219 protein-coding genes and 2 pseudogenes (2 of these 221 cut by a window edge) are annotated in these 226,738 nt (G+C 69.9%); 109 read left to right on the top strand and 112 right to left on the bottom strand.

Translation table 11 applies throughout. The features are described 5' to 3' along the window. Positions 1-572, top strand: partial view of a proline--tRNA ligase gene (locus ACNYC2_RS18405; protein WP_419703183.1) — the final stretch only. The gene continues 1,255 nt to the left of window position 1, outside the view; the window shows 572 of its 1,827 coding nt (coding positions 1,256-1,827); its start codon lies beyond the left edge, outside the window; the stop codon is at positions 570-572. 57 nt (positions 573-629) lie between these two features. Here ACNYC2_RS18405 and ACNYC2_RS18400 read toward each other — a convergent pair whose 3' ends face one another. Further along, positions 630-1,595, bottom strand: coding sequence for a DUF4439 domain-containing protein (locus ACNYC2_RS18400; protein WP_419703182.1), 966 nt, complete (start codon positions 1,593-1,595; stop codon positions 630-632). A 16-nt stretch (positions 1,596-1,611) separates the two neighbouring features. Between ACNYC2_RS18400 and ACNYC2_RS18395 the strand changes: the two genes are divergently transcribed. From ACNYC2_RS18395 to ACNYC2_RS18320, 16 genes are all read left to right on the top strand, one after another. Further along, positions 1,612-1,803, top strand: a complete 192-nt coding sequence (locus ACNYC2_RS18395; RefSeq protein WP_419703181.1) for a hypothetical protein — start codon at positions 1,612-1,614, stop codon at positions 1,801-1,803. An 85-nt stretch (positions 1,804-1,888) separates the two neighbouring features. Further along, complete coding sequence (gene rimP / locus ACNYC2_RS18390) at positions 1,889-2,479, top strand: ribosome maturation factor RimP (RefSeq protein WP_419703180.1); 591 nt, start codon at positions 1,889-1,891, stop codon at positions 2,477-2,479. Between the two features lies 1 nt (position 2,480). Continuing rightward, a complete protein-coding gene (gene nusA, locus ACNYC2_RS18385; RefSeq protein WP_419703179.1) occupies positions 2,481-3,530 on the top strand; it encodes a transcription termination factor NusA in 1,050 nt (349 codons plus the stop codon). A 6-nt stretch (positions 3,531-3,536) separates the two neighbouring features. Next, complete coding sequence (locus tag ACNYC2_RS18380) at positions 3,537-3,884, top strand: YlxR family protein (RefSeq protein ID WP_419703178.1); 348 nt, start codon at positions 3,537-3,539, stop codon at positions 3,882-3,884. A gap of 177 nt (positions 3,885-4,061) precedes the next feature. Further along, on the top strand, positions 4,062-7,076 hold the full coding sequence (infB, locus tag ACNYC2_RS18375) for a translation initiation factor IF-2 (RefSeq protein WP_419703177.1): 3,015 nt from the start codon (positions 4,062-4,064) through the stop codon (positions 7,074-7,076). A 154-nt stretch (positions 7,077-7,230) separates the two neighbouring features. Continuing rightward, the gene (rbfA, locus tag ACNYC2_RS18370; RefSeq protein WP_357502040.1) at positions 7,231-7,671 is read left to right on the top strand and encodes a 30S ribosome-binding factor RbfA; all 441 of its coding nucleotides are present in this window, start codon (positions 7,231-7,233) and stop codon (positions 7,669-7,671) included. A gap of 136 nt (positions 7,672-7,807) precedes the next feature. Then, a complete protein-coding gene (gene truB / locus ACNYC2_RS18365) occupies positions 7,808-8,860 on the top strand; it encodes a tRNA pseudouridine(55) synthase TruB (protein WP_419703176.1) in 1,053 nt (350 codons plus the stop codon). A 103-nt stretch (positions 8,861-8,963) separates the two neighbouring features. Continuing rightward, positions 8,964-9,986: a bifunctional riboflavin kinase/FAD synthetase gene (locus tag ACNYC2_RS18360; protein WP_419703175.1), complete on the top strand. Its 1,023-nt coding sequence runs from the start codon at positions 8,964-8,966 to the stop codon at positions 9,984-9,986. A gap of 39 nt (positions 9,987-10,025) precedes the next feature. Then, positions 10,026-10,706: an ABC transporter ATP-binding protein gene (locus tag ACNYC2_RS18355; RefSeq protein ID WP_419703174.1), complete on the top strand. Its 681-nt coding sequence runs from the start codon at positions 10,026-10,028 to the stop codon at positions 10,704-10,706. Further along, positions 10,703-12,244: a DUF6297 family protein gene (locus ACNYC2_RS18350; protein WP_419703173.1), complete on the top strand. Its 1,542-nt coding sequence runs from the start codon at positions 10,703-10,705 to the stop codon at positions 12,242-12,244. The genes ACNYC2_RS18355 and ACNYC2_RS18350 overlap by 4 nt, the downstream gene beginning before the upstream one ends. A gap of 85 nt (positions 12,245-12,329) precedes the next feature. After that, positions 12,330-14,219 carry a peroxidase family protein gene (locus ACNYC2_RS18345; protein WP_419703172.1) on the top strand — a complete coding sequence of 630 codons (1,890 nt, stop codon included), beginning with the start codon at positions 12,330-12,332 and terminating at the stop codon, positions 14,217-14,219. Positions 14,220-14,469: 250 nt separating this feature from the next. Next, on the top strand, positions 14,470-14,739 hold the full coding sequence (rpsO, locus tag ACNYC2_RS18340) for a 30S ribosomal protein S15 (RefSeq protein ID WP_116674526.1): 270 nt from the start codon (positions 14,470-14,472) through the stop codon (positions 14,737-14,739). A 218-nt stretch (positions 14,740-14,957) separates the two neighbouring features. Beyond that, entirely contained in the window at positions 14,958-17,204 is a 2,247-nt protein-coding gene (locus ACNYC2_RS18335) for a polyribonucleotide nucleotidyltransferase (protein WP_419703171.1), read from the top strand. A 1-nt stretch (position 17,205) separates the two neighbouring features. Next, positions 17,206-18,534, top strand: a complete 1,329-nt coding sequence (locus tag ACNYC2_RS18330; RefSeq protein ID WP_419703170.1) for a M16 family metallopeptidase — start codon at positions 17,206-17,208, stop codon at positions 18,532-18,534. Between the two features lie 88 nt (positions 18,535-18,622). After that, positions 18,623-19,396 (top strand): 4-hydroxy-tetrahydrodipicolinate reductase, encoded by a 774-nt coding sequence (gene dapB / locus ACNYC2_RS18325; protein ID WP_419703169.1) that lies wholly within the window; start codon positions 18,623-18,625, stop codon positions 19,394-19,396. Beyond that, entirely contained in the window at positions 19,393-19,893 is a 501-nt protein-coding gene (locus ACNYC2_RS18320; protein WP_419703168.1) for a hypothetical protein, read from the top strand. Before dapB ends, ACNYC2_RS18320 begins: the two co-directional genes overlap by 4 nt. Positions 19,894-19,916: 23 nt before the next feature. Here the strand turns inward: ACNYC2_RS18320 and ACNYC2_RS18315 are convergent, their stop codons facing one another. Further along, entirely contained in the window at positions 19,917-20,879 is a 963-nt protein-coding gene (locus ACNYC2_RS18315) for a TIGR03557 family F420-dependent LLM class oxidoreductase (RefSeq protein ID WP_419703167.1), read from the bottom strand. 133 nt (positions 20,880-21,012) lie between these two features. Here ACNYC2_RS18315 and ACNYC2_RS18310 point away from each other — a divergent pair, with 133 nt between their 5' ends. The 5 genes from ACNYC2_RS18310 (at position 21,013) to ACNYC2_RS18290 (ending at position 25,225) form a co-directional block, all read left to right on the top strand. Next, positions 21,013-21,528: a hypothetical protein gene (locus tag ACNYC2_RS18310; protein WP_419703166.1), complete on the top strand. Its 516-nt coding sequence runs from the start codon at positions 21,013-21,015 to the stop codon at positions 21,526-21,528. Next, complete coding sequence (locus tag ACNYC2_RS18305) at positions 21,525-22,754, top strand: NRAMP family divalent metal transporter (protein WP_419703165.1); 1,230 nt, start codon at positions 21,525-21,527, stop codon at positions 22,752-22,754. The genes ACNYC2_RS18310 and ACNYC2_RS18305 overlap by 4 nt, the downstream gene beginning before the upstream one ends. Continuing rightward, positions 22,751-23,197: a hypothetical protein gene (locus tag ACNYC2_RS18300; RefSeq protein ID WP_419703164.1), complete on the top strand. Its 447-nt coding sequence runs from the start codon at positions 22,751-22,753 to the stop codon at positions 23,195-23,197. The genes ACNYC2_RS18305 and ACNYC2_RS18300 overlap by 4 nt, the downstream gene beginning before the upstream one ends. A gap of 19 nt (positions 23,198-23,216) precedes the next feature. Further along, a complete protein-coding gene (locus ACNYC2_RS18295) occupies positions 23,217-23,573 on the top strand; it encodes a PRC-barrel domain containing protein (RefSeq protein WP_419703163.1) in 357 nt (118 codons plus the stop codon). A gap of 176 nt (positions 23,574-23,749) precedes the next feature. Next, complete coding sequence (locus ACNYC2_RS18290) at positions 23,750-25,225, top strand: MFS transporter (RefSeq protein WP_419703162.1); 1,476 nt, start codon at positions 23,750-23,752, stop codon at positions 25,223-25,225. On the opposite strand, the gene ACNYC2_RS18285 is transcribed toward ACNYC2_RS18290, so the two are convergent. The 7 genes from ACNYC2_RS18285 to ACNYC2_RS18255 all read right to left on the bottom strand — a co-directional run bounded on the left by ACNYC2_RS18285 (position 25,111) and on the right by ACNYC2_RS18255 (position 30,846). Then, positions 25,111-26,409: an MFS transporter gene (locus ACNYC2_RS18285; protein ID WP_419703161.1), complete on the bottom strand. Its 1,299-nt coding sequence runs from the start codon at positions 26,407-26,409 to the stop codon at positions 25,111-25,113. The two genes, ACNYC2_RS18290 and ACNYC2_RS18285, sit on opposite strands and share 115 nt — an antisense overlap. Before the next feature lie 43 nt (positions 26,410-26,452). After that, positions 26,453-26,956, bottom strand: a complete 504-nt coding sequence (locus ACNYC2_RS18280) for a GNAT family N-acetyltransferase (protein WP_419703160.1) — start codon at positions 26,954-26,956, stop codon at positions 26,453-26,455. Continuing rightward, positions 26,953-27,447, bottom strand: coding sequence for a hypothetical protein (locus ACNYC2_RS18275; protein WP_419703159.1), 495 nt, complete (start codon positions 27,445-27,447; stop codon positions 26,953-26,955). Before ACNYC2_RS18275 ends, ACNYC2_RS18280 begins: the two co-directional genes overlap by 4 nt. 147 nt (positions 27,448-27,594) lie before the next feature. After that, entirely contained in the window at positions 27,595-28,098 is a 504-nt protein-coding gene (locus ACNYC2_RS18270; protein ID WP_377136928.1) for a GNAT family N-acetyltransferase, read from the bottom strand. Between the two features lie 100 nt (positions 28,099-28,198). Continuing rightward, positions 28,199-28,519, bottom strand: coding sequence for an AzlD domain-containing protein (locus ACNYC2_RS18265; RefSeq protein ID WP_419703158.1), 321 nt, complete (start codon positions 28,517-28,519; stop codon positions 28,199-28,201). Beyond that, positions 28,516-29,277, bottom strand: a complete 762-nt coding sequence (locus ACNYC2_RS18260) for an AzlC family ABC transporter permease (RefSeq protein ID WP_419703157.1) — start codon at positions 29,275-29,277, stop codon at positions 28,516-28,518. Before ACNYC2_RS18260 ends, ACNYC2_RS18265 begins: the two co-directional genes overlap by 4 nt. Positions 29,278-29,376: 99 nt before the next feature. After that, a complete protein-coding gene (locus ACNYC2_RS18255) occupies positions 29,377-30,846 on the bottom strand; it encodes an NAD-dependent succinate-semialdehyde dehydrogenase (RefSeq protein ID WP_419703156.1) in 1,470 nt (489 codons plus the stop codon). A gap of 86 nt (positions 30,847-30,932) precedes the next feature. Between ACNYC2_RS18255 and rraA the strand changes: the two genes are divergently transcribed. From rraA to ACNYC2_RS18230, 5 genes are all read left to right on the top strand, one after another. Further along, on the top strand, positions 30,933-31,397 hold the full coding sequence (rraA, locus tag ACNYC2_RS18250; RefSeq protein WP_116674542.1) for a ribonuclease E activity regulator RraA: 465 nt from the start codon (positions 30,933-30,935) through the stop codon (positions 31,395-31,397). Between the two features lie 96 nt (positions 31,398-31,493). Beyond that, entirely contained in the window at positions 31,494-32,462 is a 969-nt protein-coding gene (dapA, locus tag ACNYC2_RS18245; protein ID WP_419703155.1) for a 4-hydroxy-tetrahydrodipicolinate synthase, read from the top strand. 35 nt (positions 32,463-32,497) lie between these two features. Next, positions 32,498-34,183, top strand: coding sequence for a ribonuclease J (locus tag ACNYC2_RS18240; RefSeq protein ID WP_419703154.1), 1,686 nt, complete (start codon positions 32,498-32,500; stop codon positions 34,181-34,183). 213 nt (positions 34,184-34,396) lie between these two features. Further along, the gene (locus tag ACNYC2_RS18235; RefSeq protein WP_419703153.1) at positions 34,397-35,131 is read left to right on the top strand and encodes a DUF4328 domain-containing protein; all 735 of its coding nucleotides are present in this window, start codon (positions 34,397-34,399) and stop codon (positions 35,129-35,131) included. A 122-nt stretch (positions 35,132-35,253) separates the two neighbouring features. Continuing rightward, entirely contained in the window at positions 35,254-35,877 is a 624-nt protein-coding gene (locus tag ACNYC2_RS18230; protein WP_419703152.1) for a DUF4328 domain-containing protein, read from the top strand. On the opposite strand, the gene ACNYC2_RS18225 is transcribed toward ACNYC2_RS18230, so the two are convergent. After that, positions 35,874-36,701 carry an SDR family NAD(P)-dependent oxidoreductase gene (locus ACNYC2_RS18225; protein WP_419703151.1) on the bottom strand — a complete coding sequence of 276 codons (828 nt, stop codon included), beginning with the start codon at positions 36,699-36,701 and terminating at the stop codon, positions 35,874-35,876. The two genes, ACNYC2_RS18230 and ACNYC2_RS18225, sit on opposite strands and share 4 nt — an antisense overlap. A 91-nt stretch (positions 36,702-36,792) precedes the next feature. On the opposite strand from ACNYC2_RS18225, the gene ACNYC2_RS18220 reads away from it, so the two are divergent. The 3 genes from ACNYC2_RS18220 (at position 36,793) to ACNYC2_RS18210 (ending at position 39,192) form a co-directional block, all read left to right on the top strand. After that, positions 36,793-37,221 carry a MarR family winged helix-turn-helix transcriptional regulator gene (locus ACNYC2_RS18220; protein WP_419703150.1) on the top strand — a complete coding sequence of 143 codons (429 nt, stop codon included), beginning with the start codon at positions 36,793-36,795 and terminating at the stop codon, positions 37,219-37,221. A gap of 86 nt (positions 37,222-37,307) precedes the next feature. Next, positions 37,308-38,147 carry a DUF4328 domain-containing protein gene (locus ACNYC2_RS18215; protein ID WP_419703149.1) on the top strand — a complete coding sequence of 280 codons (840 nt, stop codon included), beginning with the start codon at positions 37,308-37,310 and terminating at the stop codon, positions 38,145-38,147. A gap of 31 nt (positions 38,148-38,178) precedes the next feature. After that, positions 38,179-39,192, top strand: a complete 1,014-nt coding sequence (locus tag ACNYC2_RS18210; RefSeq protein ID WP_419703148.1) for an adenosine deaminase — start codon at positions 38,179-38,181, stop codon at positions 39,190-39,192. Positions 39,193-39,229: 37 nt separating this feature from the next. Here the strand turns inward: ACNYC2_RS18210 and ACNYC2_RS18205 are convergent, their stop codons facing one another. After that, positions 39,230-39,817 carry a TetR/AcrR family transcriptional regulator gene (locus ACNYC2_RS18205; RefSeq protein WP_419703147.1) on the bottom strand — a complete coding sequence of 196 codons (588 nt, stop codon included), beginning with the start codon at positions 39,815-39,817 and terminating at the stop codon, positions 39,230-39,232. Positions 39,818-39,909: 92 nt separating this feature from the next. Here ACNYC2_RS18205 and ACNYC2_RS18200 point away from each other — a divergent pair, with 92 nt between their 5' ends. Continuing rightward, a complete protein-coding gene (locus tag ACNYC2_RS18200) occupies positions 39,910-40,320 on the top strand; it encodes a hypothetical protein (protein WP_419703146.1) in 411 nt (136 codons plus the stop codon). Positions 40,321-40,446: 126 nt separating this feature from the next. Then, entirely contained in the window at positions 40,447-43,278 is a 2,832-nt protein-coding gene (locus ACNYC2_RS18195) for a DNA translocase FtsK (RefSeq protein ID WP_419703145.1), read from the top strand. A gap of 85 nt (positions 43,279-43,363) precedes the next feature. Here ACNYC2_RS18195 and ACNYC2_RS18190 read toward each other — a convergent pair whose 3' ends face one another. Beyond that, on the bottom strand, positions 43,364-44,617 hold the full coding sequence (locus tag ACNYC2_RS18190; RefSeq protein ID WP_419703144.1) for a CapA family protein: 1,254 nt from the start codon (positions 44,615-44,617) through the stop codon (positions 43,364-43,366). 90 nt (positions 44,618-44,707) lie between these two features. Between ACNYC2_RS18190 and pgsA the strand changes: the two genes are divergently transcribed. The 3 genes from pgsA (at position 44,708) to ACNYC2_RS18175 (ending at position 46,415) form a co-directional block, all read left to right on the top strand. Further along, complete coding sequence (gene pgsA / locus ACNYC2_RS18185) at positions 44,708-45,298, top strand: CDP-diacylglycerol--glycerol-3-phosphate 3-phosphatidyltransferase (RefSeq protein WP_419703143.1); 591 nt, start codon at positions 44,708-44,710, stop codon at positions 45,296-45,298. Further along, positions 45,295-45,798, top strand: a complete 504-nt coding sequence (locus tag ACNYC2_RS18180) for a CinA family protein (protein WP_419703142.1) — start codon at positions 45,295-45,297, stop codon at positions 45,796-45,798. The genes pgsA and ACNYC2_RS18180 overlap by 4 nt, the downstream gene beginning before the upstream one ends. A 263-nt stretch (positions 45,799-46,061) precedes the next feature. Next, positions 46,062-46,415, top strand: a complete 354-nt coding sequence (locus tag ACNYC2_RS18175; RefSeq protein ID WP_116674556.1) for a helix-turn-helix domain-containing protein — start codon at positions 46,062-46,064, stop codon at positions 46,413-46,415. Between the two features lie 92 nt (positions 46,416-46,507). Here ACNYC2_RS18175 and ACNYC2_RS18170 read toward each other — a convergent pair whose 3' ends face one another. Then, positions 46,508-47,305, bottom strand: coding sequence for a DNA-formamidopyrimidine glycosylase family protein (locus tag ACNYC2_RS18170; RefSeq protein WP_419703141.1), 798 nt, complete (start codon positions 47,303-47,305; stop codon positions 46,508-46,510). A 259-nt stretch (positions 47,306-47,564) separates the two neighbouring features. Between ACNYC2_RS18170 and ACNYC2_RS18165 the strand changes: the two genes are divergently transcribed. After that, the gene (locus tag ACNYC2_RS18165) at positions 47,565-48,287 is read left to right on the top strand and encodes a DUF998 domain-containing protein (protein WP_419703140.1); all 723 of its coding nucleotides are present in this window, start codon (positions 47,565-47,567) and stop codon (positions 48,285-48,287) included. On the opposite strand, the gene ACNYC2_RS18160 is transcribed toward ACNYC2_RS18165, so the two are convergent. Beyond that, complete coding sequence (locus ACNYC2_RS18160) at positions 48,253-53,400, bottom strand: DEAD/DEAH box helicase (protein WP_419703139.1); 5,148 nt, start codon at positions 53,398-53,400, stop codon at positions 48,253-48,255. The genes ACNYC2_RS18165 and ACNYC2_RS18160 overlap by 35 nt on opposite strands. A 68-nt stretch (positions 53,401-53,468) precedes the next feature. Here ACNYC2_RS18160 and ACNYC2_RS18155 point away from each other — a divergent pair, with 68 nt between their 5' ends. The 3 genes from ACNYC2_RS18155 to ACNYC2_RS18145 all read left to right on the top strand — a co-directional run bounded on the left by ACNYC2_RS18155 (position 53,469) and on the right by ACNYC2_RS18145 (position 55,866). Next, positions 53,469-53,705, top strand: a complete 237-nt coding sequence (locus tag ACNYC2_RS18155; protein WP_419703138.1) for a DUF3046 domain-containing protein — start codon at positions 53,469-53,471, stop codon at positions 53,703-53,705. Between the two features lie 273 nt (positions 53,706-53,978). After that, positions 53,979-55,199: a recombinase RecA gene (gene recA, locus ACNYC2_RS18150; protein WP_419703137.1), complete on the top strand. Its 1,221-nt coding sequence runs from the start codon at positions 53,979-53,981 to the stop codon at positions 55,197-55,199. Between the two features lie 34 nt (positions 55,200-55,233). Then, a complete protein-coding gene (locus tag ACNYC2_RS18145; RefSeq protein ID WP_419703136.1) occupies positions 55,234-55,866 on the top strand; it encodes a regulatory protein RecX in 633 nt (210 codons plus the stop codon). A gap of 216 nt (positions 55,867-56,082) precedes the next feature. Here the strand turns inward: ACNYC2_RS18145 and ACNYC2_RS18140 are convergent, their stop codons facing one another. From ACNYC2_RS18140 to ACNYC2_RS18125, 4 genes are all read right to left on the bottom strand, one after another. After that, positions 56,083-56,991 carry an amino acid ABC transporter permease gene (locus ACNYC2_RS18140; protein ID WP_419703135.1) on the bottom strand — a complete coding sequence of 303 codons (909 nt, stop codon included), beginning with the start codon at positions 56,989-56,991 and terminating at the stop codon, positions 56,083-56,085. Continuing rightward, entirely contained in the window at positions 56,988-57,677 is a 690-nt protein-coding gene (locus tag ACNYC2_RS18135; RefSeq protein ID WP_419703134.1) for an amino acid ABC transporter permease, read from the bottom strand. The genes ACNYC2_RS18140 and ACNYC2_RS18135 overlap by 4 nt, the downstream gene beginning before the upstream one ends. 138 nt (positions 57,678-57,815) lie before the next feature. After that, positions 57,816-58,676 carry a transporter substrate-binding domain-containing protein gene (locus ACNYC2_RS18130; RefSeq protein WP_419703133.1) on the bottom strand — a complete coding sequence of 287 codons (861 nt, stop codon included), beginning with the start codon at positions 58,674-58,676 and terminating at the stop codon, positions 57,816-57,818. 75 nt (positions 58,677-58,751) lie between these two features. Next, entirely contained in the window at positions 58,752-59,567 is an 816-nt protein-coding gene (locus tag ACNYC2_RS18125; protein WP_419703132.1) for an amino acid ABC transporter ATP-binding protein, read from the bottom strand. A 138-nt stretch (positions 59,568-59,705) separates the two neighbouring features. On the opposite strand from ACNYC2_RS18125, the gene miaB reads away from it, so the two are divergent. Then, positions 59,706-61,397 (top strand): tRNA (N6-isopentenyl adenosine(37)-C2)-methylthiotransferase MiaB, encoded by a 1,692-nt coding sequence (miaB, locus tag ACNYC2_RS18120; RefSeq protein WP_419703131.1) that lies wholly within the window; start codon positions 59,706-59,708, stop codon positions 61,395-61,397. A 24-nt stretch (positions 61,398-61,421) separates the two neighbouring features. On the opposite strand, the gene ACNYC2_RS18115 is transcribed toward miaB, so the two are convergent. The 5 genes from ACNYC2_RS18115 to ACNYC2_RS18095 all read right to left on the bottom strand — a co-directional run bounded on the left by ACNYC2_RS18115 (position 61,422) and on the right by ACNYC2_RS18095 (position 64,725). Further along, positions 61,422-61,730, bottom strand: coding sequence for a hypothetical protein (locus ACNYC2_RS18115; RefSeq protein ID WP_419703130.1), 309 nt, complete (start codon positions 61,728-61,730; stop codon positions 61,422-61,424). Continuing rightward, positions 61,727-62,380 carry a hypothetical protein gene (locus tag ACNYC2_RS18110; protein ID WP_419703129.1) on the bottom strand — a complete coding sequence of 218 codons (654 nt, stop codon included), beginning with the start codon at positions 62,378-62,380 and terminating at the stop codon, positions 61,727-61,729. The genes ACNYC2_RS18115 and ACNYC2_RS18110 overlap by 4 nt, the downstream gene beginning before the upstream one ends. A 63-nt stretch (positions 62,381-62,443) precedes the next feature. Next, positions 62,444-63,415, bottom strand: a complete 972-nt coding sequence (locus tag ACNYC2_RS18105; protein ID WP_419703128.1) for a WXG100 family type VII secretion target — start codon at positions 63,413-63,415, stop codon at positions 62,444-62,446. A gap of 132 nt (positions 63,416-63,547) precedes the next feature. Continuing rightward, the gene (locus ACNYC2_RS18100) at positions 63,548-64,129 is read right to left on the bottom strand and encodes a YbjN domain-containing protein (RefSeq protein WP_419703127.1); all 582 of its coding nucleotides are present in this window, start codon (positions 64,127-64,129) and stop codon (positions 63,548-63,550) included. Next, positions 64,126-64,725, bottom strand: coding sequence for a YbjN domain-containing protein (locus ACNYC2_RS18095; RefSeq protein WP_274994189.1), 600 nt, complete (start codon positions 64,723-64,725; stop codon positions 64,126-64,128). The genes ACNYC2_RS18100 and ACNYC2_RS18095 overlap by 4 nt, the downstream gene beginning before the upstream one ends. Before the next feature lie 131 nt (positions 64,726-64,856). Here ACNYC2_RS18095 and ACNYC2_RS18090 point away from each other — a divergent pair, with 131 nt between their 5' ends. The 3 genes from ACNYC2_RS18090 to dapF are packed head-to-tail and all read left to right on the top strand — an operon-like array spanning position 64,857 to position 67,428. After that, positions 64,857-65,432 (top strand): hypothetical protein, encoded by a 576-nt coding sequence (locus tag ACNYC2_RS18090; RefSeq protein WP_419703126.1) that lies wholly within the window; start codon positions 64,857-64,859, stop codon positions 65,430-65,432. Between the two features lie 59 nt (positions 65,433-65,491). Next, positions 65,492-66,466: a tRNA (adenosine(37)-N6)-dimethylallyltransferase MiaA gene (miaA, locus tag ACNYC2_RS18085; protein WP_419703125.1), complete on the top strand. Its 975-nt coding sequence runs from the start codon at positions 65,492-65,494 to the stop codon at positions 66,464-66,466. After that, on the top strand, positions 66,463-67,428 hold the full coding sequence (gene dapF / locus ACNYC2_RS18080) for a diaminopimelate epimerase (protein WP_419703124.1): 966 nt from the start codon (positions 66,463-66,465) through the stop codon (positions 67,426-67,428). Before miaA ends, dapF begins: the two co-directional genes overlap by 4 nt. Positions 67,429-67,509: 81 nt before the next feature. On the opposite strand, the gene ACNYC2_RS18075 is transcribed toward dapF, so the two are convergent. Continuing rightward, complete coding sequence (locus ACNYC2_RS18075; RefSeq protein ID WP_419703123.1) at positions 67,510-68,109, bottom strand: class I SAM-dependent methyltransferase; 600 nt, start codon at positions 68,107-68,109, stop codon at positions 67,510-67,512. A 52-nt stretch (positions 68,110-68,161) separates the two neighbouring features. On the opposite strand from ACNYC2_RS18075, the gene ACNYC2_RS18070 reads away from it, so the two are divergent. From ACNYC2_RS18070 to ACNYC2_RS18030, 9 genes are all read left to right on the top strand, one after another. Then, positions 68,162-68,746, top strand: a complete 585-nt coding sequence (locus ACNYC2_RS18070; RefSeq protein ID WP_419703122.1) for a GNAT family N-acetyltransferase — start codon at positions 68,162-68,164, stop codon at positions 68,744-68,746. 105 nt (positions 68,747-68,851) lie between these two features. Further along, positions 68,852-70,393 carry a GTPase HflX gene (gene hflX, locus ACNYC2_RS18065; RefSeq protein WP_377136859.1) on the top strand — a complete coding sequence of 514 codons (1,542 nt, stop codon included), beginning with the start codon at positions 68,852-68,854 and terminating at the stop codon, positions 70,391-70,393. A gap of 96 nt (positions 70,394-70,489) precedes the next feature. After that, a complete protein-coding gene (locus tag ACNYC2_RS18060) occupies positions 70,490-71,509 on the top strand; it encodes a LacI family DNA-binding transcriptional regulator (RefSeq protein ID WP_419703121.1) in 1,020 nt (339 codons plus the stop codon). Between the two features lie 53 nt (positions 71,510-71,562). Next, a complete protein-coding gene (locus ACNYC2_RS18055) occupies positions 71,563-73,233 on the top strand; it encodes a glycoside hydrolase family 13 protein (RefSeq protein ID WP_419703120.1) in 1,671 nt (556 codons plus the stop codon). Positions 73,234-73,298: 65 nt separating this feature from the next. Next, positions 73,299-74,672: an ABC transporter substrate-binding protein gene (locus ACNYC2_RS18050; RefSeq protein ID WP_419703119.1), complete on the top strand. Its 1,374-nt coding sequence runs from the start codon at positions 73,299-73,301 to the stop codon at positions 74,670-74,672. A gap of 126 nt (positions 74,673-74,798) precedes the next feature. After that, positions 74,799-75,773, top strand: coding sequence for a carbohydrate ABC transporter permease (locus tag ACNYC2_RS18045; protein WP_419703118.1), 975 nt, complete (start codon positions 74,799-74,801; stop codon positions 75,771-75,773). 1 nt (position 75,774) lies between these two features. Beyond that, positions 75,775-76,662 (top strand): carbohydrate ABC transporter permease, encoded by an 888-nt coding sequence (locus tag ACNYC2_RS18040; RefSeq protein ID WP_419703117.1) that lies wholly within the window; start codon positions 75,775-75,777, stop codon positions 76,660-76,662. A 42-nt stretch (positions 76,663-76,704) separates the two neighbouring features. After that, complete coding sequence (locus tag ACNYC2_RS18035; protein ID WP_419703116.1) at positions 76,705-78,801, top strand: ATP-dependent DNA helicase; 2,097 nt, start codon at positions 76,705-76,707, stop codon at positions 78,799-78,801. 9 nt (positions 78,802-78,810) lie between these two features. Then, positions 78,811-79,800 (top strand): L-lactate dehydrogenase, encoded by a 990-nt coding sequence (locus ACNYC2_RS18030; RefSeq protein ID WP_419703115.1) that lies wholly within the window; start codon positions 78,811-78,813, stop codon positions 79,798-79,800. 84 nt (positions 79,801-79,884) lie between these two features. On the opposite strand, the gene lexA is transcribed toward ACNYC2_RS18030, so the two are convergent. Further along, on the bottom strand, positions 79,885-80,700 hold the full coding sequence (gene lexA / locus ACNYC2_RS18025) for a transcriptional repressor LexA (protein ID WP_377136844.1): 816 nt from the start codon (positions 80,698-80,700) through the stop codon (positions 79,885-79,887). A 187-nt stretch (positions 80,701-80,887) separates the two neighbouring features. Between lexA and ACNYC2_RS18020 the strand changes: the two genes are divergently transcribed. The 5 genes from ACNYC2_RS18020 (at position 80,888) to ACNYC2_RS18000 (ending at position 84,092) form a co-directional block, all read left to right on the top strand. Next, entirely contained in the window at positions 80,888-81,334 is a 447-nt protein-coding gene (locus ACNYC2_RS18020; protein WP_419703114.1) for a LysM peptidoglycan-binding domain-containing protein, read from the top strand. 119 nt (positions 81,335-81,453) lie between these two features. Beyond that, a complete protein-coding gene (nrdR, locus tag ACNYC2_RS18015; RefSeq protein WP_357463254.1) occupies positions 81,454-81,924 on the top strand; it encodes a transcriptional regulator NrdR in 471 nt (156 codons plus the stop codon). Between the two features lie 145 nt (positions 81,925-82,069). Then, positions 82,070-82,297, top strand: coding sequence for a DUF5302 domain-containing protein (locus tag ACNYC2_RS18010; protein WP_419703113.1), 228 nt, complete (start codon positions 82,070-82,072; stop codon positions 82,295-82,297). Between the two features lie 94 nt (positions 82,298-82,391). Further along, positions 82,392-82,748 carry a helix-turn-helix transcriptional regulator gene (locus ACNYC2_RS18005; RefSeq protein WP_419703112.1) on the top strand — a complete coding sequence of 119 codons (357 nt, stop codon included), beginning with the start codon at positions 82,392-82,394 and terminating at the stop codon, positions 82,746-82,748. Positions 82,749-82,751: 3 nt separating this feature from the next. Beyond that, the gene (locus tag ACNYC2_RS18000) at positions 82,752-84,092 is read left to right on the top strand and encodes a tyrosine-type recombinase/integrase (protein WP_419703111.1); all 1,341 of its coding nucleotides are present in this window, start codon (positions 82,752-82,754) and stop codon (positions 84,090-84,092) included. A 203-nt stretch (positions 84,093-84,295) separates the two neighbouring features. Here the strand turns inward: ACNYC2_RS18000 and ACNYC2_RS17995 are convergent, their stop codons facing one another. From ACNYC2_RS17995 to ACNYC2_RS17930, 14 genes are all read right to left on the bottom strand, one after another. Next, positions 84,296-85,321 carry a hypothetical protein gene (locus ACNYC2_RS17995; protein ID WP_419703110.1) on the bottom strand — a complete coding sequence of 342 codons (1,026 nt, stop codon included), beginning with the start codon at positions 85,319-85,321 and terminating at the stop codon, positions 84,296-84,298. A gap of 85 nt (positions 85,322-85,406) precedes the next feature. After that, the gene (locus ACNYC2_RS17990; RefSeq protein ID WP_419703109.1) at positions 85,407-86,504 is read right to left on the bottom strand and encodes a hypothetical protein; all 1,098 of its coding nucleotides are present in this window, start codon (positions 86,502-86,504) and stop codon (positions 85,407-85,409) included. Between the two features lie 110 nt (positions 86,505-86,614). After that, on the bottom strand, positions 86,615-87,697 hold the full coding sequence (locus ACNYC2_RS17985; RefSeq protein ID WP_419703108.1) for a hypothetical protein: 1,083 nt from the start codon (positions 87,695-87,697) through the stop codon (positions 86,615-86,617). A 198-nt stretch (positions 87,698-87,895) separates the two neighbouring features. Next, positions 87,896-88,171, bottom strand: coding sequence for a hypothetical protein (locus ACNYC2_RS17980; protein ID WP_419703107.1), 276 nt, complete (start codon positions 88,169-88,171; stop codon positions 87,896-87,898). A 357-nt stretch (positions 88,172-88,528) separates the two neighbouring features. Then, positions 88,529-89,518, bottom strand: coding sequence for a hypothetical protein (locus tag ACNYC2_RS17975; protein ID WP_419703106.1), 990 nt, complete (start codon positions 89,516-89,518; stop codon positions 88,529-88,531). A gap of 56 nt (positions 89,519-89,574) precedes the next feature. After that, positions 89,575-90,549, bottom strand: coding sequence for a hypothetical protein (locus tag ACNYC2_RS17970; protein WP_419703105.1), 975 nt, complete (start codon positions 90,547-90,549; stop codon positions 89,575-89,577). Next, positions 90,546-91,340 carry a hypothetical protein gene (locus ACNYC2_RS17965; protein ID WP_419703104.1) on the bottom strand — a complete coding sequence of 265 codons (795 nt, stop codon included), beginning with the start codon at positions 91,338-91,340 and terminating at the stop codon, positions 90,546-90,548. Before ACNYC2_RS17965 ends, ACNYC2_RS17970 begins: the two co-directional genes overlap by 4 nt. Before the next feature lie 92 nt (positions 91,341-91,432). Next, positions 91,433-91,846 carry a single-stranded DNA-binding protein gene (locus ACNYC2_RS17960; RefSeq protein ID WP_419703103.1) on the bottom strand — a complete coding sequence of 138 codons (414 nt, stop codon included), beginning with the start codon at positions 91,844-91,846 and terminating at the stop codon, positions 91,433-91,435. 342 nt (positions 91,847-92,188) lie between these two features. After that, positions 92,189-92,878 (bottom strand): hypothetical protein, encoded by a 690-nt coding sequence (locus tag ACNYC2_RS17955; RefSeq protein WP_419703102.1) that lies wholly within the window; start codon positions 92,876-92,878, stop codon positions 92,189-92,191. Positions 92,879-92,956: 78 nt separating this feature from the next. Continuing rightward, complete coding sequence (locus ACNYC2_RS17950; RefSeq protein ID WP_419703101.1) at positions 92,957-93,145, bottom strand: hypothetical protein; 189 nt, start codon at positions 93,143-93,145, stop codon at positions 92,957-92,959. Positions 93,146-93,340: 195 nt separating this feature from the next. Next, positions 93,341-94,321 carry a hypothetical protein gene (locus ACNYC2_RS17945; protein WP_419703100.1) on the bottom strand — a complete coding sequence of 327 codons (981 nt, stop codon included), beginning with the start codon at positions 94,319-94,321 and terminating at the stop codon, positions 93,341-93,343. A 69-nt stretch (positions 94,322-94,390) separates the two neighbouring features. Then, a complete protein-coding gene (locus ACNYC2_RS17940; RefSeq protein WP_419703099.1) occupies positions 94,391-95,392 on the bottom strand; it encodes a hypothetical protein in 1,002 nt (333 codons plus the stop codon). 177 nt (positions 95,393-95,569) lie between these two features. Beyond that, on the bottom strand, positions 95,570-97,348 hold the full coding sequence (locus ACNYC2_RS17935; RefSeq protein ID WP_419703098.1) for a type IV secretory system conjugative DNA transfer family protein: 1,779 nt from the start codon (positions 97,346-97,348) through the stop codon (positions 95,570-95,572). Positions 97,349-97,377: 29 nt separating this feature from the next. Next, the gene (locus ACNYC2_RS17930; protein WP_419703097.1) at positions 97,378-98,025 is read right to left on the bottom strand and encodes a hypothetical protein; all 648 of its coding nucleotides are present in this window, start codon (positions 98,023-98,025) and stop codon (positions 97,378-97,380) included. 483 nt (positions 98,026-98,508) lie between these two features. Between ACNYC2_RS17930 and ACNYC2_RS17925 the strand changes: the two genes are divergently transcribed. Further along, a complete protein-coding gene (locus tag ACNYC2_RS17925) occupies positions 98,509-98,667 on the top strand; it encodes a hypothetical protein (RefSeq protein ID WP_419703096.1) in 159 nt (52 codons plus the stop codon). An 81-nt stretch (positions 98,668-98,748) separates the two neighbouring features. Here the strand turns inward: ACNYC2_RS17925 and ACNYC2_RS17920 are convergent, their stop codons facing one another. The 29 genes from ACNYC2_RS17920 to ACNYC2_RS17780 form a co-directional block, all read right to left on the bottom strand. Further along, entirely contained in the window at positions 98,749-99,231 is a 483-nt protein-coding gene (locus tag ACNYC2_RS17920; protein WP_419703095.1) for a hypothetical protein, read from the bottom strand. A 50-nt stretch (positions 99,232-99,281) separates the two neighbouring features. After that, complete coding sequence (locus ACNYC2_RS17915; RefSeq protein ID WP_419707853.1) at positions 99,282-100,028, bottom strand: DNA-processing protein DprA; 747 nt, start codon at positions 100,026-100,028, stop codon at positions 99,282-99,284. Between the two features lie 21 nt (positions 100,029-100,049). Next, positions 100,050-100,352, bottom strand: coding sequence for a hypothetical protein (locus tag ACNYC2_RS17910; protein WP_419703094.1), 303 nt, complete (start codon positions 100,350-100,352; stop codon positions 100,050-100,052). A gap of 925 nt (positions 100,353-101,277) precedes the next feature. Next, positions 101,278-102,819, bottom strand: coding sequence for an ATP-binding protein (locus ACNYC2_RS17905; protein WP_419703093.1), 1,542 nt, complete (start codon positions 102,817-102,819; stop codon positions 101,278-101,280). Next, complete coding sequence (locus ACNYC2_RS17900; RefSeq protein ID WP_419703092.1) at positions 102,816-103,289, bottom strand: hypothetical protein; 474 nt, start codon at positions 103,287-103,289, stop codon at positions 102,816-102,818. Before ACNYC2_RS17900 ends, ACNYC2_RS17905 begins: the two co-directional genes overlap by 4 nt. 73 nt (positions 103,290-103,362) lie before the next feature. After that, positions 103,363-104,283 carry a hypothetical protein gene (locus ACNYC2_RS17895; RefSeq protein ID WP_419703091.1) on the bottom strand — a complete coding sequence of 307 codons (921 nt, stop codon included), beginning with the start codon at positions 104,281-104,283 and terminating at the stop codon, positions 103,363-103,365. A 186-nt stretch (positions 104,284-104,469) separates the two neighbouring features. Further along, entirely contained in the window at positions 104,470-104,925 is a 456-nt protein-coding gene (locus tag ACNYC2_RS17890) for a hypothetical protein (RefSeq protein WP_419703090.1), read from the bottom strand. A 61-nt stretch (positions 104,926-104,986) separates the two neighbouring features. Then, complete coding sequence (locus ACNYC2_RS17885; RefSeq protein ID WP_419703089.1) at positions 104,987-105,406, bottom strand: hypothetical protein; 420 nt, start codon at positions 105,404-105,406, stop codon at positions 104,987-104,989. A 46-nt stretch (positions 105,407-105,452) separates the two neighbouring features. Continuing rightward, positions 105,453-106,904 (bottom strand): SCO6880 family protein, encoded by a 1,452-nt coding sequence (locus ACNYC2_RS17880; protein ID WP_419703088.1) that lies wholly within the window; start codon positions 106,902-106,904, stop codon positions 105,453-105,455. A gap of 3 nt (positions 106,905-106,907) precedes the next feature. Continuing rightward, positions 106,908-108,182 carry a conjugal transfer protein TrbL gene (locus ACNYC2_RS17875; RefSeq protein WP_419703087.1) on the bottom strand — a complete coding sequence of 425 codons (1,275 nt, stop codon included), beginning with the start codon at positions 108,180-108,182 and terminating at the stop codon, positions 106,908-106,910. Between the two features lie 134 nt (positions 108,183-108,316). Next, positions 108,317-108,679 (bottom strand): DUF6112 family protein, encoded by a 363-nt coding sequence (locus ACNYC2_RS17870; protein ID WP_419703086.1) that lies wholly within the window; start codon positions 108,677-108,679, stop codon positions 108,317-108,319. Positions 108,680-108,772: 93 nt separating this feature from the next. After that, on the bottom strand, positions 108,773-109,081 hold the full coding sequence (locus tag ACNYC2_RS17865; protein WP_419703085.1) for a DUF6112 family protein: 309 nt from the start codon (positions 109,079-109,081) through the stop codon (positions 108,773-108,775). After that, positions 109,078-110,274: a M23 family metallopeptidase gene (locus ACNYC2_RS17860; protein WP_419703084.1), complete on the bottom strand. Its 1,197-nt coding sequence runs from the start codon at positions 110,272-110,274 to the stop codon at positions 109,078-109,080. Before ACNYC2_RS17860 ends, ACNYC2_RS17865 begins: the two co-directional genes overlap by 4 nt. 9 nt (positions 110,275-110,283) lie before the next feature. Next, the gene (locus tag ACNYC2_RS17855) at positions 110,284-110,979 is read right to left on the bottom strand and encodes a hypothetical protein (RefSeq protein WP_419703083.1); all 696 of its coding nucleotides are present in this window, start codon (positions 110,977-110,979) and stop codon (positions 110,284-110,286) included. Positions 110,980-110,981: 2 nt separating this feature from the next. Beyond that, the gene (locus tag ACNYC2_RS17850; RefSeq protein WP_419703082.1) at positions 110,982-112,058 is read right to left on the bottom strand and encodes a ParB N-terminal domain-containing protein; all 1,077 of its coding nucleotides are present in this window, start codon (positions 112,056-112,058) and stop codon (positions 110,982-110,984) included. Next, positions 112,051-113,010 (bottom strand): hypothetical protein, encoded by a 960-nt coding sequence (locus tag ACNYC2_RS17845; RefSeq protein WP_419703081.1) that lies wholly within the window; start codon positions 113,008-113,010, stop codon positions 112,051-112,053. The genes ACNYC2_RS17850 and ACNYC2_RS17845 overlap by 8 nt, the downstream gene beginning before the upstream one ends. Then, positions 113,007-113,399, bottom strand: coding sequence for a hypothetical protein (locus ACNYC2_RS17840; RefSeq protein WP_419703080.1), 393 nt, complete (start codon positions 113,397-113,399; stop codon positions 113,007-113,009). Before ACNYC2_RS17840 ends, ACNYC2_RS17845 begins: the two co-directional genes overlap by 4 nt. After that, complete coding sequence (locus tag ACNYC2_RS17835; RefSeq protein ID WP_419703079.1) at positions 113,396-114,163, bottom strand: bifunctional DNA primase/polymerase; 768 nt, start codon at positions 114,161-114,163, stop codon at positions 113,396-113,398. The genes ACNYC2_RS17840 and ACNYC2_RS17835 overlap by 4 nt, the downstream gene beginning before the upstream one ends. Before the next feature lie 410 nt (positions 114,164-114,573). After that, a complete protein-coding gene (locus tag ACNYC2_RS17830; protein WP_419703078.1) occupies positions 114,574-118,176 on the bottom strand; it encodes a LysM peptidoglycan-binding domain-containing protein in 3,603 nt (1,200 codons plus the stop codon). Next, complete coding sequence (locus tag ACNYC2_RS17825; protein ID WP_419703077.1) at positions 118,173-118,577, bottom strand: pilus assembly protein TadG-related protein; 405 nt, start codon at positions 118,575-118,577, stop codon at positions 118,173-118,175. The genes ACNYC2_RS17830 and ACNYC2_RS17825 overlap by 4 nt, the downstream gene beginning before the upstream one ends. A 56-nt stretch (positions 118,578-118,633) precedes the next feature. Continuing rightward, positions 118,634-119,005, bottom strand: a complete 372-nt coding sequence (locus ACNYC2_RS17820) for a pilus assembly protein (RefSeq protein ID WP_419703076.1) — start codon at positions 119,003-119,005, stop codon at positions 118,634-118,636. Positions 119,006-119,079: 74 nt separating this feature from the next. Further along, entirely contained in the window at positions 119,080-119,559 is a 480-nt protein-coding gene (locus ACNYC2_RS17815; RefSeq protein WP_419703075.1) for a TadE/TadG family type IV pilus assembly protein, read from the bottom strand. 34 nt (positions 119,560-119,593) lie between these two features. Next, on the bottom strand, positions 119,594-120,499 hold the full coding sequence (locus ACNYC2_RS17810) for a type II secretion system F family protein (protein ID WP_419703074.1): 906 nt from the start codon (positions 120,497-120,499) through the stop codon (positions 119,594-119,596). Next, on the bottom strand, positions 120,496-121,362 hold the full coding sequence (locus tag ACNYC2_RS17805) for a type II secretion system F family protein (protein ID WP_419703073.1): 867 nt from the start codon (positions 121,360-121,362) through the stop codon (positions 120,496-120,498). Before ACNYC2_RS17805 ends, ACNYC2_RS17810 begins: the two co-directional genes overlap by 4 nt. Beyond that, a complete protein-coding gene (locus ACNYC2_RS17800) occupies positions 121,359-122,720 on the bottom strand; it encodes a CpaF family protein (protein ID WP_419703072.1) in 1,362 nt (453 codons plus the stop codon). The genes ACNYC2_RS17805 and ACNYC2_RS17800 overlap by 4 nt, the downstream gene beginning before the upstream one ends. A gap of 221 nt (positions 122,721-122,941) precedes the next feature. Then, entirely contained in the window at positions 122,942-123,793 is an 852-nt protein-coding gene (locus ACNYC2_RS17795) for a hypothetical protein (RefSeq protein WP_419703071.1), read from the bottom strand. Then, positions 123,793-124,428 carry an SAF domain-containing protein gene (locus tag ACNYC2_RS17790; protein ID WP_419707852.1) on the bottom strand — a complete coding sequence of 212 codons (636 nt, stop codon included), beginning with the start codon at positions 124,426-124,428 and terminating at the stop codon, positions 123,793-123,795. Before ACNYC2_RS17790 ends, ACNYC2_RS17795 begins: the two co-directional genes overlap by 1 nt. A 142-nt stretch (positions 124,429-124,570) precedes the next feature. Further along, complete coding sequence (locus ACNYC2_RS17785; protein ID WP_419703070.1) at positions 124,571-125,041, bottom strand: hypothetical protein; 471 nt, start codon at positions 125,039-125,041, stop codon at positions 124,571-124,573. 476 nt (positions 125,042-125,517) lie between these two features. Next, positions 125,518-125,964, bottom strand: a complete 447-nt coding sequence (locus ACNYC2_RS17780) for a hypothetical protein (RefSeq protein WP_419703069.1) — start codon at positions 125,962-125,964, stop codon at positions 125,518-125,520. Positions 125,965-126,746: 782 nt separating this feature from the next. Between ACNYC2_RS17780 and ACNYC2_RS17775 the strand changes: the two genes are divergently transcribed. From ACNYC2_RS17775 to mobF, 3 genes are all read left to right on the top strand, one after another. Continuing rightward, a complete protein-coding gene (locus tag ACNYC2_RS17775) occupies positions 126,747-127,154 on the top strand; it encodes a helix-turn-helix domain-containing protein (RefSeq protein WP_419703068.1) in 408 nt (135 codons plus the stop codon). A gap of 134 nt (positions 127,155-127,288) precedes the next feature. Further along, positions 127,289-129,046, top strand: a complete 1,758-nt coding sequence (locus ACNYC2_RS17770; protein WP_419703067.1) for a ParB/RepB/Spo0J family partition protein — start codon at positions 127,289-127,291, stop codon at positions 129,044-129,046. Positions 129,047-129,412: 366 nt separating this feature from the next. Next, complete coding sequence (gene mobF / locus ACNYC2_RS17765; protein ID WP_419703066.1) at positions 129,413-134,761, top strand: MobF family relaxase; 5,349 nt, start codon at positions 129,413-129,415, stop codon at positions 134,759-134,761. 113 nt (positions 134,762-134,874) lie between these two features. Here the strand turns inward: mobF and ACNYC2_RS17760 are convergent, their stop codons facing one another. The 4 genes from ACNYC2_RS17760 to ACNYC2_RS17745 are packed head-to-tail and all read right to left on the bottom strand — an operon-like array spanning position 134,875 to position 138,324. Continuing rightward, a complete protein-coding gene (locus ACNYC2_RS17760; protein WP_419703065.1) occupies positions 134,875-135,651 on the bottom strand; it encodes an SDR family NAD(P)-dependent oxidoreductase in 777 nt (258 codons plus the stop codon). A gap of 7 nt (positions 135,652-135,658) precedes the next feature. Next, positions 135,659-136,873, bottom strand: coding sequence for a cytochrome P450 (locus ACNYC2_RS17755; protein WP_419703064.1), 1,215 nt, complete (start codon positions 136,871-136,873; stop codon positions 135,659-135,661). A gap of 45 nt (positions 136,874-136,918) precedes the next feature. Beyond that, positions 136,919-138,130 carry an NAD(P)/FAD-dependent oxidoreductase gene (locus tag ACNYC2_RS17750; RefSeq protein ID WP_419703063.1) on the bottom strand — a complete coding sequence of 404 codons (1,212 nt, stop codon included), beginning with the start codon at positions 138,128-138,130 and terminating at the stop codon, positions 136,919-136,921. After that, positions 138,127-138,324, bottom strand: coding sequence for a ferredoxin (locus ACNYC2_RS17745; RefSeq protein ID WP_419703062.1), 198 nt, complete (start codon positions 138,322-138,324; stop codon positions 138,127-138,129). Before ACNYC2_RS17745 ends, ACNYC2_RS17750 begins: the two co-directional genes overlap by 4 nt. Before the next feature lie 211 nt (positions 138,325-138,535). Here ACNYC2_RS17745 and ACNYC2_RS17740 point away from each other — a divergent pair, with 211 nt between their 5' ends. Then, a complete protein-coding gene (locus tag ACNYC2_RS17740; protein ID WP_419703061.1) occupies positions 138,536-139,177 on the top strand; it encodes a TetR/AcrR family transcriptional regulator in 642 nt (213 codons plus the stop codon). A gap of 5 nt (positions 139,178-139,182) precedes the next feature. Here the strand turns inward: ACNYC2_RS17740 and ACNYC2_RS17735 are convergent, their stop codons facing one another. Beyond that, on the bottom strand, positions 139,183-140,418 hold the full coding sequence (locus tag ACNYC2_RS17735; RefSeq protein WP_419703060.1) for a TetR/AcrR family transcriptional regulator: 1,236 nt from the start codon (positions 140,416-140,418) through the stop codon (positions 139,183-139,185). Positions 140,419-140,441: 23 nt separating this feature from the next. Between ACNYC2_RS17735 and ACNYC2_RS17730 the strand changes: the two genes are divergently transcribed. Further along, complete coding sequence (locus ACNYC2_RS17730; protein WP_419703059.1) at positions 140,442-141,809, top strand: MFS transporter; 1,368 nt, start codon at positions 140,442-140,444, stop codon at positions 141,807-141,809. A 2-nt stretch (positions 141,810-141,811) separates the two neighbouring features. Next, positions 141,812-143,590: a glycoside hydrolase family 3 protein gene (locus ACNYC2_RS17725; protein ID WP_419703058.1), complete on the top strand. Its 1,779-nt coding sequence runs from the start codon at positions 141,812-141,814 to the stop codon at positions 143,588-143,590. A gap of 59 nt (positions 143,591-143,649) precedes the next feature. Here ACNYC2_RS17725 and ACNYC2_RS17720 read toward each other — a convergent pair whose 3' ends face one another. Further along, positions 143,650-144,285 (bottom strand): TetR/AcrR family transcriptional regulator, encoded by a 636-nt coding sequence (locus ACNYC2_RS17720; protein WP_419703057.1) that lies wholly within the window; start codon positions 144,283-144,285, stop codon positions 143,650-143,652. A gap of 105 nt (positions 144,286-144,390) precedes the next feature. On the opposite strand from ACNYC2_RS17720, the gene ACNYC2_RS17715 reads away from it, so the two are divergent. From ACNYC2_RS17715 to ACNYC2_RS17685, 7 genes are all read left to right on the top strand, one after another. Next, positions 144,391-145,323 carry an NADP-dependent oxidoreductase gene (locus ACNYC2_RS17715; RefSeq protein WP_419703056.1) on the top strand — a complete coding sequence of 311 codons (933 nt, stop codon included), beginning with the start codon at positions 144,391-144,393 and terminating at the stop codon, positions 145,321-145,323. Between the two features lie 81 nt (positions 145,324-145,404). Beyond that, complete coding sequence (locus tag ACNYC2_RS17710) at positions 145,405-146,424, top strand: LLM class flavin-dependent oxidoreductase (RefSeq protein WP_419703055.1); 1,020 nt, start codon at positions 145,405-145,407, stop codon at positions 146,422-146,424. Positions 146,425-146,457: 33 nt separating this feature from the next. Next, positions 146,458-147,207, top strand: a complete 750-nt coding sequence (locus tag ACNYC2_RS17705) for an SDR family NAD(P)-dependent oxidoreductase (RefSeq protein WP_419703054.1) — start codon at positions 146,458-146,460, stop codon at positions 147,205-147,207. A 19-nt stretch (positions 147,208-147,226) separates the two neighbouring features. Beyond that, positions 147,227-147,868 carry an NAD(P)-dependent oxidoreductase gene (locus ACNYC2_RS17700; RefSeq protein WP_419703053.1) on the top strand — a complete coding sequence of 214 codons (642 nt, stop codon included), beginning with the start codon at positions 147,227-147,229 and terminating at the stop codon, positions 147,866-147,868. 69 nt (positions 147,869-147,937) lie between these two features. Further along, positions 147,938-148,291 (top strand): DoxX family protein, encoded by a 354-nt coding sequence (locus ACNYC2_RS17695; protein ID WP_419703052.1) that lies wholly within the window; start codon positions 147,938-147,940, stop codon positions 148,289-148,291. A 35-nt stretch (positions 148,292-148,326) separates the two neighbouring features. Next, a complete protein-coding gene (locus tag ACNYC2_RS17690) occupies positions 148,327-149,181 on the top strand; it encodes an SDR family oxidoreductase (protein WP_419703051.1) in 855 nt (284 codons plus the stop codon). A gap of 92 nt (positions 149,182-149,273) precedes the next feature. Continuing rightward, the gene (locus tag ACNYC2_RS17685; RefSeq protein ID WP_419703050.1) at positions 149,274-149,939 is read left to right on the top strand and encodes an NADPH-dependent F420 reductase; all 666 of its coding nucleotides are present in this window, start codon (positions 149,274-149,276) and stop codon (positions 149,937-149,939) included. Between the two features lie 108 nt (positions 149,940-150,047). Here the strand turns inward: ACNYC2_RS17685 and ACNYC2_RS17680 are convergent, their stop codons facing one another. Continuing rightward, the gene (locus ACNYC2_RS17680; protein ID WP_419703049.1) at positions 150,048-150,689 is read right to left on the bottom strand and encodes a VOC family protein; all 642 of its coding nucleotides are present in this window, start codon (positions 150,687-150,689) and stop codon (positions 150,048-150,050) included. A gap of 104 nt (positions 150,690-150,793) precedes the next feature. Here ACNYC2_RS17680 and ACNYC2_RS17675 point away from each other — a divergent pair, with 104 nt between their 5' ends. Together ACNYC2_RS17675 and ACNYC2_RS17670 are read left to right on the top strand one after the other, a co-directional pair. Beyond that, positions 150,794-151,519 (top strand): TetR/AcrR family transcriptional regulator, encoded by a 726-nt coding sequence (locus tag ACNYC2_RS17675; protein ID WP_419703048.1) that lies wholly within the window; start codon positions 150,794-150,796, stop codon positions 151,517-151,519. 277 nt (positions 151,520-151,796) lie between these two features. Beyond that, positions 151,797-152,087: a hypothetical protein gene (locus ACNYC2_RS17670; RefSeq protein ID WP_419703047.1), complete on the top strand. Its 291-nt coding sequence runs from the start codon at positions 151,797-151,799 to the stop codon at positions 152,085-152,087. Between the two features lie 370 nt (positions 152,088-152,457). Here the strand turns inward: ACNYC2_RS17670 and ACNYC2_RS17665 are convergent, their stop codons facing one another. Beyond that, entirely contained in the window at positions 152,458-153,129 is a 672-nt protein-coding gene (locus ACNYC2_RS17665; protein ID WP_419703046.1) for a response regulator, read from the bottom strand. Beyond that, positions 153,126-154,310 (bottom strand): sensor histidine kinase, encoded by a 1,185-nt coding sequence (locus tag ACNYC2_RS17660; RefSeq protein WP_419703045.1) that lies wholly within the window; start codon positions 154,308-154,310, stop codon positions 153,126-153,128. The genes ACNYC2_RS17665 and ACNYC2_RS17660 overlap by 4 nt, the downstream gene beginning before the upstream one ends. A 205-nt stretch (positions 154,311-154,515) precedes the next feature. Here ACNYC2_RS17660 and ACNYC2_RS17655 point away from each other — a divergent pair, with 205 nt between their 5' ends. Next, positions 154,516-155,058, top strand: coding sequence for a hypothetical protein (locus ACNYC2_RS17655; RefSeq protein ID WP_419703044.1), 543 nt, complete (start codon positions 154,516-154,518; stop codon positions 155,056-155,058). Between the two features lie 41 nt (positions 155,059-155,099). Next, a complete protein-coding gene (locus ACNYC2_RS17650) occupies positions 155,100-155,276 on the top strand; it encodes a hypothetical protein (RefSeq protein ID WP_419703043.1) in 177 nt (58 codons plus the stop codon). A 193-nt stretch (positions 155,277-155,469) separates the two neighbouring features. Here the strand turns inward: ACNYC2_RS17650 and ACNYC2_RS17645 are convergent, their stop codons facing one another. Continuing rightward, complete coding sequence (locus ACNYC2_RS17645; protein WP_419703042.1) at positions 155,470-156,486, bottom strand: zinc-dependent alcohol dehydrogenase; 1,017 nt, start codon at positions 156,484-156,486, stop codon at positions 155,470-155,472. 242 nt (positions 156,487-156,728) lie between these two features. On the opposite strand from ACNYC2_RS17645, the gene ACNYC2_RS17640 reads away from it, so the two are divergent. Then, positions 156,729-157,307 (top strand): isochorismatase family protein, encoded by a 579-nt coding sequence (locus tag ACNYC2_RS17640; protein WP_419703041.1) that lies wholly within the window; start codon positions 156,729-156,731, stop codon positions 157,305-157,307. 7 nt (positions 157,308-157,314) lie between these two features. Here ACNYC2_RS17640 and ACNYC2_RS17635 read toward each other — a convergent pair whose 3' ends face one another. Together ACNYC2_RS17635 and ACNYC2_RS17630 are read right to left on the bottom strand one after the other, a co-directional pair. Then, complete coding sequence (locus ACNYC2_RS17635; RefSeq protein ID WP_419703040.1) at positions 157,315-157,965, bottom strand: TetR/AcrR family transcriptional regulator; 651 nt, start codon at positions 157,963-157,965, stop codon at positions 157,315-157,317. 56 nt (positions 157,966-158,021) lie between these two features. Next, positions 158,022-159,452, bottom strand: coding sequence for an MFS transporter (locus tag ACNYC2_RS17630; RefSeq protein ID WP_419703039.1), 1,431 nt, complete (start codon positions 159,450-159,452; stop codon positions 158,022-158,024). 140 nt (positions 159,453-159,592) lie between these two features. Here ACNYC2_RS17630 and ACNYC2_RS17625 point away from each other — a divergent pair, with 140 nt between their 5' ends. The 5 genes from ACNYC2_RS17625 to ACNYC2_RS17605 all read left to right on the top strand — a co-directional run bounded on the left by ACNYC2_RS17625 (position 159,593) and on the right by ACNYC2_RS17605 (position 165,212). After that, on the top strand, positions 159,593-160,804 hold the full coding sequence (locus ACNYC2_RS17625; protein WP_419703038.1) for a cytochrome P450: 1,212 nt from the start codon (positions 159,593-159,595) through the stop codon (positions 160,802-160,804). Beyond that, a complete protein-coding gene (locus ACNYC2_RS17620) occupies positions 160,801-161,493 on the top strand; it encodes a TetR/AcrR family transcriptional regulator (protein ID WP_419703037.1) in 693 nt (230 codons plus the stop codon). The genes ACNYC2_RS17625 and ACNYC2_RS17620 overlap by 4 nt, the downstream gene beginning before the upstream one ends. Beyond that, entirely contained in the window at positions 161,490-161,687 is a 198-nt protein-coding gene (locus ACNYC2_RS17615) for a ferredoxin (protein ID WP_419703036.1), read from the top strand. Before ACNYC2_RS17620 ends, ACNYC2_RS17615 begins: the two co-directional genes overlap by 4 nt. Continuing rightward, the gene (locus tag ACNYC2_RS17610; RefSeq protein ID WP_419703035.1) at positions 161,684-162,865 is read left to right on the top strand and encodes an NAD(P)/FAD-dependent oxidoreductase; all 1,182 of its coding nucleotides are present in this window, start codon (positions 161,684-161,686) and stop codon (positions 162,863-162,865) included. Before ACNYC2_RS17615 ends, ACNYC2_RS17610 begins: the two co-directional genes overlap by 4 nt. Positions 162,866-163,193: 328 nt before the next feature. After that, entirely contained in the window at positions 163,194-165,212 is a 2,019-nt protein-coding gene (locus tag ACNYC2_RS17605) for a glycoside hydrolase family 2 protein (RefSeq protein ID WP_419703034.1), read from the top strand. 474 nt (positions 165,213-165,686) lie between these two features. On the opposite strand, the gene ACNYC2_RS17600 is transcribed toward ACNYC2_RS17605, so the two are convergent. Beyond that, positions 165,687-166,085 carry a hypothetical protein gene (locus ACNYC2_RS17600; RefSeq protein ID WP_419703033.1) on the bottom strand — a complete coding sequence of 133 codons (399 nt, stop codon included), beginning with the start codon at positions 166,083-166,085 and terminating at the stop codon, positions 165,687-165,689. A gap of 53 nt (positions 166,086-166,138) precedes the next feature. On the opposite strand from ACNYC2_RS17600, the gene ACNYC2_RS17595 reads away from it, so the two are divergent. Next, positions 166,139-166,477 carry a hypothetical protein gene (locus ACNYC2_RS17595; protein ID WP_419703032.1) on the top strand — a complete coding sequence of 113 codons (339 nt, stop codon included), beginning with the start codon at positions 166,139-166,141 and terminating at the stop codon, positions 166,475-166,477. 117 nt (positions 166,478-166,594) lie between these two features. Here the strand turns inward: ACNYC2_RS17595 and ACNYC2_RS17590 are convergent, their stop codons facing one another. From ACNYC2_RS17590 to ACNYC2_RS17560, 7 genes are all read right to left on the bottom strand, one after another. Next, positions 166,595-167,041 carry a hypothetical protein gene (locus tag ACNYC2_RS17590; protein ID WP_419703031.1) on the bottom strand — a complete coding sequence of 149 codons (447 nt, stop codon included), beginning with the start codon at positions 167,039-167,041 and terminating at the stop codon, positions 166,595-166,597. A 3-nt stretch (positions 167,042-167,044) separates the two neighbouring features. Next, positions 167,045-167,665, bottom strand: a complete 621-nt coding sequence (locus ACNYC2_RS17585; RefSeq protein ID WP_419703030.1) for a hypothetical protein — start codon at positions 167,663-167,665, stop codon at positions 167,045-167,047. Beyond that, complete coding sequence (locus ACNYC2_RS17580; protein WP_419703029.1) at positions 167,662-167,997, bottom strand: hypothetical protein; 336 nt, start codon at positions 167,995-167,997, stop codon at positions 167,662-167,664. Before ACNYC2_RS17580 ends, ACNYC2_RS17585 begins: the two co-directional genes overlap by 4 nt. Positions 167,998-168,040: 43 nt before the next feature. After that, complete coding sequence (locus ACNYC2_RS17575; RefSeq protein WP_419703028.1) at positions 168,041-168,352, bottom strand: hypothetical protein; 312 nt, start codon at positions 168,350-168,352, stop codon at positions 168,041-168,043. A 209-nt stretch (positions 168,353-168,561) separates the two neighbouring features. Next, complete coding sequence (locus ACNYC2_RS17570) at positions 168,562-169,599, bottom strand: protein-L-isoaspartate O-methyltransferase family protein (protein ID WP_419703027.1); 1,038 nt, start codon at positions 169,597-169,599, stop codon at positions 168,562-168,564. A 67-nt stretch (positions 169,600-169,666) separates the two neighbouring features. Further along, positions 169,667-170,479, bottom strand: a complete 813-nt coding sequence (locus ACNYC2_RS17565; RefSeq protein WP_419703026.1) for an HAD family hydrolase — start codon at positions 170,477-170,479, stop codon at positions 169,667-169,669. An 8-nt stretch (positions 170,480-170,487) separates the two neighbouring features. Further along, the gene (locus ACNYC2_RS17560) at positions 170,488-170,796 is read right to left on the bottom strand and encodes a hypothetical protein (RefSeq protein ID WP_419703025.1); all 309 of its coding nucleotides are present in this window, start codon (positions 170,794-170,796) and stop codon (positions 170,488-170,490) included. Between the two features lie 277 nt (positions 170,797-171,073). Here ACNYC2_RS17560 and ACNYC2_RS17555 point away from each other — a divergent pair, with 277 nt between their 5' ends. The 11 genes from ACNYC2_RS17555 (at position 171,074) to ACNYC2_RS17505 (ending at position 181,468) form a co-directional block, all read left to right on the top strand. Next, entirely contained in the window at positions 171,074-172,333 is a 1,260-nt protein-coding gene (locus ACNYC2_RS17555; RefSeq protein WP_419703024.1) for a helix-turn-helix transcriptional regulator, read from the top strand. Positions 172,334-172,410: 77 nt separating this feature from the next. Beyond that, entirely contained in the window at positions 172,411-173,235 is an 825-nt protein-coding gene (locus tag ACNYC2_RS17550) for a phosphotransferase enzyme family protein (RefSeq protein ID WP_419703023.1), read from the top strand. Between the two features lie 545 nt (positions 173,236-173,780). Further along, on the top strand, positions 173,781-174,614 hold the full coding sequence (locus ACNYC2_RS17545) for an HAD family hydrolase (RefSeq protein WP_419703022.1): 834 nt from the start codon (positions 173,781-173,783) through the stop codon (positions 174,612-174,614). Between the two features lie 231 nt (positions 174,615-174,845). Next, positions 174,846-175,586, top strand: a complete 741-nt coding sequence (locus ACNYC2_RS17540) for a helix-turn-helix transcriptional regulator (protein ID WP_419703021.1) — start codon at positions 174,846-174,848, stop codon at positions 175,584-175,586. A gap of 37 nt (positions 175,587-175,623) precedes the next feature. After that, entirely contained in the window at positions 175,624-176,385 is a 762-nt protein-coding gene (locus ACNYC2_RS17535) for a helix-turn-helix transcriptional regulator (protein ID WP_419703020.1), read from the top strand. 5 nt (positions 176,386-176,390) lie between these two features. Continuing rightward, positions 176,391-176,864 (top strand): NUDIX hydrolase, encoded by a 474-nt coding sequence (locus tag ACNYC2_RS17530; protein ID WP_419703019.1) that lies wholly within the window; start codon positions 176,391-176,393, stop codon positions 176,862-176,864. 170 nt (positions 176,865-177,034) lie between these two features. Further along, on the top strand, positions 177,035-178,195 hold the full coding sequence (locus tag ACNYC2_RS17525; RefSeq protein ID WP_419703018.1) for a hypothetical protein: 1,161 nt from the start codon (positions 177,035-177,037) through the stop codon (positions 178,193-178,195). After that, entirely contained in the window at positions 178,192-178,806 is a 615-nt protein-coding gene (locus tag ACNYC2_RS17520) for a PolC-type DNA polymerase III (RefSeq protein WP_419703017.1), read from the top strand. The genes ACNYC2_RS17525 and ACNYC2_RS17520 overlap by 4 nt, the downstream gene beginning before the upstream one ends. Continuing rightward, complete coding sequence (gene tmk / locus ACNYC2_RS17515; RefSeq protein ID WP_419703016.1) at positions 178,803-179,444, top strand: dTMP kinase; 642 nt, start codon at positions 178,803-178,805, stop codon at positions 179,442-179,444. Before ACNYC2_RS17520 ends, tmk begins: the two co-directional genes overlap by 4 nt. Then, positions 179,441-180,235, top strand: coding sequence for an aldo/keto reductase (locus ACNYC2_RS17510; RefSeq protein ID WP_419703015.1), 795 nt, complete (start codon positions 179,441-179,443; stop codon positions 180,233-180,235). Before tmk ends, ACNYC2_RS17510 begins: the two co-directional genes overlap by 4 nt. Then, positions 180,236-181,468 carry a hypothetical protein gene (locus tag ACNYC2_RS17505; protein WP_419703014.1) on the top strand — a complete coding sequence of 411 codons (1,233 nt, stop codon included), beginning with the start codon at positions 180,236-180,238 and terminating at the stop codon, positions 181,466-181,468. Positions 181,469-181,603: 135 nt separating this feature from the next. On the opposite strand, the gene ACNYC2_RS17500 is transcribed toward ACNYC2_RS17505, so the two are convergent. Beyond that, positions 181,604-182,806, bottom strand: a complete 1,203-nt coding sequence (locus tag ACNYC2_RS17500) for a Y-family DNA polymerase (RefSeq protein WP_419703013.1) — start codon at positions 182,804-182,806, stop codon at positions 181,604-181,606. A gap of 66 nt (positions 182,807-182,872) precedes the next feature. Next, positions 182,873-183,325 (bottom strand): LexA family protein, encoded by a 453-nt coding sequence (locus tag ACNYC2_RS17495; protein ID WP_419703012.1) that lies wholly within the window; start codon positions 183,323-183,325, stop codon positions 182,873-182,875. Between the two features lie 126 nt (positions 183,326-183,451). Here ACNYC2_RS17495 and ACNYC2_RS17490 point away from each other — a divergent pair, with 126 nt between their 5' ends. Then, entirely contained in the window at positions 183,452-184,477 is a 1,026-nt protein-coding gene (locus ACNYC2_RS17490) for an ATP-dependent DNA ligase (RefSeq protein ID WP_419703011.1), read from the top strand. 265 nt (positions 184,478-184,742) lie between these two features. Here ACNYC2_RS17490 and ACNYC2_RS17485 read toward each other — a convergent pair whose 3' ends face one another. Then, the gene (locus ACNYC2_RS17485; RefSeq protein WP_419703010.1) at positions 184,743-186,011 is read right to left on the bottom strand and encodes a hypothetical protein; all 1,269 of its coding nucleotides are present in this window, start codon (positions 186,009-186,011) and stop codon (positions 184,743-184,745) included. A 280-nt stretch (positions 186,012-186,291) separates the two neighbouring features. Here ACNYC2_RS17485 and ACNYC2_RS17480 point away from each other — a divergent pair, with 280 nt between their 5' ends. Together ACNYC2_RS17480 and ACNYC2_RS17475 are read left to right on the top strand one after the other, a co-directional pair. Further along, on the top strand, positions 186,292-187,401 hold the full coding sequence (locus ACNYC2_RS17480; protein WP_419703009.1) for a hypothetical protein: 1,110 nt from the start codon (positions 186,292-186,294) through the stop codon (positions 187,399-187,401). 203 nt (positions 187,402-187,604) lie between these two features. After that, entirely contained in the window at positions 187,605-190,670 is a 3,066-nt protein-coding gene (locus tag ACNYC2_RS17475) for a hypothetical protein (protein ID WP_419703008.1), read from the top strand. A gap of 236 nt (positions 190,671-190,906) precedes the next feature. Here ACNYC2_RS17475 and ACNYC2_RS17470 read toward each other — a convergent pair whose 3' ends face one another. Further along, positions 190,907-192,709 (bottom strand): hypothetical protein, encoded by a 1,803-nt coding sequence (locus ACNYC2_RS17470; protein ID WP_419703007.1) that lies wholly within the window; start codon positions 192,707-192,709, stop codon positions 190,907-190,909. Between the two features lie 564 nt (positions 192,710-193,273). Further along, on the bottom strand, positions 193,274-193,963 hold the full coding sequence (locus ACNYC2_RS17465) for a hypothetical protein (protein ID WP_419703006.1): 690 nt from the start codon (positions 193,961-193,963) through the stop codon (positions 193,274-193,276). 284 nt (positions 193,964-194,247) lie between these two features. Between ACNYC2_RS17465 and ACNYC2_RS17460 the strand changes: the two genes are divergently transcribed. Further along, positions 194,248-194,595 carry a hypothetical protein gene (locus tag ACNYC2_RS17460; RefSeq protein WP_419703005.1) on the top strand — a complete coding sequence of 116 codons (348 nt, stop codon included), beginning with the start codon at positions 194,248-194,250 and terminating at the stop codon, positions 194,593-194,595. Between the two features lie 438 nt (positions 194,596-195,033). Here the strand turns inward: ACNYC2_RS17460 and ACNYC2_RS17455 are convergent, their stop codons facing one another. Further along, the gene (locus tag ACNYC2_RS17455) at positions 195,034-198,750 is read right to left on the bottom strand and encodes a DNA-binding protein (protein ID WP_419703004.1); all 3,717 of its coding nucleotides are present in this window, start codon (positions 198,748-198,750) and stop codon (positions 195,034-195,036) included. A 186-nt stretch (positions 198,751-198,936) separates the two neighbouring features. Between ACNYC2_RS17455 and ACNYC2_RS17450 the strand changes: the two genes are divergently transcribed. Beyond that, on the top strand, positions 198,937-199,926 hold the full coding sequence (locus tag ACNYC2_RS17450) for a tyrosine-type recombinase/integrase (RefSeq protein ID WP_419703003.1): 990 nt from the start codon (positions 198,937-198,939) through the stop codon (positions 199,924-199,926). 403 nt (positions 199,927-200,329) lie between these two features. Here ACNYC2_RS17450 and ACNYC2_RS17445 read toward each other — a convergent pair whose 3' ends face one another. The 10 genes from ACNYC2_RS17445 to ACNYC2_RS17400 all read right to left on the bottom strand — a co-directional run bounded on the left by ACNYC2_RS17445 (position 200,330) and on the right by ACNYC2_RS17400 (position 210,106). Next, the gene (locus tag ACNYC2_RS17445) at positions 200,330-201,229 is read right to left on the bottom strand and encodes a helix-turn-helix transcriptional regulator (protein ID WP_419707851.1); all 900 of its coding nucleotides are present in this window, start codon (positions 201,227-201,229) and stop codon (positions 200,330-200,332) included. Positions 201,230-201,566: 337 nt separating this feature from the next. Next, a complete protein-coding gene (locus ACNYC2_RS17440; RefSeq protein ID WP_419703002.1) occupies positions 201,567-201,962 on the bottom strand; it encodes a cupin domain-containing protein in 396 nt (131 codons plus the stop codon). Between the two features lie 101 nt (positions 201,963-202,063). Next, the gene (locus tag ACNYC2_RS17435; protein WP_419703001.1) at positions 202,064-202,885 is read right to left on the bottom strand and encodes an oxidoreductase; all 822 of its coding nucleotides are present in this window, start codon (positions 202,883-202,885) and stop codon (positions 202,064-202,066) included. A 35-nt stretch (positions 202,886-202,920) separates the two neighbouring features. Further along, positions 202,921-203,751 (bottom strand): oxidoreductase, encoded by an 831-nt coding sequence (locus tag ACNYC2_RS17430; protein ID WP_419703000.1) that lies wholly within the window; start codon positions 203,749-203,751, stop codon positions 202,921-202,923. Between the two features lie 164 nt (positions 203,752-203,915). Beyond that, positions 203,916-205,487 carry a GMC family oxidoreductase gene (locus ACNYC2_RS17425; protein WP_419702999.1) on the bottom strand — a complete coding sequence of 524 codons (1,572 nt, stop codon included), beginning with the start codon at positions 205,485-205,487 and terminating at the stop codon, positions 203,916-203,918. Continuing rightward, entirely contained in the window at positions 205,484-206,200 is a 717-nt protein-coding gene (locus tag ACNYC2_RS17420) for an ABC transporter ATP-binding protein (protein ID WP_419702998.1), read from the bottom strand. Before ACNYC2_RS17420 ends, ACNYC2_RS17425 begins: the two co-directional genes overlap by 4 nt. Further along, positions 206,197-206,910: an ABC transporter ATP-binding protein gene (locus ACNYC2_RS17415; RefSeq protein WP_419702997.1), complete on the bottom strand. Its 714-nt coding sequence runs from the start codon at positions 206,908-206,910 to the stop codon at positions 206,197-206,199. The genes ACNYC2_RS17420 and ACNYC2_RS17415 overlap by 4 nt, the downstream gene beginning before the upstream one ends. Then, positions 206,907-207,917, bottom strand: a complete 1,011-nt coding sequence (locus tag ACNYC2_RS17410) for a branched-chain amino acid ABC transporter permease (RefSeq protein ID WP_419702996.1) — start codon at positions 207,915-207,917, stop codon at positions 206,907-206,909. Before ACNYC2_RS17410 ends, ACNYC2_RS17415 begins: the two co-directional genes overlap by 4 nt. Next, positions 207,914-208,786, bottom strand: a complete 873-nt coding sequence (locus tag ACNYC2_RS17405; protein ID WP_419702995.1) for a branched-chain amino acid ABC transporter permease — start codon at positions 208,784-208,786, stop codon at positions 207,914-207,916. Before ACNYC2_RS17405 ends, ACNYC2_RS17410 begins: the two co-directional genes overlap by 4 nt. A 12-nt stretch (positions 208,787-208,798) precedes the next feature. Next, positions 208,799-210,106, bottom strand: coding sequence for an ABC transporter substrate-binding protein (locus ACNYC2_RS17400; protein WP_419702994.1), 1,308 nt, complete (start codon positions 210,104-210,106; stop codon positions 208,799-208,801). Between the two features lie 224 nt (positions 210,107-210,330). Here ACNYC2_RS17400 and ACNYC2_RS17395 point away from each other — a divergent pair, with 224 nt between their 5' ends. The 4 genes from ACNYC2_RS17395 (at position 210,331) to ACNYC2_RS17380 (ending at position 213,827) form a co-directional block, all read left to right on the top strand. Beyond that, complete coding sequence (locus ACNYC2_RS17395; RefSeq protein ID WP_419702993.1) at positions 210,331-211,290, top strand: helix-turn-helix domain-containing protein; 960 nt, start codon at positions 210,331-210,333, stop codon at positions 211,288-211,290. A gap of 127 nt (positions 211,291-211,417) precedes the next feature. Next, positions 211,418-212,524 carry a zinc-dependent alcohol dehydrogenase gene (locus ACNYC2_RS17390; protein WP_419702992.1) on the top strand — a complete coding sequence of 369 codons (1,107 nt, stop codon included), beginning with the start codon at positions 211,418-211,420 and terminating at the stop codon, positions 212,522-212,524. Between the two features lie 43 nt (positions 212,525-212,567). Continuing rightward, a complete protein-coding gene (locus tag ACNYC2_RS17385) occupies positions 212,568-213,398 on the top strand; it encodes a MoaF C-terminal domain-containing protein (RefSeq protein ID WP_419702991.1) in 831 nt (276 codons plus the stop codon). 39 nt (positions 213,399-213,437) lie between these two features. Next, a complete protein-coding gene (locus tag ACNYC2_RS17380) occupies positions 213,438-213,827 on the top strand; it encodes a nuclear transport factor 2 family protein (RefSeq protein WP_419702990.1) in 390 nt (129 codons plus the stop codon). 33 nt (positions 213,828-213,860) lie between these two features. On the opposite strand, the gene ACNYC2_RS17375 is transcribed toward ACNYC2_RS17380, so the two are convergent. Together ACNYC2_RS17375 and ACNYC2_RS17370 are read right to left on the bottom strand one after the other, a co-directional pair. After that, a complete protein-coding gene (locus ACNYC2_RS17375) occupies positions 213,861-215,270 on the bottom strand; it encodes an aldehyde dehydrogenase family protein (protein ID WP_419702989.1) in 1,410 nt (469 codons plus the stop codon). Positions 215,271-215,411: 141 nt separating this feature from the next. Continuing rightward, the gene (locus ACNYC2_RS17370) at positions 215,412-216,731 is read right to left on the bottom strand and encodes an alpha/beta hydrolase domain-containing protein (RefSeq protein WP_419702988.1); all 1,320 of its coding nucleotides are present in this window, start codon (positions 216,729-216,731) and stop codon (positions 215,412-215,414) included. 496 nt (positions 216,732-217,227) lie between these two features. Between ACNYC2_RS17370 and ACNYC2_RS17365 the strand changes: the two genes are divergently transcribed. The 4 genes from ACNYC2_RS17365 (at position 217,228) to ACNYC2_RS17350 (ending at position 221,608) form a co-directional block, all read left to right on the top strand. Next, positions 217,228-218,271, top strand: coding sequence for an NAD(P)-dependent alcohol dehydrogenase (locus ACNYC2_RS17365; protein ID WP_419702987.1), 1,044 nt, complete (start codon positions 217,228-217,230; stop codon positions 218,269-218,271). 3 nt (positions 218,272-218,274) lie between these two features. Continuing rightward, positions 218,275-219,465 carry an MFS transporter gene (locus ACNYC2_RS17360; RefSeq protein WP_419702986.1) on the top strand — a complete coding sequence of 397 codons (1,191 nt, stop codon included), beginning with the start codon at positions 218,275-218,277 and terminating at the stop codon, positions 219,463-219,465. Between the two features lie 72 nt (positions 219,466-219,537). Then, positions 219,538-220,224: a flavodoxin gene (locus ACNYC2_RS17355; RefSeq protein WP_419702985.1), complete on the top strand. Its 687-nt coding sequence runs from the start codon at positions 219,538-219,540 to the stop codon at positions 220,222-220,224. 103 nt (positions 220,225-220,327) lie between these two features. After that, on the top strand, positions 220,328-221,608 hold the full coding sequence (locus tag ACNYC2_RS17350) for an FAD-binding oxidoreductase (RefSeq protein ID WP_419702984.1): 1,281 nt from the start codon (positions 220,328-220,330) through the stop codon (positions 221,606-221,608). 40 nt (positions 221,609-221,648) lie between these two features. On the opposite strand, the gene ACNYC2_RS17345 is transcribed toward ACNYC2_RS17350, so the two are convergent. From ACNYC2_RS17345 to ACNYC2_RS17320, 6 genes and pseudogenes are all read right to left on the bottom strand, one after another. Then, a complete protein-coding gene (locus tag ACNYC2_RS17345) occupies positions 221,649-221,780 on the bottom strand; it encodes a hypothetical protein (protein ID WP_419707930.1) in 132 nt (43 codons plus the stop codon). A 27-nt stretch (positions 221,781-221,807) separates the two neighbouring features. Further along, positions 221,808-222,083, bottom strand: a pseudogene (locus ACNYC2_RS17340) (cupin domain-containing protein); the annotation flags it as partial. Positions 222,084-222,102: 19 nt separating this feature from the next. Beyond that, positions 222,103-222,423, bottom strand: a complete 321-nt coding sequence (locus ACNYC2_RS17335; RefSeq protein WP_419702983.1) for a carboxymuconolactone decarboxylase family protein — start codon at positions 222,421-222,423, stop codon at positions 222,103-222,105. 64 nt (positions 222,424-222,487) lie between these two features. Then, positions 222,488-223,216: an SDR family oxidoreductase gene (locus tag ACNYC2_RS17330; RefSeq protein WP_419702982.1), complete on the bottom strand. Its 729-nt coding sequence runs from the start codon at positions 223,214-223,216 to the stop codon at positions 222,488-222,490. A gap of 91 nt (positions 223,217-223,307) precedes the next feature. Next, positions 223,308-223,778, bottom strand: coding sequence for a hypothetical protein (locus ACNYC2_RS17325; protein ID WP_419702981.1), 471 nt, complete (start codon positions 223,776-223,778; stop codon positions 223,308-223,310). Positions 223,779-223,813: 35 nt separating this feature from the next. Then, a complete protein-coding gene (locus ACNYC2_RS17320) occupies positions 223,814-224,776 on the bottom strand; it encodes an FAD:protein FMN transferase (RefSeq protein WP_419702980.1) in 963 nt (320 codons plus the stop codon). A 108-nt stretch (positions 224,777-224,884) separates the two neighbouring features. Here ACNYC2_RS17320 and ACNYC2_RS17315 point away from each other — a divergent pair, with 108 nt between their 5' ends. The 3 genes and pseudogenes from ACNYC2_RS17315 to ACNYC2_RS17305 all read left to right on the top strand — a co-directional run. Further along, positions 224,885-225,772, top strand: a complete 888-nt coding sequence (locus ACNYC2_RS17315; protein WP_419702979.1) for an aldo/keto reductase — start codon at positions 224,885-224,887, stop codon at positions 225,770-225,772. Between the two features lie 78 nt (positions 225,773-225,850). Continuing rightward, complete coding sequence (locus ACNYC2_RS17310; RefSeq protein WP_419702978.1) at positions 225,851-226,216, top strand: DUF2255 family protein; 366 nt, start codon at positions 225,851-225,853, stop codon at positions 226,214-226,216. A gap of 117 nt (positions 226,217-226,333) precedes the next feature. Then, positions 226,334-226,738: pseudogene (locus tag ACNYC2_RS17305) on the top strand (LacI family DNA-binding transcriptional regulator); its annotated part runs 537 nt beyond the window's last position; the annotation flags it as partial.

Here is a 226,738-nt window from a genome sequence, read left to right as displayed (position 1 = left end):
CCGTCGAGGCCGCCGAGGTGCGCGCCGGTGACCCGGCGCCCGACGGCTCCGGCCCGCTGGAGCTCGCCCGCGGCATCGAGATGGGCCACATCTTCCAGCTCGGCCGCAAGTACGCGGAGGCGCTGGGTCTGGTCGTGCTCGACGAGAACGGCAAGCAGGCGGTCGTCACGATGGGCTCCTACGGCGTCGGCGTCACGCGCGCGCTCGCCGCGCTCGCGGAGGCCAACCACGACGAGAAGGGCCTGGCCTGGCCCGCGCACGTCGCCCCGGTGCACGTGCACCTGGTAGCGGCGGGCAAGGGCACCGAGATCTTCGAGGCGGCCGAGACCATCGCGACCGATCTCGCCGCCCGCGGCGTCGAGGTGCTCTACGACGACCGGGCCGGCAAGGCGACACCGGGCGTGAAGTTCAAGGACGCAGAGCTGCTCGGCGCCCCGCTGCTCGTCGTCGTGGGCAAGGGCCTGGCCGATGGTCTGGTCGAGGTCAGGCCGCGCGTCGGCGAGGCGGAGCAGCTTCCCGTGGCTGACGTCGTGGACGCGGTGGCGGAGAAGGTGGCCGCGCTCCTCGCGTGAGCGGTCTCGCTGGTCGAGGTCTCGACGAGCTCGACCAGCGGGGGCCGACGTGAAGGATCAGGCCTGTTCCGGGAGGCCCGGGAACGGTGTCGCCGGGGCGCCCCACCGGGCGGCCACCAGAGTGGTGTCCGTCATGAGCGCGACCAGGACGCCGCGGGTGCCCGGTTCGGCCACGCCGACCAGCGTGGCGTAGTTCTGCGTGAGGTCTTCCTCGACGTCGCGGGCCAGGTCCGGCGTCGCCGTCTCCGGTCCGGGTACCGCGTAGGCGACCCGGCGCGGGTCCTGGTCGGTCCCGTCCACACCCGCCAGGAGGGCCCAGGCCTGGGCCCGCGCCCGGTGCACGCGGGATCTGTCGTAGGCCCGGTCACGGACCTCGCCGTCGGCCTGCGCCGCACGCACCTCGAGGGCGTAGGCGGCGGTGTCCTCGGCCAGGACCAGGGTGGCGAGCTCCTCCGCGGACAGGCCGGTGGGTACCGCCGCGAGCTCTTCCGTGGCCGACGCCGGAGTCGCCGCGGCCTCTTCGCCCTCGCTCGGCTCGGCGCCGTCCTCGGGAGGCTCGGGGATCTGGGTCGAGGGGAGCTCAGGGCCGCGCTCGTCGATCAGCCCAGCGAGATCCTGGGCGTACCGCGCCTGGGCGGCGGAGACGGAGCCGAGCAGGCGACCGAGGGGGCCCGACTGGGCCTGGTCGGCGGCGGCACGGGTCCGGGTCGCGGCATCGCCGAGCGAGGTGAGGACGGCCTTGGGCGTCTGCTCCGGGGTGGTCGCGGAGGGCGAGGCATCCGACCGTTCGGTCACGATGTCGCCCAGACCGGAGTCGTACTCGCCTCCGAGCTGCTCCGCCTGCAGCGTCGTGGCCTCGGCGATGGCCGTCAGCTCGGCGGCCACGTCGGACTTGACGCCCTCGGCCACCGCCGCGGCGGCGGCCTGGTCCGCGACGAGCAGGGCGTCGGCCACGGCGGTGCGCCGCACGACCTCCACCGCATCCGGGACCGGCTCGGTGGGTGGCGGCGACTCGAGCCGCACGCCGCAACCTGAGAGAATGATCGCGCAGGTCAGGGCCAACGCGGTCAGGGCTGACCGGCTTCGGGTGCGGGCCCTCGGGCCGTTGGGGTTCATCGTGGCCGATGATGTCATGTTCCAGAAGCCGATTCGTGCCCGGACCGATTGCGGTCGGGTCACGGACATCACGTTCTACGCGAAGTGCCGAGGCCCGGCGCTTCGTTACGCTTGACGCAGACAACAACAGCACATCGGTCGAACCGTTCCGGCTCGAACCGTGCCCCCGCGCACGTGGGGGAGCCGACGGGAGGCAGTCGATGACACAGCAGGCGGATGCGGTCCGCGAGGTGGTGGGCCCGGTGGTCGAGGCCGCGGGGCTGTACCTCGAGGAGGTGACCGTCACCCGGGCGGGGAGCACGTCGGTGGTGCGGATCACCGTCGACCTGCCGGACGACGCCCTGGGCAGCCTCGACTCCGACAGGCTCGGCGACGTCTCGCGGGCCATGTCGGCGGCACTGGACGAGGACGACGTCGTCTCCGGTGCCTACACGCTCGAGATCTCGACGCCGGGCACGTCCCGGCCGCTGACCGAGCTGCGGCACTACAAGCGTGCCCGGACCCGGCTGGTCACGCTGAAGATGATGGACGGCAGCCGCGTCGAGGGCCGTCTCACCGACGTGCTCGACGACGGTGACGGCGACGTCCTGGTGCTCGACGGCGACAGCCGGATCCCGCTGGGCGACGTCCGCCGGGGCAAGGTGGAGGTAGAGCTCAAGAAGCTCGAGGCCCAGGATGCCGAGGCATCGGAACTGGGCGAGAGTGCAGGTGAAGACACCGACGACGACTCGGACGGTGCTGGTTCTGACAACGCGACCGAGGGTCACCCCGGCCGCAACGAGGAAGGCTGACATGGACATCGACATGACGACCCTGCGGATGCTGGAGCGCGAGAGGGACCTCAGCCTGGACATCCTCGTGGCGGCCATCGAGCAGGCGCTCCTCTCGGCCTACCACCGGACTCCTGACGCGTACAACCGTGCCCGCGTCGAGGTGGACCGCGCGTCGGGCCACGTGACCGTGTGGGCGCGCGAGGAGCTGCCCGCGCCCGAGGACCCGGAGGACTCCGAGGCCCGCCCCGTCGTCGAGTACGGGCCCGAGTTCGACGACACGCCGCAGGACTTCGGCCGGATCGCCACCGCCACGGCCCGCCAGGTGATCGTGCAGCGGCTGCGGGACGCCGAGGACGACCAGGTGCTGGGCACCTTCCGCGGCAAGGAGGGCGAGGTCCTGGCCGGCGTCATCCAGCAGGGCCGTGACCCGCGCATGGTGCTGGTGGACGTGGGCGGCACCGAGGCGATCCTCCCGCCGCACGAGCAGGTACCCACCGAGGAGTACGTGCACGGCGAGCGGCTGCGCGCCTACGTGGTCGAGGTGAGCCGCGGAATGAAGGGCCCGCAGATCACGTTGAGCCGTACGCACCCGAATCTCGTGCGGAAGCTCTTCGAGCTCGAGGTCCCGGAGATCGCGGACGGCTCGGTGGAGATCACCGCCATCGCCCGCGAGGCGGGGCACCGCACCAAGATGGCGGTCCGCACCCGGGTGGCCGGGCTCAACGCCAAGGGCGCCTGCATCGGCCCGATGGGCGCGCGCGTCCGAGCGGTGATGGCCGAGCTGCACGGTGAGAAGATCGACATCGTCGACCACAGCGACGACCCGGCGCTCTTCGTGAAGAGCGCGCTGTCGCCCGCACGTGTGTCGTCCGTCACAGTGGTGGACGCCGATGCCCGCGCCGCACGCGCCGTCGTCCCCGACTACCAGCTGTCCCTCGCAATCGGTAAAGAGGGGCAGAACGCCCGTCTCGCCGCGAAGCTGACGGGCTGGCGCATCGACATCCGCTCCGACGAGGCCGTCGACGCCGACGCAGGTGGCGCGGCTTCCGACACACAGAGCGGCCGGTAACGCCCGGTGGGTCGGCGCGGTAGACTGTCTGAGTCTGGGCCACGTGCCCGTCCTTCGACATACCCCGTTCCAGCCCTCAAGGGTCCGGTGCGCACGTGTGTCGGATGCCGGGAGCGCGACCAGCGGTCTGCACTCCTGCGTCTGGTGCTGGACACCCCGATGCATGATGACGCCGTGGAAGCCTCACGGCGCATCGTCATCGACGTCCGTGCCTGCCTGCCGGGTCGCGGTGCCTGGGTTCACCCGGAACCGCGGTGCCTGGAGCTCGCTGAGCGTCGCAGGGCCGTACCGCGCGCACTGCGCGTCGACGGGCCCCTCGACCTCGGTGAGGTACGAGCACACCTCGGCCAGTGAGTGCATCAACCGCAGGACTGTTCCGACCGGACGCAACCGTGCGTCGGGCCGAATTATGCGATTCGTCGACAAGGAAGCGGGTCAGACGCCGATGGGCACCCGATGAGCCCCCAGCGATGAGTACTCAGTACTAACGGTGGTCCTCCCTGTCTTGGGATGGACCGAGACAGGAGAGTTGTGGCTAAAGTCCGCGTCTACGAGCTCGCAAAAGAGCTCGGAGTGGAAAGCAAGACCCTGCTTGGCGAGCTGAAGTCGGCAGGCGAATACGTTCGCTCGGCGTCCTCGACGCTCGAGCCGCCCGTCGTGCGGCGCATGCGCGACAAGTTCCCCGCCGGTGGCGCAGCGGGCCCGTCCGACAAGGACGCGGCGAAGCCCGTGCCGAGCGCACCCAAGCCGGCCGCGAAGCCTGCGGCCCAGAAGCCCGCCGAGCCGACCCCGGCTCCGGCGCCCGCACCGAGCAAGGCAGAGGCCGCGCCCGCGCCGGCCCCCAGCCCCGCTCCGGCTCCGAGCAGCCCCGCGCCGGCGGCACCCGCCCCGGCCCCGGCTCCGGCAGCTGAGAGCCAGGCGGCGTCCGCGGCGTCCGCCACGCCGGCAGCAGGCCCCAAGCCTGGTGCGCCCAAGCCCGCCGCGGCCCCCAAGCCCGGTGCGCCGAAGCCTGCCGCCGCTGCGCCCTCCGGCGCGCGTCCGGCACGGGACGGCAACCGTGGTGGCCGTCCCGGTGGCGACCGTCCTGGCGGCGGCAACCCGCGCCCGGGCAACAACCCGTTCGCGACCAGCCAGGGCATGCCCCGTCCCGGTGGCGGCCGTGGCCGCCCGGGTGCGGCAGGCCCCGGCAGCGACCGTCCCGGTGGCAACGAGCGTCCCGCACCCGGCGGCAACCCGCGTCCGGGCAACAACCCGTTCGCACCCAGCCAGGGCATGCCGCGTCCGGGGCAGCGCCCCGAGCGCACCGAGGCCCCCAGCGGCGAGCGCTCCGGCGGTCCCCGTCCGGGTGGTCCCCGTCCTTCGGCACCCCGTCCCGGTGGTACCGGTGGCGGCGGTCCGCGCCCGAACCCCGGCATGATGCCGGGCAAGACCAACATGCCGCGTCCGGGCGACCGCCCGGCTCCGGGTGGCGGTCGTGGCCGTCCCGGTGGCGGTGCAGGCCGTCCTGGTGCCGGTGGCGGCGCCGCGGGTGCAGGTGCTCCGGGTCGTCCCGGTGGCGGCGGCGGTGGCGGCTTCGGCGGCCCGCGTCGTGGTGCCGGTGGTCGCGGTGCGACCCAGGGTGCCTTCGGGCGCGCCGGTGGCAAGCCGGTCCGCGGACGTAAGTCGCGTCGGGCGAAGCGCCAGGAGTTCGAGGCGATGCAGGCCCCGTCGCTCGGTGGCGTGCAGGTCCCTCGTGGCAACGGCACCACCGTCGTCCGGCTGCGCCACGGCGCCTCGCTGAACGACTTCGCCGACAAGATCGACGCGAACCCCGCGGCGCTCGTGACCGTGCTGTTCCACCTGGGCGAGATGGCCACGGCCACGCAGTCGCTCGACGAGGACACGTTCGGCACGCTGGCCACGGAGCTCGGCTACCAGATCGAGATGGTCTCGGCCGAGGAGGAGGACCGCGAGCTGCTCGGGGCCTTCGACATCGACCTGCAGGCCGAGGAGGACGACGAGTCCGACGAGGACCTGGAGATCCGTCCGCCGGTCGTGACCGTCATGGGTCACGTCGACCACGGTAAGACCAAGCTCCTCGACGCGATCCGTAACGCGGACGTCGTGGCGGGCGAGCACGGCGGGATCACGCAGCACATCGGTGCGTACCAGATCACGCACGAGCACGACGGCACCGAGCGTGCCATCACGTTCATCGACACCCCGGGTCACGAGGCGTTCACCGCCATGCGTGCACGTGGTGCGCAGGTCACCGACATCGCGATCCTCGTGGTCGCGGCCGACGACGGCGTGATGCCGCAGACGGTCGAGGCCCTGAACCACGCGCAGGCAGCAGGCGTGCCGATCGTGGTCGCGGTGAACAAGATCGACGTCGAGGGTGCGAACCCCTCGAAGGTCCGTCAGCAGCTCACCGAGTACAACCTGGTGGCCGAGGAGTACGGCGGCGACACGATGTTCGTCGACGTCGCGGCGAAGCCGGGCATCGGTATCGACAGCCTGATCGACGCCGTCCTGCTCACCGCGGACGCGTCGCTCGACCTGCGGGCGAACCCGACCAAGGACGCACGCGGTGTGGCCATCGAGGCGAACCTCGACAAGGGTCGCGGTCCCGTGGCGACGGTGCTGGTCCAGGCCGGCACGCTGCACGTCGGTGACGCGATCGTCGCGGGCACGGCCTACGGCCGCGTCCGTGCGATGTTCGACGAGCACGGCAACGCGGTCGAGGCTGCCACCCCGGCCCGCCCGGTCCAGGTGCTGGGTCTGACCAGCGTCCCGGGCGCCGGCGACACGTTCCTCGTGGCGCCCGACGACCGGACCGCTCGCCAGATCGCCGAGAAGCGTCAGGCGGCGGAGCGTGCAGCGACGCTGGCCAAGCGCCGCAAGCGGATCAGCCTCGAGGACTTCGACGTCGAGCTCAAGAAGGGCAAGGTCGAGAGCCTCAACCTCATCCTCAAGGGTGACGTGTCCGGTGCCGTCGAGGCACTCGAGGACGCGCTGCTCAAGATCGATGTGGGCGAAGAGGTCGAGCTGCGTGTCATCCACCGTGGTGTGGGTGCGATCACGCAGAACGACGTCAACCTGGCGACCGTCGACAGCGCCGTGATCATCGGCTTCAACGTGAAGTACGGCGAGCGCGTCGAGGAGCTGGCGGAGCGCGAAGGCGTCGACGTCAAGTTCTACTCGGTCATCTACCAGGCGATCGAGGACGTCGAGGCGGCCCTCAAGGGCATGCTCAAGCCGGAGTACGAGGAGGTCCAGCTCGGGACCGCGGAGATCCGCCAGGTCTTCCGTTCCTCGAAGTTCGGCAACATCGCCGGTTCGATGGTTCGTTCGGGCAGCATCCGCCGCAACTCGAAGGCGCGTGTGCTCCGCAACGGCACGGTCGTTGGCGACAACCTCACCATCGAGTCGCTGCGTCGCGAGAAGGACGACGTCACCGAGGTCCGCGAGGGCTTCGAGTGCGGTATCGGTCTCGGGTCGTTCAACGACGTCAACGAGGGCGACACCATCGAGACCTTCGAGATGCGCGAGAAGCCGCGCGTCTGACGTTCCCCGCTGAACCGGAGCCCGGTGCACGTGTCAGACCCGGACCCACGTGTCAGACGTACAGATCACTCAGGTGACCTGTACGTCTGACACGTCCGGGAGCTTCTGACAAGTGCACCGGGCTCCGGCTCGGCGACCCCGGAAAGGAAAATGGATGGTCGACTCCCCGAGATCTCGTAAGCTCGCCGACCGCATCAAGGTGATCGTCGCGCAGATGATCGATACGCGGATCAAGGATCCGCGGCTCGGTTTCATGACGGTCACGGACGTCCGGGTGACCGGTGACCTGCAGAACGCCTCGGTGTTCTACACGGTCTACGGCTCGGACGAGGAACGGGAGGGTACGGCCGCGGCGCTGAAGAGCGCCACCGGTCTGATCCGCTCCGAGGTGGGCAAGCAGACGGGCATCCGCCTGACGCCCACGCTCGAGTTCCACCTGGACTCCGTCCCGGACACCGCCGCCAACCTCGACGCCGCCCTGATCGAGGCTCGCAAGCGCGACGCCGAGCTCGAGGCGCTGCGTGCGGGTGCCCGGTACGCGGGCGACGAGGACCCCTACAAGAAGCCGCGCGAGGCCGACGAAGAGTCCGAGTGACCTCCGTCGCGACCCTGACGGGCTGCGCCGACGCCACCTGACGTCCGGCCGGAACCAGTGCGTTCCGGCCGGCGCGGGTGGCTTCGTCGTCTCCCGGCGCCGCGCGTCACCCCTGAGCCACGAGATACTGGTACCCATGACTTCCCCCACCCAGCAGGCTCCGGCGCGCCGTCCGACGGCTGCCGACGGCTTCGTCGTCGTCGACAAGCCGCAGGGCTGGACCAGCCACGACGTCGTCGGGCGCATGCGGCGCCTCGCCGGGACGCGCAAGGTCGGCCACGCCGGCACGCTCGACCCCATGGCGACCGGCGTGCTCGTGCTGGGCATCGGCAAGGCGACCCGCCTGCTCACCTACGTGGTGGGTGCGGACAAGGACTACGACGCGACGATCCGGCTGGGCGTCGCGACCACCACGGACGACGCCGAGGGCGAGGTGCTCTCCGTGGCCGAGCCCGGCGCCGTCGAGCGGGTGGACCGGGCCGCGCTGGACGCGGCCGTCGCCGATCTCACGGGCGACATCCAGCAGGTGCCGACGTCGGTGTCGGCGATCAAGGTGGACGGCAAGCGCGCGTACGCGCTGGTCCGGGCAGGGGAGTCGGTCGAGCTGCGGGCACGACCGGTCACCGTGTCGCGCTTCGAGGTCCTGGAGGTCCGCCCGGTCACGGCGACGGTGCCGGACGGCGACCCGGACGTGCCCGGTGCGTCACCGTCGGTCGCCCTTCGACAAGCTCAGGAACCGCCTGTCGAGACCCCGACCCGCGACGTACCAGCCGTCGACATCGACGTCCGCGTCACTGTCTCCTCCGGGACCTACGTGCGCGCCCTGGCGCGCGACCTGGGTGTGGCCCTCGGCACCGGCGGGCACCTGACGGCGCTCCGCCGCACCCGCGTGGGCGGCTACGACCTGGCCGGCGCCCGCACGCTGGAACAGCTGGAGACGCAGGCGGACGCCGACGGCACGCTGGCCACCCTGCCGATGGCCGAGGCGGCCCGGGCCACGTTCCCGGTGCGCGAGCTGGACGAGGACGAGGTCCGGGCGCTCGGCTACGGGCAGTGGGTCGCGCCGTCGGACCGCAGCGAGGTCGTGGCGGCGCTGTCGCCGTCGGGCGAGCTCGTGGCACTGCTGGAGGACACCCGTCGGCGGGGCGAGAACCTCGCCAAGCCCGTGCTGGTGCTCGCGGCCCACTGAGCACGGGCACTCCCGGCTCCGGCTAGGCTTTCAGGGATCGGTGCGGGCAGTCGCGTGTGCGACGGCCGCACCCGCGCCACCCGATTCATGAGGAGCAACCCGCGTGCAGCTGTGGACGGACCTGGAACAGGTTCCCCCGGGATTCGGGCCATCTGTGGTGACGATCGGCAACTTCGACGGCGTCCACCGCGGCCACCAGGCGGTGCTCGACCGCATCCTCCGGCTCGCCCGGAGCGACGGGGCCAGCGCCGTCGCGGTGACGTTCGAGCCGCACCCCTCGGCCGTGCACCGGCCCGAGTCGGCTCCGGAGCTGATCACCGGGCTCGAGGACCGGCTCGCGCTCATGGAGCGCACCGGCCTCGACGCGACACTCCTGGTGAACTACACGCTGGACTTCGCGGCGCAGACCCCCGAGGAGTTCGTCTCGCGCTACCTCGTGGAGGGGCTGGGCGCGCGCACGATAGTGGTGGGCCACGACGTGCGCTTCGGCAAGCAGAACGCCGGCACGCTCGCGACGATGGTCGAGCTCGGCGGGCAGCACGGCTTCGAGGTGGTCGCCATCGACGACGTCGGCGACTTCCTGCCGCCCGAGGGCGACGGGCACCAGCGCTGGTCGTCGACGGCGGTGCGCGCGCTGCTCGCGGAGGGCGACGTCGACCAGGCCGCCGACGTGCTCGGCCGCCCGCACCTCGTGCGCGGCACGGTGGTGCACGGCGACGCGCGCGGCCGCGAGATGGGCTTCCCGACCGCCAACCTCGGTGACATCACCGGGCTGGTCCCCGCCGACGGCGTCTACGCCGGGTGGCTGCGCCGCGGTACGGCCGCGACCTGCGCGAGCCTCGCCGGACCGGAGGGCGACCGGGCCGCCGTGTCCGGTACGGGAATGGGGCAGGAGGCGATTCTCCCGGCCGCGATCTCCGTCGGCACCAACCCCACCTTCGACGGCGTGGAGCGCCGGGTGGAGGCCTACGTGCTCGACCGCACCGACCTCGACCTGTACGACCAGACGGTGGTGCTCGAGTTCGTGGCCCACCTGCGGCCCACGCTGCGCTTCGACGGCATGGAGCCGCTCATCACCCAGATGAACGACGACGTGGCGCGCGCCCGCAAGATCCTGCGCGCGTAGTCCGGGAGATCTTGCGGACGTTCGCGCGTTGAGGTGGGCATGACGCTCCTCGAACTGTCCGACCTGGTCGTCGGGTACGGCGGCAACGCCGTCTGCCCGCCGGTCTCGCTCACGCTGGCCCCCGGCGACGTCGTCGCCGTGATCGGCACCAACGGAACCGGCAAGTCCACGCTGCTGCGCACGGTGCTCGGTCTCCAGGAGCCGCTCTCGGGCACGGTCAGCGCGTTCGGGCGGGTGGTCGACGAGCGCGAGCGAGGGTTCCGCACCCGGGTCGCGGGCGTGCTGGACGATGACGCGTTCTTCCCCGGCGTGACCGTCCGCGAGCACCTGGTGCTCACCGCGCGCGGCCACGGCGTGCCGGACGCCGGTGCGGTCACCGACCAGGTGCTCGACCACGTGGGCATCAGCGGGCACGGCGGCGCGATGCCGCACACGCTCTCGTCCGGGCAGCGCCGCCGCTTCCTGCTGGCGAGCGCCCTGGTCCGGCCGCGCGACCTCCTCGTGCTGGACGAGCCGGAGCAGCGCCTCGACACCGCCATGCGCGCCCGGCTCGGCGACCTGCTGCGCGCCGAGGCCGACGCCGGCACGGCGGTCCTGTTCGCCACGCACGACGACCGCCTGCTCGCCGCGACCAGCGCGAGCGCCCTCTACCTGTCCGACGACGGCGCCGTGCTGCTGCCGTCCGCCGACGCGCCGGGCGTGCTGGCGGGCTTCCGGTGACCCGCGAGCCGGACGCCGTCGTCCCGTCCCCGCTGCCCCGGCTGGCCGGGGACGAGGAGGAACAGCTCACCGGCGCCGAGCTGCGCCGTCTGACCGCGCGTGTGCGGGCGCACAACCTGCCCGCCGAGGCGGGCCGGGTGGCGATGGACGTCGCCGAGGTGGTGATCTCCCTCGCGATAGTCACGCTGTACGCGTGGGGGTTCGGGGCGCCCGTGCGGGAGCTGCTCGGTTCCGACGCGACCCGGTTCGGGCTCGGACCGGGGCTGATCCAGGCGATGGTGCTCGCACTGGCGGTCGTGGCGGGTGCCGTGGTCGCGCTGCGCGTGGGCCCCGCGGGCCTGCCCGCCGCCGGGGTGCGCTGGTGGGTGCCGACCCCTGCCGACCGCGCGGGCCTGGCCTCGCCGTCGGTGGTCCGCACGGTGCTCGCCGGGATCGGCGCCGGGCTGGTCGCGGGCGGCGTACCGGCGGCCGTCGTGGGCGTGAGCCCCACCGGGATCCTCGCCGACGCCGCGTTCGGCGGCGCGCTCGGCCTCGTCGTGGTGGCCGGCACGGGCGCGCTCCAGGTGACCGGGGCGGCGTCGGGCGACCGTGCTGGGCGGGTGCTCGTCCCGCTGCTCGCCGCAGTACCGGTCGCCGGGCTCGGCCTGGCGCTCTGGGCGCCCGAGTGGGCGGCCTGGTCCGTCCCGTTGCCCGTGCTCGCGGCAGCGGTCGTCGTGGGCGGAGCGGCGCTCGCCGTCTGGGCCACCCGCCTCGACCGGCTCCGCGCCGGCGAGCTGCGCGCCCGCGCGTCGGCGGCGATGCAGGCCTCGGCGGCCCTGCTCTCGCTCGACAGCGGCGGCATGAGCCGTGCCCTCCTCAGCGGCGGCCCGACGGCGTCGCGCGTGCTGCCCTGGCTGCCCGGCACGGCCCGCGGTCCGGCCGGCGCGCTCCTCGCCGCCGACGCCACCCTCCTGGTCCGCTCGCCCGCAGCCCTGGCCGGGCTGGTCGCGCTCGCCGCCACCGGGGCCGTCGCCGTCCAGGTGCCCGTGCTGACGGACGGGATAGGGCTCTGGGCGGTCCTCGCGTGCGTCGGGTACGCGGGGGCGCTCGCGGGCGCCGTCGGGCCGCGGGCGGCGGGGGAGAACCCCCGGCTGGACTCGCTGGTACCGCTGGGTGCCCGCGCCACGCGCGCGGTACGCGCCGTCTGGCCGGTGCTGACGGCGGCAGTGGTGCTCCTGGCCGTCGCCGCGACGGTCGGGGGCGGGCAGTGGCTGGTGATGGCGGTGCCCGCCGCGGTGGTGCTCGGGGCCGCCGCCGTGCGGACCGCCTACCGCGGGCCCGTGCCGTGGGACGTGCCGATGATCGCGACGCCCGCGGGCGGCGTGCCGACCGGGCTGGTGCTGCACCAGTTCAAGGGACTGGACCTGGCGGTGCTGGGCACGCTCCCGCTCGCGTGGGTTGCCGTCTCCGGGGTCGTGGCGCCGTCGTTGGTCGCCGTGCAGGTGCTGTTCGCGGCCGGCGCGGTGCTGTGGGCGGCGCACGTCAAGCGGACCGACTGATTCGGGTCTGGCCGAATCGGTCACGGGCCGGGGTGCGGTGCTCTCTGAGTTGGTGAAGGCCTTCACCCCCAGAGAAGGAGAGACCATGGTCCAGACCACCGAGGCGCTGCCCCAGGGCGAGCCGAACCACGCACCCCACGAGGAGGTCGACCTCGCGCAGACGCCGGCCGGCCGCACGGTGCGGCGGATCGGGCACGGTGGCGTGTTCGTTCCCGCCGACCCGGACGACGCGGCCGAGCCGCACGAGAGCACGGCGACCCTCATGCCGCGCACGGAGGCGGCCGTGCGGCGCGACCTGCGTGAGGACCGCTTCGACGCGACGACGTCGTTCGACTACCTGCTGAGCGGCCTGGCCGGGAGCTACCCGGAGGCGCACCTGCCCGTGGGTGGTGGCCGTCTGGACGAGACCCGGGACGCGCTCATGCGGCTCGGGGCCGCCATGATCGAGCCCGCCGCCGCGCCCGGGCCGCTCGACGCGACGGTCCCCGCCGTCTACACGTACTGGGGCCAGTTCATCGACCACGACATCACCCTGAACACGAACGGGCCCGACGACGGCTCCGGCCCGGGCGGCGACAAGGCGCTCGGCGACGTCGTCAGCGACCCGTTCCGCGTGTTCCGGCCGAAGACCGTCGTGCGCAGCCTCCACAACGGGCGTGTCCCGCTGCTCGACCTCGACAGCCTGTACGGCTCCGGCCCGCGCTTCGCGGACGAGAAGGACCGCGGCACCACGCGCAGCGAGGCGGCGTACGTGCCGGACTCGGCCAAGCTGCGCCTCGGTCGGGTCGACACCGAGCCGCTCGGGCCGTTCTCGCTCGTGGCGCCCGGCGACGACCCGCAGCGCGACCTGCCGCGCAGCACCGCGCCGGGCAGCGAGCGCATGCCGCTGATCCCGGACAGCCGCAACGACGAGAACCTGGTCGTCGCGCAGTTCCACGTCGCGATGATCCGGTTCCACAACGCCACCGTCGACTGGGTGGCGCGGCACGAGCCGTGGTCGGCGACCACGCAGCGCGAGCTGTTCGACCGCGCGCAGCAGCTCGTCCGGTTCCACTACCAGTGGCTGGTCGTGCACGACTACCTGCGCACGCTCACCAAGCCCGGCGTGCTCGACGCGGTGCTCGCGACGGGGCCGAAGCTGTTCCGGCCCGCGCGCCGCGTGGCGATGCCGCTGGAGTTCGCGGTGGCGGCGTTCCGGTTCGGGCACTCGATGGTGCGCGGCACCTACGACTACAACGTCAACTTCACGCGCAACGGGCCCGGCGGGCCCGCGACGCTGGACCAGCTCTTCCAGTTCACGGGCAACGGCGGGCTGTCGCCGAGCCCCGCGAACCCGCTGCCCGCGCTCCCGTCGAACTGGCCCATCGAGTGGGCGCGGTTCACCGACAAGGGTGACGCGGCCGCCTTCCGCAAGGCCCGCAAGATCGACCCGTTCCTGGCCGACGGCCTGGGTGACCTGCTGAACGAGGGCAACGCCGCCGCCGGCCCGGTGCGGGCGCTGCTGAAGCACCTCGCGCAGCGCAACCTGCTGCGCGGGTACATGCTGGCGATCCCGACGGGCGAGGCGGTGGCCGAGGCGCTTGGGGCCCGGCCGCTCACGCCGCAGCAGCTCCGGCAGAACGCGTCGCCCGAGCTGGTGGCCGCGCTCGACGACCTGGACGGCACGCCGCTCTGGTACTACGTCCTCAAGGAGGCCGAGATCCAGGGCAACGGCAACTTCCTGGGTGAGGTCGGCAGCCGGGTCCTCGTGGAGACGTTCCTCTACCTGCTGCGGCTGGACGACGAGTCGTTCATGCGCCGTCCCGGCCGCGACTGGACGCCGGCGAACGGCGTCCGGTTCGACGACCGGCGCCTCATCACGACGCTCCCGGACCTGCTGGCGTTCGCGGGCGTGCTCCCGATCCGCCAGGACGAGGCGGGCCGCCCGGTCTTCCGCAAGGTCAACGGCACGTACGCGGGCCACGACGGCGCGTGAGCCGGCGTGGTCGGTAATTCGTCAGGTGATCGGCAACTCGGGTTGCCGATCACCTGACAAACTACCGACCACACCGCCGGGTCTCTGACCAGGCCGGACCAGAGACGAGCGTCATACGCGGCACCGCGGCCGCCGTCGGGCAGAGAGGCGTGGCACTGGTAATGTGGTACCGCCGTCTGAACGGCCGCGGATCGAGAGCGCCCCGGTGAACTAGTCCCGGAGCACCGCGCAACGACACTGAAGGAGAGCCATGCCGCTCGACACTGCCACGAAGCAGCAGATCATTTCCGAGTTCGGAACCAAGCCGGGCGACTCGGGCTCGCCGGAGGTGCAGATCGCGCTCCTCACGCAGCGCATCAAGGACCTCACCGAGCACCTCAAGGAGCACAAGCACGACCACCACAGCCGTCGTGGTCTGCTGCTCCTCGTGGGCCAGCGCCGTCGTCTCCAGGGTTACCTCAAGGGGATCGACATCGAGCGCTACCGCGCCCTGGTCGACAAGCTCGGCCTGCGCCGCTGATATGACGCCTACCAGCCCGGCCCCCGCTGCGGGGGCCGGGCTGGTCTGGTGAGATGCTGTCGTACGACAACAACGCGCCGCCCGTGACCTCGTCCGGTCCTCGGTAGTGGCTTCCCGAACACCTCGCCCGTGGCGAGCGGCGGTTCGGTAGGCCTCGATCGATGACCGTCGGGCACGGGGGCGTTCCAAGAGAACACCCCAACAGAAGGAGGGCACCCGTGGAGGGTCCCGAGATCCAGTTCGCCGAGGCCGTCATCGACAACGGTCGCTTCGGCACCCGTACTGTCCGGTTCGAGACCGGGCGCCTCGCCAAGCAGGCCGGCGGTGCTGTCGCCGCCTACCTCGACGGCGAGACCATGCTGCTGTCGACCACGACGGCCGGCAAGCACCCCAAGGACCAGTTCGACTTCTTCCCGCTGACGGTGGACGTCGAGGAGCGGATGTACGCCGCAGGGCGCATCCCCGGCTCGTTCTTCCGTCGCGAGGGTCGCCCGTCGACCGACGCGATCCTGACCTGCCGCCTGACCGACCGCCCGCTGCGCCCCCTGTTCGTCAAGGGTCTGCGCAACGAGGTCCAGATCGTCCTCACGGTCATGGCGCTGCACCCGGACGACGCGTACGACACCCTGGCGATCAACGCCGCGTCGGCGTCGACCCAGATCTCCGGCCTGCCGTTCGACGGCCCGGTCGGCGCGGTGCGCATCGCGCTGGTCGACGGCCAGTGGGTCGCGTTCCCCAAGTACTCCGACAAGGAGCGCGCCGTCTTCGACATGGTCGTCGCCGGCCGTGTCGTGGGTGACGACGTCGCGATCGCCATGATCGAGGCCGAGGCCACCGACAACGCGTGGAACCTCATCAAGAACGAGGGTGTCGCGGCTCCGAACGAGACCGTCGTCGCCGAGGGCATCGAGGCGGCCAAGCCGTTCATCAAGGCCCTGTGCGACGCGCAGGTCCAGCTCGCCGCGCAGTCCGCCAAGGAGACGCAGGAGTTCAAGCTCTTCCCGGACTACCAGGACGACGCCTTCGCGGCCGTCGAGGCCGCCGTCTCCGCGCCGACGCGCGAGGCGCTGACCATCGCGGACAAGCAGGACCGCGAGAACAAGCTCGACGAGATCAAGGCCGGGCTGCAGGAGCAGCTGGCCGGGCAGTTCGAGGGTCGCGAGAAGGAGCTGTCGGCTGCCTTCCGCTCGCTGCAGAAGAAGCTCGTGCGCCAGCGCGTGCTGACGGAGGGCGTCCGCATCGACGGCCGTGGCCTCGCGGACATCCGCACCCTCTCGGCCGAGGTCGAGGTGCTGCCCCGCGTGCACGGCTCGGCGATCTTCGAGCGCGGCGAGACCCAGATCCTGGGTGTCACCACGCTGAACATGCTCCGCATGGAGCAGCAGATCGACTCGCTCGGTCCGGAGACGCGCAAGCGCTACATGCACAACTACAACTTCCCGCCGTACTCGACCGGTGAGACGGGCCGCGTGGGCAGCCCGAAGCGCCGCGAGATCGGCCACGGTGCGCTCGCCGAGCGTGCCCTGGTGCCGGTCCTGCCGAGCCGCGAGGAGTTCCCGTACGCGATCCGCCAGGTGTCCGAGGCTCTCGGCTCCAACGGCTCGACCTCCATGGGCTCCGTGTGCGCGAGCACGCTGTCGCTGCTCAACGCCGGTGTGCCGCTGCGTGCAGCGGTCGCCGGTATCGCGATGGGCCTCGTGTCCGACACCGTGGACGGCGAGACCCGCTACGCCGCGATGACGGACATCCTGGGCGCCGAGGACGCGTTCGGTGACATGGACTTCAAGGTCGCCGGTACCAAGGAGTTCGTCACGGCCATCCAGCTCGACACGAAGCTCGACGGCATCCCCGCCTCCGTGCTGAGCGCTGCGCTCGGTCAGGCCCGCGACGCGCGCCTGACCATCCTCGAGGTGCTCGACGAGGCGATCGACACGCCCGACGAGATGTCCCCGAACGCCCCGCGCGTCATCTCCGTGAAGGTTCCGGTCGACAAGATCGGCGAGGTCATCGGGCCGAAGGGCAAGATGATCAACCAGATCCAGGAGGAGACGGGCGCGGACATCTCCATCGAGGACGACGGCACCGTGTACATCGGTGCTGTCGACGGCCCTTCGGCCGAGGCCGCCCGCGCGGCGATCAACGCGATCGCCAACCCGCACGTCCCCGAGGTGGGCGAGCGGTTCGTCGGAACCGTCGTCAAGACGACGTCGTTCGGCGCCTTCATCTCGCTCTCCCCGGGCAAGGACGGTCTGCTGCACATCAGCCAGATCCGCAAGCTCGTGGGTGGCAAGCGCGTCGAGAACGTCGACGACGTGCTGTCCATCGGCCAGAAGGTCCAGGTCGAGATCGGTGAGATCGACCCGCGTGGCAAGCTGTCGCTGGTCGCCGTGACCGACGAGGACGAGTCGGCTCCGGCCGACGCAGTCGAGCCGGCCACCGAGGCCACCGCATCCGCGGACGCCTGACATGGCGTGGCACCTGCCGCTCGTCCCGACGGGCGAGCCCGGTGCCGAGCTGACCGCCGGGCAGGACGGGGCGACGATTCGTCGCTCCGTCCTGCCCGGCGGTGTCCGTGTGCTCACCGAACACATGCCGGGCCAGCGCTCGGCGACGGTGGGTGCGTGGATCGGCGTCGGCTCGCGCGACGAGACCGACGGCCACTTCGGCTCGACGCACTTCCTGGAGCACCTGCTCTTCAAGGGGACCGCACGGCGGTCCGCGATGGACATCGCCGAGGCGTTCGACGCCGTCGGCGGTGAGGCGAACGCGGCCACCGGCAAGGAGCACACCTGCTACTACGCGCGGGTACTCGACTCCGACCTGCCGATGGCGGTCGACGTCATCTCCGACATGGTCACGTCCGCGCGCCTAGATGCCGACGAGCTCGAGACCGAGCGCGGCGTCATCCTCGAAGAGCTCGCGATGAACGACGACGACCCCACCGACGTCGTGCACGAGCAGTTCTCCGCCGTCGTCCTGGGCGACCACGCGCTGGGCCGCCCAATCGGCGGCACACCCGAGACGATCAACGCCGTCCCGCGCGCCGCCGTCTGGGACCACTACCGCTGGAACTACCGGCCGGAGACCCTCGTGGTCACGGCCGCGGGCGGCATCGACCACGACAAGCTCGTGCAGCAGGTCACCCAGGCGCTGACCGACGGCGGGTGGGACCTCGACGCCGCCGTCGCGCCGCGCGACCGCCGGGTCACGACCGAGGACCGCACGGGCGTGCCGGAGGCGGGCGCCGAGCTGACCGTGAAGCGTCAGGTCGAGCAGGCCAACATCATCGTGGGGTCCACCGGCATCGCGGCGACGGACGACCGGCGCTTCGCGCTGTCCGTGCTGAACGCCGTGCTGGGCGGCGGCATGTCGTCCAGGCTGTTCCAGGAGATCCGCGAGAAGCGGGGCCTGGCGTACTCGACGTACTCGTTCGCCTCCGCGCACGGCGGCCTCGGCACGTTCGGCCTGTACGCGGGCTGCGCCGCCGCCAAGGCGGACCAGGTCACGGAGCTGCTCGTCGAGGAGCTGGAGAAGCTCGCGAACGACGGGATCACCGAGTCCGAGCTGAAGCGGTCGATCGGGCAGCTGTCCGGCGGTACCGTGCTCGGGCTGGAGGACTCCGGGTCGCGCATGAGCCGTCTCGGCAAGGCCGAGCTCGTGTACGGCGACCTGCTGTCGCTGGAGGAGTCGCTCGAGCGCATCCAGGCGGTCACGGCGACAGAGGTCCAGGACCTGGCGCAAGACCTGGCCGCCCGCCCGCGCTCGATAGTCCGCGTTGGCCCGTTCGACAACTGAACTCCGTTGAGTGCTGGATATTCGCCCTCCCAGAGCCGCTGGAGGGGCGAATATCCAGCACTCAACGACGAAGTAGGAGTGGTAGATCGTGAGTGACATCAAGGTGGCCGTGCTCGGCGCGGCCGGGCGTATGGGGACCCAGACGTGCGCGGCTGTCGAGGCAGCGGACGGCCTCGAGCTGGTCGCCCGGCTGGACAACAGCGACACGATCACCAGCGAGACGCTCGGCGGGGCCGACGTCGCCGTCGACTTCACCGTCCCGGCCGTGACCGAGGCCAACGTGCACGCGGTGCTCGACGCCGGTGTGCACGCGGTGGTCGGCACCACCGGCTGGGACGACGACTCGCGCGCCCGCGTCGCGGCGCACCTCGCCGAGCTGTCCCCCCGGGGGACGGGCGGCACGGGTTCGCTCGGTGTGCTCATCGCCCCGAACTTCGGGCTGTCGGCGGTGCTGGCGATGACGTTCGCCGCCAAGGCGGCCCGCTACTTCGAGTCCGCCGAGGTCATCGAGCTGCACCACCCGAACAAGGTGGACGCCCCGTCCGGCACGGCCCGGCACACGGCCGCGGCGATCGCCACGGCCCGCGCCGAGGCGGGCCTCGGGCCGTCGCCCGACGCGACGGAGACGGGCTGGGAGGCACGCGGGGCCGACGTCGACGGGGTGCGCGTGCACGCCGTGCGGCTGCGGGGACTCGTGGCGCACGAGGAGATCCTCTTCGGCAACGAGGGGGAGCAGCTGATCATCCGGCAGGACTCGTTCGACCGGTCCTCGTTCATGCCGGGCGTGCTGCTCGCGATCCGCTCGGTGGTGTCCCGCCCGGGGCTGACGGTCGGCCTCGAGCACGTGCTGGACCTGTCGTGAGCGACCCGGAGACCCGCAGCCCGGGCCGCAAGCTGCCCAAGGGGCTGCCCGGCACGCTGGCCGTCACCGCGCTGCTCGCGCTGTACATCTGGCAGATCGCGGGGCGCGGCATCACGATGGTGCGCGCCGGCGAGCCCGTGCTGATCGCCATCGGCCTGGCCGTGCTGATCATCCCGCTGCTGGTCATCGGGCTGATCGTGCGCGAGTACCGGCTCGCGGCGACGGTGCAGACCATGGCGGACACGTTGTTCGCCGAGGGCGACCTGCCTGTGGACGACCTGCCCCGGTCACCCGGGGGGCGCATCGAACGGGCGGCCGCCGACGAGGCGTTCGAGCCGCGGCGGGCAGCCGTCGAGGCCGCGCCGGAGGACTGGCGCGCCTGGTACCACCTCGCGTTCGCGTACGACGCCTCGGGCGACCGTAGCCGGGCCCGCGCGGCCCTGCGCAAGGCCGCGGGGTTCTACCGCGCCAAGCCCGCGCGGGCCGCCCAGGACTAGCGCCCGCAGCCAGGACCAGCCCGCTAGAGCGCCCGCAGCCGCTCCACCAGCGGCCCCGCCGCCTCGGCGAGGAACCGGTCCTGGTTGTGGTCGCCCACCTGCACTATCGCGAGGTCGGTGAACCCGGCGTCCAGGAACGGACGCGCGCTCTCGGCGAGCTTGTCCAGGTCCGGCCCGCAGGCGATCGACGACGCGACGTCCTCCGGCCGCACGAACTGCGAGGCCCCGGTGAACCCCGCCGGCGTGGGCAGGTCCGCGTTCACCGACCAGCCGCCGCCGAACCAGCGGAACTCCGAGTGGGCGCGCTCTATCGCCTTGTCCTCGTCCGGGTCCCAGCAGATCGGCACCTGCCCGAACACCCGGGACCCGCCGGGGTGCCTGTCGTTCCAGCCCTTGACCACGTCGGCGTCGGGCATCGCCTGGACCAGGTGGTCCGCGAGCGGCGCGAACCGCTCGACGCCGTGCCTGCCCGAGAGGGCGACGCCGATCTGGACCCCGGCGTCCGGCACGTCCCAGAGGCGCGCCGAGTCGACCCGGAAGTACTCGCCCTCCCAGGTGACCAGCTCGCCCGTGAGCAGCTCGCGGATGATGTGCGTCGCCTCCTCGAGCATGTCCTGGCGGACGGCGATGGCGGGCCAGCCCTCGCCGATCACGTGCTCGTTGAGGTTCTCGCCCGAGCCCAGCCCGAGGGTGAAGCGGCCGTCGGCCAGGAGCTGGAGCGTCGCCGCCTGCTGCGCCACCACCGCCGGGTGGTACCGCATGGTCGGGCAGGTCACGAACGTCATCAGCTCGACGCGGCTCGTCGCCTGGGCCACCGCCCCGAGGAGCACCCACGCGTTGGGTGCGTGTCCCTGCTCGGGGAGCCAGGGGGAGAAATGGTCGCTGGAGAGCTCGAAGTCGAAGCCCGCATCCTCGGCGGCGACCGCGTACCGCAGCAGCTCCCGCGGTCCGCTCTGCTCGGTCATGAGGGTGTACCCGATGTGCATGGTGTGCTCCTTCCCGCGTCGTCCTCCCGACGATAGGCAGGAGTCGTTGCTGCTCGCCGCTCGGACCCTCAGCCGGCCGGCGATCGACTCACCCGGCGTGCGAGAACCGGTGATCCGCGCAAACATTTCGAGCGTGACCAACCGTCCGCACCGCCAGCCGTCCCGGCCGAGTGTCGCGCTGGCGCTGGTCCTGGCTCTGACGGGTGTGCTCGCCGGCTGCGGGCCCGCGGCCACCAGGGCGGACGACGCGGGCGCCCTCGGCAGCGTGTCCGACCACCTCGACGACGCGAGCTCGGCGGTCGCCACGGCGGAGCTGGCCGTGCGGGCGCGCGCCGCCGGCCGGCTGCAGGCGGTGACCGCCGACGCCACGGTCGGGGACGCCGTCGAGACGGCCACCGGGGCGGTGCACGGCATCGGGACGCTCGTCATCGCGGCCGAGGACGCCGACGAGGTACGGGGCGAGGCGCTCGACGCCGCGTCGGCCGCCGTCGGACCGGTCATCGCCGCGCGCACGTGGCTGGGAAAGCCGCCGTCGTCTGCCGACGAGGTCCTGAGCGCCCTCGACGCCGCCGCGAGCGGGCTCGACGACGCGAGCGGGGCGGTCGAGCAGGCCGAGACCAAGGCACAGGCCGAGCGGACGGCGCCATGAGGAGCCGCCTGCTGACCGTCGCCCTCGGCGTGCTGACCGCGATCGGCGGGTTCCTCGACGCGGGGGACCTGGTGACCAACGCCGTCGTCGGCTCGCGGTTCGGGCTGTCCCTGGCGTGGGTGGTCGTGGTGGGGGTGCTCGGCATCTGCGTGTTCGCGCACATGTCCGGCAAGGTCGCGGCGGTCTCCGGCCGGGCGACGTTCGAGATCATCCGCGAGCGCCTCGGCCCGCGGACCGCCGGGCTGAACCTGGCGGCGAGCCTCGCCGTCACGGTGCTGACCCTCATCGCGGAGGTGGGTGGCATCGCGCTCGCCCTGCAGCTCGCGAGCAGCGTGGACCACCGGCTGTGGGTCCCCGTGGCGGCGCTGGCGGTGTGGCTCGTCCTGTGGCGCGTGAAGTTCAACATCATGGAGAACGTCACGGGCCTGCTGGGCCTGGCGCTCGTCGGGTTCGCGGTGGCCGTGTTCCTGCTCGGCCCCGACTGGGGCGACCTCGGCGCGCAGCTGCTCCAGCAGGTGCCGGTGCAGGAGAGCGCCGCCGTGTACTGGTACTTCGCCGTCGCGCTGTTCGGCGCGGCGATGACGCCCTACGAGGTCTTCTTCTTCTCGTCCGGCGGTGTCGAGGACCGCTGGACCCCGCAGGACCTCGCGACGTCGCGCCTCAACGTGATGGTGGGGTTCCCGCTCGGCGGGCTGCTGTCGATCGCGATAGCGGCGTGTGCCGCGATCGTGTTGCTGCCGGAGGGGATTCGGGTCGACTCGATGTCCCAGCTCACCCTGCCGGTCGCGGAGGCGGGCGGGACTCTGCTGGTCGCGGTAGTGATCGTCGGGCTGGTGGCCGCGACGTTCGGCGCGGCGCTGGAGACGGCGCTGTCCACCGGCTACACGCTCTCGCAGTACCTGGGCTGGTCGTGGGGCAAGTTCCGGCGGCCGGCCCGGGCGCCGCGCTTCCACCTGGCGATGATCCTGGCGCTGGTGGTCGCGGTCGGCGTCCTGATGACGAACGTCGACCCGATCGCCGTCACGGAGTACTCGGTGGTCTTCTCCGCGGTGGCCCTGCCCCTGACGTACCTGCCGATCCTGGTCGTCGCGAACGACCCCGAGTACATGGGCGAGCACGTCAACGGACGCGCGATGAACGTGCTGGGCACGGTGTACCTCGTCATCCTCGTCGTGGCCGCCCTGGCCGCGATACCCCTGATGATCGCGACGGAGGCGGGCGGATGACACGACGCGGACGAACCGGCCCGCGCGACCTGGCCCGGGAGCTCGAGCCCCGGCAGCCCGGACGGATCCTGGACGCGCGGCTGCACCTGCTGGACCGTCAGGTGCTCGACGTCGACGAGGTGCCGGTGTGCACCCTCGACGACGTCGAGCTGGAGGTGGCCGACGGCGAGTACGCCGAGGACGGGCGGATCGACGGCAGCGTGCCCGTCGTGATCGCCGCGCTGCTCACCGGCCCCGTGCTCGGTACGCGGATCTTCGGCGGTCGCCCGCCTTCCTCGCGCTGGTACCGCCTGCCATGGCGGCACGTGCTGGACGTCGGTACCGCCCTGCGCCTCGGTGTCCACGGGGCCGACCTCGACGCGACCTGGCTGGAGCGCTGGACGCGCGACCACGTCATCGGCCGGATCCCCGGCGGCACGCACGACCCGGAGAGCTCGGGATGATCGGCACGAGGAGGCAACGGTGATCGCGTCGGACCTGCTCGACGTCCGGGTGCTCGACGACGCCGGCGCGCACGTCGGCTGGGTCGTCGACCTGCGTTTCGTGCTGGACGGGTCGCCCAGCACCTACCTCGCCGGCGCACGGCTGCACGGGCTCGTGGTCTCGCCGCGCACCCGCACGTCGTTCCTGGGTTTCGAGCGGTCGGAAGTGCGGAGCCCCTGGCCCGTCGCCCCGCTGCTGCGGTGGCTGCACCGGGGCACGTTCCTCGTGCACTGGCCGGACGTCGCCCGGGTGCCGGCCTCGCAGGACGACACGGACCCGGCCAGCAGGGCGGTCACGCTCCGCGCCGGCTACCGGCGCTACGAGCCGGGCCTCTGAGGGCGGGCGGCCGGTGGCCGCCCGCACGGGACGTGAGCAGCAGAGACGGCGGTCACCTGCGACCTTGATCACGAAGGGGCCCCGGGGGTAGAGCGCACCGGGAACCGGTTGTTTGAATTGTTGCCGCTGCGAACAGCGGTGCCCGCTGTGCGGCGTCTCCTCTACCGAAAGCTCCCGTGTTTTTCCCTGCCTTCTTTGGCGTGCGCCCGCGCGCGCCACGCGTGACCTCCGTATCTCCGAACCCTGCCCCCGACAGTTCCCCGTGGCGCGCACTGCGCCATCCCGCGATGCGCTGGTGGACCGGCGCCAACCTCGTCTCCAGCGCCGGGACGTGGATGCAGATGACCGTCCAGAACCTCCTCGTCCTGCAGATCACCGGCTCCCCGGCCGCGACAGGGCTCTCGCTGGCCGTCCAGGCCGCGCCCGGCCTGCTCTTCGGTGTCGCCGGCGGCGCGATCGTCGACCGGTGGCCCCGCAAGGTGGTGGTCGCGGTGAGCCAGGCGGTGCTGGGCGGGATCGCCCTCGCCACCGCCCTGTTGGTCGGCCTCGACGCGCTCAACCTGCCGCTCCTGCTCGTCCTGTCGGCGGTGACCGGCCTGGTGGCAGCGGTCGACGGCCCCGCGACCTCCCTGCTGGGCAACGACCTGGTGCCGTCCGACGACGTGCCCTCCGCCATCGGGCTGGGCTCGGTGACGCACAGCGTGGGTCGGCTGGCCGGTGTGGGCATCGCCGGCGGCCTCGTCGCGCTGACGGGTCCCGCCTCCGCGTACCTGGTCAACGGGCTCTCGTTCCTGGCGGTCGCCGCCCTCGTGCCGTTCCTGCGGCTGTACCGGCGTCCGCTCGTGGAGGTCCTGGCGGAGGGTGCGGTGCCGGCGCTCGAGACGACGGAGCTCGTCCCGGCGGCGCTCCCGCCCGTGCCGACCGAGAACGTCGAACCCCTCGGGCCCACCGTCCGTATCCGGCGGCGGGCCGGTTCGCTGGACGGCATCAGGTACTTCCTCGGCCGCCCCCGGCTCGTCGCCCTCCTGGCGGTGACGGCGGTGAGTGCCGTCTTCGGGCGCAACTACTCGCTGACCCTCGCCGTGCTCGTCACGGGTGCGCTCGCCGGGACCACGCAGGACTTCGCGACGGTCGCCGCGGTCCTGGCCGCCGGCGGCATCGTGGGCGCGTTCCTCGCGGGCAGGCTGCGCAGGCCGACCGTGGGGATCGTGGCGCTGCTCGCGGCGGCCGGGGCGCTGCTCCAGGTCTTCGCCGGGCTGTCGCCCACGTTCGCCCTACTCCTCGTGGTCGTGGCGCCGATGTCCGTCGTGGAGTCGCTCTCCGACACCGCGGGCGCGACCGTGCTGCAGACCGACCCGCCCGCCGCGATGCGCGGCCGCGTCCTGGGCGTGTGGCGCAGCGCGAGCACTGCCTGGGGCCTGGCGGGGCCGCCGCTGCTCGGCCTGATGATGGAGCTCCTGGGCGTGCGGGCCGCGCTGGTCGTGGGCGGCGCGGTGGTCCTGGTCGCCATCGCGGCGGGCGCGCTCCGGGCCGTGGTTCAGGCGGGGTCGGGCGCCAGGCTGGTCTCCGCGTCCGGGTGGGTCGGTACCCAGCGCACCATCACCAGCACGAGCCCCACGACGAGCAGGGCCGCCGTGAGCATGAACGGATAGGTGCGGTCGATCCCGGAGAGCCAGCCGGAGATCCAGCCGAACGGCGCCGCGGCGAGCATGATGCACGTGCGCTGGAGCGCCATCACGCGTGAGCGTTCGGCCTGGTCCACGTGCAGCGCCACGAGCGACTCCGAGAGCATGTACAGCATGCCCGCGCCGAAGCTGTCCAGCAGCAGGCACAGGCCGAGGAACGCGTACGTCGCCGGCGTCGCGCCACCGGCGGACGCCGGGATCGCCACCAGCACGACCTGTCCGGCGAGGTGGACCCCGAACCCCCACAACGTGGCGCGCCTGAGGTCGACGGCGGTGGTCAGGAGCGGGATCAGCGTGAAGAAGAAGACCACCGAGAGGATCGAGCGGACCATCGGGAAGAAGGGCAGCAGCGCGTCCGGCACGTGCAGGTGCTGGCTGGCCACCACCTGCCAGAACGTGGCGTTGACGAGTGTGACCGCGGCTGTCAGCGCGGCCACGGCCAGCGCGAGGAGCGAACCGCGCGAGCGCAGCAGCAGGCCGAGCGCGCCGCGGTAACCGGCCAGCATGCGCCACACGCTGTGCCCGCGGGTGGCGGCCATGCGGACGCGCCCCTGCCTGGTCTCCCTCGACCAGAGGTAGAGCCAGACGATCTTCACGGTCATCACGACCGCCGCGTTGATGTACAGGATGCGCACGGCGGGTTCGAGCCCGAGCTGCGCGACCAGGATGGCGGCCAGCGGCGCGAACAGGGCCGAGCAGTCGGCCGCCACCTTGACCAGCGAGTAGATCCGGGTGATCTGGCTCCGCTCGGCGTCCTCGACCATGAGGCAGTCCCACGAGTTCTGCGTGACCTGTAGGGCGCCGTTCACGAGCGACGCCGCGAGGAAGAACCAGAAGTTCTCCGCGAACGCCCACAGCAGGCACGGGATCACCCAGGCGATCACGTCGAACCACGCGGTCGTGGCGCGCCGGCCCAGCCGGTCGGTGATGATCCCGCCGGCCAGCCCGAAGGCGACCTGGGAGAGCATCGCGACGGTCGCCAGGAACCCGATCTGCTGGTCGTGCAGGCCCAGTGCCAGCATGAACACCGACGCGTACGGCAGCACGAGGGCCATGGACAGACCCCACAGGGGCTCGGTCCACACGCAGGCGCGAGGGTTGCCACGGAGCTCGACAAAAGTCCGCCAGAGCGGGTTGGGGGTGCGGATCACCGGGTTAGTGAAGCACCTCCACGGCCCTCCGGTCACGCTGCTTTCAGCCGGTGCTCGCCCGCAGGACGGCACGCTCCATGCAGACCAGGTCGTCCCGTTCGTCCCACGAGTCGACGACGGCGAAGCCGAGCTTCTCGTAGAGGGCCAGCGCGCCCGTGCGCCAGCTCCAGACGGAGAGCGCGACGGTACCGACGCCGACGGCGGCCGCGTGGCTCAGCGCGGCGCCGACCAGTGCCGAGGCGACGCCGTGGCCGCGGAGCTCCGGGACCGTCCAGAGCCGTTTGATCTCCGACCGGCCCGCCACCGGCGCGGTGACGACCAGGCAGCCCGCCGACCGGTCCTCGTGGTGCGCGACCAGGACGACGTCGTCCGCGAAGGCCGACCGGGGGTCGCTGATCTCCGCCCGGTAACGGGCGGGCAGCGCGTCCACGTGCGTGACGGCGGTGCCCTTCTCCTCCTCGGTCCGCAGGTGGTACGCGGTCAGGAGGGCGCCGAGCCCGAGCTCCGGAGGACAGTCCCGGCCGGAGGTACGGACGATGCTCGTCATTCTCTGCTTGTCATTCGGCGCTCGTCATCTGTGAGGCTCGTCCAGCAGTAGAGCCCGTACCCCTGGTCGGCCGCGCGTGCGGCGAGCGCCGCGAGCGGCAGCAGCGCCGCGGCGAGCTCGCGCGGCGGGACGGCGGGCGTAGCGGTGGCGTGCCACTCACGGGCCACCCGGGCGAGGCGTGCTGGTGCGGCGGACGCGAGGTCGTCGGCGAGCGTCTGCGAGACGGTGACGATCCACGGCCCCTCGTCGCCTCCGCTGCAGACCAGCGTCCCGTGCCGCGGATGCGCGGTGACCTCGCCGTACGGGCGTCCGGACAGCGCACCGGCGAGCCCGCCGAGCATCACGAACGGGTCCATCGAGGGCACCGCGACGGCGTCGAAGCGCGGCAGGTCGGTGCGCTGGTCCGGGTCGGCCGGACCGCCCGGTGTGCGGAGCGCCGTCGCTGCCACCTCATCGGTAGGTGCGGCGAAGTACTCCGTGCGTATCCCCATGAGGCTGATGGTCGCAAGGCCGTGTCACGGGACTGTCACGCGGGCGTGAAACCTGCGATTCGCTCGGTGAGCAGGTCGGTGGGCAGGTCGGTGGGCAGGTCGGTGGGCACGCCGCGAGCTCGGCGCCGGGCCCGGACGGCGCAGCCGTCAGATCGCGGCGGACCAGCGGTGCTCGACGACCTCGCGGACCCCGGTCGCGAGGGTGCGGCTGCGGCCGTCCTCGCCGAGCCCGCTGGACTCCAGGAAGGCGGCGCGCGCGGTGTCGTCCGCCAGGGTCCAGGTCGTCACGGTCTCCGAGCCGTCGGAACGGAGCCGGTCCACGGCGGCCGCGAGCAGGCGGGACCCGTGCCCCGCGCGCTGCGCCTCGGGCAGCACCTCGAGCGACAACACCTGACCGGGGGAGACGGCGGCGAACCCCACGACGTCGGGCCCCGCGAGCGCGACGAACACCGCGAAGCCGGGGCCGGGCGGCGAGGTGATGGCCGACGACCAGCGCTCCCGCATGGCGGGCACGTCGAGCGCGTCGATGACCCCCTCGCCGAGCACGCCGGTGGCGCGCCACGCGGCGACCTGCACGTCGGTCACGGCGGCCTCGTCGCCGGCGATCGCTGGGCGGACGGATACGTCGGCGGTCTCGCGAAACAGTGCCACCGCACCACCCTAGCCGCCGAGCGGGTCGTCCGGATGACCATGCGCCTGCTGCCAGGCAGGGCTCGATCCTGGCAGCAGGTGCATGGTCATCCGGAAGGGCTCAGCCCCAGCCGAGGGCGCGGAGGCCCGCGGCCGTGCCCGCAGCCAGCACGACGACCAGGATGAACGGGGCCCGCAGGGCGAGCGCGAGCGCCGCGACGGCGAGTGCCGGCACGCGCGCGTCCACGGTCAGGGTGCGGCCGTCGGCGAACCCCTGGACCACCACGAGGGAGACGAGCAGCGCGACCGTGACGAGCGCGGTGACCCGCTGGACGCGCTCGGAGGCCAGCCAGCCGCTCGGGATCAGGTGCCCGCCCAGCTTGAGGGCGAAGCAGGCCAGGGACGCCACCAGCACGGTGGCCCACAGGACGGTGGTGGTCATCGGGCAGGCTCTCGTTCGGTCTTGGAATCGGTCTTGGTGTCGGTCTGGTTCTCGGGCTGCCCGGCAGCGGTGGCACCGGGGCCGGACGGCGCGACCAGGCCCACGACGATCGCGACCGCCGCCGCGGCGAGCACCGGGATGCCCGGCGGGACGAAGGGGATGAGCGCCGCGGTGGCCACGACGGCGAGCCCCGCGACGAGCTGGGCACGGCGCGGTGCGAGCCGCGGCCACACCAGGGCCAGGAACGCGGCGGCGGCCGCCGCGTCGAGGCCCCAGGCGCGCGGGTCGCCGAGCGCGTCGCCGGCGAGCGCGCCGAGGAGCACGAACACGTTCCAGAGCACGAAGACGCCGACACCGGTGACCCAGAACCCGATCCGGGAGGCCGCGGGGTCGGGCTGGGCGACGGCGACCGCCGTCGACTCGTCGATGGTGACGTGGGCGGCGGCGAGCCGGCGCCAGCCGCGCACCTGGAGCAGCGGCGAGACCACCGCGCCGTACAGGGTGTTGCGCAGGCCGAGCAGGGCCGCGGTGGCGACCGCCGCGACGGGGGTGCCGGCCGCGCCGATGACGCCGATCAGGGCGAACTGGGAGCCGCCGGAGAACATGAGCAGGCTCAGGGCCATGGTCGGGCCGAGGCCGACCCCGGCGGCGACCGACAGGGCGCCGAAGGAGATGCCGTACAGGCCTGTCGCCACCGAGACGCTCACGCCCTGGCGGACGGCGGCGCGGGCCGCCGGATGACTGGGGAGGACGTTCACGCAGCGAGGCTACGTCGTCGTCGGGCACGCTCGGCGCGCCGCCCGCCCGCCGGACGGGTCTGTCCGGACGGGTCTGTCCGGACGGGTCTACCGGAGGATCTACAGAGCCACGTACACCGTCTCCTGGTACTCCTCCATGCCCGCCTCGCCGCCCTCGCGGCCCAGGCCGGAGGCCTTGACGCCGCCGAACGGTGCACTCGCGTCGGACACCAGGCCGCGGTTGATGCCGATCATGCCCGCCTCGATCTCGTCCATGGCGCGCTGGGCCCGGGCGAGCGACGTCGTGTACGCGTAGGCGGCCAGGCCGTACGGGGTGCCGTTGGCCAGCTCGAACGCCTCGTCGTCGGACCCGAAGGCCACTATCGGTGCGACAGGGCCGAAGATCTCCTCGGTCACGACCCGCGCGTCGGCGTCGACCCCGGCGAGCACCGTCGGCTCGAAGAAGTGGCCCGGCCCGTCGAGCCGCGAGCCGCCGGTGAGCACCTGCGAGCCGTGCGCGACGGCGTCGTCCACCAGGCCGGAGACCTTGTCCACCGCCGCCTCGTCGATGAGCGGGCCGACCTCGGTGCCCGGCTGGTTGCCCGGTCCGGTGACCTTCGCACCCATCGACGCGGCGAGCTTCTCGCCGAACGCGCGCGCGACGGCGACGTGCACGAGGAAGCGGTTGGCGGCGACGCAGGACTGGCCGGAGTTGCGCAGCTTCGCGATCAGCGCGCCCTGGACGGCGGCGTCGAGGTCGCCGTCCTCGAAGACGACGAAGGGCGCGTTGCCGCCGAGCTCCATCGACGTGCGCAGGACGTTCTTCGAGGCCTGGGCGAGCAGCGCCTGGCCCACGCGGGTCGACCCGGTGAAGGAGACCTTGCGCAGGCGGGGATCGTCGAACAGCGGCTCGGTGACCGGCCCCGACCGCGAGGTCGGGACGACGTTGACGATGCCGGTGGGCAGCCCGCGCGCCTCCGCCTCGGAGCGGATGATCTCGGCGACCAGCAGCGTGGTCATCGGCGTCAGCGAGGCCGGCTTGATCACCACCGTGCACCCGGCGGCGAGCGCCGGGGCGATCTTGCGGGTCGCCATGGCGATGGGGAAGTTCCAGGGCGTGATCAGCAGGGACGGCCCTACGGGCCGTCGGCTCACGTACTGCTTGTTGCTGCCCGACGGCGCCGTGCGCACCAGACCGTCGGCGCGCACCGCCTGCTCGGCGAACCAGCGCAGGAACTCGGCGCCGTAGACGACCTCGGCGCGCGCCTCGGCGAGCGGCTTGCCGGCCTCGGCGGTGATGAGCGCGGCGATGTCGTCCGCACGGGCCACGAGGCGGGCGAAGACGGCGCGCAGCAGCTCGGAGCGCTCGCGGGGCGGCACCGCCCGCCAGGCGGGAGCGGCGGAGTGCGCGGCGTCGAGGGCTCGTACGGCGTCGGCGGGTGTGGCGTCGGAGACGTCGAAGATGGGCTCCGCGGTCGCCGGGTCGGTGACCTCGAACGTGGCGCCGCCCGCGGCGGAGCCCCAGTGCCCGTCGACGAGGATGCCGGTGGGCAGGTGCGCCACGAGTGCGGGGGAGAGCGTCGTCGCCATATTCCGAGTATCCACGCCGGCGCGGCGCTCGCCCGGGGTAGTGCCGGGTATGGTCTCGCGCAGTGCCACCGGACGAGGGGATCACGATGACGGCGACCGCCGACCTGTACGACGAGCACGGCGAGGCGCTGGCCTCGCTCTCGGTCCAGCTGCGCGACTTCGGTGGGGTCCGTAGCTTCTCCGGCCCGGTCCGCACCGTGCGGTGCTACGAGGACAACGGCCTGGTCAAGGCGGTGACGCAGACCCCTGGCGAGGGCGCGGTCCTCGTCGTCGACGGCGGCGGCTCGCTCCGCAGCGCCCTGATGGGCGACCTCATCGCGGCCGCGGCGGTGGAGAACGGCTGGGCCGGCGCGATCATCCACGGCGCGATCCGCGACTCCGTGGCGATCGGCGGGCTGCGCCTGGGGGTCAAGGCGCTCGGCACCAACCCCCGCAAGTCGTCGAAGACGGGTGCGGGCGTGCTGGACGAGGCGGTGGAGATCGGCGGCGTCGTGTTCCGCCCGGGCGCCACCGTGTACGCGGACGAGGACGGCGTGCTGGTCGAGCGGTGACCCACCGGCTCACCCACGACGAGATCGCCGCCGTCGACCGGCTCGAGGAGCTCGTGCGACGGCGGTGATGTGGGCGGTAAACGGTACGGTAGAGCCATGGTTCTTCCCACTGACCCGACGCGCCCGTTCGGCGCTGTCCTGACCGCAATGGTCACCCCGATGACGCCCGAGGGCGCCGTGGACCTGAAGGCAGCGGTCAAGCTGGCGAAGAAGCTGGTGGACGACGGCAACGACGGCCTCGTCCTCTCCGGCACCACAGGCGAGTCCCCGGTGACGCACACGCCCGAGAAGGAAGAGCTCGTCGCCGCGGTCGTCGAGGCCGTGGGCGACCGTGCGGCAGTGGTGGCCGGCGCGGGCTCGAACGACACCGTGCACGCGATCCGCATGGCCGAGCAGGCCGCCGAGGCCGGCGCGGACGGCGTGCTCGTCGTCTCGCCGTACTACTCGCGGCCCAGCCAGGAGGGCCTGTACCAGCACTTCGTGGCCGTCGCGGACGCGACCGACCTGCCCGTCATGCTGTACGACGTGCCCGGCCGCACCGTGGTGCGCATCGCGCCCGAGACCTACCGGCGCCTGGCACAGCACCCGCGGATCATCGCGAACAAGGACGCCACCGGCGACGTCTACGCGGCCACCAAGCTCATCGCGGAGACCGGGCTGGCGTGGTACTCGGGCGACGACGGCCTGCTGCTGCCCTTCCTGAGCGTCGGCGGCGCGGGCATCGTGTCTGTCTCGGCGCACGTGGTCGGCGCGCACTTCGCGGAGACCGTCCGCCGGTTCGACGCCGGCGACATCGCCGGAGCCGTCGAGGTCTTCCGCACGGCGACCGGCGTCATCGACGCCCTCAACGGCGCGGGCGCCCAGGCCGTCATGGCCAAGGCCGCGGTCGAGGCGGTCGGCATCACGGACAACCGCTTCCTGCGCCTGCCCAACGTCGCAGCGACGGACGACGAGGTGGCCGCCCTGCGCGTGGTCCTGGCCGAGGCCGGTCTGCTGCGCGACGACGCCGCGCGCCGGCCCGAGGTGAGCGAGCTCGCGGAGGCGAGCTCCGCCGTCGGGCACTGAAACTCTTTCTGTTGGAACGAGGCCTTGGAGGCCACGTGAGTCATCCTCACCCCGAACTGTCCCTGCCCCCCGCGCTGCCCGAAGGCGGACTGCGGATCGTCGCCCTCGGCGGCCTGGGCGAGGTGGGACGCAACATGGCGGTCCTGGAGCATGCCGGAAAGCTGCTCGTCATCGACTGCGGCGTGCTGTTCCCCGAGGACAACCAGCCCGGCGTGGACCTGATCCTGCCGGACTTCGACTACATCAAGGACCGCCTCGACGACATCGAGGCGATCGTGCTGACGCACGGTCACGAGGACCACATCGGTGCCGTGCCGTACCTGCTGCGGCTGCGCGGCGACATCCCGCTGGTCGGCTCGCGCCTGACGCTCGCCTTCATCGAGGCGAAGCTCAAGGAGCACCGCATCAAGCCCTACACCCTCGAGGTGAAGGAAGGGCAGCGCGAGCAGCTCGGCATCTTCGACTGCGAGTTCGTCGCGGTCAACCACTCCATCCCGGACGCGCTCGCCGTGGCGGTCACCACCGCCGCCGGCACCGTGCTGCACACCGGTGACTTCAAGATGGACCAGCTGCCGCTCGACGGCCGCATCACCGACCTGCGCGCCTTCGCCCGCCTCGGCGAGAAGGGCGTCGACCTCTTCATGGTGGACTCCACCAACGCGGAGGTGCCCGGCTTCGTGACGCCCGAGGCCGAGATCGGCCCGGTGCTCGACGACGTCTTCGCGCACGCAGACAAGCGGATCATCGTCGCGTCGTTCTCCTCCCACGTGCACCGCGTGCAGCAGGTGCTCAACGCCGCGCACGTGCACGGCCGGCGCGTGGCCCTCGTGGGGCGCTCCATGGTGCGCAACATGGGCATCGCCGCCGACCTGGGCTACCTCGACGTGCCTCCGGGCGTGCTCATCGATATCAAGAAGGCCGACTCGGTCCCCGACGACCGGATCGTCTACATGTCGACCGGTTCGCAGGGCGAGCCGATGGCGGCGCTGTCCCGCATGGCCAACGGCGACCACAAGGTGCAGGTCGAGTTCGGCGACACCGTGATCCTCGCCTCCTCGCTCATCCCGGGCAACGAGAACGCCGTGTTCCGGATCATCAACGGCCTGACCCGCCTCGGCGCGCGCGTGGTGCACGGCGGCAACGCCAAGGTGCACGTCTCCGGGCACGCCTCGGCCGGCGAGCTCATGTACTGCTACAACATCCTCAAGCCCAAGAACGTCATGCCCGTGCACGGCGAGGTGCGCCACCTGGTGGCGAACGGGGCGCTCGCGGTCAAGACCGGCGTGCCGGCCGACCGCGTGGTGCTCGCCGAGGACGGCGTGGTCGTGGACCTCGTGGACGGCAAGGCGTCCGTGGTGGGCGCCGTGCCGTGCGGTTACGTGTACGTCGACGGGTCGTCGGTCGGCGAGATCACCGAGGCCGAGCTCAAGGACCGGGTGGTCCTGGGCCAGGAGGGCTTCGTGTCGGTCTTCGCCGTCATCGACACCGCAACGGGTAAGGTGCTGGCACCCCCGCAGGTTCTCGCGCGGGGTATGGCCGAGGATGCCTCGGTGTTCGACAAGGTGATGCCGGAGGTCACCGCGGCGCTGGAAAATGCGATCGCGGGCGGGGCCACGGACACGCACCAGCTGCAGCAGATCATGCGCCGCACCATCGGGCGCTATGTGGCGACGCGGCTGCGCCGCAAGCCGATGATCGTCCCGGTGGTTCTCGAGGCCTGATCCGGGCTGCGGTGCGGCTCGGCCTTCCGGCCGGGTCGGCCGGCTTGGCCGGCTGCGGGTGAGAGCGGGGTTATGTGCGTGACCAGCCCGGTCACGCACATAACCCCGTTCTGTTGCGCTGCCGCGTGTGAAATCACCCGCTTTATGGCAGATCGTCGTGGTCTCGCGCGGCTAGCGTTCGGGTGTTCCCCTGACACCTTGAGAGGCGACTCGATGACGCACGACCCGTACGCCCCACCCCCGGAGCCGACGTCGCCCGCAGTGCCCCCGCCGGTGCAGTACACGTACGGTGCACCCCTGTACGACGTGCCGCCCCTGCGCAGCGCGGCCGGGCTAGGAGTCGGAGCGATCGTCCTGGCGAGTGTCTGGACCGTGGTCCAGGTCTTGGAGCTGACGTTCGCACCCGAGGCGGCGGACGCGCTCCGCCGAGCGGGCGAAGCGGGCTTCGGCGGCTTGGACAGTGGGTTCACCTCGTACGACGCCGTCGGCATCGTGTCCCTCCCGGTGCAGGCGGCCGCGTACATCGTCACGTGCCTCTGGCTGTACCGCAGCCGGTCCACCGCCGTCGCCGCCACCCCTGGCTGGATGCACGAGCGCAGCAAGGTCTGGGTGTGGCTGGGCTGGTGGGTGCCGTTCGTCTCGCTCTGGTTCCCTCACCAGGTGGTGCGTGACATCCGCCGGGCGACGGCGCCCGGCCCCGTCTCCGGCATCGGCGGCTGGTGGGCGGCCTGGCTGGTCTTCATCCTCGGATCGAACGTCGCGGGTCGCCTGACGACCAGCACGGCGGCGGAACAGGCGCTGTTCGCAGCGGATGTGCTCGTGCTGCTCGAGGCGGTCTCGACCGTCGCGATGATCGTGGCACTGCTGCTCTGGATCCGCATAGTCCGGGACATCACGCGCTTCCAGGCGGAGCGGATCGCGGCGGCCGAACGGGAGATCATCTCGTGACCGACTCGCGGTCGTGGGCGCCTCCGGGACCGCCACCGGCATCGCCGCTGCCGGTGTTGACCGATGCGCAGGTGAGCGGAGTCGCATCACCCGGCGGCCGCCGACCGCCGACGGGCCTCGCTGTGGCGGTCATCGTGCTGGGCTGGACCTGGGTCGCCTGGCTGGTGGTCCTCGGCGCCGCGGCCGATGCGTCCGAGGAGATCTGGCGGGACGCGGTCGACAAGGGTCTGACGTATCAGGAGTCGGGTGCCGCACCGTTCGTTCTGGCCACTCTGCCTGTGCCCCCGTTCCTCGTCGCGGTTTTCGTGGTCGTGGGGCTCTGGCTGCACCGGAGCCGTCGGTTCGGGGAGGAGCACAGCCCGCGTTCGTGGTTCTCGCTGCGCATCGCCTGGACATGGCTGGGCTGGGTCGTTCCCTTGGTGTCCTTGTGGTTCCCTGCGTGGGTGGTATCTGACGTCTGGCGGGCGACACTTCGCAGACGCGTCGCCTGGTATCTGTTTCCCTGGTGGGGCTGCTGGCTCCTCATGCTGTTGCTCGCCTTTACGGCGGTGAACCGGCTGGGAGGATCTGCTGGGAACGGTGTGCTGGATGACCGCGTGCTCTTGATGAGCGAGCAGTACATCGCCAGCGCGGTCCTGGGACTGTTCGCCTGCTGGGCGTGGACGGCGATCGTGATGCGTGTCCGCCGTGGCCAGCTGGCCCTTGCGGGAGGTTCGGCACCGGACGGTGACGGGGCCGTCGGCTAGACGGCGTCCTGGACGGCGTCGGCCACCTCGTGCAGGCGTAGCCGGCGGTTGAGCCCGCCGGTCAGGCGCGGGACGAGCGTGCGCGGCAGCAGGCGGGCCGGCCAGGTCATGGCCCGGGTCACGGCGCGGCCCGGATAGGAGACCGCGCGCCGCCGGGCGTAGTCGTCCAGGGTGCGGGTCGCGACGGCGGCCGGTGTGTCGGCCAGCCGCTCGTCGATGCTGGCCGTGGTGCCGTCGAAGAAACCCGTGGCGACGGCGCCGGGGTGCGCCGCCATGACGTGCACGCCGGTGCCGCGCAGCTCCTCGGCCAGCGCCTCGGTGAAGGAGAGCACGAACGCCTTGGTCGCCGCGTAGCTGGCCTGGTAGGGCATGGGCTGGAAGGCCGCGGTCGACGAGACGTTGATGATGCCGCCCGACCCGCGCGCGACCATCGCGGCCCCGATCGAGTGGGTCAGTGCGAGCAGGCCGCTGATGTTCAGCCCGACGGTGCTCAGCTGCGGCCCGAGCGGTCGGCCGAGGAACGGGCCCACGCTGCCCGCACCGGCGTTGTTGAGCAGCAGGTCGACGGTCAGGCCGCCGTCGCGCAGCTCTCGCAGGATCCGTTCGGGACCGTCGGGTGCGGCGAGGTCTCCGGTGATCACCTCGGTATCGACGCCGGGGTGCCGTTCGCGGATCTCGGCGGCGACCGCTCGGAGGCCCGGTTCCGTCCGGGCCAGCAGGATCACGCGGGCTCCCCGGTGCGCCAGCTCCAGCGCGTAGGCCCGCCCGAGCCCCTTCGACGCGCCGGTGACGAGGGCGGTGACGCCGCGGTAGTCGTCGCTCACAAGATCCTCCATTGTTTCGAGTCTCGAAGTATCGGAGCGCTGAACGTAGCACGATTCCTTCGAGTCTCGAAGTATCGGTAGGATGCGGGGCATGACCACGCCCGACCTCACCGCGGTGGTCGCCGCGACGCACGACATCTGGATGCGCACGAACGACCTGCTGGGGGAGTCGTTGGCCGAGCACCAGATGACGCCCGCGACGTTTCAGGCGCTGTGGCTCATCGACCCGGACGAGCCACCGCCCTCGATGAAGGTCATGGCCGAGCGCCTGTACTGCAACGCGCCGAACCTGACCTTCATCAGCAACCAGCTCATCGACCGAGGGCTGGTGGAGCGCGCGGTCGACCCGGACGACCGTCGCTCCCGGGTGCTGGTGCTGACCGCCAAGGGCCGTGAGGTCCGCGACGAGCTGGTCTCGACGGTGCTGGAGAAGACCCCGCTGGCCGCGCTGTCGGCCGGCGAGCTCGCGCAGCTCGTCACCCTGCTGGGACGCGTCGCCCGGCCGGAGGCCACAAAATAGCCAGTTGGACGCGGGTTCACCCGCAACTGGTTGCTATCGGACATTGCGGTGTGAGTACGGTGGCGGGAACACATCGGAGGCCATTGATGTCCGACCCGCGCACCCCCCACCAGAACGGCGCTGCCACTCCCTGGGGCGAGCCCGTCCCGCAACGAGGCAGGCAGCCCCATCCGGAGCAGCTAGGCAGCCCCGCACACCCGCAGTCCCCCTACGCCGAGCCCCAGTACCCGGAGCACTACGCCGGTGCGAGCACCGGACTGCACGCCGGACCGCCCACACCGGTCAGCGGGCAGCAGCGAGTGCCCGTCGACCGGGCCCACCCGCCCGCACGGCGTCGCACGTCCAGCAAACCGCTGCCCGAGCCGCCCGCCGGACTGGCGGTCGGGACGACCGTGGCGGCGTGCTGCCTGCTCTTCGTCGAGCTGGCAAGTCTGGCGATCCTGATCTTCACGGGCGGCCGGGGCGAGGCGTCCGGCATCGACATCGGCCTGGGTATCCGGATCGATCCCAACGGCGCCACCGTGGCGCTCCTGTTCGGCCTGGCCGCCTACGTCGCCGCCTGCGTCTGGCTCCAGGCCAGCCGCACGTTCGCCGAGGCCTGGAACCCCGGAGCGCGGTTCGCGCACGGCCGGGCCTGGACCTGGCTCGGCTGGCTGGTTCCCGTCGCCTTCCTCTGGGTCCCCTTCCGGGTGGTCCGGGACATCCGCGACGCGGTCCTGCCCGACGGGCAGCGCCGGGTCTCCCTCGGCCTGTGGTGGGCCTTCTGGCTGCTGTCCGCTCTGCGCATCTTCACCTCGTCCGACCAGGACGTGGAGATCATCGTCCGGTCCGTCGCCGCCGTCGCGCTCACCGTCGCGTTCATCCACTGGGTAAGGATCGTCCGGGAGACCACGGCGGCACAGGAGAAGGCCGCGGGGTTCGCCTGATCGGGCCGCTGGCGGCACGTAACCTGCCGTCATGACCACACCCTTCTCGACGTCGCGGCCTCCTCGCGCAGAGCTGCACGTGCACATCGAGGGCACGCTGGAACCGGAGCTGGCGTTCGAGCTCGCCGCCCGCAACGGCGTGGCGCTGCCGTTCCCGGACCCCGCGAGCCTGCGTGCCGCGTACGAGTTCGAGGACCTGCAGTCGTTCCTCGACCTGTACTCGGCGGGCATGTCGGTGCTCCGCACCGAGGCCGACTTCGCCGACCTGACCCGCGCCTACCTGGTGCGGGCGGCCCGGGCCGGGGTGCGCCACGCGGAGATCAGCTTCGACCCGCAGGCGCACCTCGTGCGCGGGGTGCCGCTGGAGGCCGTCGTCGACGGTATCGCCGGCGTCCTCCGGCGCAGCGAGGCCGAGCACGGCATCACCACCCTGCTCATCGCCGCGTTCCACCGCGACCGCGACAGCGCCGACGCACTCGACGTCCTGGAGCGGCTGCTCGCGACGGACGCGCCGATCGTCGGCGTGGGGCTGGACAACGCGGAGGTCGGCTACCCGCCCGGCCTGTTCCAGGCCGTCTACGCGCGTGCGGAGGAAGCCGGGCTGCGCCGCACCGCGCACGCGGGGGAGGAGGGGCCCGCCCAGAACATCCGGGACGCGCTCGACCTCCTGCACGCCGAGCGGATCGACCACGGCATCGCCGTCGTCGACGACCCGGAGCTCGTCGCCCGCGTCGTGGCGGAGCAGGTCCCCTTCACCGTGTGCCCCGTCTCCAACGTGCGGCTCCGCGCCGTCCCCACCCTGGCCGAGCACCCGCTGCCCGCGATGATCGAGGCGGGCATGCTCGTCAGCATCAACTCCGACGACCCGCCGTACTTCGGCGCCTACGTGGACGACGTCGACGACGCCGTCACCGCCGCCTTCGACCTCACCCGGGAGCAGCGGGCGGCGCTCGCGGCGGCGTCGTTCCGGGGGTCGTTCCTCCCGCCCGACCGGGTCGCCGCCTATCTGGCGGAGGTCGAGTCCTGGCGGGTCGCCGGCGGGTGAGCAGCCGGGCGGGCTGACGCCGACCCCGGGGTCGGCATCAGCCCGCGAGCAGCGCCGGCCCGACCGTTCCGGCAGCCCGGTCGAACGCCGCCTCGCGTGCGCTCTCGTCCCCGGGCAGCAGGCCGGCCAGCTCGAGCGACACCAGCCCGTGCACCAGTCCCCACAGCCCGACGGCGGCGTTCAGCACGCGTTCGGGCGGCGCGCCGGCGAGCGCCCTGGCGACGGCGTCGTGCAGCACCTGGAAGGTGGGCCGGTCGACGGCGTCCGCCGGACCGCCGTCGGCCGGTGCCACCGCGCGGTAGAACATGACGCGGTAGAAGTGCGGGTCCGCCAGGGCGAACTTCCGGTACGCGCCGCCGAGGGCGCGCAGGTCCGCCGCGGGGTCCTGGCCCTGGCCGACGGCGGCGAGATGCTCGGCGAAGCGCCGGAAGCCCTCGTCGCTGACCGCCTCGACCAGCGCCTCGCGCGAGCCGAAGAGCGCGTAGACGGCGGAGGCGCTGGTGCCCGCCTCCGCGGCGACCTTGCGCACGGTCACGGCGCTCTCGCCGTCGGACGAGATCATCCGCGACGCGACCTCGAGGAGCCGGGTGCGCAGGGCGTCGTCGTGCAGTCGTGGTCGAGCCATGGCGTGAGTCTAGAAGCCTTGACGTCCGTTTGCGAACGTTGTTTGATAACACTGTTATGAAACATCGGAACAGCTAGTCCCTGGAGGATGCCGTGCTCGAGCTCTCGGATCCGGCCCGCATCACAGCGGGCATCGTGCTGCTGACCGTCGTGGGGATCGAGTCGGGCGGGTTCTTCCTGCTCAAGGTCTTCGGCGGCCGGCTGGTCACCACCGACCTGCAGAAGAGCTTCTACCGGGCAGGCCACGCGCACGCGGGCGTGCTCGTGATCCTCGGCCTGCTCTGCCTGCTCCTGTCCGAGGCGACGAGCCTGACGGGGTTCGCGCACTGGCTGGCCGCCACCGGCGTGCTGTACGCGGCGGTCCTGATGCCCGCCGGGTTCTTCTTTTCCGCGATGGGCGAGGGGCGGACGAAGCCCAACCGCGCGGTGGTGCTGCTCCCGGTCGGCGCGGCGGCCCTCGCCGCGGGGGTGGTGACGCTGGCGGTGGGGCTGCTCCTGGGCTGACGGCCGGCTCCTGGGCCGACCCCTGCTCCCGGGCGGATCCCGGCAAAGCGGTCAAGAGCCCGGTCCTGGGACACACCGCGAGGCTTCCTGCGCCCAGCCGCCCTCCCCGGTTACGGTGGCGACATCATGGCGACCCGCACGTCGGCCCGGCGAAGCTCCGGGAAGGGATCCGGGCAGGGCGCGAAGAGCGCCAAGCCCAAGGCTGCCGCGTCGAAGCGACCGGCGCAGCGCCGGGGGGCTGCCCGCCCGGCGGCCAAGGCCGCGTCCGGCCCGTCTCGCCCGCCGTGGCCGGTCCGTGCACTACGCGGGCTGTGGATGGGTATGGCGCACGCGGTGGGCGGCGCAACCCGCGCCGCCGGGCCGCGGACGGCGCAGGACACGTCCGACGGGGGCGCGCAGCAGGCAACGCAGCAGGGAGGACAGGAACTGGAACCGGACCACCGGCGCGACGGCGTCGGCTTCGCGCTGCTCGCGGTAGCGGTGATCGTCGCCGCACGCGAGTGGTGGGGCATCGACGGGCCGTTCGGCGACGGGGTGCACGCGGTGGTCGCCGGCACCTTCGGCATCGCGGGCGTGGCCCTGCCCGTGCTGCTTGTCTGGCTCGCCTTCCGCGTCATGCGCCACCCCGAGCGCGCCCAGCAGAACGGCCGGGTGGCGATCGGGCTCAGCTTCCTGGTGGTCGCCACGTGCTCGCTCGTGCACATCAGCGCGGGCCTGCCCTCGCCGACGGCGGGCTTCGCCCCCGTGCAGGACGCCGGCGGCATCATCGGGTTCCTCTTCGCGACGCCGGTGGTCACCGGCCTGACGCAGTGGTTCGCGATCCCGCTGTACGTCCTGGCCGGCTTCTTCGGCGTCCTCATCGTGACGGCGACGCCGGTCCATCGGATCCCGGCGCGCCTGCGCGGCATGTACGACCGGTTGACCGGTAACCACCGCGACGAGGCCGCCACCGACGAGGACGGGCTCGCGCTCGCCGACGGCGTCTCGCCGCACGACGGCACCACCGGGACCACGAAGCGCCGCAAGCGCCGCACCAAGGAGGAGATCGCCGCCGAGAAGGAGCGCCTCGCCGGGTTCGTGGGCGACGAGGCCTTCGAGAAGGCCGCCGAGGTGGAGGCCGCTGAGCGTGCAGCGAAGGCCGGCAGGCTCATGACGCAGCGCATCCCGACCAGCGAGTCCGCGGGCAAGGTCACCGGCGCTCCGGCGATCGGTCCAGGCGTGCTCGGCCCCGACGGCGAGCGGGCGGCGTCGGGCGCCAAGGCCGCACCCAAGGCGGACGGGCCCAGGCCGCCGCAGGCGGGCGAGCCGATGCCGCGGGGCGTGCAGCCCATGCTCGAGGGCGACACGGTCTACCTGCTGCCCGACGAGGAGCTCCTGGTCGCGGGAGCGCCCCACAAGGCACGGTCGGCGGCGAACGACCGGGTGGTCGAGTCGCTGACGGGCGTGTTCGAGCAGTTCGGCGTGGACGCCAAGGTCACGGGCTTCAGCCGCGGGCCGACGGTCACGCGGTACGAGGTCGAGGTCGGCGCCAAGACCAAGGTCGAGCGCATCACCTCGCTGTCCAACAACATCGCGTACGCGGTGGCCAGCGCGGACGTGCGCATCCTGTCGCCCATCCCGGGCAAGTCCGCCATCGGCATCGAGATCCCGAACACCGACCGCGAGACCGTGGTGCTGGGCGACGTGCTGCGCTCGGGCGCCGCGCGACGTACCGAGCACCCCATGGTGATGGGCGTGGGCAAGGACGTCGAGGGCGGCTACGTGGTGGCCAACCTCGCGAAGATGCCGCACATCCTCGTGGCCGGTGCGACGGGTGCCGGTAAGTCCAGCTTCATCAACTCGATGATCACGTCGATCCTGATGCGCTCGACGCCGGAGCAGGTGCGCCTCATCCTGGTGGACCCCAAGCGCGTCGAGCTGACCGTCTACGAGGGCATCCCGCACCTCATCACGCCGATCATCACCAGCCCCAAGAAGGCCGCCGAGGCCCTCGACTGGGTGGTGCGCGAGATGGACGCCCGCTACGACGACCTGGCGATGTTCGGCTACAAGCACATCGACGACTTCAACACGGCCGTCCGGGCCGGCAAGGTCAAGCCGCTGCCCGGCTCGGAGCGCAAGATCGCGCCGTACCCGTACCTGCTGGTCGTGGTCGACGAGCTCGCCGACCTGATGATGGTCGCCCCGCGCGACGTCGAGGCGTCGATCCAGCGCATCACGCAGCTGGCCCGCGCGGCCGGCATCCACCTGGTGCTGGCGACGCAGCGCCCGTCCGTCGACGTCGTCACCGGCCTCATCAAGGCGAACGTGCCGTCGCGGCTCGCGTTCGCGACGTCGTCGGTCACCGACTCGCGAGTCGTGCTCGACCAGCCGGGCGCCGAGAAGCTCATCGGTCAGGGTGACGCGCTGTTCCTGCCCATGGGCGCCGCCAAGCCGATGCGCGTCCAGGGCGCCTGGGTCACCGAGTCCGAGGTGCACCAGGTCGTCGAGCACGTGAAGAGCCAGCTCAAGCCCGTATACCGCGAGGACGTCGCCGCGCCCGCCGCGGCGAAGAAGCAGGTGGACGACGACATCGGCGACGACCTCGACCTGCTGCTGCAGGCCACGGAGCTCGTGGTCACCACGCAGTTCGGCTCGACGTCGATGCTGCAGCGCAAGCTCCGCGTGGGCTTCGCCAAGGCGGGCCGGCTCATGGACCTCCTAGAGTCCCGCGAGATCGTCGGGCCCTCGGAAGGGTCCAAGGCGCGCGACGTGCTCGTCGCCGCCGACGACCTCCCGTCGGCGCTCGCCCTCATCCGGGGTGACCAGCAGCCGGCCCAGGTCTTCGACCAGTCGGCCTCGGGGGACAGCGCGGACGACGGGCCCTCCGCGGCGCCGGACCAGTACGCCGACGGCACCGACGGCCACATGCCCCCGGTCGCCACGGACTACCACGACGACGCCGAGGCGCTGCGCTGACCTGATCCGCGAAGTAGAGCGCCTGTCCGAGTCTCCCGGCTTCAGCCAAGGAAGTTCGGACAGGCGCTCTACTTCGCGGATCAGGTCAGCGGGTGCGCGGGACCACGCGCGGCGGTTCGCCCGTGGAGGTGGGCGGCCGGTCCTGTTCCTTCGCGCCGTCCCCGGCTGCCTCCTGCGCGAGCAGGAGGCGTGCCTGGAGCTCGGCGCTCGTGAGCTGGGCGCCGTCCGGCCGTGCGATGGCGTCGCGGGTGCTCCGCAGGCGGTGGCCCGCCGCGCGGTCGACCGTGGTCGCCGCCCAGCGGACGCCGGTGACCCGGGTGCGTCCCTCCGGGGGCTGCACGATGTCCGCCACCATCAGCAGGCCGACGGCGGAGGCCGGCACGCAGCAGTCCGCCCCCTGGTTGGACAGGAGGTTGCCCAGGCCGTAGGCCACCCACATCCCGTCGCCCGCCGGGCCGCCGCGCAGGCGTTCGACGGGCTGTGGGACGTGGGCGTGGTGACCGATCACGAGGTCGATCTGCCGTGAACGGGCCAGGGCCTGCATCGCCGCCCGCTGGTGGCCCGTGGGCTCGGTGACGTACTCGACGCCGTCGTGCAGGCTGGCGACCACGAGGTCCGCACCGGCGGCCCGCGCCGCCCTGGCCTGCCGGGCGATCCGTGCGGGGTCGATGATGTCCACCGACCAGGTCCCGCGGGGCGGCTCGAGCCCGTTCAGCCCGTACGTCGCGGAGAGGTGGGCGATGGTGACGGTCCGGCCGTCGCGGTCGAGCTCGTAGAACTGGGCGCCGCGTGACTCCTGCTTGTCGCGCGCCGTCCCGACGTGGCCCATCCCGGCCTCGTCGAACGCGTCGAGGGTCGCCGCGAGGGCGTCGTAACCGCCGTCGGCCGCGTGGTTGGACGCCGTCGAGCAACCGTCCCAGCCCTGCTCGCCCAGGTCGCGGACGATCTCGGCGGGCGCGCGGAACACGGGATAGCCCGACGGGGCGACGCCTGGCGGCGCGACCGGTACCTCCAGGTGGCACAGGGCCAGGTCCGCGCCGGCGACCCACGGATCGATGCCCGACAGCAGCGGCGAGTAGTCGATGCCGTCCGCTCCGGTCGCGGACTCGTTGACCGCCTTGTGCGTCAGGACGTCGCCCGCGGCGAGCAGGGTGAGCTCGATGTCCTGCGGGGGCGGGGGCGGGGGTGACGGCGTGGCCGAGGGGGACGGCGTGGTGCTCGCGCTGCCGGAGGGATCCGCTGCCGGGTCGGTGGCAGGGGTGCAGCCGGCGGCGGTGGCGACGAGCGCGGTGGTCAGCGCCACGTGGGCCAGGAACCGCGGGGCGCGGACGGTATTCACCTGCGGATGCTATGGCAGGCAGTCCGCCGCAGCGAGCGTGACGCGCGCCCGGCGGTCCGGCCACGGGCGAACCGCCGTTAGGCTTGAGCAATGGTCAACGACGCTCCGTCGCCCTGGAATATTGCGAACGTCGTCACGATGATTCGCATCGCCATGGTCCCGTTCTTCGCCTGGGCACTACTCGTCGAAGGCGGGGACGACACCACGTGGCGGCTCGTGGCCACGGCGATCTTCGTGGTCGCCGCCGTCTCCGACAAGGTGGACGGCTACCTCGCCCGGTCGCGTGGGCTGATCACCGACCTGGGCAAGCTGCTCGACCCGATAGCGGACAAGCTCCTCGTGGGCGCGGCCCTGATCCTGCTCTGGATCCCGCTGGGGGAGCTGCCCTGGTGGATCCCGGTGATCATCCTCGTGCGCGAGCTCGGCATCACGTTCATGCGCATGGGCATGCTCAAGTACGAGGTGATGCCGGCGTCGCGCGGTGGCAAGCTCAAGACGGTGCTGCAGGCCGTGGCGATCTCGATGTTCCTGCTGCCGCGTGACGGCTTCGAGTGGTTCACGGTGATCGCCTGGGTGGTGCTGATGGCGGCGTTCGTCGTGACCGTCGTGACGGGCGTCGAGTACGTGTACCAGGGCTGGAAGATCCGCCGCGACGCGCGGGCCAGGACGCAGACCGTATGACCGCGCCCCGTCTGCTGGCGCAGGCAGCCGCACGGGGCTGGACGATCGGAGTTGCCGAGTCGCTGACCGGCGGTCTGGTCACGGCGGCGCTGGTCGCCGTACCGGGCGCGTCGAGGGTGCTGCGCGGCGGCATCGTCGCGTACGCGACCGACCTGAAGGCCGGGCTGCTCGGCGTGGACGCCGACCTGCTCGCCGAGCGGGGCGCCGTGGACGAGGCGGTCGCTGCCCAGATGGCGGCCGGGATACGCACCGCAACGGGCGCCGACGTGGGACTGGCTACGACCGGGGTCGCGGGACCAGATCCACAGGATGGTCAAGAGCCGGGTGTGGTTTTCGTCGCGGTCAGCACTCCGGTAGCGTCGGAGGTGCAGCGGCTTGACCTCGATGGTGACCGGTCAAAGGTGATCGCTGACTCCGTGCGAGGAGTGCTCGACCTGGCGTCGCTGCTGGTCGGCGAAGCCTCGGGTGAAAAAGTCGACACACCCCACGATGTTTCCTGAAGTTACAGACATGTGAAGTTTCTTGGTATAATCTTGCACAGGACTTGACGCAGGTGGACTTCGGGAACAAGGCTCATATCCACGACGTTGGTCCCGGTGTGATCATGAACAGGCCGACCACCCGGAGCGGGCGCAAGAACTCTTCGAGCGCGGGGTACGGTAGAACGAACTCCACGCACGGAGCACGCACCACACGCAAGGCACGTCCGGTCCAGACAGGGCAGGGCGTGAGTTCAGGGACAGGCACTGAGAGGGGGCGCGAGATGGTCGTACTACGGCGAGAAATCGGAGACGTGCTGCGTGACACGCGGCAGCGTCAGGGACGCACCCTGCGCGAGGTTTCGTCGGCGGCGCGAGTGTCGCTGGGTTACCTCAGTGAGGTGGAGCGGGGTCAGAAGGAAGCGTCGTCCGAGCTTCTGGGCTCCATCTGCGAGGCGCTCGACGTGCCGCTGTCCTTGGTCCTGCGTGAGGTGAGCGACCGCGTGGCGGTGGCCGAAGGATTCCAGATCCCCGACACGATCCCTGCGGACTTCGTCGCGGGGCTGCTGGCCAGGGGAGGCGACCGGACCGCAGCGCGGCGAGAGGTCGCGCAGTCGGACCTGGCACCCGTCGGCTGAGCCGACAGGCATGAAGTAGAACTGCAGCGAGATCGAACCAGGGCGGTACCTCCACATCGGGGGTACCGCCCTGGTTCTGTCTCGCTGCAGCTCTACCCCGAGCTGGGGGCCTGGCAGGTCGGGCACCAGAACACAGGGCGTTCGTAGGGCTTCTCGTTCGCCGAGCCGACGCTGATCGGGGTGCCGCACCGGTGGCACGGCCGGCCCGCCCGTCCGTGCGCGTGCATCTCGACGGCGCCCAGGCCGCGGGCCCGGCCCACCGCGACGCTGCGTTCCATGAGCCGGCGAGCGGTGCGGAGGAGGTCGTCGCGCTCATCCTCGGTCAGTGCGCCGGTTGTCGTCCACGGGAACAGGCGCCGCGCGAACAGCGACTCCGCCATCCAGATGGTGCCGATGCCCGCGACCGTGCGCTGGTCCAGCAGGGCGGCGCACAGCGGCCGGTCCGGCTCGCGGACGAGCCGTGCCGAGGCGGCAGGCAGCCCGGTGGTGGGAAAATCGGCACCGAGCACGTCCGGGCCGAGCCCGTTGAGGATGCGCTGCTCGTCGTGCGTGCGCAGCAGGTCGAGCATCCCGAGGTGCCATCCCGTGGCGGTCCAGGCGTCCGTCGCGAGCACCGCCCGGATGGCGGGGTTGCGGGCTGAGGCGTCGCGGGAGCCGGTGCGGTGGACCCTCCAGTACCCATCCATGCGTAGGTGCGTGTGGAGAGTGCGCCCGTCGTCGAAGCGGGTCAGCAGGTGCTTGCCGTAAGCGCTGGTCTCCAGCGCGGTGGCGCCTGTCAGGTCCACACCTCCGGCGCTCGGCCAGCGCAGCTCCGCGCGGACGAGCGGCAGTCCGCGGAGCGCGGCCGTGAGGCGCTCGGCCGTGAGGCGCAGTACATCGCCTTCTGGCACGTATGCTCCCCTCGTCGTGGGGCTTCAGCGTAGTGTGCGCCTGGGCCGAGATACGTCGCGCAACCGGCATATCACCCATTCGACACGGCCTGGTCCGGCGTGCGCCCGGATGGCCGTCCGTGCCGTATCAGGGATCGCCCGCAGAAAGATCAGGGCGCGATCAGGGGTAAAACTGATGGTTTCCACGGGTCCGCTCCAGGACCCTAGTCATATGACCGCCGCTGCTGTTGACCTGGGGAAACACCCAGACCTGCCGTCCGTGTCCGAAGTAGACGCCCGCAGCATGCGGACCGTCGGCTGGTTCGGGGCGACGGCTCTGCTGCCGATGGTCGCGGCGCACGTGGTGGGCGCTTCCGCCGTCGACCCGGTGCTCGATCCGATCAGCTGGTACGCGTTCGTGCCCGGCGGCGGCGAGATGATCCTGGCCGGCGGCCTGGTCCTGGCGGTGCTCGGACTGATCCTCATGGTGCGGATGTACCGCACCGGGCTGGCGGTCGGCCCGCTCCCCGCCGTCGCGATGATCGTGTTCGCCGTGGCGATGGTGCTGGTCGGTGCGTTCCCGACCGACCCGCCGGGTACCGCCGCGTCGTTCTCGGCCATCGTGCACCGCGTGAGCGCCGCGACGGCGTTCTGCGTGCTGCCGGTGATCGGGCTGAGCCTCGAGCGGTCGATCGGGCAGCCCCGGTCCGCCCTTCCGCGGGGCCTTCGGTCGGCGGCCATCGCCCTGGGCGTGGTGGTCGCGCTGTTTCTCGTGGTGCACCTGTCGCTGGTCTTCTTCGCGAGCTCCGGGATCTTCGCGTTCGGTCTCATCGAACGCGTGGGCTTCGTGATCATGATCGGCTTCCTGTTCCTGCTCGCCGCCACCATCGACCGGGAGAGCCTTACCGCGGAGACCGAGGCGACGGGTGCGTCGACCGGGCACCCGGCGGACGAGCAGGCCTTCCTGCTCAGCGGATCGAGATCCGCAGACCTCGTGGCGTGACCGCGAAGCCGGCCTCGACGAGTGCACGCGCCACCGGATGGTGCCGCGCGGCCTCCAGCGCCGGTATGCCGTCGACCCGCTGAACCACCAGGCGACCAAGGCGGCCCTCGCGGACCGTACGGGCCAGCGCGTCGGCGGCGACCGCGAGCCGTGCGGGGCTCTCGCTGAACGACAGCACGGTGCGTCCACCGCGCTCCACGAAGAGCGTGAGGTCGCCGTGGGTGAGCACCACCACCGCCCCGGCCTTCCGGCCGGGCCGGTGCGCCGTGACGGCTCTGCTCCCGGGGCTGCCGTCCGACGCCGCAGCGCCGTCCAGCGCAGGGCCGACGACGAGTCCGGCGCTGCTACCGGAGCCCGTGCCTGCGGCGCCGCCCGGCAAGCCGGCGGCCGGACCATCCTGAGCCGCCGGTCCTGTCGGCCCCGCCGGCCCGTGCGGCCCCGCAGGCCAGGCGAGCGCAGCCCCGTAGGGGTTGGCGGGGTCCATCGCGGCGAGCACCACCGCGCCGCTCGTGCTGCTCGCGCCCGTGCCGGTCGCGACGGCCGACGTCCGCTCGGCGACCTCCAGCTCGGCCTCGATGATCCGGGTGCGGTCCTGCGCGTCGACCCGCAGGCGATCGACGGCGCCCGGCAACGCGAACTGGGAGCCGCCCAGGTGCTCGACGAAGTACCCGCGGCGCACCGCGGCGCGTTCCTCCAGCCCGGACAGCACGCGGTACACGTCGCGGTAGCCCGCCCCGACGCCCTCGGCCGCCGCGCCGGACCGCGTGAGCACGCCGTGCCGTTCGAGCAGCACCTGGGTCAGGGCGTGTGCGCGCACGGTCGGGTCGGCCTCCCGCATCGGAAGGGCCGCCCAGCGGCCACCACCGCCCGGTACCGACGCGCTGGCCCGGAGGGCCGAGGCGGGCCGCCCGGGCGACACCGCGAACCGTGAGCGCCGCACCGGCCGGGCGCGCGCGACCGTCCGGGGTGCTCGATGGGCACCGGCGCCGCTGACCCGCTCCCGGAGGGCGCCCAGCCCGTCGTTCGTGACCTGCCCGGCCCAGACCAGGTCCCACAGCACGTCGAGCACCGCGTCCGGCTCGGCGCCGGTGAGCTCGGCCACGCGGGGCAGGAAGAAGCCGCCGGAACCGGTCAGGAGGTCCAGCACCGCACGGTGCAGCTCGGAGTCCAGCAGGCTCTCCTCCTCGACCGGTTCGAGCTCGGGGAGGGTGAGCGGGGCGCCGTCGGCCAGATGGAGCGAGACGAGGCCGTCCCCGCCGCCCGAGCCGGGCAGGCGGGAGTGCCCGGCCCACAGGACCTCGCCCGCGACGGTCAGCTCGTCGAGGAGGGCGGGGGAGTAGTCGGTCACGCGTGCGGGCAGCACCAGGGTCTCCAGGGCCGACGCCGGGACGGCGGCGCCCGCGAGCTGCTCGATGGCCTGCACGAGCCCGTCCGCACCCCGCAACAGACCCGTGGAGACGTTCTGCCAGCGGGGCAGGAAGACGCCGAGGGCTTCCTGCTCCACGGGCTCAACCTCGGCCCGCAGCACAGCGAGCGAACGCCTCCGCAGCAGGCGCAGCACCCCTGGGTCGCACCACTCGTCGCCGGTGCCGCCCAGCGAACCCGGGCGCAGGCTGCCGCGCGCGAGCACGCCGTCGCCCTCCAGCCGGGCGAGCCCGTGCACGACCACCGCGACACCCAGCCCGAACCGCTGAGCCACCGCGCCGGCGCCGAACGGCCCGTGCGTGCGGGCGTGGCGACGCAGGAGGTCACCGAGCGGATCGGGCACGGGTTCGGTGAACGTCTCCGGGATCCCCACCGGGAGCGCCACGCCGAGCGCATCCCGGAGCCGGCCCGCGTCCTCCGCGACCGCCCACTGCTCCGTGCCGGCGAACCGGATGCGGATCACGCGGCGGGTGGCCTCCAGCTCGTCGAGCCAGTGCTCCACCGCGTGCCTGGCCTCCTCGCGGGTGCGGGCCTCCAGCGCGTCGAGCGGATGCGGACCGGTGCGGCGGAGCAGGTCCCACAGGCCCTCGGCGTCGCGGGCCTGGCGGTCGGGTGCGAGCCCGGCCAGCTCGGCCTCCGTGCGCTCGACGGCACCCGGGTCCAGGAGGTCGGACAGGTCCGCGGAACCCTGCTCGCCGAGCAGCTCGGCGAGCAGCTCCGGGTCGAGCGAGAGGGCGGCGGCACGCCGCTCGGCCAGCGGTGCGTCGCCGTCGTACAGGAACTGGGCGGTGTAGCCGAACAGGAGCGACTGGGCGAAGGGTGAGGGAGTCGGCGTCGTGACCTCCACGACCCGGACACCCCCGGCCCCGATCTCGCGCATGAGGTCGGCCAGGGCGGCGACGTCGAAGTCGTCCTGGAGGCACTCGCGCGCGGCTTCCAGGACTATCGGGAAGTCGGGGAACTGACTGGCCACCTCCAGCAGCTGGGCGGACCGCTGGCGCTGCTGCCACAGGGGCTGCCGCTTGTCGGGCCGCCGCCGGGGGAGCAGGAGTGCGCGAGCAGCCGCCTCGCGGAACCGGGCCGCGAACATCACCGACGAGCCCAGCTCGTCGCGGACCGCGCCGAGGACCTCATCGGGGTCCAGGAGCAGGTCCTCGAGCGTGACCCGGCCGGGGGTGTGCTCAGGCCGCGCGCCGGTCTCGCCGTCGTCCGGAGCGGCGGAGCCCCCGTCCCACGTGTCGCCGTCCCAGCCGCCGCCGGAGTCGGGCAGCCGCAGCACTATCCCGTCGTCGGAGTGCATGGCGGCGACGTCGAGACCGAACCGGGCTCTGAGGCGGGCCGAGATCACGAGGGCCCACGGCGCGTGGACCCGTGCGCCCAGCGGCGAGTGGATCACCACGCGCCAGTCGCCGAGCTCGTCGCGGAACCGCTCCACGACCACGGTCCGGTCGTCGGGCACCCGTCCGGTGCCCTGCCGCTGCTCGACGAGGTAGGCGGCGAGGTTGTCCGCTGCCCAGGCATCCAGCCCGCCGTCGCGCAGGTGCTTGCGTCCGGCCTCGGGGTCGGTGGCGAGTGCGGCGTCGGCCTCGCGGACGAAGGCGCCGACGGCACGCCCGAGCTCGGCGGGGCGGCCCTGGGCGTCGCCCTTCCAGAACGGCAGACGCCCGGGGAGGCCCGGCGCCGGGGTGACCAGCACCCGGTCGGTGGTGATCTCCTGGATGCGCCAGGTGCTCGACCCGAGCGTGAACGTGTCGCCGACCCGGGACTCGTAGACCATCTCCTCGTCCAGCTCGCCGACCCGCTTGCCGCCGCGCATGCGTGCGCCGCCGCCGGTCACCGCGTCGGTGAGGGCGTCGCCCGGGGCTCCGCCGTCCGGTGCGTCCGTGGCGAGGAAGACGCCGTAGGCACCCTTGTCCGGGATGGTGCCACCGCTTGTCGCGGCGAGACGCAGGGCTCCGGGCCGGCCACGCAGCATGCCTGTGGCGCGGTCCCAGGTGATGCGGGCGCGCAGCTCCGCGAAGTCCTCGCTGGGATAGCGGCCGGCGAGCATGTCGAGCACGGCCCGCCAGGTGGCGTCGCCGAGGTGCGTGAACGGCGCGGACCGGCGGACGAGCGCGAGCAGGTCCTCCTCGGCCCAGTCGTCGACGGCCAGAGCCGCCACCACCTGCTGTGCCAGGACGTCGAGGGGGTTGGCGGGGACGTGCATGTGCTCGATCTCGCCTGCGCGCATGCGCTGTGCGATGACGGCGGCCGGCACGAGGTCGCCGCGGAACATCGGGAAGACCACACCCTTGGACACCGCACCCACCTGGTGGCCGGCCCGGCCGATGCGCTGCAGCCCGCTCGCCACGGACGGTGGCGCTCCGACCTGGACCACCAGGTCCACCGCGCCCATGTCGATGCCGAGCTCCAGGGACGACGTGGCGACCACGGCGGGCAGCCGGCCCTCCTTGAGCTCGTTCTCGGTGCGTGTGCGCTCCGCGCGGCTCATCGACCCGTGGTGGGCGCGCGCCAGGATCGTCCCGCCCTGGCCGGTGGCGTCCGCGGTCATGTCCCGGCCCGGCACTGCCTCCGGCATGCCGCGCTGTCCGGGCACGGGACGGGGGAGGCCGGCGCTGGTGCCCGACTGTCCCGGCACGAGCGCGGCCCAGGTGCTCGCGGGGTCGGCGACCTCCAGCCCCTGGCGCTGCGCCCACACCTCGTTCATCCGGGCGGTCAGCCGCTCGGCGCCCCGCCGGTTGTTCGTGAAGACGATCGTCGAGGTGTGGTCGGCCACGAGGTCGACCACGCGCTCCTCGACGTGCGGCCAGACGGAGGCCCTGCGCAGCGGCCGCGTGGCCTCGCCCGAGAGGTCGATCTCGTCGTCACCCGGCGACGCGGCGTCGGACGGACCGGTGGCTGGCGCGCTGTCGAGGTCCGCGAGGTCGGGGACGGGCACGACCACGTCGATGGCCCACTCCTTGTGCGACGGCGGCTGCACGACAGCGACCTCGCGGGCCGAGCCGTCGGCCCGCCCGCCGCCGAGGAACCGGGAGACGACGTCCACGGGGCGCACCGTCGCGGAGAGCCCGATGCGCTGCGCGGGCCGGTCGAGGAGGGCGTCGAGGCGTTCCAGGCTGAGGGCGAGGTGCGCGCCGCGCTTGGTACCCGCGACGGCATGGATCTCGTCGAGCACCACGGTCTCCACGCCGGCGAGGCCGGCCCGGGCCGCCGAGGTGAGGATGAGGAACAGGGACTCCGGCGTCGTGACGAGGATGTCCGGGGGCCGGGTGGCGAACGAACGCCGCTCGTTGGCCGGCGTGTCGCCGGTGCGCATGCCGACCGTGACGTCCGGGACCACCACGCCGTCCCTGGCCGCGGCCTGCCGGATGCCGGTGAGCGGGGAGCGCAGGTTGCGCTGCACGTCGGCGGCGAGGGCCTTGAGCGGCGACACGTACAGCACGCGGCAGCGGCGGGACCGGTCCTCGGGCGGGGGAGCTGACATGATCCGGTCGATCGACCAGAGGAACGCCGCGAGCGTCTTGCCCGACCCGGTCGGCGCGACCACGAGCGCGTGCTGATCGCGCGCGACGGCGTCCCACGCGCCCGCCTGAGCTGCGGTGGGCTGCGCGAACGCCCCGGTGAACCATGCGCGGGTCGCAGGTCCGAACCGGGAGAGCGGGTCGTCGGGTGTTGCCATGGACCCCATTCTGGCCCTGACCACTGACACCGGCCCGGAGTTCACCGAGCGGGCAGGGGGAGACGTAGGGTTGACGGGTGCGCGAACGGGATTTCTGGCAGCTGATCGACGAGGTGTTCGGTCCGGGCTACGGGCGCGCCCTCGCGCGCGAGCAGGTCCTGCCTGCGCTGGACGGCCGGACCCCGGCCGTCGCGCTGGAGGACGGCGACGAACCGCGTGACGTGTGGCACGCGCTGTGCGACGCGCTGGACGTGCCCGACGCCGAGCGGTGGGGCAAGGACAAGCACCGGCAGGCGCCCCCGCCCCGCCGCTGAGGCGCTGATCCAGCTGAGCGCTGATCGATCTTTCCGGGGCCGCTCGCCGCGGGCCACCGCAGGAAAAGATGTCCTGCGACACACCGATGTGTCCTGCCTTGCCTCGAACACGCGTTCGGCTAGACTTCGACCACAGGCACGGATTTCGGAACGTCGTCCACAGGCGGCGGCCGGAGAAGGCGTCCGTGTCAGTGGCTCCGCGTACGGTCGGCAACGACGTACAGAGCCATCCATGCCGGCGCACAGAGCGCCCTGAAACCGAAGGTGTTGCACATGCCCGCACCAGCAGATCGCGACAAGGCCCTCGAAGCGGCCCTCGCCCAGATCGACCGCAGCTTTGGCAAGGGCTCGGTCATGCGCCTCGGCGACGAGACCCGTGCGCCCATCGAAGTGATTCCGACCGGTGCGATCGCCCTCGACGTGGCCCTCGGTATAGGTGGCCTGCCCCGTGGCCGTGTCGTCGAGGTGTACGGTCCCGAGTCCTCGGGTAAGACGACCATCGCGCTGCACGCGGTGGCCAGCGCGCAGCGCCAGGGCGGCATCGCGGCCTTCATCGACGCCGAGCACGCGCTGGACCCGGACTACGCCAAGAAGCTCGGTGTCGACACCGACGCGCTCCTGGTCTCGCAGCCGGACACCGGCGAGCAGGCGCTCGAGATCACCGACATGCTGATCCGCTCCGGCGCGCTCGACATCATCGTCATCGACTCCGTGGCCGCGCTGACGCCCAAGGCCGAGATCGAGGGCGAGATGGGCGACAGCCACGTGGGTCTGCAGGCTCGCCTCATGTCGCAGGCCCTGCGCAAGATCACGGGTGCGCTCAGCCAGTCCGGCACGACCGCGATCTTCATCAACCAGCTGCGCGAGAAGATCGGTGTGTTCTTCGGCTCGCCCGAGACCACCACCGGTGGAAAGGCGCTGAAGTTCTACGCGTCGATCCGCCTCGACATCCGGCGTATCGAGACCCTCAAGGAGGGTACGGACGCAGTCGGTAACCGCACCCGGGTGAAGGTCGTCAAGAACAAGATGGCGCCGCCGTTCAAGCAGGCCGAGTTCGACATCCTGTACGGCCACGGCATCTCCCGCGAGGGCGGCCTGATCGACATGGGCGTGGAGCACGGCTTCGTGCGGAAGTCGGGCTCGTGGTTCACCTACGAGGGCGACCAGCTCGGCCAGGGCAAGGAGAACGCGCGGGCCTTCCTGCGTGACAACCCCGACCTCGCCAACGACATCGAGAAGCGCGTCAAGGAGAAGCTGGGCGTGGGCCCGAAGGTCGACGCGCCTGCGGTCGAGAGCGCGGGCGCCACCGCGGCGGCTTCCACGACCGAGACCGCACCGGCCGCGGGTACCGTCGCCGCGGCGAGCTCGTCCTCGCGGACGACGACCACGGCGAAGGCCACCAGGTCGACCACCGCACGTTCGAAGGCCACCAAGCCGGCGGTGTCGAAGACCGCCGAGAAGGCCGAGGCGGCCGCCGAGAAGGCGCCGTTCTGACGTGCAGTACGGTGATCCAGCGGATGGTCCCGGCGTGGGGAAGCGTCGGGGCCGTCCGGCCGCCCGGGAGGGTGGCCGGACGAGGAGCCGCGGAGGGCGCAGCAGCGCCGACCGGGCGCCCCGCAAGACCGTCGCGGAGCGCCTGGAGTCCGGCGAGATCAGCCGGGACGAGGCCGTCGAGAAGGCCCGCGAGACGGTCCTCAAGATCCTGACCGCGGCGCAGAAGTCCCGCCGCGAGCTGGAGCAGTCCCTGGCCCGCAAGGGCTACCCGGAGGACGTCGTCGTGCAGGTGCTCGACAGGTTCGACGAGGTGGGCCTGGTGGACGACGCGACCTATGCGGAGACCATCGTGCGCACCCGCCACTCCGAGCGGGGCCTCGCGCGGCGCGGCATCGCCGCGGAGCTGCGCAGGCGCGGCATCGACGAGGACACGGCCACCGAGGCCCTGGACCAGCTCGATTCCGACGACGAGCGGGCGGCCGGCGCCAAGCTGGCCACCAAGCTGATCACCCGCACGCGAAGCCTGGACCGCGAGGTGCGGGTCCGTCGCGCCGTCGGCTCGCTGGCCCGCAAGGGCTACGCGCCCGGGCTGGCGTTCGAGCTGGTCCGAGAGGCGCTCGCCGCGGAGGGCGAGGACACGGACGACCTCGGCTACGCCGAGGACTGACGTCCCTGCACGGCCTGCCGCGCGCTGTCTCGCACCGGGCGGCACAGGGCCGCACCGGGCGGTGCCGGGCCGCACCAGGCGGTGCCGGCAGAGCACTCGCCCGCGCCGGGCGGCGCCGGTAGCACCCGCTCGCGCCGGCCTAAGCCGGGCGACCGAACGCCGAAGCCGCCCACAGCGTGTGCTGAGGGCGGCTCCGGCGTCCGTGCGGTGGGACCGTCAGACGGTGCCTGCGCCTGCGCCCGGGCCCGGGCCGGCGCCGACGAACCCGCCGGCCGCGGTCGGGTTACCGATCCCGGTGCCCTCGACCGTGGCACCCGCCGTCCGGCTCGACAGGAGCCTCGCGAGCCGGTGCGCCACGACGGTGAGCAGCCAGTTGATCGCGATGAACACGATCGCCACGACGACCAGCGTCTGCAGCGGGTTCTGCTCCCTGGACGAGAGGATCTGGGCGGACCGGAGCAGCTCGGAGTACAGGATGAACTGGCCGAGCGCGGAGTCCTTGAGGACCACCACGAGCTGCGACACCATCGCGGGGAGCATGGCGACGAGAGCCTGCGGAAGCTGGACCGAGCGGAGCGTCTGCCCGGGCGTGAGACCGATCGCCAGCCCGGCCTCGCCCTGCCCCTTGGGAAGGTTCCCGACGCCGGCCCGGACCAGCTCCGCGATGACTGAGCCGTTGTACAGGACGAGCGCGACCACCACGGCCGTGAACGGCCGGTCGGCGATCCACTGCGCCTGCGCCGAGAAGTACATGTAGAAGAAGATCATCATCAGCAGCACGGGCACGGCGCGGAAGAACTCCACGACCACGCCGGAGAGCCACCGGACCGGACGGTTGCGCGACAGCCGTCCGATACCGAAGACGATGCCGAACGCGACCGCGCCCACCGTGGCGAACAGCGCCGAGCGAAGCGTGTTCTGCAGGCCCGGCAGATAGTAGGACTGCCAGGCCTCGGCGGAGACGGCGTTCTGCCACAGCGAGGCCTCGAGCTGCCCCTTTCCGGCGAGGACCGAGACGACCCAGCCGATCCCGGCGAGCACCGCGACGGCTGCCACGATGTTGCCGACCAGGGACGCTGCCCGGGCACGGGGCCCCTGTGCGTCGAACAGGACGGACGCGCTCATCGCTTCACCGCCAGTCGTTCGGAGAGCCAGGTAGTGCCCACACCGATGGGGATCACCAGGATCACGTAACCGATGGCGAACACCAGGAAGATCGCGACCATGAGGTCCGGTCTGAACTCGATCATGGTCCTCATCAGCGACGACGTCTCGGTGGCGACCGAGGCGGCAGCCGCGACGGTCGAGTTCTTGAGCAGTGCGATGAGGGTGTTGCCGAGCGGTGCGATGGCCCCGCGGAAGGCCTGCGGGAGGATGACCAGGCGTGCCGCGGGCAGGAACGAGAGCCCGATCGCGCGCGCGGCCTCCGCCTGGCCCACCGGCACCGTGTTGACGCCGGACCGGATGGCCTCGCAGACGAACGCCGCGTGGTAGACGGACAGCCCGATGACAGCGAACCAGAAGAACGTGGTCGCGAAGTCGTCCGAGAGCGTGAGCCCCAGCTGCGAGAACACCACCAGGAACATGAACGTGAGGATGATCGTCAGCGGCGTGTTCCGGAAGATGGTCACGTACGCGGCGCCGACCCACTGGAGCGACGCGATCGGAGAGATGCGCATCAGTGCGAGCACGGTGCCGAGCGCCAGGGACAGCAGCGCGGCCCAGAACGTGAGCTGGATATTGACCCAGAACGCACCCAGGACGTCGTACTGAGCGAAGAGCTCGGCGAACCCGGAGAATAAGTCGTCCACGGTCACCTTTCAGGGAATTGGTCAGGGGTGTCGCGGCACGGGCCGCCGACACCGGACGCGCCCGACGCCGGACCGGCAGCCGCGTGGAGAGCGGGCGGCCCGGCGTCGAGCACGCTGGATCACATAACGGTCAGCAGGTCAGGCGCAGGCGTCCGGCGTCGGCGGGTTGAGGTCCGCGTCCGGGGTGTAGCCGGTGCCCTCGGTGTTCTTGGTCACGAGCTCTTCCCACGTGCCGTCGTCGATCATCTTGGTGATCGCGGCGTTGACCTCCTCGCAGCGGTCCGTGCTGTCGGCGGGCAGACCCACGCCGTAGCGCTCCTCGGAGAAGGGCGCGCCGACGACCTTGAACTTGCCGGCGTTCTCCTCGGCCGCGGCCAGGCCGGCGAGGATGATGTCGTCGGTGGTCACGGCATCGACGGCACCGGACGCGAGAGCCGTCGCGCACTCGGCATAGCCGCCGCGCTCCACGAGCTGCACGCCCTCGGCGTAGTCGTTCTTGATGTTCTCCGCCGACGTCGACCCGGTGACCGAGCAGAGGTTCTTGCCCTCGAGGTCCGTCGGGCCGGTGATGTCCGTGTTGTCCGCGGCGACCAGCAGGTCCTGACCGGCGACGAAGTACGGTCCGGCGAAGTCGATGAGCTCCTTGCGGTCGTCGTTGATCGAGTAGGTCGCGAAGATCATGTCCACGTCGCCGTTCTGCAGCGCCGTCTCGCGGTTGGCCGAGATGGTCTCGACGAACTCGATCTGATCCTCCGAGTAGCCCAGCTCGTTCGCGACGTAACGTGCGACGTCGGTGTCGAAACCCGTGAACTCCTCGCCCTCCTGGAGGCCCAGGCCCGGCTGGTCGTACTTGATGCCGATGCGGATGGTGTCGCCACCGCCACCGTTCGCGGTGTCGTCGCCGCCCGGCTCGCCGCCGACCTCTGCGCCGCTGCAGGCGGAGAGAGTAAGAGTGGTCGCTGCCGCCATTGCCAGCAGCTCCATGGTGTGCTTGCGCATGATTCCCCTTCGGTAAGTACGGGATCCGGTACGGAACCCTTGGCTGGGATCAGTCAGTGAAGTTCGGTGGGAAGTTCAGTGGGTAAGGATCTTGGAGAGGAAGTCGCGGGCACGCTCGCTCTTGGGCGCCGTGAAGAACTCCTCGGGGGGAGCCTCCTCGACGATCTGGCCGTCCGCCATGAAAACCACGCGGTGCGCCGCCTTGCGGGCGAAGCCCATCTCGTGCGTGACGACGATCATCGTCATGCCGTCCTGGGCGAGCGACACCATGACGTCGAGGACCTCGTTGACCATCTCGGGGTCGAGCGCGGAGGTCGGCTCGTCGAACAGCATGACCTTCGGCTTCATGGCCAGGGCCCGGGCGATGGCCACGCGCTGCTGCTGCCCACCGGAGAGCTGCGCGGGCATCTTGCGCGCCTGGCTGCCGACGCCGACCCGCTCCAGCAGGGTCATGGCCTCGGCCTCTGCGTCCTTCTTCGACAGGCCGCGCACCTTGCGCGGTCCGAGCGTCACGTTGTCGAGCACGGTCTTGTGCGCGAACAGGTTGAACGACTGGAAGACCATGCCGACCTCGGCCCGCAGCTGTGCGAGGGCCTTGCCCTCCTCGGGCAGGGTCTTGCCGTCGACGGAGATGGTGCCGTCGTCGATGGTCTCGAGGCGGTTGATCGCTCGGCACAGCGTCGACTTGCCGGACCCGGACGGGCCGATCACGACCAGCACCTCGCCCTTGCGGACGGTGAGGTCGATGTCCTGCAAGACGTGCAGCGCACCGAAATGCTTGTTGACGTGCTTCAGCTCTACGAGGGGCGCCCCGAGGACGCGGTCCGACGTCGGAGCGTCCACGGTCTCGTCGGCCGCCGGTTGGCCGGTGGTCGGGGTGCTCTGGTCCATCCCTTGAACCTAACGATCCGATGTTTCAAGGACCAAGTCGACGGGTCATCGGGGGACAACGTTTCGGTAACAGATGCCCGCAATGGACCAAGATCTTCGTGTTCGGCGCGGCTCGACAGGGGTCGTAAAATCGATGGGATGTCCACGACCGCCCTCACCCCAGCCCTGCCCGACGTCGCCGCGACCGACCGCTGGACCGATCCAGCCGTCCATGACGAGGCTCCGGAGCAGCCGCCGCGCACCTACATGGTGCGCACGCTGGGCTGCCAGATGAACGTGCACGACTCCGAGCACATGGCCGGGATGCTCGAGGAAGCCGGCTACACCCGGGCCTCCAGCCAGGACGAGGCCGCGAACGCCGCCGACGTCGTGGTGATCAACACGTGCGCCGTGCGCGAGAACGCCGCCAACAAGCTGTACGGGAACCTCGGCCAGCTCGCCGGCATCAAGGCGACGCGTCCGGGTATGCAGATCGCCGTCGGCGGATGCCTGGCCCAGAAGGACCGCGGGGACATCGTGGCGAAGGCGCCGTGGGTCGACGTCGTCTTCGGCACCCACAACCTCGACGCCCTGCCGGTGCTGCTGGAGCGCGCCCGGCACAACGAGGCGGCACAGGTAGAGATCGCGGAGTCGCTGCAGGTCTTCCCGTCCACGCTGCCGACCAAGCGGGAGTCGGTCTACGCCGGCTGGGTGAGCATCTCGGTGGGCTGCAACAACACCTGCACGTTCTGCATAGTGCCGCACCTGCGCGGCAAGGAGCGCGACCGCCGGCCAGGGGAGATCCTGGCCGAGGTCGAGGCGCTCGTCGCGGCCGGCGCCATCGAGGTGACCCTGCTGGGCCAGAACGTGAACAGCTACGGCGTCGAGTTCGGCGACCGCGGCGCGTTCGCCAAGCTCCTGCGCGCCTGTGGCCGGATCGAGGGCCTGGAGCGGGTCCGGTTCACGTCCCCGCACCCTGCCGCGTTCACCGACGACGTCATCACCGCCATGGCCGAGACGCCCAACGTGATGCCGCAGCTGCACATGCCGCTGCAGTCCGGCTCCGACCGGATCCTGCGCGCGATGCGCCGTTCCTACCGCTCGGAGAAGTTCCTCGGCATCCTCGACCGCGTCCGCGCCGTGATGCCCGACGCCTCGATCACCACCGACATCATCGTGGGCTTCCCGGGCGAGACCGAGGAGGACTTCGCCGAGACGCTGCGCGTCGTCGAGGCCTCCCGGTTCAGCTCGGCGTTCAGCTTCCAGTACTCGCCGCGCCCCGGCACGCCGGCCGCGACCATGGACGGCCAGCTGCCCAAGGAGGTCGTGCAGGAGCGGTTCGAGCGCCTGCTCGCCCTGCAGGAGCGCGTCGGCGCCGAGGAGGCCGCGAAGCAGGTCGGTCGCACGCTCGAGGTGCTCGTCGCCGAGGACTCCGGGCGCAAGAGCGGCGAGCGGCACCGCCTGTCGGGCCGCGCCGAGGACAACCGCCTGGTGCACTTCGCCCTGCCCCAGCACGACGCGCTGGCCAGGCCGGGCGCCTACCTCGCCGACACCGACCTCTCGCAGGCACCGGCGAGCCTGGACGACCCGCGCCTCGCCGACGTCGTGCCCGACGGCCTGCCGCGGCCTGGCGACATGGTGACCGTGACCGTGACGAAGGCCGCCCCGCACCACCTGCTGGCGGACTCGCCGCTCACCGACGGCCTTCCCGTGCGGCGGACCCGCTCGGGCGACGCCTGGGCGGCGCGGGAGAAGGCACGGCTCGGCGGCGGGGAGGACGAGCACTCGCACGGCACGTCCGCGGCGGTGTCCGGCCCGGTCTCGCTGGGGCTGCCGACGCTGCGTCGCTGACCTGGAAACCCGGGAGGGCAGGCGCTAGCTGCCTCGGTTGCCCCGCGCCAGCCTGCGAGCGCGGGCCCACTTGCGCGCGGCGACGACCGCGAGGCAGAGCCCCAGCACCCCGAACGGGATCACGAGGTACCACGGGAACATGTCGCCCTCGGCGTAACCGCGCCACTCGTACTCGCCGGCGCGGCCGGTCACCTGGGCGGTCCACCAGCTGAGCGTCGCGAACCCGGCCGTGCCCCAGCCCACGACGGACATGGCGGTCCACATCCAGGCGAGACGACGGGCGCGGGCAGGGTCGCCGTGGTCCGACCAGGGGTTCTCGGGGCCGGAGGTCACGCGACCGCCTGCGCGAGGATGCGGAACGTCGGGTCCGGACGTACTGGCGCCGGATCCAGCTTCTCGCCGACCGGGCCGTGGACGAGCTGCCAGGAGTCGTCGGCCGCGACGCGCACCGCCGCCGTCCGGGCACCGCTCGCGTCGGTGACCTTGACGCTGCCACCGAACGGCCGCCCGTCGAGGTTGCGGAACGCCGCCTCGACGTAGCGTGAAGCGGCGACCTGTACGGGCTCCGAGGGCTCCAGCGGCAGCACCTGCCAGATGCCGTTGGGTCGCGGCTCGATGACCACGGAGCCCTGCGGCGAGCGCACCAGCAGCGCCGCGCTGTTCACGCTTCCGGCGATGCCGACGGCTTCGACCCAGGTGTCTGCGGTGAACAGGACGTTGGCCAGCGCCGCCAGCTTGCCGACCGGCACGAGGGCGCCGTCCTCGGTCCTGGCAAGACGTCGCACGACCAGCGAGCTCAGGCCCGCTCCGTGCAGCGGAGAGTCCCGCGGGACGTCCGGCAGGCGCAGCAGCTCCGTGGTGCGCCTACCCGCCTCGGTCTGACCCTGGGCGAGCAGGGTCAGGAGCTCGAAGGCGGTCAGCTCGAGGAGTGCCACGTCCGAGTCTGCGGAGACGTCCCGCTCAGGGGTGAAGTTGTCGGTCATATTCCTGTCCTCCCAGTGGCCGCTGAGGGCCTAGGTCTGCCTCAGGCTATGTCAGTGGTGTGATCAGTCGAAGAGACCGCCGATGGCGTTCCCGGCCCCCTTGAGCATGTTGCCGCCGGCCTCGAAGACGTCGCCGGCGTCCTCCGCGATCTCGCTCACGGCCTCGGTGCCGCGATCCCAGGCCCAGCCGCCCGCGTCGGTCACCGCCTCGGAGAACTGCTTGTCGGAGAACGCGTTCCACGCGAGACCCACCGGGCTCATGTTCACGAGGTTCTCGCTGAGCGGGCGGTCGGAGACGAGACCGTTGATCAGCGAGGCCGCGCCCCAGGCCGCTGCGCCGGCGGCCACGAACGGTCCAGCGGGAGTCGCGGCGGTCGCGAGCACCGCGACGCCGAGGCCTGCGGTGATCGCGCCGTCGGCGCCCCCGTAGAAGTCGCCCTCGGACCACTCGTCGTACGCCTGGAGGCCACCGGTGACGATCGACCCGACCGCGAAGAACTTCCCGAACGCGTCGAGCATGTGCCCGCCGGGGCCGAGGTCGCTCAGTGCGTCGACGCCACTGCCCACCTTGGCGATGAGATTGATGAGGTCCTGTCCCAGGCCGGCGGCGGTGAGCCCGTTGGCCCAGCCGGCGAGTCCTTCGTCGAACCACTCAGGAAAGCCGTCGTCCTCAGGGTTCCAGGTACCGCCGCCACCACCACCGCCCCCGGCCTCCTGCGTGCTGATGCCGCCCCCAGCGGGTCCACCGACGCTGCCACCGCCCGCGTAGTCCTCGCTGGTCCGCTCCTGGTCGTCCGCGTTGCGTTCGACCGTGATCCTCGCCTCCGCGAGGCCGGTCGCGGCCAGCCGGAGAGCCGGCGCGTGGTGACCGTCCCACTCCTCCCGGAACTGGTCGCCGCTGGGCCCCAGCCAGTCGACGCCGGCCAGCACGGACGTGACCTCGGAGACGGCGTCGTCCAGCGACTGCGACGCCGCGTCGAACTCCCTCGCAAGGTTGCGCAGCTGTGCGAGGTCAGCACCCCACATCTCACCCATCGGTTCCCCCACCACTTGCCCGGCCATCAGCTAGTCAGGACCGTAACCGACCGGCTACGACGGGGCGACCAAAGGCAACGGGCAGAACTACCCACCGGGTTCGCCCGGCGGCTGCCTCCGCGGTGGCGCTGCTTACTCCTCGTCCGACGACGGCTCGTCCGGCTTCTCGTCCGACGGCGGGGCCAGCGACGCGACAGTGGAGAAGAACTGGCTGGCCGTGACCAGGCCGCACGACACCGTCTGGGCGAGCTGGTCCTCGGTCGCGCCGTGCTCGAAGTCCACCGACACCTCGGCGTACAGGGCGAGCCCCGAGGACTCCTCGCGCGTGTAGACCTTCGGCCAGATGCGCTCGCGGTTCCAGTCGTTGGCGGCCTGCAGCACGGCGAGGCGCGCCCCCGCGGGCAGCGTGCCCGCCCAGCGGCCACGGACCTGCAGGATCTCGTCGTGCTCACCCAGCAGCAGGAACCAGAACCGGTTGCCGTCCCAGGTACCCGTGACGTCGCCGTCGTCGTCGATCCGGAACCGGTAGCCGCGCCGCGAGAGGTCGTCGCCGACACGCTGCGTGCTCAGCGGTCGAGGCTTCTCGACCTGCGTGTTGGTGATGGTCCGGACCTGCGTGCCGGAGGACCGCCGCGCGGCCGGCGGACGCGGGTTCAGCAGTCGTGCGAGCCAGCGGCCGGCGCCGCGGCCGCCACCACCGATGGGCGGGCTCATGGTGCGGACCTCAGCGGATCGGGGAACGTCTCGTCGAGATGCTCGAAGAACATGGAACCCGTGGTCAGCCCGCACTGCAGGAGCTGGTCGAGCTGGTCCTCGGTGACGCCGTGCTCCAGGTCGACGGTGACCTCGGTGTAGACGAGCACCGCCCCGTTGTCCCGGACCCGGACGTACGTCTTGGGCCAGATGCGCTCGGCGTTCCACTCGTTGCAGAGCTCGAGGATCTCCTCGAGCCGCTCGATGGTCAGATCCCGGTGCCACTGCCCGCGCACCTGGAGCACCTCAGAGCTCTCGCCGACCATCAGGAAGTAGAACAGCCAGCCGTGCCAGAGCCCGCCGACGTCGCCCTCCGAGTCCACGAAGTAGCTGAACCCGTTCTCACCCAGCCACTCGACCACGCGGTCGCGCGTCAGGGGCTCAGGGATCGAGGACGGATCGTCAAGACCGCCCGTCAGCTCCCGAAGCAGAACCCCTTCGACCTGGGCGCGGAGCTCGTCGTCGTCGAGTTCCCTGGGCTCGGGCTGCTGCGGGCCGGTGGCCGCACGGTCGCCGTCGCCCGCCGTGTTACGGCGTCGTGACCCGAAGAACCTCACCAGCCCACAGTACCCGCCCGACCCCTCCACTCGCTGCGTCGGACACGTGGGAAATGGGGTGGAATCGTCCAGAGGCTTGTGCGCGGGGCCGGATCGGCGCGGGCCGTGTAGTTTCGTGGATCGTGCGTGCCGTGATCCTGCCTGCGACCCCCTTGCTCGTCCCGGGGCTCGCTCCCGGCCTGAGGGCGGACCCCCTCACGGCGGTACGCGGCGCGGTCCGGGCCGCCCTCGCGGAGCTCGTCGCAGGTGGTCGGCTTCCACTGGTCCTCGCGCACGGACCCGCGCTCCGGCACGGGCGGATGCGCCCGTCGCTCGCGGGAGCCGGGATCGGCGACCGCTGGCTGCCCGGCACTTCGGCTGCCCCGTCCTGGGCGGACGGCGCCCCCGCGGGCACCGGCGCGTCCGTCGCGCTGCTGGCGCTCGCGGACGTGCTGGGCGACCGGGCTGCCGGCGTCGAGACCCTGGAGGTGCCGGCGGACTCGTCGCTCGCCGACGGCGCTGCCGGCCTGCTGCGCGGCGCGACCGGTCTGGTCGTCGCGGGCGGGGGAGTGCCCGGCGGGGTGGACGACGGTCCCGAGGTGCTCACCGACGGGATCCGGGCGGCGCTGCGGGCGGCCGGAGCCGACGCCTGGCACGCCGAGGTCCAGGTGTTCGAGCAGTCGCACGGCCACCTGCCGCCGGCCTACCGCGTGACCACGCTGATGTGAGGGCTGGCGTGAGAGCCGGTGTGCGGGACGGTGTCGGCGTCGGCCCGTAAGGTTGCCGCGTGATAGTCGTCGCCGTCGTGGGTCCCACCGCCACCGGAAAGTCGGACCTCGCGCTCGACCTGGCCCAGGCGCTGGGCGCCGCCGAGATCGTCAACGCCGACGCCTTCCAGCTCTACCGCGGCATGGACGTCGGTACGGCCAAGGTGCCGCCGGGCGAGCGGCGCGGGATCGCGCACCACCAGCTCGACGTGCTGGACCCCGCCGAGGACTCCTCCGTCGCGCGCTACCAGGAGTCGGGACGCGCCGACCTGGACGCGATCGCCGGGCGGGGCGCGCGCGCCGTCGTCGTCGGTGGATCCGGGCTGTACGTACGGGCGCTGCTCGACGCGATGGACTTCCCGGGCACCGACCCCGAGGTCCGGGCGCGGCTCGAGGCGCGCGCCGAGGCGGAGGGCCGCCGCGCCCTGCACGCCGAGCTCGCGGGCCTCGACCCGCAGGCGGCGGAGAGCATCGACCCACGCAACACCCGCCGGATCGTGCGCGCGCTGGAGGTCATCGAGATCACCGGCCGCCCCTACACGGCCAACCTGCCTCGGCAGGAGTACGTGCGGCCCGCCGTGCAGATCGGGCTCGACTGCTCCCGCGAGGTGCTCGACGCGCGGGTCGCGTCGCGCGTCGACCGCATGTGGGACACGGACCTCGTGGACGAGGTGCGCGCCCTGGCGAGCCCCGAGCAGGGCGGCACCGGATCCGGCCTCGGGGTGACCGCCGCGCGCGCCGTCGGGTACGCCGAGGTGCTCGCCTGGTGGCGCGGCGAGCTCACCGAGGCGGAGGCCAGGGAGGCGATCACCGCCAACACCCGCCGGCTCGCCCGCAAGCAGATGGGCTGGTTCGGTCGCGACCCGCGTGTCCACTGGCTCGACGCCGCCTCGCCCCACCTGCTCGACGAGGCCCTCGAGATCGTCGCCGCGGCTGACGACGGGACCCTGCCGGTTGCCGGATCTGAACCCATGCGCCGTAGCCTGGGCTCATGACGCAGCCCGCGACCAGCCCCGTGCCCTCCGGCCCGACGCCCCGCACGCTTGCCTTCACGAAGGGGCACGGCACGCAGAACGACTTCGTGCTGATCGCGGACCCCGAGGGCACGCTCGACCTCGGGCCGGCCGACGTGCGCAGGCTGGCCGACCGCCGCTCCGGGATCGGCGGCGACGGCGTCATCCGGCTCGCCCCGACCGCCGCACTCGCCCGCGCCGGCGAGGAGGCCGCCCAGGAGGTACTGGCGCAGGACCCCACCGCCGAATGGTTCATGGACTACCGCAACGCGGACGGCTCCGTCGCGGAGATGTGCGGCAACGGCGTGCGCGTCTTCGCGGCGTTCGCCGAGCAGGAGGGGCTCGCCGACCTGTCCGCCGGGCCGCTCAGCCTGGGCACCCGGGGCGGCGTCAAGCGCGTCACCAAGGAGCGCGGCGGCTGGTACGCCGTCGACATGGGCCCCTGGTTCCTGCCCGGCGGCGAGTCCGCCGCGGCCGAGGGGTACGACGCGGCGGTGGCGGTCCACGGCTGGACCGCACCGCGTCCCGCCCTGAGCGTCGACCTCGGCAACCCGCACACCGTCGTCGCCCTCGCGAGCCTCGACGAGCTCGACTCGCTCGAGCTCTTCCGCGCCCCCGAGGTCGCACCCCTGCCCCCGCACGGCACCAACGTCGAGCTCGTGGTGCCGCTCGGCGAGGAGGAGGGTCCGGACGGCGTCGTCGGCCGCCTCCGCATGCGCGTTCACGAGCGCGGGGTCGGCGAGACGCCGTCGTGCGGCACCGGCGCGTGCGCCGCGGCGCTCGCGGTACGTACCTGGCAGGCCGGGTCGTCCGGCGCCGGCGCCCCCGACACGTGGATCGTCGAGGTGCCGGGCGGCGAGGTGCGGGTGCGCGTCCTGCCGAGCGGGAACGTCGAGCTCGCGGGCCCCGCCGAGCTGGTCTACTCGGGCCACGTCGCGCGCTAGCTCAGACCCCGGCGCACGTGTCAGACGTACAGGTCAATCGAGTGACCTGTACGTCTGACACGTACGTAGCCGTCTGACAGGTCAGCCCGCGACCCGCAGGACGCGGAAGCCCTTGGACGACGCCTCGCGCTCGACCTGCAGGCCCAGCGTGTCGGTGATCCAGCGCGCCAGCGAGTCGGAACCCAGGTTCTTCTGCACCACGAGCCACGCCTCGGCGCCGTCCCCGAGCCTCGGCAGCCACCGGGTCAGCAGGTCGTGCAACGCCTCCTTGCCCACGCGGATCGGCGGGTTGGACCAGCACGTGTCGAACGTGATGTCCTCCGGCACGTCGTCGGGCAGCGCCGCGCGGACGTTCGTCAGGCCGAGCCGCTCGGCGTTGCGTCGCACCAGGTCGAGGGCCCGCTCGTTGACGTCGACGGCCCAGACCGTGGCGTGCGGCGCCTCCAGCGCGAGGGAGATCGTGATGGGACCCCAGCCGCACCCCAGGTCCAGCAGGTTGCCCGACGGCGGGGGCGCCGGGACCTCGCCCAGGAGCACCGCCGTGCCCTTGTCGACCCCGCCGGGCGAGAAGACCCCCGGTGCCACCTCGACCTCCAGCTCACGACCGGCGAGGTGGATGGTCCGGGTGCGGCGCTCGTCGTCCGAGGCGGGCTGCGCGGTGAAGTAGTGGTCGGTGGACACCGCGTCATCGTAGGCGCTTGCCGCCCGCCGTGACCGGTGCCAGCCTTCCGGCATGGAGATCGTGCCGGCCACCCCGGACCGGTGGGACGACGTGCAGACCGTGTTCGGCCTGCGGGGCGGCGCCCACCACTGCCAGTGCCAGCGCATCCGGCTCGGCGACCGGGCCTGGTGGTACCTCTCGGTGGAGGAGCGCGGCCACCACCTGCGCGAGCAGCTCGACGCGGGCCCGGACGCGCCGACGACCGGCGCCCTGGTCGCGTACGACGACGGTGAGCCCGCCGGCTGGGTGGCGGTCGCGCCCCGCACGGAGTTCGTCCGGTACCGCGGCAGCCAGGTCCCGTGGGCGGGCCGGCACGAGGACAAGGACGACGACGGCGTGTGGGCGGTCACGTGCTTCGCCGTCCGCGCCGGCTATCGCAAGCAGGGCCTGATGTACGAGCTGGCCGCGGCCGCCGTCGACCACGCGCGGGAGCGGGGCGCCCAGGCGGTCGAGGGGTACCCGATCGTGTCGAACCCAGGCCAGGAGATCGCGTGGGGCGAGGTCAACGTCGGTACGCCGGGACCGTTCGCGGCAGCGGGCCTGACGGAGGTCAGCCGGCCGACCAAGCGGCGCCGGGTGATGCGCCTGGACTTCTGACGCCGGGCTCCCGGCAGCCCGGCCCGGAAAGACATAGCCGCGGGACTTTCGACCGTGGGATCCTTGTTGTACAGCAGGTAAGAACAATCGAGAGTTAGGTAGTACATGACCCACACCCCGACAGAGCCCGAGCTCCCCGCAGAGGAGACGCCCGAACTCCGCGAGGTCCAGCCTGATGCCCAGGCGATCGCGAACGATGTCGTGGCACGGGTTCTCGCTCGGGCGGGGACCGCACGTGCCGACGGCGCCACGGTGCACACCGTGGCCGACGGTGACCAGCTGGAGCTCGAGGAGCGCACAGCACTGCGCCGCGTGGCCGGTCTGTCGACCGAGCTCGAGGACGTCACCGAGGTCGAGTACCGGCAGCTGCGCCTGGAGAAGGTGGTGCTCGTCGGCCTGTACTCGGGTGGCGAGCACGCGGCCCGCGACGCCGAGATCTCGCTGCGCGAGCTCGCGGCACTGGCCGAGACGGCCGGTTCCCAGGTGCTGGACGGCATGCTCCAGCGCCGGCAGAAGCCCGACCCGGGCACGTATCTCGGCTCCGGCAAGGCCCTCGAGCTGGCCGAGGTCGTCATGGCGACGGGTGCCGACACCGTGATCGTCGACGGCGAGCTCGCCCCGTCCCAGCGTCGTTCGCTGGAGGACGTGGTGAAGGTCAAGGTCGTCGACCGCACCGCCCTGATCCTGGACATCTTCGCGCAGCACGCGAAGTCCCGGGAGGGCAAGGCCCAGGTCGAGCTCGCCCAGCTCGAGTACCTGCTGCCGCGCCTGCGCGGCTGGGGTGACTCGATGTCCCGCCAGGCCGGTGGCCAGGTGGGCGGCGCGGGCGCCGGCATGGGCTCGCGTGGTCCCGGTGAGACCAAGATCGAGCTGGACCGGCGGCGCATCCGTGACCGGATGTCCAAGCTGCGGCGCGAGATCGTCGCGATGAAGCCGGCCCGCGAGACCAAGCGGCTGAGCCGCAAGCGCAACGCGATCCCCGCGGTCGCCATCGCCGGCTACACGAACGCCGGCAAGTCCTCGCTGCTGAACGCGCTGACCGGCGCGGGGGTGCTCGTCGAGAACGCCCTGTTCGCGACCCTGGACCCGACCGTCCGGCGCACCAAGACCGAGGACGGCCGCGTCTACACGCTGACCGACACGGTCGGGTTCGTGCGGCGGCTGCCGACCCAGCTCGTCGAGGCGTTCCGGTCCACGCTGGAGGAGGTCGGCGACGCCGACATCCTGCTGCACGTGGTCGACGCGTCCCACCCGGACCCCGAGGGGCAGATCGCCGCGGTGCGCGAGGTGCTCTCCGAGATCCCGGCCTTCGACAAGGTGCACGAGATCATCGTGCTGAACAAGGCCGACATCGCCGACCCGACCGTCGTCGGCCGGATCCAGCGGCGCGAGCGGCACACCGCCGTCGTCTCGGCGCACTCTGGCGAGGGCATCGCCGAGCTGCGCGCCCGCGTCGCGGCCGAGCTGCCGCGCCCGGGCGTCGCCATCGACCTGGTGGTCCCGTACGAGCGGGGCGACCTGGTGCACCGCGTGCACGAGCACGGTGACATCGACCTGACCGAGCACGTCGCCGCGGGTACCCACCTGCGTGGACGGGTGGACGAGCAGCTCGCTATCGAGCTGCGGCAGGTCGCCGTAGCCTCCTGATCCACCGCCGGCGTCCGACGCCGGGTACGCAAGCCGCTTGCAGGGGTATGCAATCCCTGCAAGCGGTTTGCGTTGTCCGTGACTAGGATCGACGTCATGTCGAGACGGTTAGCGGATGTGGCGAAGAAGGTCGGCGTGAGCGAGGCGACGGTCAGTCGTGTGCTCAACGGAAAGCCAGGAGTGTCCCAGAGCACCCGCGACGCCGTGCTCACGGCGCTGGACGTGCTGGGCTACGAGCGCCCCACCAAGCTGCGGGGCAGCCGCGGCAAGCTCGTCGGGCTGGTCCTCCCCGAGCTGGTGAACCCGATCTTTCCCGCGTTCGCGGAGGTGATCGGCGGCGCCCTCGCGCAGCAGGGGTACACGCCGGTCCTCTGCACCCGCACGGCCGGCGGTGTCACCGAGGCCGAGTACATCGACCTCCTGCTGCAGCAGCAGGTCTCCGGCGTGATCTTCGCGGGCGGCTTCTACGCCGAGCGCGAGGCGGACCACTCCCACTACCGGCGGCTGGAGGACCTCGGGCTGCCCGTGGTGCTCATGAACGCGTCGATCGAGGATCTCGGCTTCCCGCGGGTCGCGACCGACGACCTCGTGGCGATCGAGCAGGCGATGGGCCACGTCGCGTCGCTCGGGCACCGGCGGATCGGCCTGCTGCTGGGCCCGGCCGACCACGTCCCGTCGGAGCGCAAGCTCGCCGCCGCCCGCCGGTTCGCGAAGCGGAACGACCTCGACCTGGACGACGGCCTGGTGGTGCACTCGCAGTACTCGCTGGAGAGCGGCCAGGCGGCGGCCAACCGGCTGATCGAGCGCGGCGCGACGGCGATCGTCTGTGCCAGCGACCCGCTCGCCCTCGGCGCGATCCGGGCGGTGCGCCGTGTCGGGCTGTCGTGCCCGGCGGACGTCTCGGTCGTCGGCTTCGACGACTCGGCGCTGATGAACTCGACCGACCCGGCCCTGACCACCGTCCGCCAGCCGATCGAGCCGATGGGGCGGGCCGCCGTCGACCTCCTGGCCGCGCTCATCGACGGCAGCGACGTGCCGCGCGACGAGCTGCTGTTCGAGCCGGAGCTCGTGGTCCGCGCCTCCACCGCCGCGATGAAGGTTGTCACAAATCGATAAGGTTACTGTCGAGTTCTTGCGTACCCGTTGTCATGTGAATTACGGTTCACCGCATGACGACGACGTCCGAGCCTGCAGCAGACCCGCGATCCGCCGGGCCCGAGTGGTGGCGCAGCGCGGTGATCTACCAGATCTATCCGCGCAGCTTCGCGGACGGGAACGGCGACGGGACCGGTGACCTCGCCGGCGTCCGCTCGCGGCTGGGCTACCTGCGGGACCTCGGCGTGGACGCGATCTGGTACACACCCTGGTACGCCTCGCCCCTGGCGGACGGCGGCTACGACGTGCGGGACTACCGCCGGATCGACCCGGCGTTCGGCACGCTGGAGGACGCCGAGGCGCTGATCGCCGAGGCCCGCGAGCTGGGCATCCGGACCATCGTCGACGTGGTCCCGAACCACATCTCGGCGGAGCACGAGTGGTTCCGCGCGGCGCTCGCGGCGGGCCCCGGCTCGCCGGAGCGCGAGCGGTTCTGGTTCCACGACGGCGCCGGACCCGACGGGGCGCAGATCCCGACCGGGTGGGTCTCGAGCTTCCAGGGCCAGACCTGGACCCGCACCACCAACCCGGACGGCACGCCCGGCCAGTGGTACCTGCACCTGTTCACCCCGGAGCAGCCGGACCTGAACTGGAACCACCCCGACGTCCGGCAGGAGCACGAGGACGTCCTGCGGTTCTGGTTCGACCGGGGCGCGGCCGGCATCCGGATCGACTCGGCGGCGCTCATCGTCAAGGACCCCGCACTGCCGGAGGTCCCGGAGACGCCGGGCCCGGGGGAGCACCCCCACCTGGACCGCGACGAGATCCACGACATCTACCGCGGCTGGCGGACCGTCGCCGACTCGTACGAGGAGCCCCGCGTGCTCGTGGGCGAGGTGTGGCTCGCCGACCACGAGCGGTTCGCCCAGTACCTGCGCCCCGACGAGATGCACACCGCGTTCAACTTCGACTTCATGGCCCGCCCCTGGGACGCGAAGGAGCTGCGGGAGTCGATCCGGATGACGCTGGAGGCGCACGCCCCCGTGGGCGCCCCGGCCACCTGGGTGCTGTCGAACCACGACGTCACGCGGCCCGTCACCCGGTACGGCCGGGAGGACTCGTCCTTCGACTTCGCGGCCAAGCGGTTCGGCACGCCGTCCGACCTGGAGCTCGGCACGCGCCGGGCGCGGGCCGCCGCACTCCTGGTCGGCGCGCTGCCCGGCGCCCTGTACGTCTACCAGGGCGACGAGCTCGGCCTGCCCGAGGCGGAGGTGCCGAGGGAGCTCATCCAGGACCCCATGCACTTCCGGTCCGACGGCGTCGACCCCGGCCGGGACGGCTGCCGTGTCCCGCTCCCGTGGACCCGGACCGGCACGAGCCTCGGGTTCGGGCCGGACGGCGGCGCGGCGCCCTGGCTGCCCCAGCCCACCGGCTGGAGCGACCGTTCCGTGGAGGCGCAGGCCGGCGACCCCGGCTCGATGCTGAGCCTCTACCGCCGTGCGCTGCACCTGCGGCGCGACCTCCCGGCGCTGCACGCCGAGGAGCTCACGTGGCTCGGTCTCGACGGCGACAGCCAGGGCGACGACGTCGTCGCCTTCACCCGCGGCGCGCGCTTCGCGTGCGTCGTCAATCTCGGGACGGCTCCCGTCCCGCTGCCCGCCGGGGCCACGGTGCTCCTGGCGAGCGGCCCCGTCGACGGCGAGATCGGGCCGGACACCGCCGTCTGGCTCGACCTGCCGTCCTGACCCCCCTTCCCTACTCGTCTTCCCCCAGAGATGCCGTCCCAGCGGCACACGACCAAGGAGTGACAATGAAGTCAGCACAGAAGCGCGCGGCGATCGCCCTGGTGGGTGTTCTGTCCGTCGCGGGAACCCTCACGGCCTGCGGCTCGTCCGAGGACCCGGCCGCGGAGCCAACGGGCCCGGTGACCATCGAGGTCTCCATCGACGCCGGTCTCGAGCAGGAGGCGATCGACGCGTTCGACGAGCGCATCGCGCAGTTTGAGGAGGCCAACCCGGACATCCAGGTGGAGACCAAGGAGTTCACCTGGTCCGGCACGACCTTCGCCGCCGAGCTCGCGGGCGGGACGCTGCCCGACGTCTTCCCCATCCCGTTCACCGACGGCCGCGCCCTGATCGAGCGCGGGCAGATCGCCGACGTCAGCGAGCTCGTGGCCGAGCTGCCCTACGCGGACCAGTTCAACCCGGTCATCGCCGAGGCGGGCCAGGACGCCGAGGGCGGCATGTGGGCCGTCCCGATCGCCGCCTACAACCAGGGCCTGCACTACAACCGGGCGCTCTTCGAGGAGGCCGGGCTCGACCCGGACGACCCGCCGGCCACGTGGGACGAGGTGCGCGAGGCGGCCAAGGCCATCTCTGACAAGACCGGCCAGGCGGGCTACGCCCACATGACGCAGAGCAACACGGGCGGCTGGATCCTCACCACCGAGACGTACGCGCTCGGCGGCCGCATCGTCGAGGGCGAGGGCGAGGAGACGACCGCCACCGTCGACAACGACGCCACGGTCCAAGCCCTCGAGATGCTGCAGGAGATGCGCTGGGAGGACGACTCCATGGGCTCCAGCTTCCTGTACGACTGGGGCACCATCAACCAGGACTTCGCCGCCGGGAAGATCGGCATGTACATCTCGGGCGGCGCGAACTACCCCAACCTGTTCACCCAGAACCAGATGAACCCCGACGAGTACGGCGTCACGGTGCTGCCCCTGGAGGGCGACGACGCCGGCACGCTCGGCGGCGGCACGCTCGCCGCGGTGAGCTCCGCGGCGTCCGAGGCCGAGCAGGCGGCCGCCGTGAAGTGGATCGACTTCTACTACATCTCCAAGCTGACCGACCAGGAGGCCGCCACGGCCGACGCCGAGGTCCTCGCCGAGACCGACCAGCCCGTCGGCGCTCCGGCGCTGCCGATCTTCGACCGGGCGACGTACGAGGAGCAGCAGGGCTGGATCAAGGATCTCGTCAACGTCCCGCTGGAGAACTTCGCGCCGATGACGGAGCAGATGTTCGACCAGCCGGTCATCCCCGAGCCCGCCGTCGCGACCCAGGACGTGTACGCAGCGCTCGACCCGGTGGTCCAGGCGGTGCTGACCGACGAGAACGCGGACATCGACGCCCTGCTCGCCGACGCGCAGACCCAGGTCCAGACCCTGCTCGACCGCAGCTGACCCAGCGCCGGCCGGACTCACCCGCCGTTGGTCGAGCTTGTCGAGACCCGGGTCTCGACAAGCTCGACCAACGGCGGTCCCGGCCGACGGCGGGAAACGCTCGACCGACGAAGCGAAGGATCCACGATGACGACCATCTCCAGCCCGCTGCGAGCCGCGGCTCCGGCACCACCACCGCCGTCACCCCCGAGCCCCCGCCGCACCCGGCGTCGCACGCCCAAGGACTGGCTGCGCGAGGGCGGTCTGAGCACCCTGATCATCGCTCTGCCGATGATCCTCGTGTTCGGCGTCTTCTCCTGGTTCCCGATCGGCCGCGCGCTCGTCATGAGCGTCCAGGAGACGAACCTCGTCACCGCTCCCGTGTTCGTGGGGCTCGACAACTTCGTGTTCGTGCTGCAGGACCCGCTGCTGGGCAAGGCCGTCCAGAACACGCTGTGGTTCGCGCTGCTCGCGCTCGTCTTCGGGTACCCGCTGCCGCTGGCCGCCGCGGTACTGATGAGCGAGGTGCGGCGGATGCGGAGCCTCTTCTCCGCGCTGGCGTACCTGCCCGTCGTCGTGCCGCCCGTCGTGGCGGTGCTGCTGTGGAAGTTCTTCTACGACGCCTCGGACACCGGCGTGTTCAACACCATCGCGGGCTGGGTAGGGCTCGGCCCCTACCCCTGGCTGCAGGACGCCGGCAGCGCGATGCCCTCCCTCGTGCTCGAGGCGACCTGGGCCGCGGCGGGTGGGACGGTGATCATCTACCTCGCCGCGCTCGTCGGGGTGCGGACCGAGCTCTACGAGGCCGCTGAGGTCGACGGCGCGGGCGTCTGGCGCAAGATCTGGCACGTGACGCTGCCGCAGCTGCGCGGCGTCCTCTTCATCACGCTGATCCTGCAGATCATCGGCACCTCGCAGGTGTTCCTCGAGCCGTTCCTCTTCACCGGGGGCGGCCCCAACAACGCGACCCTCACGATCCTGATGCTGATCTACGACTACGCGTTCGGGAGCAGCCTCGGCGGCAACTACGGGGCCGCCACCGCCCTGAGCCTGATGCTCGCGGGCGTCCTGGCAGTCCTCTCCGCGGTGTACTTCCGCGTGACCCGACCCTGGAGCAGCTGACATGGCAGCCACCATCGAACGCGGCATCGTCTCGACCCACGACCGACGCCGGCCGAGCGTACGGACCTCCCTCGGCGTGCTGCAGGGCGGCCTGCTGGTCACCCTGGTCGTCGTCGGGCTCGGGCCGATCCTCTGGCTCGCCAAGGCCGCCGTCACCCCCACGCAGGAGACCCTGCGCGAGCCGCTCGGGCTGTTTCCCACCGGCATCGACTGGGCCAACCTCGCCACGGCGTGGAACCGGGCCGAGATCGACCACTACTTCGTCAACACGCTGATCGTGGCGGTGGGGGCCTGGTTCTTCCAGATCCTGGTCGCCACCACCGGCGGCTACGTGCTGTCGGTGCTGCGGCCCCGGTACGGCAACGTCATCTTCTCTCTCGTGCTCGCGACGCTCTTCGTGCCGTCCGTCGTGCTCCTCGTACCGCTGTACCTGACCATCCTCGACGTGCCGATAGTCCACATCAGCCTGCTCAACACGTTCTGGGCGGTCTGGCTGCCCATGGGCGCCAGCGCGTTCAACGTCCTGCTCGTCAAGCGGTTCTTCGACGGCCTCCCGCGCGAGATCTTCGAGGCCGCCCGCGTCGACGGCGCCGGACCCTTCCGGCTGCTGTGGAGCATCGTCCTGCCGATGTCGAAGCCCATCCTCGGCGTCGTCTCGGTGTTCGCCGTCATCGCCGCCTGGAAGGACTACCTCTGGCCGCTGCTCGTGCTCCCGGACCCGGAGAACCAGCCGCTCTCCGTCCGGCTGCCCGCCATCGCCCCCTACCTGGAGCTCGACGTGTTCCTCGCGGCGCTCGCGATCTCCACGGTGCTGCCGATCGCCCTCTTCCTCGCCTTCCAGCGCCTGTTCCTCAGCGGCGCCGGACTGGGCGGCGCGGTGAAGGGATAACCCCTCGGCCGGCCGCCGGCACCTGTGGACGAGATGGGGTGCATGTCGGTGGTCCGGCCTAGGATCGAGCGTGTGACCAGCCTTTCCGACGCGCCTCCCGAAACCACCGACATTCCCGATGTCGAGGAGCTTCTCGACCTCGCCGTCGGTGAGCTGGGTGGTGGGCGCCGGGACGGCCAGCACCGCATGGCCGTGGCCGTCGGCGAGGCCATCGAGAAGGGTGAGCACCTGCTCGTCCAGGCGGGTACCGGCACCGGAAAGTCGCTCGGCTACCTGGTGCCCGCCGTCCGGCACGCGGTCGCCGCCGACAGCAAGGTCATCATCTCGACGGCAACCCTGGCCCTCCAGCGCCAGGTCATCACGCGCGACCTGCCGCTCGTGGCCAAGGCCGTGACGCCGCAGCTCCCGCGCGAACCGAAGATCGCACTGCTCAAGGGCTGGCACAACTACCTCTGCGTGCACAAGGTCGGCGGCGGCTACCCGGTCGACGAGCCCACCCTGTTCGACCTGCCCGGCGGCGAGGACCACCCGCGCACCGAGGAGCCCGCGGCTTCGGGCGGCGCTCGCGGACGGCGCAGGGACGACGGCGCAACGCTCGCCGACCACGTCCGCCGCCTGCACGAGTGGGCGAACGAGACGGAGTCGGGCGACCGCGACGACCTCGTGCCGGGCGTGCCGGACCGGGCATGGCGCCAGGTCTCGGTCACGGCGATGGAGTGCCTGGGCGGCAAGTGCCCGATGCTCGCCGAATGCTTCCCCGACAAGGCGCGCGCCGCGTCCCGGGAGGCCGACGTGGTGGTGACCAACCACGCGATGCTCGGCATCGCGGCCACGGGCAGCCCGGGCATCCTGCCGGAGCACGACGTCGTGGTGGTGGACGAGGCGCACGAGCTCACGGACCGGGTCACGTCCTCGGCGACCGTCGACCTGTCCATGGCCTCGGTCGAGAACGCCGCACGTCTGGCACGGCGGCACGCGGGCACCAACACTGACGCCCTGGACGCCGCCGCGCAGGCGCTGGGGACGTTGCTGGTGACGGCCCCGGCGGAACGGTTCCCGAACGGCCTGCCCGACGAGCTGCGCCTGGCGGTCGGCGCGGTGCGCGACGCCGCCCGCGAGGTGCTGAGCACGCTGAAGCCGGAGGCGGGCGGCGGCAAGGGACAGGCTCCGGCGCAGCCCGAGCCCGGCCTGAAGATGGCCCAGGGCGCCATGCTGCAGCTCTTCGAGACGGCGGAACGTATGTCGTTCCAGGACACGACCGCCGACGTGCTGTGGTGCTCGCGCCCGGACAACAACTGGGGCGGGTTCGCCGACAACGTGACGCGGCTGCACGCCGCGCCGCTGCACGTGGCGGGCCTGATCCGGATGCACCTGCTGGGCGAGGCGACGGGCGTCTTCACCTCGGCCACGCTGGCTCTGGGTGGCACGTTCGACGCCGTGGCCGGCACGCTCGGCCTCAAGGGCGAGGACGCCCCGCCGTGGCACGGCCTCGACGCAGGCAGCCCGTTCGACTACCCGCGCCAGGGCATCCTGTACATCGCGCGGCACCTCCCGGCGCCGGGCCGCGAGCCGACGACGGAGGCGCAGCTCGACGAGATCGCCGAGCTGATCACCGCCGCCGGCGGCCGCACGCTCGGCCTGTTCTCGTCCCGGCGTGCGGCGAACGCGGCGGCGGAGGCCATGCGGGAGCGGCTCGACTTCCCGATCCTGGCGCAGGGCGACGACCAGCTGCCCACCCTCGTGCGCGAGTTCGCCGAGGATCCGGAGGCCTGCCTGTTCGGCACGCTGTCCCTGTGGCAGGGCGTGGACGTGCCCGGGCCGTCGTGCCAGCTCGTGCTGATCGACCGCATCCCGTTCCCGCGCCCCGACGACCCGGTCAAGGCCGCCCGCGCCAAGGCCGTGGAGCAGGCGGGCGGCAACGGGTTCATGGCGGTGTCCGCGCAGCACGCGGCGCTGCTGCTCGCGCAGGGTGCCGGGCGTCTCGTGCGGAGCATGGACGACAGGGGAGTGGTGGCCGTCCTGGACCCGCGCCTCGCGACCGCGCGCTACGCCTCGTTCCTCACCCGTTCGATGCCGGGGTTCTGGCCGACCACAGACTCGGCGCTGGTGCGCGCCGCGCTGGCGAGGCTCGACACCTAACCTGGGGGCATGGCAGCCCTTTCGGACATCCCGGCCGTACGTCCCTCCAATGCCCGTACCACCAAGCTCGCGGTGGTGGGCGCGGGCGCTGTGGGCTCCACGCTGGCCTTCGCCGCGCTCGCGCGGGGCTCGGCGCGGACCATCGCCCTGCACGACGTCAACCGGGCGAAGGTCGAGGCCGAGGTGCTCGACCTCCAGCACGGCCTCATGTTCACGCCCCAGGCGCAGGTGATCGGCTCGGACGACGTTGCGGTGTGCGCGGGAGCCGACGTCGTGGTCGTGACCGCAGGGGCGAAGCAGAAGCCCGGGCAGACGCGGCTCGACCTCGCCGAGGGAACCATCGGGCTGATGCGCGACATCCTGCCCGGCCTCGTCGAGGTCGCGCCGGGTGCCACGTACGTCATGGTGACGAACCCGGTGGACGTCGTGACCTACGCGGCGCTCAAGATCTCCGGAGTGCCGCGCGAGCGGATGTTCGGCAGCGGTACGGTCCTGGACTCCTCCCGGCTGCGCGTGGTGCTCGCCGAGCGCTGCGGCGTGGCGGTGGGGAACGTGCACGCGTACATCGCCGGGGAGCACGGCGACTCGGAGATCGCGCTGTGGAGCTCGGCGTCGATCGGCGGCATGCCGCTGCTCGACTGGGAGCCGCTGGGCGGCAAGCCGCCGCTCGACGCGGCGGTCCGTACGGAGGTGCACCGCGAGGTCGTGGACTCCGCGTACCGGATCATCTCCGGCAAGGGGGCGACCAACTACGCCGTCGGCCTGGCCGCTACCCGCATCATCGAGGCGGTGCTCAAGGACGAGGGCCGGATCATGCCGGTGTCCTCGCTGCTGGACGACTACCACGGCATCAGCGACGTGTGCCTGTCCGTGCCGTCGCTCGTGGACCGGCGGGGTGTCACGGACAACGTGCGGGTGCCGATGTCCGATGACGAGCTGGCGGGCCTTCGTGCCTCGGCAGAGAACGTGCGGGCCGTGCAGAGGCGGTTCGGCTTCTGACGGCACCGCGAAGTAGAGCGCCTGTCCGCCCTACGCACGCTGAGCGTTGCGCAGGGCGGACAGGCGCTCTACTTCGCGGTCTTGTCAGAGGCTGCGGAGGACGGCGACCACGCGGCCGAGGATCTGGGCCTCGTCGCCGGGAATCGGCTCGTAAGCCGGGTTCTGCGGCAGCAGCAGCACATGACCGTCGGTCTGCTTGAACGTCTTGACCGTGGCCTCGCCGTCGATCATGGCGGCGACGATCTCGCCCTGCTCCGCGACGTTCTGCTGGCGCACGACCACCCAGTCCCCGTCGCAGATCGCGGCGTCGACCATCGAGTCGCCGGCGACCTTGAGGAGGAACAGCTCGCCGTCACCCACCAGCTGGCGGGGGAGCGGGAACACGTCCTCGACGACCTGTTCGGCGAGGATCGGGCCACCGGCCGCGATACGGCCCACGAGCGGTACGTACGACGGCGGGGGAGTGCTGGCGTCGTCGGGCACCGAGCCGCCCCAGTGGACCTGGCCGCTACGGCGCGGCTCGGGCCAGTGGATCTCGCCGCGGGTCGGCTTGTCGACCTGCTCGGCCATCGGCTCCACGAGCTCCATGGCACGCGGCCGGTTGGGGTCGCGGCGCAGGAAGCCCTTCTTCTCGAGCATCTGGAGCTGGTGCTTGACGCTCGACGGACTGGCCAGCCCGACGGCCTCGCCGATCTCACGCATCGACGGCGGGTAGCCCCGCGTCTCGAACGACTGCCGGATCGTGTCCAGCACGAGGCGCTGCCGTTCGGTGAGGCGGTCTGTCGGCGAGATCGTGTGCACGTCAGCGACCGCCTTGTCGGCCGGCGTGTCCAGCGTGGCGACGCCGGAGGCTGCCGTGTCGACGGCTCTCGTGTCGCTGGTCCCGTCCCGTCCCGTCATGCCCGTGCCCCTCCCGTTCCGACAAATGTTCTCCTGTGCGCTACCCACTCTAGGTCACAAACGCGCTCGGCTCAAACGAATGTTCGAGCGTGTCTCGACATGGACGGTGTCCCGTGCTACACAATGGTACGGGCGTTCGACGAACGCTTGTATGAACGACAGAAGCTCTGCACCTCGAGGAGGGGCCATGGGGGACGTGATCCCGCTGCGGCAGTACACCCCGACGTATGAACAGGCGTATGCGCCGTCGTATGGCCGGGCGTACGCACCGGCGGCCGGACCGGCTGCGCTCCGTGCGTACGCCCCGGCGGAAGGGCGCACGATCGCCGACCGGCTGGGCCTGGCCGGCCTGCGGCTCACGCGGCGTGGCCGCGTGGTCCTCGTGCTGCTGGCCATGCTCCTGCTCGCGCCGATGGTCACGTGGGGGGCGACGGCGGTCGCCAGCTCCCCGGGAGAACCCACCGAGGTCCGGGTGCATGCCGTGCAGCCGGGAGAGACGCTCTGGGGCTTCGCCCAGGAGGTCGCGAGGCCCGGCGAGGACGTGCGGCACGCGGTCGGCCGGCTGCAGGAGCTGAACGAGATGTCGACCGGCACGCTGCGCGTCGGGGAGCTGCTGCTCCTGCCCAAGGAGTGACGAAAGGCCTCGATTCGCCGACGAATGTTGCGGCTATGTTGCAAGGGGGTGGTTTGCCCGCTTACGGTCGGGGCGCGACCGGAGGCCTCCGGTCGATGGTCGACCACGCAGGAGTGAGCATGCACTGCCCGTTCTGTCGCCACGCCGACTCGCGTGTGGTGGACTCGCGGACCGCCGACGACGGCCTGTCGATCCGGCGCCGACGGCAGTGCCCGAACTGCAACCGACGGTTCACCACCGTGGAGACCGCGAGCCTGTCCGTGGTCAAGCGCTCCGGCGCCACGGAGCCGTTCAGCCGCGACAAGGTCGCCGCGGGTGTGCGCAAGGCGTGCCAGGGGCGCCCGGTGAGCGACGACGACCTGGCGATCCTGGCCCAGCGTGTCGAGGAGACCCTGCGGAGCAACGGCAGCGCGGAGATCGACGCGTACGAGGTGGGCCTCGCCATCCTCGGCCCGCTCCGCGAGCTCGACGAGGTGGCCTACCTCCGGTTCGCGAGCGTCTACCAGTCGTTCGACTCGCTCGAGGACTTCGAGAGCGCGATCACCTCGCTCCGTGCGGAGCGCGCCGAGCGGGCGGCCGCCCAGGCATAGGGCGTCGTGGGGCCGCCGCGCCGTCGTCGGCCGGAGTTGCCTCGGTGGAATCCAAAAATGTTGGCACCTGGCTGTGCCGTGGTGCAGGCTGGGGCCGACGACGGACCCGATCGAGGGACCCCCGGAACAAGAGGAGGTGATCGGTGTGACGGACGACAAGCCCAATGCCGAGGTAGCCGAGACCAAGGGCGCGGAAGAGCCCAAGGTCGCGACAGCGCCGAGCACGGACGCGAAGGCGAAGTTCAAGGAAGCTCTGGACCGCAAGAATGCGGCTCGGAGCCGGACCTCCGCGGGCGATGTGAACACTGGTGCGGTGCACGGTTCGGAGACGACGGGCCCCGTGCAGAAGATGTTCCGCCGCAAGTCCGGCTGAGACTGTTCGGCCGAGGCCGTCGACCAGGTATCTGACCTGGTCGGCGGCTTTTGTTGTCTCGCGAGGCGCCTAGCAAAGGGATAGGTGACCCGCGATGACACAGTTCGTGACACGGTTTGAACGCTCGGGAATGACCGATAGTGCCTACGGATGCTCGACGCTGTCGGCGCCGTTGGCGCACCTCAGATACATGAGCGCCTCGCACGACAAGCCAATGGACCGCACACCGATGTGGACCCTCGAGGAACTGTGCACGGTCCTGCGCACCACGCCCGCGACCATCTACACCTGGCGGAAGCACGGTCAGGGGCCCCGCGCCTACAAGGTCGGTCGGCACCTGCTGTTCGCAGACGCTGACGTGCGCGCGTGGCTCGAGTCGCGCGTCGCGGACACCGAGTGTGGTGACGACGAGGCGACACCCGAGCGCCGCATCACCGGATCGGGGTGGTGAGCAATGGGCAGAACGGAGCTCCAGCCGGGCGAACACGGCAGCATCTCCATCAAGCAGACCGGGCCGAAGACATGGCGGGCTCGGACACGGCTCAAGCTCATGACCGGAGAGATTGTGCCGGTCTCTCGAAACGGATCCCGTGAGGACAAAGCACGCCTCAAGGTGCAAGCCGCGGTGGCCGAACTGCTCAAGGCAGCGCGCGGCTCGGATGAACTCAAACCAGATTCGAAGGTGGGACTCGCATGCCGCCAGTGGGTAACTGAGATACGAGTTCGGTCGACCTGGCCTCGACCTCCGATGAGGGCGCAGACGATCGACAAGTACGAGTACCAGCTCGACCGGTACGTGGTTCCGGTGCTGGGACCGAAGCGCCTGAACGAATTGACTCCGGCTTCGTGCCAGCGTCTCATCGACTCGATCGTTGCTCGTGGCGAGCCGGGCAAGAAGGACATGACGAACACCGCTGTCCGGATTCGAAGTGTCCTCAACATGGTGCTGGACCGCGCAGTCATCCATGACGCGATCCGTGACAATCCAATGCGCAAGACGATCACGCCGGACCTGAAGCAGCCCGTACCGCGCGCGATCACAGCGACAGACGTGTACCGCCTGCGCAAGGCCGTCCGCAAATGGGTCGAGGGTGGCAAAGACCGCCCTGGACCCGATCCAAGCAGGAACCTGGCAGTCGTGATCGATGTCCTGCTGGGCACCGGCGCCCGCATCGGTGAGGCGCTCGCACTGCGGTGGGATGAAGTCGATCTCGATTCTGCGGAGGGAGTACCGACGGTCACAATCGCAGCCACGATGGTCCCCGTTCGGGGACGGGGTTGCGTCCGACAAAGCATCCCTAAGACCGATGCAGGCGAACGCGTGATCACCCTTCCACCATTTGTCGTCGAATCCCTTCGAACGATCCGGCCGGCAATGGTCACGGCTGCGATGCCAGTGTTCCCCTCTCGCCGCTACCGCGATGACGGCACTGTCCTGCGTTGCCAGGCCCCGTCGAATCTTCGACGGCAGCTCCGTGCGGCACTCGCGGCAGCCGACATGACGGGAGAGGTGCATCCCCACCTTCTGCGATCGACCGTCGCCACGTTTGTCGCTCGCAAGCGTGGTGTGGCTGACGCCGCAGCTCTGCTTGGACACAAGATCCAGGCTGGTGTCACCGGCAGGAGCTACATCGAACGGCTCCGGCATGCGCCTGACGTGTCGGCCGTACTGCAGGCGATGGTCGAGATCGGAGAACAGGAGGCGCGGTTGCGAGAGCAGGATCAAGGTACCGAGGGCGACAGCGCTCGTGGCAATGACCGTTCGGACACTCGTACCGAGGTGCAGGCCGCATGACCAGTTATCCGCGGTGACGTTTCCTCGGCGGCTCGCGGCTAACCGGTCGCGCGCAGCCGCGAGCCGCCGAGGATCGTGCGCCTCTTCAAGCCGACGCCACCATGGCCCAGGGCTGATTGGTGTGCTGATGATCGGTGCAACCAAGTGGGCGACCGGTGCGGCAGGCTGCGGACTAGCATCGCGATAGATCACAGGGCGCTGTATTAAAGGTCCGGTGTATAGGCCGGAGCCATGGATTCCGAGTTCTGTTGCGGGCCGGTCCCTGGTCCGGGAGGACCGGTTGCACGGGATCGCAGCCCGTTAATCATGACGGTGGCGATCTGGTCGAATGCGACCTGCAGCGAATGGCCGAGCGGTTCCGACCAGGGGTCGACTGTGAAGGTCGCTGAGTTGACCTCGGGCTTGAGCTGGCCGAGCACGTGTTCGGGGTTGTCGAGCCAGTAGTCGTTGAGGTGGCCACGACCGGACGGGGTGATCACGTCCCGTGCCGCAGGGATGCCAGGGCCTGGCTGACCGGGCTGGCGGTGGTAGAGGAACAGGACGTCGGTCGGGCCTTCGGCGTGGCTATTCGGTCGCATCGCTCCGCTCGGGAGCCGGACTGCGCCGACTAGGTCGGCCTTCGCGTCGACGGCCTGGCGGAGGGTTTGGTTGGGGTGGTCGAGGAACACTGGGGAGGCGACCGCGACCGTGATCCCGCCTGGCGTGCTCTGGTCCAGTGCGCTGATCAACAGTTCCTGGTGGTAGGTGCCCAGGCGTGCGCGCCGGTCGGGATCGAAGAGCGTCACGTCGTGGAAGGGCAGGTTGGCCAGTACGAGGTCGTAGCGTCCGGGGTCGTTCTGTGCGCCGAGTTCGTGTACGGGCAGGTAGTTGTGTGGCCACTGGCTGGTGGGTGGGATCGGGGTGTGGAAGACGAGGTGCCGTTGTGGGTCGCGTGGGTAGTGGGGATGCGGGCCGAGGCCGGCGAGCATGTCGGCGTCGACACCTGCGGCGACCAGATGACCAGAGATCTGCCCGGTATGGTGTGTGACGGACTTCAGGGCTGGCCACAGGTGGATCGCGATCTGCCAGTGCCGGTCGACGCCCGAGATCTGCTGGTGTGCGTCCAGGGCGCGGCGGTCCATCACCGCGGTCGCCCGCGCCACGACGTCCATCTCGGGTTGCGGCTGCCCCATGATCAGGTCTGCCGCGAGATGCGCGCCGCCCTCGACGCTCTCGTCCTTCGCGTTCATGGCGTCTCCCATCGTCTGTCTCTATCCTGGGTATCGGTGCTGTCGGCGGCTGCTGGGGCGCAGCCGAAGGCTTGAAGCGTGCTGTCTACAGCTCGCGTGGGCCCGCTTCTGAATCGAGGGTGGCGGCGTCCATGTGGCTCGTGGGCGCCGACGGCGGCGTTCGGGGTGCGATTGACGTCTTCCCATTGCCAGGCCCTGCTGTGGAGCGCTGAGCGGACCAGGCCGTCTCGGCTTCGGCGAGACGTTGGTTGACGTCTTGCGCCAGGACCGGGCCCATGGGGCGAGGGTCGATTCCGAGCCGGACTGCTTGGGAGACGAGAGTGGTGAGATCCGCATCCTTGTCTGCGTGGCGCAGCAAGCCGTGAACGATCGGCGCGGGCCGTGCGGCGAGGAAGATGGCTGCTGCTGCGGTGGACGCGAGCTGGGGTCGCTGCTCGGATGGTGCCGCGCGAAAGGTACGCACCAGGGCATCGGTCCGGGCGTCCATCAGCCCGTTGTCTCTGATGGCATGGACGAGCACGGTGTCGCGGGTGAGGGCAGCGGTGGTGATCAGGTGGGACAGGACTGTCATCTGTTGGAGGTCGTCGACCCGGCTCGAGGCCAAGGCATCCAGAGCGCGTTGTGCGGTCTCGGCTTGCATCAGGGGCGAGCTGCCCCGGATCTTGGTGGCCAGGCCAGGGTCGAGAGGCCCGAACAGCGGGGTCGGCAACGGCGCCACGGACTCCAGCAGTTCGGTGCGCGAGGCGGCCGGTGCGGGAAGCCCGTCTAGCGCGGCCTGAGGTACGACGCCGGTGACGGCGACTGCACGTCCCCATTCGCCAGTCGTGTTGTTACGGACCCGCCCGTGGCCGTCGTGGACGTGGATCTGGATGGAGGAGGACAGGCCGATAGCGTCCTCGACGGCGTCGGCCATGACACGTGAGCGTGCCGGTCCGTCGGGGCCGTAGGCGATCACGACCAGTCGTGCCACGGGGAGCTTCCGAAAGGCCCCGGCGAGATGCCCGGCGGTCTGCTCCGCGAACTCGTGCTCGTCGCCGTGGCCGTCGCTCCAGTCGATCGCGGCGTGTGCGACGGTCTTCCCGCCGGAGTCATACGCTCCGACGACGACGTCCTGGTCGCTGAGCTGGTGGCCGATCGTGTAGGGCAGCTTGGCGAGGTAGTTGGCGAGCTTGCTCTCGTTCATGATGACGGCGTCCTTCCTGGTCTGGAATGCGGTTGGTGCGGCGCACGGTCAGTGCCGTATGCCGGCATGCCGGCGACGGGTTGTGTTAGAGCAGGTCTGGGCGTGGTGGCTCACAGCCCGGGCGGCTCCGGACCTGGACTCGTCGACGGCGCGGGGTGGTCGGGCGTGATCGGGTCGGCGTTGCGGCGCTGGGCGCGCAGCCGTGCGACCACAGCGCGCGCCTCGCCCAGGTCCTGGGCTCGTATCGCGGAAGGACGCGTTGGGGCCCGGCCACCGGATTCGCGCATGGAGTCGATCGACACGTCCAGATCAGCCGCGTCGGCCGGCAGCTTCAGGCCACGGGCGCGGGCGGAGCGGACGATGGCATTCAGGCCCGCTCGTAGTTCCGTAGCGAGGCCCACGCGCCCGGGGACGACAGTCGTGTCCGCTGGTCCCCAAGGGTTGTCGCGGCTGGTCAGGGTGCCCAGGACGTGGTCGGGGTGGGCGTCGTAGTACTGGTTGACGTGCACGTCGCGGCCGTCGAGCGTGACCGGGGTCGACTCCGTGAATGGGGTCGTGCCGGGTGACCCACGGTGGTGGAGCAGGATCAGGTCGACGGTGCCGTCGTTGCCCGGGGCTCGGCGCAGCGTTCCGGCAGGCAGGCGGAGCGCGCCGAGCAGCTCGACCGCGCGGCTCATCTCACGCCGCACGTACGGGTCGGTGTCGTCCAGAAGCCGGCTGGAAGCAAGGAGGACGCTCAGCCCGCCGGGGCTGGTGAGTCCGATCGAGCCGAGCGCGTTGATCGCGTGCTGCTGCCACTGTCGAGCGGAGCCCACGGCCGAACGGGTCACGAGGTCGTTGGCCGGCATGTTGGTGATCACCAGGTCGAACGGGTCTGGCTGTGTGCCGGGGTGCTGGTGCAACTGCAACCCGGTGTGTGGCCAGGACGATCCCGGCACGAGGCCGATGAGTTCGGCCGTGGCACCTGGTGAGATCAGGCGTTCGGTCCGGGGAAGGCCGGCGTATACCTCGGCGTCCTCGCCCATGACCAGCATCCGTCCGCTGACACCGAGCCGACGCAGGGACGTCCAGAGTTCCTTGGCGATCAGTGCGTGCGGGGCGGTCGCGTCACTGGTCTCACGGTCGGTGAGGGCGGCAAGATCGGCCAGTTCAGCGAGGCCGGGCTCGAACTCGGGGTTCCAGGTCGGGTCCATGGTCAGTTCGCCGCCTCAGCCCGGTCGTCGACCGCTGCTGCGCTGGGCTGCTCGTGGCGTGGCCTGCTGGTTCTCTCAGCGGACACGTTGTGGGTCATCGTCCTGCTCCTCCCGCGTTGGTGTGTCGGGAAGGTGTGCGGGGGACGACACCGCTCTCGGGACCGGACGCAAGCTGCTCAGGTGGCAGGCAGAGTTAGATCAGAACGGGGGTTCGACGCCGGAGTCTGTTGGCGGCTCGTAGCGAGGTGGCAGGAACCCGAAGGTCACCGCCTGCCCGCGCGGGCGGGGCGGGATGAGGCCGCGTAACTGCAGCTGCGCGCGGATGTGCGCGGTCTCGCGTGCCGCGGCGCGGTAGCCGTCGATCGTTGGGCCGAAGCGTTCCCAGCGGGTTCCGTCCTCGTCGGACACGATCTCTTCCCGGTACCCGCGGCCCATGTCCTGCAGGACTTCCCCAGCGAAGTCGGGGGCGTCCACGACATTGGATGTTGCCGCCCGCCTCGATCAGCCGGTACAGGCAGAACGACGGCTGCGGGTTGGGGTCGTAGGTCCAGATCTGGGAGTCGTAGACCCGCTGGCTGTAGGCCACGTATTCCTGCCAGACACGTCGCGCTGTACGCAGCCGGGACGCGTCCGCTCCGGGACTCATGCCGGGGACGCCGAGGGCGAGCGCGTGCCAGCGCTCGGCACGCAGCGCTTGGTCGAAGCTCATCGCGGGCATGACGTGCCTCGCCTCCGGTCAGGGTGTGCGACTCCAGCGGCGCGGGCGGTGGATCCTGCTGGCCATCAGTGCAGGGACGGTTCAGGCCCCACCCGTGGGTTTCGGGCTTGGCGCTACAGGGCGGGCAGGTCGGGACCTGTACTCGGACCGTGCGGCATGTCCTGCTGGGGTGCAGGGTGCGCGCGGCTCGTAGGGCGTCGCTTCGCGTAGAGCCCGTCGTCGATGGCGATGTCGACGTGCGTGGCCAGGGCCTCGGACAAGGTCCGGCCGAAGTCGCCGCCCATCGGGGCGACGGTCGTCATGTCGGGGTCGATTGGGTCGGGCACGATGTTGCCCACCGCCGCCCAGGGCGCGTTGGCGTAGCAGTCGTTGATGAGCATGTCCGGGGCGTCGTGGATGTGTACTGGGCTGCGGTCGATGAAGTCCAAGCCGGCGGGCGGATGACCGGGTTCGCGACGGCGCAGCATCAGAATGTCCACGGGACTGTCCAGCAACGGTGCCTGGCGCAGTGCGGACGCGGGCAGGCGCACGGCCCCGATCAGGTCCGCGTGCTTGGCGATCGAACGGCGTGGCTGGGCGTCCGTCCCGTCGAGGAGCTGGCGGTGGGCGATCGTGACCAGGAGCCCGCCGGGCCTCAGCCACGTCAGGGCGTCACGGATGACCCCGTGGTGGAACATGACAACGTCGGTCTTGGTGGACCGGGTCAGAGCCCGTGCGTCGACCAGAGGAAGGCTGGCCAGGACTAGGTCCGCAGCACCAACCTCGTGGTCACGTGCCGACCGCAGTCGCAGACCCTGGTGTGGCCACCGGTCGGTGGGAGGCATACGAGCGGCCAGGAGCTCACCTTCCTCGTAGTCGTCGATGCTGTCGGCGGGCCTGGGGCCGTCGGGCGACGCGCCGGCGAGAAGATCGACGTCTTCTCCGACAGCGAGAAGCTGCCCGGTCGCGTACTCGAGCCCACGTAGCTGCGGCCACAGCTGCGCAGCGATGTTCTGGTGTGCCACGGCGGCCGAGGTGTCGTGGTGGTTCTTCTTGGCGAACACCTCCAAGAGCATCTCCGGATCGGCCTGGACGAACTCGATATTGGTTCCGTCGAACTCCATGACGAGTGCTTCTCTCTTCGTCGTTGCGGGTTGGTTGTGAGCCGTGTTGTTGGTGGTCACAGGTGCGGGCCGGGCGGTTCCTCCCGCCGGTGGGCGGCGCCGTGCCTAGGCGCAGGACTGCCGTGTTCCGTCGCCGGGCTCGTCGTCGTGCTGACGGGAGCGTGCTGGCGGGCAATCTCGCCGAACACGGTGTTGAGGCGACCCGGCCAGGTGCGGTCGGGGTCGTGGACGGCCAGCTGCTTCATGCCCCAGTAGTCGGTGCCCACATCGGGAGTGCCCAGGACGCGGTCGGGGCGGGTGGTGAAGTAGGTGCTCTCGTGCAGCCCGTCCGTGGGTGACCACTGCACGCTGGGGAACTGCAGACCCGGTTCGGGGTGCGGGGTCTCGCGGCGACGCAGGACCAGGACGTCGAGCGGTGCGTCGCAAGCGGGTGCGGCCCGCAGCGTGTGGGAGGGCAGCCGGGCCGCGCCGAGGAAGTCGGCCATCTGGGCCAGGCGTGCCCAGCGTGATGGGTCGGGGTAGTCCAGGACCATGTGGTTGGCCAGAAACACGGCATGGCCGCCCGGCGCCAGCCCCTCCAGGGCTTCGATGGCCTGGACGTGGAAGCTGTGCAGTCGCATCGCGCGGGCCTCGCGGCTGCGCAGGTGGATGTCGCTGTACGGCATCGACGCCACCGCGACGTCGAACGGCCGAGCAGTAGCCAGTCTCAGGGGGTACCGGGTGACTGGGAACGCGTCGCGGTAGGCATCCGGCCTGGCCCCTGGCACGGGGCCCTGCCACCGGTCGTGTATCGGGAACCCGTCATTGTCGCGAGCCTGGGGCCGGTTCGGGTCGCCGGTCAGGAGGACCTGCGGGTCCACGCCGAAGGCCAGCGCCCGGCCGCCGACCGGGGCGCCCAGACCTCGCAGCAGGTCCCAGACCATGGGCGCGAGGTGAGCGTGCGCACCGGTGGCGTCTGCGTGAGCGTGCACGGTCACGGCAGCGATGTCTGCCCGTTCCCGAGCAAGCTGTATGTGCGACGCGCTGGTCATGACCGGTCCTCCTCATCCGCGACGTCGGACGTCACCGAGCCAGGTGCGGGATCCTCCGGACCGGTCGTGGGCAGGCCCCAGGAGCGCCGCAGCCGGGCGATCCGCTCGGCGCGGGCCAGTTCGACCTCGGCCTGGGCGTCGGCCTCGATGCGGCGTCGCCGGTCGACGTCGTCGGCGACGAAGACGGCGAAGTCCGCGGCCCGGTCGGTGACCGTGACGGGGGTCGGGCTGGTGGCTGTTTCCTCCCCGGGCCAGGTGGTCAGTCGAGTGGGGCGGTCTTCGGTCAGCGTGGTGCCGCACCGCTGGACCCAGTCCCGCAGCCGGCGCCGGCAGTCGCCCAGGTCCCGCAGCCACATCAGCGGTGCCCCGGGGTGGGCGTCCTCGGCATGCCCGGCCAGCCACGAGGTGCGTAGCGCGGACAGCTCCCAGACCAGCTCGGGGTGCCGGTGCCACATCGGCGGCAGCTCCTGCGGCGTCAGGCCGAAGTCGCCGCGCAGCCAGTACACGAACGCGTCCAGCTGCCACCACTCCTGCTCGGCACGGTCCGCGTCCAACGTGTTCCAGTTGATCGGCACCACAGGCTCCGGCTCCGCCGGAAGCAGCAGGTCAGCATCCGGGGCCGTCGAGGCTCTGAGCGGGTCCCGGGCTGCTGTAGGGCTCGCGGGCCACGGACCGGTCTCCTCGACGGCCTCGTCCACTGCGTCATCCAGGCCCTCGACGTCGGGCAATGGGTCTCCGGGGCGCCAGCCGAGCATCCGCAGGAGCGAGATCTGGGAGGGATCGTTCGGCACATCGTCCGGTATGGCCAGGCGCTCGTCCTGTGGGTCTGAGCCGGGCAGGTCAGGTTCGATCGGATCGGCGCCGGATGCTTCGTCTGGGCCGTTCACGACGCACGCCCAGAACCGGGCTGCGCAGCCGGTGCGATGGCCGGACGGAGTCGGCGGCGGGTGCGGGTGACCTTGTACCGGGTGCGGGCTGCGTCGTGCCCGAGCCTGCGCGCGACGAACTCCTCACGCTGCACCGTCTGCCCGTCGCGGGTGACGTCGTAGGTGTTGACGTGCCCCGAGGCGATGAACGCGTCACCGGGCCGGAACCGTGTCCGGGCGCGCTGGGTCGACTCGTGGAAGACGACCAGGTCGCACGTGATCGGCTCCTGGGGTGTGAATGTCTCGCCCTCGTGCCGCCACTGCTGGGCGCGTACCCGCGCACGCAGCACCGGTATGCCGGACCGTGTGGTGCCGGGCCGTAGCCCGGTCAGGAACACGCCTTCCAGGCTCTGCCGAATGGGGATCGTCATGGTGGCTCCCTGCTCGGGTCGCGGGCGCCGGGGTGGCGCCCGTATCCCTTGCCAGGTGCGCGCTCAGCACCGCCCCACAGCCATGAGAGTGGGCCGGCTGATCCGATAGATCAGCCAAGTGGGTGTATGCCAGGGACGTCGTGCGGGGGCCCGGCCGACCGGCATGACGACGAAGGTCTAGTTCCACCCGATGGTGTGCCCGGGACCCGCCTCGCACGGTCCGACCTGCGCAGACGGGTCGGCGCGGCGGCAAGGTTCGGGGTGGGAGGCTTCACCGGGACGTCTCCGAAGGCGGCCGCGGGCAGATCGTTGATAAGGCACGTGAGGTCGTGCACAACGGCGTCATCCCGCCCGGCGGCGGGCTGCGGCTCGCGTGGCGAGCGCTGTCGGTGCGGTGGTGTCGTGCCGGGCGACCTCGAAGCGTGTGCCAGCGCCGTCGGCGCGCGACTGGCGGACCACGGACAGGCGGGCCTCGCGTAGGCAGTAGTCACCGTGGTCCGGGCCGCTCCACCTGGCCTGCTCGACGTTGAGCACCAGCGCCGCGCCCTCCCAGGGCATCGGCGAGAGGATCGTTGCGGCGCGCTGGCGTGCCCGGGCCAGGAGGTGCCGACGCTCGCTCGCTGTCGTGACGGCTTGCGGGCCAGCGACGGCGATCTCGACGCCGTCCAGGAGTGCGGCGAGGATTGCGGCAGCGTGACCGCCGAGGTCGGGCACGACGACGACGCGCTCCAGGTCGACGCCTGCCTCCGCCAGCGCCAGCGGGCTGAGCTCGGGCCAGCCGACCAGGGCCACCCACCTGTCGCGCTGCGTGGCGCCCAGGAGCCAGCACATCAGGCTCGCGGAGTCCCGCACGGTGACCGCTGCCCCGGTAGGTAGATCGCCGTCGGGCAGCAGGGCGGTCAGCGGGGCAGGCCCCGGTGGAGCGAGCGTGACGACCGGGTCGTGATGCTCGACCCCGACACGACGCTCCACCGACTGGAGCGCAGCACGGGCCCGATGCCATGCCGTCGGAGCCGCCGCCGTGTCGAACATGTGTTCTAGTGTATGCGCGAACACTGCGGAGCAGCCGGTCCGCTCGGCTCAGGTCGAGGGCCGGGGGTTCTACGGCGGTCAGCGCCGGGGAGGTTGGTAGGTGTCTGCCCGGTCGGGCACTCCGATGCTGAGCATCTGCCAGCCCTCGGGAACATGGGCGTCCAACTCGTCGCGGCCCGCCTCGTAGGTCGAGGCTTCGACCTCGATCTCGCGGGCCTGGGACGGCTCGTCGCCGCGGACGGCGGCGCGGGTGTCGATCGTGGCCACGACCCTCATGTTGGTGCCCTTTCTGGTGCTCTCGCTCAGCTACATGATGCGGCCGACCACTGACACCCGCGTGCCCGGCGAGAAAAAGCCAGTGGTGATAGGTGACACGGCCGCTGGTCCCGATGAGAGCGCCGTCGCTGGGGGTGACGGTTGTGCCCTGTGCCCTGGTCCTAGTCGGCGTCGAGCAGCAGGCCGTCATAGGTGCAGGTTGTCGCTCCCGCCGGGACGCTCGACGCGGTCGATGGGCCCGGGTGCGGATGGTGTCCGAGGTGGCTGGTCGGGTGCCGGCGGGTGCAAAGAGCCAGGTGCGGACAGCCCGAGCTGGGTCGCGGCGCCCCCGATCCGCGTGAACGCCTCCTGCATCCGCTCACCCAGACGGGTCCGGTCAGCGACCGGGACCAGCGGCGCCGAGCTGCCGGACCCGGGTAGAACCCGGGCCAGAACATGTTCGGGGTGAGCGGAGAAGTATTCGTTGATCGTCACCAGACGCTCGCCAAGCTCGATCGTCGAGATGTCGGTGAACGCGTGGCCCGCGCTGCGTGAACCGGAGGGGCGGCGGCGCAGCAGGACGACGTCGAACGGCACGCCCGGCCCACCGGGCGAGGGGCGTGGCGGCACGCGCAGGGCACCGACCAGGTCAGCCTGCCGGGCGAGGTTCTTGCGCCCGGTGGGGTCGGGGCTGTCCAGGACCTGAGGATGCACGAGTGAGATGCTGATCCCGCCCCGGGCCGACAGGACGACCCCTTCGGTGAGGACCTTGGTCCCGTAGTCGGCCAAGGCCTGCGCCCGCTGCGGGGTGGAGGGAGTCTGTTTGAACGGGACGTCCTGGAGCACGACGTCGAGCTGGCCGCGGTGTACGGGGAGGCGGGGCAGGTCAGCGCCCTGGTGATGCAGCCGGATCCGGTCGTGCCCGGACGTGTCGGGGATCATGGCGACGAACGCGAGGTACCCCGGGGGTGTGCCGGCGCGCCGCAGGTGGGGAGCCCGGCCAGACAAGGCGTCGCTGTTGGCTCCGCGCCCGCCGAGGTACCCGCTGTCGTAGCCGAGGGCACGCAGTACCGGCCACAGGTGTCGGCCTACCTGCCAGGCGTCGGCGAGGGCGGCTGGGTCGCCGGCGCCCATGGCGCGGTGCAGCTCGGCCGGTGTCAAGGGGCGGGTAGTTGTCGTCGGGTTCATCGGGCTGCTCCTGTCGCTAGACGGTCGTACTCACACGGCCGTGCCCAGCACGGTCCGGGCGAGCCGGGTTCAGAGGGGTGGTACGGGGTCCGCCTGTGATGGGCGGTTGGTCTCGGCACTGGCCCGCGGCCTCGTGTGCGGCGTCGGGCGGGGCGTGGGCAGGACGTCGAGGCCCGGGGCTGTCCTCGGATCCGCGGCCGGCCTGTGGGCGCGGGTGATCTGGTCGAGCACGCGTGGCAGTCGGTGCTGCCAGGTGCGCTTGGTGTCGACGACGGTGAGTCGTTCTTGGTCCCACTGGTCGGTCTGGGTCATCGGCAGGCCCAGGACATGCTCACGATGCGATCGGTAGTAGGTGGTGACGGGGATCCCGGCGCCCGGCATCCACTGCGACCGAGGCACCACGAGTGCGCTATCTGGTCCGTCGGGTCCGGGGGAGTGGCGGCGGAAGATCAGCAGGTCGGCCGGTGCGTCGCACTGGTCCTCGGTTCGCAGCGCGTGGGTCGGCAGGCGGGCGGCGCCGAGGAAGTCCGCGACCTGTCCGGTCTGTTCCCACGGAGAGTGCGCGGAGCCGTCCAGTCCGGCACCGTCCAAGATGGAGTGATTGGCCAGTGCGAACACGAGCCCGCCCGGCGCGGACCTCTCCAGTGCGATGGCAAGGTCTTCGTGGAACCGGCGCTGCTGGTAGGACCAGGCCACCAGGCTACGGACGTGCACGTCCAGCCCGACCTGGGAGATCACCTGGGCGGTGAACGGGCCACGGGCCCCGGCATCGGCCGGTTGCGGGTTGACGGTGTAGGCGGGGTAGGGCCATCGTGGCGGGACCTGAGCTCGCCACGGGGCTGATCCTTCCCACATGGTCGCCGTCGGGTGCATGACCGGGGTGGTGCCGATCAGCTGTGCGGAGCAGGACCCGGTCACCAGGACATCTGAGCCGGGCGGCACGCCCAGGGCCAGGGCGGTGTGCCAGATCTGCCGGGCGAGGAAGTGATGCCCGCTGGTCGCGTCCGCCCGGACGTGCGCGGTCATCGCGAGCCGGTCGGCCTCGATCAGACGCTCCTCGTACCGGTCCATGACACTCCCTCCCTGAGCTCCTGCGCCCTAGCCCCGCTTGAACCGGGCCCGCGCGCCGCGTGCGATGACTGGTCCAGGCCCTGGCCGGGTGTGCGGCCCGCACTTCGGTCGTTGTTCAGGTGTGCGACCCGCACCACTCGACGTACTCATGCGGAACGGTCGGCACCCTGCTATCGGTCAGGAAGCAGTCGGTGGGGTCGGACGGGAGCGGCGAGCTGCCGTCTGCAGCAACGTCTCGACTTGGGTGCGGTCCGTCGTGAGCTGGTCGGCGTCGGGCCTAGCGGTCCAGGTGCGCAGGTCGGTGATGATCGGTGGCGCCGCGCGCAGCAGGACCAGGCTGATCCCGAACGGCAGCATGCGGATCGCCTGCGCCGGCATGATCGCGACCCTGCGGACGGCGCGTTGCAGGGTCCGGGCGCCACGCTCGCCGCGGATATGGGTATCGGTGAATTCGTCGCGTTCCCCGATCAAGCTCGAGAAGTCCGCCAGGTCCTTCGAGGAGGAGGAACCGCCCAGGATGACCTTGACGATCGAGGCGTCCCAGATCGCGTTGGCTGCGTTCTCACCCCACTTGTCCCGCGCCTGAGCCAGGGACTGCAGTACGGGCATGGTTGTCAGCCCGGTGCCGCCGCCTTCCGCCATCAGCGTCGGCAGGGACGGCAGGGGTGCGAGGTTGCCGATTTCGTCCAGCGCGAGCAGGAGCGGCGGGTCCAGCCGGGCACCAGGGGAGGCGGCAGCGAGGTGCCTGGCAGTCTCGACCAGGTCCTCGATGAACGCCGCCACCAAGGGTCCGGAAGTGACCGATCCAGCCCCGGTAGCCAGGAGATAGAGCGTCCCGTTGTCCCGCAGGAACGCCTCGGGGTCGAACGACTCGTCTGGGCCGGGGGAGACGCTGTCCAGGACGCGGGGGTCGGCCAGGCAGGCCAGCGCCTGCTTGACGCCCATCCACGCGCTGTCTCGGGTGCGAGGGTCCGCCTGGATAATCGACTCCAGCGACTGCCCCCACCCCGTGGCCGCGCCCGGGTGAGACGCGAGGATCGCGGCAGCGTCCTCAGCAGCCGAGGGCGAGTTGGACCACGCGAACAAGTCCCGCGCCGATCTGCCGTCGAGGGCGGCGGCGTGCAGCATCGCCTGCAGGGCGGAGCGGGTCATGCCCTCCCAGAACCCGCCGTTCTCCGTGCTGCCGCCACCGAGCCCGGTCGCGGAGGCGAGCCCAGTCGCGCGGATCATGGCCGTCAGGGGATCCTCGCAGCCGCGCACGATCGACCACCGAAGCCCGGCAGGCAGTCCCTTGGCCAGGTGCTGCGGATCGAACACCGCCACCGGTCCGACCCGCTCCCGTGCCTTCAGGGTGACGGTCAGGGCATCGGGCCGGGTCGAGGTCGTGACGACGGCGCCGGGGGCGTCCAGGATCGCGTTGACCACCATATGCAGCCCCTTGCCCGACCGCGGTGGGCCGAGCACCAGGATCGAGTCTTCGACTGATGCCCACACGCCTTGCCCGTGCGCGGCCCCGAGCTGGTACCCGACCTCCGGTGCAGTGGGCTTCCGTAGTGACGGGCGCAGGGTCCGCGACCGTTTGAGCAGGACCCGCTCGGAGGCGGTGTGGGTGACGTCGCGACGTGTCGCCGTGCCCGGGGTGTGGTGCGGGCTGCGTGCCTGCCGGTGGTTCATCGCCAGGACTGCCTGGGTGGCCTGCCAGACCACGACACCCAGGAGGCCGAGGAGAAGGGCAACCGCAGTCCAGTACGCGGCCGGATGCAGACCGTCTGCTCCGAGCACGCCGGCGGGGTCGGCCGGTCTGAGCAGGACACCCAGCCCAGTCAGAGCATTTCCGGTCGGTGCGTCGGCGCCGGTAGCCCACGCCGCGAGACTGCCAGCCGCGCGCAGCACCGTGGCCAGCCCGAGGAGCACGCCTAGCCCGATCAGGCCGAGGTCGGTGAGCTCGTCACCCATCGCGCGCCCAGGCGCGGACGACGGCGTCTTCACAACGCCGCCAGACCGTCGTCCGGCGTTACCCGCGGCGCAGGCATGGGCCCGGTGGGCTGGGGGAGATGACCTGAACGGGTCTGCTGCCGGCCCATGTCGTAGTTGCGTGCTCGTGGAGATGGGCGCGAGAGCGTCTCGACGGCGTCGGTGGCCTGCCGGGGGAGTGGCGCCTGGTCCAGTGGGAGCGTGGTCCCGGAAATCTCGCCGTGGACCAGGACCGTTCTGTTGGCGAGCGCGGCGGGCTGCCGGTAGCGCACATGTCCTTGCTCGTCGGCGTGGGTGCGGCCCACGACGACGGTGATCGCGACCGGCTCACCCGGTGCGTACCGGCCCACCTCTGCCTCGGCAGAGGCCGCACGACCATCCAGTTCTGCGGGCTGGTAGGTGTTCGGGTCGACGATGTCGTTGTAGGGCTGGCCGCCGTCGACGATCTCGACCAGGACGGGCGTGCCCAGATCGTTGGCGATCTGCTGCTGGGCCCACGGGACATCGCTGCGCCCCAGCGGCACACCCGGTCTTGTCGTCGTGGTGTCCCCGGTCGGGGGCTGCCAGGGCTGGCCGTCGACCGTGACGGCCAGGCGACCGTCGGGGTCGATGTCGAAGCGTGCTCGGGGGAGCGTCACCGGCACCTGCTGGCGGTTCACAGCGCCGGTCCTGCCGTGAAGGGTGTGCTCGGCGCTGGCCGGGCCGGTGCCAAGCGCGCGGCGCGTAGCGGCGTGCGCCGTGGCCCCGTCGTGGCGTCTCGATCGGCGATCTTCGGCTCGAGCGAGCGGGTGTCCTTGTGCATCCGGTCCTCCCACACGTCGTGTGGGAGGCAGGTGCGTCAGCGACGTCGCGTCCGATCGCCAGCGCCGGTACCGGCCACGAGCTGCCCGCGCGGCGGACGTCACGGGCCGCCTTCGCGTTCAGCTAGGAGCGGCGGGACTGGCGCCTCGGCGCCCCAAGCAGGTCCTGGGCCGCCCGGACCCGGCCGCGTCCCGGGTCGTGCCGTGCGCGGTCGGCAGGCAGGATGAAGTGGTGGAACACAACGCTCCGGCGCCGTCTCGACGCACCGCAGACCACGAGCGGGCTGCGCGCCTCACCCGCCGCGAGGAAACAAGTGAGGCGAGCTCGGGCAGGAGGTTCTCGTGACTTCGCAGCTGCTGGCTCTGCTGATGGTGGGCGCGATCCTGCTGGCGTTCTTCGGCGGGTACCTGATCGGGCGTTGGCACGCCGACCACAGCCGGATCCCCGGTAGCACCACCCGGCAGACACCCGAACCTGGCTCAGAGAACTCACCCTGGTGACCTGAGGCGCAGGCTCGGCGACCTGCGGCTAGCGCGCGCTGTCCGGTCGGTTCTCCCCGGCGAGCCGGCCGCGGGCAAAGGTCAGAGGGCGACGTCCGATGATTCGTCGGGTCCCGGTCGAGGGGTGAACGGCCACGGCTCCTTGGCCCGTGTCGTGGTGGCGGGTCGTCCTTCGCGGTGGAGCGCCGGGGCGTGGGCCTCGTTGTACACCCGGAGGGATTCGGTCAGTGCTCGCTTGAGCAGAGTGACAGCCCGGTCAGCGCTGGCCAGCGGCAGGTGCAGCAGGTCGGCGACGCCGCTGGCAGTCAACGGCTGCAGGTCATGGTCCCGTACCGAGTAGGTGGTGCCCCGGACAGCGAACTTCACGGTGAACCGTGCGCTCGTGACCGGCTGGTAGGCGTGGATAACGGCCGAGTACATGGGGCGATTCCAGCCTTCACCGTGGAACCGGAACTGGTCGAACTCGACATGGGCGGGATCCAGCCCCGGCAGGAACTCGATCGCGTCCAGTGCCCGCACCACGGGCAGGTTCCACGGTTGGGGAGATTTCACGTCGTCGGTCATCGCAGACTCCACATCGACAGTTCAGCGAGGGCTACGGGGATGCTCTGGCGTCAGAGCGGGATCAGGGCCGGTGGGGTCGGCGGAACGTCCCTCCCCGGTCGTGACACCGAGGACTCATGCCCGAGGGAGTGGCCGGCCGCTGGCGCGGGTCGGGGCGCGGTGACCAGGTTCATCGCGTCGGTGGGGTGGGTGATGATGCGCGCCACGCGGCGTTGCAGCAGGTCGTTGGTGCCGGTGCTCGTGCCGCTGGTGATCGGTCCGGGGACGGCCCCGACGGGCACGCCCAGGCGCACGGCGTGCTGGGCGATCCTGATCGCGGGGCAGCGGTAGGCGCCCTCGGTGACCACGACGGCGTCGGCTAGGGACGCCAGGAGCCGGTCGCGGGCCTGGGCGTGGGCCCGGCTCGTGGGCCGACCGGGTGGGCAAGCGCTGACCAGGACACCACCGTTGGACACGGTTGTCCGGAACAGGGCGGCATCGTCGCCGGGGTAGGGGCGGCGGTCCAGCCCGGCGGGCAGCACTGTGATCGCAGGCCCGCCCGCTACTGCTGCGCCCAGGAGGGCTGTGGCGTCGACGCCAGGCCAGCTGGACCCGAGGATCGTCAGTCCGCGGTCGGCCAGGTCGATCGCCAGGGTTCGGGTGACGTCCCGGCCGTAGTCGGTGGGGAAGCGTGCCCCGAGCACCGCGACCCGCGGTGCGCTGCTGGTCAGGTGCGAGGCGTCACCGCGGGTCCACAGCACCAGCGGGTGGGTCGCCGGGGACCCGGCCAGGGCTGGCCAGCCGGGATCACCGGGGATCAGGGTGCCCAGCCCGCGCTCCTAGGTCTGCATCAGGACCCGGCTGACCTCGGTGAGGTCCAGGCGAGCGGTGGCGTCCTGGCGCCAACGGGCCAGGCGTGGGGTCTCTTGCTGTAGTGCACCGTCGGTGATCTGCCGTACGAGGTGGACGGCGCCGTGCGCGGCGGCGAGCTGGGGTGCGAGCTCGTCACCGGGCTCGCAGCCCAAGGCCAGGATGATCCGCGCGGTGCGCTCGTCGGCGGCCATGTCCGCGATCTCGGACAGGGCTCGCCTCATTGCCGGCGTCAGGTCCTGTTCCGTGCGGTGCGGCTCCTGCTCGTCCATGCTGTGCCCCCTGGGTGTGCGTGCCACTGGTGCCAACCAGGTGCACCCACACCGTCAGGACCTCAGCAGTGACGCCCAGAGGAGCCGGTCAGGGACGATGGCGCCGCGTGCAGCAGGACATGCGGCATACATGACGGCGAGCCGCGGGCCGCCAGCATCGGGCCGGGGCGCCCGTAGCTGCCTCGATCCTGGCCAGCGCCACGGAAACGTCCACCGGCCGACCGTCGGGGCCGTGCAGCACCCGGACCCGCACCAGGCCACCGCGGGGACGGAGGTCCCACCACTCGTAGCCGTGGTCGGACAGGACAGCATCGAGGTACCCGAAGGGCCCGCCTTGCTCGACGAGCTGGCCAGTGCGAGCGGCGCGCAGGGCCTCGACACAGGCCATGCAACTGCCTCGCAGACGATCGCGCGATCGTGGCGACGTAGCGAATTCTGCAACCGGACGAATGCGAAGACAGGTCCGGCACTTTTTCTTGGGCAGGGGCGTCATGGCGGAGAACTTAAGCGCACCAGTATCGACATGTCAACGGCATGAGGAAGTGCGCAATGATAACATTTCCGGACTCTGTAAGTTCGGAACTTCCGGAGCGTCGTCGCAGGTTAGGACATATTTAATGTCCTAAAATGGCCGTGTGATTACAGATCATCAGCAGACTGGCCGCATAGTGGTGGGCTAGTCGCGTGACACGTGTCAGTCATGGTGGCGAGCATAATGGTGGAACAGTTAGTCCGAGTGGTGGGTGTGTAGTACGGAAATGGAATCGGCGCGGTCCTGTGGGGCCCGAAATCGCCTTGTCATACCGGCGGCGCGCACGAGGCGGCACCCTCCGCCCAGCCTGTTGGCGTCCCCGTGCTGGCAACCGGCTTGTGTAGTGCCGAGCTACAGGACAAGGTGTCCCGCGTGCAGGCTGATGTGATCTGTCTAGCGGGATCCGGATGCCTTCGTCCCAGTTTCGAAGAGTTGGGCTTCGTTGGGGTGGAGCTGAGCCTGGACCAGGAAGGACCTGTTGCGGATGCGCCACAGGCCTTGGCCCAGGCCGAGGGTGGGCAGGAGCGTGGCCTCGGTACGAGTCAGGTTCAGGGCTTGGGCAGTGGTGCCGAGCTGGTCGGTCTCCTGCCGGTAGATGACCCGGGTCTCAGCGTTGGCCAGCAGAGCGGCGGCCAGGGAGCGTTGTGCGCTGCCGGTGTCGCCGACGTTGTCCAGGTCGGACAGCCGGTGGATCACCAACATATTCGCGATGCCGTAGTGCCGGGCCAGGCGCCAGTGCGCGTCCATGCGGCGCAGCAGCGCGGGCTGGCTCATGAGTCTCCACGCTTCGTCGTACACGACCCACCGCTGGCCGCCGTCGGGGTCGGCCAGGACGCCTTCCATCCAGGCCGAGGCGCAGGTCATCAGGACGCTCAGGGCGGAGTTGTTCTCCGCGACCCGGGACAGGTCGAGGGACAGCATCGGCAGCGATGGGTCGAACTGGATGGTGGAGGGTCCGTCGAACAGGCCGGCGAGGTCGCCGCGCACGAGCCGGCGTAGTGCGTGGGCGACGTGCCGGCCGTCCTCGGCCAGGCGTCCGTCCGTGTCATCGGCACGGTCCGGGGCCATGAGGTGGTCGACGACCCGGGGGAGGACGGGGACCTCGCTGGTGCGGACGGTGGCGTCCAGGGCGATGTCGATCGCGGTGTGCTCGACCGGGTGCAGCGGCCGGCCGAGCATCGTCTCGGTCAACGCACCGACCAGCGTCCGCCGCCTGGCGGCGACCTGATCCGCCCAGGCCGCGTCGTCGGTCCCGGCAGGGCGGTGGCCTTCGTCGAGCGGGTTCAGCCGCGCGGCCATCCCCGGCCCGAGGGCGATGGCCCGGCCGCCGACGGCGTGGGCGACGGCGGTGTGCTCGCCCTTGGGGTCGCACGGGATGTAGACGCGGCGCCCGAACGCGAGGGAGCGCAGGTACAACGCTTTGGCCAGAGCAGACTTGCCGGCGCCAACGATCCCGGCCACGACCATGTTCGGCGCGGTGACCAGACCACGCCGGTACAGCACCCACGGGTCGTACACGAACGAGGACCCGGAGTGCAGATCGCGGCCGACGAACACCCCGTCCGCGCCGAGCCCGCCTTCGGCGAGGAACGGGTAGGCGCCGGCCCAGGTCGCGGACGTGTCCTGATGCTGCGGCACCCGGAACCGGACGGGGGTACGCAGCGTCGCTGGGCCGTGGTCTCCGGAGCGGGGCAGGAACTGCAGGTCGCGGGTCTCAGCCCGTTCCGTATGCAGACGTAGCTTGTCGGCCTGCATCCGGTCCTGACGAGCCCGGGCCAGCACAGCGGCAGCGGCCCGTTGGCGGCCCCGGCGCACCGACCTCGGTTCATGACCGGTGGTCAAGGTCGCGGTGTGGACCCGCTCGGGTTCCCCCGGCGGGGCAATGCCGGGGTTGGAAGTCTGTCTAGGGCCCTGGGCGGGAGTCGGGGTAGTCATCGCGACCGCTTCCCGGCGCGACCAGTGAACATACCCGGGCCGTCGTCGGCGTCGCCCTCGTGGCGGGCGTGACGTGCCTGGGCGCGGGGTCGGCTCCCACCCGCAGCGGCGGCGGTGGTGTTGGTGGCCGGGTACCAGGCGATGGCGCCGGAGTGGCCCATGGCCAGGTCGAGACTGACGTAGGCCCGGCCGAACAGTTCGACGGCCTTGCGGAGGTGCTCGATCGCGGTCAGGGCGTGGACCTGCCCGGTGGAGGCTTTGCCCTGGTCGTCGTGGGCCAGGTGCACGTTGTCCCGGTGGGCGGCCTGGACCTGGGTGGTGACTTGTTCCAGGCGGCGGACCACGGCGGCCAGGTCGGTGATCACCCAGTACGTGTCCGCGGGGTCGTCGAGCTGCTGGGTCGAGTGCGCGAGCCGGCGCAGTGCCTCGGCAGCGTCCTCGGCGTCGTGCTGCGGGTTGGTGGTCTCCATGACGGACTCCCTGAGCCTCGGTGAACGGAACACCGAGCAGGTGCGCGGGCGTCACCGTCAGCGGCTGGCGCCGTCACAAGGACAGGCCGTGGTCAGGGTCGTGTCCGGTTGGGCGAGGCGGGAGCGGTCTGGTCGACCGCGACGCGTGCGGCGGCTGCCTGGGAGCGGCGGGTCGGTTGACTGGCGTGGGGCTGGTGAGGCCGGTGTATCGCCCCGGCCAACCGCCCGGAGCCTCCGTGGGGAACTCGCGCAGCAGGTGCACAGTCCCCAGACCTGGTTGATACGTCAGGACGTAAGGACCGTCGGTGGCTTCGTGCGTGCCCGCGTAGTGCGGGACCTGCGCGTGGTAGTACTTGTTGAACAGGGCTGCCTCGAGGGTCTCGGACCCGAAGTCCCACTGCGCCAGGTGATCGATCGCGGCCTGGGTGCCCTGCTCCTGCAGGAGGTCCACGATCGCGTGCCCTTCCTCGTCCTGGACGAAGACCACCGTGTAGAACCGCCCGGGCGGCCACGCCGGCCCGTCGTTGGCGGCCGTCGGATCAGGAGGGGCGATCGGTGGCGCATCCACCGTGGTGGGCTCGACCGCGCCAGGCTTGTCTGGGTGCTCGAGGTCGAAGGCGAGCATGGTCAGCTCGTCGGAGTTGAGGTACGCGGCCTCGGTGACCCAGGCGGGGAACAGGTCCAGGTTCTCCGGGGCGCTGAGCGGGTGGCTCATCTGGTACCGGTACGCGTCGGCTGCCGCGGACAAGAACGTCACCAGCGTCCCCATCCCGGTGAGGGTGTCGACGCTGGCGCCGACGCCGGAGTGGATGTCGCGTCCGTCGTGCGGCACCAAGCCAGGGACGGTGGCGTGGGCGATGCGGTAGGCGTACCGCTGCCGGTAGCCGCCGTGCTCGTCCGGCGTGGTGCCGTCGTGCCACAGCGCCAGGCTGAGGGAACCAGCCTGGCGCGTGACCAGCTTCCGTGTGCTGGGGGAGGGGGCGTCGTTGTTCATGCCAGATAGGTGTGCTCGACAGGCACGGACATCGCCGGCCGTGTGGTGCTGTCACGGGCTGGGCATGCCACCGGCCGCGCGGTCCCGGGATGGTCCGCACGGCCGGTCCTGTCGTCCCGTGGGACTTTGCGCTGTCGTACTGCCTGCGCCGCAGCATGCGGGCAGCGGGCAGGTTCGTGGTGGTGGTTACAGCGAGGGTTGGTGCGTGGGCTCCTCGCGCCGGGAGTGTTCCGGGCCCGGACCGGGGCTGGGCGGCTTGCGGTCGGTCTCAGCGGTGCCGGTCAGGCGGGTGGTCTCGTTCTTTGCTCCGGCCAGGAGCTGGCAGGCGAGGTAGATCAGGTTGGTGGCATCTGTGAACCCGTTAGCCGCCCGGACAGCGGGCGAGCGGCGGGGGAAAGCACCGAGGTCGCCGTCCGGCGCTGGCGGTGTGGGGTGGTCGAAACTCAGGCGGGCCAGGTGTGTGGTGACAGTGGCCATCTCCCGCAGCGCGCTCAGGAGCTCGTCGGTGATCTGGGGCGCCTGGTCGTCCAGGCTGGTCAGGCTGCTGGTCTCACGGGCCAGGCGCCGCATCGTCTTCGCGACGGAGACCGCGGTCTCGACGGGGTCCGCATCGATGACCCAGGGCGAGGGCGAGGTGGTCATGGTGGCTCCTTCTCGGGCGCAAGCCGGTCCGTGGCGCAGGTAGTAGTGGTCGGGAACGGCGTCAGGGTTCGAGGTCGTCGAAGTCGAACGTCTTGTCGGTCGGCCCGACCAGTACCTCCTCGTGCAGCTCCATGCCCTCCATCAGCTCGTCGAGGTAGTCGGAGGTCATTTGCTGCAGCCACTGGGGCAGGAAGTCCATCGAGCCGTCGGGCTCGGAGTTAAGGATGGTGTGGCCGATCGCCCACAGGTGCCCGAGCAGGTAGCACATGGCCGCGTCGGTATCGACGGCCCCCTGGTTGTGCAGGTCGGACGCCTGATATCGCTGTCCGGCCCGTTCTTGGTTGATTACGAGGTAGCTGTACCGGTGCAGGACGTCGCCGTTCTCGCCCGGCTCGTCGCTGAGGTGTCGTAGCGAGAGGTCGAGCGGGCCGACCTGAGTGATGACCCGTCCCGTGTTGAGTTGAGGTGTGCGTGTGTTCATGAGCCTCAGGTGCGCCGGCACCACCACGCACCGCTCGCACGAATACTCAGCCGGGCAGGACCGAGCGGGCGAACGCCTGTGCCTGTTGCCCCCAAAGTCGTCGGGTCTCGACCCCGGCTTGGATGGCGGCCTGCTCGACGGCGGCGACGTCGTGCTCGAGCTGCTCGACGTCGGTGGCGCTGATGGTGATCAGTCCGGTGGCGGTCAGGAGGCTGTGGCCGGCGGCGAGGTCCGCCTCCTGCTGCAGGACGTCGGACAGCTCGGCCTGGTCGGTGGCGTCAGTGGTCTGTCCCATCCGGGCGCGCTGGGTCGCGTCGGACAGGTGCCCGGTGCGGCGGCGACGTAGTTCCCGCATCGCGACGTCCGGACGCACGGGCCGGTACGTCAGGGCAACGGACCGCTGGACACCGGAGGACAGCAGCAGCGGGGCCAGGAGCCCGGGGTAGGACTGAGCCTGGGGCCACTGCGAGATCCACAGCACACAGTGACGGGCGCCATCGGCGCGCAAGCTGCCCCAGGTCTCGGTCACAGCGATGGGTCCCGCGGCGGCGAGCTCCCGCCCGAGGGTGGGGTGGCGTTCCAGGGCGGGTCCGATGGCGGGGTCGTAGGCGGTGCGCAGGTGGATGGCGAGCTGCCCGGCGTCGTAGGGGGCACCGGGGGTCAGGTCTGCGGCCCGCAGCGCGATCGTCAAGGTCTCGACCTCCTGCCGCAGCACGGCCGCGCCACCGCGGAGTCCGCCACCGGCAGCCCGGATGGTGCGTGCGGCAGCGTTCATGTCCAGGGACAGGGCGATGCTGGTGGCATGCTGCTCCCCGGTGGGGCCGGCTCGATCGATCAGGTCGGCGTACGTGCGTGCGGCGAAGGACCCGTCGTCGATACCGTGGGTCTGCCACCAGTCGGCCAACGAGGCCCCCGAGCCAGGCAGCGTGCGCTCGATCACCTGGAGCGCGGCGATGTGTCCGGACCGGGAGACCGTGGCCAGGACCCGGCCCCAGGCCGTGACCCGGCGCTGCTGCTCGCCCGGGTCGAGCAGCACGAACGCCGGGTGGGTGACGGGCAGGATCGCGGTGAGAGTCGGGGCGTGGGGGTCGTGCACGAGCACGGCATCGGTGACCGGGTCGGTGTACTGCCGCAACGACGCAGCGTCCCCGGGCAGGGCCAGGGTCCCGGCCGGGCGAGGCCGCGCCGACCGGCCGGTGATCCGGGCGCGGTAGTGCAGTTGGCCGGTGATGGTGCGCCAGGCCCAGGAGCCCGCGATCGGGACCCAGGTGACCGCCTGCCGACCACCCACCGGTATCAGCGCGGCCGCGACGGCCACGATCAGGACGGGGATCGCGTACAGCGCACCGGTGCCGGTGTAGAGCGCGACTACCAGAGGCAGTCCACCGATGCCGATGGTGGCCAGCTGGGTCGCGGTCAGGCCCAGCAACAGGGCCCGCTTGGACAGGCGGGAGAACTTCACCGCACGCAACTGCCCGGTGGGGGTGTGGCCGGTCATGGTCTACTCCCCGTCCTGGAAGAGGATCCCGGGCTGCTCCCGAGGCGATGCCGACGGCGGCTGCGGATCGGCGCCAGCCGGGAGTGTCCCCCGTGCGCGGGGCGGGGTGCCGGATGGCGTGGGCTGGTCGCCGGTTGGCGCGGTCGCGCCGTCGCCGGTCTGGGCAGCCTGGCCGCCCAGGGCTCGGCCTGCGGCCGGGCCGGCGTCGAAGGCGGCTTTCGCCAGAGCTGCACCGGCGACCACAGGAGCCGCAGGCCCGGCCGCCGCAGCACCTGCACCGGCACTTACACCGGCACCTGCGCCGGCACTGGAACCAGCGCCGGTTCCGGCCGCAGAGCCAACGCCGGTTGCTCCCGTGCTGCCGCCCACACTGGTGCCGCTCGAGGCGGTGGTGGTGCTGGAAGCGCCCCGGCCCCCACCAGCGGCGCCGTCATCACCGCCGTCGGTCGTCCCGTCGGAGCCCAGGACCTTGGCGGGGGTAGGTCTGGGCCATCCACCGGGCAGGTAGGGGACGGGACGGTTGAGTGCTTCCTTGGCGTCGGTCTCGGTGGTCATTGTCTGGTAGAGGTCGAAGCCCAGGAAGTTGAGGAACTTGTAGGTCAGGTACGGCGCAAAGGCGCCGATCACGAGGAGCACTATTCCGGTGAGGGGTTCTGCGACTGAGGCGATGTCGGCTTCGATGGGGGCGGACATCTGCTCGGTCGCGATGAGGAAGATCACGACCAGCACCAGCTTGGACAGGATGAGCGCGATGGTGAAGGTGGCCCACTTGGTCGCCCACCCGCGGGTCGCGTCCCACGACGCTCCGGCCAGCGCGAGCGGGGCAAGCGCGATCGCGACAAGGATGAGGGCGGAGCGCACCAGCAGGCTGATCCAGACCGTGAACGCCCCGGTGAACGCCAGCCCGGCCAAGAAAAGTGTCAGCAGCGGGCCGACACCGACGACCATGGTGGAGATGGAGATGCCGGTGACCATGACGATCAGCCGTTCACCGACCTCCTCCATTGTGGTCCCGGCAGCGCGGACCAGGCCGTGGCAGAGCTGGTCGGTGATCTCCAACAGCGCCGCCGTCAGCGTGACCACTAGGAAGCTGCCTAGGATCGACGTACCCAGTCCTAGGACGCCGCGCCCGAGGGCGCCGGGGTCGCGGCGGACCATCCCCGTGATGACCTGCAGCAGGAAGAACAACAGCATGACCAGGATCGCGATGCCGAACACGAGGGCGTAGACCCGCCGAAAGGGCGTGCCGGTCACGTCGGTCATGGTCGTGGTGACCATGAGGGCCCACATGCCTTCCAGGACCCAGGCGGCCAGGTCACCGACCATGTCCGCGAACGGCTGGATCGGGGAGGCCACCGTGTTGGCGGAGCCGGCGCAGACCTGCGCGACGACGGGGAGGGAGCAGATGTCCATCAGATCTGCTGCCCGAGGTCCCAGCCGAAGTTGACCAGCGCCACCGCGGCTCCACAAACGACACCGGCCGCAGCGGCGACCAGGATCCCGGTCTTGCCCCGGCCGGCCAAGTGCGGATTGGAGCTGTTAGCACCGAAAGCCCAGATCACCGCCGCGATGATCAGGGCGACCACGGCCAGGATCAGGCCGATGCTCATGATCGCCCCGACGATTTCCCGCAGCTGGGGGATCCCCGGCAAGCCGTTCGTGTTCGGCCGGATGTCGATGGTCCCGGGTACCCGGGTCGCGATCCTGGCTGCGGTCAGCGCGGCGTGGTTGGCGGCCACCGAAGCAGCGTGGGCGGCGGTCTGAAAGTGCAACATGGCGGTTCTCCCTCAGCGCGGTGATGTCTGCGCTGGGCAGGTGTGCCGCCCGCACCACGCCGGGTCACCGGCTCGTGTTGTCGGCAGGTGCTGCTAGAGGGTGTGGCCGAGGTCGATGAGCCAGTTCGTCCAGGCCAGGGCACCGCCGGTGAGTACGGCGCCGGCGACGGAGATGAGGACGCCGGTGCGGGCCTTGCTGGTCGCCTGCCAGTTCCCAGACGCTGACGCCAGGGCCCAGGCGAACGCGCAGACGGCGAGCATCGCCACTGCGGTCACCAGGGCGATGGTCAGCAGCGCGCCGATGATCGGGTACAGGCGGCTCCCGGTCACCGCACCAAAGTCCGGGCCGACGCCCGCGACCAAGCCGGCGGCGAGCACCAGCGAAACCGGTAAGCCCGTCATGACATCGCCTCCGTCGAACACGAGCCGGTGGCGGGCAGGACGGCTGAGCCGTCCATGGCTGCGGGCGAGTGCGCCGCCAGCCATGGTTCGGGGTTGATCGCGGCGGAGGAGGGTCCGCCGGGCCGGATCTCCAGGTGGAGGTGCGGGCCGGTCGAGCGCCCGGTTGATCCGACCTGCGCGATCTGAGCCCCGGCGGTCACGTGGTCGCCTTCGGTCACCGTGGTGGAGCCGTCGCTCAGGTGCAGGTACGCCGAGCCCACACGCTGGGTCCCATCGGGGCCGGCGATGGTGTGGTCGAGGACGATCATGTTGCCGCCGGTCGGGCTGGTCTCGACGGAAGCGACCACGCCGTCTGCCAGTGCCAGGACCGGGGTGCCGGCCGGGGCGGCGTAGTCCACCCCGGCGTGCAGCTTGTAGTGCCCGGTATCGCCGAGGTCGCGCATACCGAAGCCTGAGGTGCGGGTCCAGGTGTCGGCCGGCAGCGGGAACACCACCCGTGATGACACCGCCGGACCGCTTGCCTGGACGGGTACTCCCGGCCTGGCGGATGCGGTGAGCTTGTCGAGGATGGCGCGCGCGACCGGTTCGTACTGCGCGTACCGGTCCGGGAACGCTGAGACCTCCACCGCCTGCGCGGCGGCTCCTTTCGGCAGCTGCTGCCAGTCGGGGATGTCCAGCAGGCCCCGCGGCGATCCGCGGTTCGGTCCGGTGGGTCCGCCGTAGAACGCTGCGGCCTGGTAGGCGGGGTCCATGAGCTGGGCGACGGTTCCCCACCCGGCGGCCGGGCGCATCTGGAACAGGCCGAGGCTGTCGTGGTCCTGCCCGGTCCCGTCGTGCGGGTAATTGGTCGAGTCGGGGTAGGCGCCGGGGTTGGCCAGCATCCGCAGGTGCGACTCGGTCAAGGCCGCCATGAGCGCGACCAGGACCCCGTCCCGCCCGACCCCTGCCGTCCTGGAGCCGGTGGTGATGATCGTCGCGGCGTGACCCAGCTGTACCCGGTCGAGCCGCACAACGTCCCCACCGGTCGTAGACGCGGTCAGGTCCGCGGGCAGCGAATCGACGGCGCCCACTGCCGTGCCCCCGGCTCCGCATCCGGTGCTGGGTTCGGGGGCGAGGAGGGCGTAGGCGGTCAGAGCGGTGGGCGGCCCGAACAGGAACAGCACCACGGTGACGATTGCGAGAACGCGCATCATGGGCGTTCCTCAGTGCAGGGCGGCGTCGGAGGTGGACAGCCGCAGGAGGTGGCACTGCTCGTAGGCCGGGCCACAGACCATGAAGATCGTGAACTGCACCTGCGAGCTCGCCGCGACAGGGGCGCCGTCCCAGGTCCCAGCCCGGTGACGCACCCCGGTCACAGTGCGTGCCGTCGTCCCGTCGGCGACGGCGCCATCGGGCGCCTGAGCGAGCGCCGCACGCCACTCAGCCGGTTCGACGACGTCTGTTACCTCGAGCCACTGCCGTGTCTGGTACTGCGCCAGATGCGTCCAGGCCTTCGGGCTGGGCAGGTAGGTCCGCAGGTCGACCAGCAGACCGGGCGTTTGCTCACCGGTCGGGTCCGCGACCGTGAGGAGCTGCTCGGTCAGGTCGGGCAGGTTGGAGCCGGTGGTGTCCCAGGCAAACAGGGCCTCGGCCACCGATCGCGCGAACGCGTCCGGGGCGGTCGTCTGTGCGATCGGGCCGCCCCCGTTCGTTGTGGGGTTGGTGGCGGTGCCAGCTGGAGTCTCGATCTTGTCCGGCGCGGCGGACGGCGCCGCCGACGACGCGGCGGCGTGTTCGTCGTTGGTAGTCCTCGGTGCCAGGAGCCGCAGCCCGCCGGCAACGAGCGCCAGGGTGAGCACGACGATCAGGACGCTCAGGACGCGGTGCGTCAGGATCCAGGTCTTCAGTGTGTTGCGCATGGTCATGCCTCCCTCTGGTCGCGGCGTGCTGCCTGGGCTTGGTCTCGTGCGGCGCGGGCTGCGGCGGCGAACCTGGTGGTCTGGTCCAGGACGTTCTCGAACACGGCCCAGTCCTTCTCGTCGGTGCCGGCGCCGACGTCGGTGGGGTCGTAGTGCTCCCACCACCCGTCCAGTCCCTGCCACAGCAGGGCCCACGCCCGCAGCGAGTGCCGTCCCTTGCCGCGGGTATCCCGGGCGGGCTCGGGCTGGCTCAGGCGCTGGACGGCGGCGGCGACTACCTCGTTGACCTCGTCCTGGCTGACGGGCTCCACGGCCTGGGCAGTCGGGTCGGTGGCGGCGAGCTCGGCCTTGACGCGGTCGTACAGCGGGAACACGGACGCACCGGCACGGACCTGCTCCAGAGCGTCGGCGGCCAGGACTCGGACCCGGTCGGGCCGGGTGGAGTCCTGGGCGATGTCCGACAGGGCCGCGATGCGGTCCAGGCGGGAGTAGGACGCCTTCCCGGTGACCATCTGCGCGGCCTGCCGGCGGGAAGTTCGCAGGTCATACGGTTCTGCCAAATTGGCAGAACCATAATTTTCCGTTTTGTCCCCAGCCTCTGCGTGGTCGGTCGCATCAACACCGGACGGTGTGGTTCCCGGGCGGTCGGTGGGCATGCCGGGACCGCTGAACTGGGTGACCTGCTTGCGGCGTGCTCCGTCTTCGGCGATCAGCTGCTTGATCTCCCGGTACAGCTGCGCTGCCTCGACGTCGTCGAGAGGCTTGCGCAGCTGCTCCTCGTCGCGTTCGGCCAGCACTTCCTGCAACCTGGTGGAGATCCCGCGCCGCACCCACGGCCGGGTCGTGGTCCATCCCAGGCGCTGGATCGCGACCAGGCGCCTGAACCCGCACACCAGCACCATGTCCGGGGTCACGGTGATCGGCTGCAGCAGCCCGAACCGCTGGATCGACGCGGCCAGCGCGTCGATGTCCCCCAGGTCGTGCCGGTGCCGGTCACCGACTGTGATCGAGTCGACGGCGACGTCCAGGCGCAGCAGACCTTCTGCAGTGTCCTGCTTCTGGGCTTTGAATTCAGGCATCGCACACCACCCGCAGATCGGGCCGCGGCGAACCAGCGGCGGCGTGGACGCGACCCGGCGATGCCTCGGGGCTCGCGGCCTGGAGCGCGCGCACGAGGCGGGTGTCTGTCAGCATCTCCGTGGTGCGCTGACCGCGCATGAGTCGGACCAGCAGCCCGTCGCGGACCACCAGGGCGGGGTGGTGAGGGTGTCCGAGGACGACGGCGCACAGCGCGGTCCACCGACGCAGCTCCAGATCGAACCTGCCCAGCGCGGTCTTGTCCCGGCGCAGGTACTCGAACGCCCGAGCCGTGTCTCCAGTGATGGTCAGGCGCTCGGTGATGTAGTCCAGGCATGCCCGGGCGTCGGCGGGGTCCCAGCCGAAGCCGGCCAGAAGCTTGGCGGCCAGATCCAACGCTGTGCGGGCCTCGACCGCCGCGACCTGCGACGGCCGCGACGAGACGATGCCGTCGTCCGCATCGAGGTGGTCCAGCAGCACCGGGTCGACCGAGACTGCTTCACCGGTGATCGACTCGATCGACCGAGCGCCGTCGAGCTCGTAGTCACTGAACCGGGTGGCGTCGTGCTGGTCGGACGTCAGCAGCCGGCGGGCACGCGACTGGTCACACAGCAGACCGTTGGCCCGGTCCTCGGCCATCAGCGACAGCTGTACCGCCCGGGTCACCACTCCCCACGGGTCGTCGGCCTCCGCGGTCGCCGGGGCACGTAGGACCTCGAACGCCGCAAAGGCGGCGTCGTGCGGGGTCTGCCGGTACTTCTTGGCCATGCCCGCGTACTTGGCCATGCAGAACTCGATCAGCTCGGTGGCCTCCGGATCGGTCGACCACCCGCGCGGGCCATCCATGTGCAGGCGGATTAACAAGATCCGCAGGCCCTCACCGGTCGTGAACAACAGCCGCTCGCCCTGGGTTGTGCTGGCTTCGGGTGTGGTGGGAAGCGTGGTGGTGGTCATCGAACGCCCATCCCTTCGGTGCCTTGCTGTGGTTCGGTTCGTTCCTGTCGCCGGCCGCTCGGGGCGAGGAGCCGCTTGGCGGCGCCGCCGGCGTTCTTCACCGCTGCGGTCGGCCGGCGCAGTGCCCGGCGCACGATCGCGGCGTGCAGGTCGACGCCGCGCACAAGGACCCGCCTGGCGAGCAGCGAGGGCAGGTCCCCGGCACGAACCCACGCGACTTCCCGGTCCCTGGCGGAGCGGGCCGGGGCCTTCGCCCGGGTGGTATTGCGGCGTGCTTGGTCGTCGAAGGCGTGCGGATCGGTGCCAGGAGACCGGGCCGGGTTCTTCGGCTGGTCCGCCTGGGTGCGGGTGCCCCGGCCGTGCTGCGAGTGCGGGGATTGCGGGTTCACAGGCTCACCACCTCCGGGGGCCGGCGGCTGGAGCCGCCGGGATCGGGACGGAGCATCGACTTCGCACCCGCCGGTGTCACGGGGCGCGGGCCAGCGGCGTGGCCCGACCTCTGTCCTGACCGCGTCGCGACGTCGGGTGCCAGCGCCGGCTGTCCGTGTCGCATGGGGTCGGGGGCAACGAGGCGCCGCAGCAGGTCCGCGTCGACCGGCCCTGTGCGGTCGCTACCGGGACCGACCAGCTGGGAGTGCGCGACGACGCCGTCGGCGCGGAGAACCACTGACGGTGGCAGGAGGACGTGGCCGCCATCGCCGTGGAATCTGAGACCTGACCGCGGTGCGTCCCAGGACGGCTGGGTGGTCTGCGGTGAGCGAGGGAAGATCAGGCTCAGACCACCGGTCGGGGTGCTGATCGCCAGTCCCGGCCGGGGCAACAGGCCTGCCCGCATGACGCTCTGGAGCGCGCTGATACCCGACAGGGTGCGGTCGGTGCGGACCTCCAGGACGTCGAGCCGGGAGGCGGACCCCGTCGGGACTGCGAGGTTGGTAGTCGGGTACCGCGACCACCACCACGCCACCCGGTCCAGGTCCGTGGACGCGCTATGGAGGCCTCGCACCGTCAGTGGGCGGGTGCTGCCCTGGATGCAGGGGAAGACCGGCACGCCCGCGGCAGCGAGCACCCGGGCAGCCTCACCAGTGCTGCTGGTTGCGGCAGCGCGCCGGGCAGCCGTCAACGGCGCCGGGTCGAGCTCGTGCGTGGTGTCCATGGCTCGACCTTGACGATCCAGCGCACGCTTTCCGCACACCTACCACCGCGCACACCACGGGTGCGCGCGATGTTCGTGCTGGTCAGGAGCGCACACCAATTCGTTTCAAACAGGGGTTGCGAGCCTTACAAGGGGGCGCGCAGGCCGGTCCAGATCAGGAAGCGTGGCCGGGTGTGCGGCAGGTGCGCGCCCAATCTGCCGCAGGTGTGCGAGGTCCGCCGCCTCTTATTTCTGGACCTACTCGGTGCGCCCTGGCTTGCCCGTCGCACGGCCGCCCGTGCGCGCTATCGCAGGGGCCGCCGAGCCCGACGTTCCACCCATGACCCCCGGGGCGTTGTGGCGCGGAAAGGCAGGGCTCTGCCGTCTTGCTCGCCTCTCGGACCGGGACCTGCGTCAAGCAGACCCGCTCCTCAGGCTCCCCGATCTCTCTTGCCGGAGGGTCGTGGTGTCATGCCGCGCCGGGTGGTGATGTCGCGGGTACGTTCCGGTGGGTCGGGCGGCGGCCACTCGTCGTCGGTGCGGTCGTAGATCTCCTCGGCCAGTCGCTTGCGAGCTAGTTCGGCGTGCCCGGTGACGTACTGGATGGTGATGTCGTCCAGCCGTGAGGTCTCGTCGTCAGGGTTGGCCTGCTTGCCGACCTGTGCAGCCCAGCGGGCCAGCTCGATGTCGTCCTCGGCCATCGCACGGGTGTGGACCAGGTGGGCGACGTCGCCGATCGCTGCGGTCATGGTGTGGTCGATCCGGTCGCCCTCGAACAGCCAGGTCCACCCCTTGGCGCGGGTCTGGTCGAACGGGCGACCACGCACGAGCTTTAGCGCGGTGACCAGATCATCGATCCCGTCGGCACCCCGGGCTCGCGCCCGGGCCTGCAGGCGTTGGAACAGGTTGATATCGACCAAGAGCCCCTCGACCTGGTAGGCGGGTGTACCGGATGCGGCGAACGCGGTCGTCTTGTTCGCGCCGGGGACGTAGGGCCGCCCGGTGGTGGGGTCGGTGCCGAGCCAGGCACGCACGCCGGTGACCAGCGACCGGCCACGGCCTTCCGCGATCGCGAAGCCCTCGGCCAGCTCCGCCGGAGTTACACCACGCGGACGGAGCGCGAGATAGGCCAGGGTCTCCACATGCAGGGCTTTGAGTCGTGCAGTGTGCTCGGTGATCCTGCCGTATGCGGTCGCGGTCACCGGGCCGAGCAGCATCAGCCGGGGACGCTTGTACTGGTCGGGGTCGAACCACGCGGTCACGTCCTGGTCCAGGGTGGGGTCCGCGTCGTGGACCGTCTGGCTCGCCGGGCGCTGTGGTGGCACCACCGGTGCCAGGACCTCGACGTCCTGTGCCGTGGTGGCAGCTGCCTCGACGTAGCGGGCGGTCGGCGCGGGCAGGAGCGACCAGGGGCCGGCCGGTGCTTGCGGGTCGACCGGGCGCGGCTGCGCTGCCGGTGTCTCCGCGCCCGCCGCAGCAGGAGCGTGCCCCGCGTGGACAGGCTCGAGCGGTGCCGTCCGCGCCGGTACAAGACCGACCGGCTCCAGGGTCGTGGACCGGGCTGGTTCTTCCGCGGCCCGGGTGACCTCGACGATGGCGACCGACGCGGCGAGCTCGTGCTCGGCCAGCCCGACCGCAGCCAGGTTCCAGCCGAGGGCAGGCACGCGCAGCCGGCCCTCCAGGATATCGAGGACGAGCCCGGCAGAGGCCGGCGCGGCGAGCACAGGTGCTGGTTCAGCGGTCGTGCCGAGCAGCACCACCGCGGCGCCGGTCCGGCCACCTGCCGCGTTGTCGGCCTGGTCGCCGGACCGGTCCCGGTCCGGGTGCAGGTTCGCGGTCAGGGAGTGCAGGGCGGACCGTGTGGTCGTCCCGATGCCTGGTACGGCGATGAGGGCGTGCGACTCGTCCCGCTCGCGCCCAGCGCTCTCCCGCCGGGCCTTGACGGCGGTGTCGACCTCGCTGACGCAGGCGAGCGTCTCGTGGTCGTCGGTGTGGTCGTGGTGGTGCCGGAAGTCGGACAGCCCTGTCACGTCCCAGCCGGTGGCCAGGGTGTGCAGGGTGGTGTTCTCGGTCCACGGGTGCAGCAGCAGCTCGGCCGTGATGTACCGCCCGAAGGCATCGACCGATTCTTGGTCACCGGTGACGGTCACGGTGCGGGCCTGTTCGAGGTCGAGCAGCCACACGTGCCCGGCCTCATCCATGCCGACGGTCACCAGCAGCGGGTACGGCGCCAACACATCGTTCGTCACGGACTCGGCCGGAGCCTCCGACAAGGCAGCGGTCCACCGGGTGCCGGACCCGACCCACGGCAACGGCAGGTCCGCCGGCTGGGCCAGGTGGACGACGGCGTCGGTCCCGGTGAGCTCGACGCCGACCAGCGCGGGCATCCGCCCGGCCGGGTCGTCCCGGCGTGGTTCGGCCAGGCCACGCAGGAGACGGTCCAGGGCGTCGATGTCGCCGGCCCAGGCCTGCCCGGTGGTCGTGATCGTGCGTTCGACCGGCACCGTGCTGTCAGGCGCGCGGGCAATACGGTGGCCCGGATACCGGTAGCGCCACTGGGTCGCGCGACGGCGGCGCAGGGCGACCAGCAGTCCCGCCGCGAGCATCGCGCCCCCACCGGCGAGCCCCGGCACGAGCCACGCCGGACCCACGAAATCGCTCCGGTCCTCCTCTGCCGGTTCCTCCGGTGCCGGCGGGGCACTGGTGGTCTGCCGCTCGCCGGTACCCGTGGGCGCGGACGTGGGGTCGGCCCCGGGCGTCGTCGGCCCTGCCCAGGGATTGGTGTGCGGGGCCGGTTCGCGCGTCTCCGGAGAGGTGGCGTTGTCGCGCACACCCTGGTGTGCGGGCTCATCCGGAGGTGAGATGCGTGGAGCCGCGCTGGTCTCGTCGGTAGACGTGTCGGTCCTCGGTCGCTCCTGCGGCGGGCTCTGCTCGGGTGGCGTACCGGGCAGGGCATCCGAGCCCTTGGCCGCTGTCTCCTCACCGGCAGGCCCCTCTGGGGCTGCGTCGTGCGCGGATGTGGATGCGGTGGGCTTCGACGGGGCGGGTGTGATGGCGGGGATGGTCAGGCGCCAGCCCGGCTTGATGCGGTCGGGGTCGGTGAGCCGGTCTCCGTCGGGCTGCAGGGTCTGCCGGGAGGCACGTGCGATGTCGGGGTAGCGGTCGGCGTCGCCGAGCTCGTCCAGGGCGATCTGCGTCAACGTGTCCCCGCCCTGGACGACGTAGGTCTCGTCGCGCGGTGCCTCGTGGTTCGCCGTCGTCTCGGTCGCAGCTACCTTCGGTCCAGCGTTGTCCTCGGTGTCGTTGGCCATTGGGGCGGGCAGACGTAAAACGGTTCCGGGGACGAGGAAGTCGGGTCGGCCGGCCAGGACGCTCTCGTTGAGGTCCCTCAGCTCGGTGAACCGCATGGGGTCGCCGAGCTGGTCGCGGGCGATGCTCCACAGGCTGTCGTCCTCGACCACCGTGTACGGCATGGTCCGCGGCCGTGCGGGTTCGGACGTCGAGCCGCGTTCGCCCTGGTCGGGTCCGGTGTGCGCGGTGGTGTGCGCTGGTGTGCGGGCCGATCCGTGGTCGGTGGCTGGGGTGGTGTGCGCACTGGTGGGTGAGGTGGCTGCGTCGGCCGGGGTTTGGGCTAGCGCGGGTGGTACGGATACGGCGAACAACAGTGACGCGGTGGTCAGCAGGCGTCGAGCCAGACCGCGTTGAAACCCGAGCCGCCCCGGGATCGCGATCCGGCCGCTCAGTGCGACGAGCTCGAGGACGATCGTGAAGGTCAGGTAGGCCCAGGCCGCCCAGGTCACGCAGCCCAGCACGATCACGACCAGGGTGGTGCTGCCGGCACTGGTCAGGACCAGCCCGAGGTCGTCCCACCCGAACCCGGTGGGCAAGAGCCGGTGGCGCGCCAGCTCCAGCACGACGGGGACGCCGACCACGAGCAGCAACAGTCCGATCGTCGCGGCCAGGCCGCGCAGTCGGTCACCGGTCGTGGGTCGCACACCAGGGTGTGCGGCTCGCCTGTTGAGCGGGGTGGTCATGGTTGGCCTCCGGTCTCGGTTCCGGCGAGGGTGCGCACCAGGCGTGCGGTCGCCGTCCCGGTTACCTGTCGGGGTCCTGCGATCGAGCCGACGATCGGTGACTGGTAGGTGTCCGTGACGGTCACGGTGAGCGTGGCGTCGGCTACGGTGACGGCCCCGGAGACTCCTGCGGTGGACAGGTAGGTCTGTGCGGCGGCACGGGCGGCGTAGGGGTCGACCGTCAAGGTCTGGGACCCGGGTGTCGTACCTGCGGCGAGGGCGATCTGCTGTCCGCCGGTGCGTGCTGCTTGGGCGGCCAGGTCGTTGGCTCGCTGCTGGGCGTGCAGGGTTCCGCCGAGCTCGACGACGAAGGCCGCGCACAGCAGTAGCGTGATCACGCCCACGACGAGGAACGGAAGCACCGAACCCGCCTCAGGGTCTAGCCCGGCCGACGGTGCGTCGGCAACGGGAGGACGCGTCACTGGGACCTCCAGGTGTCGACGGGGGATGACATCGACGCCGAGATGGTCACCGGCCGTCCGATGGGTATGCCGAGCCGGTTCGGATCGAGGTGGCAGGTGACTGTGGCGGACACCGTCGAGGGCTGCCCCGCAGGGGCCAGCAGGCCGGCGGTTTCGACGACGACGTCCGTGGCTGCACAGCGCAGGTCCTGGTTGGCCAGAGTCATGGCTGCCGTGGCGCGTGCTCCGGACTGCGCCTCGGGTGCGGTACGGGCGAGGGAGGCGGTCCGGGCGGCGTCGGCCGCAGCGGCTTGCACGGACTGTTGGGCCAGCGTGTACAGGGCGAAGAACGCGATCATCCAGCACACCGCCATGACGGGGAGCGTCATGGCCACGACCTCGATCGCAGCCACCCCGGTCTCGGACTGGCCTCGCCGGCCCGTGCGCGCATTGCCTGGGCGGGTCATGGCGCCCCCGGAGCAGTGAGGTGTTCGACGGGCATCGATGCGGACTGGGTGATCGTCAGCTCCCACCCGGCCACGAGCGACTGGGTGCGGCCAGTCAACGTGACTGTGGCCGTGGTGTCGCTGCGTGTGACAGTCGCGCGGGGCAGCAGGAGGAAGCCGCGCCCGGTGGTGCTGGCGAACTGGATGGCGGCAGCCTGCCCGCTGCCGGTCGTGCCGGTTTCAGCGGCGGCTACGCGGGCGCCTTCGCTGGCTGCGGCGATCGCGACCTGTCGTCCGGCGAACCACAGCGTCGCCTGGACCGCGGCGATGATCAGGAAGATCACCAGCGGCAGGAGGATCGCGGTCTGGATCGCGGCCTGCCCGGCCTCCCGACGGCGCGCACACCAGGGTGTGCGCGCTTCGAGTGTGGGCAGGGCGCGCCCACGCCGGACCGGCGCGGGTGGCTGGTCCGAGGTGTGCGCAGTTGCGGTGGGCACGCCGGTCCTTTCAGAGGTCTGGGCGGGGTAGGTGTCACACCGGCGTCAGCAGGCGCATGACCGACGGCGCCAGGAGCAGGGCGATGAATGTCAGGGCCATGACGGCGCCCGAGGCGCTCATGCGGACGGCGATGGCATTGGCGGCGGCGAGGTCCTGGTTGCGCAGCGCGTTGCGTTGCGCCTTGGCGCTCTTGCGGAGGTTGTCGTAGATCGCAGTGTTCTCGGTCGCGGACTGCTCGAGGGTCTCGGCCAGGTCGCGGAGCTCGCCGACGCCGACCTGGTCGGCCAGGTCCTTCAGCGCGTCCCAGGGCCGTGTCCCGGACATCTGGGCTTGGGCCAGGGTGACGGCGATGCGGTTCAGCACCCAGGACCCGGTGCCCTGGGCGGCCTGTTCCATGGCTTGGGGGACACCGGATCCGCTGATGCGGCGCAGCGCGAGCAGGCTGGTGTAGAGGGACAGGGCACGTCGGAACTCGGTGTGGGCTTTGGTCGCCTTGTCGGCCACGGTGTAGTGCGGGATGTGGAACAGCGCGGCGGCCAGCAGCGCGGCACCGAGCGCCGGGACGGTGAACGGCACCTGGATGCCGAGCAGGCCGAGACCCAGCGTCAGCAGGGGAGCGGCGACCACTCCCATGACGGCGCAGACCAGCTGTTCGCCGTAGAACCGGGCGGGCGAGATGCCGAGCAGTGCCAGGTCGCGGTGTGGTGTGCGCAGCCAGAGTGAGGCCGGCAGGTGGTCGCTGCCCCACCGGCCCAGCCGTTCGGTGCTGCTCGGCACGGACTGATTGTGTGGCGGGGTCCGGGACGGGTGGGTCGCCGGGGCGAGGCGGGTCAGGCCGTCGGCGAGGTCGACGTGCGCGGGCAGTAGCTGGACCACCAGGAGGGCGAGGGCGAGCGCGAGAGAGCCGCCGGTCAGGCCGGCCCAGAAGAGCCCGGTCACGAGCGGCCTCCGGCGGTGAACAGGCGAGTGGGTCCGGTGCCGTTGGACATCCGGTTGAACCAGAACAGGGTCAGGGCGAAGAAGCTGGCCAGGACGAGGAAGACGACCTGGCCGAGCGGGGTGCGGTAGGGCTGGATGTAGGTCCCGTTCAGCAGCATTGCGCCGAGGGTGCCGACGGTGATGACTGTCAGCCAGGTTGCGGTAGCGCGGTACGTGGCGCGGCTGGCCTCGACCTCGCGGCGGGCACGCACCTGGTCGGCGACGTCGTCGGCCAGGTCGTCCAGCACCTTGGCGACGGGGCCGCGGAGCTCGATGGCGGTGACCAGGGACTGGGCGACCATGTCCGCGGTCGGGTCGGCGAGGTCGTCGGCGAACGCGGACAGCGCCAACCGCGGATTCCAACTCGACTCCAGCCGTGCCGCCAGAGCCTGGACTTGTGGTGCGATCGGGGCCGGCGCAGTCCATGCCGTGGACCGCAGTGCGCTTTCCAGGCCCTTGCCTCCCGAGAGTGACCCGGCCAGGGACCTCGTCCAGTCCTGGATCGCTTCCAGGCGGGCGATGCGTTCGCTCTGGGCCCGGTTGGACAGCATCGACGGGACCCCGACCGAGACCACCGGTCCAACAAGCAGGAGCAGCGGCCAGCCGGTGATCAGCCACGCGACCAGGCCGGCCACGAGCCCGATCCCGAGCAGGATCCGGGTGCGGCGCGGCATCCGACCGAACGCGGCTCGGGCACGATCGATGAGGCTGGTGCGGGGCGGGCGCGCGGTCTGCGGGAGGGCCGGCGGTACGGGGCGCAGGGCGTGAACGAGGCCGACCAGGCCGCCACAGATCAGGGCGCCGCACAGGGCCGCGATGATCATGACCGCACCCCCGCCGTGGCCCGACCCGACACACCGGGGCGCTGCAAGGCTTCGGTGAAGCCCTGCAGGTCGAACCCGTAAGCCTCCAGGCCCTGATGGTCCAGGTCGGGCATGGTGCTCGGCACGGCGTTCCCGTCCGGTCCGGGAGCGAAGATCTGGGTGGTGGCGTACCCGGTCTCCCGCTCACCGGGAGCCACGGAGATGATCTCGGCGACCTGGCGGCGGGGTGTCTGGCTGGTGGGGTCGTAGGACAGGTCGACGTGCACGATCAGATCGATCGCGTGCGCCAGCTTGGAGGTCGCCAGGTCGTGCGTGACCTGCTCCTCGCCTTCCATCGCGCAAGTCACCAGCTTCCGGATCGCGGCGACCGCGCTCGTTGCGTGCGTGGTGGACAGCGACCCGGTGCCGGACTCCATCGCCTTGATCATCGGCCAGACCTCCGCGCCGCGGACCTCCCCGACGATCAGGCGGGACCGGTTGTACCGGAAGGACCGCCACAAGGCCTCTGCGATGGTCGACTCCCCGGCCTGCCGCCCGTCCAGCCCGACCTCCCCGGACCCGGGGCGGGCCTCCCACGCGATCACGTTCGAGCGCAGATCCTGTAGGCCGAGCTCGTACTCCGTCTCGAACGTCGCGATCCGTTCCCCGGCCGGGATCTGGTCGCACAACGCGCGGGTCAGGGTGGTCTTGCCGGCGCTGGCCGCGCCGGAGACCACGATCGACTTGCGTGCCCGGACCGCTGCGGCCAGGAACGAGGCCGCTAACGGGTCGAGCATGCCCAGCTCGACGAGCTGGTTGAGAGTGACCTGGACCAGGCGGTGGCGCCGGATGACGACGACCGGCCGGTCGGTCACCCACGCGCTGGCGGCCAGGCGGGCACCGATACCGGGCAGGCGCATGTCCACGTACGGGTTCCGCTCGGAGAACGGCCTGGCACCGGAACCGGTGCGTGAGGCGATGTCCTGGATCAGGCCGATCAGCTCGTCGTCGGAGTCCGCGACCGGTTCCCCGACTGCCCAGGTGCCGTCGGCGAGCTGCAGCTGAACATTGCGGTGACCGTAGATTTCGATGTTCTCGACGTCGTCGTTGTCCAGCAGAGGCTGCAGCCGGCCCATGCGGAACAGGCTGTTGAACACCGCGTCGCGCAGCGCCTCCCGCTGCGCAAGCGTGAACTCGGCCTTGTCGTCGTTGCGGCGGTCGGTGGAGGCCTGCTTCACCAGCCGGTTGATCGCTTCCTTGCCGGCCTCCTCCCGGACCAGTGCGTCGGTGCCGGGCTCGAACTGCTCGGCCTGTTCGGTGGAGACCTGCTCACGCAACGCGGCTACCAGCTCCCAGTCGACCGGCACCGACCGCGACACCGTGACAGCAGAGTGATCGCTGAGTACACCGTCATGCCCCGGAGCCGAACCTGCGGGGGATGGTCCGTTGCCTGTGGCTGTGGGCGCTGATTGCCCGGTGCCGACCCAGGGGTTGGCCTTGCGGCGTAGGTTCGGCGGTAGTTCGTGCGGCACGGGGCGCGTGAAGTACGGAACGTCCGCCGGGTCGGTTCCCTCGGGTGTCTCGGTGCGGGGCTCGGCAGTCATGCCTGCTCCTGTCGCCGATCAGCAGCGGCTGCCCATACCGCCGCTGGACCCGGTACCCGCTCCTGGGCCCTGTCCGTCGCACCGTCCGGTTCGGCGGACGGCGCGGTAGCCGGGGGGGTACCGAAGGAGGTCTGCTTCCGCAGGGCACGCGCGGTCTCCTGAAGGGAACGGGCGAAGGCTCCCTTGGGGAACCGAGGGCGTGGTGTCGTGCCCTGGTGGTAGGTCTCGGCGTCCTTGGTGGAATGGGCGATCTGTCCGACCAGCGGCAACCCGAGAAGCTTGGCCGCTCCGCGCCCGGAGTACGGGCGGCCGGGACCGATGACCAGAAGCCCGGCCTGCTTCCACGCCCGGGTCCGTACGACGAGGTCGGCGTGCGACCGGACGGCCGCGAGTGCGGGCAGATCCGTTCGGGTTATCAGCACCGTCAGATCGGCGCGCTCGAGCAGCAGCCGTGGTGACTCGGCCATGCCGAGACGGCCGGTGTCGACGATCACGTCCTGCCCGGCCGCGTCCAAGCCGGCCAGCACGTCCGCTAGCGGTGCCCACAGGTTGCCCAGTTCTCGTGCCTCCAGGTGCGACCTGGCACCGGGCACGAAACGCACCCCCTCAGTGACGGGTACCGCCACACGATCCAACGCCTCAGCGACCGGCTCAGCCGCGAACGCAACGTCCAGCAGACCCGTGTCGTGGTCCCGAGCACCCTGGAACCACCCGGCCAGGATCGCGGACCCGCCCACCGGGTCGGCCTCGATGAGCGTGACCGGGCGCGGCCATGCGACGGCCAGACCGAGCGCGGTCGTGGTCACGCCCGGAGAACCGGACGCGGAGCAGAGCGCGATGACCGCCATCAGCCCTCCCCGGTCTCGGACGAGGCGCTGGGCGAGGGGGAAGGCTCCGTCCCGTCAGTGGGCGGAGCTGTGTTCTGCTCGTCGAGCTCGCGAGAGTCCAGGACGAGCGTCACCTTGCCCGCGGCGGCCTCAGCAGCAAGCGTGATGGCCTCTTCGTGGGAGACCAGGACGTCGACCACGGTCTGCCCGTCCGGAGCAGGGGGGTTGACCGCGACCACCTGCGCCTCGTGGAACGTCGGTGCCTGCTCGCTGGCGCCGTCGGCCGAAGTGACGACCGCGCGGACCCGGTCGCCGGGCAGCAGCGCGAGGCCGGGCGAGACGGGTGGCGGCAGGACTATGCCCAGCACCGACATGCCTGACGGTGGTACCAGCTCCGCGGTCACCACCCCGGTCGTCAGTGGAGCACCGGCCGCGACGTCCCACGCGGCTCGCTGCCCGACGACGTCGCCCCGTGCCCCGGCCCCGATCAGGTCCAGGGCGACGTCCGCGCCGACCTGCGTCTCGGTCAGGTCCTCGGCTGTGATGACCGAGCCGCGCACGATCGTGTCCCTGGCCACCAGCACCGTGCGGGTATCGGTCAGCGTCGCCCACAACAGCACCGCACCCAACGCGCCGACTCCGATCGCCGCGATCATCACGATCGCCAGGATGGGACGTCGCTTCAGCTTCGGTGGCGCGAGCCTGGCTCCTGCCGGTGGCGCACCCGGCGCCGATGGCCCTTGCGTGGTCGTGCTCGTCATCCCTGCTACCCCCTTGACTGCCCTGCCTGGCAGCGCGTCAGTTCACCAGTACCTGTGCCTCGCCGACCGAGACCTGCACGCTGCTCGACAGGTCCTCCACGTCCAGGGACCCGGATTGCCCGGCACCCTCCCACTCCACGACCCACTCGCTGGTGGCCGTGACCGTGTACTCCTGCCCGGGCTGATACCCCGACTCGCGGGTGTAGGTGTGCCCGCAGTCCGGCGACTCCGATCGATCGAAACGGGGCTCGTATGGCGTGCCTGGGCCGGCGCACACCACTTGGGTGCCGTCGCCCATGTCCCACACGATCCGCTCCACCCGAGCGGTCGCGGTCACCGTCACCGACCCCGACGACGCCGTGCGCGTGATCGGTCCGAACGTCTGCTCGCCCGGGTCCTGGACCCACAACCACGTCGGCCATGCCACGACGCCGGGACCGTTCGGATCCGGCGACATCCCGATCTCAACCGCGCGCAGGTTCATCCGCTCAACGGCGATCTGTGCCACCTCACCGGGCGTAGGACCGGCATCGGTCGCGTTCGGGGGCTCCGCTAGCCACATCGTGCCCCGCAAGCCACCCGCCACGTTGTAGCACCCATAGATTGCGCCATCGCCCGGGGAATGCCCGTCCCACTCTGGTGCTGTGGTCGGTGGTTGGGGGGCGACAGGGGCGGCGCTTACGTAGCAGTTCCACTCGTTGCTCCAGATGCCGTGCTCTGAAGTGCACGGGACGGGCGAGGAGTCGCCGGCGGAGTACCAGGCCTCAGCCTTCCAGATGCACGGTGAGCCGGGACCTGTAGCGGGCTTGCGGTCGGACGCCGGTTCTGCGGAGTCATCGAATGAACCCCCGGGTCGCTCTGGAGCGCCGGGATCGGTCGCAGTGATCAGGCACCTGCCGGTGTCGCGGCTGACCTGACAGTGCGGTTCGGTACCGAACGCTGGCGATGCCCAGGGCAGTATCAGTGCAGCACTGAGAATCGCAATCACGAGGCGGCGCACGGTGATTTCTCCAAAGTCTCCAGTGCCGCGACCCGCCACCCACCCGATGGGTCGTCCTCGTACGAGTAGTTCGCGACCTGCAGGCGCTCCCACGCCCGGTCATCGCGGTCCGGGCTCACGACAGAGGCGCCCTCGGCATCGAGGATGTCAACGTCGCTCACGTCATAGCAGACATCGACCTGGACGGTGGGGACCAAGCCCGCCGCTGGGTCAGAGTTGTCCAGGGTCACCGACTGCACCGTCAGGTCGGAGATCCGGGTCGTGCCGGTCTTGCGCCACCCATCCTTGCGCCACTGTTCGAGGTCGGCTTGCCGCACCTGAAGCTCCACGCTCGCCGCGACACGCTTCAGCCGAGACAGGGGCGCGTCCCTGTCCGCTCCGATCTGGTCAATCACCGCGTAGTACTCGTAGACGAGCTCCTCGGCGTCCATCCGTGCGAGCGTTTCCGCATCGGTCGGTGCGGGCGACGGTGCCGCGGAGACTGACGGGGAACGAGAGACAGGTGATTGGCTCGGCGTCGGGGAGTCCGAACCCGTGCCAGCGGTACAGCCGGTGGCCAGCGCGAGCAACAGTGTTGCTGTGAGAACAGGACGTGTGGTTCGCATGCTGGGGGGCCTGCCTCCCTCGGCGTGCCGCTGGGACGGTCCGCCGTGATCGCCGACGAGGTCGAGTGCGTCACGCGGGTGAAAACTGGGGGAAACCATTACCCCCGATCTGGATCGTTCATGCAAGGCAAATGGCCTTTCTGTTACGCGCGTGAAACAGAGCGCGCTGGGCGCTGGCGTGAAATTGGTTGCAGATGTCACGCGTGGAACCGTTGCAGATGAGCGCACGCTCTGCGCACACCACATTGCGCGCACACCATGGTGTGCGCGCGCATCGCCGCAGGTCAGATGCGCACACCAAGTCGTTCGCTCGGTCCCCCACATCGCCGCTACGTAGAGACCTCAGCCCTTTTTGGACGAATGTCCAAAAAGCCCGCACACCATAGGTGTGCGGGCTCCGCAAGGCGATAGCGTCATGAATTCACGATCTGAAATCGTGCCGCTGGTGGAGAGGGGCATGTGCCGAGCCCGTCGGCGCCCGCCTCTGCATCCCTGCCGGCCGTCGCGGAAACCTGCGCCGAACTAGGATCAAGCCCACTCTCGGGGCTTCCGGGTGATGGTGACGAAGACGAGCTGCGGACCCAGGACCCAAGGTTGGAGCGAACGACGTGTTGGCAGAGCGAATGACGGGCGCCGAGGTCTTGTGTGAGAGGGAGAGTCTCGGGCTGACGCAGTCGGACCTGGCTCGACTGCTCGGCAACAACGCCGACACGATCCGGGACTGGGAACGCGGCAAGACCTTCACCCCGGTGCGACTCGCCGCCCAGATCGCCGAGGTCGAGGCGCTCCTGGAGGAGGCGACCGAGCGAGCGGTGGCAGAGCTTGTCGCCGAACTGCGGGCGATGCCGCGACCGCGCGCGGTGGTGTACGGGGAAGGAGAACGACCCCAGCAAGGAGACGTGGAGCGGTTCGGGGTGCGTTGGTGGCGTGGTGTCGCCAGCAAGGCCAAGGCCCAGGTGCCCGGAACCAGAATCGGTACACAGGCCGATTTCGACGCCATCGACAGTGAAGCATGAACAAGAGGTTCGAACGTTCAGAAATGGCATGACTTTAAGGTGGTTTCGAATCGCTGAATAGTCCTTAGTGGCGTAGAATTGTGGTACAGGCCAAGGGGAATAGCCCCAGGTCAGGACGGCACAAGGAGCCGAGCATGTCTGTGCAGACCGAGAACAAGAACGTCGAAAAGCGGGCTGGAAACGGTCCCGACGCAAGGGTCGAATTCGGCCTCGTGGACCCGCGCACACTGCTGGTGGAGACCAACGTGCGCGCCGAGGCGAACCTGACGCCCCGGTTCCTCAAGAGCGTCCGCGACAACGGGGTGCTGATCGCGATCCTCGTCCAGCGGACCGAGCAGGGCCTCCGGGTCCGGGCCGGGCAGCGCCGCACGCTGGCCGCCATCGAGGAAGGCCTGGAGACGATCCCGGCGATGATCGTCCAGGGCGATGAGGACCAGGTCCGGCGGATCCGTGAGCAGATGGCCGAGAACGACGACCGGCAGGGCCTGCGGCACGCCGACCGCGTGGCAGCGTTCGAGCAGCTGTCCCTGCTCGGCGTGTCCGCCGTGGAGATCGCGAACACGACGGGGCACAGCACGAGCGACGTGAAGGCAGCGCTCACCGTCGCGAAGACGAAGAAGGCCAAGGCGGTGCAGGCCAAGTACGACCTCACCCTGGACCAAGCCGCCGTCCTGGCCGAGTTCGAGAACGACACCGAGGCCGTCAAGGCGCTGAGCGAGATCGCGATCAAGAGCCCCGACCGGTTCGCCCACGCCGCTCAGCAGCGGCGCGATGACCGCGACGCCGCCGCCCGGCTGGCCAAGGCGGTCAAGGCACTCGGCGACGCCGGGATCAAGCAGGTCACCAACTGGAACACCGAGGTGAAGGACAACAAGGCAGCCCAGGAACTGGACAAGCTGCAGACGGGGGAGGGCAAGACCCTGACTCCCGAGGAGCACGCCATCTGCCCCCAGCGCGCCGCCTACATCAGCACGTCCTGGAACGGTGACATCCACACCCGGCACGTGTGCCTGGACTACAAGGCGGCCGGGCACAAGCTGAACCGCACCAACGTCAACGACACCCGCACCGAGCAGCAGAAGCAGGCCGCCAGCGCCGAGCGGGCCGAGGTGATCACGAACAACAAGGCCTGGAAGTCTGCCGAGACCGTCCGCCGCGAGTGGCTGGCGCAGTTCGCCAAGCGCAAGAGCGCCCCGAAGGACGCAGCCAACTTCGTCGCCGGGTCGTTCACGGCCGACACGCACAGCATCGAGAAGGCAGGCTCGGGCGCCCACGGTCTGGCCTGCGAGTGGCTCGGTCTGAAGACGACCGGCGGGTGGGGCAGCAGGCAGGCCCTGAACGACCTGATCGCCAAGGCGACCCCGGCCCGCGCCCTGCACATCGCGCTCGTCCTGGCCCTGGCGGCCATCGAGGAACGCACGGGGCTGCACACCTGGCGCAGGCCCGGCACCGAGTCCCGCTACCTGCGGGCGCTGGAAGCGTGGGGGTACAACCTGTCGGACGTCGAGCAGATCGCACGTGGCCCGCTGGAGACCCCGACGGCGCGCGCCACGAAGCAGGCAACCCCGAAGACGGCACCGGCCGCACCGGCGACAAGGCCCGAGGCGCAGCCCAAGGCCGACAACGCAGCACCCGCCACCAGCCACACCAAGGTGGCCAACCCCGAAAAGGCGGCCAATGTGACCAAGGGCCAGGCCAAGCTTCAGGCCTCGGCCACGACCGACAGCAACGCAGCCGAGGCCCAGGAGAAGCCCGTCCCTAACCGGATCAAGGCCACGACCCCCGACGCCGGGGCAGCGACCAAGCAGGCAGCCGCGAAGCAGCAGCCAGCAAAGCCGAAGGACCAGAAGCAGGCCCACGCCCCGCAGCCCGCTACCGCCGGATCCCGGTAGTGCTCGCCGCGTAGCATCAGCGCTCGGAGGCCGCCATCCCCGTACCGGGGGATGGCGGCCTTTCGCATGCCCGGGGAGGTCGCTCGCTCACTCGCCGGAGGGACCCCGCCACCCCGCCCTGGTACCTGGCAGCACGACACACGGTCGACGAGCAGACGACGACGCACACGGACGCGACGACGTACACGCGACGACGCACACGCGCGACGCGACGACGCGGCTGCGTGGCACGGGCAGGCGAGCGGACAGACGGCGGGTCCCGCGGACCGCCCGACGAAGGCCACACACCTCTTGCACAAGCCGTGAGCGGGGGTCGCCGAGGCGACCCGGAACAGCCCGACAAGCCTCTGGGGAGGGGTGGGGGAAATGATGACGGTCCACGCGCTCAGCGCTGGGAGCGGGTACACGTACCTCACCCAGCAGGTCGCGTCCGGGGACGTGCCGCGCGGGCGAGGCATGTCGTTGACCGACTACTACATGCAGCACGGCAACCCACCCGGCCAGTGGGTCGGCACCGGGCTGGAGCAGCTCGGGGTGTCAGGGCAGGTGCTCGAGAAGCAGATGAAGTCCTTGTTCGGGCAGGGCCGGCATCCGGATGCAGAACGTTTGGAGGTCGAGGCGCTGGCCCGGGGCATGTCGAAGAAGGACGCAGCCCGTGAGGGTGCTCTGGGTCGAGCCTTCCCGGAGTTCAAGGCCCGCCCTGATGACGGCTATACGGCCGCGCTGGAGGCGGCGTTCGCTGCGTTCGCTACCGAGAACGATCGTCCGCCGGAGGCGGGGATCGAGCGGGACCTGATCCGCTGGAATGTCGCCCGTTCACTGGCGCAGCGGGAGCACAGCGACAAGGGCGCCTCGGGCGGGGTATCGGATGCCGATGTCACGCGGTGGATGGCCAAGCGCGGCCAGCAGCCGCGCAAGGCGGTAGCCGGGTACGACCTGGTGTTCACGCCGTCCAAGAGCATCTCGGTCCTGTGGGGTCTGGGCGACCCGGCCACGCGCGAGGCGATCACGAGCGCGCACACCCAGGCCTGGCAGGACACCCTCGCGTGGATCGAGTCCGAAGGAGCACTGACCCGTGGGGGTGCGGGCGGTGTACGGCAGATCGACACCCACGGTCTGACCGCGGTCGCGTTCGACCATCTGGACTCCCGGGCTGGTGACCCGAACCTGCACACGCATGTCGCGGTCTCCACCAAGGTTCTTGGGGTGGACGGTATCTGGCGGGCGTTGGACGGCCGGGTCCTGTATTCGCTGGGCGCTGCTGCGTCGGAGCGGTACAACACGCGGATCGAGCAGCTCCTGGTCGAAGTGCTGGGGGTCGCGTTCCATACCGAGTCCCGGGGCCGTGGCAAGCAGGGCGTCCGGGAGATCGTCGGGATCCCCAAGCAGCTGCGGGACGCTTTCTCCCGACGCCGCGCGGCGATCCAGGAGTCCTACGAGACTCTCCGGGCCGAGTACCGGGCGAAGTACGGGCACGAGCCGGCGACGAAGACTGCTTTCGGGCTGGCGCAGCAGGCCAACTTGGACACCCGGCAGGGCAAGGGCGTCCCGGTCGGGCTGCGTCACCGGCTCCCGCAGTGGGCGCAGATGGCAGCCGGGGTCTTGGGCGGTACGGACGCTGTGGCGCGGATGCTCGCGCGTGCACTCAACCCCCGTCCGGGCACGGGGCAGTTTGTGGTCGACGAGCTCAAGGATCTGTGGCCCGCCGTCGCGCAGGACCTCGCCGGGCGGGGGATCGCCCGGTGGGCGGCCCAGGACGTCACCGACGCGGTGGAGCGGCTCGCGGCGGCCCGGCCGCGCGCGCAGGTCTTCCGGCAGCTGCGGTGGCGCACATCAACCGGCCGCCAGATCGTCCTGGCGGACCTGGCCGCGCAGGTGCTCGCCCAGGGCGACCTGGTTGACGCCTGCCTGACGAACGTGGCGGGCAAGCGGGCGACGTGGACGACCTATCACCTGCAGGCCGAGGCCACGCGTCTCGCCCGGGAGCACGCCCCGAAGGGAACTGACCTGCTCGCCGTAGCCGCATCGATCTCGGGGCACGCGGAAGATGCCAGTCTCGTGATCACGCCCCCGGACCTGAACGAGCCGCCGGACGTGATGCGCCGCAAGGACGGCGAGAGCGTCTACTTCGTGCACGGCTCCACCCGATACACGTCCCTGGCGGTCCTGGAAGCCGAAGACCAACTCTTGGCCGCCACCCGCGCCCCGGGAGGCCTCATCGTCGACCCAGGTGCAGTAGAACGCGCCATCGAGCAGGTTCGAGTGGACAAGGGACAGGTGCTGAACCGGGGGCAGCGGGACCTGGTCGCACACTTCGCGACGAGCGCGGTCCTGGCGGCGGGGGTCGGCCCTGCCGGGACCGGGAAGACCACCGCCATGCGCGCTTTCGCGGACGCCGTCCAGGAATCGGGTGGCAAGCTCATCGCCCTTGCCCCGTCGGCGGCCGCCGCAGAGGTTCTTGGTGCCGATCTCGGCGAGGGGATCACCGCGGAGACCCTGGACATGTTCCTCCTGGCCAACCACGGCGCCGGAGGAGAACGCCTCCGCGAACGCCTCACGGTTGAGCCGGGGACCGTGGTGCTTGTGGACGAGGCCAGCCTGGCAGGAACGCTCGCTCTAGCCGAAGTCCTGGCCATCACCCGGGCCGCCGGTGGCAGTGTTCGGCTGCTCGGTGACCCGGCCCAGCTCGGTGCCGTCGCCGCCGGTGGCGCTCTGCGATTGATCGCGCAACAGGCGGGTGCGGTCGAGCTGACCCAGATCCACCGCTTCCACACCACCGGCGAAGCCGACGCTTCCCTCCAGATCCGGGACGGAGACCACCGGGGCCTGGACTTCTACGTAACCCAGCACCGCACCCAGGGCGGGTCGGCAGCGGCGATGGCGGAGGAGATGTTCGCGAACTGGCAGACCGATTCCGACCAGGGCCGCAACACCATCATGATCGCCGCGACCAACACCCTCGTCACCGAACTGTCGACCCGTGCCCGGCTGCACCGCGTCACCCGTGGCGAGGTCGAGGAAGACAGCGTCACGCTGCACGACGAGAACCGGGCCGGGATCGGGGACGTGATCGTGACCCGGCTGAACAACCGTCACCTGCGCGCCGAGCACGACGACGGGCACGTCGACTGGGGCCGGGACTGGGTCCGCAACGGCGACCTGTGGCGCGTCGTCGCCCGTGGTGAGGACGGTGCCTTGCGGGCCCGGCACATGGAGTCTGGGGCGACGGTGGTGCTGCCAGCGGACTACGTCGCGGCGCATGTCGAGCTCGGGTACGCCGCGACGATCCACCGCGTGCAGGGCATGACCGTGGACACCTCCCACGCGATGGTCGGCGTCGGGATGACCCGCAACGAGCTCTACACCGCCATCACCCGCGGCCGGGATTCGAACCGGGTGTACGTCGAGACCGACGACGTCCTGGACCTGGACCCGCACCACCAGCCCGACCTCGAGCGTGCGGTCCTGAACGCGCTCAAGGGCGTCCTGGACCGCGACGGTGAGGAGCAGTCCGCGTCGAGGGTGATCGAGGAGGAGTGGGACTACGCGCACTCCCTGGCGCGCCTGGTCCCGGAGTACGAGGACGCGTACCTGGCCTTCCTCGAGCCGGACCGTAGCGGGCGCCTGGCCGAGGCCGTGCGGACGGTGCTGTCCGAGCGGGTAGCGGACCAGGTTGTGTCCGACGAGATCTGGCCGGTGCTGGCCAAGCAGCTGTCCATGCACGAAGCGGCCGGCACCGACGCCGCGACCGTGGTCCGGCGCGCGGCCGGGACAGGCTTCGGGGACGCGCAGTCGATCGCGAAGGTCCTGCACCACCGCATCGGCCTACCCCGACCCCAGGATCATGACGAGCGGGGCCTGCCGGCCTGGATCACGACCGCGCCCGACACCACGGACAAGGTGCTCTGGGGGGTTGACTCGTCCGCTGCCGCGACGGTCGGCGCGGAGGGACCTGGTGATCCGGTCGCAACCACGTCGTCGCACGACGCATCGTTGGGCGAGGCTGGGACCGACAGCGGCGCCACAACTGCACCGGGTGTCCAGGCCAGCACGGATCGCAAGCCAAACGGGGTCGGTGACGCCCAGGAGCCCGTGGCGGTCGACGTGGGGGAGCGAAACCTGGTGGTCGAGATCACCGGCCACGCCTGGACCTGGTGGACCCGGCAGGAAACCACCCAGCACTGGGCCACCCGGTACATGACCAGCCGAAGCCTGACCGACGCAGAGTGGGGCGTTGCCCCCGGCACGTGGACCAGCCTGACTGACCATCTGCAGTCCCTGGGGTACACGGCCGACCAGCTCGTCACCGCTGGGGTGGCGACCCGGACCCGGGGCGGGCGGGTCATCGACAAGTTCCGGAACCGGATCGTGTTCCCCTATCGCGACCAGACCGGGGCTGTCGTCGGCGTCACCGGGCGCCTCAACCCTGCCGAGGTGGAGACGGGCGATGGGCGTGCCCCGAAGTACCTGAACACTCCCGAGACAGCGGCGTACCGCAAGGGCGAGCTCGTCTACGGCCTGGACCCCGACGCTGTCACGCGTCTCGCGGCCGGGGCGCGGCCGGTCCTGGTCGAGGGTCCGACCGACCACGCCGCCCTCCACCTGGCTGCCGCCCGCCTCGCGGAGCAGACCGGGGTCCAGATCGTGCCGGTGGCCGCGGGCGGTACCGGCATCACCGCACAGCACCTGCAAGCCCTGCGGGACGCGACCGGCCGGGATCTCACCGACCTAATCGTCGCCCTGGACCCCGACACCGCCGGGCGCACCGCCGCGGCCCGAGTCTGGGCCATGCTCACCCCCGAGGAAGCCGCCCACGCCCAAGCACTGGACCTGCCAACTGATCCCGCCCAGACCGCGACCGACGATCCCGGGGCCCTGGCGGGCGCGCTGGCAGAGACGGTTCCGTTGGCGTGGTTCGCGATGGAACCCAACCTGCAGACCATCCGCGGTCTGGACCACTTCGAGCGGCAGATCCCGATGCTGCGTGCGCTGGTCGACCACATTTACGGGCGGGTCGAGCTGGACCAGTGGTGGCCCCTGATCGAGCACGTCGCCCAGACCGTCGGCCACACACCAGGTGCCGAGAACCATGAGCAGCTTGATGTCGGCTCGGTGCGCAAGGTCATGACCGACCATCTCGCCGGGCGCATCGCCAGCGAAGCTCAGACCGGTGCAGGCATCGGCGTTGACGGCGCAGCCCAGGAAAGCGGGCCCGCACCGGCTGGGAGTGAGCGACCGGTCATCGATCCGCTCGTACGGGCGTGGCTTGCGCGGCATGCCGACCTCATCGCGACGCGCTTGGACGCCCTGGTCGACGATGCGGTCACGAGCCCGCAGCTGTGGATGGAGAGCATCACCCCACCGCCTCCGGACGTCGGGGCACGCGGGGCATGGCGGGCGGCGATGCGCCAGATCGTGGCCTACCGCGACCGCTACCAGGTCACCGACCAGGTCACCCCGCTCGGACCGCGAGTGCCCGAAGGTGAGCGTGGTGAGGCATACGCTGCCGCCGCACGAGCCCTGGAAACCATCACGACCAACCAGGAACCGGCCCGGCAACTAGGCCGCTCGGGACCGCGGCCGATGGAGCGCGTCCCGGTGGTCCTGGCCGACGCACGCGCCCGGGCCGCCCAGATGCACCGCGACGTAAACGAACGAGCGCGACGCGACGCCGCCGACCGGGCGTCCGAGCGGGTCGGCAGCTGGGCCTGGTAGGAATGGCGCATGACCAGGGTCCCGCCCATTCACCGGCACCTGGACGACCCCACCATCACGCGTCGTCGCGACCTGCTGACCGATGCCGCCCGAGGTGAGCAGCAGGATTGGGATCATAGGGCGGCCCATCCGCCATCTGCCGGGATGATGGCTCCATTGATGTTGGCTGCTGCGTCGGATGCGAGGAAGACAGCGACGCTGGCGATCTCGTTGGCCTCCGCCACGCCGATCCCGATGCCCATCTCAAGCACCGGTGCCAGCAGGTCACGCCCCTCCGGGTCGACAGGTGTGGTGCTCGTCCCGATGTTCGTGCGGACGGCGCCGGGGGCGATCGCGTTGGTCCGGATGCCCGCCATGCGATAGGCAGCCGCGAGGCTCTTCGTCATGCCGACGACGCCGTGTTTGGTGGCGGTATAGGCGATCCCTCCCGCGCCGCCGCGCAGGCCGGCCTCCGAGGCGACGTTGACGATGACGCCGTGCTCCTGTCGGAGCATGTGGGGCAGAACGGCGCGGGTGAGCAGGAACGGCGCAGTGAGATTGATCCGCACCACCCGCTCCCACTCGGCGTCACTGACCCTGGCCGGTGGGGTCTTGCTGTCCGTGACGCCGGCGTTGTTCACCAAGAGGTCGGCGCCGCCGAATCGCTGGGTGGTCTCGGCAACCAGGCGCTCGATGATCGCGGGATCGCTGAGGTCCCCGGTGACAGCTAGGGCATCACCCCCGTCACGAGAGATCTCGGCGACGGTCTTTTCGGCGCCCTCATGATTCAGATCGGCGACGACCACAGTGGCACCGGCCCTCGCGAACTGGTGGGCGGTGGCCCGGCCGATGCCGGACGCCCCACCGGTGATGATGGCTACGCGCCCGTCCAGGCCCGGGATGGTGGTCATGAACGGCTCACCACTCGACCGGCAGGCTGTTGACGCCGTAGACGAACGTGTTCTGCTTGAAGTCGATCTCCGCCAGGGGCGCCGTGGTCCGCAGCCGGGGCAGGCGTCGGAAGATCTCCGGTAGCACGATCTGCAGCTCGGCACGGGCAAGTGGCTGGCCGAGGCACTGGTGGATGCCGTAGCTGAAGGCCACGTGCTGCCGGGCGTTGGTGCGGGCGAGGTCGAGGGTGTCAGGGTCGCCGAACATCTCCGGGTCCCGGTTGGCCAGGCCGAGCGGCACGATCACGCCGTCGCCGGGCTGCAGGGTCACACCGGCGATCTCGACCTCCCGGATGGTGTAGCGCCTCACTCCGCCGTGGACGATGGTGAGGTAGCGCAGCAGTTCCTCGGTGGCGTTGGCGGCCTCGGCAGGCCCCGCGAGGAGTGCCGGGATCTGGTCAGGGTGATTCAGGAGGACGATCACGCTGAGCGCGATCATGTTCGCGGTCGTCTCGTGTCCGGCGAAGAGGAGAAAAGCCGCGAGGTCCGCGGCATCGCGTGCGGTGATCTCCCCGGCATCGACCTGCTCGGCGAGGCGGGTCACGATGTCGTCGCCGGGCTCAGCGCGCTTGCGTGCCAGGAGTCCGTCCAGGTATTCACCGAGCTCTTGCTGGGCTGTGACGACTTGCTGCGGCGTCGCTGCGATGTCGACGAAGACCTTCGCGTACTGCTGGAAGGTGTCGTGGTCCTCGTAGGGGACGCCCAGGAGGTCACAGATCACCAGCGACGGCAGCGGCAGAGCGAAATCCTCGACCAGGTCGACCGGCGTGCCCTTGGCGATCATCGCGTCCAGGAGGTCGGTGGTCAGGTGCTCGATCGCGGGCCGCATCGCGTTGATGCGCTTGACCATGAACTCTCGAGTGAGCGTCTTGCGCATCATCGAGTGCACGGGCTCGTCGTAGCTCTTGAAGAAACCTCGGGGGCCCTGCGGCTGCCCCTCACGCCAGCTGGGAAACTCGGGCATGCCGGGGCGTGGGGTGGGATCCGTGCTGAACGCGTCGCTGCCCAGCACGAGGCGCGCGTCCTCGTAGCGTGTGATGAGGTACGGCTGGAGCCGGCCGTCATAGATCGCGACGCGCGGCAGTCGCTCCTCTGAGCGGAGGTCGTTGTGCGTGGGCGGGGGGTCGAGCGGCCTGTCGGACGAGCGGTCAAGGCTGAAGTCGGCGGGTGTAGCGGTTGGCATGTCAGTCCTCCGGTAAGAAGTGGTTGGGTTCGGGCGGGTGGTGTCTCAGGCGGCAGTCATGAGGGTCCTGGTCGCATCGGTCCAGGACGTTCCGGCTGCGAGGGCACTACGCCAAGGTCGAAGAACCTTCGGGGACACCCCGACGGACAACACCCCGCTGAGACGGTCTTCGGAGCGATACGCGACGAGGAACCGGCCGGAGGTCGGGTCGCCGTCTAAGACGGAGACCTCGTCGTGGCCGCGCAGGTAGCCGTGGGCCTGGATCTTCAGGTGGTACTGGTCGGACCAGAAATAGGGGACGGGCGCGAACGGCCTTCGCGCGCCGTCATCGACGATGTTGCGGGCGACGGCGAGACCCTGCTCGGCGGCGTTGGTGCGGTGCTCGATCCGCATCGAGGTACCGAACAACGGGTTGTGGAACCGCGCCACGTCACCGACGCCCCAGACACCGTCGGCGGCGGCGCAGTACTCGTCGCATACCAGTCCGTCGTCCACGGGCAGTGCACTGTTGGCGAGCCATTCGGTGTTGGCCACTGAGCCGATGCCTACCACCACGTCGTCGGCGGCGACTGTGGTGCCGTCGTCGAGGGATACGCCGGCGACCCGGCCGTCGGCATCGGTGACGATCCCCGTGACGGTGGTGCCCGTTCGCAGGTCGACCCCGTGTTCGCGGTGCACCTGGACCAGTGCCCTGCCGACCACCTCGCCGACGGCGTGCGCCAGCGGCACGCGGGCGGGCTCGATCATGGTCACCTCCAGGCCGCGTCCGCGGGCGGCTGCCGCTGTCTCGGCCCCGATGAAGCCCGCGCCGACGACGACGAGACGCCGCCCGGGCACCAGGCGGGACCGTAGGGCGAGCGCGTCCTCCAGGCGGCGCATCACGTGCAGGCCCGGCGCCCGGTGGTCGACACCGGGAAGGCGCCGCGGGCGCACTCCCGTGGCGACGACGAGGTGGTCGTAGCCGAGCCGATCACCGCTCGCCAGGGTCACCGTGCGCTCACTTGCGTCGGCTTCTGTCGCGGGTTCTCCCAGACGCCACTCGAGCCCGAGTGCTTCGAGGTCGTGGTGCGACCGCAGTGCGAGACGGTCGGCCTCCCACTCGCCGTTGAGAATCTGCTTCGACAACGGTGGCCTGTCATAGGGCAGGTGGGGCTCGTCTCCGACGACGGTGATCGGCCCGTCAAACCCCTGGCGGCGCAGTCCTTCGGCGGCCGCCAGACCGCCGGCTGACGCACCTACGACGACGACGCGCGTCACTGCTCGGCCACTCGGATGGCGGCCGCCGGGCACACGGCGACCGACTCTCGGACCCCCTCGTGGTGCTCTGGGGCGGGGTGGTCATCCAGGAGGACGACCAAGCCGTCATCGTCACGCTGGTCGAAGACCCCAGGGGCGATCATGACGCACTGCCCGGACGCCACGCACTTGGGGACGTCTACTTCTACTCGCATGGTGAAGTTCGCAATCTCTTGAGGACTGGCAACGGATCGCCTCCACGGCGGAGTTGCTAAACAGTGTTCACCAACTCGCTGAACACCGTATAGCATTTGGCTGTCGGGTGAAAACCGCCTCGTCGGAGCGGCTGGTTGATGCGACGCCGGTAGGGACCTGCCCATAGGCTCACGCCGTGTTCGACGGAGGGGTGCCGAAGGGATGAGTGCCATGCAACGACCTGGTGTCGTCGACAGCGTGGGCGCGGGTCGTGTGCCCAACCGTTGGGGCGAGGGCCAGCGGCTGCGGCAGGAAATCCTCGATGCCGCGGGGCGGTTGCTGCGCGATGTGGATGGCCCGGAGCGGGTGTCATTGCGGGCTATCGCTCGTGAGGCAGGCATCTCCGCCGGTGCCGTGTACAGCCACTTCAAGGACAAGAACGACCTGATGTGGACGCTGCTCGACGGCGCCTACACAGCGCTGTCCGAGCAGATGTGCGCCGCACGGGACGCGGCGCCGGCCGATGATCCGTGGGCAGGCTTGCGCGCAACTGTCGATTCCTACTGCGAGCTGGCGACCGGCGCACCGCACCGATACGACCTGCTGTTCCGCATCGGTCCGGGGCTCCCACCGCCCCAGGGTCTGCAGCAGCACCCGATGGCCCGGCTCCTGGACGTATGGCGTGAGACGGTCGTCGCATATCTCACTGCAACGGGCCACGGGTCCGACGGTGCGGACCTGACCGCGAAGCTGCTGTGGAGCGGTCTGCACGGGCAGCTCGGGCTGTGGCGCAACGTGTCACCACTGGCCGACGATGTCGTGCTTGAGGATCTTCGGGACGGCATTCTTCGAGCCCTGTTCGGGCGCGACTGAACGGCTCAGGCTGTGCGCAGCTCGTCCAGATAGCCGGTCAGGAGTGTTGCGGGGTCGACTGCGGCCGGGGCGTAGAGCCACTGCAGGTGCAACCCGTCGCTGAGGGCTACCAACCAGAGCGCCTCAAACCATGGATCTCGCTCGCCACGGACGCTGCCCATCTCCTGGGCGCGGGCGATCGCCGTCGCGTAGTCACCAATCCTGGCTCGGTATCGGCGAGCGAAGTGCTCGTGGGCGGGGTGATCCGCCGCCACCGCCTCGGTGCGGAGCGTCGCCTGCAACCGGACGCACTGGGACGCGTTCTCAAGATGGTGTTGGACCCGCTGCGGCAAGCTCCACAACCGGCCGGGCTCGGACCCGCCGTCATCCTGCATGCCCGCAAGCTCGGCTTCCTGCTGGTCAAGCACAGCGATGAGCAGCTGCTGCTTGCCGCCGAAATGGTGGACCAACGTCGACGGGCCGGTACCCGCCGCGGCGGCGACCTCCCGGAGGCTGGTGAGATGGTAGCCATCTGCCGCGAACCGCTCCGCAGCTGCCGCGACAATCTCGGCGCGCCGGGCGCGACCTGACGCGTACCCGTCCGAGTCCGCCCCGGACATGGCAGGCGGCGCACTGGCGGCGGGCGGCAGGGGGGTCATGAGCTCGCGCGGTGTTGCCGCCCCGAGCGTGGCGAGCCGGCGGCCCAAGGTCGATGGGACGTCCACCTCGGGCAGGTAGAGCGCGATCAGCTGGGCGCCGTCCCAGGCCGCTGCCATCCGAATGCCCTCCGCGTCCGCGTCAACGGCGCTGTGCATCTCGGCGGCGAACTGCCGGAACGCTTCGGCGAACCCTTCTCGTGCCATCTCGTACCGGGCTGCCACTGCCTGGTGCTCTGGATGGCAAGGGCTGAGGGCGATCCCGACGAGCCCGAGAAGGAGCCGGGAGTAGCCCGGCGACGCATCGTTCTGGCGTGCCACCTGCACGAAGGCGTCAAGTGAGGTCGCGCCGTCGGAGGCTACGTGGCGGTTGACCTCGTCCAGCTGCTCGACGACGGCTCGCAGGAGGTCGTCCTTGGACGCGAAGTGCCGGAGCAGTCCGGGATGACTGATACCGCCGGCAGCGGCGATGTCCCGCAGGGACACCGCGCGGTAGCCCCGCTCGGCGAACAGGTTCGCGGCGGCCCCTATCACCGCGGCGCGGGTCCGCGCCGCGGACGCTCCCCGGGATGCTGCTGGGAGCTCGTCCGTGGTCTGGCGCGTCATGCTGACCATCCTACGAAGTTACCATGCGTTGCATTTTCAGTTACCAGATGTTCTACTTTTGCCATCGCGCCGAAGGAGGCGCCGTCCAAGGAGAACTGCCCACCATGACAAAGTCGTCACTCACCACACCATCAGCGCCTGACTTCCCCGCCGTGCAGCCCGCCAGATCGCCCCGCGGCTACGTTCCGGCCTTCGCCGGCGCCACGTTCGGCGTCATGCTGGCGCTACTGACCCCGGCGCTGGTCACGCTCGCCTTCAAGCTGCAGCACATCACCGCGACGCCCGCTGAAGCTGCCACCGCTATGGGCATGGTCACCGGAGTCGGTGCTCTCTTCGCTCTGATCACCAACCCGCTGGCAGGTCGGCTCTCCGACCGCACCGCCCATCGGTGGGGCATGCGACGACCGTGGCTCGTCGGCGGCGTCTTGGTCGGCCTCGTCGCCTTCACAGTGATCGGTGTGGCGCCCAGCGTCTGGCTCGTGATGATCGCGTGGTGCGTGGCCCAGGCGGCCATGAACGCCGTGCTGGCCGCGGCCAACGCCACCGTCCCGGACCAGGTCCCCGTCGCCCGGCGCGGCATGGTCTCCGGCGTCGTGGGCCTCGCCGGGCCCGTAGGAATGCTGGCCGGAACGGCGCTCGTCAACGTGCTCGACACGGACGTCGCCCGATTCGCCGTTCCCGCACTCGTCGCAGCCGTCACCGTCCTGGCGTTCAGCTGGGTGCTGCAGGATCGTGTGCTGCCGCATCGCCCGACCACGCCGTACACCCTCAAAGAGTTTCTCGGTTCGTTCGTCTTTAACCCGGCCAAGCACCCCGACTTCGCGTGGACATGGCTGACGAAATTCCTGGTGATGTTCGGGTATGCGGGTGTGGCCACGTTCTTGCCGTTCTACCTCACGCAGGAGTTCGAGCTGGCCGAGAAGGAAGCGATCAGCGCTGTCCTGATCTCCAACATCGCCTTCATGGGCGCCATGGCGCTGTCGGGACCGGTGGGAGGGATCCTCTCGGACAAGATCGGCAAACGGCGCCCGTTCGTCGCCGCGGCCGGCCTGGTCATGGTGGTCGGACTTGTCGTGCTCGCCTTCGCGCCGGATGTCACGACCGTCATCATCGGCCAGGCCATCATCGGCCTCGGAACCGGGTCGTTCATGTCCGTCGATCTCGCCCTCGCCACCCAGGTGCTGCCCGACCCCGATGACACCGCCAAGGACCTCGGGGTGCTCAACATCGCCAATGCGCTGCCGCAGTCGATCGCCCCGTCCATCGCACCGCTGATCATCGCCGCCGGCGCCGGCACCGCGATCGGCGGCTACGCAACCTTCTACCTCTTCGGCGCCGTCGTCGCTCTGGCTGGCGCAGTGCTCGTCTACCGCATCAAGGGAGTGAAGTAAGCATGTCCACCGTCGACACCAGCTACCTGAACCGAGACCTTCCCGTCGAGGAGCGGGTCGAGAAGCTGCTCGCGCAGATGACCCTGCAGGAGAAGGCCGGGCTGCTGTTCCAGACCATGATCAGCATGGGCCCCGACGGGCAGCTCAGTGACGGGGACTCCGTGTTCGGGCTGCCGAGCAACAAGGAGTACCTGACAGGCCGCCTGATGAGCCACTTCAACATCCTCAGCGCCGCCCCCACGGTCGAGGCCATGGCAACCTGGTACAACCGCCTGCAGGAGCTCGCGGCAACGACACGACTTGGTATCCCGGTCACGATCTCGAGCGACCCGCGCCACTCGTACACCGACAACCCGCTCCTCGGCGTCGCCACCAGCACATTCTCCCTCTGGCCCGAGCCGCTCGGCCTGGCAGCCATCGGCGACGAGAAGCTGGTGGAGACGTTCGGCGACATCGCCCGACAGGAGTACACAGCCGTCGGAATCCGTGTGGCCCTGCACCCGCAGGTGGACCTGGCCACCGAACCGCGGTGGTCGCGGCAGTTGCAGACGTTCGGCGAGGACCCCCATCTCTCGTCACGGCTCGGCGCCGCGTACATCCGCGGGTTCCAGGGGGCCGCCCTGGGCGCGAACTCCGTCGCCACGATGACCAAGCACTTCCCTGGTGGCGGGCCGCAGCTCGACGGCGAGGACGCGCACTTCGCCCACGGTCGCGAGCAGGTGTACCCCGGCGGACAGTTCGAGCTGCACCTCAAGCCGTTCGAAGCGGCGTTCGACGCCGGTACCAGCCAGATCATGCCGTACTACGGGATGCCGATCGGCACTGAATACGAGGAGGTGGGCTTCGGGTTCAACAAGAGCGTCATCACCGGCCTGCTTCGCGAGCGCTACGGATTCGACGGGATCGTCTGCACCGACTGGGGCCTGATCACCGACAACGAGGTCTTCGGCGAACCGTTCCCCGCCCGCGCCTGGGGTGTCGAACACCTCTCTCCTCGCGAGCGCATGGTCAAGGTCCTCGAGGCCGGCGTCGACCAGTTCGGCGGCGAGGCAAACCCGGAGCTGCTCGTCGACCTGGTCCGCAACGGCGACGTCAGCGAAGCACGACTCGACATCTCAGCCCGCCGCCTCCTGCGCGAGAAATTCGTCCTGGGCCTGTTCGACGACCAGCGGTACGTCGACGTCGCCCACGCTGCCAGCGTGGTCGGGAGCACCGAGTTCGTCACGGCAGGCGAGGCGGCGCAGCGCGCCTCGGTCACGCTGCTCACCAACACGGTCGTCAAGGGGCACAGCATCCTGCCCCTCGGTCGTGGAGCGAAGATCTACGTCGAGGGCGTGCCTGCTGAGGTCGCGAATGCCTACGGCAGTGTCGTAACGGACCCCCAGCAGGCCGACGTCGCAATCCTGCGGCTCCAGGCCCCGTTCGAGGAGCGGACCGCCACGTTCGAGAGCATGTTCCATGCCGGGTCACTCGACTTCCCGGAAGACCAGCTCGCGCACGTCCGGGAGATCGCGGCAGTCATACCGACCGTGGTCGACGTCTTCCTCGACCGGCCCGCCGTCCTCACTCCGCTCGTGGACCACACGGCGGCGATCGTCGGCACGTTCGGAGCCAGCCCGGAGGCCGTCCTTGACGTGATCTTCGGTGCGGCGGAACCCCAGGGCAATCTGCCGTTCGACCTGCCGAGCAGCATGGAGGCGGTGCGCGGGAATCGCCCCGACGTGCCCTTCGACACCGCGGACCCGCTGTTCCGCTTCGGCCACGGACTGCGCTACAGCTAGCCGGAAGCGGTCCCGGCAGGTCGTGTACGCGACCCGCCGGGACCGCCCAGTGACAGGGTTCAAGGGTTGCCGGCGGCCAGGGTCCTGGCCCAGATCCGGGACGGCGGGGTGAGCGGCTCGGCCCCCGCCTCGTGGAAGGCCTGCAGCATGTACTCGCCGAACCGCTTCCATGCCAAGGGTGCGATGCGCTGGGTGCCGCGCAAGCCCCGGGCGGCGTGCTGCAGCAGCAACAGGTCGCTGTGGTGGAAGTCGGCCCGGATAGCGCCCGCCTCGCGGGCGCACTCCACCAGTTGCACGGAGGCATCAAAGGCACGGGTCAGTTCGGTGCGGAACAGCTCGGTCCCGCTGCGGGAGGAGAGCAGGACGTCGCTGAACGCGGCGTCGATGGCTTGCTGTTCGAGGATGAACATCACGTAGTCGCGGAACGCCTCCCACGGCTGTGTCTCTGCCTGCATGGCGGCCTGCTCGGTGCGTTCGGCGTAGCGGCGCATCTTCTCTTCGAGCACCACGCCCATGAGTTCCTCGACCGAGGAGAACCGCCGGTAGATCGTCCCGACTCCTACCCCGGCGACGTCGGCGATGTGCTCCAGCGTGACCTCGCTGCCCTCCTGAGCAAGCACGGATCCCGCAGCGCAGATGATCGCCTGCCGGTTGCGCTCAGCGTCCGCTCGCAGGGGTCGCTTCTCGGTGCTCATGAGACCAGTCTACCTATCTGGAATAGGCGCTCCAGTTCCGTGGTTCACTAGGGCGTGGAAGCGGAGCAACAGCTCCACTTGAACCGGATAGTAGGGAAGACAGACATGAAGGTTGTGGCACTGCGTGCGTTCGACTCCGAGCCCGAGGTCACCGAGGTAGACGTTCCCCAGCCCACCGCAGGCGAGGTCCGGGTCCGCGTCCACGCGGCATCGGTCAACGGCTTCGACCTGTCGGTCGCCAAGGGGATGCTGCAGGGCGCGATGGAGCATCGGTTCCCGGTCGTGCTGGGCAAGGACTTCGCCGGCGTCGTCGACGCCGTAGGCGAGGGCGTCGAGGACTACGCGGTCGGTGACCGCGTGTTCGGCGTCGTGACCAAGAACTTCCTCGGTGATGGCTCGTTCGGCGAGTACGTCACCGTGCCCACCGCCGTGGGGATCGCGAAGCTGCCCGAGTCCGTCGAGTTCACGCAGGCGGCAGGACTCGGCCTGGCCGGGACCGCGGCCGTGGACGCCATCGACGCCGCCCAGATCAGCGAGGGCGCGACGGTCCTCGTGGTCGGCGCGACCGGTGGCGTGGGGCAGCAGGCGCTGCAGCTCGCCGCACGCGCCGGCGCGACCGTGATCGCGACCGCGCACACGGAGAAGGAGACCGAGCAGGTCGTCGCGCTCGGCGCCGCGCACGCCGTCGACTACACCGGCGACGTCGTCGCCCAAGTGCGGGAGATCGCGCCCGACGGCGTGGATGTCGTGCTGCACTTCGCCGGCGCGCCCGACGCCGTCGTCCCCATGGTCAAGGCCGGCGGAGCGTTCGTCTCCACGATGCTGATGAGCCCTGCGGACGTCCCGGTCGAGGGAGTGCGCGTCGTGGCGATCTACGCCAACCCGGCGCCCGAGACGCTGGAGCGGATCGCGCGCAACCAGGCCGAGCAGCACACCACCGTCACCGTGCAGCACGTGTACGACCTCGCGCAGACCCCCGACGCGTTCGGGCACTTCACCGCCGGCACCCTCGGCAAGATCATCATCTCCATCGCCTGACCATCTCAGGCCGTCGCCGCGCGGCTCCGCCCACATCCCGCAAGGACGGGCACGGCCGCGCGGCGCCCCGGAAGGAACCCCATGGAACTCGGTGTCTTCTCCCTGAGCGACATCTACCCCGACAGCCCCGACACGGCCGCCAGCCGCATCGACGACATCATCAGCTACGGCATCCTGGCCGAGCAGCACGGCCTGGACGTGTACGGCATCGGCGAGCACCACACCCGCCAGTTCGCCGTCTCCTCCCCGGCCGTCGTGCACGCCGCCATCGCGCGCGCGACCCAGCGCATCAAGCTCACCACCACCGCCAGCGTGCTGAGCGTCCTGGACCCGGTGCGGGTCTACCAGGACTTCGCCACCCTCGACCTGGTCAGCCACGGCCGCGCGGAGATCATCGCCGGACGCAGCGCGTTCGCCGAACCCTTCGCCCTGTTCGGCGAGGACATGGCCCAGCTCGACGACCTGTTCGCCGAGAAGCTGGACCTGCTGCTACGCCTGCGCGAGCAGAAGCCGGTGACGTGGGAGGGGCGCTTCCGCCCGCCGCTGCACGAGGCCGAGGTCAACCCGCCGACCCACGGCGACCTGCCCGTCTGGGTCGCTGTCGGCGGCACCCCCTCCAGCGCGCTGCGTGCCGGACGCCTCGGCCTGCCGATGGCCCTGGGCCTGATCGGCGGCACCATCGACCACGCCAAGCGCCTGATCGACCTGTACCGGTCAGCGGGCCGCGAGGCCGGCCACCCCGACGAGCAGCTCACCGTCGGCATCACGAGCCACTTCTACGTCGGCGAGTCGCAGGAGCAGGCGCTGGAGGAGTTCTACCCCTACTACCACCGCTACCTCTCACCCGAGACGAACGGCGGGCGCGGGTTCTACGTCGACCGGCCGACCATGCAGTCCATGGCTTCTCGCCGTGGCGCGCTCATGGTCGGCGGCCCCCGCGAGGTCGCCGAGAAGATCCTCGAGATGCGCAGCGTGCTCGGGATCGACCGGTTCCTCGGCCAGGTCGACCTCGGCGGCATGCCCCAGCAGATGGTCCGCGACTCCATCCGGCGGTTCGGCGACGACGTCGCCCCCGCCGTCCGCCACGTCCTCGCGGCCTGATCTCTACGTCAGCTTCGACCAAGAAAGAAGGTCATGAACACATTCACGGGCAAGGTCGCTCTCGTCACCGGAGCGGCCGCAGGGATCGGTTACGCGGTCGCCGAGCGTTTGGCGCAGGAAGGTGCGAGCGTGGTCCTGTCGGGCCGGAACGAGGCGAACACCGTAGCCGCTGCCGAACGAATCACTGCCTCAGGCGGTGACGCGATCGGAATCCGCCTGGACGTGTCCGACCAGGCGTCGGTCGAGGCCGGCATCACGCACATCGGTGAACGCTTTGGACGACTCGACCTCGCGGTCAACAACGCTGGTCTCGCCACCGAGCCCACACCACTGCACGAGCTGTCCGTGGAGGATTTCGACCACACGCTCGCAGTCGACCTCCGCGGAGTGTTCCTCAGCATGCGCTGCGAGATACCGCTGATGCTCGACTCGGGCGGAGGCGCCATCGTGAACGTGTCCTCTGGTGCCGGGCTCAAGAACGCCCCGGGGATGGCCGACTACACCGCCGCCAAACACGGCGTGATCGGACTGACCAAGAACGCGGCACTGCAGTACGCACGGCAGAACATCCGCGTCAACGCCGTCGCCCCAGGAACGATCGCCACACCGGGAATCCTCAACGCGCCGGAAGATCTGCGGTCCCAATGGGCCGACCTCATCCCCATGGGACGGATGGGAAGACCCGAAGAGGTCGCGGACTGCGTCGCCTGGCTCACCTCCGACCGCTCGACATTCGTCACCGGGGCCGTGGTCACGATCGACGGCGGCTTCCTCTACAGCTGATAGAAACGAGAGCACTTCCATGAACGTCACCGTCTTCGGCGCCACCGGCGCCATCGGCTCCCTCACCGTGGCCGAGCTCCTCGACCGCGGTCACACCGTCACCGCCTACGCCCGCAACAAGGCCAAGATCCCGGCCACCTGGAGCGACCAGGTCCGCGTCGTCGTCGGCGAGATGTCCGACAAGGCTGCGATCGACTCCGCGGTCGCCGGAGCCGACGCCGTCATCAGCGCGCTCGGCCCCGTGCTCACCCCGGGCGAGCAGGGGCACCCGCTCACCGAAGGCACCCGCCACGTGCTCGACGCCATGCAGCGGCACGGCGTGCGGCGCTACGTCGGCCACGCCACCCCGGCGGTCTGGGACCCACGCGAGCGGCCGACCTGGCAGACCCGGCTCATCCGCTTCCTGCCCAAGACGTTCGGGCGCCGCGCCTACGAGGAGATCCGCGGCATGACCGACCCGGTGCTGGTCTCCGGCCTCGACTGGACGATCGTGCGCTTCATCCGCCCCACCGACGGCCCCAAGCAGGGCAGGGTCCGCTCCGGCTTCTTCGACACGGACAAGCTCGGCTTCGCCGTCACCCGCGCCGCCATCGCCGCCTTCACAGCGGCCCAGGTCGATGACGACACGTACGTCGGCCGCGCTCCCGTCATCAGTAACTGACCCGCACCGAGTCGGCGGCGCCTCGGCGCGCGCCCGCGCCCCTGCCGTTACCCCACATCGAAGGAAGTCATGTTCATCGCCCTTGTCGTCGTCACCGTCCTGCTCGCTCTGCTCGTCCTCAACTCCGCTGTGATGAAGCTGCGCAAGAACGAGCAGGTCGTCGCCGTCATCGGCGGCACAGTCGGCGTTCCCGAGCGCTACTTTTCCGTGCTGGCCGCACTGGAGATCGCCGGCGCGCTCGGCATCGTGGCCGGCCTGTGGATCGAGCCTCTGGGCATCGCCGCCGCAGCAGGCCTGACCGCCTACTTCATCGGCGCCCTCATCGGCCACCTCCGCGTCGGCGACACCAAGGGCCTCGCGATGCCGCTGCCGCCGCTGGTCCTGTCCGTCGCGGTCCTCGTGCTGCGCATCGTCACCGCCTGATCAACCACCACCTGAATCACCGAAGGAAGAACACCATGACCATCGCCATCATCGGCGCCACCGGACAGCTCGGCGGCCACACCATCGACGCCCTCCTCGAACGCGGAATCCCTGCCGGCGACCTCCTCGCCCTCGGCCGCGACACCGAGCGCCTGACCGCCCTGACCGAGCGCGGCCTGCGCACCGCGACCCTCAATCTTGACGACGTCGACGGCACGGCCACCCAGCTCGCCGACGTCGACAAACTGCTCCTGGTCTCCGTCGGCGCCCCCGGCCAGGCACTCGCGCCGCGCGGGAACGCGATCGAGGCCGCTCGTCGCGCCGGCGTTGGGCACCTGGTCTACACCTCCGCGCTCCAGGCGCCCACGACCATCCTCGGCCTGGCTGCCGAGCACAAGGCCACCGAAGAGCTCGTCACCGCCTCGGGCCTCCCGGCCACGTTCCTGCGCAACGGCTGGTACACCGAGAACCACCAGCAAGACTTCACCAGTGCCCGTGAGACCGGCGTCATCGCGAACTCCGTCGGCGACGGACGTCTCGCGACAGCGAGCCGGCGGGACTTCGCGGAGGCTGCCGCCGTGGTGCTCACGACGCCCGGCCACGAGGGCCGCGCCTACGAGCTGTCCGGCGACACCGCGTGGAGCTTCGAGGAGTTCGCCGCCATCGCGGCGAAGGTCCTCGGCACGTCGGTGCGCTACGAGGCGCTCACCCCGGAGCAGGAGCACAAGCAGCTGCTTGCGTTCGGCCTCGACGAAGGCACAGCAGGGTTCATGGTCGCGCTCAACGGGAACATGCGCGACGGCGCCCTCGCACCCACCCCGGGCGACCTTGCCCGCCTCATCGGCCACCCCACGCAGCCGCTCGAGACTACCCTGCGCGCCTGGGTCTGACCCAGGCCACCGGACCGGGAGGAGGGCCACGCCCTTGGTCCCCTCCCGGACTCTCTCGCCGACCGCCAGCCACCCGTCAGGAGAACAGCACGATGAACAGCGCTTCTCGACCCGTCATCGGCGTCTTCGGCGCCGGCAAGTCCGGCGTCGCGATCGCACGCCTCGCTCTCGATGCGGGATACACGGTGCGGATCGCGTCGTCCGGTACGGCCGAGGACACGGACCAGCTCCTGCGCTTTGTTGCACCGGGCGCCGTCGCGACCACCGCTCACGACCTGCCGGCCGAGGCCGACGTGCTCGTGATCGCCGTGCCCCTGCGCAGGTTCCGCGAACTACCCCTCGATGCCCTGGCTGGGCACGTCGTCGTCGACGTCATGAACTACTGGCCACCGATCGACGGCGCCCTGCCAGAGTTCGAGGCGGCCGACCAGCCGTCCAGCACCATCGTCCGGGACGCACTACCCGAGACGGCGCGGCTCGTGAAGACGTTCAACCACCTCGGCTACCACCAGATGGAAGAACTGCCTCGCCCCGCCGGTGCGCCCGACCGGACCGCCATCGGCATCGCCGGCGACGACACGGCTGCCGTCGAGACCGTCGCCCACATCGTCAACGCGCTCGGCTTCGAACCCGTACTCACCGGATCCTTCGCCGCCAGCGCCCACCTCGAGCCTGACGGACCCGTCTTCGGCAAACAGCTCGATGCCGCGGCCATGCGCCAGGTCCTCGAGCTCAGCAGGAGCGACCGCGCGGCCTGACCGTCTGGGGTTGGTCCTCAGGCGTCGTGCCCCGCACCACGGTGTGCAGCCGTGGTGCGGGGCACGATCGCGTGACCTGGGGCGGTGGCCCTCACCCCGGTGGCGAGCTCAGAGCAGGACTGTCGGGTCCCACGGCTGCTCGGGGGCGAACTCGTTGTTCCAGGCGCGCTTGTGGAGCTGCCATGCGTTGGCTCCCGCCTCGCGGGCCTCGACCATCAGGCCGGGATCGACGTGCACGCCCAGCGGCCGGTGAGCGAAGTCGGTCGAGGAACGCATGTGCTCGATCGCCGTGAAGGGGTCGCCGTAGTTGTTGACGTTGATCTCGATGACGTTCTGGTCGGGGTCCGCGTAGTAGAAGGCGGTCTGCAAGCCCTCGTCCACGGCCAGGACCGGCAGGATCGCCTCGCGCTTGAGCCGCACGTACGTGCCCAGTAGCTCCTCCACGGTGTTGTACTCGAACGCCAGGTGTTGGAGGCGGTGGTGCCTGGCTCGCTCGGGGTCCGGCTCCAGGCCGGGGATCTCGATGATCGCCATTCGGTGGTTCTGCTCGTCGTTGGACAGCCACACCGCCTTGACCTCCAGGCCCTGGCTGCGCAGCCCCGTGGGGTCCTCCGAGGTGTGCATGGCCTGCATGCCCAGCACGGTCTCGTACCAGGCCAGCAAGGGCTCCAGGTTCCCGGTGGTCAGCCCGATGTGCTGAAGGCGGGGGTGAACGGCGATCTCGGTGTTAAACGTTGTCGGCTCGGCCATGGCTGGCTCCTTCGGATCAAATGGAACGGCCTTCCCGTTTCCGGGTTGGCCTCACCGTAACACTCAACTGGGCCGCCCGTTCCACTTCGTCGTAGACTGGGGTTGTGACCGACTTGAGCACCCCCGGCGAAGCCCTGGACCAGGACGGCAGATCTACCCTGCGCGTCGATGCCGAGCGCAACCGCGACCGCATCCTGTTCGCGGCTCGCTCCCTCTTCGCGACCGAAGGGCTCGGCGTCTCGATGGCTGCGGTCGCCCGCGAGGCCGGCGTGGGAAAGGCCACCCTGTCCCGGCGCTTCGCGACTCGTGCCGAGCTGATCGACGCGGTGTTCGCCGACCGCATGGAGGCTTATGCGGACGCGGTCACCGACGCACTCGCCGACCCGGACCCATGGCACGGGTTCTGCGGGTTCATCCATGCCGTGTGTGCCATGCAGGCGTCGGACCGCGGGTTCGCCGACGTCCTGACGATGGCCTTCCCGGCGGCCGATGTCCTCGAGGCTCGTCGCGACGAGGCCTACGAAGGGTTCCTCGAGGTCGTCGCGCGAGCACACGGGACCGGCCAGCTACGCGAGGACTTCACCAGCGAAGATCTCGTCATCCTGCTCATGGCCAACGCCGGAGTCATTGCTGCGACGGGCGATGCTGCACCAGGAACCTGGCGGCGCCTGGTCGGGCACATGCTGCGCTCCTTTGCCGCTGACCGGGCTGAGGTACCGCCGCTACCCGACGCGCCTGAGCGTGCTCCCCTCTACCGTGCGATGGTTCACTTCTCGGGCTCGGGTGAGCATGCGGCCCTTCCACGAGCGCCACATCCGTCACGGTCATGACCCTTCTTGCGGGTGGTGCGACGTTCGTCGACGGCGAGGGCGCGTGCGTGCGGTCCGACTGTCGGTGACGGGTGATCATATGGATACCAACAGCTGCCGCAGCGCCGCCGAGGAAGATGCCGCAGATGCCGTTGTAGCGTGACGGATCCTCGCCCGTTGGCGACATCGACAGCAACGCGGTCTGCGTCAGCACGAGAAGCATGAGAGACGAAGCGAGACTGCTGAGCTTGATCGCCTCCATGAGCACGTCCTGGATCCGGCGGGAAGAGAAGATCCCGTGGACGGAGATCCCGAGCTCGGTAAACGCGACGGCGGCGATACCGATCGCCACGTCACGCCCGTATCGACCACTGGCGTCGTGTCCCAGTGCGAGGGGCAGGCAAGCGGCGACATAGGCCAGAGCGAGGACAAGGACGATCACCCCGGTGGCTCGGTACGTTCGTGGGATGGCGGTCATCGACCCGTGGCGGCGGGCGTGCCGGTGGGCAACGATGACGAGGAGCTTGACGACGGCGAGACCGAACGTCAGCAGCACGTTCGCGGCCAGGAACAGCGACGGGGTGTATAGCAGCAGAATGCCCTTGGTTCCGGCTACGACGAGATGCCCGGGGATCGCCATCGCCGAGAAGTAGATGTTGCGGCGGCTGGTATCACGCAGGGCGTGCAGGAACCCGTTCCAGCCTTGCGAGGCTCCGGACAACCGCACCGAGCTCATCGCGCTCGACGAAACACGTGGACCGCGGCGCTGACCGCGAGCACTGCGGCGTAGATGACGCCGAAGGCGGCGACAGGGGACCGAGTGAGCATGACTTCCTCCGTGGTGTGCGCTGGACGCCCAGGTGGCGGAGCGCCATCAAGGCGCCTCGCTCAGGTTGCCAAGCGGCACGGCGGACGTCGTCGTCCGCGCAGATCGCCGGAGGTACTGCGGCCGCAGTAGCTCAGGGCTGGGGTGCGCGGATCCCCGCCCGGAACGCCAGGGAGACGAGCTGGGCGCGGTCGCGCGCGCCGACCTTCATCATGGCCCGGTTGGCATGCGTCTTCACCGTGAACGGTGAGATGAAGATCCGGCGTCCGATCTCGGCGTTGTCCAGGCCCTCGACGATGAGGGTGACGACCTCGAGCTCGCGCGGGGTCAGCTCGGCGAACAGCTTTGCCTTGTCGGGTTCGGCGGCGACCGGTGCCGGGCCGGTGAGATGCCCGACGACCGCGTTCAGCGCCGTCGGCGAGAACGCGTGCTCGCCGACGGCGACGCGGCGGATGCCGTCCGCGAGCTCGGCGGGACCGGCGCCCTTGCTCAGGAAGCCGTCGGCGCCGGCGCGCAGCGCCGCGAGCACGTTCTCGTCCTGGTCGAAGGTGGTGAGCACGAGGATGCGTACCTCTTCGGCGGACCTGAGCGCGCGGATGCGGCGTGTGGTCTCGACACCGTCGATACCCGGCATGCGCAGGTCCATCAGGACGACGTCGACCTCGATCGACTCGAGAAGGCTGAGCGCGGCGATACCGCTCTCGGCTTCGGCGGCAACGACGAGGCCGGGCTGGGCATCGAGGATGACCCGCAGCCCGGCCCGGATCATCTCCTGGTCGTCGACGAGCATGAGACGCACGGTCATGTCGCTCCACCGCCGACAGGCAGGGTGGCGGAGAGCCAGAACAGCGGCCCGTCGGAGCGGATCTCGACCCGGCCGCCGACGGACTGGGCGCGTTCGCGCATGCCGACCAGCCCGTTGCCCCCGCCCGGCGATGCCGAGCCCGTCCGTACCCCGTACGCGTTGGCCACCTCTATCCGCACTACATCACCGTCCTGGTCGTCCCGCGTGACGGTCAGCGATGCCTGCCCGTCCCCGTATCGATGGGCGTTGGTCAGCGCCTCCTGCACGATACGGTAGGCGGCGATGCTCACCTGCGACGGGATCTCGCAGCCGAGGTCTTGCACGGACTCCTGCACCTGCATGCCGGCGGTGCGGTAGGTCTCCACGAGCTGGTGGATGAGCTCATGGCTCGGCGCTGCCCCCAGGCCCGGGGCCGCCCGCTCGACGCCCAGGACCGCCAAGATCTGCTGCGTCTCCCGCAACACCTCCTGTACCGCGCCTCGAGCGGCCGCCAGGCTGGCCTGGGCGCCCGCGCCGTCGTTCGCGGCATGCACCTCGGCGGCACCGAGATGCATGTTCACGACGGCGATCTGATGCCCGACGCTGTCGTGCAGGTCCCTGGCGATGCGCAGCCGTTCCTGGGCGATCCCTCGGTCGACGGCAGCGAGCCGGGCCACTTCCGACTCACGGATGCGCTGTTCGACTTCCCGCCGGTACCGGATGTTGCTGCGCACGGCGCTGCCGGTCGCGGCTCCGACGATCGCCGCGAAGGCGAAGACCGACGCGCTCGCGTCGACCCTGACGTCGATGACGCCGATCGAGTAGTAGACCGACCCGAAGTTCACGGCGCCCAGGAGAGCCCCGACGACAAACCCGGGAACCGAACGCAGCGCGAACAGGAATGCCGCGAAGCACACCATCGACCACGTCGCTATCGGCTCCTCGCCGATCGCGGCAGCAAGGATCGGTGCGACGGCGACCACGGCGAGCCCGGGAGCGGGCGATCGAAAGCCGACGGCGACACCGGCCAGGACGACCAGCGGCGGAATCCAGGAGAGCCAAGGGCTCCCGGCCATGGCGCGGCCGACCAGGTCCGCTCCTGCCGCGGCCACGAGGATCACGCCGACCGCGACCTCGGCGGCCCGGGGTGCGCCTTGCCACAGCGCGCGTGGTCCTCGTTGCGGGGGAGGGGTGGTGTTCATGGCGTCGATCCTGGCACCCCAGCGACGGGTTGCACCTACTGCAGCCGCGGTATCCAGGCCGATCCGGTTGGACGATTCGGGCCTGGGCGCGCGAGGCGAGCATCGATACATGACGACCACGACCGGCCGACACATCGCCCCCCGGGGCGTCCGGCGATCGAACATCCCGATCAGATCGAACGTTCCGACCAAGGAGAACACCCCCATGAGCACCCAGACCGTGACCACAGGGTACGAGTACGTGAAGGTCCGTGCCCCGAAGGAGCTGGAGTCGCTGTACCGCGACGCGTACCGGAGCTTCGGCTGGAGCTTCGAGGGCTCCGAGCAGCGGTCCCCGATCCGCCCGCTGCCACTGCTGCCGGCGATCCGCTCCAAGAGGGTGACGCTCTCGTTCAAGCGGGATCGAGGCATCAAGAATCTCCCGATGCTGCGGGAGCTGCAGCGCACGGTGGACGCCTCGCTCGCATCGGTCGCCCGCCTGGAGCGGTCCAGGACGAGCGTCGCGGCCGGGTGGGCCATCGTGTTCGGCGTCATCGGTGCCGGCCTGCTCGCCGGCTCGATGCTCCTCGGCCCCCTGGGGCAGATGCCCATCCTCCTGGGAGTCGGCGGGCTGGTGAACTGGGTGATCGGCGCCATCGCCTACTTCAACCTCAAGGCGTCTCGCGGCGCGAAGCTCGACGCGCGCATCAGCGCGGAGATCGACATGACCTTCGACGCCGCCGAGCAGGCCGCACGGCTGATCCGCTGAGCGTCGAAGAGGAAGAGCGAGAGGAGAACAGGACAATGAGCATGGACAACCCTTCTGAGGTCACCCCAGACCAGAACGCCTCCGAGGAGACCGCTACGCAACCGACGGGCTTCATCGACTCGCACGTCGAGAACCAGACGCGTCGCTTCGCAGACCACATCAAGAGAGCGGAAGCGCTGTACCGCAAGCTCCCGGGCGTGCGGAAGAACGCCGGCTGAGCCGACCAGAACGAGGAGACGAGGCCCGGACGAACAACGCGTCCGGGCCTCGTCGTCGCGCCCGACCCCACCACGCTCGGTCGGTACGGAGGACGGAAACCCCGCAATGTGCACGGGCCAGGCGCAACGCGGCTCCGCCTGATCGCAACGATCGAGCGGAGCCGCGTCCTGCTGCTTGGAGCCGCATCACACGTCAGTCGAAGGTGACGACGACCTTGTCTGCGGCGCCCGGCGTCCGGGCGAGCTCGAGCGCATCCAGGGCCTGGTCGAAGGGGAGGGTGTCGCTGACGATGACCGCGTACTTCTCCCAGTTCTCGACGATGTCATCGGTCACCTCGAAGATCTCGGTCGGGTAGCCCATCGCCCAGACCAGGTTGAGCTCGGTGGTCAGGATGGCGCCGAAGTCGAGCTCGACCGGCTTCTTGTGCACCGCGACGACGCCGAAGGTCGCGCCGTGCTTGGCGATGCTGGTCACGGTGGTGGGGACCGGCGGAGCGCCGGCCGCGTCGAGGTAGATGTCGGTGCCCGGGCGCACACCGCGGACGTGGGCGCTCGCGCCGTCGCCGTGCAGCTCCACGAGGCGTGCGGCGACGTCCTCCTCGGCGGAGTTGATCACCGCGTCCGCGCCGACCTGGAGAGCCTTGTCCAGCCGGGACGGGATGATGTCGACGACGACGATGTGCTCGACGCCCTTGCGGCGGTAGCCGAGCACCGCCCCGAGCCCGATCGGTCCGGCGCCGAACACGACCACCTTGTCGCCGGGCTTCGGCTCGGTGCGGTTGACGGCGTGGTAGGCGACGGCCATCGGCTCGTTGAGCGCGGCAACCTGCCAGGGGATGTGCGGCGGGATGACCTTGAGCTGGTGTCCGGGCTCGAAGTCACGCACGAGCACATACTCGGACAGCGCGCCCTGGGCACCGCCGGAGCCGAGGAGACCGTCGGTGAACGCCATCGTGTCGACGACGACGTGGTCGCCGACCTGGACGTCCGAGACCTCGGCGCCGACCTCGGCCACCTCAGCGGCCGGCTCGTGACCGAGCGGGGTCGCCCCCTGGCGTGGCGGGATGCCACCGACCTGGGAGTACAGCGCATCCGAGCCGCAGATGCCGCATGCCTTGATCCGCAGCAGCACGTCGGACGGTCCGGGCGTCGGTATCTCGATGTCGACCCAGCTGTTCGTGCTCGGCGCGGTGACGTGGACAGACTTCATGGGTGTGGCTCCTCTGGGATGGGTGGGAGGTCTTTGCCTCGACGCGCTCGATGCGCATGACTGATCGTCTCCGCGCGCAGTGCGACGTGCATCGTTCAGCAGGACCGGTCGCTCTACTGCGGCTGGAGTAGGTGCGGCTGGAGTGGGGACTGCTTGCCCTTCCGCGAACGGGCGACTCACGACGGTATAATTTAAGTCAGGCAGGTGCCTTAACACTGCCGCCATCTGACGGAGGAACTGATATGGCAAGTGACGTCGCAACAACCACCGGCGTGCTCGACCCGACGTGTGCCCTCGTGCTCGTCGACCTGCAGGTCGTCACGATGAGCTTCCCCGCCGCACACAACATGGGCACCGTCGTCGCGCACGCCGCACGGCTCGCGTCGTCCTTCCGTGAGCGAGCGCTTCCTGTGGTACTCACCGTCGCGGACCTCAACCACCCACCGGCGGGCAGAACACAGTTCGCCCGTCCGAGGGCCGAGGTGCCCAGCGCGTCGTTAGCGCTGTCGGACGCGCTCGGTGCCGACGAGTCCGACATCGTGTTGACCAAGTCCGGCTGGGGTGCGTTCCAAGGGACAGATCTCGACGAGACGCTCCGAGCCCGAGGCGTCACCCAGGTGGTCGTCGCAGGCCTCGCAACGGGGTTCGGAGTCGAGTCCACGGCGCGGCAGGCGTATGACGCCGGCTACCACGTCATGCTCGTCGTCGATGCGATGACCGGGCCGGATCTCGAGGGGCACGACCATACGGTCGCGCGTGTGTTCCCTGCACTCGGTCAGGTCGTCACGACGGACGAGGTGCTCGCGTCGCTGAACGACTGACGAGGTGTCAGTCGACCGGTGTGACCGGCGCCTGCCAGATGCCCGTGATCGCGTCGATCAGGCCGATCGCCGTCGCTTCCCAGGAGGCCCGCGTGGTCGGGCCGCCCTCCGCCAGTGCCCGCTCGCGGTCGGCGCAGGCATAGATGACGAGGTTGCGGACCATGCGCTCGCGTTCCTCGAACACGTCGTCCGGCAGGTCCGGGAGGCTGTGGCGTAGTCCTTCCGCGCTCTTGCGCCGGGAGTCCGACGCCGTCGACTCGTCGAGCTCGGCGATGTAGAGGCTCGGGTCGGTCATGATCTGGGCGACGAGCCGGGCCCACCAGGTGGCGCCGGGAAGCGACGCGAGGTGGTCGGTGATCGGCCGGACGGTGCAGGCCACCCAGTCCCGGACGCCGGGGTCGTCGCCCATCTCGGCCAGGAGCCGCCCGCGTATCTGCTCCATGTCCACGGCATGGCGGCTGACGACGGCTTTGATCAGCTCGGACTTGGTACCGAAGTGATAGCCGACGGCGGAGTTGTTGGCCTGGCCGGCGGCCTCGCTGATCTGCCGGTTGGACACCGCGAACAGGCCGTGCTCGGCGAAGAGCTGTTCGGCGGCATCGAGGATCCGCTCGCGGGTCTGGGCGACCTTGTCCGCCCGCGTCGGCTTGGCTTGCACGGTTACCTCTTGTCTCTCGTTCGTGGACCTCCCTGTTGCTGGAGGTGGGCTATAGCTTATAGAGCTTTGGTGCGGCGGGGCAGGAAGGCCGCGATGCCGAGCGCGACCAGGGCGGCGCTCGCGCCGATCCCGAGCACGACCTGGAAAGCGGTCTGCGACGGCAGCTCGGCGCCGCCGGCGGTGATCGTCAGCTGGGCCAGGACGACCCCAGCGACGGCGGAGGAGACCGAGGTCCCGATCGAGCGCATCAGGGTGTTGAGGCTGTTCGCCGCGGCCGTCTCCGACCGGGGCACTGCGCCCATGATCAGCGCGGGCATGGCGCCGTAGGACAACCCGACGCCCGCGCCCATGATCGCCGAGACGACCACCAGCTGCCAGATCTCGGCCATGAAGAACACGCCCAGGCCGTAGGAGAGCGCTACGACGCCGGCGCCGATCATCAGGGTGGTCCTGGGCCCGAAGGCGTCGGTGATCCGGGCCGAGACCGGAGCCATCGCCATCATCACCAGGCCCATCGGGGCCATCACCAGGCCCGCCGCGAGCATCGTCTGCCCGAGACCGTAGCCGGTGGTGGTCGGCAGCTGCAGCAGCTGGGGCAGCACCAGGGACATCGCGAACATCGAGAAGCCGAAGATGATCGAGGCCAGGTTGGTCAGCAGCACCTGGCGGTGGGCGGTGGTGCGCAGGTCGACCAGCGGGGCGGGTGTTCGCAGCTCCCACCAGCCCCAGGCCAGGAAGAGCACGAGGGCGCCGGCGAAGAGGCTGGTCGTCAGCGGGGCTCCCCAGCCCCAGGACGCCCCCTTAGAGATCGCCAGCAGGAGTGCGATCAGGGCGGCAGAGAGCGCGATCGCGCCGGGCAGGTCGAACCGGCCGCCCGCCGGGGCGGCGCCGGACGGAATCTTGGCCCACACGAGGACGAAGGCACCCGCGCCGAGGACCGCTGACGTCCAGAACAGCACGTGCCAGTCGGTGGTCTGCGCCAGGAGGGCCGCCACGGGCAGTCCGATCGCACCGCCGACGCCGAGCGAGGCGCTCATCACGGCGGTCGCCGAACCGAGCTTCTCGGACGGGAGCTCGTCGCGCATGATGCTGATCCCGAGCGGTATGACGCCGGCCGCCAGGCCCTGCAGGACCCGGCCGGCGATCAGGGGCACGAGCGTGGTGCTCAGACCGGCGACCGACGATCCCACCACCAGCAGGCCGAGGCTGACCAGCAGCAGGCGGCGCTTGCCGTACATGTCGCCGAGCCGGCCGACGATCGGTGTCGCCACCGCGGCGGCCAGCAGGGTAGCGGTGACGGCCCAGATGGTGTCTGCGGCGGAGGCGTTCAGCAGCCGGGGAAGCTCGGGCACCACCGGCACGATCAGGGTCTGCATGAGCGCGGTGACGATGCCCGCGAACGCGAGGATCGGCACCAGGAGGCGGGTGCCGTGGCCCCGCTGTTCTTGGGGCGGCGCTTGAACGGGCGCGACGAGGACGTCAGACATGGGTTGCCTTCCGGGAAGAGGGTTGGTGTCCCTAAAATTAAAGCAGTCGCTTGACTGATGGCAAGTGGGTCGCTCTACTTGGAGCCACGGGGTGAAGTTCCCGCCCCGACCTGAGGAACCCCCACAGAGAGGTCCTGTTCATGACCGAGACCGAGATCCCGACCCTCCCGTTTCCCACCGACCAGGCGCTGGAGCCGCCGGCCGAGTGGGCCGAGCTGCGGTCCAGGTGCCCCGTGGCCCACGTCCGGCTCGCCAGCGGTGACCAGGCCGCGCTGGTCACGCGCTACGACGATGTGAAGGCGGTCCTGTCCGACCCGCGGTTCGGCCGGGGGACAGGCAAGAAGGACGCCGCCCGGATCGCGGACACCGACGACGGCGGCATCATGAACAGCGAGATGGCGACCGTGCTGCCGCAGGAGGGCGAGGGCCACCTGACCTGGCGGCGCCTGGTCGGCAAGTGGTTCACCGCCAAGCGCATGGCCGCCCTGCGGCCGGGGATCGTGGCGATGGCCGACCAGCTCATCGACACCATGGTGGCCGACGGCGGCCCGGTCGACCTCAAGGCGTCCTTCGGCTTCCCGCTGCCGGTGTGGGTGATCTGCGACATGCTCGGCGTACCGGACAGCGACCGGGACAAGTTCTCGCACTGGTCGGACTGCATGCTCAGCATGACGCGCTACACGCAGGACGAGATGGCCGCTGCGATGGGCGAGTTCGGTGCGTACATGGCCCACCATGTCGCGCTGAAGCGCGTGACCCCGGGCGAGGACCTGCTCAGCGAGCTGATCGCCGCCACCGACGACGACGGCGAGCCGCTGTCGGACGCGGTGCTGGTCGCCACCGGCCAGGGGCTGCTCGTGGCCGGCCACGAGACCACCGCGAACATGATCACCAAGATGGTCGCGATGCTGCTCGCGGACCGCACGCGCTGGGAGCAGCTGCTGGCCGACCCGAAGCTCGTCCGGTCCACGGTCGAGGAGGCCCTGCGCTTCGATGCCAACGCCGGGCTCGGGATGGTCCGGTACATCGATGCCGACATCGAGCTGTCCGGCGTCGCCGTGCCGAGCGGCACGACGGTCATGTGCAGCATGGCCGCCGCGAACCGGGACGAGGCGGCGTTCGCCGACGCGGACCAGCTCGACCTGACCCGCAGCCCCAACCCGCACCTCGCCTTCGGCGCCGGTGCCCACTCCTGCCTCGGCCAGGCCCTGGCACGGACAGAGCTGCAGGCCGCCCTGGAGACGCTGCTGCGCAGGCTGCCGACGCTGGAGCTCGCGGTCGGCGTCGACGAGCTGGAGCGGGTGGACGGTCTCGCCGTCGGTGGCCTGACCAAGCTCCCGGTGCAGTGGTGACGACGACCGGCACGCGTGCCCGCGGCGATCAGGTAGCGAGCACACGGGCGGCGATCCTGTCGACCGCCGAGCGGCTCTTCGCCGAGCACGGGGTCGCCGCCGTCTCGGCCCGCCAGATCAGCGAGGCGGCCGGACAGGGCAACAACGCGGCGGTCGGCTACCACTTCGGTACCAAGCTGGACGTGGTCCGCGCGATCCTGGCGGGCCACAACGAGGCGATCGAGGCCCGCCGCGCGCGGCGGGTCGCCGAGGTCTCGGGGTCCACCGAGCTGCGGGACTGGGTGACCTGTCTGGTCCTGCCGTCGGCCGAGTACTTCGCGAGTCTAGGGACGCCGACCTGGTACGCCCGGTTCAGCACCCAGATCATGACCGACCCGGTGCTGCGCCCGGTGATGCAGGAGGACTCGCTGGGCGCGCCGTCCCTGCGACAGGTCCTCCACGGCATCCACCTCTGCGAGGCTGACCTGCCCACCGCCGTCCGCCATGACCGCGGCGACATGGCCATGTACCTCCTGCTGCACACGTTCGCTGACCTCGAGCGCGCACAGGCTGACGGCGACGCGACCGGACCGGCGAGCTGGGCCCGGGCGGCGAGCGGTCTCGTCGACGCGATGGTCGGCCTGTTCCAGGCGCCCGCCACTCTGGCGATCACCGACACGAACTCATCATCGAAGGAAGGAACGTCATGAAGGTCATCGTTGAGGAAGACAAGTGCTGTGGTGCGGGGACGTGCGTCTTGGTCGCCCCGGAGGTGTTCGACCAGCGCGACGAGGACGGGATCGTGGTGCTGCTCGACGAGACACCGGGGGTGGACCAGCACGACCTGGTCCGAGAGGCCGTCAGCGTCTGCCCGGCGGCCGCGATCAGCCTGATCGAACCATGAACCCGCCAGAGAGCGTCCTGATCGTCGGTGCCTCCGCCGGCGGCCTGACCACCGCCGAGGCGCTGCGCCGTCAGGGGTACGAGGGGCGGCTCACGCTGCTCGGGGCTGAGCGCCACCTCCCGTACGACCGGCCGCCGCTCTCCAAGCAGGTGCTGTCCGGGGCCTGGGAAGCGGGCCGTGCGCAACTACGAGCAGAGCCGGCGCTGCAGGCGCTGGACGCCGAGCTCGTGCTCGGCGACCGGGCCACCGGCCTGGACGTCACGAACCGCATGGTCCGGACGGAGTCGGGCCGTGTGCTCGGCGCCGACGCGATAGTGATCGCCACCGGCGTACAGGCCCGGACCTTCCCGGGCCAGGATGACCTGGCGGGCGTACACGTGATCCGCACTCTGGACGACGCCGTCGCCCTGCGTACGGAGCTCGCGACCGCCCGGCGGCTGGTCGTCGTCGGCGACGGGGTGCTGGGTGCCGAGGTCGCGGCGACCGGACGCGGCCTCGGCCTGGACGTCACCCTGGCCGGGCCGCAGTCCGTCCCGATGGAGAACCAGTTCGGTCCATGGGCCGGCGGTCTGCTCGGGGACTTCCACACCGAGCAGGGCGTCAGGCTGCGGCTCGGCACCGGGGTCAGCGCTCTGGCGGCCGAGGCCGGCCGCGTGGCCGGAGTGGTCCTGGCGACCGGCGAACACCTCCCGGCCGACGTTGTGGTCGTCGCCATCGGCGGCATCCCCGCCACCGACTGGCTGGCCGGCAGCGGGCTGACGATCGAGAACGGCATCGTCTGCGACGCGATGTGCCAGGCCTCCGACGGGATCTACGCGGTCGGTGACGTGGCCCGGTGGCGGCACCTGGGGCTGGACGCCATGGTGCGGCTGGAGAACCGGACCAACGCGACCGAGCAGGCGGTGGCGGTCGCCAAGAACATCCTGGGCGCCGACCTGCCGTACGTCCCGGTCCCGTACTTCTGGACCGACCAGTACGACGTCAAGGTGATGGTCCACGGACTCACCCCCGCCGATGCCGAGATCGAGGTCGTCGAGGGCGACCCGGCCGCACGCCGGTTCGTCGCGCTCTGTCGCAGCGACGGGATCGCCCGCGCAGTCCTCGGCTGGAACATGCCCAAGCAGACCCGGCTGCACCGCCAGCAGGTCGCTGACGCGCTGACCCTCGCCGCGCACTGACCGCGCTCCGGACAACCAGCCGCCGTCCCAACACGGTGCGGTCAGGTGCTGGCGGAGGCGCTGCTGCCGCAGATCGTGTGCGAGTCGGGCCACGATCTGCGGCCGCAGCGTGGGACCACGCCAACCGCAGCTGCTGGCGCCCCTCGCGGGAGCCAGGCTCAGTGCAGCGCGGTCCGGCGGCCCTGCAATCGTCGATTCGTCCATGCGTTCCGGCGGGATCGAACATTCCCATGGCGTGGCGCCGGCTCCTAGTTTGATGCCGATGCTCAAGGAAGAGCCCAGTCGGTCACGCTGCCGGACCCTGCCTTCACTCGTCAAGGGAGACCTCATGAGAAAGCTCGGAGCCCTTGCGGCCGGCGTCGCGCTGGTGGCCGCCTCGCTCACCAGCTGCCCTGCGGTCGCACTCGCGGAACCTGGCGCTGCCCGCTTCGAGGCGAGCGGCGCGGAGCCTGCGGGCACGAGGATCGAGCAGATCGACGGCACGGGCGTGCTCTTCCAGTACGACCACGTCGTCCCGGCGTTCGATGCGGGGGACACCCACGGGAACGCCCGTGACTCGATCTCGCTCGACGGGACCTGGGCCTTCCGGTTTGACCCCGACGACCGGGGGACGCGCGACGGCTGGGCCCGGCCGGACACCGACCTCAGCGGGTGGGACACGATCGAGGTGCCCTCGTCCTGGGACCTCAAGGACACCCCTGATTTTGACGGATACGACGGAGCCAACTTCGGCACTGGAACGGCCTTCCAGGACGGGTACGCCTGGTACCGCACGACGATCACGGTTCCTCGGCGGTGGGCGGGCGACCATGTCCGGCTCTCGTTCCTCGGCGTGAACTACCGCTCCGACGTCTGGGTTGATGGCGCCTTCGCGGGCGCGCACGAGGGCGGGCACACCGCGTTCAGCCTGCCGGTGGGCGAGCTGCTGAGCCCGGGTGAGGAGGCGACGATAGTGGTGCGTGCGGAGCGCCGCGCGTCCTTCGAGGACTACACCACCGGGACCGGCCCGGTCACGGATCGGTACGCCATACCGTGGAAGCCCGTCGACTACTGGCCGTACGCCGGCATCACCCGCTCCGTCCGGATCGAGGCCGTCCCTCGGGTCAGCGTCGCCAAGGTCCTGGTCGACGCGGCGGACGGCCGGCTCGACATCCGTGCGGTGGTCGAGAACACGGGGGACCGCCCTTTCACCGGGAGCGTGCGCCTGAGCCCTGGCGCGCGGACGGGCGGACACGCCGCGACGGTGCCGGTCGCCGTCGGCCCTGGCCAGGTACGTGTCGCGCGGGCGGACGTCGCCATCCCGCGGGCCGTCGGCTGGAGCGCCGGGTCCCCGCACACCTACACCGCCGTCGCTGAGCTGCGCACCGGGTCCCACCGCACGGCAGAAAGCCACGCGGGAGGAGGCACGCTCGACAGGCTGTCGACCACCTACGGGATGCGGTCGGTCACGGTCTCCGCCGCGCAGCTGCGGATCAACGGGGAGGCGACCTTCCTCAAGGGCCTGAACTGGCACGAGGAGACCGGCCGGAGCGGCCGGTCGCTCACCCGGCATGAATACGACCACGAGCTCGGGCACGCCCTGGACCTCGGGGTCAACCTGCTGCGCAACTCCGTCTACAACCGTCACCCGTACGCGTACGAGTGGGCGGACCGGCATGGCGTCTACATGATGGACGACACGGACAACATGTGGCTCAACACCGACCAGCAGCGACTGCAGACGGAGAGCTACGGGTTGTCGCGGGCCATGGCGGCGACCACCGCGTGGAACCAGCACAACCACCCGTCGGTGATCCTCTGGGGGTTGCAGAACGAGTCGGAGATCGATCCCGGCGGCGCGCCGGTCTACCGGGCCTGGATGAAGGACATGAAGGACGCGATCACCGCCGTCGATCTGCAGGACCGGCCGGTCACCTGGGCGTCCAGCACGACCAACGACCCTGCCTTCGGGCTCGCCGACGTCATCGGGTTCAACGAGTACTTCGGCTACTTCTACGGCGAGAACGAAGACCTCGGACCCGCGATCGACGCTGTGCACGCCCGCCATCCGGACAAGCCGATCCTCATCACCGAGAACGGCTCCTGGTCCTACCTCGGCCGCCGGGGAAGCCCTGTCGAGCAGGGGACCGAGGACTGGCAGGCCGCGAACCTCGACTCCCACTGGCGGCAGGCGTCGGCGCGGTCCTACGTCGCCGGCTACACCCACTGGGTGCTCAAGGACTACAAGCAGCGCCTGGGCTACAACATGGACCTCAACGGGATCTCGGTGATGGGGCTGCTCGGCTGGGACTCGACAACCCGGCGTCTCGCCTACGACGCATATCGCAGGATGGAGACGCCGTACTAGAGCGGTACTCCGAGCACGAGTGTGGGAGTCGTGGCAGCGCCCGAAGGGCTGACACGGTTCGTGACACGGTTGCCCGCTGACACGCGTGCTGACACGGGTGTTGTGCCTATGAACGCCCGCGCTTGCCGATGATTGCCCATCCATGTGAGGCTGGGCTGACATCGCACAGAAACGGCGAGATTTCGCCGTTTCTGACGCTCACCAGGGCGATCGCGATGGCTGCGTCAGACGGCTCTGCAGGCGTCGAAGAGTTTCGCTTCACCGAGAAGAGGCTGGGGGTTCGAGTTCCTCCGCACACCATGCGGTGGATCTCGGCCGGCTGGAATTGCCGCGGCACAGGTCTGCCTCCGCCACCAGGAGCACTGTGCGGGGCCCGACACTGTTGCGGGGCTTGTGCCGTCGGCAGGTGGCCTCGCCCTCCTATCGGGTACCCGAGCGGGCGAGGATTACTACTTACTGTGGGAGTAGGGGCAGTCAGGCGCTGCGGTCTGGACGCAGGACATCGCCCATGGCATCCAACCGTCGAGCGGCAGCTTCGCGGACGCGATCATCGGCGTCGACCGCGAGCATCTCCAGGACCGACCCGATATTGGGAAAAGTGGCCACGCGAAGGCGCACGTCCACGTCGTGATGGGTCGCGTACCGGGATGCGATGGCCCCGCTGCAGGCGGGGTGGTCCAGCACGTGGTGGATGAGCTGTGCGTCGGCGTCCTTGTCTCGTATCGAGGGTGCGATGACGGCAAGCAACTCGAGGTCTGTGTCGGGGTGGGAGACGAGGCTGACCAGCTCAGCCAGATCGCCCCGATGCGCGGCGGCGGAGTACTGCCCGTACAGGCCTTGGGATCTGGACCTTCTGGTGCGACTACCAGCCAAGCATCGAACGATAGTTCGAGCGTGTCAATGCAGGTTTCAGAGCAAAGGAACACGTGTTCGACTCTGAGGTGCATACTGATGTCATGAACGGCCGCGCTTCCATCGATCGCTCGCTGCTGGCATGGGCGGAGCACCGCGAGCTGTGGCAGGGCGTGCTCAACGAGCGCTTCATCCCCGAGCGGGTCGTGGAGCAGGCATGGCGTGGCTCGGACGCAGTGATCGCTCAGGTGGAGTGGGAGCTCGACGGCCTTGAGGAGATCGAGACCATGGTCCTGGCCAAGGCGGGTGATCTCAGGCAGGTCCAGCTGATCGACGACCGGCGGTTCATCAAGACGCTGTGGCTGTACCGCGATCACATCCGGGAGATATCGCGGGACGAGCCACAGCCCTGAATCGCGCTGTTCGCGGCCGGGCCGATCACGTGGTGATCGCGCCCTAAAGACGCACGACGACATCGCCACCGGAAGCCCTGGACCTTCGCGTCTCGACCAATGTTCACGCGGGGAGCATCACCAGATCGTCGGCGTCGGTCCCTGTACCTGTGTGGCCGACGGGCGGGGTCGTCGAGGTCGCTTGGCCAAGCGGGTGAGGCTGGCCGTGAAGTACATGAGGAACGCGATGGTCCCGGTCAGGGCGAACTTGGCGGCGTTATACACACACAGCCACGCCACCACCAGGTAGATGCCGTCCGCCGGCACCAGGTAGCTCTGAACCAGGCCCGCCGCGACCAGATAGCCCGGTACCAGGAGCAGAGCGATGGGCAGAGCCCAGACCCGGTTGACGCGCCGGAACATCCACACCACGATCCGGGTCGTCGGGGTCAGGAGCCAGCCGAGGTTCTCGGGGCCCTCGGGCAGTTCGCGTGGGGGCTGCTGTGGGACGCCCAGGCTGCGCCCGTGCGGGCCCTGGTCCTTGACGAACAGCAGGTGCTTGACACCTTCGGGTGTTGCCGTCACGGTCTACCTTCCCTGTCCGAGCGACGTCAAAAAGGAACGGCACGAGTTGGGCTGGTGTGCCGTTTGGGTGTCCGGTATCGACGATACGGTCGAGTCGAATGCCTGTCGCACGCTACGGCTGAACACTGTCCAGGAGCGGATTGCCGGCGTCGCGGGGCCGGTCAGTTCTCGCAGCTGGTTCGTGATCTGCGCGAGACGACGCGCGCGGGTGGGGCAGGGCGTGTCGGTGTTCCCGGTTGGTGCGGTCAGGTCGGCGGCCTCCCAGGTCAGCCGGTGGATCTCGACAGACTCCGTGGGCACGACGCCACGTAGCGGCTCCAGGAGATCAACCAGCCAGGCAGGCACCGCTCGCTGCTGGGGCCGGAGCGCGTGACAGGCCAGAGCGCTCAGCAGGAGCCCGGCCGCTGCGAGCCACGACCGGGCAAACGGTTCGAATCGCAGCAGGAGCACCAGGCTCACCGCCGACAGCATGACCCCGAGGGTGACGAGGTAGTGCTCGCGTGCGAGGTTGCGTGTGCGGGTGCGCTCATCAGGTCCGGGGTCGATGACGATCGTGGTGGCCGCTGGCCAAGCGAGCCGGATGCCGGCCGCGGGCGCGTGCAGGGTGTGGTGGCGCGCCATCATGCCTCCCTGCTGGTGGTGGGCGTGGTGACGGTGACCAGTACGGGTCGCTGCGCGGACAGGGTCGAGACCCAACCGGTCCAGATCCGCCAGGCAACGGCCGGGTCGTGAGGCACTGCCGGGAGGTCGAGCAGCACGGCTAGCGTTTGGGCGTCGGGAGTCGTGCCCACCGTGAGGGTGATCTCGATGACCGTGACGGTCTCAGGCCCGACGGCTCGGACCGTGGTCTCGACGTCGATGTCGAGGACCTGGACGCCGCACCAGTGGGCGATGACGGCTCTCTCCCATCGGTACTCCGGCGCCGCCGCAGCGGTGGGGATCCTGGCACGGGGCACGGGGCACGGGGCACGGGGCACGGGGCACGGGGCGCTGTGGTGATCATCGAGGGCCGCCGACCGCCAGGATGGGCCCGGTCGGTTGAGCCGGAGCGGCTGCGACGAGGTGCTGGTGGGCGATCTGCCACGCATGGCACGGCCGCGCCTGGCGCCACCACACCCACCTGGCGGTGCAGCGGTGGCAGCGACGGTCGGCGTTGGGGGCGTGCCTGGCCAGGATGGCGCGAAGGGCGTGGATCATTCGTTCCAGCTCGGTGGGCGCCATGACGGCCACGGCTGCGGCGTCGGCGTGCTGGAGTAGATGGTCCACATCGTTGAGGTAGTCGCGCACGATCTGGTCTGCGGTGCTGTGCATCGTGGGGCCTCCTGGTCAGGGTGTACCGGGCTGTGGTGTGTCGGGGTGCCTTGCTCTCGAGGTGCATGGGCGCACTCGCGGTCTCCGATCAGTGACGCCAGATCACGGCGGCCCATACCAGGGCGGCCGCCACGGCCAGTACGTAGACGACTAGTGCGATCTCGTACATCGGTTCCTCACCGTCCGTGTGTTGCCGATCTGGGTTGTGGTCAGTCGTTGAGGCGGACCTGGTAGGAACCGCCGTGCGGCACGACGACGGCGTCGAGCTCGTGCGTGGTCCGTGGTCCTTCTGATCGCCATTCGCTGATCAGGTCGAGGAAGCGTGCCTCGGTCGGTGACGTGCCCGGCTGCGCGACGAAGTGCGCGGGCGTGATCATCGCCGCCTCCGGCGGGCCCTCTGGGCGGACGGCCAGGCCGTAGGCGACCGGTGCCTTGCCGCCGATCCCGATGCCTTCGCCGAACTGGGTGAAGGCGGTGAACAGGCCTGCTGGGTTTCGGGCGAGCAGCCAGTGCTTGAGGTCGAGGTACTCCCCGGGGGTGCCGGGCCATGCGGATGCTTCCCCGGCGCGCAGGAGCGCCAGCAGCTCGGTCGCTGTTGTGGTGTCGTGGCTGGTCGTGGCCAGGTAGTACCCGGGGTAGTCCCGTGCGGTCACTGCGGTCACGTGGGCGGGCAGTAGCGGCGGTCCCATGGGCGGGCAGCGGGTGGCGTGCACGGTGACGTGCAGGTCATCGGTGGGCACCTTGGTGATGTGCGCGACGGCATACGTGCCTGGCAGGTCGGAGATGGTGCATCCGGTGACCAGGACCCCGCCAGGGGCGAGCTGGTCGATCCATGCGCCGGGGATCGCCGGGGGAGTGGCCGGGACGTAGATCCGGTCGTAGGGCGCGAGGTCGGCGTGCCCGGCCAGGCCGCTGCCGGTGGCGGCCACGGCGCGGTGCCCGTGGGTGGCGAACAACCTCGCGGCGCGCGTGGACAGCACGGGGTCGGGATCGATCGTCAGGACGTGGCCGCCGGGTCGGACAATGTGCCCGATCAGCGCTGCGGAGTAGCCGGACCCCGTGCCGATCTCCAGGACCCTCATATTCGGTCCCAGGTCCAGGGTCCGCAGGTGCCGCCAGGTGGTGGCACGGGCGATGACGGGCTCGACGGCGTCACCGTCAGGTCCGAGGTAGATCTCGTACGGGACGGTCCGGGCGGCGTCGGCGACGGCGTCGGTGCCCGTGATCATGGTGCGCGTGCTGGTCATCGTGCGGCTCTCCAGTGCTGGTACAGGCAGAACGGATCGTGGTGAGTGGTTGCTCAGCGGGGGACTCTCAGGCGCGGACGCCGGTCAGCTGCCGTGCGTCGGCGTCCCGGAGCGCGTCGAGGGCGGTGGCGGCTCCGTGGTGCTTGATCGGGCCAGTGACATGCTTCGCGAGGGCCTTGATCGAGGTGGGGGCTTGCCCCATCGCGATCGGGTAGGCGGACCAGCGCAGCATCTCTACGTCGTTCCAGCTGTCCCCGATCGCGACCGTGTGCTCGGGCGGGACGTCGAGGTGGTCTCGGACGGTTTCCAGGGCGGATGCCTTGGACAGGCCGCGCGGGGTGACGTCGACCCAACCCAGGCCTGCGGTGCTCGGGGTGACACCGAGATGCCGCAGGGGTTCCAGGAGGGTCCCGATGCCCGGCGCGCACAGCACCACGCGAGTGGCCGGCGTGGTCCACAGCTCGTCCAGGCGTGCCACGACGCGCTGCTGCCCGTTGAGATGGCCGGGGTCGAACTCCTGGTTGACCCGCCAGCCCCAGCCGACCAGTTCCACGGCCATCTTCACGCGGGGCATACGGGCTCGGGCCAAGTGCGCGACGGGGTCGACGTCGAACGTGCGGGCCTCGTGCACGCGGTACCCGCCCGGCTCCTTCTTCGACAGGTACGCCGTGAGGGCACCGTTCGACGCGACGACCCAGACGTTGTCCAGACCGAGGCCATACGCGACAGGCAAGACGCCGACCAGCGAGCGTCCCGTTGCCAGCACGACGTGATGCCCGGCGGCTCGGACCTTCGCTACGGCTGTCTTGGTCACCTCCGGGACCGACTTGCCGGTCTCAAGGAGGGTGCCGTCGATGTCGAGTGCGATCAGACGCGGCATCGGCCGGCTCACTGCAGGCCTCCGAAGGGGTGGCGGAGCGCGCCACGGACCTGGAACTCGAGCCCTTCACGTGTTCCGGACCACAGGGTGTATCCCGGGCTGATCATCCGGTGGTCCACTGGTGAGTCCAGGCCGAGTGCCCGGGCGATGCTCTCGCCGTCGTCCAGGCAGGCTGGCTGGATGGTGACCCGCCCGTTGCCGGTGGTTTCCACGAGCTCCACGCATTCCTCGCCAACCTCGACAAGGGCGGCACGGGCGACGTCGAGTGCCCGGATGAGCGAACCCTCGCCTTCAGCGTGGTGTGTGGCTTTGTCCATCGGATGCTCCCTGGTGCTCCGTGCGGCAGCGTCGTGCGACCGGCTCGCAGCTGTGCGTCTCGCGCCCTCGAAACCCCGAAACGGGTACTGGTTGCGGCACCGCTGGACTGATCGGTCAAGCACACCGCGTGCCGCGATTGCGAACCACGGCCAAGGGACCGCACCTCCGCTGCGTTCTCGCGGCAGAAGAGCCGCATCCACTCGTCGAAGCCTCGTGATCACCCGGAATCCGGGGTTATGGTGAGCGTCCGACGCCTACGTGACAGGAGACGAAGGCATGCCATCACGTCGAGCACGGCTTGCGGAGGCACGTAGGACGGCGGGATACAGCCAGGAAGGGCTGGCCGACCAGCTCGGCATCGACCGGACTACCGTTCAACGCTGGGAGTCAGGCGATTCCGAGCCCCAGCCCCTGCAGCGAGCCAACCTGGCCGCAGCCCTCGGCCTGACAGGCGAGGCACTGGCAGCCGTCCTGAGCGCAGAACGGCCCGGGTCACAGGTGTCGAGGGTGACGCCGTCGGTGCTGGAGTCGGGGCGGCCGACCCTGCCCTCGCCGGAAGGCGACTTGCTGGGGCTGCTGGATGCCGCCCGCCCCCTCGTCGACGACACGCTGGCGGCCACGACCGTTTCGCGAGGACGCCTCGAACTGATCGAGGAACGCGTCGCGGAACACCTGATGACCTACACACGCACCGCCCCCGCCGCCATGCTTGCTTCCCTAGCGCCCGACATCGTCGAGGTCCAGGCTGTAGCGGCCACCAGGCAGCCCGGCATGGTCCAGGTGAAGCTCTCGGAGGCGCTCGCGGTCCTGGCGCTTCTGACGGCCGACGGCCTCATGAAGCTTGGGGAGATCCGACGGTCTCGCTATTGGTACGGCACCGCCCGGCTGGCGTCTGACGACACCGGGAACCTGCAGTTGCAGGCGCGGGTAAGGGCTCAAGAAGCGATGCTGCCGTACTACTACGGGCGCGTCGAGCAGGCGATCGAACTGGCTCGCAGCGCGCAGGCCTTGCTGCCCGGGGTTGCGTCTGACGCGACCGCGCTCGCCGCTGCCGCGGAAGGGCGAGCCCTGGCGCGACTAGGGGACGCCCGCGGCGCCGAGAAGGCGATGGTTATGGCGCAGCGGTACTACGACCGCGCAAGTTCCCCCGAGCCCTCCGACGCGGCGTTCCAGTTCACCTACAAGCGCCTGCTTCTCTACCTGTCGGGAACACTGACATACCTGGGGGAGCCGGTGCGCGCCATGCATGTCCAGGAGGAGGCGCTCAAGCTGTATGACGCCGACCCTCACATCGTGATCGACCCTGCCCTCATCAAGCTCGACCAGGCAGTCGGCCTGGCCAACGAGGGCCGTCTCGACGAGTCATGCCAACTGGCCGTTCAGGCCGTCACGTCGCTGCCGGACGAGCACCGAACCCGCGTCGTGCTCACCAGAACCCAGGACGTAGTCCAGGCGCTGCCGGAGGGTCGGCTCGGGCGGCCGAAGGCCGCCGAACTCACTGAGCTGATTGCCACTGCGACAGAAAGCAACCGTTGACTGCCGACAGGACAGACACCGTCGAACACGTACATACCCCGGACCGGACCAGGACCATTGCCGAAGCTGCGGCTCGTATGGCTGGCCTGGATCCTGCAGGCGCTGTCCTGATCCGCCATCAGACCAACGGCGTCTACCGGCTGGTCACGGCACCGGTCGTCATCAAAGTGGCACCGCCCGGCGAACAGAACCTCGCCGAGGTCGTCAACCTCGTGTCCTGGCTGCACGACCACGCGGTGCCGACCGTTGCCCTGTGGGACGGGGTGAGCCAGCCGCTGGAGATAGCCGGCTCTGGGGTGACGCTCTGGCGCTACCTGCCGCAGGACCGGCCAGTCCGAGCCGCCGATATTGCCGAACCGCTCCTCGCTCTCCACGACGCGCCGCTACCACCATTCTCCTTGCCGCTGGTTGACCCATTCGGCGAGATCAGGCAGTCGATTGCCAGCAGCCGGCTCCTGACAGATGACGACCGGGCCATGCTCACCGAGCACTGTTCTCTGCTCACCCAGGACGAGTCGCGTCTCAACTTCGGTTCCGCCCCGGGCCTGATCCACGGTGATGCGCACCATCACAACACCCTGCTGGACCCCGTCAGAGGTGGAGCTGTGTTGTCCGATTTGGACACCGCTGCGGTAGCACCTCGGGAGTGGGACCTGGTCACGGTCGAGGTGCACTGCAGGCGCTTCGATCACCCACCTGCGGAGTATGCGGAGTTTTGCCAGCGGTACGGCAGGGACGTTCGCGAGTGGTCTGGTTATGCCTGGCTCCGCGATGTGCGAGAGCTGCGCATGATCACGACCAATGCCCGCAAGTCAGCACCAGGGTCCCCTGCAGCCGCCGAGGTACGCCGACGCCTCGACCACCTACGCAGAGGTGAAGCATCGATCTGGCATATCCTCTAGATGCCCTGAGCAACACCTCCGCGAGCTTGTTATGCCGCGCCGTTCGGCTGGCGTCTAGCGCACCGCCTGAACCCGGTGGTGCGCTAGGCGCTAGCCGGGACTGTCGTACCGCTCAGGCCGCTTTGAGCGGGCCATAGATCAACATGAGCGACGCCGAGTAGATCGGCTATCGGGGTCGCCGTGTAGCGGCGGGTTGACACAACCTTGCGTCGTCAGCGATGCATCGTCTTGGGGTCCACGCCGACACGGCCGGCGAGCAGGCCCGTTCATGACGTGGCGGTGATCGCGGTGCGTAGTCGTTCGTTCGCCACTCTCGGCAGCCCGGTCCGAATCAATGTTGCACAGGATGCCGGACATTTGAAATGCCCCCCAGATGCCCTGCGGATGCGGTTACGGCGTCCCTCCTCGTTGAGGCGAGATTAGTCATGCCCGCTCGTCCCCGGCGACGAGCGCTACAAGACACGCCCCTACGGGAGAAGACAGACCGTGACTGAGCAGGCCATGACCTTGTTACTGGCAACGCCATTGTTGCTACAGCGCGCCTGGTGGCGCTTGACGTTGACGGCACACTTGCGTTGGACGGGAAGATCCCTGACGTGACAGTGAAAGCCGTCCAGGCGACTTTGGCGTCAGGCCATCACGTGGTGATCGCGACGGGCCGGTCCCTGGTTGGGGTGGCGCCGATCATCAAGCGGCTCGGGCTGCGTCGAGGTCACGTGATCTGCTCTAACGGTGCGGTGACGGCGTGGATCAGCAAGAGTCGTCTGGTCATCCAGGACGTGGTGCGGTTCGACGCCGGCCGTGCACTGCAGCGGGCCAGCGAGGCGGTCCCGTACGCGCTACTTGCAACCGAGATCCTCGGTGAGGGCTACCAGGTCAGCGCGAAGTTTCCGGACGGGCTACTCAACGGCCGGCAGCACGTCGTGGGACTCGCATCTGACCTGTGGGCCACGCCCACTACTCGCGCCGTTGTGCACGCACCCCACATCGCATGGCTGGGGCACGAGCTGGGCTGGTCTGACGTGACGGTCACGCTGGGCTCGACCATCCAGCCCGGTGACTGGCTCGACCTGACGGCGCCAGGCCTCTCGAAGGCAAGTGCCCTGGAAATGGTTCGCCGTCGCTTACGAGTTGCTACGCAGCACACGATCGCGGTCGGCGACGGGTACAACGATCTGCCGATGTTCGAGTGGGCGGCCCGCGCGGTTGCGATGGGGAACGCCCCTGCCGAGGTCCGGGCTGCTGCCGGTGAGGTGTGCGGGAGTATCACCGAGCACGGCGTGGTCGATGTGCTGCGCTCGATGGCGGGTGTGCGACGAGCCTCGTCATTGCCAGGCAGAAGACGCAAGATGACTTCCCCTCCGAAGCCGTCTGCGTGACGCACCGGCACCACGACCCAGCGGGAACTCTGTGCTGATCACTGGCGGCTTGGCGACACGTCCGACATCGTTGCGACGGATGCGGCGGCGTCGGCATGCTCAGCGGCGGGTTCCCTACGAGTTTTGTCGTGGCAGATGGTCTGTGCGGTGTGACCGACACGAAGCCGTTCTCCGGCAGCGAGGCCTTGCAGGTCCGGTAACGTCCCCGAGGCCGAGGGACAGGGGCGGGCGATGAACAATGCGTTGAGACGGGCGATGGAGCAGCGACGAATGCGCGTGGTCGACCTGGCCGCTCTCGTTGGCGTCGATCACAAGACGGTTCAGCGGTGGCTCCATGAGGGCCGCGTTCCGCACCGCCGGACGGCGCTCGACGTCGCAGAAGCGCTGGACGTCGCGCTCGAGGTTCTCTGGCCAGAGGCGAACGAGGTAGCCGTCCGGATGCCTACTGAGGTTGTCGCTCTGTATTCGCACCGCGCGGCGGTCCCGAAGCCACTCTGGTTGGACCTGCTGCGGTCAGCGAGGACGCAGATCGGTTTGCTGGCGTATGCGAGCCAGTTCCTGCCCGAAGAGAACCCGGGAGCGGTCGCGCTGTTACGGCAAAAGGCTCAGTCCGGCGTGCGCGTCCGGATCGCACTGGGGGATCCTGACAGTCCTGAAGCCGCCCTGCGGGGCGCTGAGGAAAGGCTGGGCGACGCACTGCCTGCACGGATCAGCATGGCGATGGCGTACTACCGTCCCCTGCTGGGTGTGCCAGGTGTCGAGTTCCACCAGCACAGGACGACGTTGTACAACTCGATCTTCCGGTTCGACGACGAGATGCTCGTCAACCAGCACGTCTATGGCGCCTACGGTTACCTCGCGCCGATCTTGCACTTGCGACGCGACCCCGCTCACGACATGTTCGACATGTACGCGACCAGTTTCGAGCGCGTATGGGAGGCTTCCCGCCCCCTTGACTACGGAGTGTCCTGACCCCTGGACACTTCGAGTGTCCAGTAGCGTCCTGTCGGTGCCCAAACTGATGGACCGGGTCAACGACCCCCTGGCGAAGTTCCTGGCGGCGCGGCGCCTGACTGCTGCGGATCTGGCGCAGCTTGTCGACGTCGACCCCAAGACCGTTGACCGCTGGCTGCGTCAAGGTCGAAGGCCGCATCCTCGAACAGCGGCCCTGGTCGCCGAGGCACTCGGCGTGACCGTGGATGAGATCTGGCCCGCCACGGATGTCGGCACCATCATCCATCCAGAGGTCGTCGCCTTGTACCCGCACCGCGCGGCGTCGCCCACCGTTCTCTGGCTCCGCCTCCTGAGCGAAGCGACGAGCGAGATCGCGCTGCTCGGGCACGCGATCCTGTTTATCCCCGAGCAGAACCCGTCCTCGATCGAGGTCATGCGACGCAAAGCCAAGGACGGCGTCCGCGTCCGTATCCTCCTCGGGGATCCCACCAGTCCCGAGGCCGCGCTGCGGGGCGAGGAAGAAGGAGTCGACGACGCCGTCCCAGCCCGCATCCGCGCGGCGCTGAAGTACTACGGGCCGCTCCTGGACGAACCGAACGTCGAGTTCCGTCTCCACCGCACCACCCTGTACAACTCGATCTTCGTCTACGACGGAGACATGCTCGTGACCCCGCACGTCTTCGGTGTGCCCGGCTACATGGCCCCGATGCTTCACTTGCAGCGCGATCCGGAACGCGACATGTTTGACATGTATCTCGACAGTTTCGAGCGGGTCTGGGCCCTCGGAGTACCGCTGACAAGCCCAGTGGAGGAGTGAGATCCATGACGCGCACTGACTATGTGAACGACCCGCTCGCGCCGAAGCCGAACTCGATCGTCCCTGCGGTGAGCGTGATTGTCCGTGACGAGGCGGATCGCGTCCTGCTGATCCACCGCACGGACAACGATCTCTGGACGATTCCCGGCGGTGCCATGGAGCCCGGCGAGTCCGTCCGCCAGGCCGCAGTGCGCGAGACCAGCGAGGAGACGGGCTATGACGTCGAGATCACCGGACAGGTCGGTATCTATACCGATCCGAACCACATAGTCGCCTACTCCGACGGCGAAGTTCGCTCACAGTTCTCGATCTGCCTGACCGGAGTCGTCGTGGGTGGTCAGGCACGGACTTCGTCCGAGTCGTCAGAGGTGGTCTGGCAGCCGCTCGATCAGCTCGACGCCCTGAACATCCACCCGTCGATCAGGCTCCGGATCACGCACATGCTCGACACCTCACGAACGGAGCCCTGGCTGAGCTGACGGCGGACAGGCTGGACGTAAATCCCACGAAGCCCGCACCGGACACTCAAGATGTCCGCAAATGGGGCCTCAAGTGTGGTGATGGCGTCCCGCTCACCGCTGGTCTCCTTGGGATCGCCGTGAACCCCTTTCGCTCGGGAAGGGGCAGGTGGATCCCTCTGGAGGCGCTCGTGTCCGTCACCGTTCCGCTGCTCACCCCTGACCAGATCGCCCGGCTACCCGAAGCGGCGCGCAGCGTCGTCGACTACCGCAAGTCGGGGCTGTCTCTGAACCACATCCAGGGCTGCCCGCTGGACTGTGCCTACTGCATCCGGCACACCTACGGCGTGTGGGAGATGACTCAGCCTAGGGCGTTGATGCCCGACGACGAGGCCGTGCGACAACTGGTCGAGCACCCCTACTTCCAGGCGCACCACACTCCGGTGCAGATCTTCAACCGGGCCACAGACCCGTTCCTGCCCCGCGTCAAGGAGCATCTGTTCGCGGTGCTGGAGGACCTGGACGCACGCGGTCTGACCAACCACGTCCTGGTTATCACGCGCTACCGCGTCGACCCTGTGGACTGCGAGCGGCTCAACCGGCTGGCCAGCATCCGGGTCACGATCCTGGTGACCTACTCCGGGATCAGTGACAAGCGGATCGAGCCGGTCAAGAGCGAGATCGCCGAGAAGTCCCTCAAGACCCTGTACGCACACGCGGACCGGTATCGCGTCATCCTGTACTGGCGTCCGTTGGTGCCCGGTCTGAACGACACCTCCGATCACATGGCCAAGGCAGTCGAGCTGTCCCACCACGCCCACGGCACGGTATTCACTGGTCTCTTCTACAAGGACGAGATCGCCGACTACTACAAGGCCAATGGCCTTCCAGAGCCGTACGAGGACACCGCACGCCGCAAGGTTGTCCCCGAGACTCTGGAGCGCCGGGTCCTGGAGGCATTCGCTGACGGTGCCGGCGGGCCGTTGTTCCGCAAGACCAGCTGCTCGGTCTCGTTCGCCCACGAGGTACCGGACTACAACGGGCACTACGGCGTCCGTGAGCTGTGCGACATCTGCCCGGTCAAGCAGCTGGCGTTGTGTGCACAGCACCATCAGGTCCCGACTGAAGACGCGGTACGTGACCTCGCGCGCCGGCTACCGGGCAGGGAGGATGTCGAGATCGTGGACATCACCGAACGCGCCGTGTTGGTCGCCGGGCTAGACGAATCGCCTCGGTACTTCCTCCAGCACGGTCTCGGGTTCCAGTTTCACGACACGCGCCACCCGCACAAGCTCCGCCTGCACGGGCGCGCCGACATCGGGTGGGTCCCGAGCGAGGAGACACCCGTATGAGCATGGTTTGGGACGAGGCCGACTACGTCGTCGTCGACGTCGAAGGCAACGGCGCACGGCCACCCGAGCTCGTCGAGGTCGCCGTGGTGCCGGTCCGACACGGGAAGATCGAGAAAGCCAGGACGTGGCTCCTTCGCCCGCCGACACCGATCTCTTGGCAGGCTCGCAAGGTCCATGGCATCAGCAATGACGACGTCGCCGGTGCGCCCGCGGTCGGAGAGGTCGCCCAGGAGATCCGGGCCGTCCTTGGGGACGCGATTCCGGTGGGGCACGGGGTGCACGTCGACGTCGACGTCCTGCGTCGATCACTGCCCGGTTGGGAGCCACCGCTTGCGCTCGACACGTTGAAGCTGGCACGGCGCGCCTTCGACCTGCCCTCCTACGCCCTGGGCTCCCTGGTCGAGCACCGTCACCTCGCCGACGGCCTGCCACCCGAGATGCGACCGCACCGGGCCGACTACGACGCCACGGTCACCGCGAGGCTGTTCGTCCAGCTCGCCACCCTCACGCCAGGTGTGACCCTGGACGCGCTCAAACAAGCCGGGGCAATGGGCTCCTCGTCCAAGCAGGCTCCTGCAGTAGCCACCGACGCAACGCTGTTCGACCTATGACCGCCCTCACCCCACGCCGTGACGGGCTGCTGATCGCCGTCGACGGCCCGTCCGGCGTCGGCAAGTCCACCCTGTGCACCAACCTGAGCGCGCTCCTGCGCGCCGCGGGTCTCGACGTCCACCAAACCACCCAGCCCTCCACCGGACCGATCGGCACCCTGGCGCGCGAGCTCACCCAGACAGTCGCCGGCCACGCCTTGGCATGCCTGTACGCGGCAGACCGGTACCACCAGGCGACCACCGAGATCGCGCCCCGCCTGGCGGCAGGACAGACCGTGGTCACCGACCGGTACACGGCCTCCGGCATGGTCATGCAACGCCACGACGACGTCGACGTCACCTTCCTCGACACGATCAACACACCGGTCCTCCGGGCGGACCTGACGATCCTGCTGACCGGCGCACCCGACGTCGTCCGGGCCCGCCTGACTCAACGCGGAGCGCACAACCGCTACCACGACCGGCCCGACGCGACCGTAAGCGAAGTGACCTACTTCCGCGAGGCCGCCGACCGGCTCGCCCAGACCAACGCCCGGATAGAGCACGTCGACACCACCCGCCTGGACGCGGCTACCGTCGCCGAGCGGGCTGCAGCGCTCGTGCTTCAGGTCCCGCGCGACTTGAAGGAGGCCTCATGACCAGCACCGCCCCCGCACCTGCCGAGTTGGGCGGGATGTTCAGCATCGGTGGGGACCTCCCAGTCCGCCGCATCGGGTACGGCGCCATGCAGATCACCGGCCCCGGCCACTGGTTCCACCCCGCCGACGTGGACGAGGCCAAAGCGGTTCTGCGCGAGGCGGTCGACCTCGGTGTCAACCACATCGACACCGCCGACGCCTACGGGCCGGAGACCAGCGAACGCCTGATCCGCAAGGCCCTGCACCCCTACCCGGACGACCTGGTCATCGCCACGAAGGGCGGCATGACTCGGCAGGGCCCGAACCGGTGGGCACCTGTAGGCCGCCCGGAGTACTTGCGCCAGTGCGTCGAGATGAGCCTTCGACGCCTCGCCCTGGACCGGATCGATCTGTACTACCTGCACCGCATCGACCCCCACGTGCCGCTGGCCGACCAACTCGGCGAGCTCGCCACCCTTCGTGACGAGGGCAAGATCCGGCACATCGGGATCTCCAAGGCCACCGTCGCCCAGGTCGAAGCTGCCCGGGCGATCACGCTTATTGCTGCTGTGCAGAACAAGTTCAACCAGCTCGAAGGGGACCGGACCGCCCTTGAGTACTGCACCGAACAGGGCCTGGCGTTCGTGCCTTACTCACCGCTCAGCGCTGGAACCCTCGCTCGCGCCGGCGGCGCGCCCGAAGCCATCAGATGGCTTCTGAACCAGTCGCCTGCGGTCCTGCCGATTCCTGGGACGACATCGATCGACCACCTCCACGCCAACCTCGCTGCAGCAACCCGGAAGAAGGCCTGAATGACCCAGCCCGACCTCGCCCCAACAGAGCTCGATGACGCACCCGTCCCGGTCGCGCGAAGCGCCGAGGCACTGCGCGAGCAGATGGTCAAGGAACTCATCGAGGAGGGCGTGCTCGACGATCCAGCGATCCAATCAGCGTTCCGCGCCGTGCCGCGTGACGTGTTCGCGCCCGCAGGTATTCCGACCGAGCTGCCGTACGCAGTCCACGACGCGCTCCGGACCCGCTTCTCGGACGACGGCAGAGCCCTGTCCTCCTTGTCCGCGCCCTACATGCAGGCAGGCAACCTCCGCCAGGCCCGTGTCGAGCCCGGGATGCGGGTCCTGGAGATCGGCTCCGGAGGCCCGAACGCGGCGATGCTCGCGCACCTAGTCGGCCCGACCGGCGAGATTGTCACCGTCGACATCGACGAGTCGGTCACCGCGCGCACCACGGCGGGACTTGAACGCCTGGGCCTCGCCAACCGGGTCGAGGTCATCACGGCCGACGCGAGCCAGCACCTGGGCCGCGGGGTCTTCGACCGGGTCATGGTCACGGTCTCGCCATGGACCATCCCGAAGGTCTGGCTGGAGCAGCTGACGCCCGACGGCGTCCTGGTCGTACCGCTACAGGTCGCCCCAGGTCTGCAACGCATCATCGGGTTCCGCTATCAGGACGGACACCTGATCTCGGAGTCGACAGTGCCCGGCGGGTTCGTTGCCCTGCAGGGCACGGACCGGTACGAGCCGCCGTCGGTCGAACTGACCGGACCCTCTGGCAAGCCGGTCACCTTCCGGTTCGCCGACCGGATCCCTGACGGCTTCGCGGTCACCGGCGATGTCCTGGCTGCCGAACACACGGAGGCGTGGTCCGGCGTGATCTATGCCAGCCGCACGATCTGGCTGGACCTGCTGACCTGGGTCCTCATCCAGCCGGGTGGGTGCTCCATGGAAGCGAAAGATCCGACCGACCGCGGCACGGAGAAGTCGTTCTACCCAGCCATCACCGAGCAGGGTTCCTTCGCCGCACTGGCGTGGCGTCCGCTGGGCGGCGGGAACGAGCTGGAGATCGGTGCCGTCGGCAAAGGACCAACTGCAGGCGCTCTCACCACACGCCTGGCCGAGGCCGTCCGGACCTACGGCAGCGACCATACCATCGCGAATTCGACCCGATCTTCGAGTGGTGGCCCGAAGGCACGGCACCAGATCTCGCGTCAAGCGCGAAGGCTCTCCCACGTCCCTACGGGACCCTGACGGTCCGCTTGCCCGCTGCGCTCCGTGCGTAGGCAGTCGTGCAGGCGCCACGGGTACGGGCTGGCGGGTTGACGGATGTGATGATTGCCCGAGCTCTTGCGTGCCGCTCGCCGTTGAGGGGCGCGTCCCACGGTGTTACGCCCGTACGGTGGCGAGCTCGGCCCAATGGGTCGTGGCCCGTGGGGTGAGCATCGCGCGCTTCATCTGCCAGGACGGACCCGGACGGAATCCGCCGTAGCCGAGCCCCAGGGATTCCTTGCCGGTCTTCTTCTGCACCCGGTCGATGAGAGTGGCAATCCCGGCGTCCTCGTGACGGGAGCGGAAGAGCTCGAACGGGAGCTGCGCGCCGGCGGGGGTGAGGTCGGTAAGCAACAGCCCGGCGCGCGCGTACCGGGCACCCTCGACGATCTGAGGCAGCAGGCAGTGGGCGGCCCGGGTCAGCTCGACGGGGTCAGCGGTCGGGAAAGGGAGACGCACCGCGACCGACGGGTGGTGCTTGTCCTGAGCCCAGTGGCTCGTGCCGGCGAACGCGGTCAAGGTCCGGGCGACCTGGGCGTGCTTGACCAAGCGCGTCGCGGCCTGCTGAGCGTAGATGCTCAGCGCCTGACGCATGGTCACGACGGAGGTGACCTTCTCGGAAAAAGAGCGCGACACGATGATCTGCTGCTTCTTCCCGGTGCGGTCCTCCTCGGGCCCGATGCACGCGACCCCACGCAACTCCAACGCGGTACGCATCACGACGACGTTGAACAGTGCTCGGATATGCGCCGGGTCGACGGTAGCCAGGTCCCAGACCGACAGGACGCCGTGCCCACCCAGGCGTTGCTCCAGGCGTGAGGCGATGCCCCAGACCTCGGAGACCGGCAGCGCCCGCATCAGCCTCTCGCGCCAGCCGGAGTCGATGGCCGGCCACACGCACACGCCGTCGAAGTCGCCGATCTTCTTCGCGGCGCGATTCGACAGCTTCGCCAGGGTGCGGGTCTCGGCGATCCCGACGCACACCGGCACACCGAGCAAGCGACGCATCGTGTTCTTGATGTCGTGCCCGAGCCGGGTCATCGCCTCCGGGTCCGCGGCAGTGCGCCGGTCGACGGTGAGGAAGGCCTCGTCGATCGAGTAGACGTCCAGGTCGTGGGTGAAGCGCTCGAGGACCTCCATCACGCGGCGGGACATGTCGCCGTAGAGCTCGTAATTGCTCGACACCGCCACGACGCCGGACCGGGCGGCCGTCGGGCGTAGCTCGAACCAGGCCTTGCCCAGGTCGAGACCGAGCGCCTTCGCCTCACGGGAGGCCGCGACGACCATGCCGTCGTTGTTGGACAGCACGACCAGCGGCACGCTCTGTAGGGCGGGGTTGAAGACCCGCTCGAAGGAGGTAGGCGGAGTTGACGTCGACGTGCGCGATCACCGGTGGCCTCGCAGGTGGTGGATGCAGTAGGTGACCACGCCCCAGATCTGCAGGTCGGATAGCTCGGGCACGGTGATGTCGGGGTGGTTCGCGTTGTCGGCCCGCAGCACGACGCCGTGCGGGCCAAGCTCGAGGCGCTTGACGGTCAGCTCGCCGTCCAGGACGGCGACGACGACGTCATCGTGGCGTGGTGTCTTGGACCGGTCGACGAGGAGCTCGTCGCCGTCGCTGATACCGGCCTCGATCATCGAGTCGCCAGAGGCGCGCACGATGAACGTGGCCGCGTGGTCGTGCACGAGCATCTCGGTCAGGTCGATCGCGCCGTCGTAGTAGTCCTGCGCGGGGGAGGGGAACCCTGCGGCGACGGAGACGGGAGCGATCCGCAGCGCGTTGGTGCTGGTGGGGCTGAGGGTGGCGGCGCTGGCGGGGCGTGGTGACAGGGCGAGCATTACGCCTCCCAGACCGCACGATGATAGTACATGCGTTCGAGTGTATGTCCGGAATGGCGCCGGGTAGCAATGATGCAGGTCAGCGGCCAGCGCGCGGAGTCATGGCTACGGGGTGACTGTTGACCTATGGCGGCAACCTTGCCTACCGGGCTCACTGGCCCGGTCCCGGTGGCCCTGGCTCGCGCTGTCGAGCAGATTCCGCGTGTAGGCGCGCTGCCTGGCGGGTGCAGGTTCGAGCCCAAATGGGACGGCTTTCGCCTGATCGTCACGAGTGATCAGGGCAGTACCAGCCTGTGGTCGCGCCGCGGCACCGACTTGTCGACGACGTTCCCCGAGATCACGGCAGCATGCGTAGACCAGCTCGCGCCCGGGACCGTGCTCGACGGTGAGGTGGTGATCTGGTCCTCCGGCCGTCTCGACTTCGGCGCTCTCCAGATGCGTATGGGACGGGGTCCTCGCAGCGCCGCCGCGCATGCGGCCAGTCACCCGGCCTCGTACGCCGCGTTCGACGTCCTGGCCAGCACCGGTCGGGATGTGCGCCGTCTGCCGTTCGACGAGCGCCGGCGCATCCTGGAACGGCTCGCCGCCGCCTGGCGCCCGCCGCTGAATCTCTCACCGGTCACGAATGATCGTGACGTCGCAACCGAGTGGTTCGAGACCTACTCAGCCGTCGGCATCGAGGGCCTCGTGATCAAGGGCGGAGGCCAGTCCTACCCAGCGGGCCAACGGGGTTGGTTGAAGGTCAAGCACCGCGAGACCGTCGACGTCATCTGCGGCGCGGTGATCGGCACAAGATCAGCCCCGCAGGAAGTCATCGCGGGTCTGATGATCGACGGCGAGCTGCGGATCGTCGGACGGACAACTCTCCTGTCACCGTCGGCTCGCCGCGCCCTGACGCCATGGCTCGTCCCACCAGCAGGAAAGCACCCCTGGCCCGTTCATGTGTCTCGGACGGCGCTGGCACGTTTCACGACCACACGGAACGACGTCATCAACCTGACCCTGGTCGACCCGATCGTGGTCGAGGTCAGAGCCGACGTGGGGTGGGACGGACACAGCTTCCGCCACCTCCTGCGGTTCCTGCGTCCCCGCCCCGACACCGAGGTCAGCAGCATCCGGCCGCCCAATGTCACAGGCTCTCCTGCCGCGTAAATCGTGCCGCGGGTTAGCCGGTGAGCGGTAGGGCTCAGCCGACCGGCCGAACCAGGTCGGGGCTGTCGTCGCGTACTTTCCCACGGCCATGTCGACCTTCACGCGAGTTAGGTGTGGCGTCGGGGTCGACGCGATCAGCGCATCGATCTGATCAGGGTCGGTCGGCTCCGGGTCGAGCCAGACATCCCATTTGTCGTCGGACAGCAGCCTAACCATCCATCGCCGAAGACCACGCCGTGTGAACCTTGCCCCGAGCGCAAGGTAGCTATTCGAGTTCGGTGACGCCGTACAGCATGCGGAGCCGGTGGGCGGTGGTGCCGCTGAACTGCCAAGGCAGGTTGGCCTCGGTTGGGTTCTCGACGTTCGCGCTGTGACCGGGCAGGTTCGCAAGTGGCAGATGCTTCATGATCGTGTTGAGGGCGATGAGGCTGGCCGGGAAGATCTTGTTGACGACGCTTCGCGCGTCGAGGACGAGCGTCCCATCGAGCGGATCGGTGGGTAGCGACGCACCCGCCCGGCGGACAGTGACGCCATGCCGGCCGACCCCAGGAAGCCACGCACCCTGTGTGACGCCGCCGGACGGCAGGACCTTGACTCCGAGATTGGCGGTGTTCCATCCGGGGTGACGCTTGCGCAGAAAGCCCCGAAGCTTGTCTTGTGTCTTCGGCTCAATGGTGATGTAGAAGCTGCCGTCGGCACGGGTGAGATCCAGGGCCTCGTTGTGGACGCTGTTACGAAGGGCGCGTAGAACCTCGAAGGTGTTTTGCACCTCGGTTTCGCGCTTCGTCTGGTCGAACAGGGCTTTGGCGACGGGTTCCAACCTGCTTTGCCATCCACCGGTCTGAATGTTCTGCCAGCCTGCTCGTGTCCCTCCGTTGAGATGCAGCACTCGGTCGGTGATGCGGGCAGCGACGTCGAAGGCGCCGACTAGGGAGAACAGGAGCGAGTCCATCTCGCACAGCATTTCCTCAGGTTCATGGTTGGCCATCGTCGTGGACAGCGCGAAGACACTGTCGCGGAACTGAAAGGACCGCGAGATGCGGGTCAAAAGCGTCTTGTTGAGAGTTTCCATGGTGAGGTCGCCCTCGGCGTCGTACCAGGCGCGACCGGCTCGATTCCAGCGCTCAAATGCGGGTGTCGCTGCGTAGGCGGCGCTGCGCCTCATCGACGTCGGATGCCACGCCGTGGCCGTACCGCCGATGATGACAGGCTGCTGGCGCCATCGTAGGTAGAGACCAACGATAGCCAGTGCCTCCCCTGGCGAGAACACGCTTGCCAGTAGGCGGCTGTGTGGACGGCTCCGTTCCGCCAACAACCATCCGCGGCTCGTCACAATGAGGTCTGCCTTCCAGTCACTACCGGTGCGGTAGAGCAACACCCCGTCGCGGGCCTCGTTCGCATCGATGCTGTGCTTGGTCGCCATCTCCGTGACTTCGCGAGCAGCCTCTGGGTAGTCCGCGAGATCGCGCTCCGCGAACTCGTCGGCTGCCAGCCTCACCTCGAGCGCGTCATGGCCGAAGTAACTACGCAGCAATGCCGCCGCGTCGGGGAATCCCGTGCTCCCGCCATCTAAGAATGGGTACCCCTGGAAAGCGCCCTGGCCGTCTACTGGACCCGTTGCAAGCGGCTGGTCGACAAAGATCCGCAGCAGCTGCGACTGTGAACGATCGAACGGACTCGGCGTCCGGGACGAGCGTAACGCTGGCGGCGTGTACGAGGGGAGGGGCACCTACCCACTACAGCACCACGTAGGCCCCAAGGGCGACTCCCGCGGGTCGAGGGGGCCCGGGCTGCAGCAGGTGGAGAATCGTCTGGTGCCTGACTCCTGCGCCTTCTGCGGTTCGATCGAGCCGCTGACCCGTGAGCACGTCTTCGGTCAGTGGGTGAGCAAGATCGGTCTCGACCTCAGCCCTGTGCGTCACCAGGCGGGTCCGCTGAACGGGCTGCCCCGCGACATGGGCGAGCAGCCTCCGTACCGGCAGACTGTGAAAAAGTTCTGTGCCGCCTGCAACAACGGCTGGATGAGCCAGCTCGAAACTGCCGCTCAGCGGGTCCTGACTCCACTGATCCTCGGAGAGTCGGGGGCGATTGAGCCGGAGGATCAAGCTCTGATCGCGATGTGGGCGCAGAAGACCACGCTCACGGCGATGCTGCTCTTTAGCAAGGAACAGCAGAAGGCAGGTTACGGACTTCCGCAAAGCGAGTACCTGGCCTTCTACGACGGCAGGGAGCGGATGCAACCCCTCGAGGCAAGCCGGTTTTGGGTCGGACGGTACGACGGGACGGCGGGGTTCGCGGCGGTCGACGTGACTCCCTTGACGGTTCGTATTCCGGGGGTGCCGGAGCCTGACCTGCCACAGGGCTATGCGATGACGATCGTGCTCGGCGAGCTCATCGTGCACGGGCTGCGGTTCACCACGCCTGCCTTGGAGGTCGACGTGGCGATGGATCTGGGGATGCCGCAGCTGTGGCCGTCTCGGGTGTCGGTGTCGTGGCCGGCAGGGCAGCCATGTACCGAAGCGGCATTCCGGCGCTTCGCGGCTGGAGAGATGCTGCGCTCGACCGTTGAATATGTGGAACTACGACCTTGGACGGGGGCGACTGAATTGTCGCGAAGCGTCGTTGTGGACGGCAATGTCAAGCTACCCGCATTGTGTGGAAAACACTTCCTCTACTATCCGATCAGTCTCGCTGAGGAGGCATTCCGTGGAATCTTCAATGCGTTCACAATGGCTTGTGAGTGTCAGACTGCATATCTGATCCAGACGGAATCCGACGGAGCTCATTGCAAGGCAGCTGGCACTGCAGACTGGATCTCCGAGATGTACGAGGACTTGCCTGGTGACGAGGTCCTGATTCGTGACCAAGTGGGCGACTTTGTTTGCAAGAGGCTGCCTGCCGAGGCGATGACCGTCGCCATCTAGGTCGACCGCGGCGACCCAACGCGGCGGGTCGGCGGCGTGACGAGGAGGATGCGCAAGAACCCATGCTCGGTGGGGTCCGGAACGAAACTAGTGAGGAGCCGGTGATGGCAGGACTGACGCGAACTTGGCGGCCCGTTGGAGTTGATTCTGATCTCGAGCGCGGCCCCACCAGCATCCCGGCCGTGCCCCATCATGGTGGCCACATGGAATTGCTTCCCCTTGAGGTCTTGCCCTGGCCCGACTTCGAGAGCTTGCAGTGGCGGATCCTTCGCGACGTCGAGGGCCTTCGGCACGCTCAGATCTACGGCGATCCGGGCCAGGCCCAGCGCGGGCTCGACATCGTCGCGGTGGCCGCAGATAACTCTGGTGTCGCGCTGCAGAGTAAACGCGTCGAACAGTTTGGGCCGGCGAAGATCGCTGCCGCCGTCGAAGCCTTCCGAACGACAGCGCGTCCCTTCGATGTATCCCGCTTCATCCTCGGTGTCAGCCGCGAAGTCCGACGCACTCAGTCACTCGACAGCTTCAAGAAGCTCCAGGAGGAACTCAGGCCAGTCGAGTTCGAACTGTGGGACAAGCGCGAGCTCTCCTACAAGCTCAAGGGTGCCCCTGAGATCGTCATCGAGTACTTCGGTAAAGACATCGCCGAGATCTTCTGCGACCCGTTCACCATCGGCCTTCGCGTTGTGCCGGACCGCGACGTCGTCGCTGTGCGCGAGGCCATCGCTCGAACACCAGAAGAGACCACCGGAGCCGGAGAGAAGATCGCCCAGGCAACAGCCCAGGCCGAGCTCGACCCGGCGGCCGCACTCGCGCTGGTCGAAGAAGCACAAGACGCCCTAACGGACGGAGGATTCGCCGGCCACGCCGCTCAGCACGAAGCCCTGCGCTCCTCGCTCCTGCTTACCGTCGGGCGAGGTACCGACGCAACCAGAAGGCGCCTTGACCAGCTGTGGCTGGCCCTGGACCACGGACAGACGACCCTGGCCGACATCGCCAGCCGCGACATCAGCAGACTTGCGGCGCAGATCAACCAGAAGGCGGCACGAGACCACCAGGCAGTCGCCGATCGTGCCGTGTATTTGTACGCCAACCCCCTAGGCGTCCTCCCCAACCTCACGGACCTCCTGATCGGAGACGTCCTCGATCGTGCTCGAATGGTGGCCCTCGCGGGCGAGACGGCGTTGGCGGCAGGCAACTACGCATGGCTGAAGAAGGGCGCCACACGAATAGGCAACGTCGCAGCCAAGCTTCCCGTCGCCTCGCAGAACGACACGCTGCGAACCCGGCTTCGTATCCTCGCCGCCGAAGCGTCTGGCAAGTGGGCCCCGGTCCTCGTCGACGCCCGCACGCTAAGACTCAGACACGGTTTGGCCGCGCTCGTTCAAGCGCGGTACGCACGACACCTTGCGCTCAATCAGAAGTTCGCCGAAGCCGACGCCTCCTGGGACGAGGCAGCTGGCAACGCCTGCCTGGCACGACGATGGACTGACGCCTCGCGCTGGATCTTCTGCCGCCGTGCCTTCAGCGGCCGCTGGCGACCCTTTACCGCCAACGATCTGCTCCCTGTCCAGACGGCTCTGTCGGCACATGGACCTGACCCGACCGTCTTGACACGTGACGAGGACGCACTTGAGTACGCCTACGGCATGTTGGCCGACGACAAACTCCGGCCAGCCGCAATTGCCGCACAACGCGCCCTCCGAGACGCGGTCACCCTGAGCGACTGGGAAGGAGAACGACGAGCGCGGCGACTACTCGCCGACATCCTCCGCGCATCCGGCGAACACCTGATGGCTGCGAACCACCTGGTCCTCGTCGGGGAGGTCAACACCATCAAACAGCTGGGGACAGACCAATCCACCCAGTTCCTCGACGTGACGCCACACCTAGACGCCAAGCCCTGGTGGATAGCGGGCGCCGCCTACCGCCTCATCACAGCACAAGCGGATCTGATCCCCGACGATGTGGTCCCGGTCGTCGCCCGCCACGCTCTGGCCGAACTTGCAGCGGCCACGAAGGGCACTCTCGTCGACCTGCCGACATTCACAGGTTCGCGCTACCTCGGCGCCATCGCCGCCCTCGCGGGGATCTCAGAACGCCTCAGTGACGAACACGCCAGCCGGATGCTGGCGTACTTCGAAGCTCAGACGCCGGTCGACGGCCATCGATACCACGACGAAGACGAAGCGAAGGGCGTCGCCGGCATCCTCGCCACCCACCCCGAGCTGGCCGACCGCGCCCTTGGGCACCTGGTCCGGCTCTTGAGCAGATCCGAACTCTCCCGCAGGGCAAAGGCCCACGAAGCTGTCACCGACCGCATGGCACAGGCCCGCCCGCTCCTTATAGAACTAGCGAATGCCAACAACGCCTGGGCCCGGGAACTCCTCGACTCAGAGAACCCCGAGGAAGCCCCGGCTCAGCAGATTCAGGAAGCGCGCGTCCGGCTCGAGGAACAGCTCGTACATACCCCGGGCGTCGTCACCGTTGGGTCCGGCTCAAGTTCCATATCTGATTCAGTCCTTGTACGGACCCTTCCTGTGCGCGACCAACAGGCAGCGCTGGGACAACTCCTCGAACGCGGCGCCAGCCCCTTCGTCTCGGCTCCCGACTGTGCCAGCTACCTGATCGCCGCATCGAACCTTCGGCCGCCCGCTGACAAGGTGAAACGACTTGAGCTCCTTGACCGCGCGCTCGCTCTAGTGCTGTCGCCGCCCGAGTCTGTTGAGGATGCACTGAATGCTCACTTCAGGCACCCCCTAGGCGCCGTTCGGATGCCTCGGAACCGAGGCACCCGAGGCGAAGCCGCCCACCTTGCGGCCACATTGGCCCGCACACGCCACGACAAGGAACGAGTCCGAACAGCTGTCTTGGGATTGATCGGCGACGAAGCAGTCTCGGAACTCTGGGCGACCCAAGCGCTTCAGCGCCTGGGCGACACGATGGCTCCCGATGTCGGATTCCTCAGCGGCCAGCATTGGGCATTGAGGTCGTTCAGCGCCTTCCTGTGGTCCAAGACCACAGAACCTGAACCAGTCGGACACCGGCTGGCAGCTGATCCCGACGTCCGCGTGCGCCGCGCTCTGGCATTGCATCTGGCGCAAGACCAGGCCAACGAGGACGTGGACATCGTATCCGCGGCATCGAACGGCGCCTCGGCAGCCGCGAGACGTCGCGACGTACGGACGACGATCCTCGGAGTCCTGCGCGACGACCCATGCTTCAGCGTCCGAAAAGCGACGGTCGCGGCAACGCCACCCGCCATGGAGTAGCCCTTCCGACCTGACCTGCGTCACTCCACCTCACAGAGTGCACGCTGCCCGGGCGCGTGTGGGCAGGGCGCCGGCTTGTGCCGCTATGACCGTGCAGCGGCGAGTTGTCCGCTGTCGATTGCTGCCGCGTCCATCAAGTAGCAGAACGGAGGGGTGTTCAACCCTCAGCGGCTTGCCCGGGCTGGTGATGTATGTCGTTGCAGCGCGGTCAGGAGCAACTGCGCGAAGCGCCTCGGCTACGGATTCCCTCCGTGTAGCCGCCAGATAGGCCACTCCTTCATCGCACGAAGCTTGTCCTCCGGCATTTGGCCGATCAGGTGCTCAGCCTCATCCTTGTCTTTAAGTAGGAGGACACATGCCAGTTCAAATTCGTCCGCTCGCTCCGGCTGAGCCTTTATCACGGTACGTCTAAGTTCACGGATCGAAGCAAGTTCGCTGGGCGTAAGGTCCCTCTCGCGCCATTCGATCTGCCACCGGTTGATGAGATGGATCTCTTGCTCGCCCTCGTTACGAATGATCCACTCGTTGAGCGTGCGCGCCCCCTGTAAAAACTCATCTTTGCGTGAGGTGCAAGAGTCCGCGGCCAGGATAAGGTCGAGTACGAACTGGTTTGCGCGCCCCGTGGTGCGGTCAGACTCGGCAATTTCATTATATGCGCGGTCAACATTGCCAAGACGCAGATTGAGTATTTTCGGAAGCCGCTCTTTCCCGATGATGTCATAGGCCGTCGCCACGGTCGGATCTTGCGCGTCAGATTCAGCGCGAATCCGGAACGCCCTAGATGTCTCGGGGTTGAAAGGGTCGACGAAACGCCAATGGTCCGGAGCGCTTCCCGGCAGCACCAGGAGCATCAATGCCCAACTGCCGAGTGGAACGGTGCTCCTGCCAGTTTCGCCGTTCGCGTTATAGAGCTCCTCGCCCTGTACGAGAGCGCGGTGCACGGTGAGCAGGGTTCGCGTCTGTTCGTCGTCAAGTTCATCAAGGTCGACGAGAGCGCCTTCCACGTCTAGATGCGCAAACAGCTCTCCCAACTTACGCAGCGTCTCCAGATGCTCCCGGATTTCATCGACAGGCTGCCCGGACTGCTCGGCATCCGCCATATCACCTAACGGGATCGCACGTCCGTTAACTTCTAGTTCACCGCGATCTGCGATCCCAATGAAAAACTCAAGCGCCTTGACGCGTTCAGCGTAGTTGCCTTGCGGCGTCATGTTTACGTTGAACTTCTGGCGTTCCTGTGTTCTATTGAAAAGCAGAGTTAATCCACCGGCCAAAGTGGCTTCCACGGTATTCGCGTCGATTCGACGAGTTGTAACCCGATCGTAAGTCGATTCGCCAGCGCGAACAGTGGCGTCCACCTCATTCGCGATGTAGTCGGATGGGATGATTTCGAACTCGCCGCTTAACTGGAACGATGACCCTTGGGAAGTGGTTACCTCCAGGGCGAAATCAGTTTCGTCCAGCGTAAGTGTCAAAGGTGTGCTCAGGTCGAGCTTCGCGGTGGTGTATACCTTGATGCTCTGCACATCCTTGAAGAGAACCGGATCGAACACGAGCGAAGTTAACTGATTCTTCGCCTTGATCGCGAGGATGACGATCTCCTCGATGTCTTCTGGAGTGTCGGGAAATCTCTTCAGCGGAACACTAATTGATGCCTGCTTCTCCGGCGCTTGCTTGATGAGGTGAGCGATCTTGAACGGGGAAAGCAGCGCGTATTGCGGGGTGCGCTTTCCTGTCTTCGCATCGATGGAAACAACGAAGTAGATTACGCCGCCGTCGCGTTGGTAGCTGATTAGGTCCGTGCGATCGATCCGGTATGTCGCTTTGGGGCGGCGCTGATTCTGCGGTGCCGTGCGCCCCTTCACTTGTACAGAGGCTCGACCCAGCCAGTCTTGGTTCTTCCCGCCTGGGGAGCTGTAGGCAGCGATGTGGCCGTCGGTGAGAGGCGTTTTGTCGTTCTTGTCGATGAACGGCCGTAGGCGTGGACAGTACGCGACCATGTCACTGATCTTGTTTACGGCCAGCGTCTCGATGTCCACGAGGTTCATCTTCTCAACCCAGAGCGGTGGGCGCGCCGAGGCACGTGTGCGGGCTGCCGTCAGTCGACAAGGTTCACCCAGCGGGGCGCAGCCGGATGGCGAACGAAATGCGATTCCAGATGGCCTTGCCCGTCCGGCGGCTATTGCGCGCGAAGCTTGTCCGGCTGGCAATGGCAGGTGACATCCGACGGCGGCCACAAGTCGAGGGGCCTGCCGACAGCCTTCAGGGAGGCAACCACAGTGTCGTCGACCCCCGGCATCTGGGTGATTGCTGATCAGGCGGTGGATTGGTTCCTCGCCCCGTGTTCGCAGGTGAGGGTGCTAGGACCGACGGTCTGAGCCGCAGCTGCGTCAGGCGCGGCCGAGGTGGAAAGCCTCCGGCCCGACGAGGCGTGTCGGTGAAGTAGCAGGCAGGGCGACCGCACTACCGGACGCGCTGTGAAACGAATCCGTCGGCGTTGCGACGTCAGGGAACGGGCGATGGCGCTGTGATCGGGGACGAGAGCGCTTGGTGGAGGTAGATCAGGACTCGCGGCCGCATAGGGCGTCTCCGGGCGAAGGAACTCACAGGTTCGGGCCTTCGATGTTCGGAGCACTGGTTCGCTCGTCGAACGCAGGCGCAGCGTCCGACGCCGGGGCGGCTGCCAGCTGTCTTGCCGGTAGATGCTGATGTGTGGGACTTGCAGGCCCAGCAGCATCGGCTCCCGCGGTGGCGAATGTGCAAGGCACAGCTGTTCCGTGGTGCATGCCGGTCCAGGAGATGTCACCGACGACGCGGTCCTTGCGTGCCAGGGTGCGCCGGCTGGTGGCTTCAAGAGCGTCGATCGAGGAGCTGTCGAGTGCTTCGTGGTGTTGGGTGCGGTCGGTGATCGGTGGCATGTCGGGAAACGCGGTTTCCCACATCCGGAAGTAGAGGCCGGCAGCGGTCGAGTTCAAGGGAGCGACCAGGCTGGCTTCCGCGCACGCGCAACATATCTCGGCGGCTGTGCCGGGGCGGGTGTCCTTCCCGGTCGCTAGCCGGTCGAGGAGCTCTCGGTAGTGCGAGCGGCTCACGAATTCCGTGGCCATCAACCGATGCGTGGGCCTGAGGAGTGTGGACCCGTGGTACAGGAGATCGCCTTGGGCCGGGTGCCGGGTGATGGCGGCGTCGATCTCGCTCTCGGCCCACTCGATCTGTTCGAGCGTGGTGCCGATGAGGTCGATGGACTCCTGCAGGATCGCGGACAGAGGATCGTTCTGATGCGCTTTGACCATGACGGTCGACCTCTCTGGGCAGCGCGAGGACGATGGCTGTGGTGGTCCCGTCCTCGGCGCAGGCGGGCATTGTCATCCCAGAGGTGTCCGACCTGCGCCACCGAACTGATCCATGCTCGGCAGAGCAAAGGGCGGTCGTGCTGATCTATGTGCCACCGCGGCACCGGGACCGCTGCACGGATAGGTGACAACTGACGCGGGCGGGGGAGATAGCGCAGACCGCCTACCGTTCATCGTCCGCAGATAGGAAAGCGAGCGGGCGAGGGTGGTGGAATCGTTGCGCTATGACGCTCACGCCCCGGCCACCGGTCTCCGAGAGTGCCGGCGTCGACTACGTCGGCGGGCTCGCCCAGGCGTGGGCATCGATTGAGGCCGTACAACCGTGGTTCGACGATGGGCCTGACGGTCCTCGCACCCTGGATGAGATCGTGGACGGCTTCCTGCAGAGCGAGGATCCGTACCCGGCGGGCACCGCGTTGTTCGCGGCGCGCTGGCGGCCGGGGCGGTGGGGCCCGGGCATGATCATTGCGCGCGTCGACGTCGATGAGTGGGCGGTGGAGTATCTCGCCGAGCACGGCCCCGTGTTCCGTGACCATACCGAGCTGTGCCCCGCCCTCGGGCCGGCCATGTGACCTCATCGGGCGACCACGGGCATTGCGCGAGCCGAGCGCTGTGGTTCCACTGCGCCGAGGGCGGCGGGCAGGCATATCATGATTTCGATCTATCCGGGCCCAGGAAGGAACGGTCCGGACTTCAGCGAGAGTGGCACGTAGATGGCACGGCGCCCGATGGGCTTCCGCTGGATCCGCGGATTCGTAGGCATCGAAGGGCCGTAGGGCGATAACTGGGACTTCTGTTCAGTCTGATTGAGCTCCATGCCGTGGAGTACCGGCTGCTGTGCTACCGGAGGTACGCCGTTGACCCGGCAAGAGACTTCCGCCAGTCGGGCCCGCAAGGCGCCGCAGCCACCGGTCACTTGGCCCGCCTGCCCAAACTGCTGCCTGACGGTTCCTGCGACCGGTGTGCGACTTTTGCGGCTTGGAGTTCGACGGCACCTGACGCCTGGTTGGCTATTCGTCCGTCGGCTTCTTCATGTTGATCGTTATCTCGTCACCCTTGACCGAAGATGAACTCGCGATCTCGAGCGCCTCCAGTCGTTTCGCGAGCGCTAGGTCAGCCGGGGTGTTGGGAAGTTTGGGGTGCTTGCCATTGCGTTGCGCGACCGAGGGGTATTCATCGCCCATGTTTGTAAGGATCCGAGCGAGCTGCTCGGGGTCAAGCGACGGTAGGTGAGGCTCGAGCAAGCGCACGACGAACTGCGCAGGAACGCCGGCATCCGCCTGTAGGACGACCTCCTCATACGGGAGCGGGAGGCCGTTGGCGAGCGCGTAATCCGCTACCGCCTTGAGCGTGTCGCGGTCTGCGTCGACCGTGAACTCGCCAATCCTTTCGGTCACAGCCCGCTTGACCGGTTTAGGGATGCTGGCGCTCCGCAGCAGGTTGGCCAAGTCGTGAACGGGTACCTCGGTCGGAGTCATGAAGACGGCGAACTTGGTCGACTGCGAGATCGCATATTCGCGCGTCGCCCAGTCCTGACTAAGCGCCAGGTCAAACGACTCAGCGTCGTCCGCGATGACCTCGTTCTTGACTAGCAAGCCAACCAGATTGCCCTTCTCGGGTGTGACACTGGTGGCCGGGAGGTAGTCGTCGAGGTCAAGGCTCGCGACCAGGCCGGCGCGGAGCTCGGGCGACGGTAGTTCGGACACCGCGGCGAGCACGCGCGAGGCGAGTGCTTGCTTGGCGGTCTCGTCTGAATCCGAAACAGCTTGGATCACCCGAGACTTCGTCAGCAGAGCTGCCAGATTCTCGTCCAGGCTTCCGACCTCATCGATATAGGCGGTCAAATTGGCGAATGTTGCCAGGAAGCGCCCGTTCAGTGCCAGAACCGGCCAGGCCGCGGTGGTCACATCTAGGTCGCTGACCATGCAGGTGTCGGCGGCACCGTCGACGACTGCGGGCAGGAAGTCCTCCGCCCGGTCGACGACGTCCTCAATTACTTCGACGAACATCTCGTTCGCCTGGACGGTGGGCTCGTCGTCGTTGAGTGCCTCCAGGTAGGCGGCGTGGTTAGCGAGCACGTAGGAGTAGACGGTCTCGTTCCGCTGCTTGATCGCGTCCAGGGCGAGCGATGTCTTGTCGCCCAGGGCCATTACCAGGTTGCCGTGCGTGATGACATAGCGGTCCGTGGCTACGACTGCCCTCAGCACCTCGCCCCGAAGCGGCTCAAGCGTGGCTAGACGGGCATCCATGGACGTCAGGAGCCCGGTGATGCGTTCGGCCGTCTGCTTGTCGGTCTGCTCGTCGACAACCGGGGCGAGCGAGCTGTAGTGCTCTTCAAAGTACGCCTTGACGTCGGTGTCGACCACGTACTCCACGTCAGGGTTCGTATGGGTCAGCGCGGCGCCCAGCAGCTGGGACCTGACGGCCTCGTCGACCTCAGCGTCACTGACGAGGAACTGGAAGATCTCAGGCCAACGCGGGGTTGCCCGATGGATCAGCGTGTCCTGGTGGCTGCCGCCAGTGAGATATGCCTGGACGAAGTCGCGCCCCGGCTCGCCTGGGCGGATAAGCGCACCGATCAGCAGGTCGGAGCGGTTGTCGTCGGTGCCGAGTAGGCGGTCGAGGACCGCGATGTTGTAGCTCCCGTGCTCGTGGAGAACCGCCTCTCCACGCTCGCGCAGCACAGCGTCGACGTCGTCGGGATCGAGAGCGAAGTGGAAATCGGCGACGTTGGGGTCGACGTTGTGCATCAGGAAGTTCCGGGCACGCGTGCTTACCCGGAGGCTGTAGTACGTCGAGCTGTAGAGCGTGAAGTCCCGGTTGATGTATCCAGAAGCGACGAGCTGTTGGGCCAGATTCTTGCCCAGATATCGGTCTGCCAGGATCGCAAGTGAGACCCCCTCACCGTCCTGCGTGACCTTGAGGTCTGGTCGGGCGATGAGGTCGGCGATGTCGGCCTGCAGAATGAACTCGCGTTCGGCCTGAATGTCGGTGAGCCGCTGTGGCAGCTCAGCCCGGTCCGCTGCCATCCACTCCTCGAGGGTCAGCGGATCCCCGAGCGCCTGAGCAGCGTCCGCCCTGGTGATTTCGACCTCGACGGTGAACATGTTGCCCCATCCCGAAGGCTGGAAGCCTGGAACCTTGACGGTGATCGGACCTTCCTCTGCGACGAAGCGTGCCCAGAATTCGGTGGTGCGTAGGTCTTCCGGAGTAAGCGACTGACCAGCGAACGAGATCGAACTGCCATGGCGGGTCTGCGTCTTGATCTGTCTCGCACTTCGCTCGATGTACTGCTCGAGGGCGGCACCGAGTTCGTCGCTCCGAGACCCAACGCTGTCGAGTTTCGCGAGGCGACTCCGAAGTTTGCGAGCCTCGATGTCCAGGTTTGCGATGTTCTCGGTAACGAGGTCACGGCTCGCCTTGTATAAGCGGTCGAGGTTGCTCGTGCCCAGCCGGATCGCTTCAAAGTCGGACAGATGGGTGCCCTTGTACAGCATCATCGCGAAGAGCGAGTCCTCAGTGAGTTCGAGGCTCTCTTCGGTCGTCGGCAGCACCTTCTGGCGGAAGATGACGAACTCGTTCCGCACGTTCTTGATGAACCGCATGTCTGCCTGGTAGCGGGCGGCGAGGTCGATGAGGTCACTTGATACCTCGTGCTCAATATCCCTCAGCACTCGAACCATGAGGTCGCGGGCACTCTGGTGCGTGATGAACGGGACGACTGGGATGACGAGGTCGAAGAACTTGGTCCGGTTTGCCCGAGCAAGCTTGGCGTCGTCATCGTCCGGCTGCTTGACGGCAGCCGAAGCGGGCACCGTCTCAGGAAGGTCCGCACCCGCTTCGCGCGCTGCCCGAATGCCGAGTTCGTCGAAAATGCTGTCCTTGATCGCGTAGATGAAGCGGATGCTCCGGCTGTCGAGCTGCTTGGCGCCGTTGAGCAGGGTGTTGAGCGCCCGGAGCGTCTCGAAGATGTGGGGATCGTCGAAGCGGTCGATGTCCTCGAAGATCACGACGTCGTACTTGGTGACGTCGAAGAAGTAGACGATCTCGTCGAGGTAGCGGTCGAAGTAGGACGTCGAGTCTTCCGTCAGCGAGATGGTCGCCGGGCCTGCCGTGACCTTCTCGACCCGCAGCCGATGGTGCGTCAGGTAGCGGATGGCCAGCGTGAACCCGCTGGCGACGAGCCAGACTGCGCCGAACGTGATGAGCGGTAGATGGACTTGGACGGCTGGCGACAGATAGGGCTTCGCTAGCTCGGCCAGCTTGTCGCTCCATCCGGTCAGAAGGAACACCAGAGCTACGACGGGCCCTACCAGCAAAGCCGTGACCAGTTCGCGCCGGAACTTGAGCCGGCCGATGCGGCGGAAGCGCGACCCAGGAGCCATCGCCGGGTCCTCGCTGTAGAGGAACTGCTTGACGATCTCCTTTTGGATCTGGTTCGTCTTCGACTTTGGCCCCGAGTCGTCACTGTCAGAGTCGTCGATGCCGAGCGTCGACAGCGAGACCTGGATGACCTTCTTCTGGTGAGTCTTCGCGACCTGCTGCAGCACGCTGCTCTTGCCGGTGCCGTAGCTGCCAGTGAGAGCGATGTTCAGGATGCCGTCCTTGTCCTTGTCGGTGAGGGCGGCCTCCACCGCGTCCAGGTAGACCTTGTGGTTGTCAGACTCGTATTCGGGCGTGAGCGGAAGAAGCTTGGGCTGCTTCGCCGCTTGGTTGTCTTCGTTCATCTAGGGTTGGGTCTCCTGTGCCTGAGGTGCGCCAAGTGCTCTGAGGGCTGCACCCACAGGCTACTGACGCCCACCCACACGCTTTCGGATGGCCTCCTTGCCGAACGCTCCACACTGACGCGTTCACGATCGCAACTTTCCGTAAGTAGCGTGCGGGTGCCGTGGCCGCCCCGTAGTAGTTCGGGCATGACGACTCTTCTCGAACCCGACCCGATCCACGGCGGCCGCGACTTCTCCGGCCTGACGGCCGTGGATGCCGCCCGTGTGGCGGCAGCGATCTCCGCCGAGCGCGCACCATCGACCCTGGCCTCGTACGCCTCGGCGTGGCGCCTCTTCGCCCGATGGTGTGCGGACCGTGGGCTCGCGGCGTTGCCTGCCGACCCGGCGACGGTGTGTGCCTACCTGGCCGAGCGGGCAGACCGTGGTCTCGCCAACGCCACGATCACGGCGTGCTGTGCTGCGATCAGGTACGAGCACCAGCGGGCCGGCGCCCCGGACCCGATCGCAGACCCGACTGTCGCGAGGGTGCGACGAGGCCTGCGGCGCATCCTCGGCGTCGCGCCCCGTCGGCAGGCGCGTGCCTTGATCACCGAGGACATCCGGTCCATGGTCGATCAGATCGACGAGCGCACCGCGGCGGGGGCACGGGACCGCGCTCTGCTCTTGCTTGGCTTCGCTTCAGCCCTGCGTCGGTCCGAACTGGCGGAACTGGCGCTCGACGACGTCTTGTTCGTACGAGACGGCGTACTGCTGAACATCCGGCGGTCCAAGGGTGACCCCGATGCGGAGGGGCAGGTGGTCGCGGTCGCTGTCGGTGCGCACGCCGGGACCGATCCGGTGGCAGCACTGCGCTACTGGATCGCCGTGCGCGGAACCAGGCCGGGGAACGTGTTCACCAGGGTTCGCTCGAACGGCCGCGCGACTGTCGAACCTATCAGCGGCCACACCGTCAGGTGCATCATCCGCACTCGGGCCGCGGCTGCGGGGATCGAGAGCGAACGGGTCTCGGGGCACTCATTACGTGCCGGGCACGCCACGGCTGCCGCCCTCGCCGGTGTCCCCCTGGACAGGATCGCCGCTCAGACCCGCCACAAGGAGATCTCCACGCTCGTCCGGCACTACATCCGCCCGTTGGACGCGATGGCAAACACGTCGAGTCGGTCATTGGGCCTGTGAATCCTCAGATTGCTACTCATGCGGCCCGGGTCGTCGTGCAGCCATCCGACCAGGGTGGTCTCACTGCGTAGGCGGTCGGGCTCCGCCGGCGGGCAGCGTGCTCGACCGTCTCGAGGGGCGCCGCGGTGACTGCACTTGCGGCCTGGACGTCGGACGGACGCGGCTATCTGATCACCCTCTCGACACTGTCAAAGGAACCTCGGCGGAGAGCGACACAAGCAGCTGTTCTCTTCCGAGCGGAGCGTGCGGCGCTGGATCGACGCCCAGGCGGGAACCCGGTCCGGCGGCAGGGCGCCACCTGTATCGAGGCCGCCGAGTTCTACGGCCCGTACGTGCACGAGGAACTGGCCGGCGAGACGATCGCCCCTGCGCGACCGCTGGTGCCACACCCCGTCGCCGTCATTCAGCCCTGGATCTCTTCCGTCGCGGCGCCGGGCTGCTCGGTGAGCTCCGCCTCGTCCTGCGTAGCAGCCCATGAGGCGAGCAGTGCCAGCCCATCCGCGGCGGGAGAACCCGCGGCCGCCGTGTAGACGTTCAGGACTAGCCCGGCCGCGGACGGCAGTTCCATCGACTCGAAGTCCAGATCGAGCCGGCCGACCACCGGGTGCTGGAGACGCTTGTGTCCACTGCGGTGCAGGCGCACGTCGTGCGAGGCCCACCGCTGACGGAACAGCTCGCTCCTCGTCGAGAGCTCGCCGACCAGCGCGATCAGATCCTGGTCGTGCGGCGCACGCCCGGCCTCCAGACGCAGGTAGGACGCCGCGTCCCTGGCGACGGTCTCCCAGTCCACGAAGAACTCCTGGGCGGCCGGGTCCAGGTAGACGAAGCGGGTGGTGTTCGCCGGGCGGCGCGGGTCGGCCAGGACCGGCGCGTACAGGGCCCGGCCCAGGCGGTTCATCGCGACGATGTCGTGGCGGCCGTTCCGGACCCAGGCGGGCGCGTCGCTGATCGCGTCGAGCACCTGCTGCACAGCCGGCCGCACGGTGTTCGGCGCACGCCGCTGCCGGCGGCTACCGCCAGGCGTCGCCGTGCGCGCCAGCGTGAAGAGGTGCTCGCGTTCCGCCTCGTCCAGGCGCAGCGCGTTGACCAGCGCGTCCAGCACGCCGTCCGAAGCCCCGGCAAGGTTTCCGCGCTCCATCCGCACGTAGTAGTCGACCGAGACACCGGCCAACATCGCGACCTCTTCGCGGCGCAGGCCCTTGACCCGTCGGTTGCTGCCATAGGCGGGCAGGCCCGCTTCTTCCGGTGTGATGCGCGCCCGCCGCGAGCTGAGGAACTCGCGGACCTCGGCGCGGTGGTCGATGTGTCCCATGCCTCCACGGTAAGTCGCCCCAACCCCGTGAGGGAGGCACTGGCGTTACCCGGAACGTCCGGGTCTCCCCGCCCGGAGCGAGGCCAAGGCCGCTGGTGTCGGTCGGGTTCAGCTCGGTCGGCGTCGAGGAGGACGTGCGGTTCGACAGCCGAACTCGAGACGTCGGACGAGATGGACGCGACCTGCCACGCGAGGTACGACCGGATCGGGCTGGGACCGGTCGGCGCCGTCACCGGGCCAGGAGCGCACGAGACCACGCTTCGGAAGGTGCCACGCGACCAAACGAACAGGTGCCGGGCGTCCTGCCGCCGGGACCTCCTCGACGCCGTCAGCGCTGGTACTCCTGGTCGGTGACGTGCTCGAGCCAGGTGGTCGTGGTCGCGGGCTCGTCGGCCATGTCGAGCATGGCGAGGTGCTCCATGAACGAGTCCGGAGCCGCGCCGTGCCAATGCTCTTCCCCGGGCGGGCAGTACAGGGTCTGGCCTGCTGTGACCTCGACCTTGTTGTCCCGGGTCCCGACCCACGCGACCCCTTGCGTGATGTGCAGGGTCTGGCCCAGGGCGTGGGAGTGCCAGGCTGTGCGGGCACCTGGAGCGAACCTGACCTTGGCCACGACCATGCGCTGACCCTGTACGCGTGGATTGGCCACCGGGTCCAGCCAGACATCGCCGGTGAATTGCTCCGGCGGGTTCTTGGTGGTGGGCGTGCGCTGATCGATCTCCATGGTTCTCCTTCGTCCTACGTGCTCGTGACCGGACGGTGCGCCTGGTCATCAGGTCAGGTAGTCATCACGCACCGATTTGCGTAGAAACCCGGCGGTCGCGCTCAGGAATCGGCGTCGGTACTGCGGGTCAGCGGCTCGAACCGCTCGACATCGAGCGCCTGTTCGGCCGCTGCGGCACGGAAGCCACTGAGCGCGTCCGTGCCCAGTAGGAGCAGCCGCGGCGGCTTGGCGGATTGGGCTGCGGTGAGGATCGCCGCGGCGGCTTTGGCCGGCTCACCGCGCTGCGGTCCGAGCGCTTGGCCGTCGGTACGGCCGAGGACTTGGTCGTAGGCGTCGATCGTGGTGGACGACCGGTCGGCTGAACGGCCACGGAAGTCGGTGCGGAACGATCCAGGCTCGACGACCATCACTCGCAGCCCGAACTGCTCGACCTCCTTGTCCAGCGACCCGGACAGCCCTTCCAGGGCGGCCTTGACCGCCGAGTAGTACCCGCCGCCCGGGAGGGTTATGCGGGCGCCCACGGACGAGACGTTGATGATGAGTCCCGTACCTCGACGGCGCATGCCCGGCAAGGCCGCCTTGATCAGGGCGACGGGACCGAAGAAATTGGTGGCGAACAACCGCGCCACCGCGTCGTCCTCGCCTTCCTCGACCGCTGCCGTGTACCCGTAGCCCGCATTGTTGACCAGGACATCGATGCTGCCGAACCGGTCCTCAGCCTCCGCTACGGCGCTCGAGATCGACTCCTGGTCGGTGACGTCCAGGCGGACAGCGAGACAGGTCCGTGGGTACGCGGTGGTCAGATCGCTCACGGCCGCGGTGTCGCGCGCGGTGGCCACAACCTGATGCCCAGCGGCGAGCACATGCTCGGCCAGCGCCCGCCCCAGGCCGCCGGAGGATCCTGTGATCATCCATGTCGTCATGATTGTCTGCTTTCCAAGTTCTGATCGGTCCTGCTTCAGTCGGAGAAGTCCGTCGTCGCGCTGAGGTGTTCCCAGGCGTCGATTTCGTCCAGACGGCCGCGCAGCTCCTCGCGCACGACCACGAGGGCGTCCGAACCGAGCAGGAGGCGGAACGGCGGGTGTTCGGCCTCGACCGCGGTGATGATCGCGCGGGCCGCGCGGGCGGGGTCGCCCTGCTGGGTGCCGTGCGTCCGGTCGTTCTCCTTGCGGCGGCGGCCCGCGGTGTCGGCGTAGTCGTCGATCACGGTGCGGGACTGCAGCAGGGAACGTCCCGAGAAGTCGGTGCGGAACGCGCCGGGCACGACCACCAGGACGCGGATGCCCAGCGGGCCGACCTCTCGGTTCAGCCCGTCGGACATCGCCTCCAGGGCGGCCTTGGTGGCCGAGTAATAGCCCGACGCCGGGTTGGACCGTGGCGCCCCGATGGACGAGACGTTGACGATCGTGCCCGAGCGGCGGGCACGCATCTGCGGCAGCACGGACTTGATCAGGTTGACGGGCCCGAAGAAGTTCGTGGCGAACAGCTCGGCCGTCTCGTCGTTCGCGGCTTCCTCCACCGCTGCCCGGAATCCGTGTCCGGCGTTGTTGACCAGGACGTCGACCCCGCCGAATTTCTCCGTGGCCTGCGCCATGGTGGCCTCGACCAGAGCGTGGTCACCGACGTCGAGCGCGACCGCGAGTGCCGTGTCGGGGTATGCGGCAGCGAGGTCAGCGACGGACTTCGCATCGCGAGCCGTCACGACCGCGTTGTCGCCCTTCTCGAGCACAGCTCGCGCGAGTGCGTGCCCCAGGCCGCTCGACGCTCCGGTGATGAGCCAGGTAGTCATGGCTGTGCTCCTCCTGCAGATCTCGTGTTCCCGTCAGCGACGCTACGGTCAGCGACCTGTCGCCGCCAACGCCACGCTAGGCCGCGGGCCGAGCTTCTGGGAGGCACGGGTAGTACCCCCGAACACGTTCACCACAGAGATCACCGGTGAAAGACCACCGGCTACTAGGCGTCGAGCAGGAACATCGCCGCCTTCTCGCCGATCAGCGCCGATGGCGCGTTCGTGTTGCCCGTGGTGATCGTGGGCATGACGGATGCGTCCGCCACCATGAGCCCCGCGATCCCGCGCACGCGCAAGGTGGGGTCGACGACGGCGCGCTCGTCCGAGCCCATCCGACACGTACCGACCTGGTGGTGATAGGTGATCACGCGCTGGCGGACGTAGTCCACGAGTGCCTCGTCGCTCAGGTCGCCCGACGGGTAGTGCGGTCGTGCCTTCCAGTCCGACGCGAGAGCCTCCTGCGCCCCGACCTCGAGGCATTGCTTGACGGAGGCGAGGAGAGAGGTCACGTCGCGCTCGTCCTCCAGGACGTGCGGGTCGATGAGGATGCCGTCGGCCGGGTCGGCGCCCGCCAGGCGCAGAGTGCCGCGCGACCGTGTGGTGACGATGCCAGCCATGAGCGAGAAGCCCCATGGGATCGGGTCCATGTCCGGCTCCAGCATCGGTACGGCGAAGTTGATCGGCTGGGTGTCCGGCACAGCGAGCGAGGGGTCGGAACGCCAGAACCAGTGCGTCTGCGTCACGCTGCGGTGCGGGGACGGCGGATCCACCGCACGCTGGGTGGAGAAGATGACCGGAACCAGGTAGTGGTCGTGCAGGTTCTCGCCGACCGGCAGGTCGGCGACGACGTCGATACCGAGGGCGGCGAGGTGCTCTGCTGGGCCGACCCCGCTGCGCAGCAGCGTCTCGGCGCTGCCCTCGGCGCCCGCGGAGAGCACGACCTGGTCGGCAGTAAGCAGTCGGCCGTCTGCCAGCTCGACTCCCGTCGCGCGGCCGTTCTCGATCCGTACCCGGTGCACGACGACGCCGGTGAGTACGGTGAGGCGGCCTTCCTCGACGGCGGGCTGTGCGTAGGCGTCCCACGTCGAGACACGGTCGCCGGCGGCGACGGTGATCTGCTGGACCGAGACGCCGTCGAGCTCGTCCACGTTGTAGTCGAGGTTGTGGGGGAGACCTGCCTGCACGGCCGCGTCGATGATCGCCTGCTGCACCGGGTGGAGCGGCTCGTTGGGAGCGACGGGCAGCAACCCGTCCGTGCCCCGGCGCCCGTCCGGGGTACCGTGCCACTGCTCGATGCGCCGGTACACGGGCTCGACATCCGACCAGGACCAGCCGGGGCAGCCGTCAGCCGCCCAGCCGTCATAGTCCTCGGGCGCGCACCGTACCCAGATCGCGGCGTTCAGGGAGTGGGAGCCGCCGAGCACGCGCCCGCGTGGCAGGTGGATCCGTCGCCCGGCGGCGTGCGGCTGGGGCACCGTGTGATAGCCCCAGTCTCGCTCGGTGTGCCACAGCTGGTTGAGGCGGCCGACGTCCTGGATCATGTCGTCGCGGTTGGACCCGCCCGCCTCGAGGATCGCGACCCTGCGACCCGCGTCCGCCAGACGGCGGGCGACCACGCTCCCCGCGGTCCCTGCTCCCACGACGACGACGTCGTAATCAGCCATGGCTGTCTCCTTCTCCTTCCAGACGGCGACCGGCGTGCCGTCCTGGTTGTTGCTCGGTAGCTGCGGGGTCATCGTTCGGTGAGTCGGTACGCCGCCGTGAGCCTGTCGGGGTGGTCCCGCAGGTCGTCGGCTCGCGCGCGCAGGGTGACGGTGCCCTGGGCGAGCACCGTGACGCTTGTCGCGAGCTCGAGCGCGACACGGGTGAACTGCTCGATGAGCAGCACCCCGACGCCTTGCGCGGTGACTGCTCGCAGCGCGGGTGCCAGGCGCGCGACCACCGCGGGCGCGAGCCCGAGCGACATCTCGTCGATCACCAGGACCTTCGGCCGAGCGGCCAGCGCGATGGCCAGCGCGAGCATCTGCTGCTGGCCTCCGGACAGCGAGTCCGCGGGCCGGTCGGTGAAGCCGTGGATCTCGGGGAACAGGTCGAGCATCGAGTTCACCGCGGCCGCGCGTTCGGTGCGCGGCAGAAGGAGCGAGGCGATGGTGAGGTTGTCGGCGACCGAGATATCACCGAAGACCCGGTGCCCCTCCTGCATGGTCGCTACACCCGCGCGACGCACCTGGTTCGGTGCGAGACCACGGATGGTCGTGCCGCCGGTCGTGATCGAGCCGCTGGCGTCGCGCAGGATCCCGGCGACCGCCAGCACGATGGACGACTTGCCCGCACCGTTGGCACCGAGCAGTGCCGTGACCTCACCGGCATGCACGGTCAGATCGATGCCGTGCACCACCTCCACCCCGCCACGGTGGACGCGCAGGTCGCTGATCTCCAGAGCGGTCACTTCGGCACCTCCTCATCGATGCCGAGGTATGCCTTGCGTACCTCGGGGGAGCCCAGCACCTGGAGCGTCGGGCCGGCTGCGATCCGGCGGCCGAAGTCGAGCACGACCAGGGTGCCGCAGGCCGCCCGCACCAGGTCCATGTCGTGGTCCACGAGCAGCACCAGCGCCCCCACCTCCTGCGGGATACGCGTGATCAACGCGAGCAGACGCTCGGACTCCGCCGGGTCGAGCCCCGCTGCGGGCTCGTCGAGCAGCACGAGGCGAGGCGTCCCCACGACGCAGGAGGCGATGTCGACCAGCCGGCGCTCGAACATCGTCAGCTCCGCGCCCAGCCTGTGCGACCGCGCGAGCTGCACGTAGTCGAGCGCGTGGTCGACGTCGCTGACGGGGGATCCGCTGTGCTCGGCGGCGAGCAGCACGTTCTCGCGCGCCGTGAGGGAGCGGACGACCTGTTCCTGCTGGAACGAGCGCCGCAGGCCCCAGCGGGCGCGGCGGTGCGCCGGGACGGTGAGCAGGTCGTCGCCGTCGAGGTCGACCGATCCGGCCACCGGAAGAGCGAAACCGGACAGCACGTTGAATGCCGTCGTCTTGCCGGCGCCATTGGGTCCGATGACGCCGCAGACGCCCGACTCGAACGTCATCGAGACGTCGTCCAGCGGGGTGACGCCGCCATAGCGGACGGTGACCCCGGACAGGGTGAGCCGGCTCATGCGGGCACCTCCCGCTGCGGACGCAGCCGCCGCCACAGCCCGCCCAGCTGACCGGCGATGCCCGCCGGGGCCGTAGTGACCGCCTGCACCAGGCCGAGGCCGAGGACTACGAGGACGAGGTTCCCGTCGAGGCCGACCGTGTTGAGCAGCTGCGGCAGACCGTAGAACAACAGCCCGCCGATGACCGCGCCCAGGAGCGAGAACGTCCCCCCGATGAGCACCGTGGCGAAGAGCAGGACCGACTGCTGTGCCTTGAACGACGCGGGGTCGAGGATTCCGGAGCTGGCTGCCAGCAGCGCACCGGCGATACCTGTCGCACCGCTCGTCACCGCAAGGGCGAGCAGGCGGTGGGCGACGGTGTTGATGCCCAGGGAGACCGCGCCGGCCTCGCCCTGACGGATCGCGGCCCAGGTGCGGCCGGGCCGGACCACGAGCAGCCAGCGCAGCAGCGCCAGGACGACGACCACCACCACACCGACGTAGCGGAAGAACTCGTCGTCGGACTGTCCAAGAGCTGGCCGCGGCATGATCACCGCGAGCGTGCCGCCCGACACACGGCCGAGGAATCCGTCGCCTCCGTTGGGAAACCCGGCGTAGGTGACGAGCACCTCGAGGGCGCCGGCGACCATGAGCGTGACGATCGCGAGGCTGAGGCCCGACAGGCGCAGGGCCGGCAGGCCCACGAGTACGCCGACGACGGCGGTGACCAGTGCCGCGACGATCATGACCGCCTCGAACGGCAGGTGGGTGGCGTGATAGATCCGCAGCGCGACCCAGCCGCCGACGGCGACCAGGCCGATCTGCATGATCGACACCAGCCCCAGCCGGCCGTACAGCACGGCGACACCGGCGGCGGCGAGCATGTAGATCGTGCACACCGTGAGGGTGCGGAGCGCCAGCCCCGCGCCGATGCCTGGAAGGAACGGCAGGCCGAGCGCGACCACGAGACCGACGGCGAGGCCGACGAGTGCGCCGCGAACGTCTGCCCGGGCGAGGAAGGCGTTCATGCGCGCACCACTCCGACCGTGACGACCCGTCGCCGGCTCGCGAAGAGGATGACGGCCGTCGCGACCACGAACGGCACCGCTGTGCTGAAGGCGCTGACCGTCGGCCAGGCTGAGACGAGCGACTGGGCGACACCGACCGCGAGACCGCCGAGCAGGGTGAGCCAGAACGAGACGAATCGACCGATGACCACGGCGGCGAGCTCCGGGATGATCAGGAACGTGAGGAAGGCGGGCTCCAGCCGCGTCTGGTCGGCCAGCAGGATGCCGGAGACACCGGCGATCGCGCCCGAGACCGCCCAGGCGGTGTTCTCGACGAGCCGCACGTTCGTGCCGACGACGGCGGCGAGCTCGCGGTCACTGGCGAGCGCCCGCATCGACGTCCCCATCGACGTGTAGCGCAGCGCGAGCAGCGTACCGACGACGACAAGCAGCGCGAGCCCGAGACAGACGAGCTGGGTGACGTTGACCCGGGCCCCGAAGACGTCGAAGGAGATACGGCTCGTCTCGAGCCTGATCGTGCGGGCCTTGTCGTTCCAGACGAACAGCATCGCGCCCAGCAGGGCGAGGGCGAGCCCGAGCGTCGCGACCGCCTTGCGGAGCTGGTCCACCCGGGCCAGGTAGGGCCCGGCGACCAGACCGAAGAGGAGGGCGACCGCAGCGCCGGCGGCGATGCCCAGGGCGATCGCGACCGAGGGCTGCATCCGCAGCTCGACCGTCTGCCACACCAGCAGTGCGGCCATGCCGCCGACCGCGCCGTGGGCGAAGTTCAGGACGCCTGTCGTGCGATACAGCACGAGCACCCCGACCCCGGACAGGGCATAGACCGAGCCGATCACGAGCCCGGCGACGACGAAGGGAAGCAGGTTCACGTGGCGTCCGTCCTACTCGGTGAGCAGTCCCTCGGACTGCTCCCGTTCGAGGATGTCGGCCATGTCCGGGTCCGCGACGTCCTGGCAGCCCTCGAGCTCGACGAAGGCGCCGTCCTCGATCACCGCCATGCGCGTGGCGTGGTTGGCATGGTGCTCGTCCGCCTCGCCGTAGTACCAGGGCGCGCAGAGCAGGTCGGACTCGTAGCCGGTCACACCCAGGAGGGCCTGCGACACCGTCTCGCGGTCCAGGGTCTCGGCGTCGAGCGGCAGCAGTGCGTCCACGAAGATCTTGGCGGCGAGGAATCCCGCCTGGCTGAACGTGTCGCGCGGAGCGTCGGCGTCCCCGTACTCGTCCATGACCGCGCGCCACTGGTTGGCGTCCTCGCCGTCGGCGGTCACGAGCGCGAGCTCCGAGTTGGCCACGAACCCCTCCCAGTAGTCGCCGATCTGCTCGCCGAACTGGGCGTCGTAACAGGAAGCGGTGCAGGCCCACTGGATGTCACCCTTCGCGTCCTGCTGCTCAGCCGCGGCGAGGATGGAGGCAGTGATGGGGGCGGGGTCGACGATGACCAGGCTCGCCGGTGCGGCCTGCGTCACCTGACTGACCAGCGGCAAAAAGTTGCTCTCCGCCGGGTCGGACAGGACGTTGCCGGCCAATTCGATGCCGGCCTCCGCTGCGTACTTCTCGATGCCGTCGGCCACCCAGTCGCCGTTGCCGCGGGTGTTCAGACCGATAGCGAAGAACGGATCAGCCTGGCCCTGCCGCTCGAAGTACTGCATCGTGGCCAGCGCCGAGGTGCGCGGGCCGGCGTTGACCGGCGCGATGTTCGAGGACTCGAAGCAGGCCTGCGGCACACCGACGCCGGTGATCGAATACAGGCCGGCCCTCTCGTACTCGACGTTGGCGACATCGCAGCCGACGAAAGTTGCGTCGCCGACCATCGCGACGATCGACGTGTCGGACGCGTAGCCGGCTGCGAGCTGCGCGGTACGTGTCGGGTCCAGGGCGTCGTCGCCGACCTCGTACTCGATCGGCCGGCCGTTGATGCCGCCGTTGGCGTTGACACAGTCGAAGTAGGCCTGCGCGGAGCCGGGAGACGACGAGAAGTCGACACCACCGGACGCGGTCGCGACCGCGGCCACCTTGATGGGCTCACCACCAGCCTCCTCGCCGGTGCCGAGGCCGCAGCTGAGGTCATCCGCGTCAGCCGAGGGCGCGCCCTGGACAGGTCCGTCATCACTTTCCGGGACGCAGGCGGAGAGCGCGACGACCAGTGCTCCCACGCCGAGGGCGGCTGTCGCCCTGAAGATGCGATTCATTGCAGCACTCCTTCGTACTGGGACAGGAATGGATGCACGCCCTGCCAGGTGCAAGCCAAGCGGACGCGGCACGGGCACGGATTGAACCCGGGCGAAGAGCGGTTGTCGTTCCGTGCAGGGCGCGGGTGAACCGCCAGGTGCGGGTACCGGTCCGCGGCGTTCGGGACTACGATCGCCAAAACCTGGGCCACATCGTCGTGGATGGGCCCGACCGGAGGTGAGAGATGTCCTCGACCTATGCGCCCTCGCTCGCCACGGCCTCCCCGCTCCAGCGAATCGGGTCGCTCTCAGACTTCCGAGACATCGTCGACCAGTCGTTCGTACCCCTGCGGGTGTCCAGCCAGCGCGCGCACGACTTCCACGCCTCGCTCCGCGCGGCAACCCTGCGGGACTTCAACCTCGTGGAGATCGCGTCGGTCCCGCACGTCGTGGAACGGACGCGCAATCTCATCGGAGCGAGCACGAACGAACCCGCGTACAAGGTCAGCCTCATGCTCGAGGGCACCGGCTACATCTGCCAGGACGGCCGCGACGTCGTACTCAGCCCTGGCGACGTCGCCGTGTACGACACGACGCGGCCGTACACGCTCGTATTCGACGACCGCATGCGCACCATCGTGGCGATGTTCCCCAAGCGGCTCGTCGACCTGTCCGATGAGCGCGTCGCCCGCCTGACCGCGACGTCCCTCGGCCGCGACGACTCGCTGGGCGAGATGGTCAGCTCGGTCCTGGAACAGCTCGCCGGCCGGCTACACCTCGTCAACGCTTCGACCGGATGGCGACTCGCCCGCAACGCCGTCGATCTCGTGACGATCCTGCTGCGTGACCAGCTCGGCGAGGACCGGACCGTGCCTGCGGAGCAGCTGCTCGATGCGATCTACGCCTACATCGAGGAGAGCCTGGCGGACCCGGCGCTCTCACCGACCGTGATCGCCGAGGCGCACTACATCTCCGTCCGCCACCTGCATGCGCTGTTCCACCACGCGGGTACCTCCGTCTCCTCCTACGTCCGCACGCGACGCCTCGAGCGGTGCCGCACCGAACTCGCCGACCCGGCGCTCGCGGGAGTCACCGTGACGGCGATCGCGTCGCGCTGGTCGTTCGCGGACGCCCCGCACTTCTCCCGAACGTTCAAGGCGGCCTACGGCGAGACGCCGTCGGAGTTCCGCGCTCGGGTCGCCTGAACGCACCCGCGCCCCGACGACAGGCGCGGCACTGCGCGAGCGCGCAACGGTTGCGCGCAGAGGGACAAGCCTTAGCCCCCGACGTTCGGCAAGGATCGGTCATGCCGACGACGGTCGAGGAGGCGTGATGACGCGCGAGCACGAGGGCGGGGCTCTCCGGGTGGTCTTTCCCCGGAAGAGCGTCGTAGCGCTGGAGCGCTCCGCCGTACCCGAGCCCGGGCCGGGCGAGATCGTCGTCCGGATCGTTCGCGTCGGCGTGTGCGCGACGGACCTGCACCTTCTTGACGGGCACATCGGCAACCCGTTCCCGCTCGTGCCCGGGCACGAGTTCGTGGGCGTCGTCGCCGCCATCGGGCCCGAGGACGACCGAGGGCTCGACGTCGGTGCCCCGGTCGCCGTCGAGATGCTCGTGCCGTGTCACCGCTGCGACCGCTGCCGGGAGGGCCGCCACAACCTGTGCGAGCTCGACGACCCCGTGCGCCACCCTGGCCCGGGCCGGCAGATGGGCGTCAACATCCCTCGGACGACCCGCCCGTTCTCCGGCGGGTACGCCACCCACCTCGTCGTACCTCGCGAGGGTGTCGTCCACCGCGTACCGGCAGACCTCGACCTGGAAACTGCCGTGCTCGTCGAGCCGCTCGCCGTCGCGGTCCGCGCCGTCGAGCGAGGCCGGGTAGGCCTGGGCGACAAGGTGGTCGTCATCGGCCCCGGTCCCATCGGGCTCCTGGCGGCGGCTGCCGCCTCGGCCGCAGGTGCGAGCGAGGTCGTCGTCGTCGGCGGCCGCGCCGAACGCCGTGCGCTGGCCCGGGCGTTCGGCGCCACCGAGACGGTCGCCGAACGTGGCGAGCGGCTCGTCGCAGCGATCCGGGAGCGTCTTCCTGGTGGCCCCGACGTCGTGATCGAGACGGCCGGCTCGGTCGACGCGCAGCTCGACGCGATCAGGATCGTCCGCCGTGGTGGCCGGGTGGTCCTCGCCGGAGCGTGCGGCTCGGGGCATGTCCTGTCGATCCCGTCCGACGGGTACCTGCTCACCCGGGAGATCGACGTCTTGCCTTCGTTCCTCGCAGCGGGCGGCTACGAACGCTCCCTCGGCTTGCTCGCGCAGGGGCGCTTCCCGTTCGCGTCGCTCGTCACGCACGTCTATCCGCTAGCCGACGTCGAGCTGGCGTTCGCGGCGGTGCGGGAGCGCACGGAGGGGCTGATCAAGGCCGTCCTGGTCCCGCCGACGCCGTGACCGGCACCTTCACCGGCACGGTCCAACCCACGTCAGGAGCATCATGACCCAGTCGCAGCGCATCGAGGTCGGGGCCCGCGTTGACGCCGCCGACCAGTCGCAGTGGAAGACCTACGACGACTTCGCCGCCGGGATCGACACCTACCGGCTACCGAACGTCGACCTGACCGGCCGCACCGTGGAGCTACGGTTCGACGGCGGTACCGAGCTGAGTCTCCAGTTCGTCGACGCCGCCACCGTGCAGTGGACCTCGGCGGAGCTGCTCGGCGCCGCCGACGGCACCGCCGACCCGTACGACGCGGTGCGTGTGCGGAACGATGTCGTCTTCCTCAACGTGCCGTTCGCCTCGCGTGACCGGGAGGCGCTGACCGTTGTGTGGTCCGAGCGCACCGGCCGTGCGCTGCTTGCCCACTCGGTCGTCGCACTGGAGAAGACCGAGGGCGTGCCCCAGGTAGGACAGACCTTCGCCGCGGGGGAGGTGGTCGGTGGCACCGTGACGGGAGCCAGGCCTGGCCCTACCCGCGACCTGGTCGGTATGCGCAACGTTTACCGGTACAGCCCGCACCACCTGTACGAGCACGTCTACCTCAGCTCGGAGCGATACGCGTGGCAGTGCCTCCAGGGCGAGCAGCGGGGCCACGGCGATGTCGACCTGTCGACGCTGTGGAAGTTCGCCGACGGCCTGTACCTGTTCTGCTTCCGCGAGTTCGCGATTCCCGTGGCGAGCGTCTGGCTGCATGACCTCGGGTACGAGCTGCGGACCACCGGCATCTTCCTCGGCATCAACGCCGGGGGACAGGCAGACCACCGGCGGGCCGGCGGGCACGTCTATCCGCTCGGCGCCGTCCGGTACCCCGACGTGCAGCCCGTCTGACGTCGCTGCCCGCCCGATCCGCAACCGAAAGAGGCCTTCATGACGACCAACCACGACATCGTCGCCGCCCACTACGCCGCCTCCGACGCCGGCGATCTCGACGGAATGCTCGCACCTCTGTCGGAGTCCACACGTTGGACCGAGGCGGCGGGATTTCCCCGCGCGGGCACTTACACCGGGCCCGACGAGGTGCGGAGGAACGTCTTCGAAGCGATCGGCCGCGACTTCGACGGGTTCCGGTTCATCCTGGACGAGCTGCTCGACGCCGGCCCGGTGCAGGTCGGGATCGGCGCCTACACCGGGACCCATCGAGCGACAGGCAAGTCGTTCACGGCGCGGGTCGCGCACGTGTGGCACCTGCTGGACGGCAGGGTCACGACCTTCGAACAAATTGTTGACTCCGTGCCGGTACGCGCCGCGATGGTGTAGTGCTGTGCCGACCAGCGACAGTCGGTGATGCCTTCAGCCGCTGATGACCTGCGGAACGGCAACGGACTTGAGGCCCTCGACGCCGAACTCAAGACCGTAGCCGGACTGCTTGGCCCCGCCGAACGGCACGAACGGGTGCACACCGCCGTGGCTGTTGATCCAGACGGTCCCGGCTTCCAGGCGGGTCGCGACGGCGATCGCTGCGGCCCGGTCTGCCGACCACACCGAAGCACCAAGACCGACCTCGGCCCGGTTCGCCGCGGCCACCATGCCGTCGACGTCGCTGAACCGGACAATCGGCAGGGCGGGCCCGAACTGCTCCCGCTGGACGAGCTCGGCATCGTCGTCGATGTCAGCGACGAGGGTGGTGGGGTAGAAGTATCCGGGCCGGTCGCGGTCGGGGTCACCGCCGAGGACGACGCGAGCACCGCGAGCCTTTGCCTCCTCGACGAGAGCGTCGACGACGTCGAACTGCATCTTGTTCTGCAGCGGCCCGAGCACGCTGGCCTCCTCGGTGCCCACACCCATCGGCATCCTGGAGGCAAGCTCGGCGAGGGCCGTGACCACGTCGTCGTAGACGTCGTCGTGCACGTACAGGCGCTTCAGCGCGGCGCAGGTCTGACCTGTGTTGATGAACGCGCCCCAGAACAGGTCCTCGGCGATCGCGGTCGGGTCGACGTCGGGCAGCACGATGCCCGCGTCGTTGCCGCCGAGCTCGAGTGTCAGGCGGGTGATGTTGTCCGCGGAGGCCGCGATGATCTTCGAACCGGTCGCCGTGGAGCCGGTGAACATGACCTTGCCGATCTCGGGACGGCGCACCAGCGCGTCGCCGATGTCGCCGGCACCCGTTACGACCTCGAGCACGCCAGCGGGCAGCACGTCGTTGAGGACGGCGGCCAGGGCCAGGCCCGAGAGAGTGGTGTGCTCCGACGGCTTGGCGACGACCGTGTTGCCCATGCGCAGCGAAGGGGCGATCTGCCAGATCGCGATCATCATCGGCCAGTTCCAGGGCGTGATGACGCCGACAGTGCCGACCGGCCGGTAGTGGAGCTCGGCGTGTCCGGACTCGTCGTCCAGGACGGTCTCCGACGGTAGATCCAGGGCCGCATTGGCGCGCAGCCAGCTCGCGCACGCACCGACCTCGAACCGCGCGTTAGGGCCGTTGAGGGGCTTGCCCTGTTCGCGCGAGAGGACCAGGGCCAGGGCCTCGGCGGACTCCTCGACTGCGTCGGCGAGCGCGAGCAGCGTCTGGCGGCGCTCGTCGTCGGACTGCGCGACCCAGGCGGGCCGGGCGTCGACCGCCCGGGCGACCGCGCTGTCCAGGTCGGCGAGGGTATGGACCGGGGCGGACCCGATGGGCTGCCCGGTCGCGGGGTCGGTGACCTCTCTGGCCGGGCCGCCAGCGGCGGTGACCTTGGCCAGGAGTGTGTCGTACGTGTACATCGGGCCTCCTTGACGTGACGCGCGTTCGGGACGATTGTCGGCAGCGCCGGAGCCTGCCGTATTGACCCTCAGCGCAAGGGACGGTGCAGTCCGTGCATGGCGGACGGGGCCCCGCCGATCGGCCGGCGGGCCCCCGTCCGTTCAACGGGCGACGTCGGAGGCTCGGGCCGCCCGGACGGCCTCACGCTCGTCGAACCCGAGGACGTACCCGTCCCGCCGAGCCTGCCGCATCGTGTCGCGGACGAGCTCGACGTAGTGCCGATGGGTTCCGTAGCGCGCGGTCAGCTCGTCGTCGGTGTAGCCGCGATGGTGACCGGAGACCGAGCAGGGGAACGTGGTCCCGTTGTTCGCCATCTGGAATGCCGTCGGGGCGGTGAACTGGGACAGCCGGATCCCGCCCCGAACGTTGCCCGCGGCGTCCCGCAGGAGTGCGCCGTCGGCGTCCCGGCCGAAGGAGACGGACGGCGCCGCGGTTCTGCCCCGGGTGACCCACGTGCGGACGGAATCGATCGCGGCGTTCACGACCAGGCCGGAGTCGACGGTGCTGAAGGCGGGGAGGACCTGGCAGGACGGCGCGATCAGCTCGGTGAACGAGATCGGCCCGTCCGGGCCGGGGATCGACCGGTCGCGGAGCACCACGGCGTCGATGTACCGCGCGCCGTACAGGGACGCGTGCGTGGTGCCGGCGACGTCCCAGGCGCGGGTGTACCGCGCGGTGGTGACGGGCGGCCAGTCCGGGGCCAGTGCCTCGGAGTTGACGCTGATCGCGGGCACGGTCAGATCCGAACGGAGCTGGTCCGACCGGTCCCAGTAGACGAACCCGTCGAAGAGGCCGTAGAGCGGCTGGATCGTGTTGTAGTACGTCGTCAGGCGGATGCCGGACTGGGACTGGCCCGTCGCGATCACGTTGTCCACCCTCAGGCCTGGCAGCGGCCGGTGGCGACCCGCGTTGTCCTTCAGGGCCTTGGCCACCTGGGTCAGGATGTCGAACGACAGCGGATCTTCCGGGCAGAGACTCGTCCCGTCGGGGCCGCACGCGTCGGCGTCGACCGAGAGGCTGTCGTAGCGCTCTGGGCTCCACGTCCTGAGCCGCTCGACACCGGCTCGCTGGGCCGAGACGACCGCTACCGCGTAACCCTCGCGCAGGAGGTACTCGTGGGCCTCGTTGAACACGAACTCGCCGTCCAGGCCGAGGGTCACGTTGGCCCACTCGACGACGAGCGAGCCGTTGAACTTCTTGCTCTCCGGTGCCCGGACGAGCACGCGGGTGCGGTAGGGCGACCCGCGGTCGACGACGCGTGCGGTCTCGAGCGACGTCGACACGGCGCCGGCGTAGCGCGCGGCCGTGCCGTCCGCGTAGAACTCGCGCTCGGTGTAGCCGGCGGCGGCGAGGTCTACGGCTGCTGCTGACATCGGCGCCGTGCCCGGAACATCGACCTCCGTGAGGGCGGCGGCGCGCACGGGCAGGCTCCTGGTGGCGGGCTGCGCCGGTGATGCAGAGGCCGCAGGGAGCGGGGCGAATGTCCCCGCAAGCACCAAGGACAGGACGGCGGCGGCCATCCTGCGTGGGGCGGCTGCCGGAGTGCGTCGACAACGGATTCGCATGGTCATATCTCCCTCGGCACGATGGGGATCTTCGAGGTGCCCATGGCCACGGCTGCGCGGGCCTGCACCTCGTCGTGAGCAGTGTCGACCGGGCTGCGCCGACGGGGCTTGTGCATCCACGCCCGGAGATTGTCCGTGAGCGCGGGCCTGGTGGTCGGTTCCTGGGCGCATTCCCACGACCGGGTGCTGCCAGGGAGGTAATGCCAGTACCCGTAACACCAGAGCCTTCCGCGACCGTTCGTCCGAGGCTTCACTGGTGGCAGTCGTCCGCGCCCCGGCAGCACGCCCCAGCAGTTCGTCGTGGTGGCGGCGGACGCGTGTTCCACCTGTTCTGCCGCTCGCTTGGAGATTCGTGCTCACCGTCAATGCCTATGCCGCCCCGTCCGCTACCGAACCGCTCGGCCCGACGACGATCGAGCGTCGCGACGTAGGACCGAAGGACGTCCTGATCGAGATCCGGTACGCCGGTGTGTGCCACTCCGACATCCACACGGTGCGCGGCGACTGGGGCCAGATCACCTACCCGCAGGTGGTCGGGCACGAGATCGCCGGGATCGTCACCGAGGTCGGCTCCGAAGTCACGCGGCACGCCGTCGGTGACAGGGTCGGCGTCGGCTGCATGGTGAACTCCTGCCGTGAGTGCGAGAACTGCCTGGCGGGCATGGAGAACTACTGCCTGGCAGGCAACACGCAGACGTACGCGTCCGTCGACCGGGACGGCACGATCACGCAGGGCGGCTACTCCACGCACGTGGTGGTCGTCGAGGACTTCGTGCTGAAGATCCCGGACGCGATTCCGCTCGACAAGGCGGCACCGCTGCTGTGCGCGGGGATCACCACCTACTCGCCCCTGGCTCATTGGAACGCCGGTCCCGGCAAGAAGGTCGCCGTCGTCGGCCTGGGCGGCCTGGGCCACCTCGCCGTGAAAATCGCGCACGCCATGGGCGCTGAGGTGACCGTGCTCTCACGGACGCTCAGCAAGAAGGACGACGGCCTGCGCTTCGGCGCCGACGACTACCGGGCCACGAGCGACCCGGACACCTTCGCGGACCTGGCGAACACGTTCGACCTGATCGTCAACACGGTGTCCGCAGGCATCGACCTTGACGCCTACCTGTCGCTGCTACGCCTTGACGGCACGCTGGTCAACGTGGGAGCGCCTGCCGAGCCGTTGCCGTTGTCGGTGTTCACCCTGTTCGGCAACCGGCGCTCCTTCGCGGGCTCGGGCATCGGATCGATCGCCGAGACCCAAAAGATGCTCGACTTCTGCGCCGAGCACTCGATCGCGCCAGAGACCGAGCTGATCGCCGCCGAGGCGATCAACGAGGCGTACGAGCGGGTGCTGAAGTCGGACGTGCGCTACCGGTTCGTGATCGACATCGCGACGCTGGCCTGAGGCGTGCTCGCCGGAAGGCTCGCGCGACCCGCCGGGTTCGTCGCCGCCTCGATGTCGCTCGTCGCGGTGTTCCTGTCCTCCGGTACGCCGATCCCGCTGTACAACACCTACCGGGTAGGCAACGGGATCACGAACGCAGACCTCGCGCTGACGACCGTCATCTACCTGGTTTCCACAGCGTTGTCGCTGCTCGTCCTGGGGCGCCTGTCGAACCACCTCGGTCGGCGTCCCGTGGCGGTAGCGGCCGTCCTCAGCTCGATCCTGGGTTGCCTCGTGCTGATGCACGTCTCCACGCTCCCGATGCTTGTCATCGGGCGGGTCCTGCAGGGCCTCGCGTGCGGCGTCGCGTCCGGCGCCCTGGGTGCGATGGTGATCGATCTGGCACCGCGCACCCGGTGGCAGTGGCTGCCCGCCGTGATCACCAGCAGCGCGCCGCCGTTCGCGATCCCGCTCGGCGCGCTTGTCTCGGGCGCGCTGGTGGAGTACGGGCCGGCCCCGAGACAGCTCGGCTACGAGCTCGCCGCGATAGTGCTCGCCGTCTGTGGCGTGCTGCTGCTCCTGTGCCCGGAGCCCACGGCACGCACCCGGGGCGCCCTGAGATCGCTCCGGCCCAGGGTGCACGTTCCGCAGGGCGCGGCGCGCATCGTGGTCGCGGCCGGCGCGACGCTCGTGGCGACCTGGTCGTTCTCGGGCTTCTACCAGGCGTTCGCGCCGAGCCTGGCCGCGGACTACCTCGGCACGACCAACGCGCTGATGATCGCGCTGGTCTTCTCCTCGATCGTCGTGCTCAGCCCGGTCGGCGGTGCCATCACCGGTGGGCTCCTGCCGGTGCACGCGCTGCGCTGCGGGCTCGTCGTGTTCGCGGTGAGCATCGGACTGGTCCTGGTCGCGCTGCACGCGGCGGCCATCGTGCCGTTCCTCGTCGCCAGCGCGGTCGCGGGGATCGCGCAGGGTGCGGCGAACGGCGGCGGGATGCGCTCCGTGCTCGTCCGGGTCGGTCCGGCCGACCGTGCGGGCACGCTCTCGACCCTTTATCTCATCTCGTACGGCGGGGCGGCGTTGCCTGGTCTGGTGGCCGGGCGGCTGGCGGACACGGTCGCGCTCCCCGACATCGGGATCGGCTACGCAGGCCTGGTGCTCGTCGCCGCCGTCGTGGCTCTCCTCGCCGGCCGGAACACCGCCGGGACGCGGTGACGCAGGGACCTGCCCGCCTTTCAGAACACCATCGACCAGTTGCCCACATGCGACAGATATGGACAAGGCCTGATGACACGCACCACACGTCGAGACTTTCTCGTGCTCACCGCCCTCGCCCTGACCGGGATCGGGGTCGCGGGCTGCTCCGCGGACGAAGGGCAGGGCGGAGCCACTGACGATGCGCCGCTCGCCGTACCGCTCGATGGGTCGCGAACCCTGATCGCGTACTTCTCCGTGCCGTTGACGGACAGCCCGGACGGCATGAACCAGGACGAGGAGAACAGCACGCACGTCGTCGACGGTGAGGTTCTCGGCAACACCCAGTACGTCGCCCAGCTCATCGAGGCGCGCACCGGCGCTGATGTCTTCCGCATCGAGACGGCGGCAGACCTGCCCCTCGACTTTCCCGTGCTCGAGGAGCAGGCGCTCCAGGAGCAGGAGTCGGGTACGAGGCCCGAGCTGAGGGCCCTGATCCCGAACCTCGACGACTACGACACCGTGTTCGTGGGTTACCCGATCTTCTGGTACGACCTGCCGATGCCGCTGTACTCGTTTCTGGAACAGCACGACCTCGGTGGCAAGACGATCATCCCGTTCAGCACCCACGGCGGCAGCCGTCTGTCGGGAACGGTCGAGATCATCACGGAGCTGCTCGCGGACTCGACGGTCGTCGGCAACGCGTTCACGATCTCGCGCGACGACATGGACGACGCCGAGTCCGAGGTCGGCACCTGGCTGGACAGCCTCAACGCATGAGGGCGAGAGGCAAGGCCGTCGTCCTGATCGCGGTAGCGGTACTGGCCATGGCCGCACTGGTCTATGTCAACCTTCAGCACGTGCGCGGCGGGGTGCCGGGAATATGACGATCCTGCGCAAGCTGCTCTTCTGGTGCCTCGCAGTCGTGTTCCCGGTGCCGCTCATCCTGACGTACAACTCGCTGGCCAGGGAGCCCGAGCAGCTTCGGTTCTACATCGTGCTCGGCCTCACGGCCTACGCGTGGTGGCTGCTCGCCGTCCTCCTCAGCGTGCGGCCGCCGTGGCTGGAGCGACTCGTCGGGCTGCCGTCCATCTACGGGCTGCACGGGATGCTCGGCGTCCTTGCCGTCGGCCTGGCCTTCGTCCACCGGGACAACTCCTACTCGGGCAACCGCCTGGCGATCTTCCTCGGGGACTGGGCCTTCTACGCCGCGCTGACCGTGCTCTGCTTCGCGGTGTTCTTCATGAGCGGATGGCTCGTCGACCGCGTGCGGCTGCTGCTGCGAGCCAAGCAGGTCCTGGAGCGCGTTCTCCACCATCAGCTCTCGGTCTGGATCCATCGCCTCAACCTGGTCGTCATCGCAATGATCTGGCTCCACGCCCACCTCCTGGTGCGGGTGAACCAGTACTTCGGGTTCATGGTGCTCCTCGACCTGTACACGGTGACCGTGCTGAGCATCTACGCCTGGAAGAAGTGGATCGCACCCGACGGCTACCTGGTGGGGACGGTGGTCGGTAACGAAGAGCGCGGGGGATCGACCCGGCGGGTGTCCGTGGGCCTCGACGGCGCCGCGGCGAACGTCCGGCCCGGTGACTTCTTCTTCCTCCAGTTCGAGGACTCGGCAGAGGTGAGCCGCGAGTGGCACCCGTTCTCGGTGACGGACGACGACCAAAGCACCCTGACCTTCACCGTTCGTCAGCACGGGGACTTCACGCGTCGCCTCGGTCGCGTCCGGGTGGGTACGCGGGTGCGCCTGGAGGGGCCGTTCGGTCGCTTCGAGTCGGTGGTTCGCAAGCAGGACCAGGACGCGCCGCTCGTGCTCCTCGGGATGGGCGCCGGCGTCGCACCCCTGATCAGCCTCGCGACGGCCCACCACACCACGCGGAAGATTCATGTCCTGTGGGCCGTGCGCAACCCGGAGGACGCCTATTACCGAGACCTCCTCGCACAGCTCCAAGCGGCGTCCGGGGAACGTATGCACGTGACGATCAACGTGGGGCGGTTCCGCCGTCAGGACCTCGCCGAACTGCTCCCGGCACCGGTTCTCAGGAACGGCGCTTTCTTCGTCGTCGGCCCCAACCCGGCCGTGCTGGCGAACCAGCGGCTCCTGCGGAGGATGGGCGTCTCGACACGGCGGATCCATCAGGAGCGTCTCACGATGTAGCGGCGCGGCTCCGGCCAGGATGGCCGCAGCACGTCGGTTCTCACCGCACGATCCTGTCGCCCCCACCACCGACCGCCGCGTCGTTGTACTCGGCTTCGCTGACCTGCTCACCCCACTCGACGCCGACCACACCGGCCTCCGCGTCGATGTCGGCGAGTGCGAGGTGTGTCATGAAGGAATCGGGAAGCGCACCGTGCCAGTGCCACGTATCAGCCGGGGTGTAGACGGTGTCTCCCGGCCGCATCACGATGGTCTGCCCGTTCCTGGACCGGACGAGCCCGTACCCATCGGTCACATGAAGGGTCTGGCCGCGGGCGTGGCGGTGCCAGGCGGTGCGCGCTCCCGGGGAGAACCGCACCGTTGCAAGTCGAGCACACCCTGGCTCTGCCCCGTCAGTGATGCCGTCCACCCACACATCGCCCGTGAAGCGGTCTTGTGCCGCCTTCGCCGTGGGAGGCGAGGGAAGAACAGTCATCGGGCCATCGTCGAGCCGGCTACCGCTCATCAAGCACCTGCTTGAGAATGGTCGCCGCGCTCATCCCAGCCGGCCAGCCCGCGTAGAACGCGAGATGGGTAGCGAGTTCGGCCAGCTCTTCCCGGGTCACGCCGTTGTCGAGCGCCAGGCCGAGGTGGGACCGGAGCTGGTCGGCGCGTCCGAGTGCGGTCAGCGCCGCGACCGTGATCATGCTGCGGTCGCGCGGAGAGAGCTCGGGACGCGCCCAGACATCGCCGAACAACACATCGTCGGTCAGCTCCGCCAGCTTGGGCGCAACATCGCCCACCAGCTGCTGAGCACGACTCTTTTCCTGTGCCACTTGGCACCTCCGTTGGTAGGGGACACGGATTCTTTCCACCGAGACGCTTGAGGATCGTGGAGCGTCAGCCGAGCTGGCTGGCCGGGCGCAGGAGGATCTCGTTGATGGCCAGGTGACGGGGCCGGGCGAGGGCGAAGGCGATGACCTCGGCGATCTCCTCCGGCTTGACCGCGGCCACGTCGTAGCCCTGCTGCACCGCTTTGCGCGTCTCCTCGTCCGTGATGTGCGAGGGCAGCTCGGTGTCGACCACCCCGGGCTCGATCAGCGTGACACGCACATCCGGCAGCAGCTCCTGACGCAGCGACTCGGACCAGCCGTTGATGCCCCACTTGGTGGCGGCGTAGACGCCGTTGGACGCGCGCGCGGTACGGCCCGCGACGGAGGAGATGTTGATGAGGTCACCGCCACCGTCCTTGAGCTGGTCGAGAAACACCTCAGTGGCGGTGATGGCACCGAGAAGGTTGACCTCGACCATCGCCCGGTAGTCGGAGCGCTGGGCGGACGAGAATGGCGCGAGGAGCATGATCCCTGCGTTGTTGACCAGCACGTCGGCCCCGCCCAGCTCGGCCTGTACCCGGTCGGCGGCGGCAACGAGCGCGTCCCGGTCCGTGACGTCGGCCGGGAGGGCGATCGCACCGTTCCCGATCTCCGCGGCGAGAGCGTCGATACGGTCAGCTCGGCGGGCCAGGAGTGCGACCCGGTAGCCGTCGGCGGCCAGCGCGCGGGCCGTTGCCGCGCCGATCCCGGACGAGGCTCCGGTGATGACCGCAGTGCGGCCTGTGCTGTTGTTCATGGGATTCCTTCCTCAGCTGCCTGAAGGGACGTCGTTGGTCGTGCTTGATCATGTCGCCGAACTCGTGGGTGCGCGCTCGGTCGACGGCGGCTCAGTCGACGGCTGCCTCCTCCTGGATCTGGTCGACCGCGTCGTTGAACCCTTGTGTCGTGCCGCTGGATCCCGCGAGCTTGTCGAGCTCGACCTCGTCGATGCTGCGTCCGACGACGACGCCGGGTACCGCCTCGGCGAACCGTTGCTGGAGGTCCAGGGACGTCTCGTCCTCCGCCTGTGGGGTGACCCCGACGTCGGTGATGACGCCGTCACGAAGGCTGAGGTCGACGATGATGCTGGAGGGGAGCCCTCCGTACCAGCCGGTCGCGGTGTACTGCCCGTCGCGGTACTCGGCTGGGTCGCCCTCCGGGGCTGACGGGGTCGGGGACTGCCCGGACGGGGACTGTGCGGGCGAGGACTCTGCGCGCGGAGAATCGGCGGGTCCGGGATCGGTGGTGGTGCACGCGCTGGTCAGCGCGGTCAGGGTGAGCCCAGCGGCGGTCAGGGCGGTCGCTGTCGTCCGTCGCATCAGGACGGCCTCCTTCGGGGTGCGGGTCTTGAAACTCAGGGGTACGTGGAAGTGAACAGCTCGATACCGGAGCCGGGGGAGTGCTGGACCCGGCCGTCGGCGAGCACGCGCACGAACTGTGCGTCGAGACCGGTGAGCCGGTCCGGACCGGTCAGGAACAGCGCGGTCGCCACGCCGTCGGCGACGGCGGCCGAGTCCGCGACGGCCCACGTCGCGGCGACGTCGCGGACCGGGTGGCCGGTGCGGGCGTCCAGGACGTGGTGCAGGCCGCCGCCCCAGGCGCGGCGGTTGGTCGCCGACGCGCACAGCGCCCGGCGCGCCAGGGTTGCGACGCCCAGCACACGTCGGGGGTCGGTCGGGTCCTCCAGACCGACGCGCAGTCCGGGCCGGCCCTGCTGGACGAGGTCGCCGCCGGCGTCGACGACGAAGCGCTCCACGCCAGCCACCCCGAGCACGTCGGCGACGAGGTCCACCAGGTAGCCCTTTCCGGCCGCTCCGACATCGATCACGAGCGGCCGACGGGTCCGCAGCGTGGTCCCTACCCGCTCGACGTCGTCGGACCATGTCGGCCGGGTCGCGTGCTGCCTTCGAAGGTCGTCGTCGGAGGCGGGGTGCAGCGTGTAGCGCGCGTCGTAGCCCAGCAGCTCCAGTCGAGCCCCGACCAGAGGGTCGACCGCGCCGTCGGTCGCCTCGACGAGCCGGTCGTACAGGTCGAGCAGCGGCAGGTCACTGGCCGGGACGTCGAAGGTGCCGCCGTGCCGGGAGTGAGCGATGCGGGTCACGAGCGAGTCGGGCCGGAACCGTGACCAGGTCCGGTCGAAGTAGTCGATCACTGTGTGCACACGCTCGCGGACATCCGGGGCCAGCACGTCCCCGGCATCGATGGTCCAGCGCGTGCCGATCGCGTCAAAGGACATGACGCGATCGGCGGCAGCGGCGCTCCTGCTCGTGGCCCCGGCGTGCGGCTGCCGGCCAATGGCGGGAGTGTTGATCTGCATGGGACCCAGTCGACACCAGATCGGCCCAGCGTGGGAGTCATGGACGTTCGGGGTACCAGCAGGGCCTCCCACGACGGCCGAACCCTACTTAGCGTGGAGGACATGACGATGAGCTCCATACCCACCCTGACGCTGAACAACGGCGTGACGCTGCCCGCCATCGGGTACGGCGTCTTCCAGACCCCGCCCGACGAGACGATCACGGCGGTCGAGGCCGCGCTGCGCACGGGCTACCGGCACATCGACACCGCTGCCGCGTACGGCAACGAGCGCGAGGTCGGCGAGGCGATCCGCCGCTCCGGCGTCGACCGGTCCGAGATCTTCGTCGAGACCAAGGTCTGGATCAGCGACTACGGCTACGACGCCACGCTGCACGCGTTCGCCAAGAGCGCGGGCAAGCTCGGCGTCGAGACGATCGACCTGCTGATCCTGCACCAGGCGCTGCCCTCCCGGTTCGACCTGACCATCGAGGCCTACCGCGCGCTGGAGACCCTGCTCGCCGACGGCAAGGTCCGCGCGATCGGCGTCAGCAACTTCATGCCCGACCACCTGGAGCGGCTCGCCGAGGCGACGAACGTGGTGCCGGCCGTGAACCAGGTCGAGGTGCACCCCTACTTCCGTCAGCCCGACGTGCTGGCCGCGGACGCCGCGGCCGGGATCCTGACCCAGGCGTGGTCGCCCATCGGCGGCATCACGTTCTACCGCGACGGCGAGCACTCCAGCACGCTCAAGGACACCACGATCGTCGGCATCGCTCAGGCCCACGACAAGTCGCCCGCCCAGGTGATGCTGCGCTGGCACCTGCAGGAGGGCAGGTCGGCCATCCCCAAGTCGGTCACGCCGCACCGCATCGAGGAGAACTTCGACGTGTTCGACTTCGAGCTCACCGACACGGAGCTGGCGGCGATCGACGCCCTGGACACCGGCGTGCGCGGCGGCCCCGAGCCCGCCGACGTCACGCTCGAGGCCTTCGGCCGCGACATCCCCGAGGCCTGACCACCGGGAGGAAAGCACCATCAACGCACTGCGGGCGCTCGACGACGTCGTCCCCGCGACCGGACTCTCGGAGGAATCATGAGCACCTGGACACCTGAGGACCTCGCCGCCATCGACGACGACGGCGAGCTGCGCGTCGCCGCCCACCGACCTGACGGCACCTTGCGTGCGGCTCGGATCGTCTGGCACGTCGTGGTGGGAAAGGCGCTGTTCATCCGGTCCGTCCGAGGCCAGGACGGTGCGTGGTACCGCGGCGTCCTGCGTACCGGCACCGGTGCCATCGACGCCGGCGGTGTCCACACCGAGGTGACGTTCACCCCCGACGACGGCCAGGACGAGGCGATCGACCAGGCCTACCATGCCAAGTACGGCGACGGCTCGGCGGTACGGTCGATCACCAGCCCGATCGCGACGGCGACCACCCTGCGCGTCGACCCTCGGTGAACGAGCCCCTGTGAACGTCGACCGGAGCCGGGCCGAGCGGGGCGATAGGATCCCGAAACAGCGGACGGCCCGGTCGTCGTGGCTGGCACGCCGCGCCGGGGGAGACGGGGGACGGGCATGGTGCAGGGTGGCAAGCGGCCGCCGACCATGGTCGACGTCGCACGAGCCGCCGGTGTTGCCCACATCACCGTGAGCCGGGTCGTCAACGACGAGCCGACCGTGCGGCCCGCGACCCGCGACCGGGTCCTCCGGGTCATCGACGAGCTGGGCTACCGGCGCAACGACAGTGCCCGCATGCTCAAGAGCGGGCGCTCCACGATGCTCGGCGTGGTCATCGCAGGCTCGGAGCTCTTCGAGCTGCCGCGGGTGCTCCTGGGCATCGAGCAGGCCGCCAAGGACGCCGGGCACTGGGTCAACCTGGCGAGCTGGCAGGGTGGCACCCACGAACAGCTCGAGCAGTGCCTCAATCGGCTCGTCGGGCAGGGCGCCGCCGGGGTCGCGGTCATCGCGGACCGTCCGGTC

Origin of the sequence: Promicromonospora sp. NFX87, from assembly GCF_048564965.1 — a bacterium.
Taxonomy (GTDB): Bacteria; Actinomycetota; Actinomycetes; order Actinomycetales; family Cellulomonadaceae; genus Promicromonospora.
This window is presented reverse-complemented; position numbering and strand designations above follow the sequence as displayed.

Coding starts and splice junctions, on each gene's coding strand:
- ACNYC2_RS18395 (WP_419703181.1), top strand. CDS start 1,612: ATGATCGCGCAGGTCAGGGCCAACGCGGTCAGGGCTGACCGGCTTCGG.
- rimP (WP_419703180.1), top strand. CDS start 1,889: ATGACACAGCAGGCGGATGCGGTCCGCGAGGTGGTGGGCCCGGTGGTC.
- nusA (WP_419703179.1), top strand. CDS start 2,481: ATGGACATCGACATGACGACCCTGCGGATGCTGGAGCGCGAGAGGGAC.
- rbfA (WP_357502040.1), top strand. CDS start 7,231: ATGGTCGACTCCCCGAGATCTCGTAAGCTCGCCGACCGCATCAAGGTG.
- truB (WP_419703176.1), top strand. CDS start 7,808: ATGACTTCCCCCACCCAGCAGGCTCCGGCGCGCCGTCCGACGGCTGCC.
- ACNYC2_RS18355 (WP_419703174.1), top strand. CDS start 10,026: ATGACGCTCCTCGAACTGTCCGACCTGGTCGTCGGGTACGGCGGCAAC.
- ACNYC2_RS18345 (WP_419703172.1), top strand. CDS start 12,330: ATGGTCCAGACCACCGAGGCGCTGCCCCAGGGCGAGCCGAACCACGCA.
- rpsO (WP_116674526.1), top strand. CDS start 14,470: ATGCCGCTCGACACTGCCACGAAGCAGCAGATCATTTCCGAGTTCGGA.
- ACNYC2_RS18330 (WP_419703170.1), top strand. CDS start 17,206: ATGGCGTGGCACCTGCCGCTCGTCCCGACGGGCGAGCCCGGTGCCGAG.
- ACNYC2_RS18315 (WP_419703167.1), bottom strand. CDS start 20,879: ATGCACATCGGGTACACCCTCATGACCGAGCAGAGCGGACCGCGGGAG.
- ACNYC2_RS18305 (WP_419703165.1), top strand. CDS start 21,525: ATGAGGAGCCGCCTGCTGACCGTCGCCCTCGGCGTGCTGACCGCGATC.
- ACNYC2_RS18300 (WP_419703164.1), top strand. CDS start 22,751: ATGACACGACGCGGACGAACCGGCCCGCGCGACCTGGCCCGGGAGCTC.
- ACNYC2_RS18280 (WP_419703160.1), bottom strand. CDS start 26,956: ATGACGAGCATCGTCCGTACCTCCGGCCGGGACTGTCCTCCGGAGCTC.
- ACNYC2_RS18275 (WP_419703159.1), bottom strand. CDS start 27,447: ATGGGGATACGCACGGAGTACTTCGCCGCACCTACCGATGAGGTGGCA.
- ACNYC2_RS18265 (WP_419703158.1), bottom strand. CDS start 28,519: ATGACCACCACCGTCCTGTGGGCCACCGTGCTGGTGGCGTCCCTGGCC.
- ACNYC2_RS18255 (WP_419703156.1), bottom strand. CDS start 30,846: ATGGCGACGACGCTCTCCCCCGCACTCGTGGCGCACCTGCCCACCGGC.
- rraA (WP_116674542.1), top strand. CDS start 30,933: ATGACGGCGACCGCCGACCTGTACGACGAGCACGGCGAGGCGCTGGCC.
- dapA (WP_419703155.1), top strand. CDS start 31,494: ATGGTTCTTCCCACTGACCCGACGCGCCCGTTCGGCGCTGTCCTGACC.
- ACNYC2_RS18235 (WP_419703153.1), top strand. CDS start 34,397: ATGACGCACGACCCGTACGCCCCACCCCCGGAGCCGACGTCGCCCGCA.
- ACNYC2_RS18220 (WP_419703150.1), top strand. CDS start 36,793: ATGACCACGCCCGACCTCACCGCGGTGGTCGCCGCGACGCACGACATC.
- ACNYC2_RS18215 (WP_419703149.1), top strand. CDS start 37,308: ATGTCCGACCCGCGCACCCCCCACCAGAACGGCGCTGCCACTCCCTGG.
- ACNYC2_RS18210 (WP_419703148.1), top strand. CDS start 38,179: ATGACCACACCCTTCTCGACGTCGCGGCCTCCTCGCGCAGAGCTGCAC.
- ACNYC2_RS18205 (WP_419703147.1), bottom strand. CDS start 39,817: ATGGCTCGACCACGACTGCACGACGACGCCCTGCGCACCCGGCTCCTC.
- ACNYC2_RS18195 (WP_419703145.1), top strand. CDS start 40,447: ATGGCGACCCGCACGTCGGCCCGGCGAAGCTCCGGGAAGGGATCCGGG.
- pgsA (WP_419703143.1), top strand. CDS start 44,708: ATGGTCAACGACGCTCCGTCGCCCTGGAATATTGCGAACGTCGTCACG.
- ACNYC2_RS18180 (WP_419703142.1), top strand. CDS start 45,295: ATGACCGCGCCCCGTCTGCTGGCGCAGGCAGCCGCACGGGGCTGGACG.
- ACNYC2_RS18175 (WP_116674556.1), top strand. CDS start 46,062: ATGGTCGTACTACGGCGAGAAATCGGAGACGTGCTGCGTGACACGCGG.
- ACNYC2_RS18160 (WP_419703139.1), bottom strand. CDS start 53,400: ATGGGGTCCATGGCAACACCCGACGACCCGCTCTCCCGGTTCGGACCT.
- recA (WP_419703137.1), top strand. CDS start 53,979: ATGCCCGCACCAGCAGATCGCGACAAGGCCCTCGAAGCGGCCCTCGCC.
- ACNYC2_RS18140 (WP_419703135.1), bottom strand. CDS start 56,991: ATGAGCGCGTCCGTCCTGTTCGACGCACAGGGGCCCCGTGCCCGGGCA.
- ACNYC2_RS18130 (WP_419703133.1), bottom strand. CDS start 58,676: ATGCGCAAGCACACCATGGAGCTGCTGGCAATGGCGGCAGCGACCACT.
- ACNYC2_RS18125 (WP_419703132.1), bottom strand. CDS start 59,567: ATGGACCAGAGCACCCCGACCACCGGCCAACCGGCGGCCGACGAGACC.
- miaB (WP_419703131.1), top strand. CDS start 59,706: ATGTCCACGACCGCCCTCACCCCAGCCCTGCCCGACGTCGCCGCGACC.
- ACNYC2_RS18110 (WP_419703129.1), bottom strand. CDS start 62,380: ATGACCGACAACTTCACCCCTGAGCGGGACGTCTCCGCAGACTCGGAC.
- ACNYC2_RS18105 (WP_419703128.1), bottom strand. CDS start 63,415: ATGGGTGAGATGTGGGGTGCTGACCTCGCACAGCTGCGCAACCTTGCG.
- ACNYC2_RS18100 (WP_419703127.1), bottom strand. CDS start 64,129: ATGAGCCCGCCCATCGGTGGTGGCGGCCGCGGCGCCGGCCGCTGGCTC.
- dapF (WP_419703124.1), top strand. CDS start 66,463: ATGACGCAGCCCGCGACCAGCCCCGTGCCCTCCGGCCCGACGCCCCGC.
- ACNYC2_RS18070 (WP_419703122.1), top strand. CDS start 68,162: ATGGAGATCGTGCCGGCCACCCCGGACCGGTGGGACGACGTGCAGACC.
- hflX (WP_377136859.1), top strand. CDS start 68,852: ATGACCCACACCCCGACAGAGCCCGAGCTCCCCGCAGAGGAGACGCCC.
- ACNYC2_RS18060 (WP_419703121.1), top strand. CDS start 70,490: ATGTCGAGACGGTTAGCGGATGTGGCGAAGAAGGTCGGCGTGAGCGAG.
- ACNYC2_RS18055 (WP_419703120.1), top strand. CDS start 71,563: ATGACGACGACGTCCGAGCCTGCAGCAGACCCGCGATCCGCCGGGCCC.
- ACNYC2_RS18050 (WP_419703119.1), top strand. CDS start 73,299: ATGAAGTCAGCACAGAAGCGCGCGGCGATCGCCCTGGTGGGTGTTCTG.
- ACNYC2_RS18045 (WP_419703118.1), top strand. CDS start 74,799: ATGACGACCATCTCCAGCCCGCTGCGAGCCGCGGCTCCGGCACCACCA.
- ACNYC2_RS18040 (WP_419703117.1), top strand. CDS start 75,775: ATGGCAGCCACCATCGAACGCGGCATCGTCTCGACCCACGACCGACGC.
- ACNYC2_RS18035 (WP_419703116.1), top strand. CDS start 76,705: ATGTCGGTGGTCCGGCCTAGGATCGAGCGTGTGACCAGCCTTTCCGAC.
- ACNYC2_RS18030 (WP_419703115.1), top strand. CDS start 78,811: ATGGCAGCCCTTTCGGACATCCCGGCCGTACGTCCCTCCAATGCCCGT.
- lexA (WP_377136844.1), bottom strand. CDS start 80,700: ATGACGGGACGGGACGGGACCAGCGACACGAGAGCCGTCGACACGGCA.
- ACNYC2_RS18020 (WP_419703114.1), top strand. CDS start 80,888: ATGGGGGACGTGATCCCGCTGCGGCAGTACACCCCGACGTATGAACAG.
- nrdR (WP_357463254.1), top strand. CDS start 81,454: ATGCACTGCCCGTTCTGTCGCCACGCCGACTCGCGTGTGGTGGACTCG.
- ACNYC2_RS18005 (WP_419703112.1), top strand. CDS start 82,392: ATGACACAGTTCGTGACACGGTTTGAACGCTCGGGAATGACCGATAGT.
- ACNYC2_RS18000 (WP_419703111.1), top strand. CDS start 82,752: ATGGGCAGAACGGAGCTCCAGCCGGGCGAACACGGCAGCATCTCCATC.
- ACNYC2_RS17995 (WP_419703110.1), bottom strand. CDS start 85,321: ATGAACGCGAAGGACGAGAGCGTCGAGGGCGGCGCGCATCTCGCGGCA.
- ACNYC2_RS17990 (WP_419703109.1), bottom strand. CDS start 86,504: ATGAACGAGAGCAAGCTCGCCAACTACCTCGCCAAGCTGCCCTACACG.
- ACNYC2_RS17985 (WP_419703108.1), bottom strand. CDS start 87,697: ATGGACCCGACCTGGAACCCCGAGTTCGAGCCCGGCCTCGCTGAACTG.
- ACNYC2_RS17975 (WP_419703106.1), bottom strand. CDS start 89,518: ATGGAGTTCGACGGAACCAATATCGAGTTCGTCCAGGCCGATCCGGAG.
- ACNYC2_RS17970 (WP_419703105.1), bottom strand. CDS start 90,549: ATGACCAGCGCGTCGCACATACAGCTTGCTCGGGAACGGGCAGACATC.
- ACNYC2_RS17960 (WP_419703103.1), bottom strand. CDS start 91,846: ATGACGATCCCCATTCGGCAGAGCCTGGAAGGCGTGTTCCTGACCGGG.
- ACNYC2_RS17955 (WP_419703102.1), bottom strand. CDS start 92,878: ATGTTCGACACGGCGGCGGCTCCGACGGCATGGCATCGGGCCCGTGCT.
- ACNYC2_RS17945 (WP_419703100.1), bottom strand. CDS start 94,321: ATGAACCCGACGACAACTACCCGCCCCTTGACACCGGCCGAGCTGCAC.
- ACNYC2_RS17940 (WP_419703099.1), bottom strand. CDS start 95,392: ATGGACCGGTACGAGGAGCGTCTGATCGAGGCCGACCGGCTCGCGATG.
- ACNYC2_RS17935 (WP_419703098.1), bottom strand. CDS start 97,348: ATGGGTGACGAGCTCACCGACCTCGGCCTGATCGGGCTAGGCGTGCTC.
- ACNYC2_RS17920 (WP_419703095.1), bottom strand. CDS start 99,231: ATGACCGACGACGTGAAATCTCCCCAACCGTGGAACCTGCCCGTGGTG.
- ACNYC2_RS17910 (WP_419703094.1), bottom strand. CDS start 100,352: ATGGACGAGCAGGAGCCGCACCGCACGGAACAGGACCTGACGCCGGCA.
- ACNYC2_RS17905 (WP_419703093.1), bottom strand. CDS start 102,819: ATGACTACCCCGACTCCCGCCCAGGGCCCTAGACAGACTTCCAACCCC.
- ACNYC2_RS17900 (WP_419703092.1), bottom strand. CDS start 103,289: ATGGAGACCACCAACCCGCAGCACGACGCCGAGGACGCTGCCGAGGCA.
- ACNYC2_RS17895 (WP_419703091.1), bottom strand. CDS start 104,283: ATGAACAACGACGCCCCCTCCCCCAGCACACGGAAGCTGGTCACGCGC.
- ACNYC2_RS17890 (WP_419703090.1), bottom strand. CDS start 104,925: ATGACCACCTCGCCCTCGCCCTGGGTCATCGATGCGGACCCCGTCGAG.
- ACNYC2_RS17885 (WP_419703089.1), bottom strand. CDS start 105,406: ATGAACACACGCACACCTCAACTCAACACGGGACGGGTCATCACTCAG.
- ACNYC2_RS17880 (WP_419703088.1), bottom strand. CDS start 106,904: ATGACCGGCCACACCCCCACCGGGCAGTTGCGTGCGGTGAAGTTCTCC.
- ACNYC2_RS17875 (WP_419703087.1), bottom strand. CDS start 108,182: ATGGTCACCACGACCATGACCGACGTGACCGGCACGCCCTTTCGGCGG.
- ACNYC2_RS17870 (WP_419703086.1), bottom strand. CDS start 108,679: ATGTTGCACTTTCAGACCGCCGCCCACGCTGCTTCGGTGGCCGCCAAC.
- ACNYC2_RS17865 (WP_419703085.1), bottom strand. CDS start 109,081: ATGACGGGCTTACCGGTTTCGCTGGTGCTCGCCGCCGGCTTGGTCGCG.
- ACNYC2_RS17860 (WP_419703084.1), bottom strand. CDS start 110,274: ATGATGCGCGTTCTCGCAATCGTCACCGTGGTGCTGTTCCTGTTCGGG.
- ACNYC2_RS17855 (WP_419703083.1), bottom strand. CDS start 110,979: ATGCGCAACACACTGAAGACCTGGATCCTGACGCACCGCGTCCTGAGC.
- ACNYC2_RS17850 (WP_419703082.1), bottom strand. CDS start 112,058: ATGCCTGAATTCAAAGCCCAGAAGCAGGACACTGCAGAAGGTCTGCTG.
- ACNYC2_RS17845 (WP_419703081.1), bottom strand. CDS start 113,010: ATGACCACCACCACGCTTCCCACCACACCCGAAGCCAGCACAACCCAG.
- ACNYC2_RS17835 (WP_419703079.1), bottom strand. CDS start 114,163: ATGGACACCACGCACGAGCTCGACCCGGCGCCGTTGACGGCTGCCCGG.
- ACNYC2_RS17830 (WP_419703078.1), bottom strand. CDS start 118,176: ATGACCACCCCGCTCAACAGGCGAGCCGCACACCCTGGTGTGCGACCC.
- ACNYC2_RS17820 (WP_419703076.1), bottom strand. CDS start 119,005: ATGACGCTCCCCGTCATGGCGGTGTGCTGGATGATCGCGTTCTTCGCC.
- ACNYC2_RS17805 (WP_419703073.1), bottom strand. CDS start 121,362: ATGATCATCGCGGCCCTGTGCGGCGCCCTGATCTGTGGCGGCCTGGTC.
- ACNYC2_RS17795 (WP_419703071.1), bottom strand. CDS start 123,793: ATGGCGGTCATCGCGCTCTGCTCCGCGTCCGGTTCTCCGGGCGTGACC.
- ACNYC2_RS17790 (WP_419707852.1), bottom strand. CDS start 124,428: ATGATCGCGGCGATCGGAGTCGGCGCGTTGGGTGCGGTGCTGTTGTGG.
- ACNYC2_RS17780 (WP_419703069.1), bottom strand. CDS start 125,964: ATGGACGCCGAGGAGCTCGTCTACGAGTACTACGCGGTGATTGACCAG.
- ACNYC2_RS17770 (WP_419703067.1), top strand. CDS start 127,289: ATGTCTGTGCAGACCGAGAACAAGAACGTCGAAAAGCGGGCTGGAAAC.
- mobF (WP_419703066.1), top strand. CDS start 129,413: ATGATGACGGTCCACGCGCTCAGCGCTGGGAGCGGGTACACGTACCTC.
- ACNYC2_RS17760 (WP_419703065.1), bottom strand. CDS start 135,651: ATGACCACCATCCCGGGCCTGGACGGGCGCGTAGCCATCATCACCGGT.
- ACNYC2_RS17755 (WP_419703064.1), bottom strand. CDS start 136,873: ATGCCAACCGCTACACCCGCCGACTTCAGCCTTGACCGCTCGTCCGAC.
- ACNYC2_RS17745 (WP_419703062.1), bottom strand. CDS start 138,324: ATGCGAGTAGAAGTAGACGTCCCCAAGTGCGTGGCGTCCGGGCAGTGC.
- ACNYC2_RS17740 (WP_419703061.1), top strand. CDS start 138,536: ATGCAACGACCTGGTGTCGTCGACAGCGTGGGCGCGGGTCGTGTGCCC.
- ACNYC2_RS17735 (WP_419703060.1), bottom strand. CDS start 140,418: ATGACGCGCCAGACCACGGACGAGCTCCCAGCAGCATCCCGGGGAGCG.
- ACNYC2_RS17730 (WP_419703059.1), top strand. CDS start 140,442: ATGCGTTGCATTTTCAGTTACCAGATGTTCTACTTTTGCCATCGCGCC.
- ACNYC2_RS17725 (WP_419703058.1), top strand. CDS start 141,812: ATGTCCACCGTCGACACCAGCTACCTGAACCGAGACCTTCCCGTCGAG.
- ACNYC2_RS17720 (WP_419703057.1), bottom strand. CDS start 144,285: ATGAGCACCGAGAAGCGACCCCTGCGAGCGGACGCTGAGCGCAACCGG.
- ACNYC2_RS17715 (WP_419703056.1), top strand. CDS start 144,391: ATGAAGGTTGTGGCACTGCGTGCGTTCGACTCCGAGCCCGAGGTCACC.
- ACNYC2_RS17710 (WP_419703055.1), top strand. CDS start 145,405: ATGGAACTCGGTGTCTTCTCCCTGAGCGACATCTACCCCGACAGCCCC.
- ACNYC2_RS17705 (WP_419703054.1), top strand. CDS start 146,458: ATGAACACATTCACGGGCAAGGTCGCTCTCGTCACCGGAGCGGCCGCA.
- ACNYC2_RS17700 (WP_419703053.1), top strand. CDS start 147,227: ATGAACGTCACCGTCTTCGGCGCCACCGGCGCCATCGGCTCCCTCACC.
- ACNYC2_RS17695 (WP_419703052.1), top strand. CDS start 147,938: ATGTTCATCGCCCTTGTCGTCGTCACCGTCCTGCTCGCTCTGCTCGTC.
- ACNYC2_RS17690 (WP_419703051.1), top strand. CDS start 148,327: ATGACCATCGCCATCATCGGCGCCACCGGACAGCTCGGCGGCCACACC.
- ACNYC2_RS17685 (WP_419703050.1), top strand. CDS start 149,274: ATGAACAGCGCTTCTCGACCCGTCATCGGCGTCTTCGGCGCCGGCAAG.
- ACNYC2_RS17680 (WP_419703049.1), bottom strand. CDS start 150,689: ATGGCCGAGCCGACAACGTTTAACACCGAGATCGCCGTTCACCCCCGC.
- ACNYC2_RS17665 (WP_419703046.1), bottom strand. CDS start 153,129: ATGACCGTGCGTCTCATGCTCGTCGACGACCAGGAGATGATCCGGGCC.
- ACNYC2_RS17660 (WP_419703045.1), bottom strand. CDS start 154,310: ATGAACACCACCCCTCCCCCGCAACGAGGACCACGCGCGCTGTGGCAA.
- ACNYC2_RS17655 (WP_419703044.1), top strand. CDS start 154,516: ATGAGCACCCAGACCGTGACCACAGGGTACGAGTACGTGAAGGTCCGT.
- ACNYC2_RS17650 (WP_419703043.1), top strand. CDS start 155,100: ATGGACAACCCTTCTGAGGTCACCCCAGACCAGAACGCCTCCGAGGAG.
- ACNYC2_RS17645 (WP_419703042.1), bottom strand. CDS start 156,486: ATGAAGTCTGTCCACGTCACCGCGCCGAGCACGAACAGCTGGGTCGAC.
- ACNYC2_RS17640 (WP_419703041.1), top strand. CDS start 156,729: ATGGCAAGTGACGTCGCAACAACCACCGGCGTGCTCGACCCGACGTGT.
- ACNYC2_RS17630 (WP_419703039.1), bottom strand. CDS start 159,452: ATGTCTGACGTCCTCGTCGCGCCCGTTCAAGCGCCGCCCCAAGAACAG.
- ACNYC2_RS17625 (WP_419703038.1), top strand. CDS start 159,593: ATGACCGAGACCGAGATCCCGACCCTCCCGTTTCCCACCGACCAGGCG.
- ACNYC2_RS17615 (WP_419703036.1), top strand. CDS start 161,490: ATGAAGGTCATCGTTGAGGAAGACAAGTGCTGTGGTGCGGGGACGTGC.
- ACNYC2_RS17610 (WP_419703035.1), top strand. CDS start 161,684: ATGAACCCGCCAGAGAGCGTCCTGATCGTCGGTGCCTCCGCCGGCGGC.
- ACNYC2_RS17605 (WP_419703034.1), top strand. CDS start 163,194: ATGAGAAAGCTCGGAGCCCTTGCGGCCGGCGTCGCGCTGGTGGCCGCC.
- ACNYC2_RS17585 (WP_419703030.1), bottom strand. CDS start 167,665: ATGATGGCGCGCCACCACACCCTGCACGCGCCCGCGGCCGGCATCCGG.
- ACNYC2_RS17575 (WP_419703028.1), bottom strand. CDS start 168,352: ATGCACAGCACCGCAGACCAGATCGTGCGCGACTACCTCAACGATGTG.
- ACNYC2_RS17570 (WP_419703027.1), bottom strand. CDS start 169,599: ATGACCAGCACGCGCACCATGATCACGGGCACCGACGCCGTCGCCGAC.
- ACNYC2_RS17565 (WP_419703026.1), bottom strand. CDS start 170,479: ATGCCGCGTCTGATCGCACTCGACATCGACGGCACCCTCCTTGAGACC.
- ACNYC2_RS17560 (WP_419703025.1), bottom strand. CDS start 170,796: ATGGACAAAGCCACACACCACGCTGAAGGCGAGGGTTCGCTCATCCGG.
- ACNYC2_RS17555 (WP_419703024.1), top strand. CDS start 171,074: ATGCCATCACGTCGAGCACGGCTTGCGGAGGCACGTAGGACGGCGGGA.
- ACNYC2_RS17550 (WP_419703023.1), top strand. CDS start 172,411: ATGGCTGGCCTGGATCCTGCAGGCGCTGTCCTGATCCGCCATCAGACC.
- ACNYC2_RS17540 (WP_419703021.1), top strand. CDS start 174,846: ATGAACAATGCGTTGAGACGGGCGATGGAGCAGCGACGAATGCGCGTG.
- ACNYC2_RS17530 (WP_419703019.1), top strand. CDS start 176,391: ATGACGCGCACTGACTATGTGAACGACCCGCTCGCGCCGAAGCCGAAC.
- ACNYC2_RS17520 (WP_419703017.1), top strand. CDS start 178,192: ATGAGCATGGTTTGGGACGAGGCCGACTACGTCGTCGTCGACGTCGAA.
- tmk (WP_419703016.1), top strand. CDS start 178,803: ATGACCGCCCTCACCCCACGCCGTGACGGGCTGCTGATCGCCGTCGAC.
- ACNYC2_RS17510 (WP_419703015.1), top strand. CDS start 179,441: ATGACCAGCACCGCCCCCGCACCTGCCGAGTTGGGCGGGATGTTCAGC.
- ACNYC2_RS17505 (WP_419703014.1), top strand. CDS start 180,236: ATGACCCAGCCCGACCTCGCCCCAACAGAGCTCGATGACGCACCCGTC.
- ACNYC2_RS17495 (WP_419703012.1), bottom strand. CDS start 183,325: ATGCTCGCCCTGTCACCACGCCCCGCCAGCGCCGCCACCCTCAGCCCC.
- ACNYC2_RS17490 (WP_419703011.1), top strand. CDS start 183,452: ATGGCGGCAACCTTGCCTACCGGGCTCACTGGCCCGGTCCCGGTGGCC.
- ACNYC2_RS17475 (WP_419703008.1), top strand. CDS start 187,605: ATGGAATTGCTTCCCCTTGAGGTCTTGCCCTGGCCCGACTTCGAGAGC.
- ACNYC2_RS17465 (WP_419703006.1), bottom strand. CDS start 193,963: ATGGTCAAAGCGCATCAGAACGATCCTCTGTCCGCGATCCTGCAGGAG.
- ACNYC2_RS17460 (WP_419703005.1), top strand. CDS start 194,248: ATGACGCTCACGCCCCGGCCACCGGTCTCCGAGAGTGCCGGCGTCGAC.
- ACNYC2_RS17455 (WP_419703004.1), bottom strand. CDS start 198,750: ATGAACGAAGACAACCAAGCGGCGAAGCAGCCCAAGCTTCTTCCGCTC.
- ACNYC2_RS17450 (WP_419703003.1), top strand. CDS start 198,937: ATGACGACTCTTCTCGAACCCGACCCGATCCACGGCGGCCGCGACTTC.
- ACNYC2_RS17440 (WP_419703002.1), bottom strand. CDS start 201,962: ATGGAGATCGATCAGCGCACGCCCACCACCAAGAACCCGCCGGAGCAA.
- ACNYC2_RS17435 (WP_419703001.1), bottom strand. CDS start 202,885: ATGACGACATGGATGATCACAGGATCCTCCGGCGGCCTGGGGCGGGCG.
- ACNYC2_RS17430 (WP_419703000.1), bottom strand. CDS start 203,751: ATGACTACCTGGCTCATCACCGGAGCGTCGAGCGGCCTGGGGCACGCA.
- ACNYC2_RS17425 (WP_419702999.1), bottom strand. CDS start 205,487: ATGACCCCGCAGCTACCGAGCAACAACCAGGACGGCACGCCGGTCGCC.
- ACNYC2_RS17415 (WP_419702997.1), bottom strand. CDS start 206,910: ATGAGCCGGCTCACCCTGTCCGGGGTCACCGTCCGCTATGGCGGCGTC.
- ACNYC2_RS17410 (WP_419702996.1), bottom strand. CDS start 207,917: ATGAACGCCTTCCTCGCCCGGGCAGACGTTCGCGGCGCACTCGTCGGC.
- ACNYC2_RS17400 (WP_419702994.1), bottom strand. CDS start 210,106: ATGAATCGCATCTTCAGGGCGACAGCCGCCCTCGGCGTGGGAGCACTG.
- ACNYC2_RS17395 (WP_419702993.1), top strand. CDS start 210,331: ATGTCCTCGACCTATGCGCCCTCGCTCGCCACGGCCTCCCCGCTCCAG.
- ACNYC2_RS17390 (WP_419702992.1), top strand. CDS start 211,418: ATGACGCGCGAGCACGAGGGCGGGGCTCTCCGGGTGGTCTTTCCCCGG.
- ACNYC2_RS17385 (WP_419702991.1), top strand. CDS start 212,568: ATGACCCAGTCGCAGCGCATCGAGGTCGGGGCCCGCGTTGACGCCGCC.
- ACNYC2_RS17380 (WP_419702990.1), top strand. CDS start 213,438: ATGACGACCAACCACGACATCGTCGCCGCCCACTACGCCGCCTCCGAC.
- ACNYC2_RS17375 (WP_419702989.1), bottom strand. CDS start 215,270: ATGTACACGTACGACACACTCCTGGCCAAGGTCACCGCCGCTGGCGGC.
- ACNYC2_RS17355 (WP_419702985.1), top strand. CDS start 219,538: ATGACACGCACCACACGTCGAGACTTTCTCGTGCTCACCGCCCTCGCC.
- ACNYC2_RS17350 (WP_419702984.1), top strand. CDS start 220,328: ATGACGATCCTGCGCAAGCTGCTCTTCTGGTGCCTCGCAGTCGTGTTC.
- ACNYC2_RS17345 (WP_419707930.1), bottom strand. CDS start 221,780: ATGACACACCTCGCACTCGCCGACATCGACGCGGAGGCCGGTGTGGTC.
- ACNYC2_RS17330 (WP_419702982.1), bottom strand. CDS start 223,216: ATGAACAACAGCACAGGCCGCACTGCGGTCATCACCGGAGCCTCGTCC.
- ACNYC2_RS17325 (WP_419702981.1), bottom strand. CDS start 223,778: ATGCGACGGACGACAGCGACCGCCCTGACCGCCGCTGGGCTCACCCTG.
- ACNYC2_RS17320 (WP_419702980.1), bottom strand. CDS start 224,776: ATGCAGATCAACACTCCCGCCATTGGCCGGCAGCCGCACGCCGGGGCC.
- ACNYC2_RS17315 (WP_419702979.1), top strand. CDS start 224,885: ATGAGCTCCATACCCACCCTGACGCTGAACAACGGCGTGACGCTGCCC.
- ACNYC2_RS17310 (WP_419702978.1), top strand. CDS start 225,851: ATGAGCACCTGGACACCTGAGGACCTCGCCGCCATCGACGACGACGGC.